Annotated in this window: 229 protein-coding genes (2 of these 229 cut by a window edge); 129 read left to right on the forward strand and 100 right to left on the reverse strand. The window is 64.1% G+C overall.

Annotated features, from left to right (window positions below; translation table 11 throughout):
• On the reverse strand, positions 1-972 hold the 5' portion of the coding sequence (locus ACSC1P_RS08705; RefSeq protein WP_435359752.1) for a DUF7282 domain-containing protein. 546 nt of this gene lie to the left of the window's left edge; the window shows 972 of its 1,518 coding nt (coding positions 1-972); the start codon lies at positions 970-972; its stop codon lies beyond the left edge, outside the window.
• Between the two features lie 242 nt (positions 973-1,214).
• Here ACSC1P_RS08705 and ACSC1P_RS08710 point away from each other — a divergent pair, with 242 nt between their 5' ends.
• The 4 genes from ACSC1P_RS08710 to ACSC1P_RS08725 all read left to right on the forward strand — a co-directional run bounded on the left by ACSC1P_RS08710 (position 1,215) and on the right by ACSC1P_RS08725 (position 5,792).
• Entirely contained in the window at positions 1,215-2,441 is a 1,227-nt protein-coding gene (locus ACSC1P_RS08710; RefSeq protein WP_435359753.1) for a tryptophan--tRNA ligase, read from the forward strand.
• A gap of 91 nt (positions 2,442-2,532) precedes the next feature.
• Positions 2,533-3,414, forward strand: a complete 882-nt coding sequence (locus ACSC1P_RS08715; protein WP_435359754.1) for a winged helix-turn-helix domain-containing protein — start codon at positions 2,533-2,535, stop codon at positions 3,412-3,414.
• A 32-nt stretch (positions 3,415-3,446) separates the two neighbouring features.
• Positions 3,447-4,334 (forward strand): winged helix-turn-helix domain-containing protein, encoded by an 888-nt coding sequence (locus tag ACSC1P_RS08720; protein ID WP_435359755.1) that lies wholly within the window; start codon positions 3,447-3,449, stop codon positions 4,332-4,334.
• 120 nt (positions 4,335-4,454) lie between these two features.
• A complete protein-coding gene (locus tag ACSC1P_RS08725) occupies positions 4,455-5,792 on the forward strand; it encodes an MFS transporter (RefSeq protein WP_435359756.1) in 1,338 nt (445 codons plus the stop codon).
• 36 nt (positions 5,793-5,828) lie between these two features.
• Here ACSC1P_RS08725 and eif1A read toward each other — a convergent pair whose 3' ends face one another.
• Positions 5,829-6,119, reverse strand: coding sequence for a translation initiation factor eIF-1A (eif1A, locus tag ACSC1P_RS08730; protein ID WP_435359757.1), 291 nt, complete (start codon positions 6,117-6,119; stop codon positions 5,829-5,831).
• A gap of 343 nt (positions 6,120-6,462) precedes the next feature.
• Between eif1A and ACSC1P_RS08735 the strand changes: the two genes are divergently transcribed.
• Positions 6,463-6,696 (forward strand): DUF7470 family protein, encoded by a 234-nt coding sequence (locus ACSC1P_RS08735; protein ID WP_435359758.1) that lies wholly within the window; start codon positions 6,463-6,465, stop codon positions 6,694-6,696.
• A 28-nt stretch (positions 6,697-6,724) separates the two neighbouring features.
• On the opposite strand, the gene ACSC1P_RS08740 is transcribed toward ACSC1P_RS08735, so the two are convergent.
• Complete coding sequence (locus ACSC1P_RS08740) at positions 6,725-7,321, reverse strand: GNAT family N-acetyltransferase (protein WP_435359759.1); 597 nt, start codon at positions 7,319-7,321, stop codon at positions 6,725-6,727.
• Positions 7,322-7,420: 99 nt separating this feature from the next.
• Here ACSC1P_RS08740 and ACSC1P_RS08745 point away from each other — a divergent pair, with 99 nt between their 5' ends.
• Complete coding sequence (locus ACSC1P_RS08745; protein ID WP_435359760.1) at positions 7,421-7,834, forward strand: HIT family protein; 414 nt, start codon at positions 7,421-7,423, stop codon at positions 7,832-7,834.
• Between the two features lie 48 nt (positions 7,835-7,882).
• On the opposite strand, the gene ACSC1P_RS08750 is transcribed toward ACSC1P_RS08745, so the two are convergent.
• From ACSC1P_RS08750 to ACSC1P_RS08770, 5 genes are all read right to left on the reverse strand, one after another.
• Complete coding sequence (locus ACSC1P_RS08750) at positions 7,883-9,865, reverse strand: DUF460 domain-containing protein (RefSeq protein WP_435359761.1); 1,983 nt, start codon at positions 9,863-9,865, stop codon at positions 7,883-7,885.
• Between the two features lie 480 nt (positions 9,866-10,345).
• Positions 10,346-11,359, reverse strand: a complete 1,014-nt coding sequence (locus ACSC1P_RS08755; RefSeq protein ID WP_435359762.1) for an AAA family ATPase — start codon at positions 11,357-11,359, stop codon at positions 10,346-10,348.
• Between the two features lie 42 nt (positions 11,360-11,401).
• Positions 11,402-12,133, reverse strand: a complete 732-nt coding sequence (locus tag ACSC1P_RS08760) for a cohesin domain-containing protein (RefSeq protein ID WP_435359763.1) — start codon at positions 12,131-12,133, stop codon at positions 11,402-11,404.
• Positions 12,134-12,303: 170 nt separating this feature from the next.
• Positions 12,304-15,474 carry a S8 family serine peptidase gene (locus tag ACSC1P_RS08765; protein ID WP_435359764.1) on the reverse strand — a complete coding sequence of 1,057 codons (3,171 nt, stop codon included), beginning with the start codon at positions 15,472-15,474 and terminating at the stop codon, positions 12,304-12,306.
• Between the two features lie 424 nt (positions 15,475-15,898).
• Entirely contained in the window at positions 15,899-17,287 is a 1,389-nt protein-coding gene (locus ACSC1P_RS08770) for a DUF4382 domain-containing protein (protein WP_435359765.1), read from the reverse strand.
• A 205-nt stretch (positions 17,288-17,492) separates the two neighbouring features.
• On the opposite strand from ACSC1P_RS08770, the gene ACSC1P_RS08775 reads away from it, so the two are divergent.
• Positions 17,493-19,025 (forward strand): S8 family peptidase, encoded by a 1,533-nt coding sequence (locus ACSC1P_RS08775; RefSeq protein ID WP_435359766.1) that lies wholly within the window; start codon positions 17,493-17,495, stop codon positions 19,023-19,025.
• A gap of 39 nt (positions 19,026-19,064) precedes the next feature.
• Positions 19,065-19,994, forward strand: a complete 930-nt coding sequence (rnz, locus tag ACSC1P_RS08780) for a ribonuclease Z (protein WP_435359767.1) — start codon at positions 19,065-19,067, stop codon at positions 19,992-19,994.
• 30 nt (positions 19,995-20,024) lie between these two features.
• Here the strand turns inward: rnz and ACSC1P_RS08785 are convergent, their stop codons facing one another.
• Positions 20,025-21,083, reverse strand: coding sequence for a TIGR01177 family methyltransferase (locus ACSC1P_RS08785; RefSeq protein ID WP_435359768.1), 1,059 nt, complete (start codon positions 21,081-21,083; stop codon positions 20,025-20,027).
• Positions 21,084-21,369: 286 nt separating this feature from the next.
• Between ACSC1P_RS08785 and ACSC1P_RS08790 the strand changes: the two genes are divergently transcribed.
• From ACSC1P_RS08790 to ACSC1P_RS08800, 3 genes are all read left to right on the forward strand, one after another.
• Positions 21,370-21,930, forward strand: a complete 561-nt coding sequence (locus ACSC1P_RS08790; protein WP_435359769.1) for a TATA-box-binding protein — start codon at positions 21,370-21,372, stop codon at positions 21,928-21,930.
• Positions 21,931-21,964: 34 nt separating this feature from the next.
• Positions 21,965-22,336 (forward strand): DUF7473 family protein, encoded by a 372-nt coding sequence (locus tag ACSC1P_RS08795; protein WP_435359770.1) that lies wholly within the window; start codon positions 21,965-21,967, stop codon positions 22,334-22,336.
• Positions 22,337-22,408: 72 nt separating this feature from the next.
• Complete coding sequence (locus ACSC1P_RS08800; RefSeq protein WP_435359771.1) at positions 22,409-22,732, forward strand: hypothetical protein; 324 nt, start codon at positions 22,409-22,411, stop codon at positions 22,730-22,732.
• 309 nt (positions 22,733-23,041) lie between these two features.
• On the opposite strand, the gene hisG is transcribed toward ACSC1P_RS08800, so the two are convergent.
• A complete protein-coding gene (gene hisG / locus ACSC1P_RS08805) occupies positions 23,042-23,887 on the reverse strand; it encodes an ATP phosphoribosyltransferase (RefSeq protein ID WP_435359772.1) in 846 nt (281 codons plus the stop codon).
• Between the two features lie 132 nt (positions 23,888-24,019).
• Between hisG and ACSC1P_RS08810 the strand changes: the two genes are divergently transcribed.
• Positions 24,020-25,108 carry a hypothetical protein gene (locus tag ACSC1P_RS08810; RefSeq protein WP_435359773.1) on the forward strand — a complete coding sequence of 363 codons (1,089 nt, stop codon included), beginning with the start codon at positions 24,020-24,022 and terminating at the stop codon, positions 25,106-25,108.
• 72 nt (positions 25,109-25,180) lie between these two features.
• Positions 25,181-26,254 carry a hypothetical protein gene (locus ACSC1P_RS08815; protein WP_435359774.1) on the forward strand — a complete coding sequence of 358 codons (1,074 nt, stop codon included), beginning with the start codon at positions 25,181-25,183 and terminating at the stop codon, positions 26,252-26,254.
• A gap of 3 nt (positions 26,255-26,257) precedes the next feature.
• On the opposite strand, the gene ACSC1P_RS08820 is transcribed toward ACSC1P_RS08815, so the two are convergent.
• Positions 26,258-26,989 (reverse strand): stage II sporulation protein M, encoded by a 732-nt coding sequence (locus ACSC1P_RS08820; protein ID WP_435359775.1) that lies wholly within the window; start codon positions 26,987-26,989, stop codon positions 26,258-26,260.
• A 151-nt stretch (positions 26,990-27,140) separates the two neighbouring features.
• Here ACSC1P_RS08820 and ACSC1P_RS08825 point away from each other — a divergent pair, with 151 nt between their 5' ends.
• Positions 27,141-28,424 carry an amidohydrolase gene (locus ACSC1P_RS08825; RefSeq protein WP_435359776.1) on the forward strand — a complete coding sequence of 428 codons (1,284 nt, stop codon included), beginning with the start codon at positions 27,141-27,143 and terminating at the stop codon, positions 28,422-28,424.
• A 239-nt stretch (positions 28,425-28,663) separates the two neighbouring features.
• Here ACSC1P_RS08825 and ACSC1P_RS08830 read toward each other — a convergent pair whose 3' ends face one another.
• Positions 28,664-29,782: a type IV pilin domain-containing protein gene (locus tag ACSC1P_RS08830; protein WP_435359777.1), complete on the reverse strand. Its 1,119-nt coding sequence runs from the start codon at positions 29,780-29,782 to the stop codon at positions 28,664-28,666.
• Between the two features lie 201 nt (positions 29,783-29,983).
• Here ACSC1P_RS08830 and ACSC1P_RS08835 point away from each other — a divergent pair, with 201 nt between their 5' ends.
• A complete protein-coding gene (locus tag ACSC1P_RS08835; RefSeq protein ID WP_435359778.1) occupies positions 29,984-30,622 on the forward strand; it encodes a hypothetical protein in 639 nt (212 codons plus the stop codon).
• Between the two features lie 142 nt (positions 30,623-30,764).
• On the opposite strand, the gene ACSC1P_RS08840 is transcribed toward ACSC1P_RS08835, so the two are convergent.
• Positions 30,765-33,158 (reverse strand): PAS domain S-box protein, encoded by a 2,394-nt coding sequence (locus ACSC1P_RS08840; RefSeq protein WP_435359779.1) that lies wholly within the window; start codon positions 33,156-33,158, stop codon positions 30,765-30,767.
• A gap of 208 nt (positions 33,159-33,366) precedes the next feature.
• Here ACSC1P_RS08840 and ACSC1P_RS08845 point away from each other — a divergent pair, with 208 nt between their 5' ends.
• Both ACSC1P_RS08845 and ACSC1P_RS08850 read left to right on the forward strand, forming a co-directional pair.
• On the forward strand, positions 33,367-34,650 hold the full coding sequence (locus tag ACSC1P_RS08845) for an adenosylhomocysteinase (protein ID WP_435359780.1): 1,284 nt from the start codon (positions 33,367-33,369) through the stop codon (positions 34,648-34,650).
• A 225-nt stretch (positions 34,651-34,875) separates the two neighbouring features.
• The gene (locus ACSC1P_RS08850; RefSeq protein WP_435359781.1) at positions 34,876-36,942 is read left to right on the forward strand and encodes a coiled-coil domain-containing protein; all 2,067 of its coding nucleotides are present in this window, start codon (positions 34,876-34,878) and stop codon (positions 36,940-36,942) included.
• A 44-nt stretch (positions 36,943-36,986) separates the two neighbouring features.
• Here the strand turns inward: ACSC1P_RS08850 and ACSC1P_RS08855 are convergent, their stop codons facing one another.
• Positions 36,987-37,799 carry a formate/nitrite transporter family protein gene (locus ACSC1P_RS08855; RefSeq protein ID WP_435359782.1) on the reverse strand — a complete coding sequence of 271 codons (813 nt, stop codon included), beginning with the start codon at positions 37,797-37,799 and terminating at the stop codon, positions 36,987-36,989.
• A 100-nt stretch (positions 37,800-37,899) separates the two neighbouring features.
• Here ACSC1P_RS08855 and hjc point away from each other — a divergent pair, with 100 nt between their 5' ends.
• The gene (hjc, locus tag ACSC1P_RS08860) at positions 37,900-38,328 is read left to right on the forward strand and encodes a Holliday junction resolvase Hjc (RefSeq protein WP_435359783.1); all 429 of its coding nucleotides are present in this window, start codon (positions 37,900-37,902) and stop codon (positions 38,326-38,328) included.
• Between the two features lie 207 nt (positions 38,329-38,535).
• Here hjc and ACSC1P_RS08865 read toward each other — a convergent pair whose 3' ends face one another.
• Positions 38,536-39,126, reverse strand: a complete 591-nt coding sequence (locus ACSC1P_RS08865; protein ID WP_435359784.1) for an SWIM zinc finger family protein — start codon at positions 39,124-39,126, stop codon at positions 38,536-38,538.
• Positions 39,127-39,380: 254 nt separating this feature from the next.
• Here ACSC1P_RS08865 and ACSC1P_RS08870 point away from each other — a divergent pair, with 254 nt between their 5' ends.
• The 5 genes from ACSC1P_RS08870 to ACSC1P_RS08890 all read left to right on the forward strand — a co-directional run bounded on the left by ACSC1P_RS08870 (position 39,381) and on the right by ACSC1P_RS08890 (position 43,062).
• A complete protein-coding gene (locus ACSC1P_RS08870; protein ID WP_435359785.1) occupies positions 39,381-39,728 on the forward strand; it encodes a DUF7471 family protein in 348 nt (115 codons plus the stop codon).
• Positions 39,721-40,233: a winged helix-turn-helix transcriptional regulator gene (locus ACSC1P_RS08875; protein ID WP_435359786.1), complete on the forward strand. Its 513-nt coding sequence runs from the start codon at positions 39,721-39,723 to the stop codon at positions 40,231-40,233. The genes ACSC1P_RS08870 and ACSC1P_RS08875 overlap by 8 nt, the downstream gene beginning before the upstream one ends.
• Positions 40,234-40,315: 82 nt before the next feature.
• Entirely contained in the window at positions 40,316-41,617 is a 1,302-nt protein-coding gene (locus ACSC1P_RS08880) for a DUF7405 family protein (RefSeq protein ID WP_435359787.1), read from the forward strand.
• A 119-nt stretch (positions 41,618-41,736) separates the two neighbouring features.
• Complete coding sequence (locus ACSC1P_RS08885; protein WP_435359788.1) at positions 41,737-42,789, forward strand: DUF7350 domain-containing protein; 1,053 nt, start codon at positions 41,737-41,739, stop codon at positions 42,787-42,789.
• Positions 42,790-42,852: 63 nt separating this feature from the next.
• Positions 42,853-43,062, forward strand: coding sequence for a DUF7472 family protein (locus ACSC1P_RS08890; RefSeq protein WP_435359789.1), 210 nt, complete (start codon positions 42,853-42,855; stop codon positions 43,060-43,062).
• Positions 43,063-43,087: 25 nt separating this feature from the next.
• Here ACSC1P_RS08890 and ACSC1P_RS08895 read toward each other — a convergent pair whose 3' ends face one another.
• Both ACSC1P_RS08895 and ACSC1P_RS08900 read right to left on the reverse strand, forming a co-directional pair.
• Positions 43,088-44,341: a DNA primase regulatory subunit PriL gene (locus tag ACSC1P_RS08895; protein WP_435359790.1), complete on the reverse strand. Its 1,254-nt coding sequence runs from the start codon at positions 44,339-44,341 to the stop codon at positions 43,088-43,090.
• 217 nt (positions 44,342-44,558) lie between these two features.
• Positions 44,559-45,014, reverse strand: a complete 456-nt coding sequence (locus tag ACSC1P_RS08900; RefSeq protein WP_435359791.1) for a MaoC family dehydratase — start codon at positions 45,012-45,014, stop codon at positions 44,559-44,561.
• 201 nt (positions 45,015-45,215) lie between these two features.
• Here ACSC1P_RS08900 and ACSC1P_RS08905 point away from each other — a divergent pair, with 201 nt between their 5' ends.
• A complete protein-coding gene (locus ACSC1P_RS08905) occupies positions 45,216-46,028 on the forward strand; it encodes an alpha/beta fold hydrolase (protein ID WP_435359792.1) in 813 nt (270 codons plus the stop codon).
• A complete protein-coding gene (locus tag ACSC1P_RS08910; RefSeq protein ID WP_435359793.1) occupies positions 46,018-47,583 on the forward strand; it encodes an AMP-binding protein in 1,566 nt (521 codons plus the stop codon). Before ACSC1P_RS08905 ends, ACSC1P_RS08910 begins: the two co-directional genes overlap by 11 nt.
• A gap of 1 nt (position 47,584) precedes the next feature.
• On the opposite strand, the gene ACSC1P_RS08915 is transcribed toward ACSC1P_RS08910, so the two are convergent.
• Positions 47,585-48,388, reverse strand: a complete 804-nt coding sequence (locus ACSC1P_RS08915; protein WP_435359794.1) for a DUF429 domain-containing protein — start codon at positions 48,386-48,388, stop codon at positions 47,585-47,587.
• Positions 48,389-48,529: 141 nt separating this feature from the next.
• Between ACSC1P_RS08915 and ACSC1P_RS08920 the strand changes: the two genes are divergently transcribed.
• The 7 genes from ACSC1P_RS08920 to ACSC1P_RS08950 all read left to right on the forward strand — a co-directional run bounded on the left by ACSC1P_RS08920 (position 48,530) and on the right by ACSC1P_RS08950 (position 55,733).
• Complete coding sequence (locus ACSC1P_RS08920; protein ID WP_435359795.1) at positions 48,530-49,234, forward strand: helix-turn-helix domain-containing protein; 705 nt, start codon at positions 48,530-48,532, stop codon at positions 49,232-49,234.
• Positions 49,235-49,371: 137 nt separating this feature from the next.
• On the forward strand, positions 49,372-50,769 hold the full coding sequence (locus tag ACSC1P_RS08925) for an ABC transporter substrate-binding protein (protein ID WP_435359796.1): 1,398 nt from the start codon (positions 49,372-49,374) through the stop codon (positions 50,767-50,769).
• 16 nt (positions 50,770-50,785) lie between these two features.
• A complete protein-coding gene (locus tag ACSC1P_RS08930; protein WP_435360267.1) occupies positions 50,786-51,589 on the forward strand; it encodes an ABC transporter ATP-binding protein in 804 nt (267 codons plus the stop codon).
• The gene (locus ACSC1P_RS08935; protein ID WP_435359797.1) at positions 51,586-52,326 is read left to right on the forward strand and encodes an ABC transporter ATP-binding protein; all 741 of its coding nucleotides are present in this window, start codon (positions 51,586-51,588) and stop codon (positions 52,324-52,326) included. Before ACSC1P_RS08930 ends, ACSC1P_RS08935 begins: the two co-directional genes overlap by 4 nt.
• On the forward strand, positions 52,323-53,345 hold the full coding sequence (locus tag ACSC1P_RS08940) for a branched-chain amino acid ABC transporter permease (protein ID WP_435359798.1): 1,023 nt from the start codon (positions 52,323-52,325) through the stop codon (positions 53,343-53,345). The genes ACSC1P_RS08935 and ACSC1P_RS08940 overlap by 4 nt, the downstream gene beginning before the upstream one ends.
• A gap of 151 nt (positions 53,346-53,496) precedes the next feature.
• Positions 53,497-54,699: a branched-chain amino acid ABC transporter permease gene (locus ACSC1P_RS08945; protein WP_435360268.1), complete on the forward strand. Its 1,203-nt coding sequence runs from the start codon at positions 53,497-53,499 to the stop codon at positions 54,697-54,699.
• Complete coding sequence (locus ACSC1P_RS08950; RefSeq protein ID WP_435359799.1) at positions 54,696-55,733, forward strand: 3-oxoacyl-ACP synthase; 1,038 nt, start codon at positions 54,696-54,698, stop codon at positions 55,731-55,733. The genes ACSC1P_RS08945 and ACSC1P_RS08950 overlap by 4 nt, the downstream gene beginning before the upstream one ends.
• Before the next feature lie 65 nt (positions 55,734-55,798).
• Here the strand turns inward: ACSC1P_RS08950 and arsN2 are convergent, their stop codons facing one another.
• Positions 55,799-56,245 (reverse strand): arsenic resistance N-acetyltransferase ArsN2, encoded by a 447-nt coding sequence (gene arsN2, locus ACSC1P_RS08955; protein ID WP_435359800.1) that lies wholly within the window; start codon positions 56,243-56,245, stop codon positions 55,799-55,801.
• A gap of 225 nt (positions 56,246-56,470) precedes the next feature.
• Here arsN2 and ACSC1P_RS08960 point away from each other — a divergent pair, with 225 nt between their 5' ends.
• From ACSC1P_RS08960 to ACSC1P_RS08970, 3 genes are all read left to right on the forward strand, one after another.
• A complete protein-coding gene (locus ACSC1P_RS08960; RefSeq protein ID WP_435359801.1) occupies positions 56,471-57,133 on the forward strand; it encodes a hypothetical protein in 663 nt (220 codons plus the stop codon).
• Positions 57,134-57,244: 111 nt separating this feature from the next.
• On the forward strand, positions 57,245-57,814 hold the full coding sequence (locus ACSC1P_RS08965) for a hypothetical protein (RefSeq protein WP_435359802.1): 570 nt from the start codon (positions 57,245-57,247) through the stop codon (positions 57,812-57,814).
• Positions 57,815-57,857: 43 nt separating this feature from the next.
• Positions 57,858-59,168 (forward strand): MFS transporter, encoded by a 1,311-nt coding sequence (locus ACSC1P_RS08970; protein WP_435359803.1) that lies wholly within the window; start codon positions 57,858-57,860, stop codon positions 59,166-59,168.
• Here the strand turns inward: ACSC1P_RS08970 and ACSC1P_RS08975 are convergent.
• On the reverse strand, positions 59,165-59,545 hold the full coding sequence (locus ACSC1P_RS08975; protein WP_435359804.1) for a hypothetical protein: 381 nt from the start codon (positions 59,543-59,545) through the stop codon (positions 59,165-59,167). The genes ACSC1P_RS08970 and ACSC1P_RS08975 overlap by 4 nt on opposite strands.
• Positions 59,546-59,629: 84 nt before the next feature.
• Positions 59,630-60,007 carry a hypothetical protein gene (locus tag ACSC1P_RS08980; RefSeq protein ID WP_435359805.1) on the reverse strand — a complete coding sequence of 126 codons (378 nt, stop codon included), beginning with the start codon at positions 60,005-60,007 and terminating at the stop codon, positions 59,630-59,632.
• An 81-nt stretch (positions 60,008-60,088) separates the two neighbouring features.
• Between ACSC1P_RS08980 and ACSC1P_RS08985 the strand changes: the two genes are divergently transcribed.
• A complete protein-coding gene (locus tag ACSC1P_RS08985) occupies positions 60,089-60,691 on the forward strand; it encodes a DUF7474 family protein (protein WP_435359806.1) in 603 nt (200 codons plus the stop codon).
• 79 nt (positions 60,692-60,770) lie between these two features.
• Here the strand turns inward: ACSC1P_RS08985 and ACSC1P_RS08990 are convergent, their stop codons facing one another.
• The gene (locus tag ACSC1P_RS08990; RefSeq protein ID WP_435359807.1) at positions 60,771-61,136 is read right to left on the reverse strand and encodes a hypothetical protein; all 366 of its coding nucleotides are present in this window, start codon (positions 61,134-61,136) and stop codon (positions 60,771-60,773) included.
• 160 nt (positions 61,137-61,296) lie between these two features.
• On the opposite strand from ACSC1P_RS08990, the gene ACSC1P_RS08995 reads away from it, so the two are divergent.
• Positions 61,297-61,908: a hypothetical protein gene (locus ACSC1P_RS08995; RefSeq protein ID WP_435359808.1), complete on the forward strand. Its 612-nt coding sequence runs from the start codon at positions 61,297-61,299 to the stop codon at positions 61,906-61,908.
• Positions 61,909-61,955: 47 nt separating this feature from the next.
• Here the strand turns inward: ACSC1P_RS08995 and ACSC1P_RS09000 are convergent, their stop codons facing one another.
• Positions 61,956-62,699 (reverse strand): DNA polymerase sliding clamp, encoded by a 744-nt coding sequence (locus tag ACSC1P_RS09000; protein WP_435359809.1) that lies wholly within the window; start codon positions 62,697-62,699, stop codon positions 61,956-61,958.
• Positions 62,700-62,827: 128 nt separating this feature from the next.
• Positions 62,828-63,823: a DNA methyltransferase gene (locus ACSC1P_RS09005; protein WP_435359810.1), complete on the reverse strand. Its 996-nt coding sequence runs from the start codon at positions 63,821-63,823 to the stop codon at positions 62,828-62,830.
• Positions 63,824-64,283: 460 nt separating this feature from the next.
• Here ACSC1P_RS09005 and ACSC1P_RS09010 point away from each other — a divergent pair, with 460 nt between their 5' ends.
• Positions 64,284-65,063, forward strand: a complete 780-nt coding sequence (locus tag ACSC1P_RS09010; RefSeq protein ID WP_435359811.1) for a 23S rRNA (uridine(2552)-2'-O)-methyltransferase — start codon at positions 64,284-64,286, stop codon at positions 65,061-65,063.
• A 41-nt stretch (positions 65,064-65,104) separates the two neighbouring features.
• On the opposite strand, the gene ACSC1P_RS09015 is transcribed toward ACSC1P_RS09010, so the two are convergent.
• Positions 65,105-65,281: a CopG family transcriptional regulator gene (locus ACSC1P_RS09015; protein WP_261649384.1), complete on the reverse strand. Its 177-nt coding sequence runs from the start codon at positions 65,279-65,281 to the stop codon at positions 65,105-65,107.
• A 78-nt stretch (positions 65,282-65,359) separates the two neighbouring features.
• On the reverse strand, positions 65,360-67,804 hold the full coding sequence (locus ACSC1P_RS09020; protein WP_435359812.1) for a twin-arginine translocase subunit TatC: 2,445 nt from the start codon (positions 67,802-67,804) through the stop codon (positions 65,360-65,362).
• Between the two features lie 108 nt (positions 67,805-67,912).
• On the opposite strand from ACSC1P_RS09020, the gene tatC reads away from it, so the two are divergent.
• From tatC to ACSC1P_RS09065, 9 genes are all read left to right on the forward strand, one after another.
• Positions 67,913-68,983, forward strand: a complete 1,071-nt coding sequence (tatC, locus tag ACSC1P_RS09025; protein WP_435359813.1) for a twin-arginine translocase subunit TatC — start codon at positions 67,913-67,915, stop codon at positions 68,981-68,983.
• 1 nt (position 68,984) lies between these two features.
• Complete coding sequence (locus ACSC1P_RS09030) at positions 68,985-69,164, forward strand: hypothetical protein (RefSeq protein ID WP_435359814.1); 180 nt, start codon at positions 68,985-68,987, stop codon at positions 69,162-69,164.
• 103 nt (positions 69,165-69,267) lie between these two features.
• Complete coding sequence (locus ACSC1P_RS09035; RefSeq protein ID WP_435359815.1) at positions 69,268-69,615, forward strand: hypothetical protein; 348 nt, start codon at positions 69,268-69,270, stop codon at positions 69,613-69,615.
• 67 nt (positions 69,616-69,682) lie between these two features.
• Complete coding sequence (locus ACSC1P_RS09040; RefSeq protein ID WP_435359816.1) at positions 69,683-71,653, forward strand: MutS-related protein; 1,971 nt, start codon at positions 69,683-69,685, stop codon at positions 71,651-71,653.
• A 71-nt stretch (positions 71,654-71,724) separates the two neighbouring features.
• Positions 71,725-71,883 carry a DUF1059 domain-containing protein gene (locus ACSC1P_RS09045; protein WP_435359817.1) on the forward strand — a complete coding sequence of 53 codons (159 nt, stop codon included), beginning with the start codon at positions 71,725-71,727 and terminating at the stop codon, positions 71,881-71,883.
• A gap of 88 nt (positions 71,884-71,971) precedes the next feature.
• Positions 71,972-72,136, forward strand: coding sequence for a DUF1059 domain-containing protein (locus ACSC1P_RS09050; RefSeq protein WP_435359818.1), 165 nt, complete (start codon positions 71,972-71,974; stop codon positions 72,134-72,136).
• A 146-nt stretch (positions 72,137-72,282) separates the two neighbouring features.
• On the forward strand, positions 72,283-73,413 hold the full coding sequence (locus ACSC1P_RS09055; protein WP_435359819.1) for an ORC1-type DNA replication protein: 1,131 nt from the start codon (positions 72,283-72,285) through the stop codon (positions 73,411-73,413).
• An 80-nt stretch (positions 73,414-73,493) separates the two neighbouring features.
• The gene (locus ACSC1P_RS09060) at positions 73,494-74,237 is read left to right on the forward strand and encodes a CPBP family intramembrane glutamic endopeptidase (protein WP_435359820.1); all 744 of its coding nucleotides are present in this window, start codon (positions 73,494-73,496) and stop codon (positions 74,235-74,237) included.
• Positions 74,238-74,649: 412 nt separating this feature from the next.
• Entirely contained in the window at positions 74,650-74,871 is a 222-nt protein-coding gene (locus ACSC1P_RS09065; protein WP_435359821.1) for a hypothetical protein, read from the forward strand.
• Positions 74,872-74,906: 35 nt separating this feature from the next.
• On the opposite strand, the gene ACSC1P_RS09070 is transcribed toward ACSC1P_RS09065, so the two are convergent.
• Positions 74,907-76,064: a prepilin peptidase gene (locus tag ACSC1P_RS09070; RefSeq protein ID WP_435359822.1), complete on the reverse strand. Its 1,158-nt coding sequence runs from the start codon at positions 76,062-76,064 to the stop codon at positions 74,907-74,909.
• A gap of 114 nt (positions 76,065-76,178) precedes the next feature.
• On the opposite strand from ACSC1P_RS09070, the gene ACSC1P_RS09075 reads away from it, so the two are divergent.
• Positions 76,179-76,610: a hypothetical protein gene (locus tag ACSC1P_RS09075; protein ID WP_435359823.1), complete on the forward strand. Its 432-nt coding sequence runs from the start codon at positions 76,179-76,181 to the stop codon at positions 76,608-76,610.
• 69 nt (positions 76,611-76,679) lie between these two features.
• Here the strand turns inward: ACSC1P_RS09075 and fer are convergent, their stop codons facing one another.
• Positions 76,680-77,069, reverse strand: a complete 390-nt coding sequence (gene fer, locus ACSC1P_RS09080) for a ferredoxin Fer (RefSeq protein ID WP_435359824.1) — start codon at positions 77,067-77,069, stop codon at positions 76,680-76,682.
• A 118-nt stretch (positions 77,070-77,187) separates the two neighbouring features.
• Positions 77,188-78,363: an inorganic phosphate transporter gene (locus tag ACSC1P_RS09085; RefSeq protein ID WP_435359825.1), complete on the reverse strand. Its 1,176-nt coding sequence runs from the start codon at positions 78,361-78,363 to the stop codon at positions 77,188-77,190.
• Between the two features lie 79 nt (positions 78,364-78,442).
• Between ACSC1P_RS09085 and hisA the strand changes: the two genes are divergently transcribed.
• On the forward strand, positions 78,443-79,165 hold the full coding sequence (gene hisA / locus ACSC1P_RS09090; protein WP_435359826.1) for a 1-(5-phosphoribosyl)-5-[(5-phosphoribosylamino)methylideneamino]imidazole-4-carboxamide isomerase: 723 nt from the start codon (positions 78,443-78,445) through the stop codon (positions 79,163-79,165).
• 235 nt (positions 79,166-79,400) lie between these two features.
• Here hisA and ACSC1P_RS09095 read toward each other — a convergent pair whose 3' ends face one another.
• Positions 79,401-79,646 (reverse strand): DUF8028 family protein, encoded by a 246-nt coding sequence (locus ACSC1P_RS09095; RefSeq protein WP_435359827.1) that lies wholly within the window; start codon positions 79,644-79,646, stop codon positions 79,401-79,403.
• Positions 79,647-79,895: 249 nt separating this feature from the next.
• On the opposite strand from ACSC1P_RS09095, the gene hisB reads away from it, so the two are divergent.
• The 5 genes from hisB to ACSC1P_RS09120 all read left to right on the forward strand — a co-directional run bounded on the left by hisB (position 79,896) and on the right by ACSC1P_RS09120 (position 84,663).
• The gene (hisB, locus tag ACSC1P_RS09100; RefSeq protein ID WP_435359828.1) at positions 79,896-80,483 is read left to right on the forward strand and encodes an imidazoleglycerol-phosphate dehydratase HisB; all 588 of its coding nucleotides are present in this window, start codon (positions 79,896-79,898) and stop codon (positions 80,481-80,483) included.
• 116 nt (positions 80,484-80,599) lie between these two features.
• Positions 80,600-81,103 carry a TrpY family transcription regulator gene (gene trpY / locus ACSC1P_RS09105; RefSeq protein WP_435359829.1) on the forward strand — a complete coding sequence of 168 codons (504 nt, stop codon included), beginning with the start codon at positions 80,600-80,602 and terminating at the stop codon, positions 81,101-81,103.
• An 85-nt stretch (positions 81,104-81,188) separates the two neighbouring features.
• Positions 81,189-81,704: a hypothetical protein gene (locus tag ACSC1P_RS09110; RefSeq protein WP_435359830.1), complete on the forward strand. Its 516-nt coding sequence runs from the start codon at positions 81,189-81,191 to the stop codon at positions 81,702-81,704.
• Positions 81,701-82,327 carry an IMPACT family protein gene (locus tag ACSC1P_RS09115; RefSeq protein WP_435359831.1) on the forward strand — a complete coding sequence of 209 codons (627 nt, stop codon included), beginning with the start codon at positions 81,701-81,703 and terminating at the stop codon, positions 82,325-82,327. The genes ACSC1P_RS09110 and ACSC1P_RS09115 overlap by 4 nt, the downstream gene beginning before the upstream one ends.
• A 311-nt stretch (positions 82,328-82,638) precedes the next feature.
• Positions 82,639-84,663 (forward strand): S9 family peptidase, encoded by a 2,025-nt coding sequence (locus ACSC1P_RS09120; protein WP_435359832.1) that lies wholly within the window; start codon positions 82,639-82,641, stop codon positions 84,661-84,663.
• 489 nt (positions 84,664-85,152) lie between these two features.
• Here ACSC1P_RS09120 and ACSC1P_RS09125 read toward each other — a convergent pair whose 3' ends face one another.
• The 3 genes from ACSC1P_RS09125 to ACSC1P_RS09135 all read right to left on the reverse strand — a co-directional run bounded on the left by ACSC1P_RS09125 (position 85,153) and on the right by ACSC1P_RS09135 (position 86,659).
• Entirely contained in the window at positions 85,153-85,359 is a 207-nt protein-coding gene (locus ACSC1P_RS09125; RefSeq protein WP_435359833.1) for a DUF7569 family protein, read from the reverse strand.
• A gap of 299 nt (positions 85,360-85,658) precedes the next feature.
• Entirely contained in the window at positions 85,659-86,336 is a 678-nt protein-coding gene (upp, locus tag ACSC1P_RS09130; protein ID WP_435359834.1) for a uracil phosphoribosyltransferase, read from the reverse strand.
• A gap of 116 nt (positions 86,337-86,452) precedes the next feature.
• Entirely contained in the window at positions 86,453-86,659 is a 207-nt protein-coding gene (locus tag ACSC1P_RS09135) for a DUF8107 family protein (RefSeq protein ID WP_435359835.1), read from the reverse strand.
• A gap of 100 nt (positions 86,660-86,759) precedes the next feature.
• On the opposite strand from ACSC1P_RS09135, the gene ACSC1P_RS09140 reads away from it, so the two are divergent.
• From ACSC1P_RS09140 to ACSC1P_RS09150, 3 genes are all read left to right on the forward strand, one after another.
• Positions 86,760-87,056 (forward strand): DUF7990 family protein, encoded by a 297-nt coding sequence (locus ACSC1P_RS09140; protein ID WP_435359836.1) that lies wholly within the window; start codon positions 86,760-86,762, stop codon positions 87,054-87,056.
• Positions 87,056-88,024, forward strand: coding sequence for an ArsA family ATPase (locus ACSC1P_RS09145; RefSeq protein WP_435359837.1), 969 nt, complete (start codon positions 87,056-87,058; stop codon positions 88,022-88,024). Before ACSC1P_RS09140 ends, ACSC1P_RS09145 begins: the two co-directional genes overlap by 1 nt.
• A gap of 125 nt (positions 88,025-88,149) precedes the next feature.
• Entirely contained in the window at positions 88,150-89,973 is a 1,824-nt protein-coding gene (locus tag ACSC1P_RS09150) for a carbon starvation CstA family protein (protein ID WP_435359838.1), read from the forward strand.
• Between the two features lie 38 nt (positions 89,974-90,011).
• Here ACSC1P_RS09150 and ACSC1P_RS09155 read toward each other — a convergent pair whose 3' ends face one another.
• The gene (locus ACSC1P_RS09155) at positions 90,012-90,605 is read right to left on the reverse strand and encodes a DUF8052 family protein (RefSeq protein ID WP_435359839.1); all 594 of its coding nucleotides are present in this window, start codon (positions 90,603-90,605) and stop codon (positions 90,012-90,014) included.
• Complete coding sequence (locus ACSC1P_RS09160; protein ID WP_435359840.1) at positions 90,598-90,975, reverse strand: cupin domain-containing protein; 378 nt, start codon at positions 90,973-90,975, stop codon at positions 90,598-90,600. Before ACSC1P_RS09160 ends, ACSC1P_RS09155 begins: the two co-directional genes overlap by 8 nt.
• A gap of 96 nt (positions 90,976-91,071) precedes the next feature.
• Here ACSC1P_RS09160 and ACSC1P_RS09165 point away from each other — a divergent pair, with 96 nt between their 5' ends.
• Both ACSC1P_RS09165 and ACSC1P_RS09170 read left to right on the forward strand, forming a co-directional pair.
• Positions 91,072-91,281: a DUF8007 family protein gene (locus ACSC1P_RS09165; RefSeq protein WP_435359841.1), complete on the forward strand. Its 210-nt coding sequence runs from the start codon at positions 91,072-91,074 to the stop codon at positions 91,279-91,281.
• Between the two features lie 107 nt (positions 91,282-91,388).
• Complete coding sequence (locus ACSC1P_RS09170) at positions 91,389-92,087, forward strand: DUF5828 family protein (protein ID WP_435359842.1); 699 nt, start codon at positions 91,389-91,391, stop codon at positions 92,085-92,087.
• A gap of 30 nt (positions 92,088-92,117) precedes the next feature.
• Here the strand turns inward: ACSC1P_RS09170 and ACSC1P_RS09175 are convergent, their stop codons facing one another.
• Positions 92,118-92,936 carry a hypothetical protein gene (locus tag ACSC1P_RS09175; protein WP_435359843.1) on the reverse strand — a complete coding sequence of 273 codons (819 nt, stop codon included), beginning with the start codon at positions 92,934-92,936 and terminating at the stop codon, positions 92,118-92,120.
• Positions 92,937-93,043: 107 nt separating this feature from the next.
• On the opposite strand from ACSC1P_RS09175, the gene ACSC1P_RS09180 reads away from it, so the two are divergent.
• From ACSC1P_RS09180 to ACSC1P_RS09190, 3 genes are all read left to right on the forward strand, one after another.
• On the forward strand, positions 93,044-93,475 hold the full coding sequence (locus ACSC1P_RS09180; protein ID WP_435359844.1) for a universal stress protein: 432 nt from the start codon (positions 93,044-93,046) through the stop codon (positions 93,473-93,475).
• A gap of 79 nt (positions 93,476-93,554) precedes the next feature.
• Complete coding sequence (locus ACSC1P_RS09185; RefSeq protein ID WP_435359845.1) at positions 93,555-94,745, forward strand: inorganic phosphate transporter; 1,191 nt, start codon at positions 93,555-93,557, stop codon at positions 94,743-94,745.
• 234 nt (positions 94,746-94,979) lie between these two features.
• Positions 94,980-95,624, forward strand: coding sequence for a helix-turn-helix domain-containing protein (locus ACSC1P_RS09190; protein WP_435359846.1), 645 nt, complete (start codon positions 94,980-94,982; stop codon positions 95,622-95,624).
• A gap of 9 nt (positions 95,625-95,633) precedes the next feature.
• On the opposite strand, the gene ACSC1P_RS09195 is transcribed toward ACSC1P_RS09190, so the two are convergent.
• Positions 95,634-97,031, reverse strand: a complete 1,398-nt coding sequence (locus ACSC1P_RS09195; protein WP_435359847.1) for a hemolysin family protein — start codon at positions 97,029-97,031, stop codon at positions 95,634-95,636.
• Between the two features lie 126 nt (positions 97,032-97,157).
• On the opposite strand from ACSC1P_RS09195, the gene ACSC1P_RS09200 reads away from it, so the two are divergent.
• The 4 genes from ACSC1P_RS09200 to ACSC1P_RS09215 all read left to right on the forward strand — a co-directional run bounded on the left by ACSC1P_RS09200 (position 97,158) and on the right by ACSC1P_RS09215 (position 99,155).
• A complete protein-coding gene (locus tag ACSC1P_RS09200; protein ID WP_435359848.1) occupies positions 97,158-97,427 on the forward strand; it encodes a glutaredoxin family protein in 270 nt (89 codons plus the stop codon).
• Positions 97,427-97,942 (forward strand): redoxin domain-containing protein, encoded by a 516-nt coding sequence (locus ACSC1P_RS09205; protein ID WP_435359849.1) that lies wholly within the window; start codon positions 97,427-97,429, stop codon positions 97,940-97,942. Before ACSC1P_RS09200 ends, ACSC1P_RS09205 begins: the two co-directional genes overlap by 1 nt.
• Before the next feature lie 86 nt (positions 97,943-98,028).
• Positions 98,029-98,493, forward strand: coding sequence for a GyrI-like domain-containing protein (locus ACSC1P_RS09210; protein ID WP_435359850.1), 465 nt, complete (start codon positions 98,029-98,031; stop codon positions 98,491-98,493).
• A 50-nt stretch (positions 98,494-98,543) separates the two neighbouring features.
• On the forward strand, positions 98,544-99,155 hold the full coding sequence (locus ACSC1P_RS09215) for an L-threonylcarbamoyladenylate synthase (protein ID WP_435359851.1): 612 nt from the start codon (positions 98,544-98,546) through the stop codon (positions 99,153-99,155).
• A 20-nt stretch (positions 99,156-99,175) separates the two neighbouring features.
• On the opposite strand, the gene ACSC1P_RS09220 is transcribed toward ACSC1P_RS09215, so the two are convergent.
• Complete coding sequence (locus tag ACSC1P_RS09220; RefSeq protein ID WP_435359852.1) at positions 99,176-99,832, reverse strand: CRISPR-associated protein Cas4; 657 nt, start codon at positions 99,830-99,832, stop codon at positions 99,176-99,178.
• A gap of 48 nt (positions 99,833-99,880) precedes the next feature.
• On the reverse strand, positions 99,881-100,483 hold the full coding sequence (locus tag ACSC1P_RS09225) for a conditioned medium-induced protein 4 (protein ID WP_435359853.1): 603 nt from the start codon (positions 100,481-100,483) through the stop codon (positions 99,881-99,883).
• Positions 100,484-100,802: 319 nt separating this feature from the next.
• On the opposite strand from ACSC1P_RS09225, the gene ACSC1P_RS09230 reads away from it, so the two are divergent.
• Positions 100,803-102,953, forward strand: coding sequence for a heterodisulfide reductase-related iron-sulfur binding cluster (locus ACSC1P_RS09230; RefSeq protein WP_435359854.1), 2,151 nt, complete (start codon positions 100,803-100,805; stop codon positions 102,951-102,953).
• A 128-nt stretch (positions 102,954-103,081) separates the two neighbouring features.
• A complete protein-coding gene (locus ACSC1P_RS09235) occupies positions 103,082-104,788 on the forward strand; it encodes a vanadium-dependent haloperoxidase (RefSeq protein ID WP_435359855.1) in 1,707 nt (568 codons plus the stop codon).
• Positions 104,789-104,858: 70 nt separating this feature from the next.
• On the opposite strand, the gene ACSC1P_RS09240 is transcribed toward ACSC1P_RS09235, so the two are convergent.
• The 4 genes from ACSC1P_RS09240 to ACSC1P_RS09255 form a co-directional block, all read right to left on the reverse strand.
• Positions 104,859-105,065 (reverse strand): hypothetical protein, encoded by a 207-nt coding sequence (locus tag ACSC1P_RS09240; protein WP_435359856.1) that lies wholly within the window; start codon positions 105,063-105,065, stop codon positions 104,859-104,861.
• Between the two features lies 1 nt (position 105,066).
• Complete coding sequence (locus ACSC1P_RS09245; protein WP_435359857.1) at positions 105,067-105,345, reverse strand: hypothetical protein; 279 nt, start codon at positions 105,343-105,345, stop codon at positions 105,067-105,069.
• Positions 105,346-105,503: 158 nt separating this feature from the next.
• Positions 105,504-106,079: a GNAT family N-acetyltransferase gene (locus ACSC1P_RS09250; protein ID WP_435359858.1), complete on the reverse strand. Its 576-nt coding sequence runs from the start codon at positions 106,077-106,079 to the stop codon at positions 105,504-105,506.
• Between the two features lie 85 nt (positions 106,080-106,164).
• On the reverse strand, positions 106,165-106,749 hold the full coding sequence (locus tag ACSC1P_RS09255) for a DedA family protein (RefSeq protein WP_435360269.1): 585 nt from the start codon (positions 106,747-106,749) through the stop codon (positions 106,165-106,167).
• A gap of 264 nt (positions 106,750-107,013) precedes the next feature.
• On the opposite strand from ACSC1P_RS09255, the gene hemB reads away from it, so the two are divergent.
• The 6 genes from hemB (at position 107,014) to ACSC1P_RS09285 (ending at position 113,712) form a co-directional block, all read left to right on the forward strand.
• Positions 107,014-107,994 (forward strand): porphobilinogen synthase, encoded by a 981-nt coding sequence (hemB, locus tag ACSC1P_RS09260; RefSeq protein WP_435359859.1) that lies wholly within the window; start codon positions 107,014-107,016, stop codon positions 107,992-107,994.
• Positions 107,995-108,413: 419 nt separating this feature from the next.
• On the forward strand, positions 108,414-109,853 hold the full coding sequence (locus tag ACSC1P_RS09265) for an ammonium transporter (RefSeq protein ID WP_435359860.1): 1,440 nt from the start codon (positions 108,414-108,416) through the stop codon (positions 109,851-109,853).
• A complete protein-coding gene (glnK1, locus tag ACSC1P_RS09270) occupies positions 109,846-110,214 on the forward strand; it encodes a nitrogen regulatory protein GlnK1 (RefSeq protein WP_435359861.1) in 369 nt (122 codons plus the stop codon). The genes ACSC1P_RS09265 and glnK1 overlap by 8 nt, the downstream gene beginning before the upstream one ends.
• A 452-nt stretch (positions 110,215-110,666) precedes the next feature.
• Positions 110,667-112,295 carry an ammonium transporter gene (locus ACSC1P_RS09275; RefSeq protein ID WP_435360270.1) on the forward strand — a complete coding sequence of 543 codons (1,629 nt, stop codon included), beginning with the start codon at positions 110,667-110,669 and terminating at the stop codon, positions 112,293-112,295.
• Positions 112,296-112,397: 102 nt separating this feature from the next.
• The gene (locus tag ACSC1P_RS09280; protein WP_435359862.1) at positions 112,398-112,976 is read left to right on the forward strand and encodes a TetR/AcrR family transcriptional regulator; all 579 of its coding nucleotides are present in this window, start codon (positions 112,398-112,400) and stop codon (positions 112,974-112,976) included.
• Between the two features lie 88 nt (positions 112,977-113,064).
• Positions 113,065-113,712 carry a phosphoribosyltransferase gene (locus ACSC1P_RS09285; RefSeq protein WP_435359863.1) on the forward strand — a complete coding sequence of 216 codons (648 nt, stop codon included), beginning with the start codon at positions 113,065-113,067 and terminating at the stop codon, positions 113,710-113,712.
• Here ACSC1P_RS09285 and ACSC1P_RS09290 read toward each other — a convergent pair.
• Positions 113,678-114,568 carry a DMT family transporter gene (locus ACSC1P_RS09290; protein WP_435359864.1) on the reverse strand — a complete coding sequence of 297 codons (891 nt, stop codon included), beginning with the start codon at positions 114,566-114,568 and terminating at the stop codon, positions 113,678-113,680. The two genes, ACSC1P_RS09285 and ACSC1P_RS09290, sit on opposite strands and share 35 nt — an antisense overlap.
• Before the next feature lie 124 nt (positions 114,569-114,692).
• On the opposite strand from ACSC1P_RS09290, the gene hemL reads away from it, so the two are divergent.
• The 5 genes from hemL to ACSC1P_RS09315 all read left to right on the forward strand — a co-directional run bounded on the left by hemL (position 114,693) and on the right by ACSC1P_RS09315 (position 119,540).
• A complete protein-coding gene (hemL, locus tag ACSC1P_RS09295) occupies positions 114,693-116,033 on the forward strand; it encodes a glutamate-1-semialdehyde 2,1-aminomutase (RefSeq protein ID WP_435359865.1) in 1,341 nt (446 codons plus the stop codon).
• Between the two features lie 51 nt (positions 116,034-116,084).
• Entirely contained in the window at positions 116,085-116,732 is a 648-nt protein-coding gene (locus tag ACSC1P_RS09300; protein WP_435359866.1) for a class I SAM-dependent methyltransferase, read from the forward strand.
• 179 nt (positions 116,733-116,911) lie between these two features.
• Positions 116,912-118,000, forward strand: coding sequence for a hydroxymethylbilane synthase (gene hemC / locus ACSC1P_RS09305; protein ID WP_435359867.1), 1,089 nt, complete (start codon positions 116,912-116,914; stop codon positions 117,998-118,000).
• Entirely contained in the window at positions 117,997-118,794 is a 798-nt protein-coding gene (gene cobA, locus ACSC1P_RS09310; protein WP_435359868.1) for a uroporphyrinogen-III C-methyltransferase, read from the forward strand. The genes hemC and cobA overlap by 4 nt, the downstream gene beginning before the upstream one ends.
• Positions 118,791-119,540 carry a uroporphyrinogen-III synthase gene (locus tag ACSC1P_RS09315; protein ID WP_435359869.1) on the forward strand — a complete coding sequence of 250 codons (750 nt, stop codon included), beginning with the start codon at positions 118,791-118,793 and terminating at the stop codon, positions 119,538-119,540. Before cobA ends, ACSC1P_RS09315 begins: the two co-directional genes overlap by 4 nt.
• Positions 119,541-119,774: 234 nt before the next feature.
• Here the strand turns inward: ACSC1P_RS09315 and ACSC1P_RS09320 are convergent, their stop codons facing one another.
• The 3 genes from ACSC1P_RS09320 to ACSC1P_RS09330 all read right to left on the reverse strand — a co-directional run bounded on the left by ACSC1P_RS09320 (position 119,775) and on the right by ACSC1P_RS09330 (position 122,605).
• Positions 119,775-120,389, reverse strand: a complete 615-nt coding sequence (locus tag ACSC1P_RS09320) for a VOC family protein (protein ID WP_435359870.1) — start codon at positions 120,387-120,389, stop codon at positions 119,775-119,777.
• 90 nt (positions 120,390-120,479) lie between these two features.
• Positions 120,480-121,208, reverse strand: a complete 729-nt coding sequence (locus ACSC1P_RS09325) for a universal stress protein (protein WP_435359871.1) — start codon at positions 121,206-121,208, stop codon at positions 120,480-120,482.
• Positions 121,205-122,605, reverse strand: coding sequence for an APC family permease (locus ACSC1P_RS09330; protein ID WP_435359872.1), 1,401 nt, complete (start codon positions 122,603-122,605; stop codon positions 121,205-121,207). The genes ACSC1P_RS09325 and ACSC1P_RS09330 overlap by 4 nt, the downstream gene beginning before the upstream one ends.
• Positions 122,606-122,758: 153 nt before the next feature.
• On the opposite strand from ACSC1P_RS09330, the gene recJ reads away from it, so the two are divergent.
• The gene (recJ, locus tag ACSC1P_RS09335) at positions 122,759-124,174 is read left to right on the forward strand and encodes a RecJ family nuclease (protein WP_435359873.1); all 1,416 of its coding nucleotides are present in this window, start codon (positions 122,759-122,761) and stop codon (positions 124,172-124,174) included.
• A gap of 30 nt (positions 124,175-124,204) precedes the next feature.
• On the opposite strand, the gene ACSC1P_RS09340 is transcribed toward recJ, so the two are convergent.
• Positions 124,205-124,804: a metal-dependent hydrolase gene (locus tag ACSC1P_RS09340; RefSeq protein WP_435359874.1), complete on the reverse strand. Its 600-nt coding sequence runs from the start codon at positions 124,802-124,804 to the stop codon at positions 124,205-124,207.
• Between the two features lie 104 nt (positions 124,805-124,908).
• Here ACSC1P_RS09340 and ACSC1P_RS09345 point away from each other — a divergent pair, with 104 nt between their 5' ends.
• Complete coding sequence (locus ACSC1P_RS09345; protein WP_435359875.1) at positions 124,909-125,523, forward strand: DUF2238 domain-containing protein; 615 nt, start codon at positions 124,909-124,911, stop codon at positions 125,521-125,523.
• A 2-nt stretch (positions 125,524-125,525) separates the two neighbouring features.
• The gene (locus tag ACSC1P_RS09350; RefSeq protein WP_435359876.1) at positions 125,526-126,251 is read left to right on the forward strand and encodes a TVP38/TMEM64 family protein; all 726 of its coding nucleotides are present in this window, start codon (positions 125,526-125,528) and stop codon (positions 126,249-126,251) included.
• Between the two features lie 5 nt (positions 126,252-126,256).
• On the opposite strand, the gene ACSC1P_RS09355 is transcribed toward ACSC1P_RS09350, so the two are convergent.
• The 7 genes from ACSC1P_RS09355 to ACSC1P_RS09385 all read right to left on the reverse strand — a co-directional run bounded on the left by ACSC1P_RS09355 (position 126,257) and on the right by ACSC1P_RS09385 (position 131,269).
• Positions 126,257-127,114: a DUF2270 domain-containing protein gene (locus ACSC1P_RS09355; protein WP_435359877.1), complete on the reverse strand. Its 858-nt coding sequence runs from the start codon at positions 127,112-127,114 to the stop codon at positions 126,257-126,259.
• Between the two features lie 4 nt (positions 127,115-127,118).
• Complete coding sequence (locus ACSC1P_RS09360; protein WP_435359878.1) at positions 127,119-127,520, reverse strand: helix-turn-helix domain-containing protein; 402 nt, start codon at positions 127,518-127,520, stop codon at positions 127,119-127,121.
• A gap of 119 nt (positions 127,521-127,639) precedes the next feature.
• Positions 127,640-128,671, reverse strand: coding sequence for a sulfite exporter TauE/SafE family protein (locus tag ACSC1P_RS09365; protein ID WP_435359879.1), 1,032 nt, complete (start codon positions 128,669-128,671; stop codon positions 127,640-127,642).
• Positions 128,672-128,674: 3 nt separating this feature from the next.
• Entirely contained in the window at positions 128,675-128,824 is a 150-nt protein-coding gene (locus ACSC1P_RS09370; protein WP_435359880.1) for a DUF7512 family protein, read from the reverse strand.
• 311 nt (positions 128,825-129,135) lie between these two features.
• Positions 129,136-129,618 (reverse strand): DUF6691 family protein, encoded by a 483-nt coding sequence (locus tag ACSC1P_RS09375; RefSeq protein WP_435359881.1) that lies wholly within the window; start codon positions 129,616-129,618, stop codon positions 129,136-129,138.
• Positions 129,615-130,088, reverse strand: a complete 474-nt coding sequence (locus ACSC1P_RS09380; RefSeq protein ID WP_435359882.1) for a YeeE/YedE family protein — start codon at positions 130,086-130,088, stop codon at positions 129,615-129,617. Before ACSC1P_RS09380 ends, ACSC1P_RS09375 begins: the two co-directional genes overlap by 4 nt.
• Positions 130,085-131,269: an MBL fold metallo-hydrolase gene (locus ACSC1P_RS09385; RefSeq protein ID WP_435359883.1), complete on the reverse strand. Its 1,185-nt coding sequence runs from the start codon at positions 131,267-131,269 to the stop codon at positions 130,085-130,087. The genes ACSC1P_RS09380 and ACSC1P_RS09385 overlap by 4 nt, the downstream gene beginning before the upstream one ends.
• Before the next feature lie 193 nt (positions 131,270-131,462).
• Here ACSC1P_RS09385 and ACSC1P_RS09390 point away from each other — a divergent pair, with 193 nt between their 5' ends.
• Positions 131,463-131,708, forward strand: a complete 246-nt coding sequence (locus ACSC1P_RS09390; RefSeq protein ID WP_435359884.1) for a sulfurtransferase TusA family protein — start codon at positions 131,463-131,465, stop codon at positions 131,706-131,708.
• Positions 131,709-131,712: 4 nt separating this feature from the next.
• Positions 131,713-132,309 carry a DsrE/DsrF/DrsH-like family protein gene (locus ACSC1P_RS09395; RefSeq protein ID WP_435359885.1) on the forward strand — a complete coding sequence of 199 codons (597 nt, stop codon included), beginning with the start codon at positions 131,713-131,715 and terminating at the stop codon, positions 132,307-132,309.
• A 33-nt stretch (positions 132,310-132,342) separates the two neighbouring features.
• Here the strand turns inward: ACSC1P_RS09395 and ACSC1P_RS09400 are convergent, their stop codons facing one another.
• The 3 genes from ACSC1P_RS09400 to ACSC1P_RS09410 form a co-directional block, all read right to left on the reverse strand.
• Positions 132,343-132,924, reverse strand: coding sequence for a metal-dependent hydrolase (locus ACSC1P_RS09400; RefSeq protein ID WP_435359886.1), 582 nt, complete (start codon positions 132,922-132,924; stop codon positions 132,343-132,345).
• Between the two features lie 1,119 nt (positions 132,925-134,043).
• Positions 134,044-134,304 (reverse strand): hypothetical protein, encoded by a 261-nt coding sequence (locus tag ACSC1P_RS09405; RefSeq protein ID WP_435359887.1) that lies wholly within the window; start codon positions 134,302-134,304, stop codon positions 134,044-134,046.
• A gap of 135 nt (positions 134,305-134,439) precedes the next feature.
• A complete protein-coding gene (locus tag ACSC1P_RS09410; RefSeq protein WP_435359888.1) occupies positions 134,440-135,804 on the reverse strand; it encodes a vWA domain-containing protein in 1,365 nt (454 codons plus the stop codon).
• A gap of 112 nt (positions 135,805-135,916) precedes the next feature.
• Between ACSC1P_RS09410 and ACSC1P_RS09415 the strand changes: the two genes are divergently transcribed.
• A complete protein-coding gene (locus ACSC1P_RS09415; RefSeq protein ID WP_435359889.1) occupies positions 135,917-136,237 on the forward strand; it encodes a DUF5783 family protein in 321 nt (106 codons plus the stop codon).
• Between the two features lie 257 nt (positions 136,238-136,494).
• Here the strand turns inward: ACSC1P_RS09415 and ACSC1P_RS09420 are convergent, their stop codons facing one another.
• The gene (locus ACSC1P_RS09420) at positions 136,495-136,689 is read right to left on the reverse strand and encodes a glycine zipper domain-containing protein (RefSeq protein WP_435359890.1); all 195 of its coding nucleotides are present in this window, start codon (positions 136,687-136,689) and stop codon (positions 136,495-136,497) included.
• 157 nt (positions 136,690-136,846) lie between these two features.
• Here ACSC1P_RS09420 and ACSC1P_RS09425 point away from each other — a divergent pair, with 157 nt between their 5' ends.
• From ACSC1P_RS09425 to ACSC1P_RS09435, 3 genes are all read left to right on the forward strand, one after another.
• Positions 136,847-137,215, forward strand: coding sequence for a NifU family protein (locus tag ACSC1P_RS09425; protein WP_435359891.1), 369 nt, complete (start codon positions 136,847-136,849; stop codon positions 137,213-137,215).
• Between the two features lie 82 nt (positions 137,216-137,297).
• Complete coding sequence (locus tag ACSC1P_RS09430; protein WP_435359892.1) at positions 137,298-138,818, forward strand: sulfatase; 1,521 nt, start codon at positions 137,298-137,300, stop codon at positions 138,816-138,818.
• 1 nt (position 138,819) lies between these two features.
• On the forward strand, positions 138,820-139,857 hold the full coding sequence (locus tag ACSC1P_RS09435; RefSeq protein WP_435359893.1) for a lysylphosphatidylglycerol synthase transmembrane domain-containing protein: 1,038 nt from the start codon (positions 138,820-138,822) through the stop codon (positions 139,855-139,857).
• Positions 139,858-139,879: 22 nt separating this feature from the next.
• On the opposite strand, the gene ACSC1P_RS09440 is transcribed toward ACSC1P_RS09435, so the two are convergent.
• The 6 genes from ACSC1P_RS09440 to ACSC1P_RS09465 all read right to left on the reverse strand — a co-directional run bounded on the left by ACSC1P_RS09440 (position 139,880) and on the right by ACSC1P_RS09465 (position 148,047).
• On the reverse strand, positions 139,880-140,824 hold the full coding sequence (locus ACSC1P_RS09440; protein ID WP_435359894.1) for a ketopantoate reductase family protein: 945 nt from the start codon (positions 140,822-140,824) through the stop codon (positions 139,880-139,882).
• 38 nt (positions 140,825-140,862) lie between these two features.
• Complete coding sequence (locus ACSC1P_RS09445) at positions 140,863-141,159, reverse strand: DUF7130 family rubredoxin-like protein (protein ID WP_435359895.1); 297 nt, start codon at positions 141,157-141,159, stop codon at positions 140,863-140,865.
• Positions 141,160-141,272: 113 nt separating this feature from the next.
• Positions 141,273-142,055 carry a DNA-directed RNA polymerase subunit epsilon gene (locus ACSC1P_RS09450; protein ID WP_435359896.1) on the reverse strand — a complete coding sequence of 261 codons (783 nt, stop codon included), beginning with the start codon at positions 142,053-142,055 and terminating at the stop codon, positions 141,273-141,275.
• Between the two features lie 155 nt (positions 142,056-142,210).
• Complete coding sequence (gene polC / locus ACSC1P_RS09455; protein WP_435359897.1) at positions 142,211-147,247, reverse strand: DNA polymerase II large subunit; 5,037 nt, start codon at positions 147,245-147,247, stop codon at positions 142,211-142,213.
• Positions 147,248-147,667, reverse strand: coding sequence for a PPC domain-containing DNA-binding protein (locus ACSC1P_RS09460; protein ID WP_435359898.1), 420 nt, complete (start codon positions 147,665-147,667; stop codon positions 147,248-147,250). It abuts the gene before it with no gap.
• 209 nt (positions 147,668-147,876) lie between these two features.
• On the reverse strand, positions 147,877-148,047 hold the full coding sequence (locus ACSC1P_RS09465; RefSeq protein WP_435359899.1) for a DUF7556 family protein: 171 nt from the start codon (positions 148,045-148,047) through the stop codon (positions 147,877-147,879).
• A 263-nt stretch (positions 148,048-148,310) separates the two neighbouring features.
• Here ACSC1P_RS09465 and ACSC1P_RS09470 point away from each other — a divergent pair, with 263 nt between their 5' ends.
• From ACSC1P_RS09470 to ACSC1P_RS09500, 7 genes are all read left to right on the forward strand, one after another.
• Positions 148,311-150,170: an ABC transporter substrate-binding protein gene (locus tag ACSC1P_RS09470; protein ID WP_435359900.1), complete on the forward strand. Its 1,860-nt coding sequence runs from the start codon at positions 148,311-148,313 to the stop codon at positions 150,168-150,170.
• Between the two features lie 157 nt (positions 150,171-150,327).
• Positions 150,328-151,422 (forward strand): ABC transporter permease, encoded by a 1,095-nt coding sequence (locus ACSC1P_RS09475; protein WP_435359901.1) that lies wholly within the window; start codon positions 150,328-150,330, stop codon positions 151,420-151,422.
• 1 nt (position 151,423) lies between these two features.
• Complete coding sequence (locus ACSC1P_RS09480) at positions 151,424-153,211, forward strand: ABC transporter permease (RefSeq protein ID WP_435359902.1); 1,788 nt, start codon at positions 151,424-151,426, stop codon at positions 153,209-153,211.
• A complete protein-coding gene (locus ACSC1P_RS09485) occupies positions 153,208-154,596 on the forward strand; it encodes an ABC transporter ATP-binding protein (RefSeq protein ID WP_435359903.1) in 1,389 nt (462 codons plus the stop codon). Before ACSC1P_RS09480 ends, ACSC1P_RS09485 begins: the two co-directional genes overlap by 4 nt.
• Positions 154,593-156,254 (forward strand): ABC transporter ATP-binding protein, encoded by a 1,662-nt coding sequence (locus tag ACSC1P_RS09490; protein ID WP_435359904.1) that lies wholly within the window; start codon positions 154,593-154,595, stop codon positions 156,252-156,254. Before ACSC1P_RS09485 ends, ACSC1P_RS09490 begins: the two co-directional genes overlap by 4 nt.
• A 6-nt stretch (positions 156,255-156,260) precedes the next feature.
• Positions 156,261-156,782, forward strand: a complete 522-nt coding sequence (locus ACSC1P_RS09495) for a DUF7555 family protein (protein ID WP_435359905.1) — start codon at positions 156,261-156,263, stop codon at positions 156,780-156,782.
• 53 nt (positions 156,783-156,835) lie between these two features.
• A complete protein-coding gene (locus tag ACSC1P_RS09500; RefSeq protein WP_435359906.1) occupies positions 156,836-157,420 on the forward strand; it encodes a DUF7529 family protein in 585 nt (194 codons plus the stop codon).
• A gap of 64 nt (positions 157,421-157,484) precedes the next feature.
• On the opposite strand, the gene ACSC1P_RS09505 is transcribed toward ACSC1P_RS09500, so the two are convergent.
• The 3 genes from ACSC1P_RS09505 to ACSC1P_RS09515 form a co-directional block, all read right to left on the reverse strand.
• Positions 157,485-157,898, reverse strand: a complete 414-nt coding sequence (locus ACSC1P_RS09505; RefSeq protein WP_435359907.1) for a universal stress protein — start codon at positions 157,896-157,898, stop codon at positions 157,485-157,487.
• A gap of 81 nt (positions 157,899-157,979) precedes the next feature.
• Positions 157,980-158,345, reverse strand: coding sequence for a hypothetical protein (locus ACSC1P_RS09510; protein WP_435359908.1), 366 nt, complete (start codon positions 158,343-158,345; stop codon positions 157,980-157,982).
• Between the two features lie 102 nt (positions 158,346-158,447).
• Positions 158,448-158,915 carry a cupin domain-containing protein gene (locus ACSC1P_RS09515; RefSeq protein ID WP_435359909.1) on the reverse strand — a complete coding sequence of 156 codons (468 nt, stop codon included), beginning with the start codon at positions 158,913-158,915 and terminating at the stop codon, positions 158,448-158,450.
• Positions 158,916-159,280: 365 nt separating this feature from the next.
• Here ACSC1P_RS09515 and ACSC1P_RS09520 point away from each other — a divergent pair, with 365 nt between their 5' ends.
• Complete coding sequence (locus ACSC1P_RS09520) at positions 159,281-159,604, forward strand: 4Fe-4S dicluster domain-containing protein (RefSeq protein WP_435359910.1); 324 nt, start codon at positions 159,281-159,283, stop codon at positions 159,602-159,604.
• Positions 159,605-159,660: 56 nt separating this feature from the next.
• Positions 159,661-160,314: a DUF7827 domain-containing protein gene (locus tag ACSC1P_RS09525; RefSeq protein ID WP_435359911.1), complete on the forward strand. Its 654-nt coding sequence runs from the start codon at positions 159,661-159,663 to the stop codon at positions 160,312-160,314.
• Between the two features lie 51 nt (positions 160,315-160,365).
• On the opposite strand, the gene ACSC1P_RS09530 is transcribed toward ACSC1P_RS09525, so the two are convergent.
• Positions 160,366-160,527, reverse strand: coding sequence for a DUF6757 family protein (locus ACSC1P_RS09530; protein ID WP_435359912.1), 162 nt, complete (start codon positions 160,525-160,527; stop codon positions 160,366-160,368).
• A 37-nt stretch (positions 160,528-160,564) separates the two neighbouring features.
• The gene (locus ACSC1P_RS09535) at positions 160,565-161,344 is read right to left on the reverse strand and encodes a PHP domain-containing protein (protein WP_435359913.1); all 780 of its coding nucleotides are present in this window, start codon (positions 161,342-161,344) and stop codon (positions 160,565-160,567) included.
• 135 nt (positions 161,345-161,479) lie between these two features.
• On the opposite strand from ACSC1P_RS09535, the gene ACSC1P_RS09540 reads away from it, so the two are divergent.
• On the forward strand, positions 161,480-161,770 hold the full coding sequence (locus ACSC1P_RS09540; RefSeq protein ID WP_435359914.1) for a DUF5789 family protein: 291 nt from the start codon (positions 161,480-161,482) through the stop codon (positions 161,768-161,770).
• A 124-nt stretch (positions 161,771-161,894) separates the two neighbouring features.
• On the opposite strand, the gene ACSC1P_RS09545 is transcribed toward ACSC1P_RS09540, so the two are convergent.
• Positions 161,895-162,902, reverse strand: a complete 1,008-nt coding sequence (locus ACSC1P_RS09545) for a DUF5784 family protein (protein WP_435359915.1) — start codon at positions 162,900-162,902, stop codon at positions 161,895-161,897.
• Between the two features lie 251 nt (positions 162,903-163,153).
• Between ACSC1P_RS09545 and ACSC1P_RS09550 the strand changes: the two genes are divergently transcribed.
• Positions 163,154-163,327 carry a DUF5786 family protein gene (locus ACSC1P_RS09550; protein ID WP_435360271.1) on the forward strand — a complete coding sequence of 58 codons (174 nt, stop codon included), beginning with the start codon at positions 163,154-163,156 and terminating at the stop codon, positions 163,325-163,327.
• 10 nt (positions 163,328-163,337) lie between these two features.
• Here the strand turns inward: ACSC1P_RS09550 and ACSC1P_RS09555 are convergent, their stop codons facing one another.
• The 4 genes from ACSC1P_RS09555 to ACSC1P_RS09570 all read right to left on the reverse strand — a co-directional run bounded on the left by ACSC1P_RS09555 (position 163,338) and on the right by ACSC1P_RS09570 (position 166,959).
• Positions 163,338-164,039, reverse strand: coding sequence for a DUF7530 family protein (locus ACSC1P_RS09555; protein WP_435359916.1), 702 nt, complete (start codon positions 164,037-164,039; stop codon positions 163,338-163,340).
• On the reverse strand, positions 164,036-164,959 hold the full coding sequence (locus ACSC1P_RS09560; RefSeq protein ID WP_435359917.1) for an NAD(P)H-binding protein: 924 nt from the start codon (positions 164,957-164,959) through the stop codon (positions 164,036-164,038). The genes ACSC1P_RS09555 and ACSC1P_RS09560 overlap by 4 nt, the downstream gene beginning before the upstream one ends.
• Before the next feature lie 337 nt (positions 164,960-165,296).
• Positions 165,297-166,181, reverse strand: a complete 885-nt coding sequence (locus ACSC1P_RS09565; protein WP_435359918.1) for a YkgJ family cysteine cluster protein — start codon at positions 166,179-166,181, stop codon at positions 165,297-165,299.
• Between the two features lie 73 nt (positions 166,182-166,254).
• The gene (locus ACSC1P_RS09570) at positions 166,255-166,959 is read right to left on the reverse strand and encodes a hypothetical protein (RefSeq protein ID WP_435359919.1); all 705 of its coding nucleotides are present in this window, start codon (positions 166,957-166,959) and stop codon (positions 166,255-166,257) included.
• Positions 166,960-167,437: 478 nt separating this feature from the next.
• On the opposite strand from ACSC1P_RS09570, the gene ACSC1P_RS09575 reads away from it, so the two are divergent.
• Positions 167,438-167,581 carry a hypothetical protein gene (locus ACSC1P_RS09575; protein ID WP_435359920.1) on the forward strand — a complete coding sequence of 48 codons (144 nt, stop codon included), beginning with the start codon at positions 167,438-167,440 and terminating at the stop codon, positions 167,579-167,581.
• A 25-nt stretch (positions 167,582-167,606) separates the two neighbouring features.
• Complete coding sequence (locus ACSC1P_RS09580; protein ID WP_435359921.1) at positions 167,607-167,837, forward strand: DUF7561 family protein; 231 nt, start codon at positions 167,607-167,609, stop codon at positions 167,835-167,837.
• A 34-nt stretch (positions 167,838-167,871) separates the two neighbouring features.
• On the opposite strand, the gene ACSC1P_RS09585 is transcribed toward ACSC1P_RS09580, so the two are convergent.
• The 5 genes from ACSC1P_RS09585 to htpX all read right to left on the reverse strand — a co-directional run bounded on the left by ACSC1P_RS09585 (position 167,872) and on the right by htpX (position 172,020).
• The gene (locus ACSC1P_RS09585) at positions 167,872-168,669 is read right to left on the reverse strand and encodes a DNA polymerase beta superfamily protein (protein ID WP_435359922.1); all 798 of its coding nucleotides are present in this window, start codon (positions 168,667-168,669) and stop codon (positions 167,872-167,874) included.
• Between the two features lie 110 nt (positions 168,670-168,779).
• Positions 168,780-169,871, reverse strand: a complete 1,092-nt coding sequence (locus ACSC1P_RS09590; protein ID WP_435359923.1) for an ABC transporter permease — start codon at positions 169,869-169,871, stop codon at positions 168,780-168,782.
• 158 nt (positions 169,872-170,029) lie between these two features.
• Positions 170,030-170,638, reverse strand: coding sequence for a PspA-associated protein PspAB (gene pspAB, locus ACSC1P_RS09595; protein ID WP_435359924.1), 609 nt, complete (start codon positions 170,636-170,638; stop codon positions 170,030-170,032).
• Between the two features lie 25 nt (positions 170,639-170,663).
• Entirely contained in the window at positions 170,664-171,122 is a 459-nt protein-coding gene (locus ACSC1P_RS09600; RefSeq protein WP_435359925.1) for a hypothetical protein, read from the reverse strand.
• A gap of 25 nt (positions 171,123-171,147) precedes the next feature.
• Positions 171,148-172,020, reverse strand: coding sequence for a zinc metalloprotease HtpX (htpX, locus tag ACSC1P_RS09605; RefSeq protein WP_435359926.1), 873 nt, complete (start codon positions 172,018-172,020; stop codon positions 171,148-171,150).
• Between the two features lie 126 nt (positions 172,021-172,146).
• Here htpX and ACSC1P_RS09610 point away from each other — a divergent pair, with 126 nt between their 5' ends.
• From ACSC1P_RS09610 to ACSC1P_RS09625, 4 genes are all read left to right on the forward strand, one after another.
• Positions 172,147-172,608, forward strand: a complete 462-nt coding sequence (locus ACSC1P_RS09610; protein ID WP_435359927.1) for a hypothetical protein — start codon at positions 172,147-172,149, stop codon at positions 172,606-172,608.
• A gap of 698 nt (positions 172,609-173,306) precedes the next feature.
• Positions 173,307-174,416, forward strand: a complete 1,110-nt coding sequence (locus ACSC1P_RS09615; RefSeq protein WP_435359928.1) for a 60S ribosomal export protein NMD3 — start codon at positions 173,307-173,309, stop codon at positions 174,414-174,416.
• Positions 174,409-175,467: a class I SAM-dependent methyltransferase gene (locus tag ACSC1P_RS09620; RefSeq protein WP_435359929.1), complete on the forward strand. Its 1,059-nt coding sequence runs from the start codon at positions 174,409-174,411 to the stop codon at positions 175,465-175,467. Before ACSC1P_RS09615 ends, ACSC1P_RS09620 begins: the two co-directional genes overlap by 8 nt.
• 71 nt (positions 175,468-175,538) lie before the next feature.
• Positions 175,539-175,787: a hypothetical protein gene (locus tag ACSC1P_RS09625; RefSeq protein ID WP_435359930.1), complete on the forward strand. Its 249-nt coding sequence runs from the start codon at positions 175,539-175,541 to the stop codon at positions 175,785-175,787.
• Between the two features lie 13 nt (positions 175,788-175,800).
• Here ACSC1P_RS09625 and ACSC1P_RS09630 read toward each other — a convergent pair whose 3' ends face one another.
• Complete coding sequence (locus ACSC1P_RS09630) at positions 175,801-176,058, reverse strand: hypothetical protein (protein WP_435359931.1); 258 nt, start codon at positions 176,056-176,058, stop codon at positions 175,801-175,803.
• A gap of 205 nt (positions 176,059-176,263) precedes the next feature.
• A complete protein-coding gene (locus ACSC1P_RS09635; RefSeq protein ID WP_435359932.1) occupies positions 176,264-178,123 on the reverse strand; it encodes a helicase C-terminal domain-containing protein in 1,860 nt (619 codons plus the stop codon).
• A gap of 198 nt (positions 178,124-178,321) precedes the next feature.
• Between ACSC1P_RS09635 and radA the strand changes: the two genes are divergently transcribed.
• Positions 178,322-179,353, forward strand: a complete 1,032-nt coding sequence (gene radA, locus ACSC1P_RS09640) for a DNA repair and recombination protein RadA (RefSeq protein ID WP_435359933.1) — start codon at positions 178,322-178,324, stop codon at positions 179,351-179,353.
• 88 nt (positions 179,354-179,441) lie between these two features.
• Here radA and ACSC1P_RS09645 read toward each other — a convergent pair whose 3' ends face one another.
• Positions 179,442-180,392 (reverse strand): PLP-dependent cysteine synthase family protein, encoded by a 951-nt coding sequence (locus ACSC1P_RS09645; protein WP_435359934.1) that lies wholly within the window; start codon positions 180,390-180,392, stop codon positions 179,442-179,444.
• Between the two features lie 157 nt (positions 180,393-180,549).
• Between ACSC1P_RS09645 and ACSC1P_RS09650 the strand changes: the two genes are divergently transcribed.
• The gene (locus ACSC1P_RS09650; protein ID WP_435359935.1) at positions 180,550-181,128 is read left to right on the forward strand and encodes an IMP cyclohydrolase; all 579 of its coding nucleotides are present in this window, start codon (positions 180,550-180,552) and stop codon (positions 181,126-181,128) included.
• An 11-nt stretch (positions 181,129-181,139) separates the two neighbouring features.
• Here the strand turns inward: ACSC1P_RS09650 and ACSC1P_RS09655 are convergent, their stop codons facing one another.
• Entirely contained in the window at positions 181,140-182,105 is a 966-nt protein-coding gene (locus tag ACSC1P_RS09655) for a patatin-like phospholipase family protein (RefSeq protein ID WP_435359936.1), read from the reverse strand.
• Positions 182,105-182,959, reverse strand: coding sequence for an SDR family NAD(P)-dependent oxidoreductase (locus tag ACSC1P_RS09660; protein WP_435359937.1), 855 nt, complete (start codon positions 182,957-182,959; stop codon positions 182,105-182,107). The genes ACSC1P_RS09655 and ACSC1P_RS09660 overlap by 1 nt, the downstream gene beginning before the upstream one ends.
• 365 nt (positions 182,960-183,324) lie before the next feature.
• Here ACSC1P_RS09660 and ACSC1P_RS09665 point away from each other — a divergent pair, with 365 nt between their 5' ends.
• From ACSC1P_RS09665 to ACSC1P_RS09685, 5 genes are all read left to right on the forward strand, one after another.
• A complete protein-coding gene (locus tag ACSC1P_RS09665) occupies positions 183,325-183,984 on the forward strand; it encodes a metallophosphoesterase family protein (protein ID WP_435359938.1) in 660 nt (219 codons plus the stop codon).
• A 174-nt stretch (positions 183,985-184,158) separates the two neighbouring features.
• Positions 184,159-184,809 (forward strand): hypothetical protein, encoded by a 651-nt coding sequence (locus ACSC1P_RS09670; protein WP_435359939.1) that lies wholly within the window; start codon positions 184,159-184,161, stop codon positions 184,807-184,809.
• Between the two features lie 147 nt (positions 184,810-184,956).
• Complete coding sequence (locus tag ACSC1P_RS09675) at positions 184,957-186,726, forward strand: excinuclease ABC subunit C (protein WP_435359940.1); 1,770 nt, start codon at positions 184,957-184,959, stop codon at positions 186,724-186,726.
• Positions 186,727-186,963: 237 nt separating this feature from the next.
• The gene (locus ACSC1P_RS09680; protein ID WP_435359941.1) at positions 186,964-188,199 is read left to right on the forward strand and encodes a putative manganese transporter; all 1,236 of its coding nucleotides are present in this window, start codon (positions 186,964-186,966) and stop codon (positions 188,197-188,199) included.
• 112 nt (positions 188,200-188,311) lie between these two features.
• Positions 188,312-189,187 carry a DUF3592 domain-containing protein gene (locus ACSC1P_RS09685; RefSeq protein ID WP_435359942.1) on the forward strand — a complete coding sequence of 292 codons (876 nt, stop codon included), beginning with the start codon at positions 188,312-188,314 and terminating at the stop codon, positions 189,185-189,187.
• A gap of 38 nt (positions 189,188-189,225) precedes the next feature.
• Here the strand turns inward: ACSC1P_RS09685 and arcD are convergent, their stop codons facing one another.
• The gene (arcD, locus tag ACSC1P_RS09690; RefSeq protein ID WP_435359943.1) at positions 189,226-190,683 is read right to left on the reverse strand and encodes an arginine/ornithine antiporter ArcD; all 1,458 of its coding nucleotides are present in this window, start codon (positions 190,681-190,683) and stop codon (positions 189,226-189,228) included.
• A gap of 198 nt (positions 190,684-190,881) precedes the next feature.
• On the opposite strand from arcD, the gene ACSC1P_RS09695 reads away from it, so the two are divergent.
• On the forward strand, positions 190,882-191,391 hold the full coding sequence (locus ACSC1P_RS09695; RefSeq protein ID WP_435359944.1) for an acyl-CoA thioesterase: 510 nt from the start codon (positions 190,882-190,884) through the stop codon (positions 191,389-191,391).
• 68 nt (positions 191,392-191,459) lie between these two features.
• Here ACSC1P_RS09695 and ACSC1P_RS09700 read toward each other — a convergent pair whose 3' ends face one another.
• The gene (locus ACSC1P_RS09700) at positions 191,460-191,663 is read right to left on the reverse strand and encodes a hypothetical protein (protein WP_435359945.1); all 204 of its coding nucleotides are present in this window, start codon (positions 191,661-191,663) and stop codon (positions 191,460-191,462) included.
• Positions 191,664-191,916: 253 nt separating this feature from the next.
• Here ACSC1P_RS09700 and ACSC1P_RS09705 point away from each other — a divergent pair, with 253 nt between their 5' ends.
• From ACSC1P_RS09705 to ACSC1P_RS09720, 4 genes are all read left to right on the forward strand, one after another.
• Positions 191,917-193,026 carry a sulfite exporter TauE/SafE family protein gene (locus ACSC1P_RS09705; protein WP_435359946.1) on the forward strand — a complete coding sequence of 370 codons (1,110 nt, stop codon included), beginning with the start codon at positions 191,917-191,919 and terminating at the stop codon, positions 193,024-193,026.
• A gap of 36 nt (positions 193,027-193,062) precedes the next feature.
• A complete protein-coding gene (locus ACSC1P_RS09710; RefSeq protein ID WP_435359947.1) occupies positions 193,063-193,500 on the forward strand; it encodes a universal stress protein in 438 nt (145 codons plus the stop codon).
• 179 nt (positions 193,501-193,679) lie between these two features.
• Complete coding sequence (locus tag ACSC1P_RS09715) at positions 193,680-193,958, forward strand: hypothetical protein (protein WP_435359948.1); 279 nt, start codon at positions 193,680-193,682, stop codon at positions 193,956-193,958.
• Between the two features lie 643 nt (positions 193,959-194,601).
• Positions 194,602-194,820, forward strand: coding sequence for a DUF8015 family protein (locus ACSC1P_RS09720; RefSeq protein ID WP_435359949.1), 219 nt, complete (start codon positions 194,602-194,604; stop codon positions 194,818-194,820).
• Position 194,821: 1 nt separating this feature from the next.
• Here the strand turns inward: ACSC1P_RS09720 and ACSC1P_RS09725 are convergent, their stop codons facing one another.
• Positions 194,822-195,544 carry a DUF4013 domain-containing protein gene (locus ACSC1P_RS09725; RefSeq protein WP_435359950.1) on the reverse strand — a complete coding sequence of 241 codons (723 nt, stop codon included), beginning with the start codon at positions 195,542-195,544 and terminating at the stop codon, positions 194,822-194,824.
• A 47-nt stretch (positions 195,545-195,591) separates the two neighbouring features.
• Positions 195,592-197,652 (reverse strand): excinuclease ABC subunit UvrB, encoded by a 2,061-nt coding sequence (uvrB, locus tag ACSC1P_RS09730; protein ID WP_435359951.1) that lies wholly within the window; start codon positions 197,650-197,652, stop codon positions 195,592-195,594.
• Between the two features lie 137 nt (positions 197,653-197,789).
• Here uvrB and ACSC1P_RS09735 point away from each other — a divergent pair, with 137 nt between their 5' ends.
• Both ACSC1P_RS09735 and ACSC1P_RS09740 read left to right on the forward strand, forming a co-directional pair.
• Positions 197,790-198,806 (forward strand): DUF6612 family protein, encoded by a 1,017-nt coding sequence (locus ACSC1P_RS09735; protein WP_435359952.1) that lies wholly within the window; start codon positions 197,790-197,792, stop codon positions 198,804-198,806.
• A gap of 173 nt (positions 198,807-198,979) precedes the next feature.
• On the forward strand, positions 198,980-199,252 hold the full coding sequence (locus ACSC1P_RS09740; RefSeq protein ID WP_435359953.1) for a DUF7553 family protein: 273 nt from the start codon (positions 198,980-198,982) through the stop codon (positions 199,250-199,252).
• A gap of 119 nt (positions 199,253-199,371) precedes the next feature.
• Here ACSC1P_RS09740 and ACSC1P_RS09745 read toward each other — a convergent pair whose 3' ends face one another.
• Complete coding sequence (locus tag ACSC1P_RS09745) at positions 199,372-199,977, reverse strand: rubrerythrin family protein (protein WP_435359954.1); 606 nt, start codon at positions 199,975-199,977, stop codon at positions 199,372-199,374.
• A 180-nt stretch (positions 199,978-200,157) separates the two neighbouring features.
• Positions 200,158-201,012, reverse strand: coding sequence for a sulfurtransferase (locus tag ACSC1P_RS09750; RefSeq protein ID WP_435359955.1), 855 nt, complete (start codon positions 201,010-201,012; stop codon positions 200,158-200,160).
• A gap of 279 nt (positions 201,013-201,291) precedes the next feature.
• Between ACSC1P_RS09750 and ACSC1P_RS09755 the strand changes: the two genes are divergently transcribed.
• Entirely contained in the window at positions 201,292-202,074 is a 783-nt protein-coding gene (locus ACSC1P_RS09755; protein ID WP_435359956.1) for a sulfurtransferase, read from the forward strand.
• Between the two features lie 15 nt (positions 202,075-202,089).
• Here the strand turns inward: ACSC1P_RS09755 and ACSC1P_RS09760 are convergent, their stop codons facing one another.
• Complete coding sequence (locus tag ACSC1P_RS09760) at positions 202,090-203,295, reverse strand: AI-2E family transporter (RefSeq protein WP_435359957.1); 1,206 nt, start codon at positions 203,293-203,295, stop codon at positions 202,090-202,092.
• Between the two features lie 101 nt (positions 203,296-203,396).
• Here ACSC1P_RS09760 and ACSC1P_RS09765 point away from each other — a divergent pair, with 101 nt between their 5' ends.
• From ACSC1P_RS09765 to ACSC1P_RS09780, 4 genes are all read left to right on the forward strand, one after another.
• Entirely contained in the window at positions 203,397-203,942 is a 546-nt protein-coding gene (locus ACSC1P_RS09765) for an NUDIX hydrolase (protein ID WP_435359958.1), read from the forward strand.
• Between the two features lie 77 nt (positions 203,943-204,019).
• On the forward strand, positions 204,020-205,177 hold the full coding sequence (locus tag ACSC1P_RS09770) for a thiamine ABC transporter substrate-binding protein (protein ID WP_435359959.1): 1,158 nt from the start codon (positions 204,020-204,022) through the stop codon (positions 205,175-205,177).
• A gap of 2 nt (positions 205,178-205,179) precedes the next feature.
• On the forward strand, positions 205,180-207,063 hold the full coding sequence (locus tag ACSC1P_RS09775; RefSeq protein ID WP_435359960.1) for an ABC transporter permease: 1,884 nt from the start codon (positions 205,180-205,182) through the stop codon (positions 207,061-207,063).
• On the forward strand, positions 207,060-208,091 hold the full coding sequence (locus tag ACSC1P_RS09780) for an ABC transporter ATP-binding protein (protein ID WP_435359961.1): 1,032 nt from the start codon (positions 207,060-207,062) through the stop codon (positions 208,089-208,091). The genes ACSC1P_RS09775 and ACSC1P_RS09780 overlap by 4 nt, the downstream gene beginning before the upstream one ends.
• A 243-nt stretch (positions 208,092-208,334) precedes the next feature.
• Here ACSC1P_RS09780 and ACSC1P_RS09785 read toward each other — a convergent pair whose 3' ends face one another.
• Positions 208,335-210,704: an ATP-dependent DNA helicase gene (locus ACSC1P_RS09785; protein ID WP_435359962.1), complete on the reverse strand. Its 2,370-nt coding sequence runs from the start codon at positions 210,702-210,704 to the stop codon at positions 208,335-208,337.
• Positions 210,705-210,909: 205 nt separating this feature from the next.
• On the opposite strand from ACSC1P_RS09785, the gene ACSC1P_RS09790 reads away from it, so the two are divergent.
• Positions 210,910-211,467 (forward strand): DUF1684 domain-containing protein, encoded by a 558-nt coding sequence (locus ACSC1P_RS09790; protein WP_435359963.1) that lies wholly within the window; start codon positions 210,910-210,912, stop codon positions 211,465-211,467.
• A 143-nt stretch (positions 211,468-211,610) separates the two neighbouring features.
• Here ACSC1P_RS09790 and ACSC1P_RS09795 read toward each other — a convergent pair whose 3' ends face one another.
• Together ACSC1P_RS09795 and ACSC1P_RS09800 are read right to left on the reverse strand one after the other, a co-directional pair.
• Positions 211,611-211,832, reverse strand: a complete 222-nt coding sequence (locus tag ACSC1P_RS09795) for a hypothetical protein (RefSeq protein ID WP_435359964.1) — start codon at positions 211,830-211,832, stop codon at positions 211,611-211,613.
• Entirely contained in the window at positions 211,829-212,509 is a 681-nt protein-coding gene (locus ACSC1P_RS09800; protein ID WP_435359965.1) for a class I SAM-dependent methyltransferase, read from the reverse strand. Before ACSC1P_RS09800 ends, ACSC1P_RS09795 begins: the two co-directional genes overlap by 4 nt.
• A 134-nt stretch (positions 212,510-212,643) precedes the next feature.
• On the opposite strand from ACSC1P_RS09800, the gene ACSC1P_RS09805 reads away from it, so the two are divergent.
• The 3 genes from ACSC1P_RS09805 to ACSC1P_RS09815 all read left to right on the forward strand — a co-directional run bounded on the left by ACSC1P_RS09805 (position 212,644) and on the right by ACSC1P_RS09815 (position 214,244).
• Positions 212,644-213,090, forward strand: a complete 447-nt coding sequence (locus ACSC1P_RS09805) for a DUF2391 domain-containing protein (protein WP_435360272.1) — start codon at positions 212,644-212,646, stop codon at positions 213,088-213,090.
• A 195-nt stretch (positions 213,091-213,285) separates the two neighbouring features.
• Positions 213,286-213,864 carry a DUF7090 family protein gene (locus tag ACSC1P_RS09810; protein ID WP_435359966.1) on the forward strand — a complete coding sequence of 193 codons (579 nt, stop codon included), beginning with the start codon at positions 213,286-213,288 and terminating at the stop codon, positions 213,862-213,864.
• A 59-nt stretch (positions 213,865-213,923) separates the two neighbouring features.
• Positions 213,924-214,244, forward strand: a complete 321-nt coding sequence (locus ACSC1P_RS09815) for a nucleoside triphosphate pyrophosphohydrolase (protein WP_435359967.1) — start codon at positions 213,924-213,926, stop codon at positions 214,242-214,244.
• 22 nt (positions 214,245-214,266) lie between these two features.
• On the opposite strand, the gene ACSC1P_RS09820 is transcribed toward ACSC1P_RS09815, so the two are convergent.
• The 4 genes from ACSC1P_RS09820 to ACSC1P_RS09835 all read right to left on the reverse strand — a co-directional run bounded on the left by ACSC1P_RS09820 (position 214,267) and on the right by ACSC1P_RS09835 (position 217,533).
• Positions 214,267-215,043 carry a DUF7089 family protein gene (locus ACSC1P_RS09820; protein ID WP_435359968.1) on the reverse strand — a complete coding sequence of 259 codons (777 nt, stop codon included), beginning with the start codon at positions 215,041-215,043 and terminating at the stop codon, positions 214,267-214,269.
• A 464-nt stretch (positions 215,044-215,507) separates the two neighbouring features.
• Positions 215,508-216,500, reverse strand: coding sequence for a Zn-ribbon domain-containing protein (locus ACSC1P_RS09825; RefSeq protein ID WP_435359969.1), 993 nt, complete (start codon positions 216,498-216,500; stop codon positions 215,508-215,510).
• Positions 216,500-216,880 (reverse strand): DUF2073 domain-containing protein, encoded by a 381-nt coding sequence (locus tag ACSC1P_RS09830; RefSeq protein ID WP_435359970.1) that lies wholly within the window; start codon positions 216,878-216,880, stop codon positions 216,500-216,502. The genes ACSC1P_RS09825 and ACSC1P_RS09830 overlap by 1 nt, the downstream gene beginning before the upstream one ends.
• 5 nt (positions 216,881-216,885) lie before the next feature.
• Positions 216,886-217,533 (reverse strand): Era-like GTP-binding protein, encoded by a 648-nt coding sequence (locus ACSC1P_RS09835; protein ID WP_435359971.1) that lies wholly within the window; start codon positions 217,531-217,533, stop codon positions 216,886-216,888.
• A gap of 2,129 nt (positions 217,534-219,662) precedes the next feature.
• Between ACSC1P_RS09835 and ACSC1P_RS09840 the strand changes: the two genes are divergently transcribed.
• Positions 219,663-221,183, forward strand: a complete 1,521-nt coding sequence (locus ACSC1P_RS09840; RefSeq protein ID WP_435359972.1) for a Cdc6/Cdc18 family protein — start codon at positions 219,663-219,665, stop codon at positions 221,181-221,183.
• A 17-nt stretch (positions 221,184-221,200) separates the two neighbouring features.
• Here ACSC1P_RS09840 and ACSC1P_RS09845 read toward each other — a convergent pair whose 3' ends face one another.
• A protein-coding gene (locus ACSC1P_RS09845) for a hypothetical protein (protein WP_435359973.1) crosses the window boundary here: on the reverse strand, positions 221,201-221,233 show its end. The gene runs 468 nt beyond the window's last position; the window shows 33 of its 501 coding nt (coding positions 469-501); the start codon falls outside the window, past its right edge — the gene reads right to left on this strand; the stop codon is at positions 221,201-221,203.

Here is a 221,233-nt window from a genome sequence, read left to right on the forward strand (position 1 = left end):
AACCTGAGCAGTCAAGTTCTGGTCCTCAGACGCGAGTTGGACCCAGAAGCGGCCCCCGTCGTCGGCGTAGGAGGCGTCGAAGGTGGTAGCGAACGTCGAACGAGTGTCGGTGCCAGCGTCCAGCGTCACGCCCCGCGTTTCGAGCGTCTCGTTCGTGGTCGCGTCGACGAACCGGACCGTGATGCGCTCGTCGGGTGCGAGTGTCGTCGCGCCCGTCACCTCGATGGGTGAGCGTGGTGAGACGAACAGCGTCCGGTTCTCGTCCCAGTTGTGGTAGTTCGTGTCGACGGTCGCCACGGCCGCGGTGACAGTCATCGGCTCACTCCGGGGTGTGTCACCGGCCTCGGGTGCGTGAGTGGCGACGAGCCTCGTACCGGGTTCGAGGCTCGCAGACTCACCACCGTCCTCGGGCGGCCCGCGCGTGACTCGCACGGCGTCGGTGTCGACGACGACGTGGTACGAGTCGGGGCCGTCCGCACGAACGACCGAGAGGTTCGCCTCGTCCGTGAGGTCAACGTACAGGCTATCACCCGTCTCGCTGCCTGCCTGTCGAAGTCGGAGTATTGGGTCGTCGGACTGCGCCGTGACGAACTTCGTGGGCAGGTCGGTTCCCGATGCGTCGTCGATAGCCGCCGAGAGGTCCGTCGACCGGACCGAGAGGACGAGTCGGTCACCGGCGACGACACAGCGGTCACCCGAACGATTCACACTGACCCGGTCGGGGAGTTCGGTCGTGTCGGTGTCACCAGCGACTGCGTGCAGCCGAACGACAGTCCCGTTCTGGGGTGTCTCACCCTCGTAGGGACCACAGTCGCCGGGGGGCACCGGGTCGGCCCCGAGGCGCTGCTGGTCTTCGAACGCTACATCGCCCACCGAATCGACGGTCTCCACCCCGGCCGCTACGGGTGCAGCGAAGACCGACACCGCACCGAGGCAGCAAACGACGAAGAGGACGTGTACGGTCCGTGTCATGAGGGACGTATTGTACTGGTATCGTGAAAAAGACGACACCAAGTTGCCAGCGAAACGGTCAAAGCCCCCGCCCGACTATCGGGAACTGATGTATTCCGCTCCCACCTGGCGGTGGCAGGCTCACTCGGGAGCGGACAGTGTCGCGTTCGGCGTCGACCCGGCGTAACCGGGTGGGCGGCGGCGCGGCGCTCCCTTCGTTCTCTCGTCGAACCGCTCGCTAGCCACCAGTCTCACCCACATCGATGCACGAGAACGAATCCACGACGGAACAGCACCGCACAGCAACTGACGACCACACTACCGCAGACGAACGGACAGCCGACGAGTACGCCGTCACTCCAGACAGCGTCTCGGGAACCGTCGACTACGACGAACTCCTGAAACAGTTCGGGGCCGACCGCCTCACCGACGAACAAGTCGCAGGGCTGCCCGACCATCCCGCCATCCGGCGCGACATCTACTACGCCGGCCGAAGCGTCGAAGACTACGTAACAGCGGCCAACGCCGGCGACCCGCACGCGGTCGTCACCGGTGTCGGCCCCTCGGGACCGCTCCACGTCGGCCACCTGCTCGTCTTCTCGCTGGCGAAGGAGTTACAAGACGAGACGGGCGCGACGCTCTACATCCCGCTCTCGGACGACGAGAAGTACTTCACCAGAGACCTCACCTACGACGAGATTTCGGGCTACACCCGGGACAACCTGCGCGACCTGCTCGCGTTCGGCTTCGACCCGGAGAAGACGCGCTTCGTCGTCGACACCGCCGACGCCGACGTGGTGTATCCGGTCGCCAGCGCGCTCGCGAAGCACCTCACGCAATCGACAGTCGAGGCGACGTATGGCCCACCCGACAACGTCGGGCAGTCGTTCTACCCCGCGGTGCAGGCGGCCCACCTCCTGCTGCCGCAACTGGTCGACGGCGCGCAGCCGACGCTCGTCCCGGTCGCAGTCGACCAGGACCCGCACGTCCGGGTCTGTCGGGACGTGGCGGCGAAAGAACGCTTCCCGGTACAGAAGCCGGGTGCGCTGCTCGGGAAGTTCCTGCCCGACCTCTCCGGGCCGGGCAAGATGTCCACGAGCGAGGGCGAGGCGACCATCTATCTCGACGACGACCGCGACACGGTCCGAGACAAGGTACTGACCCACGCCTTTTCCGGTGGTCGCTCCAGTCTCGACGAACACCGCGAGCACGGCGGCGACCCGGACGTGGACGTGGCGTTCCAGTTCTGTCGGTTCCTGTTCGAACCCGACGACGACGCGCTCGCCCGCCTCGAACGCGAGTACCGCGCCGGTGAACTGCTCTCCGGGGAGTTGAAGGAGTACGCCGCAGCGCGAATCGCCGACTACCTCGCTGCCCACCAGCGACGGAAAGCCGACCTCGGGCCGCTGAGCGAGGAACTGCCCGCCTACCGACTCACTGCCGACGAGCGGCGGCGGGCGCGCGCGGCTGTCGGCGTCGGCGAGCTGTGACCTGACCTGTCGGGGACACATCCCTGACTCGTCAGGGAGCGGCATCCACTGACACGATAACGCCATATCCCTCCGCTTCCTGATGTATCGCATGACTGCTGCGGAATCCACGAGCGACCTCTCCCACGGTGAGGCGTTCGCACTGCTGGGCAACGAGACACGAGTCGCCATCCTGCGAGAACTCTGGGAGGCCATGGGTGATGGGCCGCTCACGTTCTCCGAACTGCGAGAGCGCGTCGGCATGCGCGACTCGGGCCAGTTCAACTACCATCTGCACAAGCTGACCGACCACTTCGTTCGGAAGGTCGACGACGACGGCTACACGCTCCGCTTCGCCGGGGCGGCCGTCGTCGGGGCCATCCTCTCCGGTGCAATCGACCGCGCCAGCTTCGACGACCCGGTCCCGACCGATGGCGCGTGCCCGGACTGTGGTGGCACCCTCCAATTGACCTACGTCGACGAGCGAGCGACGCTCGGCTGTGCCGACTGTGCCTACCACGGTTCCGGGGCCTCGGTCCCCTCCGGCGTCTTCGCCGACCGCGAGCGCGAGCAGGCCCCAGCCATCTTCGACGGGTGGCTCCGCGCACAGGTGTCGGTCGTCGCCGAGGGCTTCTGCATGGCCTGTACCGGCCCGACGACGGCGCGAGTGCAGGTTGGCGACATCGACCACACGGGCTATGAGGAGGAAGAACCCCTCGTCGTCTACGAGTGCGGTCGCTGCAACGAGCGGGTACTCTCCTCGGTGCCAGAAGCGTTGCTGCGCGACCCGGCCGTCGTCGCGTTCCACCACGAACATGGCGTCGACCTCCGAACCGAGCCTTCGTGGGCGCTGCCGTGGCTACTCGGCGAGGTGACGGTCGTCTCGGCCGACCCGTTGCTCGTCTCGGTCGACGTGACCATCGGTGACGAAACACTCCGGCTGACAGTCGACGGGAAGGTGACCGTCGTCGAGGAGGAGCGGGTTTCGGCGTGAAGCGTCAAGTCCCCCCGAACCAGAGCAAGCGTATGGACGACACCGCGACACGGACGCCCGAAGCAGCCTACGGACTGGTCGCCAACGAGACCAGACTGGCCATCCTCCGGGCGCTCTGGGAAGCCGACGAGAAGTGCCTCAGTTTCTCCGAACTGCGTGATGCGGTCGGGATGAAAGACACCGGCCAGTTCAACTACCACCTCAGCAAACTCGTCGGAACCTTCATCGACCGTGTGGAATCCGACGACACGGACGACGATGGGGCGAGTGGTCGCGATGGCGGCTACGAAATCCGGTACGCCGGACTGGCCGTCCTCGGTGCCATCCTCTCTGGCGTGTACACCCGCGAGACCAGCGTCGGGCCGGTCCCAGTCGGTGCCGAGTGCATGGACTGCGGTGCGGGACTCGAAGCCCGGTACGAAGACGAACGAGCCACGGTCGCGTGTACGGACTGCGGCGAGCAGTTCATGGGCTACAGCCTCCCGCCGGGCGTGGTCGAGGGCCGCGACGGCGACGACCTGCCGGCCATCATCTCCGACTACCTCTACACCGTGATGACGCAGGTGACCGCGGGCTTCTGTCCCATCTGCACCGGCCAGATGGTGCCGGAACCGGTCGAGAAAGAACGCGGCTGGCACGCGGTCTACGACTGCGAACGCTGTGGGATGACCATCACCTCGACGCTGGCCGGTGCCGTCGTCGACCACCCCGCCGTCGTCGGCTTCCACTACGACCACGGCATCGACATGCGACGTGCGTTCGTCTGGGAACTCGACTGGTTCAGTCCCGAGAGCGCGACGGTCGTGAACGACGACCCGTGGCGGGCGACCATCGACTTCGCGTTCGCCGACGAGACGCTCACGGTCACGCTCGACGCTTCCCTCGAAGTCGTCGCCGTGGAGCGCGGGAAAGCAGTCTGAAGACGCGTCGACGGGGGTGCGGAAATGCTCGGAATCTGGACAGAAGAAAACATCTGTATTCGCCTGAACAGAAATGATATTCTGATTACCATTAATGGGCCGTAGTCCGTTCTCTCTCACATGCACGCACTCTTTCGCAACCGCGACTTCACGCGGTTGTTCGCCGGTCGCATCGTGACGAACGTGGGGGACAGCCTCTACTTCGTCGCCGCGATGTGGCTGGTGTATCGGCTCACCGGGAGCGCGGCGTACTCCGGCATCGCGGGCTTCCTCGTGATGGCACCCAGCGCGCTGCAGGCCTTCTTCGGTCCACTGGTCGACCGCTGGGACCTGCGACACATCCTCGTCCGGACGCAACTGATACAGGGGGTCGTCATCGCCGCCCTGCCGGTCGCACACTACTTCGGCTACCTGTCGGTGTGGCTCATCCTCACCGTCATGCCGCTACTGTCCCTCCTGAATCAACTCGTGTATCCGGCCAACAGCGCCCTGCTCCCCCGACTCGTCGAGGACGACGAACTCGTCACCGCGAACTCGTTGTTCTCGCTGGCGTACCAGGGCATCGACGCGGTGGCGAACGCTGCGGGCGGGGTGCTCATCGCCATCGTCGGGGCGACGACGCTGTTCATCGTCGATTCGGTGACGTTCGCCGCCGCAGCACTCCTGTTCGCGTCGATTCGGGTTCCCCCGGCCGACGACGAAGACGCCGAAGACGGTGACGATGTCCGCGTTTCGGCGGCCGACAGTGAACCGGGCGAGGCCGTCCCCGCAACCGACGGTGGACGGGACGCGCAGGAGTCAGGACAGCCTGACGGTGCGAGCAGTTACCTCGCCGACCTCACGGAAGGCATCGACTTCGTCCGTGGGACCGTGTTGGTCCCCATCCTCGTCGGTGCCGCACTCGTCAACTTCGCGGCCGGTGGCTCCGTGTTCGCATCGATGCCCGCCTTCGCCGACACGTTCGGTGGCGCACGCGCCTACGGCGTGCTGATGGCGGCCTTCGGCGTCGGTAGCTTCCTCGGGGCCCTCGTCGCCAGCCGGGTCGAAAATCAGCCGTTCGGTCGGCTCTCCGTCGTGTGCTTCGTCACGAGTGGCCTCGTCTGGCTCCTGTTCGTCTTCCTCGCAGCCAAGACCGGCAACCTCGGCCTGACCGCAGTCGTGTTCGCCCTCGCAGTGGTCCCCATCGGGGCCAGCAACGTCCTGCTCGCCGCGATGACCCAATCCATCGTCCCTGAGTCCCTGATGGGCCGCGTGTCGGCCGTCCTCGGGAGCGCTGCGTCGGTGTCCATCCCTATCGGCGCGCTCGTCGGTGGCACCCTCACCGAGGCTATCGGTCCCTACCCGCTGTTCGCGGCGACCGGCGTGTCGCTCCTGTTGCTCGGCGTGTACTGGTTGGCGAACGGTCGCCTCCGCACTATGCCCGCAGTCGCGGCGGTCGACACGCTCGCCGCTGACTGACCCTGTGATGAGTATCGAACGACTCGGAAAATCGAGCTACTGAATGTGTCCTTCCTGGCGCAACTGGTCAGCGTCTTGCTTCTCGTAGCGCCACTTGATGTCGGCCTTCTCGTCCTGCCAGTCCCACGGCTCGACGAGGACCACGTCGTCCTCGCGTATCCAGACGCGTTTTTGCATCTTCCCGGGGATTCGAGCGGTTCGCTCGACGCCGTCCGCACAGCGGACTTTCACGCGGTTGGCACCGAGCATGTTCGTGACCGTCGCGAACACCTCGTCGTCGTCGGGCATGCGAAGGTTCTTCCGGCCGCCTCCGTCGTTGTCGCTCATATGCGTCTGTATGGTACCCGACGTTTTTAAATCGACTGGGATTTTCTGCGAGGAAGTGACAGAGAGGCGGCAACGACCGCCGGAATCACCGTTTGGCGAGCGAGGCGACGCAGTTGCCTCGCCGTGAAGACCGCGGGGGCGCGCAACCGGATGGGGAGGACGTGGCCGGGGAGGTGGGAGGCGCGGTGCGGTCGTGTCCCGTCAGCAGTCGTGAACTGCGCGGCGAAGAAGACGACCGAGACGCTGCAAGCCAAAACAGCGTGTCGACGAAAATCCACACCGACTCACACATCCATCGACAGGAACCACGGGGTTTAATCGCCCAGCGCTCGCAGTCGCGGGCATGGCAGCAGACTCTTCGTCCGAATCGAGCGGTGCGGTCAGCAAGTACGGCAATATGCTGGGACTGTCCGGCTTCCTCGGCCTCCTGTTCATGGTCGGTGGCATCGCGTTCGTCGCCACCATCCACTGGGAAGTTGCCGTCGGCCTCGCCGTCTTCTTCATCGGTGCAGCTCTCATCGTCAAAGCACTCGTGGGCAACATGCTCTCCATGTTCGGCATGGGCGGCATGTTCTAACTCTGGAAGAACCGCTCGAACCCTACTTCTACTGCTGACTCTCGAAATACTGCTCACTCGTCACCGAATAGCGGTGGAAGTCCCGAATCTCGCCGTCTGGCGCGCGAAAGGCGTTGCGCCGGACACCGTCGTACTGGCCGCCGTGGGCCTCGACGTACTTCTCGATGGCGCGTTTGGAGTTCTCGTTGCCACCATGGTAGGTCGCGCCGACGACCTCCAGGTCCAGTCGCTCGAAGGCGAGTTCGTACAACGCCGCGGCGCGCTCGCCGGAGTAGCCCCGGCCCCAGAACGGCTTGTGGAGCCAGATGCCGAGTTCGGCCGCGCGCACGTCCCAGTGGAAGTGGAGGTTCGTCAGACCGGCGAACTCGCCCGCGTCGTCCTCGCCCTCGCGGGGGTAGACGACGTAGGTCGCCTGCTCGCGCTCGGCCCACTGCTGTTCGACCTCGTCGAGGTAGTCGTGGCTGTCCTTCGGCGTGTCGTGTGGCTCCCAGATGACGTACCGGCTGACTTCGTCCATGTGGGGCGCGCCAGCGCGCATGTGCTCGTACAGGTCCAGCGCGGAGAGGGTGTCGCGGCAACAGCGGACGAGTAAAAGGCGGTCTGTCCCGATGGTTTCGGGGAACATACACGACGGTCACCGGGAACGAATGTCAACGCTGGGGCAGCGTGTAAGTATCTCTCACACCGAGGGAACGACTACAAGTACCACCACCGACGTTCCCGCATGGACTGCACGTTTTGTGCCATCGTCGCGGGGAAGGCCGACGCCCTCGTCCTCGACGAGACCGACGAGACGCTGGCCTTCGCCCCACTCGACCCCTTTTCCGAGGGACACCTGCTGGTCGTCCCGAAGACCCACCACGAGAGTTTGTTCGATATCTCTGAGAATGCACTGCAGGCAGTCACGGCCCACGCCCGCCACGTCGCAACTCGCCTCCAACGCCACGGGTTCGACGGTGTGAACCTCCTCCATGACAGTGGGACGGCGGCGGGGCAGTCGGTCGGCCACTTCCACCTGCACGTCGCGCCTCGTCGCGCCGGGGACGGCCTGACGCTCTGGCCAGACAACGGATACGAGTCTCGGGGGACAGAGGAAGACTACGCGGCGGTCCGCGAGGCACTCGAGGCGGAGAACTGAGCGCGAAAGAGAGACCAGTCGGTCAGAACCGGCCCTAAATCGTCACCATCAGAACCGCCCAGTCCCGCGCTCGGCCCGGTGTTCGCTGATGAGGCGGTCGACCATCTCGGACTTCTGGTCCTTCTTGCGCATCTCGGCGAGTTTCTCCCAGTCCGAAATGACGTCGTTCACGTCCGAATCGCGAGCGACTGCGAGTTCGTCGACCTCCTGCATCGCGACGTCGTCGGCCGGACCGACCGGAATCCGGTGCTCGAACAGCACTTCGTCGGCGACCTCGGACAGGCCGCTGGAGCCGAGGAGGACGACGCGTGGCTGGTGCGCCACCAGTTTCTCGGCGGTCGTTCGGCCCGCGCCGGAGGCGTCACGCAGGAACACCACGTCACCTTTCGCTAGTCCGTAGCTTTCGTGGGCCTCCTCGATTGCGTCTCTGGTGAACTTGTCCACCGGTTTGACCGGCACGAGCCCCTTCTTCTTCTCGGACACGTCGGCGAAGTTCGAGTGATCGAGCTTCCACAGCTCTTTGAGCCGTTTAAGCTTCCCGTCGAGCGCGTCGATCTCCTCGTCTTTCTCGTCCAGTTTGCGCTCCAATGCCTTGTTCCGGCGTTCGAGGCGCGTGACCATTCGGGTCTTTCGCGCCTCGCTTCGGCCCTGTGAGCGGGCGCGGTCGAGGTTCGACTGGAGGTCGGCGATGCGGTCGTCCTTCGTCGCGACTGTGTCGTTCAGGTCGTCGATGTGACTTTCGAGGCGCTCGACCTGCCGTTCCAGCGTCTTGATGCGCTTTTCCTCGGCAGTGAGCTCGCGCGGGTCGTGTTCGTGCTCGTCCTCGTCGCCGTCGTCGGTCTCGGTCATGGCCGCGACGACCGCCTCCACTGACCCCTCGCCGTCGAGCACTTTCGCGGTGACCTCACCGCGGTCGAGTCGGGGCGGGACCTTCCGCGCGATGCGCTCGAACTGGTCCTCGTGGGCATCGTAGGCGAACAGCGCGGCCGCGAGTGCGTCACGCTCGTGGTCGTTGTCGTAGCCCGTTTCCCGAGTCCGGTGTTGTTTCTCGTCGATGGGCAGGTCGGAATCCGGTTCCCACGGAACCGCATCGAAGCTGGCGCGGACCTTCCCGACCGTGTTCGGCATCGGCGTCACGTCGGCGGCGACGATGACTGGCCGACCGCGTTCGACTACCCACTCGATGACGGCGGCGGTATCGGCAGTTCGAGTCGACAGTACGTCCAGTACCTCGCCGTCGAGGCTGACGATGGCGAGCGCCGTAGTCGTCCCGGGGTCCATCCCGACGATGACGTGGTCCCGGCGTTTCGCCAGTGGCTCGAACTCGATGCCGTCGCGTCGCTCGCGCTGAATCTCGACGCGCGTGTCGCCCGACCGATGGCGCGAGACCGGGATGTCCTGGGGTCGCGCGTGCACGGAGAAAATTGCGTTCGAGTAGCCGCCGTACTTCTCGGTCACGTCCATCTCGTAGTCGAGGCCGGCGTCTTTCAGTTCTGACTCGACCTCGCGAGCGTGGGTCTTTACGTTTCCGTGAATCCGGCGGGTGTAGCGGTCCTGACTCCAGCCGCCCTTGCCCGTCGAGCGCCCGCGTGAGACCTTCACCTGTGTCGTATCGGTGAAGGCCGTGACCTCGTGGCCGACGTTGGCCGCGGCGAGGTGGGCCGCCGCCTCGGCCTCTTTCATCGGGTCCTTCCCGTACGGGACGCCATGTCGCGAGGCGACTCTGGAGAGCGGTTCGGGCTGTTCCGCCCCTGTCACCTGCACGAGGCGTGTCTCGTCGGGGAGACTGCCGAGAAAGCGGACCAAATCGTCCTTGTCCTCGGCCAACTCGTACATGTTGTCGGTCGCCACGATGGCCGGTCGCTCGCTCTCGATGCGACGGCGGAGCTTTCGATAGGTGACCACGTCCCGTTCTATCTCGTCGTCACCCAAGACGACGAGTGCGTAGGAAGGTGCGTCACCGCGAACGTCCCCGCTCTGGATGTCGACGCCGAAGATGACTGCGTCGAGGGCGGTTGTACGCGCGCTCACGAACCCGGATAGGTCCAGCGCGAGTATAAACCTCCTGCCGACACGGATAAACGAGTTCCGCGCGACGACGTGGGCTTTCACGACCACTGTGGCGCGCGCTGACTCGTGTGGGCGAACGGATGTGAGGCCCGCGAGTCGTAGCCGCGCGAGGGATGAGTGGCGTGAGCGGAACAGCGTGAAGCGAGCGTCACGAATCGGTTGGGGAGGGTGTGGCTGCGGTGCGGTCGTGTACCGTCGTGATTCGTGACCGACTCTCCGACGCAACCAGCCAAAACGAAACCTGACCGACTCCACGACACAACCGACCAGAACACCGACAAGGACGTGGCACACGACTCACCTTTTACGTACGAAGCCGCGGCCAGCCACGCCGTGACGTAACCGTCGCCGTCGGGTGGCCGAGGCGGGTGCGCGGTTCACCCCCGACGGTGCTGTGCAGACTGAGAGAACCGCCTGTTCGCAAAATGAGACCAGAAACAGCTATCGAGAGACTCGTTCGCGGCCCAGTTCCGCCAACAGGTGCGAGAGGTGGACCCGGTCTGAGGTCCCGGTGTTCATGTCCACGTCGATTTCGCCAGCGAGTTCGTGGAGTCGCGCGAGGCGGTCGCCGTCGTAGCGTTTGCGCGCCACGCGCAGTATCGACGCCAGCACCTCGTTCCCGCTGTAGCCCTCGTCGACGAGCAGGTCGTCGAGCGTACTACGCGCGTCGGTGAACTCGCCAGCCTCGGCGTCGTCCAGCATCGACTGAATCGTCTCCTCGTCGCCCACGTCGCCGATGGTCTCGTAGGCGGTCTGCATCGTCACCTCGCCTTCGGTGGTGTGAACCGTCTGCGTCGCCAGAATCGCCTCGCGGAGGTTCCCCTCGGCGTAGCCCGCGACGAACTCCAGTCCGGCGTCCTCGTACTCGACTTCCTCGACCTCGACGATGCGTCGGAGCACGGCGACCGTCTCCTCGTTCGACGCGGCGCGCATCGAGACGGGGAAACAGCGTGAGCGAATCGGCGGGATGAGTTTCGTCGGCTGGCGCGTACAGATGACGAACTGCGTCGTCTTGTGGAACTGCTCCATCACCCGGCGAAGCGCCTGCTGGAAGTCCACGCGGATGTCCTCTGCGTTGTCGAGCACGACCGTCTTGTAGTGGCCCGAGACGGGCGCGTAGCTCGCGGACTCCTTGAGGACGTGGTTGATCATGTCCCGCTTCGAGAGGTCTGACTTCCCGACGAGGAACGCCGCGAACCGCGGGTCGTTCTTGATCTCGGTCTTGGTCCGACCGAAGAAGTCGGCGACGTTTATCTCGACGAGGTCGTTCTCGGGGTCCTCGTGTGCTTCCCGAGCGAGCGCGCGCACTGCGGCCGTCTTCCCGGCACCCGGTGGGCCGTGGAGGACGAGATTGATGGGTTCCGAGACGGCTTTGCCGAGGTAGTCGCGCACGTCGTCCTGCGGGAGGTCCGCGAGGTCGGGGGCGTGTACGTCGGTCCACAGTGGCGCGTCCATCGTCGCGGAGTATGTGAGCGCCGCCTAAGAATCGGTCGATTCTCAGGACGACTGCCGACCGAGAACGATGCCGGCGACGAGGACGATGGCACCACCCGCGATGAGCGCCGTCTGGGGAACCGACTCGGCCCCGACACCGCTCTCGCCGTCGCTGTCACCCTCGCCAGCGGCATCGCTGTCGTCGCTCCCCGTCTTCGCGGGGTCACTGTCGCCGTCGTCGTTCGCCTGCGAGTCGGCACCGTCGCCGTTGGCCTGCATCCCGTCGCTGCCTTCGACGGAGACGCGCTGTTCCTCGACAGAGACGGAGACGTGGTTGCCGTCGACGTCGTTGACTTTGGTGTCTTGCTCGACGAACTGGAGCGCGCTCTGGCCGCCGCTCCCGACCGCTTCGAAGGTGATGGTCGCGAGGACCGGGTCGTCGCTTCCCTGTGCCTGTGACTGGGTAATGAACACCCACCCGTCGTCGTTGTTCACGTTCTGGACCGGCCGCGCGTAGTCTGCGCCTTCGACGCTCGTGACCTGCACGACCGAGGGGTCGAACGTCAGGTTCGCCTGATAGCCGGCCACGTCGTCGCCGGTCGCAGTGAGTTGGACGGTGACGGTGCCGGAACCTGTGGCTTTCTCGGTCAACGAGAGCGTCGCGTCGCCGGCAGTTTCGGCCGTCGAGTCGGTGAAAGCGGCCCCAGCAGTGGCGGCCAGTGGCGTCGCCGCGAGGGCGACGCAGAGCGTGAACAAGAGTGCGATACGAGCGGTGTGTCTGGCGTGAGTCTGCATGGTGAATCGTGTGTTGTGGAGTGTGTCGCGTGGTGATTTCGTGTCGGGTCAGCGCGTGCCGAGTCGTGTGCGGCCATCGCGCCGTGGTCGCACGGTGCCCCGATGTAGGGCGGTACGGAAACCGCGGTCTGCTGTGTTTCAAAAAACCTCGCTGGAGCGAGGGTGGTTGGTTAGTTAACGATGCTGAGCGGCGTCGCGGCGGCGTGGACGAGGCGCGGGTCCTCGTTGCCGACGATGATCTGGAGGATCTCCGTTACGTCAGCGGAGGTGACCTGACCATCGCCGTTCATGTCGGCGCAGTTCGCGTTGAACGGCACCTCGATGTCGTCACCGACGATGTAGCGCTGGACGAGCGTCGCGTCGGCGGAGGTGACCTCGCCGTCCATGTTCACGTCACCGGCGGAACACGCGGCGACCGAGACCATACCGTTGTCCCAGTCGACGAGCGGCTCGGTGCCGTTCTCGTAGTTGACACCGGAGTCGGCGATGTTCCACCCGACGGTGGCGTCGTCGCCGCGCTCGCCCATCGTCACGTTGAATTCGAGTTCTGCGAAGACGGGGTCGTCGACGCCGTTGGCTTGCGCCTGGGCCATGTCGACCCAGCCCTCCTCGTTGTCGATGTTCGAGGCAGGGTCTGCGAAGTCGATGCCCGTCACGTCCGTGAGCTGGAGCTTGTCAGCGTCCCACGTCAGGTGTGCCTGGTAGCCGGCGACACCGTCGACGTCGGTCTTGACGCGGAGGTTGACCGTGCCGTCGGGCTGGACCGTCGCGTCAGTCACTTCCATCACACCTGCGGGTTCCGGGCTGTCCGCGGCCCAGACGACCGAGTTCGCGAGGATCTGGTCTGCCGTGTCCGTGTAGTCGCCGTTCGTCACGAAGGTCGTGCGACCGAGCGACGAGGCGAGGACGGTGCGGCGTTCCTCGGAGACGGAGAGTGCGTCACCGGCCATCCCGTCCTGGTCACCGACCGTGGCGATGGTCTGCGTGTCGCTCTGAGAGAACCACGTGTGGTCACCGTAGGAACCGGTGTGGATGTCGACCGCTTCGCCGGGGGCGGCGATGCCGTCGAGAATCGGGTGGGAGTCTGCCGCTTCGTAGACGACGGGCGGCGTGCCGAAGCCGTTCTCGTCCGTGCTGCCCGGGTCGTCGATGGCGGCCATGCGGGAGTCGATACCGTTACTGCCCGAACCCCACTGGTCGAGGTAGACGACACCGGTCAGCGGGCTTGCAGTCGCGTCGACGAACGCCTGTGCGTTCGACTCGTCGAGCGTCTGCACGACGAACGCGTCGTAGGAACCCATCTGTTCCATCGCTTCGCCCGACGTGAGCACGTCGACCTGATACTCTGCCGAAAGCGAGCCGTCGAGTGCGGCCTGCACGTCGCTGCCGAACTCTTCCTCGTCGTCGACGACACCGATGCGGACGAACTCCTCGAAGACGTCCGTCGGGCCGGTCTCTGCGGAGATGGACTCGCCCATGCCAGAGAAGGTGTGTGCGAGCGAGATGGTGCCGTTCGTGTCTGCAGTCGTCTCGACCGTGACGGTGACCTCACCGTCGACGGGTTCGTCGAACGTAATCGGTTCGCCGAAGGTCGCTTCCTCGCCGGCGACGAGCAGCGACGCGTCGGCGGCGTCGTAGTCGCCCTGCAGGTCGACCGTGAGCGATTCGAGGTTGGCGACGCGGACGGTGACGTTCACGTCGTCACCGGCCTGAATACCGGACGGCTGGCCGTCGACCACTTCGACGTCCAGTGCCGGCGAGAGCGAGAAGTCCTGCGTCGCGTAGCTGCCGTTCGGGACACTGACGGAGGCACTCGACGCCTCGTAGCCGAACGCGTCGGCGCTCACGTCGTACGTTCCCTCGGGGGCGATGACCGAGTATTCGCCCGCCGCGTTCGTCGAGGTGGACGCGCCACCGTCGATACTGACCGAGGCACCGGAGACGGCGTCGCCGCTCTGGGCGTCCGTCACCGTGCCGTTGATACCGCTGTCGAGTGCGACCAAGTCGGTCGCGTTCTTCACGTCGATGATACCCGCACCGTAGCGAGTGTCGTTCGCGTCCGGTTCATCGGCCGGCTTCCACGCCGTGTCGCGGAAGGCCGTGCGAATCTGCGAGTTCGAAAGCTGGTCACCGCCACCGGCGGCCGCTTCCATCAGCGCGATGGCGCCCGCGACGTGCGGTGCGGCCATCGAGGTGCCGTCGTACTGCGAGTAGCCGCCACCGGGGACGGCACTCTTGACGGAGACACCGGGTGCAGCCACGTCGGGCGAGATGTACGTGCTCGGCCACTCTTCGGGCGCGGCACTGCCCCACGCGGAGCTCGTGTCGATCTCCTCACCACTGGAGAAGCCGGCGATGCCGGCGGCCTCGTTCGAGGCACCGATAGCGAAGCTCTCGTAGACGTTACCGGGCGAACCGGAGTTGCCTGCACCGGAGTTACCGGAGGAGGCGACCACGATGGTGCCCGCTGCTTCGGCGTTCCGGACCGGGTCGATCATCTCGGTGAAGTAGCCGTTGGCACCGAGGCTCATCGAGACGACGTCAGCGTTCTCGGAGACGGCCCACTCCATCCCGCCGGCGACCTGTGCGAAGGAACCGCCACCAGCCGGGATGACGAGACCGTGCATCAGGTCGACGTTGGGTGCGACGCCGATGTACTCACCGCTGGCGTTGCCACCGGAGACGGTACCGGACGTGTGCGTCCCGTGCGTGTCCGTGTCGCGGGGCTCGGAGCCTTCGACGATGTTCCCGTCACCGTCGAACTCCGCCCAGCCACCGGGGTAGGTCGGGTCCGAGGAGTCCTCGGTGTAGAGGTCGATGTCGGGGTGGTCGATGTCGACACCCGTGTCGAGGACAGCCACCTTGACGCCCTCACCCATCGTGTCGTACTGGTCCCAGACCTTCGTCGCGTTGATCTGGTCGATACCGTACGTCGTGTCGTACGCCTGGCCAGACGGGCTGTCGGCGCTGCCAGTCGCAGTCGCCGACTCGGGCAGGGTCACGTCGAAGTTCGTGTGTAGCCGTTCGACGTGGCGGACCTTCGCGAGCGAGTCGAGGTCGACTTTCGACTTGTCGACTTCGAGCAAGACGGCGTTGGTGATCCAGAAGCGGTTCTTCACCGTGACGCCGTCGTGCTGTTTGGCCCACGTGAGAACCGACTGCTGGGTGTCCTGTGCCTGTCGCTGGAGCGCCGAAATCGTCGCCGTCCGACTCATCGAGGGACGCGTGTCCGCGTCTTCGAGTCGGGCGACGACCTCGACGGTCCCAGCTTGTCCTCGTAAGTCACTGGAGATGCTCGCGGTCGCCTCCGTCACCGCATCCGCATCGTACTGGTCATCCACCGATTCTACTGCGTCGTGTGTTGCCGCCCTCTCGTCAGCAGCAGCGACCCCCACGAAGGGAGCACCCGCTGAGAAAACCATCAGGCAAGCAAGCGTGAGTGCAAGCAGTTGTCGTTTCATCGAATGCAACTGCGAGTGAATACCTCGCAGTAAAACCGACGACAGTGCCAGTACACTAAGTTAATCTTGCGATACCAAGAATTTTATATCGAAACGGTTGGAACATTCCGAGTTGTTTGGAAAATTACCATTGGTGTCCGTTTCAGCTGTGTGAGAACCGCTACCATGTATTTCCAGTAGCTATAACCGAATTTTGAGCTAGCACATAGTCGTTATGGCCGCAATATCCGCGAGGAATTAGTTAATATATCAACCTTTCGGCCACCGGCGCATACTGCGGGTCGACGGCGACGTCTCGGTGCGTCTACACCGCCGCACTCGTGACAGAATATTGTCTTATATTGTTTCCGTTCCCACGCTCGACCTCGACTTCGACTTCCGCCTCGGCGCTGTCTTTCGTGACCGCCACGGTAATCGAGTCGGTGTCCTTCGGTACGGTGAACTCAAGCGTGCCACCGTCGCTGGTCTTCCCGACTTCCTCGCCGTCGACCAAGACGGTCGCACCACCGACTGGGCCGCCGGTCTCGGAGACCATCACGGTCGCCGCCTCACCGGCCGTGACTGGCTCTTGCACCTGCACGGAGAGGTCGCCCCGTGGTTCGTCGGTCTCGGTCTCAGTCTGTGTCTGCGTCTCAGTCTCTGTTTCGGGTGCCTCCGTGGTCGTCGACGTGTCCGTCTCCGGTGCGTCGGTTGTCGTAGTCGTGGTGTCCGTCTCCGTCGTGGGGGCCTCGGTGACAGTCGACTCCTCGTCGGTCTCGGTTTCGCCGGCACCGTCGCCGGACTCGTCGCCTTCACCGACGTCGCGGATATCGACCTGGTCGCCGGTTCCGGACTCACCGATGACTGGGCGCAGGACGTACTTGCCCGACTTGCCCGCTTCGTGAATCATGATGTCGAACACGAACTCGGTCTCGGTGCCGGACTGGACCGTGAATCCCTTGTTTATCTTGAGCTTTCCACTCGGGAGTTTCACGTTCACTTGCTCGCCGTTCTTCAGAGTGCCTTCTACGTCGCTGACGTAGACGAACACGCCGTCGTACTCGCCAGACTGGACGGAGAACGACGCCAGTTTGGAGGCGTTCGCACCCTGCAGTTCGGTGAGGTCGACGGTCCGCGAGTCGACCTCGTAGGTCGTCCAGCCGTCCTCGCTCTCGTCGTCGGCACCGCCTTCGGACTCGGTTTCCGTCTCGGTGCCGTTCTCGGTGGTCGTCGTCTCCTTCGCGTAGACCGCGGCGTCGGCGCTGGTCTCGGTCGCGGACTGGACCGAGGTCTCGGCCGGTTCTTCGGCCGTCATCTCGGTGGTCCCATCGCTCGCGGTCTCGGTCGTCGTCGACTCGCTCTGGGACGTCATCCCATCTGCGGGCGACTCGTCGTCGGCTTCGGACTCGCCGTCGGTCGCCTCCTCACCACCGGCGTCACCGCTGCGGTGGAGGCCCACCTTGGTGATAGTGACGTTCAGGTGTTCGAAGTCCTCGATGGCGCCCGGGCGGTCGCTCACGTAGAACGACATCGAGGCGTCACCGGCACCACCACCGCCGCCGGGGGCTGCGTCTTCGTCTCCCGGGTCAGTGGCAGTCGCACCGTCCGTGCCGGTCGGGGACTGCGTGTCCGTTCCGCTACTCCCGCCGAGGCAGCCCGCAGTGACGAGTAGGGCGGCCACGGCGACTGTCAGCAAGACATTCCGTCGAGTCATCGCTATTTTCTGGCGCAGTCAGCGGCATAAAGCGGGTAGTCTGTTGAGCATCGTTTCTACCTGCACCGCCGATTTTCCACGGTTTGAACGGTCTTGAACGGTTTCGAGACGGTCGAAATCGATGCACGAACCCAGCGCACAACAGAAAATTCCGAAATCAGACATGTCTTGTATAGTTAAATTTCTGCTCTTCGATGTGGACGCTATGCCACGTGGAATCACACGGCGGGGTGTACTGGCTGGAACGGCGACAGCGGCGGCGACAATCGCTCTCGGCGGTCGAACCGTACAGGCAGCGCCATCGACGGACCGGTATCTGGTCGACCTCCGAAGCGACGATGTATCACTCGATGGACTAGAACTGACACACCGACTCGACGAAATCGGCGTCGCGGTCGTGCGCGGCTCCGAAGAGGCCGTCGCCGGACTGCGCTACTCTCGGGACGTGGCGCTGTCCGTCAGTCCACCCGAAATCGAGCGTGGCTGTGACGACGACGACGACCACGATGGGGCGAGCGAACCCCTGTACTACCTCCAGTGGGACAAAGGCGCACAGGCCGTCCCCGGGGTCCATCCCGAAGTAGCCGGACGAGGAACGAACGTCGCGGTCATCGACTCCGGTGTGTACGACGACCACCCAGACCTCGCACACGCCATCGATTCCGACCTCTCGCGGAACTTCACGGGCGATGGCGGTGACTACAGGCCGAACGGCGCGGGCGACCACGGGACCCACGTCGCGGGCATCGTCGCTGCGAACGCGGGAAACGACCGTGGTGTCCTCGGGACGGCACCGGAGACCGACATCGTCGCCTGCCGCGTCTTCTCGGCCGGCGGCGGCGCTACCTTCGGCGACATCATCGCTGCGATGGTGTACGCGGCCGCGGTCGGCTGTGACGTCGCGAACATGAGCCTCGGCGCGTATCCGGTTCCGCTTTCCGACCCCGAAACACGGCTCCTCATCGACGTCATCGAACGTGCGGCCTCGTTCGCGAACGAGGAGGGGACACTCATCGTCGCCTCCGCCGGAAACGCCGGCGAGAACTTAGACGACGACGGCGACGTCATCAGCCTCCCGAACGAGGCAGCCAACGTGATGAGCATCAGCGCGACCGGCCCCATCGGGTTCCGCTGGAGCGAGGAGGACGACGGCGGAGACGACGAAGATGGTGACGACAGCGAGAGTGAAACACGTGACGGCGATGCAGAGCGCGGCGACGATGACGACGACGCAGACCGACCCGAGATGAAGGACGCACTCGAAGCCACCCGCGAACCACCACGAACACCCGCGTTCTACACCAACTACGGGACCGATGCGGTCGACGTGAGTGCGCCCGGCGGCAATGCTGACCGAGACGCGATGGGCACTGACGCGAACTGGCAGTACGACCTCGTCCTCTCGACCGCGTTCACCGTCGAAGACGACGACGTCACCCCCGGCTACGGCTGGAAGGCGGGGACGAGCATGGCCTCGCCGCAGGTCGCCGCCGTCGCTGCGCTCGTCCGCGGCATCGCACCGCAGGCGTCAGCTACCGAGGTTCGCCACCTCATCGAACAGACCGCGAGGGACGTGTCCCCGGCCGACTACCGCGGTGAAGGCCACCTCGACACGACCGCCGCCGTCGAGGCAGCCGAAGAACTCCGCCGTGGTGACGACGAGGAAGACAGCGACGATGAGCACAGTGACGACGACTACGGCAACGACGAGCACGGTGAGCACGGCGACGGCCACTGATTCGATACCGGTTTATCGCTCCCGTGACGAGGGTGTGCCATGCCGCTTAGCGTCACCTTCCTCGGGACCAGTGGGGCCGTGCCGACGACGCAGCGCAACCCCTCCGCCATCTTCTGTCAGCGGGAGGGTGACGCGTTTCTCTTCGACTGCGCCGAAGGCACCCAGCGCCAGATGATGCGCTACGGCACCGGTTTCGGTGTCGACCACATCTTCGTCACGCACACGCACGGCGACCACGTCCTCGGTATCCCGGGCTTGCTCCAGACGATGGACTTCAACGAGCGCGACGACGCCCTCGCGATTCACTGCCCGGCGGGCGAACGGAACGTCATCGAAGGCCTCATCGGTGCCACGGGCACCCGACCGTCGTTCCCAGTCCGTATCCACGAAGTCTCGCCCGGTCAGGTCGCGCTCGACCGCGACGAGTACGAGATTCGCGTCTTCGACGTGGAACACCGCACACGCGCGGTGGGCTACGCGCTCGTCGAGGACGACAGAAAGGGCCGGTTCGATCGCGAACACGCCGAGGAACTCGGTGTCCCGGTCGGCCCGAAGTTCTCCCACCTCCACGAGGGCAAGCCGGTCGAACTCGACGACGGGACCGTCGTGACGCCAGAACAGGTCGTCGGCGACCCCCGCCCGGGCCGCCGGTTCGTCTACACCGGCGACACCGAACCGGTCGCCGAGACCGTCGAAGTCGCCGAGAACGCGGATTTACTCGTCCACGACGCGACCTTCGCCGAGGACAACCGCGAGCGCGCCGGCCAGACCGGCCACTCGACGGCCCAACAGGCCGCAGAAATCGCCAGTCGCGCAGGGGTGAAGCGACTCGCACTCACCCACATCTCCTCGCGGTACGCCGGGCACACGGAAGACCACCTGCACGAAGCCCGCGAGGTGTTCGACGGCGAGTGCTTCGTCGCCGAGGACGGTCTGACCGTGGACATCCCGTATCCCGACGGCGAATAAGCGCGGAGGCAGCGAAGACAGCGAAGACAGCTATTCTAAAACCAGCACGTACCGCGTCAGCGACCGGTGCACACGCCGTTCGAACGACGATTCGATTTCCCACCCCGCGTCGCGCGCCTGCTCGACCCACGAGCGGTCGGCGACGACGACACAGCGGTCGGCGACGCGCCGAGCCTCGGAGAGCGCGCCAGCGACGAGGTCGTCCAGTCCGTGCGTCTCTATCTTCGACTGGCGACCGTACGGCGCGTCGAAGACGACGGCGTCGACTGCATCGTCGCAGAGCGGGAGCGCAGTTCCGTCGCCGCGACAGACGTGCCAGTCGCCCGGTTCGGTGATCGCGTATTTCTCAGTGTCCAGAAAGTGCGCGAGATTCTGGCTCGCGCCACGGACCATCTTCTCCTGTGCGTCGGTGCCGAGGACGGTCGACCCGACGAGACCGGCCTCGACGAGAACGCCGCCGGTGCCACACATCGGGTCCAGCAGTGTCTGACCCGGGCCAGCACCCGCGACGTTGACCACCGCGCGCGCGAGAAGTGGGTCCATGCTGCCGGGCTGGAAGAACGGTTTGTCCGTGGGTTTCCGGTCGCCGAAGTCCCGAACCGACTCGGCGGCGAGCCAGCCGAGGGCACAGACGCCTGCTTCGCCCGCGCTGGGCGAGTCACCGGTCTCGTCAGTACTATCGCCCTCTTCGGGTTCGTCCAGTGGCGCGAACACGACTCGGAGTTCGTGGTCCGGGTCGTCGAGGTCGACTGTGAAGCCGCGGTCGACGAGAACCTGGCCGAGTTGGCGCTCCGCGTCGCTGGTCGAGATTCCAGTCGCGCTCCGAACGTCTCTGGCGCGGACCGCGACGGTCCCCTCGCGGTCGATGGGAGCCGCGTCGAGCAGTGCGACCGCACTGTCGATGGACGCGTCGGTGCGGCCGACGAGGTCGCTGGCGCGGTGCGTGTACGCGAGGCCGCGGATGCGGTCGAGCACGACGCTGCCAGCCGTGGCGACGCCGACGGCGACGCGCTCGATACCGGTCGCGCAACTCGCCGCCTCGCGCGCGGCGAAGGCGTCGTCCTCACCGCCGAGTTCCAGCAGATACACGACTCCGGGTAGTCGGGACGGGACCAATACGGTTGTGATACTTGCTCGTCGCGTCGAACAGCCCTGTTATCGCCGACGCCCGACCAGCGATGTCGCACCGTCGACGTGGTCCGCGCGCGAGCGCGAAACGTATCGAATTCCCCACCGAATCGATTCAAGTCACCCTTATACCGGCAACATTTCAGTTTTCTCGCCGACGAGAACCATCAGACTGCGCCCGAATTCGGGCCATGCGCCTACTTGGCACCAACCTTTATAAACCTTAAATACAACTTTTAAGTCGAGTATGACCGACCCCAAGGAGACCATCAATATCGAAAACGTGGTCGCTTCCACCGGCATCGGCCAGGAGCTCGACCTGCAGAGCGTCGCCATGGACCTCGAAGGTGCGGACTACGACCCCGAGCAGTTCCCGGGCCTCGTCTACCGCACGCAAGAACCGAAGTCTGCCGCCCTCATCTTCCGCTCTGGGAAAATCGTCTGTACGGGTGCCAAGAGCACAGAGGACGTCCACGAGAGCCTGCGCATCGTCTTCGACAAGCTGCGCGACCTCAACATCCAGGTGAACGACGACCCCGAAATCGTCGTCCAGAACATCGTCACGAGCGCGGACCTCGGACGTAACCTGAACCTGAACGCCATCGCCATCGGTCTCGGCCTGGAGAACATCGAGTACGAGCCCGAGCAGTTCCCGGGCCTCGTCTACCGCCTCGACGAGCCCGAAGTCGTCGCCCTGCTGTTCGGCTCCGGCAAGCTGGTCATCACGGGTGGGAAGAAGCCGGTCGACGCCGAGCACGCGGTCGACAAGATCGTCTCGCGCCTCGAAGACCTCGGCCTGCTGGAATAGTCACGCACAAACCGCGGCGACCCGAAGCGCCGGTATGCTCGCTCCCGTGCAACTCGCTCCGGCCGCTGGCGGGCCGCTCGCGTACCTCGGCACGTTCGCCGTCGCCACCGTGTTCTACGCGGTGACGCTGCATATCGCCGCGCGCAACGTGCTCGGCGACGTGCCCGTGAGCCGTGCGTTTCTCGTCGGCCCAATTCTCGGCGCGCTCTCACTGCTCCTCCAGCAGTGGGAACCAGCCATCGTTATTCTCGCGACAGTGCTGGTCGACGCCTACGCCATCCACCTCGTCTACCGCCTCGACCGCCGGACGACCGCGTTCGTCGCCATCATCCACTACACCGTGGCCATCATCCTCGGCTTCACGCTGTACAACCTCGTCGCGCTGCTGTCGACCGCGCCGTCGTAGTGCGGTCGTCGGGCCGCGGTGTGCCCGAACCAGAGCCGGGCACTTTTCTTCTCCCGCTGCCGACTGCCAACCATGGAACAGGACCAGCGGACCAGCATCGCCCGTGGCGGCCTCTCCTTCCTGCTGGCCGGGGTCGTCGTCTTCGTCATCGGCATCACGAACACCCCGTCCAGTCTGGGCCTCGCCGTGGCGCTCGTCGTACTCGGACTCCTCATCGGCGGCGTCGCCTACCAGTTCGACCAGCCGATTCTCGCCGCCATCTGGATGGCTCCCGTCATCGCCGCCGTCGTGCTGTTCGTCCAGCAAGACACCGACGGCCCGGGACTGGTGACCCAGGCGCTCATCGTCGGCGCTATCGGCATCGCACAGGTGTTCTTCTCGCAAATCGGGAAGTAGGTGGCGTCAAAGCTAGCGGAATTTTCGATGGGCGACTGAATCGCAGCATCCCCTCTGGCGCGCGCTGGTGAGCGTGCCGCAGGCCGCGAGCCAGCATCGCGCGAGGGATGAGCGAGTGAAACGAGCGAATCGGTTGGGGAGGTAGTGGATGCGGTGCGGTCATGTACCGTCGGCAGTCGTGAACTGCTCGTTAAAACCAACAACCAACCCATCGACACCCCTGAACGTCCCGTGGACGCCAAGAGCCTCGGCAGTAGCAAAGACGACCACACGAACCCGCCAGCCAGCAACGAACACCGAAAATCTCGATTACTCCACTAATCGCTCGATTTCCGTCACCAGCACGTCGCTGGCCCCGACCTGCTTCACCTTGTTGATGGTCTCGAAGATGTCTGTCTCGTCGACGACGGCGTGTACTGCAACCTTCTCAGACCCGGCGATGTCCATCACGGTCGGGCCGCCCATGCCGGGGATGACGTCACGGACCTCGTCCAATCGCGACTCGGGCACGTTCATCATCAGGTAGCGCTTCCCGTCAGCTTGCAAGACGGAGTTGAGCGCCATCGTGATTTGGTCGACTTTTTCCTCACCAGCCACGTCCGGACGGGCAAACAGTCGGACCGACGACTTCAGCACCTCGTCGACGATTTCGAGGCGATTCATCCGCAGGGTCGTCCCGGTCGAGGTGATGTCGACGATGGCGTCGGCCATGTCGACGTGGGGCGTGAGTTCCGTCGCGCCAGTCACTTCGGCGATTTCCACGTCCACATCGAGTTCAGAGAAGTAGTTCTGCGTGACGTTCGGGAACTCCGTGGCGACGGTGCCGTCTTCTAAGTCATACGGCGTCTCGATGTCGTCTTCCTCCGGCGCGGCGAGAACGAGGCGACACGACCCAAAGCCGAGGTCGAGCAGCGACTCGGCCTCGACCGCAGCCTCGCACATCTGGTCGAACCCGGTGATGCCGAGGTCAGCCGCGCCGTCGGCGACGTACTCGGGAATGTCTGCGGCCCGGGCGAACAACAGCGACACGTCCGGGTCGACGGTGTCGGCGTACAGTTTCCGGTCGGCCCCGTCGACGATATGGAGGCCGGCCCGTTCCAGCAGGTCGATGGTCGGGTCGTGCAGCCGCCCCTTGTTGGGAACCGCGATGCGCATTTGCCGGGGATTCGCGGGCAGTGGGCAATTGCCTTTCCCTCCGGCGGCGTGTTGCCGGTTCGGGCGAAGAAACGCTGAACGACCGATGGACAAAGCCCAGTTATTTTTATCATTCTGACTGGTATACGCCGTATGAACGCTGCCGCCCTCCAGCAGGCCGCCGGTGTCACCCTGCTGTTCGCCTTTTTCGCCTTCGGGTTCACCCAGTTCATCGGGTCGCGGGCGGTCCAGTGGACGAGCGACAGTGCCCTGCGACGGCTGAAAATCGCACTCGGACTCACGGTGTTCGGCTTCGGCGGAGTGTGTTACCTCTTCATCGACGAGTCCATGGACGATGTGGCGGCGTCGCTGGTCACGGGCAGCACCCTCGTCGAGTTTACGGGAATGTTCTTCTCGCTAGTGGCGGTCTGGGTCGTCGCAGTCGCCGGCTATCGGGGAGCAAGTCCAGCGATTCGGAAGATTCGGCGGGACGCGGTCGAGGGCGTCGCGCTGACCAGACGGTTCGCGAGAATGACAGCAGTCATCCTCCCGCTCCTCGGGGGCACACTGCTACTACTCGACCCAACTGTGGCAGCGACCGTTCCCCTATCCGGCCCAGTGTTCGCCGCAGTTGGTGTCACTGCATTGCTCGTCGTGCTGTACACGTTCAGCACCCTCGGTGTGCAGGTCGCGAACGACACCCGGGAACCGACCGATGTAGAACGACGCAGACTCCAGCGGTGCTGGCCGGACGACAGAGACGTCCCGACGTTCGTGGTCCTGAACCGTGACGACCAGGTGTCCATCACCGGGCGGTGGTCCCCGTTTGGCGAACGGGTGTACGTCTCGACGCGGACGTTGGCAGCGATGGACGACGACGCACTCGCGACGGCCTGTATGTTCGTCACCGAAGTGCGGGACAAACATGTGCTCGAGCGGTTTCTCGGGTCGCTCTGTCTGGCGCTACTCGTTTGCGTGGTCGCAGTCAGTGCCGACTCAGTTCTCGTACTCCTCGTCGGCTCCGTGGTGTTCCTCGTGCTCACCATCGGTGGACTCCGTCACGTTCGCACCACGGTTTTCGCCGTCGACGAAGCAGTCAGTGCCCGAGTTGGGACGGACGCGGTCGAATCGTTCCTCGAACGGAGCCATGAGCTGAACGGTTCGGCACGAAGTCGCGGGACCATCGCCAGCAAACTACACCCGTACCCTGCACTGGAACCACGCCTCGAACGGCTCGACTGACGGGGACAGGCCACCCCGAACCGAGCAACTGAGGCCATTCGCTTTTGCGTGGTTCACACAAATTGACACGTAGTGTTCGACGTGCTCCAGCAAACCGTCGCTACGACGGTGTTACTCTCGTTCGTCGCGTACGGCACGCTCCGCTTTTACGGGTCGAGAATCGTCCAGCAAACCGGCGACGAGAGGCTGCAGAGACTCAGGGGGACCGCTGCGCTCGCGATGATCGTGTTCGGGCTCGTCGCAATCTTCGGTTCCCTCCTCGCTGGGTCCCACGAGGTAGGCGAAGCAGTCGCGTCGAATCGGATGCTCGTTGACTTCGTCGGGATGGCCGTCGTCGCCTGTTGCGTCTGGCTGGTCGTCACTGCTGTCTACCGGGGCGCGAGACCAGCCATGCTGACGCTCGCCGACGACGACAGACACGTAGTCGTACGCACCGCACGCTTTGCCCAACAGCTTGGAGTCACGCTCGTGCTTCTCACGGTCGCCATCTTCCTATTCACTCGGTTCAGGGCCTCAGAACCGGTCGTTCAGGTCGGTGCCCACATCGGACTCGTCCTCGTGTTCACCGTGTTCTATCTCGGACAGGCCCCGCTAATCAGGATGAACAATCAGGTTTTGGACCTGACTGCGAGTGAACGCGAACGACTCACCGCCTGCTGGCCCGCCGACTACCCGACGCCGAAGTTCGTGGTGACGGCGACGACCGAGGAACTCCAACACTCGTGTCTCTGGACCCCCGGGAGAGAACAAGCGACGATTTCGAAGCGTCTGCTCGACGAGGCGGACGACCACGAATTACGTGGCGCGCTCGCCCTGGCAGCGGCCCAGCGCAAACACCGGCTACACGCAGTACGAATCTCGCTTGTCCACCTCGTCGTGGTACTGTCTGCCGTCATCCGGCCGGTCGGAACCTACTACGTCGGGTTCGCTGTAATCGTACTGGTGATGGCGGGCTGGGCGGTCTACACCCGTCGAACTGTACGCGCCGCCGACGAGACGGCGGCACAGTGGGTCGAGAGTGACTGCGTCAAAGCCGCAATCGACCTCCGGGCCACCTCGGGCGACCTGCAGGAGAGTCGCGGTGCCCTCGGGAGCCGACTACACCCGAATCCCGCCACTAGCAAGCGAATGGAGTATCTCTCGTAACGGTTATCGCGCCGCACCAGACTGCACCCCACCGAAGAACTGCTCCAGCAGCCACACCGTCAGGTGCATCTCGATGACCGCGGCGACGGCCAGTGCCAGAACACCGACGACCAGCAACAGTGCGACGCGGCCGATTTCGGCCCGCGTCCAGAGTCGCTCGCGCCGGTCGAGTAGGTACAGCACCGGCACCGCGACGATGCGGAAGCCGATGGCGCTCCCGAGAAAGAGTGCCGGCAGTTCGATGATGCCGTGTGGTATCAGTGCGAGCAGGACGAAGCCAACGCCGACCTGCGCGGCGGCGGCCGCGGCGACGTAGCCGACGAGCAGGCCGTTGAACAACAGGCCAGCGAGGGTGAGCAGGACGCCGACGATGGTGACTGGGGCGAGCGCGAACAGCAAGAACACGCGAGCGTTGTTCAGGAACACGAACGTCGCGGTCGGGTTCTCGGGGAGGACATCGCCCAACGAGTCCAACCCCATCGCCTCGAACAGGTCGACCTGTCCGTGGATGGCGAGGCCGACGACGGTACCGAGGGCGAACAGGACGACGGAGGCGAAGAAGTACCGTCGGTGTTCGCGCCAGCCGAGCGCGAGACCGGCTTTCGAGAGCGTCGGTGGGTCGGTGGCGGATTCGTCAGTAGGGGAATCGACAGCGGCCGGACCCTCGGCGGTCGAACCGTCGACAGGGTGTTCACTCCGGGTCGCCGACTCGGCTGGTTCGTCCCGCGAATCCATACTGGAACGTAGGCACGGCACGCGAAAAACCGTGTCGGCGAATCGACCGGTTCTCTTGTCGTGGCCAGAGCCACAACCGCGAGCCGTGCCCGCCGACTGCCGACCGCGCCGTCCCGGTGGAATCTTGGTACCGGCAGCAGAATCGCCGGCCATGGAACTGGTCGTACGCGGCGGGCAGGTGTTGCTGTCCGACCTGACAGTGCAGGCGACGGACGTACTCGTAGACACAGACGCGGGCGAAATCGTCGAGGTGGGCGACGACCTGACTGGCGACGAGGAACTCGACGCCGAGGGCGACCTCGTCATGCCCGGGCTTGTCAACGCGCACACGCACGCGGCGATGACGCTGCTTCGTGGCTACGCCGACGACAAACCGCTGGAGGCGTGGCTCCAGGAGGACATCTGGCCGGCAGAGGCCCAACTCGAACCCGAGGACGTTCGTGCTGGCACCGAACTGGCCCTCGTCGAGATGATCAAGTCGGGCACCACGGCGTTCGCCGACATGTACTTCGAGGTCCCGGAAGTCGTCGACGCGGTCGACCGCGCCGGTGTGCGCGCTCGCCTCGGCCACGGTGTCGTCACCATCGGCCGTGACGCCGAGGAAGCCCACGCCGACGCACAGGAGAGTATCGACGTGGCTGAGGAGTTCGACGGCGCGGCCGACGGTCGGGTCCGAACCGCGTTCATGCCGCACTCGCTGACGACGGTCGGGAGCGAGTACCTCGACGAGTACGTGCCGAAGGCGCGCGAACTGGGCGTGCCGGTCCACTTCCACGCGAACGAGACGCGCGACGAGGTCGACCCCATCGTCGACGAGCACGACGAGCGACCGCTTCAGTACGCCACGGAACACGGGCTACTCGACGACTCTGACTTCTGTGCCCACGGCGTCCACACGGACGCGACCGAGCACGAACTGCTCGCGGAGACGGGCGCGGCGGTCGTCCACTGCCCCGCATCGAACATGAAACTCGCCTCCGGCATGGCCCCGGTACAGGACATGCTGGACGCGGGCGTGACGGTCGGCCTCGGCACCGACGGGGCGGCCTCGAACAACGACCTCTCGATGTTCGACGAGATGCGCGACGCGGCGATGCTCGGCAAACTCGCGGCCGACGACGCCAGCGCGGTCGACGCCGCGAGCGTGGTCGAGATGGCCACCGCCGGGAGCTCCGAAGCAATCGGGCTCCCCGGTGGGCGCATCGAAGCCGGCGAAGTTGCCGACCTCGTGGTCGTCGACCTCGACGGCGCACACCTGACGCCCGCCCACGACCTCGTGAGTCACCTCGTCTACGCCGCCGCGGCGGCCGACGTTCGCCACACCGTCTGCGACGGACAGGTGCTCATGCGCGACCGTGAGGTCCTGACACTCGACGAGGAAGCGGTGAAGCAGGAGGCGCGCGAGCATGCAGCGTCGCTCGTCGAGCGGGCCTGAGACGAGACAGGAACATTCATAATCTAACTTATATATCTCGGGGGCGTACTCTCGACTGAGGAGCCACCGGTACCCGAGAGGTGGTGACGAGGTCTCACTCTTCTAGAGACCGGGCGGGTCGTGGGGAGGGACCACGACAGGGCAGAATCGCATCCTGCTCCGGGCACGACGTTCGTGATTCGGGGGGAGCACGAACCACGATGTGAAACCGGACGGGGCGGCCGGACAGGAACGGTGAGTTACCGTTCACTGGCCGGTCGTCGCGACTCCGGCGGTACGGCGCGAATCAGGGTATTCTCGACGACATCGTTAGTCACCGACAGGTCGTCCCGTTCGACGGAGAATCGCGCCGGCATACGTCCGTCCGCGACCACGTATGTCGCCGTCGAGTTCTCGTACACGTGGACGTTCCGGAACTGTGACCCGGCGGTCGGGTCGCCGCCGGCCGTCTGTGACGGACAGCCAGACACCGGCCCGGATGGGCCGTTCGGGTCACAGTCGGTGACGAACAACAGGTAGTCCGCCGACCCAGTGTGCCCGTTGTCCCGATACAGTTCTCCGATGGGCACCTCGTAGCGGACCCAGCCGTCGCCGACTGCGTAATACTCCGCGCTGGCGAACTGTGAGACGTTCTCGCCCCAGTTCTGGATGCCGGCGACCTGCACGACGCGGCTGGCACTCTGCGTGGTCGTGTCCGTCTCGAAACCGATGCCGTGGATGTCGCCCTCGCTGTCGCTCCGGAAGTCGAACGCGAGCATCGTGTCTTCCGTGACGGTGTAGGAGTAGTCGACGTACTTCCACTGGTTGCCACGCATCGTGACGGTCGCCCCACCGTCTTCGACTGTCGACTCACCGGCACGGTCCTGATTCCCCGTCGCGAACGACTGGACTCCCGACCCGAGTTCGAAGTCTGCGACCGTCGGCGTGGTCCCAGTCGAGAGGGTCTGTCGCCCGATGACCGTGTTCGACGGATCGTGAACGAGGCGCACCGTGACGCTCGGGTTCGAAAGCAGGTGCGTGACGCCCAGCACCTCACTGGCGACCAGTCGCCCGTCGGTGTCGGCCGAGCGCCGACTGAACGACGACAGGGGAATTCGCGTACTCGTTCCACCGTCGTCGACGACGAGGACCGCCTCGTCGACCGGGAGTTCGTCACCGCCCTGATGCGCCAGTACGAGCGTCTGTGCGTCCCCGCCGGCCGCTTCGACCGTCACGTCGACCGACGCTTGCGGTGGGTCCTGCAATACGCCCGGAACCGCGTCGAAGACGAACACACCCGTCGCTGCCACCATCACCAGCGCCACCGCGACCATCAACAGGACTGCGACTGGTGACGTGGCTCCTCGGTCCCCCAACATACCGACACCTCCGCGCGCCAACAATATGAGGACACTGGCCACGCCGACTCGGCGACGGTACCGATATCCGAAATAAACGTCGAGAATCGTTTTTGAACCGAACGCAGCCTGTAAAATCCGTCTCGGAACCGGGATGGAACGACTGAACCATCTGAACGTCGATACGGGTTTATCGTGGTCTCTCGCCGACGAGTAGCCGTGATGCAAGCGAAAACCCCCATCGCTGTGTTCGCAGTGCTCGGCCTGCTACTCGCGACGGTCGTACCCGCAGCCGCCGCGGCCGGCCCGACGCAGACCAACTACTCGACCGACGACGGGCTGCTCTCCCTGAGCGACCTGCCGGACGACAACACCACGAACGAGACCGACGACAACACCACGACCAACGTGACGGACAACGTCACGAACGAGACCGAAACGGGCGACAACTTCACCGACAACACCACGGACGACAACTTCACGTCCAACCAGAGCAGCGAAGACGCGATGAACGAGTTCGTCCAGAAGCTGCACTCGTACATCGACTCGGTCAAGAACGACACGAACGTCTCCGCCCCGGGACGGCTCATCTCCGGCTGGGTCCTCGCGCACAACCCGGGCAACGCACCGGACCACGCGGGTCCGCCGAGCGACACCCCGCCGGGACAGGCCGGCAAGACGAACAACTCGTCACAGGGACCACCGGCAGACGTGCCGGGCCAGAGGGGTAACGAGACCGCATCGAACGGCCCCGGCGACAAGGGCAACAACGGCCACGGTAGCGACAAGGAGAAGGGCAACAACGGAAACGGCCCAAAGAAGGCCATCGAGACGTTCGTCAGCCTCCTCTCGTTCGACTGACCGAGACACGTCGATACGACAGTTTTCGCTATTTCAGGACGATAACCCGACGAGCGACGCCACCGCGTGAACGGTGAATACACACGTCGTTCGACCCAGAAACAGTTTCAGCCGAGTCTCCTCTCCTCTCGATCCGACTCGACTACGGTCGTGGCAGCACGACCGTGAACACCGCACCGCCATCCTCCTGATTGTATGCGTCGACCTGCCCGCCATAGGACTCGATTATCTCTCGGACGAGATACAGGCCGAAGCCGGTACCCGGACTGTCGAACCCTTTCCGACCCTTCTCGAACACGGCATCGAGTATCTCGTCTTCGATACCGGGACCGTTGTCCGCGACGTGGACGACGGCCTCGTCGTCACCGATACGCACGTCGACGTGGATGATGGCTTTCGGCTTGTCGTTGTGCTGAACCGCGTTGGTCAGGAGGTTCTCGAACACTTCCGGCAGCAGGTCGTCTGCCATCACGTCGACCGCTGGGATACCGTCGCACTCGTAGACGGCGTCGTCGTAGGCGTTACTCGCCTTCATAATCTCGTCTTCGAGTATCTCACCCAGTGGCACCGGTTCTGGCTCGTGTTCCTCACCCTCGACGATGGCCTTCATGAACGCCCGCATCGTCTCGATGAGGTCGATCATGTCGTCGACCCGGTTCTCGACCGTCTCTCTGTGGGTCTCGTAGTCCGGGTCGACGTGCCCTTCGAGCAGGCCGGCACGGGCGTGGACGACGTTCATCCCGTTGAGCAGGTTGTGCCGGATGATACGGTTCATGAACTCGAGGCGCTCGCGCTCGTGTTCGATCTGCTGTTCGTGCTGGCGACGCTCGGTCATGTCCCGCGTGACCTTGAGGTAGCCACGCAGTTCGCCGTCGTCGCCACGGAGTGCGGTGAGGTGGACGTTCGCCCAGAATCGAGAGCCGTCTTTGCGCAGCCGCCACCCCTCGTCGATGGCCCTGCCTTCTGCCGCCGCCTGTTCGAGGAGCGCCGCCGGCCGGCCCTCTTCGAGCGCTTCCTCCGGGTAGAACGTCGAGATGTGTTTCCCGACGATTTCGTCGGCCGTGTAGCCCTTGATGGACTCGGCACCGCGGTTCCATCCCTCGACGTATCCCTCCGTGTCGGTACGGAAGATGGCGTAGTCCTCGACGTCCTCGACGATGGACTCCAACTGTTCGCGCGTCTCCTGAATCTCCTTTTCCTGTCGCTGGTCGTGTTTCAGGTGCTCGAACTCGTGGCTCAGCGAGTTGGCCATGATGTCGAGCAGTGCGAGTTCCCACTCGGCCGTCTCGGGCCGCGGGTCGGGGTCGGAGAACGCGAGGACGCCTTCGAACACTCCTTCGACGTACACCGGCACGCCGACGTAGTACTCGAACCCAAACTGTTGGTACGAGTTCGACTCGGTGAGCTCGGGCCACTCGTCGGAGAGGTGTTCGACGTGCTGCAGGTTCCCCGACTCGACGACCTGGGAGAGGTACGTCTCTTCGACGGCGATTGCCCAGCCCTCTTCGAGGTCGATGTCTGGGATGTCGCTCTTGACCGACTTGACGATGGCCTCACCGTTGGCGACCTGCGAGTACACCGCGTGGTCAACGTCGAGCATCTCCTTCCCGAGTGAGAGCAGCGCTTCGAGGCGTGCGTTGAACGGGGTCGAGCGGTCGAGTAGCACGTCGTGCAGTTCGCGAAGGGTGCGCTCGCGCCGTTCGAGCAACTGGTTCGAGCCCTTTCGCTCGGTGATGTCCGTGTAGTGTTCGATACGCCCGCCACTGTACAGCCCCGACTCGATGGGCTGGCTCCAGTGTTCGAGCCAGCGGTCCTGCCCGTCACTGACGACGTGACACTCGAAGTTTTCCTCGTAGGTGTTGTTCGCGTAGGTCGCTTTGACTAGCGTGGCGAATCGGTCGGGGTCTTCGAACCTGTCTTTGAACTGCTCGTCGACGAGTTGGCGCTTGTCACGACCGACGACAGCCTTTCGGTCGACGCCGAAGTACTCCTCGGTCGCCTCGTTCACCCAGACGACGCGGAAGTCGGAGTCGAGAATCCAGATGCCCACGTCGGAACTGTCGAGCACGTCCTCGGTGAGTGACCGATACCGTTCTTCGCTCTCTTCGAGCTGACGCTGGTCCTCCTGTTGTCTCGCACTGTACAATCCGATAGCGCCACCGGCGACGAAGCCGATGAGGGCGGTGTTGGTGACCGCGATGGCGACCTGTCCAGTGTTCCCGTCCTGAATGAGCGTTTCAGTCCCGATGAACCAGAGTTCGAGGACCGTCGCGGCGATGACCGCACTGGCGCTCCACTTCGCGATGTGGACGACCCGCTCTTCGGGCCAGCCGGTGTACCAGAGCCATATCGCCGCGACGATCATCACGAGCGTCAACAGACCCGGGAACGTGAACTGGAAGACAGCACTCGAAATCGAGTCCCCGTTCGTGACGTCGAGATAAACATCGTAGAGCTGCACGGCCAGGAGCGAGGACCCGATGAGAACGAGGCTCCCCACCCCGAGGAGCCGTCGCCGTTCCTGAGAGACAGCCATGGAACAATCTAACCGACCGAGTATAAAAAGGGAGAGACCTACATGGATAGGTGCGGAAGCGAGAACGTCGTCGCGAGATTCCCTTGCCTCGTCTGGTTTTGCCACACCACATTCTGGCGGTCGCGGTGACTCGGAATAGGCAATCGGGACGCCCGAAAGACGGACTCGCTTCGGTAGGGTTTTTTCGCCCCTCCCCGAGCGTTCTCGCATGAGCAACTACCCGACGATTACGGAGCAACTCGACGATGCGGAATCGGCGAGTGCCGAGGGACGCCGCAAGATGGACTGGGCACGACAGCACATGCCCATCCTCGAAGCACTGCGCGAGGAGTACGAGGCCGACCAGCCCTTCGAGGGCCAGCGCATCGGCATGGCGATGCACGTCGAGGCGAAGACGGCGAACCTCGTCGAACTGCTCGCCGACGGTGGCGCGGAAGTCGCCGTCACCGGCTGCAACCCGCTCTCCACACACGACGACGTGTCCGCCGCACTGGACACCCACGAGAACATCCAGTGCTTCGCGAAGCGTGGCGTCGACGACGAGGAGTACTACGAGGCCATCGAGGCAGTCATCGACATCACGCCGACCATCACGGTCGACGACGGCATGGACATGGTCGCGGCCATCCACGAGGACTACCCCGAACTCATCGACGGTATCGTCGGTGGGTGTGAGGAGACCACCACTGGTGTTCACCGCCTGCGCGCGATGGACGACGACGGTGCGCTGAAGTACCCCGTCTTCGCCGTCAACGACACGCCGATGAAGACGCTGTTCGACAACGTCCACGGCACCGGCGAGTCCGCACTGGCCTCCATCGCCATGACCACAAACCTCTCGTGGGCCGGCAAGACCGTCGTCGTCGCCGGGTACGGCTACTGTGGCAAGGGCGTCGCGAAGAAGGCCTCTGGCCAGAACGCGAACGTCGTCGTCACCGAAGTCGAACCGCGCCGCGCCCTCGAAGCCCACATGGAAGGCTACGACGTGCTGCCGATGTCCGAGGCCGCCGAAGTCGGCGACGTGTTCATCACGACGACCGGCAACCGCGACGTCGTCTGCGAGGAGCACTTCGAGCAGATGCAAGACGGTGTCCTGCTCGCGAACGCCGGCCACTTCGACATCGAAATCGACCTCGACGCACTCGACGACCTCGCAGTCGACCGCTACGAGGCCCGTGACGGCGTCGAGGCCTACGAGATGGCCGACGGCCGCCGTCTGAACGTCCTCGCGGAGGGTCGCCTCGTCAACCTCGCGGCACCCATCGCGCTCGGCCACCCGGTCGAGGTCATGGACCAGTCCTTCGGCGTGCAGGCCGTCGCGGTCCGCGAACTCGTCGACAACGGCGACGAGTACGGCCCGGGCGTCCACGAGGTCCCCGACGACCTCGACAAGCGCGTCGCCGAAATCAAACTCGCCGCCGAGGGCGTCGAGTTCGACGCGCTGACCGACGAACAGCGCGAGTACATGGGGTCGTGGGAACACGGGACCTGAGACCGGTCGCAGTTCCGAACCGACCACGCCACTGACGCGACCGAAACCGGCTGTCACCCCCGATGGCCACAAGCGTTATCTACGACGAACGTTCGTCCGACCCCTTCGGCGTCTGCGTATTTTAGCCACTATTTTCTCGAAAATTACCCACAGCAGCCCGGGAAACCTTATTTTCACGACAATTTCCGATACCGTGAAATGGTTCCAGAGTGAGATACGCTTAGCGTGACGGAGGATACCGAACTAACGACAGGTGAGGAGGCCGTTGACTGGCCTCCCGCCGACGGCGAGGCAGTCCTCGTCGCAGAACAGGGCGTGCGGGTCCGCAAGTGGGTGACAGAACGTGGGACATCGGTTCCGGTCGTGAACTACGACGTCGCATCGATGCGCGACGAACCGGTGGTTCTCGAACTCCACGACGAGACACCGAACGAACTATCGCGGGACGACGTGGGTTTCCACGAGGACTACGAGGCAGACAACTGGCGGCGCGTGGGTGAGCAGGGGATTTCGTTCAGCCGCCGGTTCGAACCTGGTGAGTCCGTGACCACGGTGTACGGCATCCGACAGTCGACACTCGACGAACCGAAGACGTTTCTCACACGACCGACGGTGACGGTCACGGCCGTCGACGAACTGGCCGACGGCGACGACGGCATGGACGCCGTCGACCCCGCGATGGACGCAGACGCCGTCCCGACGCTCGACCTCGACGACGACGAGGCGGTCGACGACGCGTTCGCAGACGTCGGACTCGACGACGACGTTGGGTTCGACAGCGACGACGAGCGCGAGGCCGAGGCCGACACGGACGACGACCCGGTCGAAGCGCTCGACCTCGACGACCCGACCGACGAGCAGCCCGCCAGTGCTGACACGGCCGAGCAACACGGCGACACCGATGCTGTGGCCGCCGGCGAACTCGGCATCGACGACAGCGTCGCGTCGACGTTAGCGGCCGAATTCCGGGCCGAGAACGTCCCGGAGGACGACCGCGACGTCATCGCCAAGGAACTCAATCTCGAACTCTCTGATTCGACGGCCGCGTTCCTCGACCGCCTGCGCGACCGGGCGGACGAACAGCGCGAGCGACTCGAACGCGACATCGACGAACTGGAATCGAGCATCACCGAAGTGTACGGGTTGAAGGCGGACGCCTCCGACCTGCAACAGACCCGTAGCGAACTCGAAGCGCTCGACGAGCGGAAGGCCGAAGACGACGCCCTCGCGACGGTCCGCGACGCCGTCGAAGTGCTCTCGGACGCGAAAGCCGAGGCGACTCGTCTCGACCGCGTCACCGAACGACTCGACGACCTCGAATCGGTCGCCGCGACCGACGAACGCGTCGATGGCATCGAATCGGACCTCGACGAATTGGACGAGGCGGCGGCGCGTGCCGACGACCTCGACGCACTCGAAGCCGACGTGGCCGACCTCGACCACCGCTCCGCGACGGTCCGCGGACTGGCCGAGACCGAGCGTGGCCTCGCGGGACTCGACGAGGCCGCCGCTCGTGCCGACGACCTCGACGCACTCGACGAACGCCTCGACGAGACTGAAACGCGACTCGACGACCGACTCGACGAAGCCGAGGCACGGTTCGACGAGGACATCGACGACCTGCAGTCGGAGCGCGAGGCCGCGACAGCCGAAGTGCGCGACGACCTCGAAACGGCCATCGACGAGACGAACGACCGACTCGACTCCGACATCGAGGCCGTCCGCCGCGAACGCGAGGCTGCGACCGGTGACCTCCGCGACGACATGGCGGCAGACCTCGAACAGACTCGCGGTGACCTCGAATCACAGCTCGAAGCGAGTCACGACGAACTCGAAGGAGAAACCGACGCACTCCGTGAGTCGACCGACGAAGACGTGGCAGCCATCGAGGACACACTCGAACGGGAGTACGTGACACAGGACGACATCGACCAGGCCATCGTCGACCGCGTCGACAACAGTCTCCGCGCGTCGCTGTTGCTCGCGGTCGGCTCTGGCGGCATCCTGCTCTCGCTCGTACTGGCCGCGACCAGTCAGGGCTCGCTCGCACTCAGTTCGTTCGTCCTCGGTGCCGTGTTACTCGGCGGCTGGTGGTACCTCCAGCCGGGCAGCATCGACCTCCAGAGCGGCGACGACGGCACGACGACGACCGGCGACGCGTTCGATTCGACGGCCGCAGACGACGGGACCGAGACGGTCGAGGGGTCCGACGGTGTCGACGAGCAGGCAGCAGACGAAGTGACCGACGACGCCGACGAGGAGTCGGCGACCGTCGAAGCGAGCGACGACTGACCTCGTCCGTCACCCACTGTTTCTCTCCAGTCGCGTCGGCGGACCTACTGCGCCCCGCGAACGGTGTGACCGTACTTCAACAGCGCCACGAACGTCGTGCCGCCGATGACGTTGCCGATGGTGGCAGCAGCCATGTACCGTGCGTACTGGGCCACCTCGACGCCGCCAGCGAAGACGGCTGCGAGCACTTCGACGTTACCCGCGATGCAGTGCGGGAGGTGCGCCAGCCCGATGGTGACCGTGACGATCCAGACGACGAGCATCCGACCGGTCGTCTCCTGTGCGGCGGTCACGAGCCACGAGAGCAGGCCCATCAACCAGCCGGCGAGGACTGCCCCGACGAGCAGTTCGAGGAAGCCGTGGTCGACCAGCGGCTTCGCTATCTCGGTGAACGCAGCGAGTTCCGCGATGCCGAACGCCGGTGCGGCCGCGACAGCGAGGCCAGCGAACAACGCGCCACCGACGACGTTCGCGGCGTAGACGACACCCCAGAGTCGGCCGAGGTCTGAGAGGCCAGCCCGGCGGTCGATGACGGGGAGGACCGCGAGTGTCGTGTGTTCTGTGAACAACTCCGAGCGACCGAGGACGACGAAGACGAAACCGACGGTGTAGGCGTTCGCCAGTAGGAGCTTCGTTGCTGGCTCGCCCCAGGTGTCGCCGACGAGCGTGAGCAAGACGACCATGAGCAGCGGGCCGAATCCGATGTCGAGGCCGGCCGAGAGACCGGAGAGGAACAGGCCGTCGACCGAGCGTTGCAACTGGTTCATGCCCTCTTCGATCTGTTCGGCGAGGATGGTCGTCGACGGTTTCTGCTCGTCGGAGTCGTACGACTGCCCGCCCGGCAAATCCTCTGACATTCCGTTGGTCAGAGAACGGCAGCGACGACGAAAAACGGCGAGCCTATTTCGGGCGACTGCGGTCGTCCGACTTAAGAACCGCCGTCTCCGAGATGGGTGCATGAGTTCGAACCGGAAGGGCGACCGACGGGAGCGAGAGCTCGTCAACAGACTCGACGAGGCTGGCTTCGCCGTCATGCGCGCCCCGGCGAGTGGGAGCGCGACGGAGCGAGAGTTGCCCGACGTGCTGGCTGGCAACGGCGACGTGTTCTACGCGATCGAGGCGAAAGCCTCCGCTGGCCGACCCATCTATCTCGACGGCGAGGAAGTCGAAGCACTGCTCTTTTTCGCACAGAACTTCGGTGCGAAGGCGCGTATCGCCGCGCGCTTCGACCGCGAGGACTGGTACTTCTTCCACCCGGCGGACCTCTACGTGACCGACGGTGGCAACTACCGGGTCAAGAAAGAGACGGCACTGGAGTCGGGCACCGACTTCGAGGAGTTCGTCGGCGGGTCGAAGAAACGAAGTCTCGACGACTTCGAGGCCTAAGCGACTGTTGAACCGAACGGCGTCAGCACTGACTATCGCTGAAAAATGGCGAACAGGCGGTGCGCGTTTCTGGCTCCCGTTGCACCGCACACCCGCGAGGCGGCAGCCAGTGAGTCGTCAGGACACGACTCGTTTGGCCGCTGTTTCTGGCATAAAGCATCGGATGCAGTGAGAGAGCCGGGCCGACGCTGGGCCCACGACGAGACGTTAGTTCTCCGCTCGGGTCAACCGGGAGACTGGGAACGTGTAGACCCGCAACGAGTCCGGTTTCACGCCGCCGCGCTCGACGTCAACGGTCGGGAACACCGCGCTGACGACGGGGTCGTCGGCCGGATACCCCCGGTTGGTCGCGTACTCGGCGACCGTACAGTCGTGGGCTGGGATTCGTACTTCGTCGGCGTGGCGGGGCGAGACGCCGAGGACGAGGACGGTCCCGCCGGTCTCTCGGTCGACGGCGAGGTCACCGCGCTCGAACCGGTGACGTTCGCAGAGGTGTGGCTCCAGTGCGTCGACCGGGACGAACAGGCCGTCCGCACAGACCGCACAGGTCACGGCTCGGTGGCCCGGCGGCGGGACGCTTCCTTCGGTAATCTCGATAGCGACGCGCCGGAGGTGCTTACAGCGTTCGTCACGGAACGCGTGGTCGGGACAGGTACAGCGACGGGTCGCCACGTCGACGAGATACGTGTGACCGGTTTCGGTCTCGACCTCGTACAGCGTCGTCCCGAAGGCGTGGACCGCCATCGGTTCTTCGCGTGCCCGGCGCGACCGCTCGTCGAGGTGTGCATTGGTCGGCACGGATAGTGTCGTCTTCTGTGACGCGGGTGTGTTTCTGGTGTGCGCCATGTGTTTCACCGCCAGAGCAGCGACGTAGCCGCCGCTCCAGCTTCGAGTAGAAATATGGGCCCAGCAGTCGTAAGTCTTTCACCCGTTTATCCGCACCAGATACGCCCATCTGCCACTGTGTGGACCGTTTCGAGTCGAGTGAAGAGTCTCTGGAGCCCAGCGGCCAATCGAACGGTTCAGGTGTTTCGAGTCGCTATGTCTGAACGATGTCCCCTCTGCCGTCGGACCTCGCGCTCCACGCGAGTGCGACCGTCGACCCGCTGTTACTCGGCGTCCTCGCGGTCGCCGCGCTCGGGTCGGCGCTGCTGCTCGGGTTGGGGCTGGCAGCCTACTTGCGCCGCCGGTCACGCCCGTACATGCTCATCGCGCTCGCGCTCGGGACCATCGCGGCGCGCTCCGCCGTCGCGTGGGTTACGATGCTCGGTGCGGTCGAGCCGACCGCACACCACCTCGTCGAGCACGGCCTCGACGTGGTGATGGCCGCACTCGTCGTCGGGGCGGTATGGTACGCCCGCGACGTCCGACAGGCACAGGGGGTCGACCGCCATGACTGAGCCACGACACCGAATCGAGCACGCAATCGACGAACAGCCCGGCGTCCACTTCAACGAACTCGTCCGGTCGCTCCCGTTCGCGGCCGGGCACGTCCAGTATCACGTCCGCGACCTCGTCGCCGACGAATCCGTCGTTCGTGACGAGCTGTTCGGCCGAACACACTACTTCCCACCCGGCTACGACGAGTTCGAGCGCTCCGCAATCGCGCTCGTTCGCCGTGAAACGTCGCGTGACGTACTGGCGACGCTCATCGAGGAGGAAGAAGCACGACCCGGCGAACTCGCCGACGCGGTCGGCGTCGCCCGCTCGACGCTCGAACACCACGTCGACAACCTTCGGGCGGCTGGACTGGTCGAGAAGGAGCGCGATGCGCGCAATCGTGTCACGCTCGTGCTCGCAGACCCAAACCGGACCGCCGACCTGCTGGCCGACGTGACGCCGACGCTACCCGACCGACTCGTCGACCGGTTCACTCGGTTGGTCGACGACCTGCTCGCGCAGTAGGTTCGACCGCGCCGTGTCGTGGTTCACCCTTTCGACGCATGCACCACGCTGCTTTTTGCAGGGTAGTTCTTACCGCAATCCAATGAAGCCACGCGACAGCCGCGGCATCCCGCGCCGCGAGTTCGTCAAGTCGGCCGTCGCTATCGGTGGAACAGCGGCCCTCGCCGCCTGTCTGGACCGTGGCGGCGACGAGGCGACGATTCCGACGGGCCGCGACGACCCCGCGAGTCTGCCCGCCCGCCAGCACGCCTGGAACCAGTTCCTCTCGAAAGACGACCACGGGAACGTCGTCAACGCCCGCCATCACGTCCTCCTCTATCTCGACTACGCGGGCGAGGGCACGCCGACCGCCGACGAACGCGAGACGGTCGAAACTGCCTTCCAGTCGCTCGAACGCGCCTACGAGTACTCGAACGAGGGACTGCTCTTCACCGTGGGGTACTCTCCGGCGTACTTCGACCGCTTCGACGGCGAGTTGCCCGATTCGGTCGACCTGCCCGCCCCGGAAGCGCTCTCGCCGTTCGAGGAACCGACGTTCGACACGAACGACGCCGTCGTCCACCTCGCCAGCGACCACGGTTCCGTCGTCCTCGAAGCCGAGGAAGCACTGAAGGGCACCCGCGAGGAGGCGAACGGCGTGTCGATGGACGCGACGCTCGCGGACGTGTTCGAGTTCCCGAGCGAGTTCCCCGGCCGCCGGACCGGTTTCGTCGGCGCAGGACTTCCGGCGGAGAACCAGGACGTGAAGGGCATCCCGGAAGAGGCCGACATCGACGAGGACTCACCACTGTACATGGGGTTCAAATCCGGCTTCGAGAAGAATCAGGCCACCGAGGACCGCGTCACCATCCAGTCCGGCCCGTTCGCCGAGGGGACGACCCAGCACGTCTCGCGCATCCGCCTGCGCCTGGACGACTGGTACGTCGAACAGGACCGCGAGGACCGCGTCGCCGAGATGTTCTGTCCGGCCCACGCGAACTCGGGCAAGGTCGAAGGCGTCGGCGACAACCTCGGGAACTCCTCCGGCGTCACCGAGGAAGGCTGCGTCGAGAGCATCGACGAGGACGCCCGCGAGTACGGCCGTATCGGGCACACCCAGAAGACGGCCAAGGCCCGCGAGAACGACCGGCCCATCATCCTCCGACGCGACTTCGACTCGACGGACATGGGCGAGGCCGGCCTGCACTTCCTCGCGCTCCACCGCGAGATTTCGGACTTCGTGAAGACGCGCGAAGCGATGAACGGGACCGAGCACACGGAACACCCGACGATTCGGACCCGAGTGAACAACGGTATCCTCGAATACACGTTCGTCAAGCGCCGCGGGAACTTCCTGCTGCCGCCACGTGGGAAGCGGGCGCTGCCGTCGCCGACAGGCGAGTGAGTCCGTCACACCGCCCCCGACACAGACCGACACATCGAACGACTGTTTCGACGGCTGAACTACTCGGTTTCGACCGATAAACCAGAAACCGTTTTTGAGGGAGTCACCCATCCTACAGTATGAACAGACGTTCGTTCCTCGCGGCCGGCGCCAGTGCCACGGCTGCCGGGCTTGCTGGCTGTATGGGCCTGTTAGAGACACAGACAGCAGGCATCCCGCCCGTTCTCTCTGACCGCCCCGACGCGGTGTACTTCCCGACCCACATCGAGGGAATGAAGATGTCGGACATGACGATGACCGGTGACTACGGTATCGGGCTGATGTACAGCTACCCGCACCGTTTCTGGACCGTGGACGGGACCAGCACCGACATCCAGAAGATTCGCTCGCAGGACGCGGCACACGTCATGGTCGCCGTCTGGGACAAGCAGTCGAAAGTGGTCCTCCCCGACGCCGGTGTCAGTATCGAGGTGACGAAAGACGGCGAACTCGTGACTGAAGAGACCATCTACCCGATGCTCTCGCAGCCGATGGGCTTTCACTACGGCGCGAACTTCCCGCTCGACGGGACGGCGACGTACCAGGTGAAAGCCTCCATCAGCGGTCTCTCCGGCGTCCGGACGACCGGCGAGTACGGGGGCAAGTTCGAGGAAGGAGCGTCGGCGACGCTCAAGTTCAGCTACAGCGAGGCCGAGAAGCAGAACATCATGTTCGAGTTGACGGACGACGAGGCCGGGAGCCAGAAAGCGGTCCCACCGATGGACATGAAGATGCCCTCCGGTGTCGCGCCGCCGCCGTCCGAACTGCCGGGAACCGCGCTCGGCGCACCGAAGACTGGCGACGCGGTGCTGGCGACGCAAGCCGTCGAGGCCGACCGGTTCGGCGACGGCACGCATCTCGCCGTCTCCGCGCGTACGCCGTACAACCGGATGGTAATCCCCCTCATGGGTGTACGGGCGACGGTGACTCGCGACGGCGAGACGGTGTTCGACGACCAGCTGCAGTCCACGTTCGACCCCGAACTCCACCACCACTACGGCGCGACGCTCGACTCGCTCGAATCCGGCGACGAGGTGACGCTCGAAGTCACGACCCCGCCGCAGGTCGCCCGTCACGAGGGGTACGAGACCGCCTTCTTGCAGTTCGACCCCGTGACGCTCACGGTCGAGTAGACCCTTTTTCCACGCCGTTGCGACACGCTTTTGCCTCGTGCGCGGAAAGCGCGTCGTAACGACATGGACTCGGCAACACTCAAAGAAATCGTCGTCTCCAGCGGGGCCGTCATGGCCATCCTCGCGGTCATGGTCTACATCGGGATGACCTACGGCGACGAACAGGGCGTGCTCACGAACGAGGGCGGGCAGGCACTCGCGATGGCCATCGCCGGGTTCGTGGTCATGCTCTCCGTCATCGGCTACACCCGCAAGTACTGGCTCGGCCAGTAACACGTAGAAAAGACGGCTCTTCTGGTCAGTCGCTGCTCGCGTCGACCCGCGTCTTGTAGTACGCTAGCGGATGCGAGATTTCCGCGCAGACCTCGTCCTGATTCACACAGTCACCCTGTGTCTGTATCGTCGCACACGACGCCGGCGGATACTCGATACCGTCCTTTTCGCTGGCGAGTTTCCCCATCTGGTAGCGGATGCGCTCTGCGAGTTCGTCGTCCGCCGAGACGATGGCGACGAGTTCCTCCGCCGACAGCCCGACGGTCGCACAGAACGCGGTGAGCGTGAACCACGAGTGCGCTGGCAGGTCCTCGCCGTCGCGCGCCCGGTCGAGTAAGGCAGCCACACAGGGCGGGAACAGGTCGGGTTGCACCGCGCCGAACTGTGTCGGCAGTGCGGGGTCCGAGAGCACGTCCTCAATCTGGCCGACTTCGTCGTCGAGGTGTGCCCCGATGGGCTCCGGCACGTCGAACGGGAGGCCCGCAGCGACGCGCTCCTCGATGGCTCCGCGCAACAGGGTGAGCAGTTCGGTCCGAGTGACCGGCACCATCCCGTCGACCAGACTCCGCCGGGGGAGTCGCCACGCGTCGTCGTCGCGGTCACCGGTGAGTCGGAGATACGGCCCGACGGCGACCTGGTAGCCCTCGTCGGTCGACGTGACCGAGTCGGCGAGGTCGAACTCGTCGAGGAGTCGGTCGACCGTCAGCGAACTCCCACTGGTCGATTTGAGCTGTGTCGAGGTGTCGAGGTCTGCGACGACGCGCTCGTGGGCGGTCGCGGCCTCGGCCAATGCGTACGTTCGTGTCACCACGTGGTCGTCGACGAGCGAGACGATGACGCGCGCCACCGGATACGAGAGGAGTTCGGTCCGTGGGTCGCGTCGCATCTCGCCAGTCGTGTGTTCCGTCAGGGCGGTTGTCACCCGCTCGACGGCGCGGTCGACCGCCGGGTCGTCGTCCCGGGCGACCAGTTCGCCGAGGTCGACGTCCGCGGCGTCGACGGCCTCCCGAGCGGCCGCGAAGAACGGATACCGGGCGTGGAGACGGTCCATCGACGTGACGTTCCGGTCGCGCTCTGATAAACACGACGGTCGCTGTGGGTTGTGGGTGTTGCTGACGCGGTCGGGTAACTGCAGCGTCGGCTGGTTCGTGGCGGTGTCGTCGAGTCTGTTGTCGCTTTTGACGCGGTTGCCGTCGTCGCTGAGAAGCACAGCACGAATGCTGGTGTGCATGACCGCAGCCACATCCTCCCCAACCGACTCCTCACTCGCTTCGCTCACGGGTCGTTTCACTCCCCGTTCGCGTCGAGGCGACTTTGTCGCCTCGCACCGCTCGTTCGTCATCCCTCGCACGACTATACTTCGCAGGCTTCACTGCGTTCAGCCATGCTCAGCAGCGCGCGCCAGAACGGTTGGTCGGACTCACCGCGATGGCTGGCACTGGACAGTCGTCGAGCATCCCGCAAGAAAGAGCCAGTTGTGGCTGTCTGTGGCTTACTCAGTCTGCGCCGACTTCCGTGTCTGCCTCGGCGTCGGCTTCGATTGTGGCTGCGTCGTCAGATTCGTGCGGGAGGGACATGACGACGGCTTCGCCGGAGAGGACGGTCGTCTCGTCGGCGTCGACCGTCGTCTGGACGCGAAGTCGGTCGTCGCCGACCTGTTCGACGACCTCGACTGCCGCCTCGACTGTCACACCGGGTTCGACCGGGGCCTGGAAGTGGAGGTCCTGCGAGAGGTAAATGACGTCGCCGGGGAGGTCCGCGAGGGCCGCGCTGACGACGCCGGCAGAGAGCATCCCGTGTGCGATGCGCCCGTCGAACATCGTCTCTTCCGCGTAGTCGTCGTCGACGTGAATCGGGTTGTGGTCGCCGACGAGGTCGGCGTAGGCTTCGATATCGTCCGTCGTTACTGCCTTTCGTGCATTCGCTGTGTCGCCCACCGTAGCTACTGGCATGTGCTTCTCACTTGGAGTAGTGCTTATTAAGGTATTGGTTAACATACCGCGGAGTTCCAATCGTTGTGGCGTTTTATCACCAACGTAACACCGCTAGGACCGAATTTAGTTGCCAGCTACAGGTCGAAACAGCGCGAACGAGCGAGCGAGGTTAACATGTGAAACGGGTACTTTTCTACCACGTCTGGCGTGGAAGGTTGTATGCCACACGTACACAACGACCAGGTCCGAATCGACTACGAGGTCGACGGACCAGACGACGCTCCTGTAGTCGCCTTCTGTGAGGGATTAGGATACGGCCGCTGGATGTGGTCGTTCCAGCGTCGCCGTCTCGACGACTATCGAACCCTCGTGTTCGACAACCGGGGGACCGGCGAGTCCGAGGCTCCGGTCGACGAGGAAGCGTACAGCATCGCCGCGTTCGCGAGCGACCTCGAAGCGGTCCTCGACGCGGAGGGAATCGACCGCGCACACGTCGTCGGCGCGAGCATGGGCGGGATGACCGCCCAGCAGTACGCCCACGAGTACGACCGAGCAGAGAGCCTCACCCTGCTTTGTACCTCCCACGGCGGCGAGGACGCCGTGCCGACACCCGAGTCGACCCAGCAGCGAATGTTCTCGGTCCCCGAAGACTACGACGAACGCGAGGCCCTGCACTACAAGATGCAACCCGCGATGTCCGACGACTTCTGGGAGGACAACCGAGACCTCGTCGAGGAGATCGTCGACTGGCGGCTCTCTTCGGACGCGCCCGACCACGCGCGACTGGCACAGGCCGGTGCTGTCGCCGCCTTCGACAGTACGCCGTGGCTCGCAGACCTCGACGTGCCCACAGTGATCATGCACGGCACCGCCGACCGCGTCCTGCCGGTCGAGAACGGGAAGCGACTCCACGAGAAACTGCCGGGCAGTGACCTCGACCTGTACGACCACGGCTCGCACCTGTTCTTCGTCGAGGAGGCCGACACCGTGACCGAGGCGATTCGAGACCACGTCGAGGCACATGCCCGATAACGCCCAGCCCTTCGAGTGGGTGGGCCAGTGGATCGAACGGCGCGCCGCCCTCTCCCCTGACGCGGTCGGTCTGCGCGACGTGACCACGGGCGAGGCGTACACCTACGCGGAACTCGACCAGCGCGCGAACCGCACGGCGCGACTGCTGCGCGAGCACGGCGTCGAGAGCGGGACCGACGTGGCTCCCGGCGAGGCCGGTGGCCGGGTCGCCGTCCTGTCGCGAAATCGCCCCGAGTTCGTGGACCTGTTCTTCGCCACGGGCAAGACCGGCGGCGTCCTCGCACCCCTGTCGCACCGACTCGCTGCACCCGAACTCGCGGCCTTGCTCACCGACATCGAACCGGAACTGCTCGTCGTCGAAGGCCCGTTCGACGACCTCGTGCGTGACGTGTGTGCGCGTGAAGACTGCGCCTACGACGGTCCGATTCTCGGTCTCGGCGACTCCGCGTACGACTCCTTCGGGAGCGCGCTCCCCGACGACGACTCGCCGGTCGAGACGCCCGACCTGTCGATGGCCGACCCGCACCTCTTCTTGCACACAGGTGGGTCGACTGGCGTGCCAAAGGAGACCGTTCTGACCCACGGGAGCATCGTCTGGAACGCGGTCAACACGGTCACCGCGTGGGGCCTGCGCCCCGAAGACGTGACCCCGATGGTGTTCCCCTTCTTCCACACCGGCGGCTGGAACGTCCTCACGATTCCCTTCTTCCACATCGGGGCAGAGGTCGTCATCGCCCGCGAGTTCGACGCCGAGGAAGTCCTGGAAATCGTGGACGAGCGCGACGCGAGCGTCCTCGTGGCCGTCCCGGCCGTCCTGCGCATGATGACGCAAGCCGAGGGCTGGGCCGACGCCGACCTTGCGACGCTCCGGTTCGCCAAATCGGGCGGCGGGCCCTGCCGCGAATCCGTCATGGAGGAGTGGTGGTCTCGCGGCGTCGACCTCTCGCAGGGCTACGGCCTCACCGAGTGCGGGCCGAACAACTTCGCCATGCCGACCGACTGGCCCCGCGAGAAGGCCGACAGCGTCGGCGTCCCGGCGATGCACGTCGACATCCGCATCGTCGACGGCGGCGGCGAGCGCGTCGACCAGGGCGACATCGGCGAACTCGAAATCGCTTCACCGCACGCCGCGGACCGCTACTGGCACAATCCGGAAGAGACCGAAGCCACGTTCGGACAAGGGTGGGTGTCGACCGGCGACCTCGCCCGACAGGACGACGCTGGCTACGTCTACATCGAGGGTCGCAAGAAGAACATGTACGTCTCCGGCGGCGAGAACGTCTATCCCGCCGAAGTCGAGGACGTCATCGCCGGCCACCCGAAAGTCGACGAAGTCGTCGTCATCCCGGTTCCCGACGAGCAGTGGGGACAGGTCGGAAAGGCCGTCGTCGAAGGCGACGCGAGCCTCACGCTGGAGGAGTTGACCGAGTTCCTCGACGGGAAACTGGCCCGGTTCAAGCGGCCGCGCCACCTGGACTTCGTCGACGAGATGCCGACCTCGGGACCGTCGAAGATAGACAGAGAGACGGTGAAACAGCGGTTCGGTGAGGAGTGAATCAGTTCGGGTTCGCGTACACCATCTCCATCGGTAGTCCTTCCGGATCTGCCTGTTCGTCTGGGAGTTCCTCGAAGACGGCCCGTGACACCGTTTCTGGTGCATCATCCGGGAGTTTTCGGAGGCCCCCAGTCAAGTTGCTGGCAGTCAATGCAAGTGCAAATGCGTCGAGTAGATCATCGTTCTTGAACGTGGGAGTTGTACTGACGGTGTCTATAATTTCATTTGCGGCATCCTGTGCGTGAGTCAGTAATTCAGAGTCAATTCTTTGAAGCACATTGACCCGTTCCCAGAAGGCTGCTGCCGGTTGTCCAGTCTTGGAGTAGGACATTGCGTCTCCGGCTAGGGCCCAGAAACAGACTTCTGGATGTGCCTCCCGAATAGATGTACCGGCGAGCGATTTATTCTCTCTGAGGAAATCATCGACTTCCGCGATTTTCTCACAGATAGCGAACGCTTGAGTTCCGAGACTCCCGTCTGTGTTTTCTTCTTGAATCTCTTTTGCGGCCTCGTACTCAGTGGCATGAGCAGCCGCTCGAATCGGCGGTGGGAACACGCTCCTACTACGGGGATTGCCAAGCACTTTCCGAGCAGCGTCGTCACAAGGACGCTTGTCGTTCGTTGTCTCGCGGAGACCGATTGGGACATCGACTAAAATTGTCGTGTCGTCATTGTCGTACTCAGCCCACAACTCAACGAAATCCGAGTACAATGTCGCACCAATGTATCTGGCCTCACTGTACTCGACAGCCACCCATCCATCCGGACTGCCGTCGACACCGACGAACCGCGGAGTCGAACTCATACCTCGAATCGGGGACACTGACAGAAATAGCTCACGAGAACCGTGATTTCACAGGCAGGAACCGTGCTGGTATCGCATCTGAAAGACAACGTTTATCAACTGACGAGTCGATGTGTGTACACTAGACACACACCAAGAATTATGATAGATATTTCGATGGACATGGAGCAGTACGACTGCCCGTTCATCGACACCACTGCGGACCACGACGTCGCCTTCGCCGCGGCACACTGGGAGTTCAACCCGGTGGCGGAGGAGCTGGAGTGTCGGATGGTCGTCGAAGGAGCGGACAGGGGAGCGCTCGACAACGGCCTGCACGCGCTGCAGGACCACGACCAGATGCACGGCATCGACCTGCTGGCGAAGCGGGACAACGTCGCGCACCTGAAGACGGTGATGGGCCAGACCGATGCGATGGAGACCATTCGCCGCAACGAGGGCTACATCACCGGCCCGTTCTACATCGAGGACGGGAGCGAACTGTGGCACGTCGGCTTCGACGACGCGGGCCGGGCCGACGGCACGCTGTCGGAACTGGAGGCTCACACCGAGTTCGAGGTCGTCGAACGCGACGACACGACACTGCCGACGATGAACGACGTGGTCCAGAACGCCGGGGCCGCGATGGCGCTCATCAGCGGCTGCCGGGACCTCTCGGACGTGGAGCGAGAGACACTGGAGACCGCAGCGACGGAGGGCTACTTCGAGAGCCCGCGAAACACCACGCTCGGTGATTTGGCCGACGAGTTCGGCGTGTCGAAGCCGGCCGTCTCGAAGAACCTGCGGCGCGGCCAGCAGAAGATGGTCGAACGCGTCGTCGAGGCACTGTCGGAACTAGACGACTGAGCGCGGCCGGTTTTTCGCAGTCGTGGTCCGAAGACTCGATTTTTCGCCCGCGAGGTTGATATGTTAACCTTGTAATTATTGCTGAACTTCTTCCGATACATCCTAACATGTCGCGCGTACACATCTCACGAAGACGAATGCTCGGAACACTCGGCGCGGTCGGTGTGGGTGGCCTGGCTGGCTGTACCAGTGGTGGCGACGGGACGGACACGAACACGTCCGCCGACGGTACCGACGGGAATGGCGGCACGGGGAACGGGACGAAGACGACGAAGCAAGCCGGTTCCTCGGCGTCGGGGACGGTGAAAATCGGCGTCATGCAGCCGATGTCCGGTGACCTGCAGTACTACGGGATGCAGGGCATCTGGGGCTTTCTCTCCGGACTCGCGTACAAAACCGACACGGACCCGCTCACGGGGATTCAGACCGGCACGAAGACCATCGAAGACGGCGACGTGACGTGGGAACTGCACTTCAAGGACACCAAGTTCGCCGCGGACACGGCCCAGACGGTCGCGACCGACCTCGTCCAGAACGAGGAGGTCGACCTGCTCTTTGGCTGCTCGTCGTCCTCCGCGGCGACCCGCGTCATCGACACGGTCGTGAGCGCGGTCGACACCCCCTACATCGCGGGGCCGGCCGCCTCCGCGGACATCACCTCCAACGCAGAAACCTGCTCCAAGCAGGTGTTCCGCGCGAACGAGAACACGGCGATGGACGCCCGCTCCGGCGGGACCTACGTCGCACAGGAGACCGACATCGAGAAGGTCTACCTGATGGGTGCGGACTACTCCTTCGGGAAAGCCGTCGTCAACAACTACAAGAACGTCCTCGAGTCGAACGGCATCACCATCACGGGTACGAAGTTCGTCCCGCAGGGCTACTCAGAGTTCGACGGCCTGTTCCAGACCGCCGTCGACTCCGGCGCTGACGCCGTCGTCGGCGGGTTCACCGTCGCGACGCTGCCGAACTTCATGACGACCGCAGCGAACTACGACGTGCGCGTCTTCGGTGGGTTCGCCACCGAAATCACGAACTCGGTCGTCGGTTCCGTCCTCCAGAACATCATCGGCAAGCCGCTGTCTGCGGACAAGATCAAGAACGCCGAGGTCGGCCCGTTCACGACTCGCTATCACTGGAACCAGTACGACAACGAGATCAACAGCGCCTTCGTCGACATGTACACGAACGCGTACGGCAAGGTCCCCGACCTGTTCACCTCGGGTACCTTCACCGCGGCCTCCTCGGTCTATCAGGCGGTCAACGCCTCCGGGTCGACCGAGGGCGCAGACATCGCGACGGCGATGAAGGGCATGACCGTCGCGGACACGCCGAAGGGCAAAGACGGCTACACGTACCAGAAGTACAACAACCAGGCCCGCTCCGAGATGACGGTCGCGTACCCCGTCCCGACGAGCGACGAGTGGAGCGACTACTGGGGTGCGTCCATCATGCCCGGCGAGCCGGTCGCCCGCCTCAGCGCGGACAAGGTCACCATCCCCAAGGACTCGGACCAGATGGGGTGCTCGCTGTAGGCCGATGGCCGCACAGGTGCTCAGAACGAGCGGCCTGACGAAGCGGTTCGGCGGCGTGACGGCGGTCGACGGGGTGGACTTCGCCCTCGGGAGCGACGAGTGCTGTGCGCTCATCGGCCCGAACGGCGCGGGGAAGACGACGTTCTTCAATCTGCTCACGGGCACGCTCTCGCCCACCGACGGGACCGTCGAGTTCCGTGACGGTGACGGGTGGGTCGACGTGACCGACTACGGCCCGCACGAGACCGCCACCGCCGGCGTCCACCGCTCGTACCAGGTCACGAACGTCTTCCCGACGCTCTCCGTGCTGGAGAACGTCCGGGTCGCCGCGCAGGCACACGGAGACGCGACGACGCGCTTCTGGCGCAACGTCGACGCTTTCCCCGAGTTCGTCGCAGAAGCCGAATCGATTCTGTCGCGAGTCGGTCTCGACGGCCAGCAAGCGGTCACCGCTGGCACGCTCAGTCACGGCGAGAAACGCCAGCTAGAGATGGCCATCGCGCTCGCAGGTGACCCCGACGTGTTGCTGCTCGACGAGCCCGCCGCAGGCGTCTCCTCGGAGAGTGTCTCCGACGTGGTCGACCTCATCCGCGACGTGTCGACGGACCACGCGGTCCTGCTCGTCGAACACAACATGGACGTGGTGATGGACCTCGCCGACCGCATCGCCGTGTTGCATCGCGGGAGTCTCATCGCCGATGGCGAACCGGCGGCAGTCCGCGAGGACGACGCTGTACAGGAAGCCTACCTCGGCGGGTACGACCCCGACGCCGAACACCCGGTTCCGGGTGACGGCGGGTCAGAGGAGGGGACCGCATGAGCGCGAGCGATTCGGGAACCGCAGACGCGAATAGCCGCGGTGACCACCTGCTCAGCCTCGACGGCGTCCACACGTACTACGGCGAGAGCCACATTTTGGAAGGCATCTCGCTCCACGTCGACCCCGGCGAGACGGTTGCACTCGTCGGCAGAAACGGTGTCGGCAAGACGACCACACTTCGGACAGCCCTGCAACTCACACCGCCCCGCGAGGGAACCGTCGAGTTCCACGGCGAGGACGTGACCGGGCAGGCGACTCACGAAGTCGCTCGGTCCGGCATGGGCTGGATACCGGAAGACCGCCGCATGTTCTCCGAACTCACGGTCGAGGAGAACATCCGCGTCTCGGTGAAAGACGGTGAGAACGTCGAAGAACACCTCGACACCGCGTTCTCCGCGTTTCCGGACCTCACGGAGTTCCGCGAGCGAAAAGCGGGCAACCTCTCCGGCGGCCAGCAACAGATGGTCGCCATCGCCCGCGGTCTCGTCGGCGAGAACGACCTGTTGCTCGTCGACGAACCGAGCGAGGGACTCGCACCGCAAATCGTCGAGGACGTGGCGACCGCGCTGCGTACCATCTCGACCGACACCTCGCTGTTGCTCGTCGAACAGAACTTCCCGCTGGCGATGGACATCGCCGACCGGTTCTACCTGCTCGACCATGGCGAAGTCGTCCACGAAGACACCACCGATGGTGTCACTGCCGACGACGAGGAGATTCGGAGGTACCTGACGTGACGGGGCTCGTTCCGGCCGCTTCGCTCGTCGACGCCATCGCGCACTTCCTCGATTTGGGTGTGCTCGTCGGTGTCGTCGTCGACGGTCTCGCCAAGGCGTCGCTGTATATCATGATCGCTGCGGGCCTGTCGCTCATCTTCGGCCTGATGGGCGTGCTCAACTTCGCCCACGGCTCGCTGACGGCCATCGGGGCGTACCTCGGTGGTCTCGTCGTCGTGTTACTCGTGGCGCAGGCGAGCGGCGACTTCGCGCGACTCGGGGCGTTCTTCGTCGCCGTCGTCGTCGTGTTCGCGCTCCTGACCGGCTTCGGTAGCTTACTCGAAGTGAAGCTCATCCGCCCACTGTACGACCGGCCGCCGCTGTATCAGATTCTGCTGACGTTCGGCATCACGCTGGTCCTGGAGGAACTCCTTCGAATGGTGCTGCACTTCTACGGCATCCAGCCCACGACGAAGTGGCAGGAACCACTCGGGACGAAACCGTCGTTCCTCGCACCGACAGAGAGTTTCTCCGTCCTCGGGACGAACATCGCTGGTCTGGACCTGTTCCAGATTCTGTTCGGTGTCGTCGTGACTGCTGGTCTCTGGGCGTTCCTGACCCGGACCCGGTACGGCCTGTACATCCGCGCCGGAAGCGAGGACAGCGAGATGGCGGAAGCCCTCGGCATCGACATCCGCCGGGCGTTCACCGTCGTCTTCGGCGTCGGCGTCGGCGTCACCGGTGTCGCCGGCGCGCTCCTGATGTGGGACGTGGCGTGGGCGGCCCAGATATCGCTCGGTGCGGAAGTGCTGCTTCCGGCGTTCGTCGTCGTCATCGTCGGCGGGCTCGGGACGTTCCGCGGGACGGTCGCCGCGGGTGTCCTCGTCGGGCTCGTCGACGCGGTGACGACTGAACTGTTCACCAGCGACATCGTCGGCTTCTCCGCGTTGCCACAGCTGGTCATCTTCCTCATCCTCGTGGTGATGCTCGTCGTGCGCCCGCAGGGGCTCTACGGCGTCGAGGAGGTGGGTGGCCATTAGCGACGCGACCGCGGACTCGACCTCGAACGAGTCCACGCGCTCGGACACGGCGGCAACCGTCGAATCGACCGAGGAGTCCTACCTCGTTCGCTACGCCCGCGAGCAGTCCGTCCACCTCGCGGTGGTCCTGTTGCTCGGGCTGTATCCGTTCATCTACACCTTCCTGACCGAATCGGCCGTCGCCGCAGAGATGGCGATGTTCCTGCCGCGCATCGACACGATGATCGCGGTGTTCTACTTCGGCCTGTTCGCCATGTCGTTCGACTTCATCAGCGGCTACACGGGCTACCTCTCGTTCGGCCACGCCGCCTTCTACGGACTGGGCGCGTACTTCGTCATCCTCGTGGCCAACGGGAAGGTGCCGATACTCGGCGCGAACACCCCGTTCATGGTGAGTCTACTCGTCGCCGGACTGCTCGCGGTCGGCCTCGCGTTGCTCATCGGTGCGGTGTCGTTCCGCCTCTCCGGCGTCTACTTCGCCATGATCACGCTCGGGTTCTCACAGATTCTGTACGTCCTCTTCGCCAACTGGGACTTCGTCTCGCAGAACCCGCAAGACGGCGTCTCGGCGACTGTGAGCGAAGGCTTCGCCGTCGGAATTCCGTACGTCGACGCGCTCAACATGCGCATCGGCCGCCTGCTCGGTGACACGTTCACCTTCGGCTTCGACTTCGTGCAGATGACGGGAATCGAACTCCTCTCACCCATCAGCCACACGATTTCGCTGTCGGGGACCGAGGTGTCGTACTACATGATCGGCCTCGTCGTGCTGGTGAGCTACTTCGTCCTCCAGCGCATCATCCACTCGCCGTTCGGGCGAGCGATGATCGCCATCCGCGAGAACGAAGAGCGCGCCCGTGCCGTCGGCTACGACGTGTTCCGCGTGAAGATGGGCGCGTTCGCCATTTCCGGGTTCTTCGGTGCAGTCGCCGGCGGACTGCTAGCAGGCTACCGCGGCTCGGTCGCGCCTGAGAACTCGTTCTACTTCCTCACCGCGGGTGACGCCCTCCTCGCGTCGATTATCGGCGGCTTCGGCACCATCGCTGGGCCGCTGTTCGGTCGCCTGTTCCACGAAGGACTCCACGAGTTCCTCTCGAAGGAAGGCGGTGGCTTGCTCCCGTACCTGCGCAGTGAACTTGGACAGGGTACCCTCGACACGGTCATCTGGAACGGCTTCACCGTCGCCGAAGGCATGGAGACGTTCCTGAACGGCCGGGCCGGGCTGTACATCGGCCTGCTGTTCGTCTTGTTCGTCCTGTACGTCCCCCACGGTCTGCTGGGCACGCTCCGCGTGCGCCTCGGCGGCACCGTGGCGAAGCGACTTCCGGCGCACATTCAGCGGTACCTACGATGACCGGGAACGAATACCCCGAGTCGGTCGCCCTGACCGGTCTCGGGACGTACGTTCCCGACGAGACCGTCTCCGGTACCGAAATCGCAGACCGAAGCGGCGTGCCCGAAGACGTCGTCGTCGAGAAGATGGGCCTGCGCGAGAAGCACGTCTGTCCGCCCGACGACGACCACTGCACCGACATGTGCGTGAAAGCCGGGCGCGAAGCCCTGGACGACGCAGACATCGACCCCGCTGACGTCGACCTCCTCCTCTACCACGGTAGCGAGTACAAGGACCACGTCGTCTGGTCGGCCGCCGCGAACGTCGCGGACCGACTCGGCTGTGAGGACGCCTTCGCTACCGAGAGCTACACGCTCTGTGCCGGCGTGCCAATCGCGCTCCGGCAGGCGAAGGCACAGCTACTCGCCGACCACGTCGACACCGCACTGCTCGTCGCCGCGAGCAGAGAAGAAGACCTCGTCGACTACGAGAACGAGCGCTCGTCGTTCATGTTCAACTTCGGGTCGGGGGCCAGCGCCATGGTGCTGGAAGCCGACCCTGAACCGGACCGAGTTCGCGCTACCATCGGCGAGAGCTCGGCCCTGACTGACGGGTCGTTCTCCGGCGACGTGGTGATGCCCGCGGGCGGGTCGAACCGCCCGGCCAGCGTCGAGACGGTCCAGCAGGGCCTGCACACGCTCGACGTGCCCGACCACGCCTCGATGAAAGAGCGACTTGCCGACGTGAGCCTCGACAACTTCCTGTCAGTGGCGACCGACGCGATGGCGCGCTCCGGTGTCGACTCCGTCGATTTCGTCGCGCTGACGCACGTGAAACGGTCGTTCCACGACTACCTCTGCGACCAACTGGGCTGTGACCCGGAGTCGGGTGCGTACTACCTCGACGACTACGGCCACGTCCAGTCGTGCGACCAACTGCTCGCGCTGGAAGAAGGTCTCTCGCGAGGTCGTGTCGAACCCGGCGACGACGTGCTGTTCCTCGCCGCTGGGACCGGCTACACGTGGGCGGCGACCTGCCTGACGTGGTGGAGATGACACCGTAGGTCGGGCAGTTGCGCTCGATGCGACGACGCGGCGTCACTTCGTATCCTCGTTGACGCTCACGGGAGCGACCGTCGCATACAGACGGCCGAAGACGGGCAGAGACTATCGAACTCGGTCGTCTCCTGTAACGACGATGGTGCTGCGTCGCGGTCGATTCTCTCGTAGCCACGGTCATCGAAGAATTGCTCGGCCGTCGTCGTCAGCAGGTACAGCGTCTCGACACCGGTATCGGCCGCCGTCGATTCGAGTTCGTCACACAGCGCCGTCCCATAGCCGCACTCTCGCTTCGACGCTGCGACCACGACCGACCGAAGGAGACCGTCGGTGCCGTACACCTCGATACCGCCGCCGCCGACGCGCTCCTCGTCGTCGTAGCCGACGTAGAACCGACCATCGCTGGACCGCACGTCCGCCGAAGGTAAGCCGTTCTCGTCGAGGAGCGATTCGAGGTACGAGAGTTCCTCGGCCGCAGCGATACGGAGGGTGAGCGTGACGCTGTTCATACGAAGTACTCTATTCGAACGGGCAAGTGCATTACCGCAATAGCACGGTGGTTGTCTCCGATATCGTGCTGCTTTCAGAGTCCGCCATCGAAGCACCCAGCCACGCGGTAGATAGCTACTGGGCCCCACACCCAACAATAGGACAAATTGCCCCATTATTTGGTTCTAGTAGGAAGTTATTAGTGCCACCCACCAGAAACAACCAATTGTTGGTGCGACCACCCAATGATTGAAACCACTATCCGCGACCCAGAGAAGCACGAGACCCTCCGCGCAGACAGTCAGGGCCGAATCAACCTCGGCGTCCAGTACGCCGGCCGTACCGTCGAAATCGTCGTCGCCGAGTCCCGGACTGCCGACTCCGAGACCACCGAGGTCCAACAGACCATCGGCGACCGACCGATGGCAGAACACGAGCGACAGGGGATGCTGTTCGTCCGTCTCCTCGGCCTCGACCAGACGTTCCTCACCGGCGACCACAGCGCCGTCGTCGACGAGAACGACGTGGACGCCGAGACGGTCGGACTCTCCGACGTGGACTGGTCGAAGGGCTACCTCCTCGACGCGAAGAACGTCGCCCGCTTCGAGTTCGACCCCGATTCCGAGGAACAGTTCCCGTTCGGCGAGGAGATTACGGCCGAACCGGTCGAGGTCAGCGCCGACAAAGGTGAGTCCGGCGTGCCAGTGTACCGCTTCGAAAACGAGGCCGGCGGCGTCTCGACGGTCGCAACGGAGTACGTCGAGTCCGTCCAGCGCATCTTCGGCTACGACCCGACCGAAGAACTGTCGAACGTCCGCGTCCACTCCGGCGACGCACCGCATCCGGTCGTGTTCCGTAACCCGACCACTGACGGCTACATCGCCGTCGCGCCGCGCGTCTCAGAGTGATTCGCCGGTGGCGGTAGAGAGCGACGACCGAGTCATCCCACGACACCGACGGTGGGCGTGGTGCCGAACACCGCCCACACCTATTTCTTCGCAAACACGGAATCTATCCACATGAACCGGCGTGCCCTCCTCGCATCGCTCGGTGGCCTCGGTGCCGCCGGCATCGGTGGCTACTGGTACCTCCGTCGTCCGGGCTATCCGCCACTCCCCAACGACGCGAGCGGTCTCTCCTACACCGTCCGGCGGCGAGACGAGTGGCTGCTCCGAAGCGACACTGGCGAGAGTACCGGCCTCGCACTCGTCACTGACGAAGACGGTCTCTCCCGGTTTCGGACCGACTGGCAGACACCAGACGACCGCGCCTACTTCGACGCGACCGACTTTTCGACCGACTTCCTCCTCGCCGTGCAGGTAATCACGTCAGCGGATTCGACGGGTGTCAGCATCGGCAGCGTTGGGCAGACCCCGGACGGAACGGTCTGGTCGAACAGCACCGTGGCGAATCCCTCGGGGAACGACGACGCGTCTCCGCGAGGGTTCATCCTCCGTGTCGAGCGAACCGGGACACAACCGACCGGGGCGCGCCACGTCCATCGTGGTGGCAACACCGACAGCGAAATGACCGCAGGTCCGGCCAGCATCGAAGCACGCGAAGCACGCCGCGAGACGGGACGGCGGTGACCAACCGAACACCTAACCCACTTCCGCGACTCTTCGAACCTACATGGCGAGGAGCGCTAGCCAATCACCCGACTCGGACGCAGCCACCGATGGCGACGCCTTGCCGGACCACTCCCGACGCCGGGCCATGGCGACCGTCGTCCTCGTCGTCTTCTTGGACCTCGTCGGCTTCGGCATCGTCATCCCCATCCTCCCGTTCTACGTCCGGTCGTTCGCCGTCAGCGACTTCTACATCGGCCTGCTCGCCGCGTCGTACTCCATCATGCAGTTCGTCTTCGCCCCACTGCTCGGTCGACTGTCGGACCAGCACGGCCGGCGACCCGTCCTCGTCCTCTCGCTCTGTGGGAGCGTCATCGCGTGGACCGTCTTCGGCCTCGGTGGGGCACTCTGGGTGTTGTTCCTGTCGCGGATGCTCGCGGGCGCGATGGGCGGGAACATCTCGACGGCGCAGGCGTACGTCGCCGACGTGACGCCACCGGCAGAACGGGCAAAGGCACTCGGCATCCTCGGGGCGGCCTTCGGGCTGGGATTCATTTTCGGCCCGGCGCTCGGCGGCGTGTTCGCCAGCGACGCGGCCGTGACGACTGCGCGTGATATTCTGCCGAGTTTCGTCCCCGCAAACCGGTTTTCGCTCCCGAGTTTCGCCGCCGCCGGGATGTCCCTGCTCGGCGTGCTCGTCGCCCTCAAGTTCCTGCCCGAACCCGACCGCCTGCGAACCCGCGGCGAGCGACAGACGATGGTCGACCAGTTCCGGAGTGCGCTGGCCGACCCGGCGCTGCGTGGCCTCGTCATCTCCTTCTTCCTCGTTTCGGTCGCCTTCTCGGGCGTGCAGGTCGCGTTCATCCCATGGCTGGCCGATACGTTCGGGTACGGCGAGTCACAGGCCGCGCTGTTTCTGACCTACGTCGGCGTGCTGGGCGTGGTCGTCCAGGGCGGCCTCGTCGGGCGCGTCTCGAAGTGGCTCGGCGACGAGCGCATGGCGGTCACCGGCGGAACCGCGTTGGCACTCGCACTCGCAGTCATCCCGTTCGCACCCGACCTCGGAGCCCTGCTCCCGGCGGTCGGTCCGCTCGGGCCCGGTGTCGTCGGCGTCGTGCTCGTCCTGCCGCTGCTCTCGTTCGGTAACGGCCTGTTGAACGCGGCCCTCGGCGCGCTCGTCTCGAAGGCGGCCAGCGCGGAGCGACAGGGCAGTGCCTTCGGCGTGACACAGGGTGCGGGGAGTCTGGGCCGGACGGTCGGTCCGCCCGCCATGGCCGGGCTGTACGCCTTCGCGTTTCACTGGGTCCCGTTCGTCGTCGGTGGTCTGCTACTCGTCCCAGTCCTCGGACTGCTGGCCGCGCTCGTCCGGGATTAACGGTGCGCTGGCGGGAAGCGTGGCGACTGATACTCGATGGAGAACGCGGCGAGGAAGAGCGAGAGCGCCGCGACCGCGAGCGCCGGCGCAGGGGCGATTGGTCCGGAAGCAGCGTAGAAGATCGACTCGAGCAAGAGACTCGAGAGCAACGCGAAGCCGAGGAAGGTAAACGAGAGTGTGAGCAACGAGCGTGTCTGTCCGACCACCGGTGTCCGTCCGACACCGAACAGGACCAAGGCCGCCGCGGCGGCGAGGACGAACCCTGTCGGAATCGTGATGTCCAGCCAGCCGAGCCACCCCGACCCGTACCGAACGGTGGGAGCGAGTGGGCAGAGACTCAGACCAACACCGATGACCACTGACGGCCGGTGGCGCATACCGGTCTCTCTCACTGGACTGGCATATACGTTCCTTTAGAGAAATCGTCACGTTTCCCGACGCCGCGATTCGCCACGCTTCGCTCAGCAGTCGATGTCGAACGCGAGGACACCACGACGGGTGCCGATTGACCACGCAGCGTAGAAACAGACGAGGGTCGGGCCGACCAGCAAGAACTGCAACGGACTGATGTCGGGTGTCGCGGGACCGAAGACGACCGCCCCGACCAGCGCGGCGAGCGTCCCGATGCCCGCGACGAGGAACGACCCGACCAGCCGCGTGCGCTGGCTCCAGGGTCCGGCGTCGAGGCCGACCGAGACGAACCCGAGGCCAGCGATGGCCGTGACCACCAAGGCGAGACCGCGAGGGCCGAGCAGTGCGTCGACACCGAAGCCGACCGCGAAGACCACCGGCGTCACGATGGAGAGCGTACCGACGATGAGGGGGAGCGGGCGGCGCATATGTGAGGCTTCGTCCACACCGAAATAAAAGTCTCGGCCGGAACGGTACACTCTTTGGCGCGCAAATCCGTGCTTCGACTCGTGGCGCGTCACTTCGAGTACCCCTGTCCGGACTGTCGGAGCACGAACGACCTCCACGACCCGGACTGCGAGTTCGCCGGTGTCGAGTGGCACACGGTCGAGAAAGCCTACGCAGACGTTCTCGCCGTCCTGACCAGCGGCGTCAAGAGCGAAGACGAAGTCCGCGACGCCGTCGCCGCGTTCGCCGAGTGGGACCACCTCCACAACGAGGCGCTGTCGTACCTCCAGCGCGTCCAGCGCGTCGAGAAGCCGAACGGGCGCGACCGCCTCGAACTACTGGACCCCGACGAGTACCGCGAGCGACTGTCGACGCCGCAGTACGAGCCCATCAGGACCGTCTACGAGAAAGGCTCGGTGCCGGGCTGTCACGACAACAGCGTGTTCGCCCTCGTCGCCTACTACGAGATGGTGGGCCTGACGTGGCCCGAGACGCGCGAACACGTCGTCCAGTGGCTCCACGACTCTGGGACCTGGCAACGCGGCGGCTTCGAAGAAGAGACGCCCGAAGACCTCGTCAACTCGAAGCGACACGTGTACGAAGCCGGCTACGGCTGGAAACAGGCGGCGCGGGAGTCGAAGGCCGTCATCGACCGGCAGTTGTAGGATTGCTTTCTGGAAGGCGACGAACGCTGGTTCTTCCTGCGTATCAGACGAATAGCAGACGCACGGAGAGCGGAAGGAGTCAGCGAGTCCACTCGCTACTGGCGCTCTCGTACCGCCGCAGCGAGTCGCCCAGAACGACGAGTCCCGAGAGAGTCAGTATCCCGGCCAGCAGCACGACGAGGTCCGACGAGACGGTGCTGCTGTCTCCTAACTGCATACCGAAGAACCCAATCCAGAGGAGTGATTTCCCACCCCAGAGTCCGGCCTGCTTTCGAGTCCGGACACCAGACCAGTACCTGTAGGCGGTGACGAGGGCGATGGCGGTCCAGAGGAGAATCAGCGAGATGGAACCGGCTGGACTCACTAGCCACTCCCCGAACACGGTCACGGCGTCGACGACGACACCAGTGACTGATTGCAGGACTGGTCCTGAGACTCGGCGCATATCCCCAATCAAAGTTGACAGAACAAAAACTAGTTCCCAACCGTGGTGCGATGCACTCGTCTCGGCCGAACCGAATAGCGGCCTCGCGTGGCTGATTCAGTCAGACCGACTTGACCGAACTGCACAGAAGACACTTGTAACAGTAAGAAAACAGACGTGTATGCAGACGCCCTCCAGACGCGCCCTCCTCGCCCTCTCGGCGTCGACCCTTATCGCGGGCTGCTTCGAATCGAGTCTCGGCGACGACGAACGCGACGACCCCGCCACCACGACGACGAGGTCGGCAACCGAGCAGACGACATCACGGCCGACGACTAGCACTACGACGACCAACACTACGACGACGACCACACCCACCGCCGTGGTCGACTGTGAACCGAAAGACCTCCCGACACCACAACCCACAGTCGACGGGGAGTTCGACCCGAAACCGTACCCCGAGAAGCCGGCCGAACTGACCGAACAGACTGTCGTCTCCTTCGTCACCGAGTACGAGATAGCCCGAGCGTGGAACCGAATCCTCGAAGCGCACGAAGACACCGAGTATCTGGGGGTCGGGACGGTCCTCGAAACGCGCCACAAACGAACCAACGGTGGCCACCTCGTCGTGTTCCAGATATCGACCGGCTACGAGACGGGACACAGCGACGTCGACGGGTTCTACGTAGTCGGCTACTTCGTCACCGAGTCCGTGGTCAAACGGCGGAGTGGACTCGACCACCGAGAGGGGGTGACGGTCGACGAACTGACCGACGTGTTGCAGTGCGGGTAGGAAGACGGAGAAAGGAAGAAAGAACGCGTCGGTGAACGTCGTCGCGCTCAGTCGCTCTGGATACGCGGCGCGAGGACGAACATGACCGAGCCCTGTCCCTCGGCGATGTCGAAGCCGATCTTGACGGGGTACTCCTCGCCGAGTTCGAGCGTGACCTCGGCGTCCTTCGGGATGGCCTTGTCCATGTCCTTCAGGTAGTCGAGGCTGAACAGCGAGCGCGCCTCACCGGCTTCGAGCGCGATGAGGTCGCCTTCGTCGAGTTCGAGGTGGACGTCGTCGGTGTCGCCCTCGGCGTTGACGTAGAACGTGCCCGCGTCGGGGTCGACGCCGAGTGCGATGTGGTCGGAGACCATGTCAGCGGCCTTGACGGCGCGGTTGATGTCCTTGCCCTCGACGGTGACGTGGGCGGGGAGGTCGAGGTCCGGGATGTCCGGCTCCTTTCGGATGGAGTCCGGGTCGATGAGCGCGAGGGTGTACTCCAGCCCGTCGATCTGGATGTGGAGCTTTCGCGTCTCTTCGTCGAGTTCGAGTTCGACGAGCTGGCCGGAGTCGGCCATGCCGGCGATGTCTTCCAGTCGGGAGAGGTTGACGCCGATGATGCCGCCGTCTGCCTCGTAGGACTCGAACGCGGCGGCCGACAGTCGCAGGTCGACCATGCCGACGCTGGCGGGGTCGACGGCTCGAATCTCCAGCCCGTCGTCGTTCAGGTGGATCTTACACTCGTCCACCAGGACGCTCACGGAATCGAGCGTCGTCTTGAGCGTGTCCGCGCTCACGATGGCCTTGAACATGATAGGTGTCGCTACGAAATCGTGCCCTAAAAAGACACCCTTTCATCCGCGTGCGCAGGCGACGCGCGAGGCGATGTGTGAGTCCGTGTCACCGGCTGCTGGAGCCCCCGACAACAGCCAATGGCGACCTACTCGTTCCGAAAGACGAGGATGTTCTGGTGGACCATCGACGGGACGAACGAGAACGGGTAGCCGTAGACGTGGAGGTCCTTCGACGGGTCGTACCAGACGAGGTTGGCCTTCATCGTGTAGCCCACGTCGACGAGGCGGGCCGCGAGTTCCGACGACAGCATGTGGTAGGACTGCTCGCGGTACATGTCGCCGATGAAGACGACGACGTAGCCGTTCTCTTTCACAACGCGGCGAAACTGTTCGAACTTCGCCGCCATGTCGTCCAACCAGTCCTCTTTGGTCTGGAGGTCGTCGGCGTCGAAGCCGTCGAGTTTGCTCTCTCGCGTCTCCTTCTCGTTTCGAGTTTGCTCGACCTTGTCCATGTCCCAGTAAGGAACGTCGGTGCAGAGGAGGTCGATTTGGCCTTCTTCGAGCTCGTCGACCAGTTCGGCGCAGTCGCCGTGACGCATGTCCTGCCCGGCGAGTGCGCCCTCACCACGGGCCTCGCGCTCTGCGTTTTCCTGCTCCAGTACCTCGTGGTACAGGTCGACCCACTCCTGCGTTCGCTCGAAGCCGATGGCCTCGCGCAGGCCGGTTCCTTCGTACTCTGCGAGACTAGCTCCATGCAACGTCCCGCCGACGCCAGCGAACGGGTCCAACACGAGGTCGCCCGCCTTGCTGAATCGCTGAACGATGTCGAGACAGAGTCGCGGTGGCTTCTGCCCGCCGTGTTCGCTCCGCAACTCGTGCTGGAAGTCCGGCGGGTACTGCTCGGGGATGACCGACTTCGTGGCGAACTTCCACTCGCGCCCAGTCAGGTCGTTCACCCGGTTTCGCTCGTCGTAGATGCCCCGCCCTTCGACGTGTCGCTGGTGGTCCGCCAGTTCGCCCGTGTCGACGACCTCGCCGTCTTCGACGGGGAGCGAGTCGTCCTTTGCGCGTTCCTCGTCGAAGTCGCCCTCGTCGGTCGTGAAGAGCCGACTCTGTCTGTGGTCGGCGGGGTCGTCGGTCATCTCGCGTTGGTTGGTTGCCGTGTCGTTTGAATGTAGGTGCCATCGGTTTCGTTTTGAGTGGGCTCTGTTTGTGGTGACATCGTCGTATTTCGTGGTTGTCGGGTTTCAGTAGTTCAGTGTTGGTCTGATTTCAGTAGGCAGCGTCGGCTGGTTCGACGAGCAGGTCACTATCGCCGACGGAACGTGACCGCACCGCAACACACCGCAGCCACACCCTCCCCACCCGATTGCGCTCCTCGCGTCACTCCGCTCCGCTCCGTTCGCTGTGGTGCTCATCCCTCGCGCGATGCTGGCTCGCGGCTTGCAGCACGCTCGCCAGCGCGCGCCAGAGTGTTCGTGTAGTCGTCGTCGCACCACGCGAGTCCAGCAGCCAGTTCCCCGCCAGAGAACGCCTCACACGGTCACGGACGGATTGCGACACCCCTAACCGACTCCGCCGTGTACGGACCGTCAATCGACTATGGCACGCAAGGACCAATGGTACAACAGGGCGAAACAGCAGGGCTATCGGACCCGTGCCTCGTTCAAGCTGAAGCAACTCGACGAGCGAGAGGGACTGTTCGGCCCCGGTAACACCGTGGTCGACCTCGGGGCGGCCCCCGGCGGCTGGATGCAGGTCGCTGCCGAAGAGGTCGGCGAGGGCGGCACCGTCATCGGCGTCGACTTCCAGCGAATCCGTGATTTCGACACCGAGTACGACGCCGCCATCGAGACCGTCAAGGGCGACATGACCGAGCAGAAGACGAAAGACCGCGTCAAGGAAGTCGCTGGCGGCGAGGTCGACGTGGTCCTCTCGGACATGGCGCCGAACATGACCGGCGAGTACAGCCTCGACCACGCTCGCTCGGTCTACCTCGCGCGGCAGGCGTTCGAGACGGCACTCGACGTGCTCGACACCGGCGGCGACTTCGCCGTAAAGGTGTTCCAGGGCCCGGACGTGGACGACTTCCGCGAGGACATGAAGCAGGAGTTCCAGTACGTCCGGACCACCACGCCGAAGGCCTCGCGTGACGAGTCCTCCGAGACGTACCTCATCGCCAAGCACCGTCTCACCGCGCCGGTCCGCGAGGGCGACGTGGTCGAGGTCACGGTCCACGACGTGGGCAGCGAAGGCGACGGCGTCGCCAAAATCGACGGTTACACGCTGTTCGTCGACGGCGCTGAGAAGGGCGACACGCTCGACGTGCGCGTGACTGGACTCAAGCCGCGCTTCGGCTTCGCGGAACCGGCTGACGACTGAGGTACGGCCTCTGGGACTCGATTTCTGCGGCTTTCTCCACCTCAGCTATCGTCGTCCAGTCGGTCGTGTCTGGCGTCGATTTCGTCGAGGATATCCAGATTCTTGCGGATGGACGAGCGAATCGCGTCGCTCCGATTGACGAACTTTCCGTCGTCGCCGACGTGGTCGTCGAGGTCGTCGAGGAGTTCCTGTGGAATCTCGACGCTTATCTTGGGCATACCTGAAGATGGGCAGGAGAATAGTAAATAGCTTCTCGGTACCGGCGACGTGCGAAAACGGTGAAACGAACGGTCAGCTCAGGCCGCTTCTTCCGGCTCTGGACCGCCACCGCCGCCGCCGCGGAGCCGCCACGGGAACGTCAGTAGCCGGAGGACCAACAAGCCGAGCAGGTACGCCAGTGCTACCGGAATCGCCATGATGAGCATCGTGAGGACGCCCGACGGCGTGAGGATGGCTGCCAGTCCGAAGATGAGGACGACGACGACCTTCCAGTACTGAATCTGCTGTTCGTAGCGGATGATGCCGCCGCGGTGGAACAACAACATCGTGAGCGGGATGTCGAGGAAGAACCCGATGCCCGCCGTGGTGAAGAAGATGAGCCAGAAGAAACTGTTCAGGCGGTAGGAGATGATCATCTCGGCCTGAATCGCGTCCTGAACGAGGTACGAGATGATGGCTGGTGCGACGTAGAAGAAGCCGAGGAAGCTCCCCACGACGAACCCGACGAGCAACACGACGCCCCAGACGAGGAACGTCGAGTTGTTCCCGCTCGACACGATGCCACGCTCTTTCAGCGCGGGCCACGCGTAGTAGAGCAGTATGGGCAGGGTCGCGACGGCGGCCAGCAGCGTACTGATTTTGACCTCGAAGATGAGCGCCTCGACGGGGTGGAGTGCGACGATGAGGCCGACCTCACTCGGGCCACCCATGCCGGCGACGACCTTTCCGTACGGGAGCGACCCGGCGATAGAGCCGGCGGTCGTCGGACCGCTGCTGGCGGCCTGTGACCCACCGGGCATGATGCCCATCGCGTCGGCGAGCGGCTGGCCGGCCCTGAAGAACTCCTCGAAGCCGACTGCGGCCGGGTCACCGCGGACTTCGGGCGGGATACGAGAGATGAAGTTCCGCTTGATTTCACCGAGTCCGCCGCCGTAGAGCCAGGCGAACGTACCGAACAGCGTCAACATGAACACCGCGACGATGCGGAAGAACTTGGACGTGAGCGACTGCAGGATGAACGCGATGTCGTAGTAGTAGCCGCCGATGTCGTCCTCCGTCGTCTCCTCTTCGGTGAACGGGTTGAGCATGCCGGCAGCGGTCCGAGACATCACGTTACCGGACTCTTCTGCGCCCGCTTCGGGGCCGTCGTCCATACCCATCGACGCGGGGTCAGCGAGCGATTTCCCGCTGCTGGCGGCGGCCTCGGCCTGCTCCTGCTCCTCCTTGATGGCGACGGCCGCGTCGAAACGGTCGAGGATGGCCTGTGCCTTGTCGGAGTTGTCGTTGTCCATCGCCTTACGGGCGTGCTTGAGCGCCTCGTTCTCCGACATCTCGAAGAACACCTCGTTCGGTGCGGCCTTCACGCCCTCCGAGTCGAGCGTGTCGAGGTCGATGTCGGTCGGGTCACCGATGCGTCCACCGCGTGGGACGGTCGGCTGGCGGAGGACTCGCGCCGCGTAGGCGACGAGGACAACCAGTCCGACGAGGATCGCCACGTAGCCCGCGACGATGAACTGGTTGAGGATCGTCGGGTCAGTCGTCGGCGCGAATTGCCAGACAGTCAGGTCTGCTGGCCGGTACGCCGCCGGGACGTTGGCGATTACGTACCGGTTCACGTAGCGCAGTCCTTCGACGGCGAAGAAGCCGTACGCCGCGACGAGCGCGAGGCCGATGAGCAGGAAGTACTGGTAGATGCGTTTCTTCAGCAGGCCGGAGTCGGCCCCGCTCTCACCAGCACGGTGGAGGTTCGTCACCATCTTCGACAGCGCCAGACTGAGAACGTACAGGCAGATGAGCGGAATCGCCCACATAATCTGCGTGAACGGGTCCGGCGGCGAGAACACCGCCCCGAAGACGAAGATGAGCACGAACGCGTAGCGCCAGTTCTTCCGGAAGAACTCGTACGGGACGATTTCGGTGTACGAGAGCGTCGACATCACGAGCGGTAACTGCGCTGCCAGCCCGAACGAGAGCGTCAACAGCAGGATGAACTGCGTCCACTTCGTGATGTCGTAGCTGGGTTTGATGGACGCGTTGATGGCGTTCGTCGCCAGGAACTGGAACATGAACGGGAAGAAGACGACGTACGCGTAGATGACGCCGAGAACGAACAGGAAGATACCGAGCGCCGACATTCCGACGATTTGGAAGCGCGATATCGGCGTCTCTGGGTTGAACCCGCGACGCATCAACGACTCCCGGCCGAAGTAGAGTAACACTGGGAGTGCGAAGACGATACCGACGAACAACCCGATCTTGAACTGTAACAGGATGACGTCGAAGGGTGTTCGGGCGATGATGTCGACCTGCGAGGCGACCTCCTGCGACATCCGTTGCTGGGTGTTGTTCCGGAGGAAGTCCCAGACGTAGAGCCGCAGGGCATAGATCGTCCCCATCAGGCCGATGAGGAACGCGATGAATACTTTTTGGAGGTGCAACTGCAGCTGACGAAGCATCACGCCGAGGGTTTCTCGCCCCGAGTTGATGGTCCGGGCAGTGTCCTCACCGACGACCGAACTCATAATTGGATGCCGTGACGTACCAACCTCGTCAACATCAATCTTCTTCTCCGGAGACGAGGCCCAGGTAAGAAAAAGGTCTATAACGAGGCGCGCGTCTATTTCGGATAGATGGCGGACGAGTCTGAAGAGTCCGGTCTCTCGAAGGTCGACGACGAGGAGTCACAGCCCCGGGACCCGGAGGCCGAACCGGAACGGCGCGAGGACGCCACCCGCGAAACACCTAGTAGCGGGGAGAACGCGGGCGAGGAGTGGGACCCAGTCGGTCCCCACGAGACCGCCCCAGACGACATTGGCGTCCCGAGAGCCGACGCTGACGGGGGCGAAGACATCCCCGTTGGTCACGCCGCGGGCGCGGCGCGCCCCGGGGCCGAGCCAGCACTCGAAGAAGAACCAGACACGTTCCCCGACGCAGAGGAACCAGACACGTTCCCCGACGCAGAGGAGATCGAGTACGAGACGCCGCCGGACGACGAAGAAATGCCGCTCGCGGTCCACATCGAAGAGATGGTCCGCCGCCTCGGCATCGTCATCATCGCGGCGGCGGCGGCGACCGCGATCGCGATTCCGCTCTCCGAGCAACTCATCACGGCGATGTGGTTCGGGACGCTCCCCTCCGCCGGGGAACTCACCCGCCCGCACGTCTACTCGCCGCTCGAATTCGTCCTCACGAAGATCAAGGTCGCGAGCCTCGCGGGCATCATCGTCGCCCTGCCACTGTTCGTCTACGAGACCTACCTGTTCATGCGGCCCGGGCTGTATCCGAAAGAGCGCAAGTACTACCTCGCCTCTGTCCCGACGAGTCTCGTCCTCGCAGTCGCGGGGATGTCGTTCGCGTACTTCCTCGTGTTGCCCGCGCTGTTCGAGTACTTCCTCTACTACACCCAGGGCTCTGCACAGGTCGCGTTCGCACTCTCCGATACGTTCAACCTCATCATCACGCTGATGGCGTTCCAGGCCATCGTCTTCCAGATTCCGCTGTTCATGATGCTCGCCATCATGATGGGCGTGACGAGCAGGCGCTGGCTCGAGTCGAAGCGCCTGCTGTTCTGGGGGGCGTTCGTGGCCATCGCGTTCGTCTTCGCGCCGGACCCGACCGGGATGGCACCTATCGTCATCGCCGTCTCGATGATCGTCCTGTTCGAGGGCACGCTGTTGCTCCTGCGCTGGACGGGCCGCTGAGATGGAGGGCTTCGGGACCCTCGGCGACGAACCGATCCGGCACGTTCTTACGTGGTTACTGTTGTTCGTTCCAGCCGCAGTCCTCGTCCCCGATCCGACTGGGACGACGACGGTGGTGCTGTGGGTCGCCTGCTGTCTCGCGTTCGAGGGTCTGACGACGGCGACGACCGTTCTTCGCTGAGACGATTTCTGGGCACGCAGGACTACTTTTCTCTGTACTCGACGACTGGAAGCCAACCCGGTTAGGCCAGGAAATCATACTGGTTAGGCATAAACGTCATACAATGACTCGGTTCGCTCTGCACGCACCCACCTTCGACGGAACCACCGCGGCTGACTGGACCCGGCCGGGGCCTGGCGACTTCGCGACCGACGACCTCGCGGAGATAGACGACCACTTCCTGTTGTCGGAGACGGGCTTTCCACCGATCGAGTTCGGCGACCTCCACTGTCCCGTCGTCGACCCCGAGGGGAACCTGAACCGAGAGGCACTCGAACGGGTCAGTTCGGCCGAGGACGGTGTCGAGAGCGTCGACGGTGCGAACGAAGACTTGTGCGCTATCGTCTTCGAACTCACCGAGATGCTCGACCGGAAGTACTTCTCGGAGGAACCGTCGCCCGCTCCTCGGTGACGAAGACAGTCTCGTCGGGCGAACCGCCACAGCAGTTTTACCATCTGGGGCGCGATAGTGGAGGCCGATGGAACTCTCGGCGATTCCCGGGGTGGGTGAGAAGACGGCGGCGGCGCTGTCCGAACTCGACGACCCCGAAGCCGCACTGACAGCAGGCGACGTAGCGACGCTGGCGCGGGCACCGGGCGTGACCGAGGGCCGGGCGGCGCGCATCGCCCGGGCGGCGATTCGAGCAGAGCACGACGACCCCGGCGGCTTCCTCGCCACCGACCGCGCGCGAGAGGTGTACCGCGAGATGCTCGCGCTGCTCAAAGCGCGCACGGTGACCGACTACGCGGCAAAGCGTGTGGAGACCTTTTACCCGAGCACCGCCGAGTCCCGTATCGAGGAAGTGCAGACGTTCGCGGAGCGGGCGATGGGGCGCAGCGTGGACGATTCGGTTCTCGACGCACTCGCGGGTGTCGCCCCACTCGACGACCCGCGCGACGTGTCGGTCCGAGACCGGTGTCTGGCGACGACCGACGCGGAGACGTACTCGGCAGCGCGCGAGGCGGTTCCCGAACTGCCCGTCGAAATCGTCGAAGACGCCCGCGGACTGGCCGAGTTGGCGCGAGGGTACGCGACCGTCATCGCGCTCGACGAACGGTTCTCGGGCATCGAAGTCGAGGGTGACGTGCGGGTCGAACCGCGCGCACTGGAAGACCCTGAGTCGGTCGTGCCAGAGCGCGTTCTCGCCTTCTTCGCCGCGAATCGCGACCGACTTCGGGCCGCAGTCACGGTCCACGAGGCAGCCGACCTCGGCACCGACGCGGATTTGGCTGGGTTGTCGGCGGCGCTCTCCCGACTGGACGACGACGGCGGCATCGCAGGCGACGACGAGGTCGACCGTCTGGAGACCGCGATTTCGGACCTCGACGCCGCCGTCGGGATGGCCGAGAACATCGCCGACGACCACCTCAGGCAAGCGATTCAGGAGAAGGACGTGACTATCGAAGGCGGCGACTTGCTCTCGCTGGTCGAACGCGGTGCAGGCGTCGACTCGCTGCTCTCGCGCGAACTCGCCGACGAGTACGCCGCAGCGGTCGCAGCCGCCCGGGACGACTTCGTGGACAGTCTCCACCTCGATGCGGGTGAAGCCGAGGTCGCCCGCCGTGTCTTCGGTGACGAGCCGACCTACCCAGTCGAGCGCGACGAACAAGTCGTCAGTCGCCTCCGCGAAGACCTCACTGCCGCGAAGAGTCAGCGCGAGGCCCGACTGAAACGCGAAGTCGCCAGCGACCTGGCCGACCAGCGACCGGCCGCCGAAGCACTGGTCAGAGACGCACTGGAACTCGACGTAGAACTCGCACTGGCCCGGTTCGCCAGCGACCTCGACTGTGTGATGCCGACGTTCGAGGGCGACGGGTTCGCCATCGAGGGCGGCCGCTCGCCGCTGTTGGACGTGTCCATCGACGAAGTCGACCCGGTCGACTACGACGTGTCGGGGGTCGCGCTGTTGTCCGGGGTGAACTCCGGCGGGAAGACCTCGACACTCGACCTCGTCGCCGCCGTCGTCGTGCTGGCGCACATGGGGCTGCCAGTTCCCGCGAAGTCAGTCCGACTCCAGCGGTTCGCCGACTTACACTACCACGCCAAGACGCAGGGAACGCTCGACGCGGGCGCGTTCGAATCGACGGTGCGCGAGTTCGCCGGACTGGCAGACGGTGGACAGGACTCGCTCGTCCTCGTCGACGAACTCGAATCTATCACGGAACCGGGTGCGTCAGCGAAGATAATCGCCGGTATCCTCGAAGCGCTCGACGAGAACGGGGCATCGGCGGTGTTCGTCTCACACCTCGCCGACGAGATTCGAGAGATGGCCGAGTTCGACGTGACTGTCGACGGTATCGAGGCGAAAGGGCTGGAGGACGGCGAACTCGTCGTCGACCGTTCTCCGGTCAAAGACCACCTCGCTCGGTCGACACCGGAACTCATCGTCGAAAAGCTCGCCGGCGAGGGTGAGACGGACTTCTACGACCGACTCTTACAGAAGTTCTGACCCGTTCTCGCTGTACTAATCACGCGTTACTTACCTCGCTCAGTTGTCTACTACACGTACTTGAGAGAACCATGCTTTACGAGTTCAAATGCCGTCGGTACGACTGCGCCTTCATGATTCGGACGACAGACGACGAAGAGATACTCGACCACGTTACCAAGCACGAAGCGACGATTCACGGACGGGCCGTCGACCGTAGCGCAGTCGAAGACGCACTCGACACCGTCTGAGCGACGACAGGAGCGTGCTGACAGGACCACACGATAGCCGGTGCTAGCGGCACAATCGGCAAATCCTCACGCCACGTCTGTTGCTAACATGGTACAAGAGTTCGCCTGTAGCATGGAAGAGTGTCACTTCGTCGTTCACTCCGACAGTGAGGACGAAATCGTCTCGATGGTCCGCAAGCACGCGCAAGACGTTCACGGGATGAGTATGAACGCTGGCGAAATCAAGAAAGGCATGAAGAAGATGCAGGCCTGAGCCGTATCGGGACACGAACCGTCACGCCCGCGGGGGCACGAGCCGCGACGTGACACCTGCCGTGACACTGTTTTTTCGCCGTTCGAAACGTCAGACGACTACGAACTGGCGAAGACCTAAGTAGCATGCGAAGCGTGGTGAAAGTGATGCCAGGTGAGCCTGGGGACGAGGGGATGCTATCGTGGGACGAGTCGGTGTTCCGCAACGAGCGCGTCTTCGAGATAGACTACGTCCCCGAGACGTTCGACCATCGTGAGACCCAGCTGCAGAACCTGCAGTACGTCCTCCGGCCGGCCACTCGTGGCTCTCGTCCACTCAACGCCATCGTTCGCGGCCCGCCCGGAACCGGCAAGACGACCGCCGTTCGACGACTGTTCGATAGCCTGACCGCCGAAGCGAGCGACGTGAAGACCGTCCGGGTCAACTGCCAGATGAACGCGACACGGTACTCCGTGTTCTCGCGTCTGTTCTACGAGATGTTCACCTACGAACCCCCGGCGTCGGGCATCTCGTTCAAGAAACTGTTCAGTCAGGTCACCGAGAAACTGGTCGAAGAGGACGAAGTCCTCGTCGTCGCCCTCGACGACGTGAACTATCTGTTCTACGAGAACGAAGCCTCGGACACGCTCTATTCGCTGTTGCGCGCTCACGAGGAACACGCCGGGGCACGCATCGGCGTCGTCGTCATCTCGTCGGACCCGAACCTGAACGTGATGGACGAACTCGACTCGCGCGTGCAGTCGGTGTTCCGACCCGAAGAGATCTACTTCCCGCCCTACGACCGCACGGAAATCGCCAGCATCCTCCGGAACCGCATCGACCCCGGCTTTCAGGAGGGCGTCGTCGCCACGGAAGTGCTGGACCTTGTCGCCGAGCGAACCGCCGAGACGGGCGACCTGCGGGTCGGTATCGACCTGCTCCGGCGCGCCGGCCTCAAAGCCGAGATGCGCGCGTCGAAGACGGTCGAACGACAGGACGTCGAAGCCGCCTACGAGAAGTCGAAGTACGTCCACCTCTCTCGCTCGCTGGAGAACCTCTCCGAGTCGGAGCGCACCCTCGTCGAAGTCATCGCCGAACTGGAGGGTGAGCAGGCCGGTACCGTCTACGAGACCTTCCACGACCGCTCGAACCTCGGCTACACCCGGTACTCGGAAATCGTGAACAAACTCGACGACCTCGGAATCATCACCACCGAGTACGCCGACGTGGACGGCCGTGGCCGCTCGCGCGAGTTGACGCTCGCGTGGGACGCCGACGCCGTCCTCGACCGACTCTAATCAGATTCCCCAGAATCCCCAGAATTCCAGCCCGCTGAGGGCTGCGTCGGCTTTTGAACGATAGTCCCTTACCTACAGGTATGGACACCGTTCGGACGCGCCGACAGGTTGGTGCGACGCTCGCCGGAACCACGGTCGCCGTCGCAGGCGTACTCGCGTCGGCGCTCGCGACCATTCCGGTCACGCTGTTGCTCACGCGAGATGCCGCCGAGTTCACGTTGCCGATGTACGCCGTCCTCTTTCTCGCCGGCTACGTCGGACTGACGCTCGTCGGCGTCCTCTTCCTCGGACTGACCGGCCGAGGCTGGCGCTTCGTCGACCTGAAACCGCTCGACAGCGCCGCACTGAAAGCTGTCGCCGGCTACACCGTCCTCGCCATCGCCGTCGTGGTCGCCGCGGCCTCGCTCGCGCTCGCGCTCGGCGTCGAGACGAGCCAGAACGCGAACCTCCGCCCCGGCGTCGACGGGAACCTGAACTACCTGCTCTTGCTCATCCCCATCGCGCTCCTCGTGAACGGTCCTGCCGAGGAGTTCCTCTTCAGGAACGTCGTCCAGAAGTCGCTCTACCGGTCCTTTTCGCGCCGGGCCGCCATCGTCGTCACCAGCGCCATCTTCGCGCTGGTCCACCTGCCCGCGTTCTGGGCCGGTGGCGTCGACCTCGTCGCGACAGCCACCTCGCTCTCCATCGTGTTCCTCTGTTCGCTGGTCTTCGGGACTGCCTACGCCCGCACCGAGAACCTGACCGTCGTCGCACTGGTCCACGGGCTGTTCAACGCGGTCCAAATCGGGGCGCTGTATCTGGCGCTGACCTTCGGCGTGCTCTGAGCCAGGACCAGTTCTGCGACTGTTCCTACACGACCGGCATGGCGCGCGCTGGTGAGCGTGCCTGGGCCCTGCGCAGGCCGCGAGGTGTAGTCGCGCGAGGGATGAGCGGAACGAACGGGACGAGGCGACGAAGTCGCCTCGTTGCGAGCGGGGAGTGAAACGACCCGTGAGCAGAGTGAGTGACGTGAATCGGATGGGGAGGTTGTGGGCGCGGTGCGGGGAAGGTGCGGTCGTGTTCCATCGGCGTTCGCGGACTGCCCGTCGAAACCAGCAGCGGCGACGAGTCCGATTCACCAAAATCCCGCCCCAGCAGTTCACCCACGGCGTAAACACACATCGGACACAGACGACAACTCACGATTCGAGCACAGGGACACACATAAGCCCCCACCCACACACCGACAAGACGAGAATGGGCTCCATCGCAGACCAGTTCGGCCAGGCACCGGTGCTCGTCACACTTTCGCTTTCGAGTCTCGCCGCGAGCGTCCTCATGTTCGTCGGGACCATCGCGCTGCTCACGCAGGGATTGACGGACGTGACAGAGCCGTTCTGGCTGGCGATTCTGGTCACTGGCGTCGCCATCACGGTTATCTGGAACGTCCTCTACCCGGTGTACGAGTTGCTGGCCTGAGAAACGAGCCGCCTCGCCTTCTTCGACAGTCGTGTTCAGAACACGCCGAGTGCGCTCAGTCCGCTGACGACCACGTCGCCGTAGACGAAGCCGACGACGAGCGCGAGGAACAGCGGGACGAGGAACGGGATGCCCGGCGTGACCCATAGCTCGTCGTCGGTGACGAGCTTTTCGAGCCCGAGACGGAGTCGTTCCGGCGAAGTCCCGTAGGCGTCCCCCTCGATGTCGTTCATGAAGGCGTCTGCACCCCACTCGTCGACGGCTGGTTCAGCAGCTTCTGGGGATTCATCCTCGGCTTCGGTGCTGTCGGCCGATTCGTCGACAGCATCGAACTCGTCGGCTGCCGCCGCATCCTCGCCGCCGTCGGTCGCTACGTCTCGCGTCTCGTCCGCCCAGTCGGGAGCGCGGTGGACCGCGCCGTCGGTCGGGTCGTTCGGGTCGTCCGGGAGCGACTCGGGGTCGCGGAATCGCTCGGGGTCGGCACGCACCTCCGAGAGGGTCAGCCCGCGCCAGCGCAGGTACATCCGCACCGCGTCGAGGTCGAGGCCGCTGGCCCGCGGATACAGCAGGTTCTCGATACGCTTTCTGAGCGACGAATCCCGGTCCAGCAGCATCTTTCCGTGCGTCGTCGGCACCGCACTCCACGGAATCGCGATGGCGACGAACATGCGTTTGCCGAGCTGGCCCTTCAGCGCGTTTCTGACGGCCAGCAGTCCGGGATAGGCGATGCCGCAGATGACCGCGTTCGTGAGGACGGTGAACGAGAACACGCCGACGCCCTGCTCGGTCGCCAGCGGAAACTGCGTCCCGGCGAGTTCGAACACCGGCCACGACGGGAACAACACTGCGAGCGTCATCAGCGCGCGAGCGTCGGCCCCGCCGAACGCGCCGAGGAAGTGAAACAGGTACGCCAGCGAGACGACGAAACCGACGCTGATGGTCGTCGTGATGACGAACAGTCGCCAGTCGCTTCCGCCCGCGGCGACCGCCTGCTGGTAGTCCAGCGCCAGCAAGACGACGCCGAGTGCCGTCAGTGGCACCCACGTCAGCTTGTCGACGCGGCGCGTCTTGATGTCCGTGTACGCGAGGTAGCCGAAGACGGCCACCGTCAGCAGGCGGAGTATGTCGGGTATCGTCGCTTCGAGCGGACCGAGGGCGACCGCCGAGGCGAGGATGGGGCCAGCGTCTACCACTGGCCAAACGGGGTTTGGCGAGCGAGGTAACAGTTACGGTCACTTCAGCGAGTGAGTCGTGAACCCGACACCGTTAGTCCCAATTCTCTAACAATAGCAGTGCGAACGTCACGTATGGTGTCTCACGCTAGTCGAGGGTGGGCAGTCGCCGCTGGTATCGTCTACGGAGCGACAGCGGTCGGATTAGTGCTAGCCCTCGGCATCCCATCCGACGATTCGTTCTTCGGTCCCCTCGTCGTCGGCGCGGTGCTGTCAGCGCTCGTAATCGGTGGCGTCTCGTGGTACTTCCTCGTCGAACGGGCCGACGAAAACCCGGTCGTCTACGCCGGTATCAGCGGGCTACTCACCGGTGGATTCTCACACGCCGGAATGTGGGCGGTCGAAGCCGGTTGGCGCACGGTCACCACGGGAGATTTGTTCCACCTCCTTGGCTGGCCGTTCGTCATCCCCCTGAGTCTCTTTACAGTCGGAGTCATTACGATTCCTCTCGCCGGTCTCGTCGGCACGCTCTTCGGTGTGAGCCGGATGCTGGTTACTAGGGACTGAGACGTAACGGACGGGTTGTGGCCAGCGACGCCTCTCAGGAACTCGAAAACGGATGAAGGTAGGGTCCGTTTAGATGACGCGGTTCTGGAGGTAGTCCAGATGCTTCGCGTTGTAGACGATCTTGACCTCGTCGGCGGTCGGAGAGCCGATGCAGGTCAGGCGAACGTTCTTGTCGTCGACCTCTTCGTCGGAGAGGATCTGCTGCATGTCCATCTCGATGTCGCCTTCCTTGACGATGGCTGCGCAGTTCGCGCAGGCGCCAGCGCGGCACGAGAAGGGCCAGTCGTAGCCCTGTGCCTCGGCGGCTTCGAGGATGTACTCGCCCTGGTTGACTTCCAGGGAACCGTAGTCCTCCTCGCCGAGACCCGCGTCTGCGGCGTTCTCGAAGAGGTCGTCGTCGTCCATGTCCCAGCCCTGGTCGTCCAGCACTTCGTAGTTGAGGTATTCTACCGTGGGCATCACCCGAGGCTTCGCGCCCCGAACCCTAAGAACTTGCTGTTTGAGTACTCAGGAACAATGAAGAACGATGAGGAACCACCCGAGAGCGCGGTGACGAACCGCGGACACCTCGGCCGACTCAGGTGTACAGCGGGAACGTCGAGAACAGCAGGTACGACGCGACCGCCGAGATGGACGGTGTGAGTATCCACAGGCCGATGACGCGCGCGGTCGTGCCGGGGTCGAACAGGTCGCTGGCGGCGAGTTTGTCGGGCTCTTCCTCGCCGATTGGCGCGACTTCCTCGCCGGGTTTGTCGGCGGTAAGCGCACCACCAACGCTCTTTCGCTTCGGTCCCTCGACCGTCCCCTCACCGCCGCCATCGGCCTGTGCGGCCGTGATTTCGCCGCTACCCTTGACAGCCTGCTCGGCTGCCTGCGTGATGGTCGTGGTCCGGGTCGCCCGTCCCCAGCCGAGGCCGACGATAGACATCGTCGCGGAGACGGCGAGCGACGCCGGGATACCGATGGCCGAGAGGAAGGTGATGAGGCTCGCACTCACGAGTTCGACGATGAGCGCGGCGAGCAACGGCAGGTCGGTGAGGTCGTTGCCGACCGTGTCGAGGGTTCGCCGAGCGATAGTGAACGCCCCGAGGCCGATTGCGCCACCTGCGAGGAAGATACCGGTGCCGAGTTCGATTTCACCCGCTCCGTACAGCGGCGCGATGGCGTTGGCGACGTTCGACGCGCCCGCGGAGAAGGCCATGTAACAGCCGATGACGACGACGAGTAACTGACTCACCCGTTGTTTCCGAGAGCCGTCCTCCCCTTCGATGTCGAATCGGACCGAGAGATAGGGGTAGAAGTACCGGCCGATGACGGCACAGATCCAGAACGCGGCGACCGGGGCGACGATCCACCACGAGACGATTTCACCCATCTTCTCCATGTTGAGCGAGTTGCTGGCAGCACCGAGTCCGGCGATGGCCCCGACCGCGGTCATCGACGTGGAGGCAGGCACACCGAACAGGTTGGAGATGAGCAGCGCGAACCCGACGAAGAAGAGGACGGCGACGCTCGCCGCGAGCGTGAACATCTCTGTGGGGACGATTTGGCCACCCATCGTCTTGATGACCTCGCGCCCGGCCGTCCACCCACCGAGGAGCGCGAACGACGTCATCAGACCCGCAGCGAGTAGTTTCGAGATAGTGCCACTGCCGACGGCCGGGCCGAACGCCACGCCGGTCGAGGAGCCACCGATGTTGAATCCGACGAACACGGCGACCGCGAGACCGACAAGTAAGAGGGCTTCGACCATGCTGTACGGCCATAAGTGGACGGAGGGTAAAAAGGCCGTCATCGGTGTCTTTACACCTCCTGCACCCGCCCGTCCCGACATGAATCCGTTTCCCGAGTTCGAGGTGATTCCCGCGGTCGATATGCAAGACGGCGAGGTCGTCCAACTCGTCCAGGGTGAACGTGGCACCGAGAAGACGTACGGCGACCCGGTCGAGGCTGCCCAGAACTGGGTCGAGCAAGGTGCACGCACGCTCCACCTCGTCGACCTCGACGGCGCGTTCGAGGGCGAGCGGCAGAACGCCGCCGCAGTCGAAGCCATCCGCGACGCCGTCGACGTGTCGCTCCAACTCGGCGGAGGCATTCGAACAGCAGACGATGCCATCTCGCTACTCGACAGTGGGCTCGACCGGGTAATCCTCGGGACGGCCGCCGTCGAGAACCCCGCAATCGTTCGCGAGATAAGCGAGGTCCACCCGGACAGTGTCCTCGTGAGCCTCGACGCGAAAGACGGGGAAGTCGTCGTTTCGGGCTGGACCGAAGGGACGGGCCTCGATCCGGCCGAAGCGGCCGGCCGCTACGAAGACCTCGGCGCAGTCGGTATCCTGTTCACCGACGTGGACGTGGAGGGGAAACTCGACGGGGTCCACACCGACCCGGTTCGCCGGGTCGTCGACGCCGTCGACATCCCGGTCGTCGCCAGCGGCGGCGTCGCGACGCTCGACGACGTGCGCGAACTTCGTGAGGCCGGTGCCGCAGCCGTGGTCGTCGGCAGCGCCCTGTACGAAGGTCGGTTCACGCTCGAAGACGCACTGGCGGTGTAGGTGAAAATCTGAGCAGTTGGGAGTACTGACGGTCAGAACAGTCGACTGCTGTGGAGAACCGACAGTCAGCGGGCGAAGAATTTTGTGGAACCCCGACAGTCAGCGAGAACCGACTGTTAGCTAAGACGGACTGTTTCGGGCCGTATGTGGGGCGTAAGACGGCGCTTTAAGTACAGTAATCACTCGAAAGCTGAGTGGTGTGGGGAGGAGGGCGTGTGGTGGTGGTGGAACGGGACTAGTCGCGCTGGTAGCCGTGGCCAGCGACCAGCGCGAGTAGGTTCAGGGACAGCAGGACGAGGAACGCCTGCGTTTCCGCGGGCGTTTCGATACCCGACGCCAGCAGTGAGAGGTGTGCGAACGGGAGCGTGACGGCGAGCCAAAAACTCGCTGTACGCAGGGGTGCTAGTAGCGTGTCCGCGCTGAATCTCTCGGTGAGTGGGTGCTCGATCGACGGGAGTCGTTGTGGGGTTACAGGGGGCATCGGGTTCACCTCGTCGGCATCTCATCCAATGAGGGGGACCCCCATATAACGGGGCGAGCCTTCGGTCTATTTCGTGACGTTTTACGGGAGCGATTTATGCCCATTTAGAGCGTTTAGAGACGTTTAGACCTTTTAGAACCGTAGCAGAAACATTATCCTGGAACCGGTATGAAACAGTACTGATACCAATATTGTTTCGCCGTCGCCGCGAGCGCAACGGATTTGACCGCGCGTCTGGTCTGTCGCGACATGACCGAACGTGACGCCGCGGTCACGCGAGAGACAGGCGAGACAGACATCGAGGTGACACTGGGGGTCGACGGCGACGGCGAGAGCGACATCGACACCGGTGTCGGCTTCTTCGACCACATGCTCACGGCGTTCGCCAAACACGGCCTGTTCGACCTGAGCGTCCACTGTGACGGCGACCTGGAGATCGACGACCACCACACCGTCGAAGACGTGGCAATCACGCTCGGCGAGGCGTTCGAGGAGGCCCTCGGCGACAAGCGCGGCATCGTCCGCTACGCCGACCGGAAGGTCCCACTGGACGAGGCAGTCGCCGGCGTCGTTGTCGACGTCTCCGGTCGGCCGTACTTCGACTTCGACGGTGAGTTCTCACAGGAGCGAATCGGCGATTTCACCAGTCACATGGCCGAACACTTCGCTATGTCGCTGGCGATGAACGCCGGGTTGACGCTGCACTGTGAGGTTACAGGCGACAATGCGCACCACGAGGTCGAGGCGCTGTTCAAGGCACTTGCGCGCGCGATGGACGACGCCACGCGTATCGACGAGCGACGGAGCGACACGCCGAGTACGAAAGGGCAACTGTAGACAGCAGGGTCGGTGAGCGACGAGTCTGAACTGGGAGTCGAACACGCGGATTGGCGAAACCGCCACCGCAGTGTGTATCCACACGCATAAATCGGCGGCACACCTCTGTCGGGGCAATGTTCGACGAGATCATGGAGAAGTTCGAGGGGTCCCCGAGCCAGCAGGCTGTTATCCGCCTGTTGCTCGAACGGGGGTTCTCCGTGAACGACGAGGGGCGGGTCGTCTCCGGCGGCATCGAGATTCCCAACACGGGCATCGCCCGCGAAATCGGTGTCGACCGCCGGGTCGTCGACTCCACGACCGACGCCATCCTCGCCGACGAGCGGCTACGGCGCATCTTCCAGAACATCTCGCAGGTTCCCAGCCTGATGGACCTCGCACCCGTCCTCGACCTGACCGTGTTGACAGTGGAAGTGACCGACGCCGAGGCGAAAGGTATCGTCTCGACCGTCACCGGCCTCCTGGCCGAACACGACATCTCCATCCGCCAGACCATCAGCGAGGACCCAGAGTTCACCGACGACCCGAAACTCCACATCGTCACCGACGAGGAACTGCCGGGCGAACTCATCAACGAGATTCGCAACCTCGACTTCGTCCGCAAAATCGAGTTGCAGTAGGGCATTTTCCGTCGGAGAGACCCAGTTTGTGACCGGCCCGAGGGCGAACCGACGCGCTATTGGGCCGCGAACCCAGAGTACGGCTATGGACGAGAACGTCGAGACGGCCCTTCGCTTTCTCGCCGCCCAACTCGCCGTGGTGACGGCGACCATCCACCTCTACGTCGGGTTGCACGCCTGGTTCCCACACGTACTGGCGGGTGAACCGCTCATGAATCCCCTGAAGGGGTTGTTCGTTCTCTCGTCGATTGCGGTCCTCGTCGGCCTCGGACTGGCCGCGTACGGGGTTCGCCGCGATTACCTGTACCAGTTCGGCATCGGCCTGATGCTCTGTTATCTGGTCGGGTGGCTCTTGCTGGGCGGCCACCCACCGAAGGGCGAAATTTACGCCCCCGCGTGGACATCGTCGCTTCACACCCACGGGTCGCCGCTCCAGACGCTCTTCGAGCACCTCGTCTCCTCGTGGACGCTGACCGCGACGAAGATTTCCGAGGTCGTCGTGCTCGGTCTCCTCGTCGTCCTGCACCGGGAAGAGCGGCGCGCGATGGCCGCCGACACCGACGCCCAGACCGACGGCGGCTCTCCGGAGTCGGCCGCATGAGTAGCGACGATGGGGAAACCGAGGCCGACGCAGACTCGTTTCTGACCGTCGCCGACCGCGCCGAGGCCGCATTCGAGGTCCGCGGTTCCGAGTTCATCGGCCACATCGCCCCGGTCGAATCGGTCGACGCGGCAGAGTCGTTCATCGACGCAATCAGCGCCGAGTACGACGACGCGACGCACAACGTGCCTGCGTATCGGGTCCGCGCCGACCCGCTCCGCGAGTGGTCGAGCGACGACGGCGAACCGTCGAGTAGTGCGGGAAAACCCGCGCTGAACGTGCTCGAAAAGCGCGACCTGGAGAACGTCGTCGTGGTCGTCACCCGCTACTACGGCGGGACGAACCTCGGCGTCGGCGGTCTGGTGCGAGCGTATTCTCGGGCCGTGGCCGACGCGGTCGACGCGGCCGGCATCGTCGAAGAGCGACCCCACGAGCGATTCTCGATTCGGGTCGACTACGACGATTCGGGGACGGTCCGAGGAATTCTCGAATCGACCGGCGTCGACTTCGACGCCGAGTACGAGGCCGACGTAGGTTTCGACGTTCGCGTGGCCGTCGCGGAGGCGGCCGAGTTGAAGGACCGGATTCGCAGTGCGACGAGTGGCCGGGCCGAAATTAACTGAGAGGACGTCTTTAGCTGGTCCTCAGATACGTCCCGCTAGTACTGGGTTCGCTTTTCTGGTCGCCGAGTGCTGTTGCGAATAGCAGTCCGCGAATCACGACGGTAGATGACCGCAACCACAGCCTCCCCATCCGATTCCGGTACTCGCGTCACTCCGTTCCGCTGTGTTCCTCATCCCTCGCGCGGTTTCTGCTCGCGCTCTTCGAGACGCGAGCAAGCGCGCGCCACAGTGGTCGTGACGGCGCACACCGCAGTACCTGATTCCGTCCGTTCCCCCAACCACTTTTCTGACCCCACTGCGTCGTGCGCGCCATGCATACCATCGATGCCGTGGACTACCACGAACTGGCGAAGCCCTCCTCGCCGGCCGTCTCGCCGGGCGGCGAGCGCGTCGCCTTCGTGCGGACGGTCCCGGACGACGACGAGAGCTACGAGGCGACGGTGTACGTCGTCCCGGTCGGCGGCGACGAGCCGGAGCGGTTCACACTGGCCAAAGGAGTCGACGCGGAGCCGTGCTGGAGTCCTTCTGGCGACCGACTGGCGTTCACCAGCACTCGCGGCGAAGAAGACGACCGCCAACAGCTCTGGGTGATGGAGGCAGACGGCGGCGAGGCCCGGCAGGTGACGACCGTGGTCGGCGGCGTCAGCGATGTGGAGTGGTCGCCCGCGGGCGACGCGCTCGTGTTCAACCAGCAGGCATCGACCGCGGACCGGCGCGAGGGCCGCGACCGCTACGTCGACCCTGATTTCGAACCCGAGGAGCCGGACCCGCGAGTCATCGACCGGACGGTCTACCGCGCTGCCGAGCAGTACATGGACGGCCGCCGCGGGCACGTCTACCTCGCCGACCTGACCGACGATTCGGTGCGCCGGCTCACCGGCGGCGACGTGGACCACTTCGGCCCGGCGTTCGGTGACGCGGAGACGGTGTACTACGGCCGCAAGGTCGGCGCAGACCCGGACGACTCGCTCAACGTGGAACTCGTCGCACAGGACATCACGACCAGCGACGAAACCGTCCTGACGACGGACACCAGCTGGGGCACCCCACTACGAGCCACGAGCGACGGGCGAATCGCGTACTTCCACTCGCCCGAGGAACAGTCGACCCTGCGCCAGACCGAGATTCGCGTCTTCGACACGAACACCGGCGAGACACACGAACCGACCGCCGGACTGGACCGGACGATGGCCTACCACCCGGACATCCACTGGGGCACGGACGAGGAGTTCCTCTACTTCCCGACGCCCGACGAGGGCTCGGTCGTCCTCCGACGCGTTCGGTGGGACGAAGGCGAGGACGCGGACGACACGCAGGTAATCGCCGGGCAGGATATGCACGTGAGTAGCTTCGACGTGGGCCGCGACGCGGTCGCCTACTGCGCCAGCGAGTGGGACCACCCCGGCGACCTGTTCCTCTCCACGCCCGGTGGCGGGGAAGGCACACGGAGCACCACCCTGAATCGCGACTACCTGACCGACCGCGCGGTGAGCCAACCCGAAGAACTCCACTTCGAGAGCGACGGGACCGAGATACAGGGTTGGCTGCTCACCCCGCCGGACTTCGACCCCGACGAGACCTACCCCCTACTGGTCAACGTCCACGGCGGCCCGCACATCACGTGGACCCCCGCGGATTCGATGTGGCACGAGTTCCAGACCCTCGCGGCCGCGGGCTACGTCGTCTTCTTCTGCAACCCCCGTGGCTCTGCGGGCTACGGACAAGCCTTCATGCGCGCCATCGAGCGTGCGTGGGGCGAAAAGACCGGTGCCGACGTGCTGGCCGGAATCGACACGGTCTGCGAACGCGAGTTCGTCGACGACGAAAACGTCTTCCTGACCGGTGGCTCCTTCGGCGGCTACCTGACCGCGTGGCTCGCCGCCGACAGCGACCGCTTCCGGGCGACCGTCGCCCAGCGTGGCGTGTACGACCTCACCGGTTTCTACGGCTCGACCGACGCCGCCTACAAACTCGTCGAGGGTGACTTCGATGCGCTCCCGTGGGAGGAACCCGAGTTCCTCTGGGAACAGTCCCCGGTCGCCCACGCCGAGAAGATTACGGACCCGATGCTGCTCGTCCACGCAGAACACGACTACCGGGTACCCATCGGCGGCGCGGAACTCCTCTTTCGCTTTCTCCGAAAGCACGGCACGCCGACGCGCTTCGTGCGCTACCCGCGCGAGGGTCACGAACTATCGCGCTCCGGTGAACCGGCCCACGTCGTCGACCGCCTCGAACGAATCCGTCGCTGGTTCGACGGCTACTCCGACCATCACGACGTCCCGCCGGCACTGGAGCGCGACCGCGACGACGGCCTCTCGACCGGCGAGGAGTGACCGGCGAAGAGTAAGCGAGGAGCGACGGAACCCACGGCAACCCACGATACTGTCGGTGTGAGAAATACTCCCGAACTGAGGCCCGTTTCGTCCGGAACTTTCTGCGCGCCACCAGCCTGCAGTGTGGCGTTCTTCACCCGAAACCGAGGGGTTCGCTGTCCCCGGAACTGCCGCCGGTACGTTCGTTTTCCAATCGGTACGAATCCCTCGTGAGTCCTCACGAGGACCGTTTCGTTCGGAACGCTGTCAGTGTCAGACGGACCCACGTCGTGCGGTCTTGAGTCGAAACGGGGGGGTTCGGCGACGCCGACACGAGTACCCGGTACGCGGTGCCACGCTCGGCTCCCGCGCGCACCACCACTCTCCACCGCACAATAGTCCTCGATAGTGGTTCGTGGGGCAGTTTCGTCTGGTCACACTGTCCGCAGAACCCACCGCAGGCGGCGGGACCGCACCCGAAACAGGGGGGTTCGGCGGCGAGAACGAGGGTCAGTCGACGATGATGTCGTCGTCGCTGGCCGTCACTGGCTGGTCCGTCGGCTGCATCTCCGTCTGATACCGCGAAATCCAGTCCGCGAAGCACTCGGGACAGAGTCGCTGAGAGTCTATCTGCGTCCGGTCGACCGCGAGTTGTACGGTCCGGGACAGCGCGTCCGAGACCTCGTCCCCGCAGTCGTCGCACCCGTCGTCGGTCATGTCCGAGGCGTCGTGTTCATCGGATAAAGTCATTCAGGTCCTATCGGTCGTTTTCGGTGGCTGTTCAGGTTGCGATACGTGGGTGAATTTCGAGAAGGAGTTCACGAATGCCGACGGAACATGACCGCACCTCCCACGCATCCCCCGCCACAACCACCCCAACCGACTGCGCTTCTCGGCCTTCGGCCTGCGATGCTCATCCCTCGCGCGGCTACGACTCGCGGTCTTCGACACGCTCGCCAGCGCGCGCCAGGGTGAAAGCGACGGCTCGTGCCGTCAGTCAGAAAATCGGGGTCTCGTTACGTCGTGCGGAACGCGCGGTCGCCGGCGTCACCGAGACCGGGGACGATGAAGCCGTCGTCGTCGAGGTGGTCGTCGATGGAGACGGTGAGCAGGTCGGCGTCCGGCACCGCGTCACCCACGGTCAGGAGACCGTCCGGGGCGCTCACGGCGGAGAGGACGATGAGGTGTTCCGGGTCGGGAGCCTGTTCCTGCACGTGGTCGAGGACGGCACACATCGTCGAACCGGTTGCGAGCATCGGGTCGGCGACGATGACGGTGTCCTCCTCGTGAATTTCGGGCAGTTTCACGTAGTCGATGGTGATGGGGAACTGGCCGTCCTCGTTGCGGCCGGCTTCCTCGTCACGCGAGGCCGAGATGACGCCCTGGCGGGCACGCGGGAACGCCTTCAGCAGTCCCTCGACGAACGGGGTGGCGGCGCGCAGGACGTTGATGATGACCACGTCGTCGAGTCCTTTGACGCGCTCGCCCATCGTCTGGGCCATCGGCGTCTCGATTTCGACGTACTCGGTCTCCATTCGACCGTCGATGATTTCGTAGCCGCAGATGCGCCCGAGCTTGACGAGGCCCTTGCGGAACGCGACCTGTTCGGTCTCGACGCTGCGGAGCTTCGAGAGGGTGTCCTTCGCGAGCGCGTGTGTGACCAGATATGCGTCTCCCCGGTCTTCGATTGTCATACAAAAATCGCCGATACGCGCGGGCTAAAGTTATTCGGTCCAGCGCGCCGAGGAGACTCGAAATCGAGGCAGTCTCGGACAACGACCGACGGAAGTCACCAGTGTGCGAAGTCGACTCACCGCAAGACGGCGAGATAGGTCACGACCATCACGACGAACGTCAGTCCGGCGAGTCGAAGCCACGAGAACGCCACCAGGTCGATGTAGTCGAACCCGAACAACACCGCGTAGCTGAACAGTGCAGAGAGGACGAGGTTCATCACGAACAGCACCCGCGGGTCACCCGGCGGGAGTTCGTCGTCCGCGGTCGGTTCTGCCGACATACGTCGTCGGTGTCGGCGCGAGGAGTTAACGCTTCGTTCCCTGGACACGATACAGCGGTGCAGCGGTCCCTTTTTACATCTCGGTGCGCCACGTCACGGCATGACGCTTTCCGACCGCATCGAGCGGTTCAGAACCTGGCTGTCGGAGGTCCTCCACGGACTCTATCACGGGATGATAGAACATCCTGCCTTCGAGAAGATAGAGAAGGAAGCCGAGGACACGACGGACTCGTTCCTCTTCGCGTGTTTCTCCGACGCCTTCGGCATCCCCAGCCCGGTCTCGTACTACACCGCCGAGTTGCTCCCGTACCTCGCCGACGAGTTCGAGCAGTGGGAGCGCCGGATGTGGGACCGTGAGTCGCTCGTCGAACGAAAGGGCCAGCAGTTCCACTTCTGATGGAGAAGTTCGTCTTCTTCGGCGGGAAGGGTGGTGTCGGCAAGACGACCGTCTCGTCCGCCTACGGCCTGAAGTGTGCGAGAGCAGGCCTTCGAACATTGGTCGTCTCGACCGACCCGGCCCACAGTACGTCCGACGTGTTCGAGCAGTCGTTCGACGACGAACCGCGCGAGGTCGAGGGCCACGAAAACCTCTGGGCGATGGAACTCGACCCCGACGATGAGGTCCAGCGCCATCTGCAAGAGATTCGCCGGGCGATGAGTGACCAGGTGAGTGCGGGCATCGTCCGCGAAATCGACCGCCAGATAGAGTTGGCACATCAGACGCCCGGCGCGTACGAGGCGGCGCTGTTCGACCGATTCATCCAGGTGATGCGCGACAGCGACGAGTTCGACCGCGTCGTCTTCGACACGTCGCCGACGGGCGGCACGCTTCGGCTGCTCTCGCTACCAGAGTTCTTGGAGGAGTGGATAAACCGACTGGTCCAGAAACGCGCGAAGAGCATCGACCTGTTCGAGAAGGCCGCAATCGGCGAGCGAGAAGCGAGGATTCAGGCGAACGAGGACCCCATCATCGCCCGACTGCGCGAGCGGAAGGAGCAGTTCGAGTTCGCCGGTGAGACGCTCCGGAGCGACGCGGCGTTCTTCCTCGTGCTCAACCCCGACGACCTCTCTATTCGCGAGACGCGCCGGTCGGTCGACCAGTTGACCTCCTTCGGCCTCGATGTGGACGGCATCGTCGTCAACCGGGTCACGCCCGAACCCGACGACGACGAAGACGGCCGTGGGGCGGCCTACCTCCGCGAGCGCTGTGCGACCGAGCGAGCACGTATCGAACAGATAGAGACGGAGTTCTCACAACCGGTCGTCGCCCGCATCGAGACGCGGGTCGAGGAGGTGCGCGGGTCGCTCCTCGATTCGGTCGCCGACGAACTGGCCATCGGGGTCGACGACGTGCTACAGCGATAAAACTCGCTACTGGTAATTCGTTAGATTCAACGGGTTTAGACGCAATTATTCCCGGTTTCGATAACTGTGGAGCATGGAATCCTCCGAAGTATTAAGTCGATTATTACCATTGTACACACTAGACAATGGTCCAGGTAGCCTGGCTACTGCTCGGCGTGCTAGTGATGTTCTCGGTGGGGTACCTCGGCTATTCGAGATACCTCGCCCGGTTCGTCGAACTCGACGAATCGCGAGAAACACCGGCGCACAAGTACGAAGACGGACAGGAGTACGTCCCAGCCAAGAAACCGGTCTTGCTGGGACACCACTATTCGAGTATCGCAGGTGGGGCACCCATCGTCGGCCCCATCACGGCAGGTATCGTCTGGGGCTGGGTCCCCGCTGTTCTCTGGATCGCTATCGGCAACCCACTGCTCGGTAGTGTCCACGACTTCGTCTCGCTGAGTAGCAGCCTTCGCCACGAGGGGAAGTCCATCGGCTACATCATCGGCCAGTACGTCGGCGAACGCGGGAAGAACATGCTGCTGTGGTTCGCCTTCCTGACCATCATCCTCGTCGTCGCCGTCTTCGCACTCGTCACGGCCGTCGTCTTCGACGCCTACCCGAGCGCCGCGACGGCGAGTTTCCTGTACATCCTGCTCGCCCTCGTCTTCGGGGTGTACCTCTATCAGCTCGACCTGCCGTTCATCCCGGGTACCATCGCGTTCGTCGCGGCGGTGTTCGCGAGCGTCTACATCGGTATCCAGTTCCCGATTACGCTCGTCGCCGAGGGTGGGTCGCTCCCGCTCTTACCGGTCATCATCAACCCGAACGTGAGCGCGTGGATTCCGGTCATCCTCGTCTACGCGTTCATCGCGAGCGTCATGCCGGTGTGGATGCTGCTCCAGCCGCGTGACTACCTCTCGTCGTTCCTCCTGTACGCTGGCGTCGGCGGCGCACTACTCGCCGTCTTCGTCGGCACTCTGCTGGGCAACACCGCCGAACCGCTCACGACGAACATCGAACCGTTCTACGGCTTTATGGGCACCGCGGGCCTCCCACTGTTCCCACTCTTGTTCGTGACCATCGCGTGCGGGACCATCAGTGGCTTTCACTCGCTCGTCTCCTCGGGGACGACCGCGAAACAGCTCAACAAAGAGACCGACGCCCGCGTCATCGGCTACGGTGGCATGCTCGGTGAGGGCCTGCTGGCGACGCTCGCGCTCTCGACGGTCGCCATCGCCGGCGTCTCCGAAGGCAGCGGTATCGCACTCGCACTGCCGAACTTCGCCAGTGGTGGCGCGACCATCCTGACCGCGTTCGGGATTCCGACCGACTACGGCGCGCCGTTCATGGCGCTCGTGCTGGTGAGTTTCCTCCTCACGAGTACCGACACCGCGGTCCGCCTCGGGCGGTACATGTTCAGCGAAATCGTCGACTCGCCTGGAGCGGCGACGACGACCCGGTCTGGGGCCGCTGGGGGTTCGCTCTTGGCACAGGTCGGCGACGTCATCTCGAACCGGTACCTCAACGCAGCACTCCAGTGCGCCCTCGGCTACGTCCTCCTCTCCAGTGGGACGTGGGAGAGCCTCTGGCCCCTGTTCGGCGGTGCGAACCAGCTCCTCGCCGCGCTCGCCCTGCTGACCGCGACGGTCTGGCTCGCCAACTGGGACGACGACAAGCAGCTACTCAGTACGGGGGTACCGATGGCGCTCATGGTGGTCGTCACCATCATCGCGCTGCTCTACCTCGCCATCAAGCAGAACTTCTTGGACAAACTCATGGACGCCACGTGGATGGCCAACAACGGCACGTTCGCCGTCGCGTCGGTCGTCGTGCAGATACTCGTCGCGTTCGTCCTCGTCGGACTGGCGCTGGCGCTCGTGTTCATCGGCGGGAAGAACATCATGGCTGCACGCGGTGACGGTAGCACCCCTGGTAGACAGTCGGCGACGCCGGACGACGACTGACCGAGACCGCGATTTTCGTTCCTCGCTTCGCTTCGTCGTTAGCGACCGAGTTTGCGTGCGAGCCGGCCGAAAAAGCCGGGAGACTGCTCCGGCACGTCTTCCCACGTCGTGACTGCATCGACGACGTCCGCATTTTTGCTGGCGACCGCGTCCTCGGCTTCGGGAACGACGACGACCAGATTGATTTCGTAGTGGCCGTAGTAGCCGAACTTCAGGAGCGTCCGGTCTCTGAACCCCGAGACGAACGAGCGCACGTCGTCGGAAATCCCGGGCGCGACGAGGACGAACGAGAAGTCCGTCCCGTAGTGCTCTTCGTCCGGATCGATCCACTCGTCGGCGAGGTCGTGTCCGAGAGCGACCAGTCGTTCGAGGTCTACCTGCGACACCGAGTCGACGCGGCGGACGAACAGGTGTTCACGCGATTCGTGGTTCCCGTACGTCACCGACTGGTGCATGAAGTGCTTCTTGCTCTCCATCAACAGTCGGGCGTACAGGTCGAACGTCTCGTCGTGGACGGCGTACGCCTTCTCCAGGTCGTAGTTGAAGCGGAGTCGGTGAGCGACCCGGTCGAGATACTCGTCGTCCCAGTCGGGTATCTCCGGGTCGCGCTCTCGGTCGTCCGCCTCAGGCATCGTCGGGGTCGTACGGTCGCACGTCGTCGACGGCCGGCGCACCGACCGCCACGACCCGGGCAGCCTCGCTGGCGGATTCGGGGACGAACGCCCGGTGCGGGCTCTCCGGTTCCGCGACGAACACGTCGTTCGCTTCGACGGTCTTCTCTCCCTCCGGCGTCTCGACTCGGAGCGTCCCGGAGAGGACGAGCAGTGCCTCTTCCTGTTCGGCGTGGACGTGGTACGCGAGTGGAATCGGTTCGCCCGGCTCGACTTCGTAGATGTTGAGCGCGATGTTCGACAGTCCGACGGCGTCGCTCACGCTCTTCTGGACCGATGGCCGGTCCGGCGTCGGCTCCAGCGAGTCGACATCGACGACGTGGTATCCCATAGCAGGCAGGTCGTGGCCGGACGGTAAAACGCTCACGTCTCCACAGTTGCTACCCAACGAATTTAGCGCTGGCAGCCGAAGAGACGACCGAGAACGATGGGTGACGACGACCGAGAATCGTGCGGCCGCTGTGGCATGTCCACCGTCGTCGCTGCGACCGGTGACGGTCGCGAGGACCCATACGGTGACGAGCGCATCGAAGTCGACGAGGACGAACTTCGGTCGGTCTCGGGCCACGTGGTCGCGCTCGGCCGACTGAAGGACCGACTGGACGACCTGGCGACCCGTCTGACGTACGGCAAGTAGTCCTCGCACCGCCGCCGCTGGCACGGCGACGTGTTTTCTTCGCACCAGCACCCCATACACCTCGCTGGAAAGTTTATCACCCATGCTGGCTTAGCTGTCTGCAACCGATGGAAGAGAGCATCTCCGGATTCAAGATGCGCGGGTCGTGGTCGGACGTCGTGGAACACGGCGAACGGGTGACACGCGCGCTCCGGGACCTCGGCGCCAACGAGGCGAACGAGGCGTACGCGGCTGCGTTCGAGGAATGGAACGAGTGGCGGCCGAAGGCGACCGACCGCATCGACGAAGAGGTCTCCGAGAAGACCGCTGCGCAAGCGAGCGTGAAAGAAGGCGAGGGCGAGCGGGCTGGCAAACAGCCGAACGAGGACGTCCAGACCGCCGGCGAGAAGCTCTCTGAGTCGTACGAACGACTCGAAGAGGGCGACACCGACGACGCCGTCTCGAAGTGGAACGAATCTATCGAGTACGTCGCGCGCGCGGCCGACTCCGCCGGGCGGAAGGCCCTGCGCAAGGTCGAAAGTACGGTGTACCAGCGCGTGATGACACAGCTCGCGCCGTACTACTTCGACAACGAACTCGTCTCGGCGAACCTCCAGCAGACCGGCGGCGACGAGGACACGTTCATCTTCGAGGTGAACGTCAACGACGACGACCTGAAGTCGGAAGTCGCGGACCGGCTGTACGAGTACGAGGACACTGTCGACCGCTGGCACGTCGACATCGAGAAAGAGACCACCTACGCCGAGGCGGCCGAGGGGGTCGAACCGCCGCGCTCCGAGGAGCGCGCGAAACACACGACGAACTGAATTCTGCTTGCGTTTTCGACCGGGTGGCCGCTACACGCGGTCGTCGGTCGACGGTCGTCGATACTGATTCGACCACTCGGTCTGGTCGGCGTGGCGGTGCTCGGTCGATTCGACGAGGTTGCGGACGAACTGCATCGTCGCCGCCGAAAGCGCGACCGCGAGCGGAGCCGTGACGAGCATCCCGAAGAGGACACCGAAGATTCCCGCCCCGTAGACGAACATCGAGAGTGGCAGCGAGACGACGGCGACCGCGACGAAGTACTGGACGGCGAACGACCGATACGCGCCGCGCTCCAGCGCGAGGTCCTTGCTCGCGCGCAGAGCGTCGACTGCACCCCGGTCCTGCAGGACGACGAGATACGGCGCGGCGAAGAACAGGTAGCCGACGACGAGCACCGCCGGAATCACGAGTAAGAGCGTGAGTGGGCCGAGGACGCCGAAGATGACCCCTGCGAACAGAACCGCGAAGTCGAACGCTGCCAGTCCGAGCATCGGGACGAACCAGCGCGAGACCGCGGCGGAATCGTCCCGCGGCCGGTCCTGCAACGCCGCGTCGAGGCGACCGAGGAACGCGGCGGTGAGGACGGCGTCGACCGCGAGCGTGAGCGGCATCAGGAAGAACAGCGGTGAGATGGTGAACCCGGGCGGAATCGGGGCGTTGACGAACGTCGTCAGTTGCCCGAGTCCGACCGGGAACGCGAACTGTACCGACACGACCTGGTCGGTCGACAGGAGCCGACCGAGGCGGTCAGGATAGACGAGCGTTGCGAGGACGGGGAAGACGAAGAGGAGCGGGTCCTGACTGACCCGGGACCACCCCGACTCGACGTACGAAAGTAGCGAGGGCACGGCCGAAAGTACTCGACACCGTTATTAAATATTCCCGATAGGTGAACCGTCGGCTGAACGCGCCACCCACCACCGAGTTGATACAACCTGCGGCCCAATAGTGGAACATGTACGACGACATCCTGCTACCGACTGACGGAAGCGACGGCGCAGCGGTCGCATTAGAGCGGGCACTCGACCTCGCGGGAACTTACGGCGCGACGCTCCACGTCCTCAACGTCGCGGACACGAACCGAGACAGCGTCACCGTCGTCGATACGGGACTCGTCGACGCGCTCGAAGAGGAGGGTGAAGAAATCGTCGACGACGTGGTCGACCAGGCGCACGAGGCCGGCGTCTCGGTCGTCGACGAAGTGATACAGGGCGACCCGTATCAGACGATACTCGACTACGTCGACTCGCGCGGAATCGACCTCGTCGTGATGGCGACGCACGGGCGACGGGGCATCCAACGCTACCTCCTCGGGAGCGTCACCGAGAAAATCGTTCGAACGTCGCCCGTGCCGGTTCTCACGGTCAGAATGCCCGACGACGAGTGACCGAGGCTCGTTTCCGGGGGCTGACACCCGCGACCGTCCAGTCGATACCAACTTATAGCCGCCCGTTGACCTGCCGACAATGCTAGACACCGCGACGATACTCACATTCCTCGTCGCCGGACTCGCCAGTCTATTCATGGCGTGGTCCATCGGAGCGGGCTCGTCCGGGTCGACGCCGTTCGCTCCCGCGGTGGGGGCGAACGCGATTTCGGTGATGCGCGCGGGCTTCATCGTCGGGATTCTGGGGTTCACCGGCGCAGTGTTACAGGGACAGGGCGTCGCCGACGCGGTCGGCAAGGAACTCGTCTTGTTCCCAGACGGTGGCGGTCTGACCGCGGTCGCCGCGACGGTCGGCCTGCTCGTCGCTGGGATTCTCGTCGCTATCGGTATCTTCGCTGGCTATCCCATCGCGACGGCGTTCACCGTCACCGGCGCGGTCGTCGGCGTGGGACTGGCGATGGGTGGTGAACCGGCCATCGACAAGTATCAGGTCATCGTCTCCATGTGGGTGCTCGTCCCGTTCGTCGGCGGCGGCGTCGCCTACGCGACCGCCCGGTTGCTCCGCGCAGAGGGCATCAGTGAACGCCTCGTCGTCCCGCTGCTGGCGGCACTCGTCGGGGTCATCCTCGCGAACGTCGAGTTCGCGCTGCTCGGGCCTCCGGACGGGAGCGACTCGTTCGCGCACACGGTGGCGGTCGAACTGCCGTTCTCGACGACGCTCAACGTCGTCGCGGTCTCTCTCGTCGTCGCCGCCGTGGCGGCACTGTTGCTCTCGTGGGACATGAACCGCGACGAGGCCGCCGGCCAGCGCCACTTCTTGCTGGTGCTCGGCGGGCTCGTCGCGTTCTCGGCGGGCGGCAGTCAGGTCGGCCTCGCAGTCGGCCCACTCGCACCACTGCTCTCCGACTTCTCGGTGCCGGCAATCGGTCTCCTCATCGGTGGTGGCCTCGGCTTGCTCGCCGGGTCGTGGACCGGCGCACCACGGATGATAAAGGCACTTTCGCAGGACTACTCGTCGCTCGGGCCGCGACGGTCCATCGCCGCACTCATCCCGAGTTTCGCCATCGCCCAGACCGCCATCTTCGTCGGCGTCCCCATCTCGTTCAACGAAATCATCGTCAGTGCCATCATCGGAAGCGGCTACGCCGCTGGCGGTGCCGGCGTCAGTCGGAAGAAGATGGTGAACACGGTGCTGGCGTGGGCCGGCTCGCTCGTCCTCGCGTTCGTCGTGAGCTACGTCGGCTTCCTCGCAGTCGACGCCCTCGTGTGAGTGGCGGTAATAGATTATCAGTAGACATTTTGAAACCGATAGGTTAGGCGCTTCTGCGGGTGTACATGTAAGGTAATTAGATTATGGGCAAAATTGTGTAAATAAGCAACACATTGCATTTTCATGCTTTACGTTATTTTACATGGTCTTCGACCTTCGAGATGAGATGGGTAGCACACACCACCATACCCGAACGCGTACCGTACTCGGAACGCGGGTTGACGGAGCCAAAAAATGACTGTCTCCGTTGCGCTTACTGTCCCTGCGGACGCTGTCTTCCCGGGACAGAATCGACTTCTTGCCCCCGACCAGTCGGGTGAGTTCGAGCGGATCGTTCCGTTCACTGCGGGCGGTACGACCACTTTGTGGGTTACCGGTTCCGACCACGAACGGACGCCGTCCGAGCTTACCAGCCATCCCTCCATCGAGTACATCGACTGTATCGACCGGCACGAAGACACGTCCCTGTACGAACTCTCGCTCGTCGACGACCTCGGCCCCGTCGTCACCGCCATCGAAGGTGCCGAAGCGATGGTGCCGCGTGCCGAAACCGTCGACGAGTCGATGCTGCTCACGCTGCGGTTTCGCTCGCACGAAGAACTCCAGTCGTTCGTCGACGAGTTGCGCACTGCCGATGTCTCCTACGAAATCGCGTGGAAAGGCAACGCCGACGTCTCACACGACGGCGGCGTCGAACAGCTCACGCACCGACAGCGCCAGACACTCTGGCTCGCCTACGAACGTGGCTACTTCGATATTCCGCGCCGGACCACGATGACCGAACTCGCCGAGGAACTCGACGTGTCCAGTCAGGCCGTCTCGGAGCGGCTTCGTCGCGCACTCAAATCGTATCTCGCGACGTCGCTCTCGCAGGGATAGTAGAAACCGTTACTCGCCCGAGGTGACTTCGCTCGCCTCTGCCTCCTGTGCCTCTTCGTCGGTGCCGTCCGCGACACGCACCAGCCGCGCCTTCATGATGCGGGTGTTCTCGACCTGCTCGACGGTGATTCGGATTGCGCCGTAGCTGATCTCTTCTCCCTCCTCGACGAGTCGACCGGCGCGATTGAAGATGAACCCCGCGATGGTCTCGAACTCTTCTCCCTCGGGCAGTTCGATGTCCATCGCCTCGTTCACGTCCTCGATGTTGACCTCGCCGCGAACGATGAACGTGTCTTCGTCGACTTCCTCTATCGGCTCCTCTTCTTCGCCTTCGAGGATTTCGCCGACGATCTCCTCGATCATGTCTTCCATCGTCACCAGCCCCTCGGTCGTCCCGAACTCGTCGATGACGATGACGAGGTGCATGCGGTTCTCGCGCATCTCGGCCATCAACTCGTCGGCGTTTTTCGACTCGGGAACGTGCAGCGTCGGCTGGATGAGGTCGTCGAGTCTGATGTCGTCCGGTTCGGTCTCGCCGTAGTTCAGGTCCCGGACGAGGTCGCGGATGTGGACGACGCCGATGACGTTGTCCAGACTCCCCTCGTACACCGGGATACGGGCGTGACCCGACTGGATACACTTCTCGATGGCTTCCTCGATGGGCGCGTCCTTGGCGACTGCCTGCATGTCGAGTCGCGGCGTCATGACTTCCTTCGCGATGGTGTTGTTGAAGCGGAAGATACGCTGGAGCATCTCGTGTTCTTCCTCTTCGATGACGCCCTCACGTTCGCCCGTCTCGATCATGTCCTGAATCTCGTCGCGCGTCACGTACGAGGTCTCGATGGCCGAGCGCCCGCCCGTGATACTGTTGACGATACGGGTCAGGTAGTCGAACAGGACGATGAGCGGGAGGAGCAGGAACTCAGAGAACTTGAGTGGCTTCGCGATGCGGAGTGCCCACGACTCGGTGTTCTCGACCGCGTAGCTCTTCGGTGCGGACTCGCCGAACAGGAGGACGAGCGCGGTGATGCCGAAGGTAGCGAACGCGACTGCTTCGCCCTGACTGGAGCCAAGGGCGACCAGCAGCCCCGTCGCGATGGACGACATCGCGATGTTGACGATATTGTTCCCGACGAGGATGGTCACCAGCAGTCGGTGCGGGTCGCTCTTCAGTTCGGCGACAGTGTCTGCACCGGGCTTTCCGTCTTCGACGAGTGCGTCGATGCGATGCTTCGCGAGTGAGAACATCGCGATCTCCGAGGAGGAGAAGAACGCAGAGAGCGCAATCAACACGCCGATGACGGTGACACCGAGAACCGCAATCACGTCTTTGGACAGTTCCATCCCGAGGAACGTAGAGGCGTCACTCTGGAGGACCACGGCCGCAGCACTAGGCAATGAACCCATTCAACACTGACCCTTGGTAGCCGTCTTGATTAACTCTTTTCTCTTTTCGTGTGGTTTTCTCACCGAAATCGTATCCCGACTGCCGCGAGCAACACCTTTTCCGCGTTCGTTTCCGTACTGGCTTCTATGTCAGCCAGCGAGCCAGCAATCACGCTGTACCGGTTGCAGGCGTGTCCGTTCTGCGAGCGAGTCGTCCACGTATTGGATGAGTACAGTCTCGACTACCAGTCGCGGTTCGTCGAACCGATGCACTCGGACCGAAACGTCGTCGCCCGAATCACGAACAAGCGGACCGTTCCGGCTATCGTCGACGAGGAAACCGGCGTCACGATGTCCGAGAGCGGGAATATCGTCGAGTACCTGCACGCGACCTACGGCGAGGAGGGTGCGAACTGATGGACCTCGACTTCGACGTGGTCGACCTCGGTGACTGCGACCACCCGGTAGAAGGCGAGACGGCACCCGACTTTACCCGCCCGCTCGTGAACGACGAGTTCTGGGAAGACCGCAGTCTGTCGGACCTGACGGCGGAGGGGCCGGTCCTGCTCGTCTTCCACACGATGGACGGCGCGTTCCCGTCGACGTACATCTGGAACGAGATTCGTGACCGCGAGTGGGGCGAGCGATTCGACGCGCGAATCGTCGGCGTCTCCATCTCCGACCCGTACGCGCACAAGCAACTCATCGAGGAGCGCGACATCGACCACGAACTGTTCTCGGACCCGCAGAACGGTGTCGCCCGCGACTACGACATCGAGCACGACCTCGACGGGATGGCCGGCGTCTCGGAACCCAGACCGGCCGTCTTCCTGCTGGACGACGACCGGACCGTCGAGTACGCCTGGGTCGCCACGGAGTGGCCCGACTTCCCCGACTACGACGCCGTCGAAGACGCCCTCGACCGCGTCTGAACGGCGACCGTCACGGCCGTATTTTGTGTCGACATGATACTTCGGTTTGGGACAACTAACAAGGCGGTTGGTCACATGGGTCCAGTATGGACGCCCTCGAAAACCCGCGCGTCGAACACCGCGACGGCTTCTCCGTCGTCGGACTCTCCACGCGAGCGACCTCCGAAACCGACCTCAGTGCCCACTGGGCAGACTTCGACGCCCGACACAACACGTACGCCGACCTCACCGACAGCCGTGAGGCGTTCGGTGTCGAGTACGACTTCGACACCGACACCGACTCGTTCACCTACTTCGCCGGCATCGAACCCTCGCCGACGGCGAGCGTCCCATCGGACGCCGAACGAGTCGACGTACCCGCTGGTACCTACGCCGTGTTCACCACCCGAATCGAAGACATCGGTGAGACGATGGACCGCGTCTACGACGAGTGGTTCCCGAACTCGAACTACGCTCGCGCCAACGGTCCCGAATTCGAGCACTACGGACCCGACTTCGACCCGGCCGACCCCGACGCAACGCTCGACGTGTACGTCCCGGTGGTCAACTGACGCCGTCTCGACTCGCTACCGTTTTTCCTCCCGCACACGAATCGTCGCCTATGAGCGACGGTGACAGCGTTTCCGACGACGAACTGGCCCGCGCAGCACAGGCCATCCGCGACGGCAACCTCGTGGTGTACCCGACCGAGACGGTGTACGGCCTCGGCGCGGCCGCGCTCGACGCCGACGCAGTGGAACGAGTGTTCGAGGCGAAAGGCCGCAGCCGCGACAAACCGGTCTCGCTCGGCGTCCCGACCGTCGACGACGCACTCGACCACGTCCGGGCGACCGACCGTGAGGAACGCTTCATGCGCGAGTTCCTCCCCGGACCGGTGACAGTGCTCTGCGAACGTCGCGAGCACGTGCCCGACGTGCTGGTCGCCGGCCGGGACCGAGTCGGTATCCGCGTGGCCGACCACCCCGTCGCGCTGGACCTGTGCCGTGCAGCCGAGACGCCGGTGACCGCGACCAGCGCGAACATCAGCGGCCGACCGAGCGTCACCGACCCGGCCGACCTCGACGACGAACTGCTCGATTCGGTCGCCGTCGTCCTCGACGCGGGCGAGGCCGCGGGCACCGAGAGCACCGTCGTGAACGTGTCCACTGGCGAGATTCACCGCCGCGGCACGATGGCCGACCGTATCGAAAATTGGCTGGCGACGGAATCGTAGCGAGTCACCAGTTCCGACAGCTACGAGAACCCGAGCAGTGACCGCAGCGTCCGCGTCTTCACGCCGCATTCACTCGCGTAGTCGCAGGCTTCGCACTTCGACCGGTTCGTGAGTCGCGCCGGTGGCCCGTCGATGGCCGCGACGGCGCGCACCGCCCGCCGGAAGGCGGCTTTTCGCCGGCCAGTTATCGGCACCTCGCGGACGACGCCGTAGGCCGGGTACTCCACGAACGCACGCTCCACCGCGGTCTGGCGTTCCCACGCGAGGGCCTTCGCCGCGGCGACGGCCCAGACTGTGTGCTGTTCCCAGACGCCGTTTTCCGGTGGACCGCCAGCCGAGACGAGCGACGGTTCCGGCGGGCCGCCGAGGATTTTGTGCACGATGCCGCGACACTCCTTGCCCGTGAGGAGTACGTCGCGGTCGGCTGGTGACGTGAGGTCGTCGAAGCGAGGGCAGGTTTCCCGAGTTCGTCGCAAGGCGTCGCGGTACTCAGCAGGTGGAAGTTCGATAGGGCGCGAGTGGAGCGTGGCGTCGTCTGCTCCGAGCAAGTCGTCGTACTGGAAGGCGAGGTCACGGACGTCTTTGACCTCGTCGGGAACCGAGCGGTCGTCCTGTCTGGCGTAGTAGAGCTTTCGCGGGCAGTAGGTGGCGAGGCGAAGGTCGCTAAAGGCGAACACGGCGGGGTTGGCCGCGGGATAGTACTTGAACTCTGAGAAACAACCCGGCTACATCCGCACGTCAGAATCCGGCTCGATGTCCTCCGTCGCGTCCTTCAGACCGGTGTCGTGCACGTCCGTCGCCAACCGTCCGGACAGGTCGGCGTCGGCCAGAATCGCGGCGAACTCGTCGCGGTAGCGGTCGTTGGCCGCGCGGGCCGTCTCTCTGGCTTCGAGTGCTTCGCGGTAGCGCCGAACCGTCTCCTCGTCCGTCTCGAAGTGGGCTGCGAGCGCCGCGTCGTCGTCGCCCTCGTCTCGCCGTTCTCTGAATTCGCGGCGGTCTACCTCGTCGGCGAAGTCGGATTCACGGACGAGGTGACAGTCGAGGCGTGCGAGAAAGGCGACCCGCTCGGACACCTCTAGTACTTCGGCGAGGTCTGTGTCGCTCGCACCGCGATGGTACTCGCGCAAGAGCGTGACGAGTTCGTCGTCGGCGAGGCCGGTTCGGAAGTCGTACCGCTCGCGCATCGCCGCGACGACGCCCCCCAGTCGCTCGTCCACGTCACCCTGGTCGACCAGCGACCCGCGGGATTCCTCCTGTTCCTCGGTGACCGTGTCGCCGCCGGCCACGTCGACGAAGATGTCCCGCAGTTCCTCGGTCTTCTCGTCCATCGTGGGAACCAGATAGGCGAGTCGCGGTCTAAAAGCCTGCGGAGGCAGGCTCGGCGAGGGCTGCTGTGTGCGACGAGGATTGCTGTGTGGCTGCTCGTCGCTCACGCGTCCGGGGCCGCGTGCCCGTCAGCCCAGTGGGGGATTCGCCCCGAATCGTGATACCGACGGGGACACAATCACCGCCCCTGCACGCGATTCCAGCCCGTCGACTTCCGCAGTGAATAAATGAGAAACATGTTCTATATTCTCGCAAGACGGGAGCGGGGCAGGAAAACCCCGTGTGACAAGATTTAAGCCCTATTCGTCCGGGTGATAGACTATGACAGTTTCGCTGCAGACGGGCCAGACGCGCGAGACGTTCTGGCAGATCAGCTACGTGGAGGAGGTGGTGTTCTACTTCTTCGCGTTCGCCGCGATTCTCGCGTTCAGCTGGGGTGTCTACCAGCGCTTCGCGCGATACGCGCAGGGCTCCGAGGACTGGTTCGACCGGACCAGTGACCTCGGCGGGCGTATCGTCGAAGCTACGAAAATCGTCGCATCGAACGAGAAACAGTTCAACCGAGACCTGTACGGCGGGTTGATGCACACGTTCATCATGTGGGGCTTCCTGACGCTGCTCATCGGGACGGCCATCATCGGCGTGGACATCGACCTCTGGCAGAAGATTCTGCAAAACGAGCCGTTCCTCTCCGGACCGGCCTACTTCTCGTACTCGCTGGTGATGGACGCGATGGGCCTGCTGTTCGTCGTCGGCGTCGGCATGGCCATCTACCGTCGCTACTGGGTCGGCAACCAGCGACTCTGGGGCAAGCACACCTCGGCCGAAGACGACCTGTTCGTCTGGACGCTGTTCCTGCTGGGCGTCGGCGGCTACGTCGTCGAAGGCCTGCGCATCCTCGGACAGGGTGGCGGGAGCGAGTCGTTCCCGGCCTACGAGCAACTGAGCTTCGTCGGCTGGTTCACGGGCAAGGGCATCGAGGCGATGGGCGTCAGCCCGACGCTGGCAGCCGACATCTACCCGGCAATCTGGTGGAGTCACGCACTGCTCGCGTTCGCCTTCATCGCGCTCATTCCGTACGCGAAGCCGTTCCACATGATTTCGAGTTTCGCCAACGTGGTCACCCGCGACGAGAAGGCTGGCAAGCGCCTGCCCTCCGTCCCGGCCGCGCTCGACGCCGAGACCGGTGCCGAGAGCATCGACCACTTCTCGTGGAAGGAGATTCTCGACCAGGACGCCTGTACGAAGTGTGGTCGCTGTTCCTCGGTCTGCCCGGCGAAGGCGTCCGGCCGCAACCTCGACCCGCGCGACGTGATTCTCGACCTGAAACAGTACCGTGAGAACCTCGACGCGGGCGGCGACGAGAAGACCATCGTCGCAGACGGTGGTTCCTCCGTGATTCAGGCCGAGACGATGGAGTCCTGCATGTCCTGTATGGCCTGCATGGACGCCTGCCCGGTCGAAATCGAGCACCTGAAGAGCTTCACGCGGATGAACCGCCAACTCACCGACATGGGCGAGATTCAGCCCAGCATGCAGGAGGTCTTCCAGAACGTGATGCAGAAGGGCAACACGTTCGGTGACCCGAACCGCAAACGCGGTGACTGGACCGAGAAGGTCGACGTGGACGTGGCCGACGCCCGCGAGGAGGAAGTCGAGTACCTCTGGTACGTCGGCGACTACCCGAGTTTCGACGAGCGGAACAAGAAGGTCGCCCGCTCGCTGGCGACCATCCTCGACGCCGCCGACGTGAGCTTCGGTATCCTGTTCGACGACGAGAAGTACGACGGCAACGACGTGCGCCGCGTCGGTGAAGAGTTCCTCTACATCGAACTCGCCGGCCACCACGTCGAGTCCTTCCAGGACTGCGACTTCGAGAAGATCATCTGTACCGACCCGCACTCGTACAACACGTTCAAGAACGAGTATCCAGAGGTCGACTTCGAGGAGTTCGCCGACGACCCGATGATGCCCTTCGAAATCGAGGGGTTCTGGAACGAGGACGGCGACATCGACGTGCTGCACTGGACGCAGGCCGTCGAGGAACTCGTCCCACAACTCGGCCTCTCTGGGACCGAACTCGACTACACCGTCACCTACCACGACCCGTGTCACCTCGGCCGGTACAACGACGAGTACGAGGCCCCGCGCGAACTCGTGAAGGCGACGGGCTGTGACCTCCACGAGATGCCGCGCAACCGCGCCAACTCCTTCTGCTGTGGCGGCGGTGGCGGTGGCCTCTGGATGGAACTCGAAGAGGAGACGAAACCGAGCGAAGAACGCCTACGCGAAGCACTCGAAGACACCGACGCCGGTGCCGGCATCGAGAAGTTCGTCGTCGCCTGCCCGATGTGCATGACGATGTACGAAGACGGCCGGAAGACCGGCGGCTTCGAGGAAGACATCGAAATCGTCGACGTGGCGGAACTCGTCGTCGAGGCCATCGGGGAGAAAGAGACGGCCGACCTGTAGCGGTCCGACACGGTTTCTGTATAAACTGTTTCCACCCAGTTGGGGACGACAGTAACGCACGGTAACTGTGCTGTTTTCGTGACGTTCGAAGCCGGCTAACAAAGCGACGGCAGCCAGTGGTACTCTTCGTGTCCCGAGATACCAACCCCCAGTCGACTGCGCTCGGCAGACGACAAACCCTTCGCGGGCTGACGACGACCGGGCTCGCCCTCCTCGCCGCGAGTGGGACGCCCCACCTCGCAAACGGTGACTCGGCCAGTGATACCGAGCCAAGCGACCGTTCGGGCGACTCGACGACCGGCCAGCGTCGTCAGCAACGAGCCTTCGAACTTCGAACGCGCATCGCCCGGGAAGCGTTGAATCTCGACGAACCGTTTCCCGACCCGGAGACGCGCTGGGAGACCGACCCGTACGACCGCCACATCTCGAGTTACACGAAAGGACTGCCACACGACGAGGACGGACTCGTCGACGAGGACGCCTACGAGGCCCTCCGGACGGCGATGACGACCGGTGACCCGGCGGCGTTTCCAGCCATCCCGCTCGGCGACGGTTTCCGCCAGTTGAAAGACCCACAGAGTGCGTTCGGCTTCGAACTCGTCGGGCCCGACCCACAGCAGCACGTCGTCCCGTCGCCGCCGGCGTACGACAGCGAGGAGATGGCTGCACAGGTCGTCGACGCCTACTGGCGGATGCTTTCGTTGGACGTGCCGTTCGTCAAGTACGACCAGTGCCCACCGCCGGTGCTCTGCGAAGCAGCTGCGGAGCTCGCGTCGTTCGACGCCTATTCGCAACCGATGCAGGACAAACCGATTCGGCCCGGGACCATGTTCGAACTGATGGACTTGCCCGGACCGCGTGTCTCGCAGTTCATGCTCAAACCGTACGCTCGGGGCGCGCTACAGGTCGAACAGAAGATTCGAACCATCGCCGACGACGTGTCGTACCTGACCGACTACGACGAGTGGCTCTCGGTCCGCGACGGTGCCGCGCCGACCGGCGAGCCACAGTACGACGAGACCGAGCGATACGTCCACGACGGTCGCTCGCTCGCAGAGTTCGTCCACGAAGACGTCCCGAATCAGGCGTTCGACTCGGCAGTCCTCCTCTTGCTCGGGCGGGAAGCACCGGTCAACCCGACCATGCCGTTCCTCGGGGCACCCCTCGACAGGAACATCCCGTTCAGCCGTGAAGGCTCGTCGGTCCCGTTCGTCAACTTCGGGTTCTTCGACGCCATCGACGCCGTCGACAGCATGGTCGACATCGCACTGAGTGCAGCCTGGTACAACAAGTGGGGCGTCCACGACCTGCTTCGACCGGAGACGTACGGCGGCCACGTCCACCTCACGAAGACGGGACAGCGGGAGTTCCCCATCGACGAGTCGCTCCTCGAGTCCGAGGCGGTCCAGCACACCTACGAACGCCACGGGACGTACCTGCTGCCGCAGTTGTACCCCGAAGGCGCACCGATGCACCCGGCGTATCCGTCGGGCCACGCGACGGTCGCGGGAGCCTGTGCCACAGCGCTAAAAGCGTACTTCGACGAGAGCTACGTGTTCCCGAACCCGGTCCGGTCGAACGCGGATGGGACCGAACTGGTGCCGGTCGACGCCGAGGTGACCATCCGGTCCGAGGCGGACAAACTCGCGGTCAACGTGGCGAACGGCCGAATCTTCGCGGGCGTCCACTACCCGGTCGACGCCGTCGAAGGGCTCATGCTCGGGGAGAAAATCGCCCTCTCGGTCCTCAAGGGCCGGAAAGCACTCTCCAACCAAGTCGAGGAGTTCGAGGGCTGGGAACTGACTCGCTTCGACGGAACCACCGTCACGATTTGAACTGCTGAGTGTCGGCGATTGCGACGGCAGTGGCTCGCGATATCGAGCCACGAAAGAAACGACAGACGGGTCATCGGAATCGGTGACGCTTCAGGACCAGCACGGTCGCGACGGCGGCTCCCACACCGAGAACCGTCGCGGCCGGCAGGCCGAACAGCATCGTGGTCCGCGTCCCACTGGCGGCCACGACGACGAGGCAGAAGACGACGACACCGACCAACAGCCCAGCCGACAGGATAGCGATGGGATGTTGCCGAGGGTGCCGCCGCACGGCCATCTCAGGCCGGAATCTCGTCTACTCCCTCGAACTCGATTTCGGCTGCCTCGTCGTCTTCGCCGCTAGCGAGTCGGCGAGCGACCGCGGTCGCGGCCAGCGAGAGACCCACGCTCAGCGCGAGGAGCCTGAGAGCCTTGCTCGCGCCCGAACGGGACTCCGACGATTCCATCTCGACGTCGGCCTCGCGGTCGGCCTCGGTGGGAATCTCGACGCCGCCCTCGCCGCCGAATTTCGCACCGTCCATGCGGATCTCGAAGAGTGTGAGTTTCTCGAATACCATACACCACAGTACGCTGATAAAGTATAAAGACGTTGTGCGACAGCTGCTATCTCGGATTACGAGCCTCTGAGACGTAGGTTTCCGAGCATATATTTCGTTTTCGAGAGACAGGACTTTCGCGCCACATTTCAATCCCTCGGAATTCTATCGGGCGACGCCTACCGGTCGTGCCACTCGTGCGAGAGCACGCTGTGGAGGACCACGTCGACGTGCTCGCCGTCGACGAACTTCGCCTCGCGCATCACCCCTTCTTCGGTGAAGCCGAGTTTGCCGAGCACGGCGCGCGAACCGTCGTTCGACACCAGTGTTCGCGCGCGGACGCGGTGAATTCTACGCTGGCCGAAGGCGTAGTCGAGCGCGAGGGAGACGGCCTCGGTCATGAGTCCCTCACCCTGGGCGGCGGGCGTAATCCAGTAGGCGATTTCGACTTCGCCTGCGGTGTCGTCGCGCGGCCAGCAGAAGACGACGCCGACCGGTTCGACCGGTTCCGGCCCTTCGTCGTCGACGAATCTCTCGACGTAGCCGGTCTGGTCGCCCTCGACACAGATGAGGAGTGAGAAATCGTCGCCGTCGGAGTCGTGCTCACGCGTCTGTTCGAGGTTCGAGGGTCCCGTAATCGTCATCGGTCGACGGATACGAGGGTCGTTCGAGTTGTCGCGGAGGAATACGGCATCTTCCTCTTCGACGGTTCGGAGGGTGACGTGGTCGCCACGCATGAATGGGGCACCGGGCATGGTCGAGAATCCTCAGGGGACGATAAAAGGCGTTCTGGCGTCGTGTGACGGATTCACAGGCGCCAAAAGGGCGTTTCGAGGCGCGTCAGAAGATACCGAGTTCGAGGATGCCGAACCACGCCAGCGCGAGCCACAGTTCGAACACGAACGTGCCGACGGCGGAGAGGGCGACGAACGTCTTCGTGTCCATGTCGGAGAGGCCAGCCGGGACGGTCAGCATCCCGCGAGTGAACAACAGTGCGTTGCTCAGTGGGACCGCGAACACGCCCCATCGGTCGAACCACGACTCGAACCGGTCGAGTTGTGAGTCGCTGATGCGGAACCACGGCCGTTCGAGCAGGCGTTCGCGACCCCAGCGACGTGCGAGCAGGAACAGCATGACCTGTCCGAGCGTCGCCCCGGCGATGGCGACGCCGAAGATGATGACGTAGACGGTCATCGTGTCGGGCGCGACGCTCGTGTTCTGGGCGACGGCGATGGCACCCGGCACCAACGTCTCACTCGGCGCGAAGTAGAGCAACATCGCGCCTTCGAGGATGAAGATGCCGAACAGCGCGGGCAGCCAGTACTCTTCCAGCAAGGTGGTGAAGAACGTCTCGTCCTTGGTCAGAAAGAGCCAGATGCCGAGCACGGCGAACGCACCGAACAGCACGAACACGCCGTAGTCCATGGCGAGTCGCTTGGTCGAGGACCGGACGTCGTCGGAGAGCGTCGAACCGACGGCGAGGGCGGAACAGACCACAAGAAACGCGAGTTCTGGGGCGAGCGAGAGGGCGGCCGTCATTACTCCTGTGGAGCGTCGGGTCGGCCAAAGTTCTTCCGTGATTCGTTCGGGCAACGACAGCTTCTGGCGTGGATGGGCCGAGCGCGACGGAACACGGTCGAGAACGGTGGGGAGCGACGTACCTTTGGGACGGGCGAGCGAAGCCCGACTATGGACCTCACCAACCGACCGCGCCGTCTCCGCGGGGACGGCGTGCGTGGCCTCGTTAGCGAGACACACCTCTCACCGCGGGACTTCATCGCGCCCGTGTTCGTCGACGCGACGACGGACGAGCGCGTCCCCATCGAGTCGATGCCGGGCCACGAGCGCGTCCCCATCGACGAGGCGGTCGCTCGCGTCGAGGAGGTGCTCGAAACTGGCGTCGAGGCCGTGATGCTGTTCGGGATTCCCGAGTCCAAAGACGAGCGTGGCTCGCGCGCCTGGGCGGCCGACGGTGTCGTACAGGAGGTGACCCGTCGAATCACGGACGAGACGGACGCCTACGTCATCACGGACGTCTGCCTCTGTGAGTACACCGACCACGGCCACTGCGGGATGCTCGAAGACGGCGCGCCCGAGCACTGCGACCAGACCGTCGACAACGACGCGACGCTGCCCCTCATCCAGAACGTGGCGACATCGCACGCCCGCGCGGGAGCCGACATGGTCGCGCCGTCGGGCATGATGGACGGGATGGTCGGCGCAATCCGCGACGCGCTGGACGACGACGGCCACACGAACGTCCCGGTCATGAGCTACGCGGCGAAGTTCGAGTCCGCCTTCTACGGCCCGTTCCGCGACGCCGCCGACGGCGCACCATCGTTCGGCAACCGTAGACACTACCAGATGGACCCGGCGAACCGCCGCGAGGCGATGCGCGAGGTGGACCTCGACGTGGAACAGGGCGCGGACGTACTGATGGTCAAGCCCGCGCTGCCGTACCTCGACATCGTCTCGGACGTGCGCCAGAACTACGACCATCCCGTCGCGGCGTACAACGTCTCCGGCGAGTACGCGATGCTCCACGCCGCCGCGGAGAAGGGCTGGCTCGACCTCGACGAGGTCGCCCACGAGTCGCTGCTCTCCATCAAGCGCGCCGGTGCGGACCTGATTCTGACCTACTTCGCCGAGCGTATCGCCGAACAGTTGTAGCCGGACCGACCGCGAACAGACTGTGATTGACCTCGATTGGCCGTCGTGCGTGCAAGTTTTGCCAGCCAGAAATCGCAAGACTGCGGCGACTAGAGGCCAATGTACTGTCGCACGACACCACGAAACACGTCACACAGTATCGTTCGTGACGGTGGACAGACGTTCCAAAACAGGATGGTCAAGCGCACGGCTTTTGGACAAAATACATCCTTAAACAGACCCAATCCGATTGTACTCTGGACGCATGTCCACCGAACACAATAATATTCGAATTTTTTCAACACCAAGCATTATATAGTTCCCATCCAACGCCATCGACCGTAGCAGACAGTCACAATCATGGACGAAATTGGTGAAAACGTATACGGTTGTTTGGAAGAGGCGGTGAACAGTATGGGTTCCAGCAGAGGTGCGTGGTGATGTTGCCGCTACAGGCTGACGCGGCGGCCATCGCGAACAGCATCAACTACGTGTGGGTGCTGGTCGTCTCGTTCCTCATCTTCTTCATGCAGCCCGGTTTCGCGCTGCTGGAGGCGGGACAGGTGCGGGCGAAGAACGTGGGTAACGTGCTGATGAAGAACATGACCGACTGGGCACTGGGCGTACTCGTCTACTTCCTCGTCGGTGCGGGCGTCGCCGGGATAATCGGGGCACTCACGTCGGGCGGTGCGGTGGACGTGATGGGCGCGTTCTCGTACATCGGCGAGCCCGGCTCGACGGGCTGGATCAACTGGGTCTTCGGTGCGGTGTTCGCCATGACGGCGGCCACCATCGTCTCGGGCGCAGTCGCAGAGCGCATGGACTTTCGTGCGTACGTGGTGTTCGCGGCGGTCATCACGGGCATCATCTACCCGGTCGTGCAGGGCCTGACGTGGTCCGGCGGCCTGCTCGCTGGCTCGGGCTACATCGGTGACGCGCTCGGCGTCGGCTACCTCGACTTTGCGGGCGCGACGGTCGTCCACATGGTCGGCGGCATCGCCGGCCTCGTGGCGGCGAAGATGGTCGGCCCGCGCAAGGGCCGCTTCGACGAGAACGGCGAGAGTCAGCCCATCCCGGGCCACTCGATGCTCTTGGCCGTCCTCGGCACGCTCATCCTCGCGTTCGGCTGGTACGGCTTCAACGTCGGCACGCAGGCGACCGTGCTCTCGGTCGCTGACGACGGCTCGGTCGCGTTCATGGGCGCAGCACTCGGTCGTGTCGCGCTCGTCACCACCCTCGGCATGGGTGCTGGCGCGGTCGCCGCGATGCTCGTCTCGGTCTCGTGGCAGGGCAAGCCGGACCCGCTCTGGATGGCGAACGGCCTGCTGGCCGGCCTCGTGGCGGTCACGGGCGCAGTCCCCCACGTCACGTGGTGGGGCGGCCTCATCCTCGGTGCGCTCGGCGGCGCAATCGTCCTGCCGGCGTACCGCTGGACGGTCGACTCGCTGAAGATCGACGACGTGTGTGGCGTCTTCGCGGTTCACGGTGCGGCCGGTGCGGTCGGGACGGTCCTCATCCCGGTGTTCGGCGCGTCGAGCTCCGGCACGGCCATCCTCGGTGACGGCTGGGCCTTCATGGGCGCGACGCAGCTCGTCATGCAGGTCGTCGGCGTCGCGGTCATCGCACTGTGGACGGTGCTGGCGACTGGCGTCACCTTCGCGGTGCTCGAAGTAGTGTTCGGGCTGCGTGTCTCCGAAGAGGAGGAACTCGCTGGCTTGGACGCTGGCGAACACGGCATCTCGACGTACCCCGAGTTCGTCGGCGACAGCGGCCCAGAATCCAGTCGTGCCGCGCTGAGCACGGACGGTGGGGTAAACAGCAGCGTTCGCGCCGACGGCGGCACGGACGTCGCGGAGTCGGGAGGTGAGGCCGATGACTGATATCGAGGCTGTCGACAGCGATATCAAGATGGTCGTCGCCATCCTTCGGCCTGACCGACTGACCGACGTGAAACGGGCGCTAGCAGAAGCTGGCGCGCCGTCGCTGACGGTCACGGACGTGTCAGGCCGCGGCTCACAACCGGCGAAGAAGAGCCAGTGGCGCGGCGAGGAGTACGTGGTCGACCTCCACCAGAAGGTGAAAGTCGAGTGCGTCGTCGCCGACATCCCCGCCGAAGCCGTCGTTGAGGCCATCGCAGAGGCCGCACACACCGGCGAGAAAGGTGACGGGAAGATATTCGTCCTGCCCGTGGAGTCCGCCTATCAGGTCCGGACCGGGAAGGAGGGTGTGGAAGCGGTTTAGGAACGCAGCAGGCACAGGTGCCGCCCACCTGACCACCACGACTTCGGTCCCCTGTACGCAGGCATACGCGGCGTTCGACGGAACGCCGGCGTTCTGACCCGCAGCCGACGCGCGACACGGCCGGCTGCGGACGATGGCCCTCTCTTCTGACACGACACGCGTTCGGTTCTGTGGCAACATTTGTCCACAGCGTTGCGACAGTACAACCTTATACAACACCTATCCGATTATAATCTGGACGGATACGGCTATACTGAAAGTATTCTGGACACTCGTGTTCCCAGCCTTTATGTGGTGCTATACCGTGACAAACTAACCGGAACGAGCATGGTGCATTTCACGGAATTCAGCCACGAAGTCGACGAACGTTCAGCAAATATTGTCGGAGGTAAGGCGGTGAGCAACGCGTGTTGACGCCACTCCAGTCCAACGTGTCCACCCTCGTCGAGGGGATGAACCTCATGTGGGTCCTCGTCGTCACCTTCCTCATCTTCTTCATGCATGCCGGGTTCGCCATGTTGGAGGCCGGGCAGGTACGCTCGAAGAACGTCGCGAACCAGCTCACGAAGAACATGCTCACGTGGAGCGTCGGCGTGATGCTGTACTTCGGTTTGGGTGCGGGCGTCGCAACGCTCGTCGGCGCGTACACCGGCGGCGGCTCGGCGAGCCTCGGGGACGCCTTCGCCTACATCAACGGCGGCTCGGTCGACTGGGTGTACTGGCTGTTCGGTGCGGTGTTCGCCATGACCGCGGCGACTATCGTCTCCGGCGCGGTCGCCGGCCGGGCGAAACTGCGGGCCTACGTCGGCTACACCGTCCTGCTCGCTGGGGTCATCTACCCCGTCGTCGTCGGCTTCACGTGGGGTGGCGGCATCCTCGCGGAACTCGGCTTCCACGACTTCGCGGGCGGTATGATCGTCCACGGAATGGGCGGCGTCGCCGGCCTCACGGCCGCGTGGGTCCTCGGGCCGCGTATCGACCGGTACAACCGCGACGGCAGCACCAACGTCATTCCGGGACACTCCCTGACGTTCGCGGTGCTGGGCACGCTCATCCTCGCGTTCGGCTGGTACGGCTTCAACGTCGGCACCGCCGCGACCGTCTTTTCGCCGAGTCAGGCCGAGTCGGGGACGGTCGCGCTCGGGTCGTTCGACTACGTCGGTCGCGTCGCGCTGGTGACGACGCTCGGCATGGCGTCTGGCGCAATCGGTGCAGCACTCGTCTCGCTGTACAAGACGAGCAAGGTCGACACGCTGTACGTCGCCAACGGCCTACTGGCCGGACTGGTCGGTATCACGGGCATCGCGGACGCCATCGTCTGGCCCGGGGCCATCGTGGTCGGCCTCGTCGCCGGAGCACAGCTGCCCGTCGTCTTCGAGTTCGTCGAGAAGCGCCTCAAAATCGACGACGTGTGTGCGGTCTTCCCAGTCCACGGCTCGCCGGGTATCATCGGCGCGCTGGCGTTTCCGCTGTTCGCGACCACCGGAGCCGAGGCGAGTTTCGTCGCGCAGTTCGCGGGCGTCGGCCTCATCCTCGGCTGGACCGTGTTCGCCACCGGCGTCGTCTTCGGCGGTGCGAAGGCCATCGGGCAGGCTCGCGTCTCGGAGAAACACGAGCGCGAAGGCCTCGACGTGAGCGAACACGGCGTCGACACCTACCCCGAGTTCGGCCAGCCCGACACCATCGCCGACGGCGGCATGGACGTGATTCGCGCCGACGGCGGTCGCCCGAACGCGGGCGGCATCAAACTCGTCATGGCGTACATCCGGCCGGACAAACTCGGTGACGTGAAGCAGTCGCTCGCGGCGGCGGGCGCACCGTCGCTGACGGTGACGAACGTCTCCGGCCGTGGCTCTCAGCCCGCGAAGAAAGGCCAGTGGCGCGGCGAGGAGTACGTCGTCGACCTCCACCAGAAGGTGAAAATCGAGTGCGTCGTCGCCGACGTGCCGGCCCACGATGTCGTGCAAGCGATTTCCGACGGCGCGCACACCGGCGAGAAAGGTGACGGGAAGATATTCGTCCTCCCAGTCGAGGGTGCACAGCAGGTCCGGACCGGAAACGAAGGGCCGGGGGCGGTCTGAGAGCGGCCGATAGATACATACCTGTCAACTATCGAACTCCCACAGAGCTGACTGTTGGCCAATGCGTTTTTCCCGTCCTACGACCTGCGTCAGTCCAGAAGCATGGGAGGGAGTCCGAAGCCAGTGGTCGAGTCCGCCATCATGGAGGCGACTCGTGGGGCACTGGCAGCCCACGGGTACACTGAACTGTCGTTTACGTCGGTCACCGACAACTGTGAGTATGGGCGGGGTGTCCTCGATATGTACTACGAGGACACCGCCGACCTGGTCGCCGCGTTTCTGGAGTACGAGAGCGACCGGTTCGCCGAGTTCGTGATGCTCGCACCGGAGCGCCCCGACCTCCGGCTGCGGGTGATGCTCGAAGCTCTCGTCGGCCTCGACACGCTGGAAGCCGACGGCCTGCTCCAACCGTACCTCGAACTGTACGTCCACGCGCTGTCGAACGAACGCATTCAGGAGGGGCTCGACGCCCTGCAGACCGAGATGTACGACTCGCTCGTCGCCACTATCACCAAGGGTATCGAGACGGGACTGTTCACCGACGTGGACCCCTACCGGACCGCGTCGGCCATCTTCGCGGTCCACGAATCCGCACTCCGACAGGAGGCGTTCGGTCGGGAGGCTGGCGAACTACGCGACGCACTCGACCACTTCGTCTTGTCGCAGCTCCGGCCCGAGTGAGCGACTGTCCGTCCGACCGACAGAACGGCCTGTCAAGGCTCGAACCGGAGGAGTAAGCGGCTTCCCTTTTCGCGCGTTACTTCTTCACATGCCCTTCAGCGATAGACGAGACGCTGGTGAGCGACTCGCCGAAACGCTCGACGAACACGACGTCGGGGCCGACGTGGTCGTCGCCGTCCCGCGCGGCGGTGTCCCCGTCGGCCGAATCGTCGCGGACGAACTCGGCGTCCCACTCGGCGTCGTCGTCGCGAAGAAGCTCGGTGCACCGAACAACCCCGAACTCGCCATCGGCGCAGTCGCGGCCGACGGGAGCATCTGGCGAAACGACGGGCTCATTCGGCGACTCCGCGTGGACGAACCGTACGTCGAAGCCGAGCGCCAGCGCGTGGCGCGCATCGCACGAGAGAAACAGGACCGGTACGTCGTCGGCGACCCGGTCGACGTGGCTGAGAAACGCGTCGTCGTCGTGGACGACGGTGTGGCGACCGGCGCGACCATGTTCGCCTGCGTCGAGTCACTCCGGAACGCGGGTGCCGCGTGGGTTACGGTCGCGGTGCCGGTCGCACCGCCGGGCACCGTGGAGGAACTCCGCACCGTCGCCGACGACGTCATCGCCGTCGAGACACCGCCACACTTCGCCGCCGTCGGTCAGTTCTACGACCAGTTCGGACAGGTCTCGGACGAGGAGGCCATCGCCCACCTCAGGCGACCGCGTCGCGGAGCGCCTGGTGCTTGACCAGCGCGAAGCCCACGCAGATGACGAGGAACCCGGCGATGGTTCCCCCCGAGATGGTCTCTTCCAGTAACGACCAGCCGACGAGTGCGGCAAACACTGGTGCGACGTAGCCGACGAGGTTGATTTCGACTGGCCCGAGTCTGTCCAGCAGCGCGAAGTACAGCAGGTAGCCGACCACACCGGCGGCCAGCACGAGGTAACCGAACGCGACTGCGACGCGAGGCGTGACGGCGACGGCCTGTGATTCACCGGCGACGAGACTGCCGACGTGTAGCAGCGGCCCACCAACGAGCATCATCCAGCCCTGCCGAGCGGCCACGTCGAGCGTCGGCGTCTGGCGACGCAACCCGACGGCGGCGAGTGCGAATGCGACCGCGGAGGCGAGCAAGAGCGCGACCCCGAGCGAGTCGGGCGCGTCGACCGCGGTCGGCCCGGGGACGGCGAGGAGCGTGACGCCGACGAGTCCGAGACAGACGCCCGCGATACGCGGGAGTGTCGGACGGGCGGTGTCGAGGAACGCAGCCGCGAAGCCGACGCTCCAGATGGGGACCGTCGCGAGGACGACCGCACCGACCGCACCCGAGACCCGTGCCTGTCCGGCGAAGAGCAGGCCGTTGTGGACGGCGACGATACCGACGCCGCCGACGAGGACGCTCCGCAGGTCCGCGCTCGTCGGCACGATTCGCTGGCCACGGACGAGTGCGTAGGCGAGGACGATGAGGCCGATGGCGTCGAACCGAATCGCAGCCATGAGCAACGGCTCGACGCCGTCTCTCGCGGCGCGGATGGCTGGATACGACGCACCCCAGAGGGCGGCGAGTGCGAGAAAACCGAGTGCGTTCTCCTGGCGGTTCACAATCGGACCGAGGAGAGCCCCCGAAATATCGCTTGCGTGGTGGGAACGCTCAACATGATTCCGACTGTGGCGAACGATGCCCCAGTGGGTCAATCCTTTTACGCCCGCCCGCGAACGCCCGGCCATGAACGAGCAGAACTCGCGGAACCTCTACGACCGGGCGCTCTCGGTCATGCCCGGTGGGGTGAACTCCGCGGTACGCGCGGCCATCGAACCGTATCCGTTCTTCGTCGACAGCGGCGACGGCGGGCACGTCATCGACGCGGACGGCAACCGCTACATCGACTGGGTGCAGGGTCTCGGTCCCCTGCTGCTCGGCCACGACTTGCCTCAACCCGTCACCGCCGCCGTACAGAAGCACGCGAGTTCCGGCCCGATGTTCGGCGCGCCGACCGAAATCGAGGTCGAACACGCCGAGTTCGTCACGCGCCACGTCCCGAGCGTCGAGATGATTCGCTTCGTCAACTCGGGGACCGAGGCGACCGTCTCCGCAGTCCGACTCGCCCGGGCCTACACCGGCCGCGACAAGGTCGTCGTCATGCAGGGTAGCTACCACGGCGCGAACGACTCCACGCTGGTCGAGGGCGAAGGCGGTGACCTGCACCCGTCGAGTCCCGGTATCCCCGACGACTTCGCAGACCACACTATCGCCATCCCGTTCAACGACGCCGACGCCGCGCGCGACGTGTTCGAGCGCCACGGCGACGACATCGCCTGTGTACTCGTCGAACCAGTCCTCGCGAACTACGGTATCGTCATGCCCGAAGAGGGCTACCACGAGACCCTCGAAGACCTCTGTGAGGACAACGATTCTCTCTTGGTCTTCGACGAGGTCATCACCGGCTTCCGCGTCGGCGGCCTCCAGTGCGCGCAGGGCAAGTTCGACATCGACCCGGACCTCACGACCTTCGGCAAAATCATCGGTGGCGGCTTCCCGGTCGGAGCAATCGGCGGCAAGGCCGACATCGTTCGCCACTTCACCCCCTCCGGCGACGTGTTCCAGGCGGGCACCTTCTCGGGCCACCCCGTGACGATGGCCGCCGGGCTGGAGACCCTCAAATTCGCCGCCGAGAACGACGTGTACGACCACGTGAACCGCCTCGGGGACAAACTCCGCCACGGCCTCACGGAAATCTGTGCCGAGGTCGCCCCCGAGTACACCGTCGTCGGCACCGACTCGCTGTTCAAGGTCATCTTCACCCGCGAAGGGCCGAACGACCTGGAGGGCCAGTGTGAGGCGGGCTGTCAGCAGGACCCTGGCTGCCCACGCTACGACTACTGCCCGAAGAACGGTGCAGACGTGGCCCGCGCCGAGACCGACCGCTGGCGGCGGTTGTTCTGGCCCAAGATGAAAGAACAGGGTATCTTCCTCAGTCAGAACCAGTTCGAGGCGCAGTTCGTCTCCTACGGCCACACGCAAGAAGACGTGGAGGAGACGCTGGACGCGTATCGGGAAGCGCTGTAGCTGGTCAGCACTGCGCGACTTCTTTCTTCGTGACTCCCCTACCGGTAGCCAATGCCAGACGACTCGGTCCTCTCCGAATCGGACCGCCAGCGCCTCGACGACGGCCCGGACGAGGAGTTCTACGACCAGCCGCGGCTGGTCCAACACGTCGATTCGGGCTTTCGCCGTCGCCTCACCGACCTGTATCGGACCCGTCTCGCCGACGGCGACGTGGTCCTCGACGCGATGTCGAGTTGGGTGTCACACCTCCCGGACGACCGCAAGTTCGAGCGCGTCGTCGGCCACGGGCTGAACGAGGCCGAACTCGCGGAGAATCCGCGACTGGACGATTTCGTCGTCCAGAACCTGAACGAGAACCAGTCGCTCCCGTTCGCCGACGAGACGTTCGACGCGGTGCTGTGTGCCGTCTCGGTGCAGTACCTGCAGTATCCGATGGCGGTGTTCCGCGAATTTGCCCGCGTCCTCCAACCCGATGGCGTCCTCGTCGTCTCCTTTTCGAACCGGACGTTCTGGCAGAAGGCGATTCGGGCGTGGCGCGAGACGTCGATGGACGAGCGACGTGACCTCGTCGTCCGATACTGCGAAGAATCGGGGTTCGAGGTGGTCGAGACAGTGAGAGAGCCGAGACACTCCGTCTTACCGGGGATGAGCGGCGATCCGTTCTACACGGTAATCGCTCGCCGGAGGGATTTGATATAGCGAGCTTCGATTTATCGACAGTGGCGGGCAGTTACAGCCGGACAGCACCCAGCGATTCCGAACCGGTCGAAACCTGCCGATTCGATACTCGAAAGTCGCCACCTCATCGAACCGACGCCGCAGACGACGTGGCGAGACAAACTGGAGGGCTTTTCACCCTCGGCCGCTGATTCCCGTCCATGCGAACACGCGGGACCATCAAACTCGCCACACGTGGCTCCGACCTGGCCATGCGACAGGCGACGACGGTCCGGGACGCCCTCGAAGACCAGCACTACGAGGTGGAGCTGGTCGAAGTCGAGACGGAGGGCGACCGGATACGCGACGAGTTGATACAGAACCTCGGGAAGACGGGCGCGTTCGTCCGTTCCCTCGACGAGAAAGTGCTCGACGGCGACGTCGACGCGGCCGTCCACTCGATGAAGGACATGCCGACCGAGATGCCCGACGACCTCGTCGTCGCGGGCATTCCCGAGCGCGGCCCGGCGAACGACGTGCTCATCACGCCCGATGGCTCCTCGCTCGACGACCTCGAACCGGAGAGCGTCGTCGGGACGTCGTCACTACGCCGACAGGCCCAGATTCGCCACCACCGCGACGACCTGGAAGTCGAACCCCTGCGCGGCAACGTCGACACCCGTATCGAGAAGTTGCTCGCGCCCGCGCTGCAAGCGGAACACGAAGCCCGCAGCGAGGCCGACAAAGAGCGCAAAGGCAACACCGGGAACGAGGACTTCGAGCCCGAATTCGACGAGACGGTCGACGACTGGTTCGACGGCCTCTCGGAACTCAAAAAGCAGGCGCTCGGCCGCGAAATCGAGACCGAGTACGACGCTATCGTCCTCGCAGAGGCGGGGATTCGCCGGTCCGGGCTGGACCACTACGTCTCCTTCGAACCGCTCGCCCCCGACGAGTTCGTCCCGGCCGCCGGGCAGGGCGCACTGGCGATTACGGCGACGGCCGGCGAAACCGCTGACGCCCTCAACACTGCCCTCGACTTCCCGCGGACCCGTGTCGAGACGACGGTCGAACGGACCGTCCTCGGGGCACTCAACGGCGGCTGTGTCGCCCCAATCGGCGTCCACGCGATAGTACAAGGTGAGTACGTCCGGACCGAGGTGCAGGTGTTCGACCCCGAGGGCGAGGATGTCGTCCAGGAACGCCGTGACCTCCCAATCGAGACCCACGCGCGTGCTGCACGCGAGTTCGCCGACAACCTCAGCGAGAAAGGCGCAGCGGAGTTCGTCGCTGCCGCCCGCGAGCAATGAGCGGCCCGACCGACGCGGAATCGAGTGACAGCGACGCCGAAGCGGCCGACAGCCCCGGAACGGTCTACCTCGTCGGTAGCGGCCCCGGTGACCCGGAACTGCTCACCGTCAAGGCGAAGCGACTGCTCGAATCGGCCGACGTAGTCCTGCACGACAAGCTTCCCGGCCCGGAGATCATCGGCCTAATTCCCGAAGAGAAGCGCGAAGACGTGGGGAAACGCGCCGGTGGCGAACGAACCAGTCAGGCCGACATCAACGCCAGACTGGTCGAACTCGCTCGGGAGGGCAAGACCGTCGTGCGGCTGAAAGGCGGCGACTCGTTCGTCTTCGGTCGCGGCGGCGAGGAGGCCCAACACCTCGCTGCGAACGGGATTCCGTTCGAGTACGTCCCCGGCATCACCTCGGCCATCGCCGGTCCCGGCGTGGCTGGCATCCCCGTCACGCACCGCGACCACGCCTCGTCTGTCTCGTTCGTCACGGGCCACGAAGACCCGACGAAGGACGAGTCCAGCGTGAACTGGGACGCACTGGCCGCGACGGGCGGCACCATCGTCGTCCTGATGGGCGTCGGCAAGTTGCCCGACTACACGCAGGCGCTGCGTGACGCCGGTATGGACCCGGAGACGCCAGTCGCGCTGGTCGAGCGCGCGACGTGGGAAGACATGCGTGTGGCGACGGGGACCCTCGACACCATCGTCGACGTTCGGGACGCAGCAGGCATCGAACCGCCCGCAATCACCGTCATCGGCGACGTCGCGGGCACCCGCGAGGAGGTGCTCCACTTCCTCCGATGACGACCCGTGACCTCTCCGTCGCCGTGTTTCGCCCGGACGACGAGCGGCTGGCGAACGCGGTCGAACTCGTCGAGTCGCTCGGTGCGACCCCCGTCGCCGACCCGATGTTGGAGGTCAAACCGTCGGGCCTCGGCCCACGCGAAGGGGCGAACTACACCATCCTGACGAGCAAGACCGGCGCGGAACTCGCTCGGGCAGCGGACTGGAACCCCGGCGAGACGACCGTCTGTGCCATCGGCCCAGCGACCGCCGCCGCATTGCGTGAGCAAGGCTACGACGTGGACATCGTCCCCGACGAGTACTCTTCGACGGGACTGGTCGCGACGCTCGCAGACGAGGTCGAGGACGCGACGGTCGAAATCGCCCGCAGTGACCACGGCAGCGACGTGTTGCTGGAGGGGCTGTGGGACGCGAACGCCTTCGTCCACCACACGGTGCTGTACGAACTCGTTCGGCCTGCCGGGGCTGGCGTGTCCGTCGACATGGCCGTCGATGGCGACCTCGACGCCGCCGCGTTCACCTCCTCGCTCACGGTGGAGAACTTCGTCTCACTCGCCGAGGAACGCGGGGTGCGGGCTGAAGCACTCGCTGGCTTGAACGAGGCTGTCGTCGGCGTCATCGGCGAGCCGACCCGCGAGACGGCTGAGTCACTCGGTATTCGCGTCGACGTGGTTCCAGAGAATGCAGATTTCGAGGAACTGGCGTGTGCGGTCGTCGAGGAAGCCGCGCCGACGTATCACGACTGAGCGGCCGACCCGATTTTCCTCCGAGTGGGTAGCTGAACTGACGAATTCGGTATCGAGAGCCGTCTGTGCGACTGTTGCCGTGGATTGCTACTCAGGAGTCGAAACACCAATATAAACTGTATCTCACGATATGAAATCCGTCTCGCACAGCGAGCCCGAACTGCGAGGGAAGCCACGAAAACGCGTCTCTCGTGCGGAATAGCGGTCGTCGAGAAGGGATTTGGCCGAATTCGTCTACTGCACGCCGCCGACGCCCGACGACGCGTCGGGCAGGTCGTTCGGCGTCGCGTCCAGGCCGAGTTCTTCGAGCGCGCCCGCGAGGTGTTCGTCCTTCGCGTAGTCCGCGCCGTCTTCCTCGCGGAGTCGCTGCGCCGTGGCGAGGACGTCTGCGCGTCGGTCGTCCGGGATGTCGTACTTGTCCGTGGAGAGTTCGATGACGAGGCCGTTGTTGTCCTTGGTGTAGATGGAGTGGAAGATGCCCCGGTCGAACACGTTGTAGTGGTGGCCCGCGTCGTCGAGTGCCGCCATGACTTCCTCGTACCGGTCGGGGTCGACGCTGAAACAGAGGTGGTGGACCGCACCGACGCCGCCGCGGACGCCCCGAGCAGACGGCCGGTCGTCGCTCACGAAGAAGGTGAGGATGCGCCCGTCGCCCGTGTCGAAGAACAGGTGGGTCTGCGAGGGGTCGTCGAGGTTCGGCTGGCGCAGGACGAGTCGCATGCCGAGCAGGTCGCGGTAGAACGCGAGTGTGTCTGCTTCGTTACTGCCCCAGATGGTGATGTGGTCGGTGCCGGTCGTTCGGAAGGCGCTGTCTGGATACTCCGCGGTGACTGGTGCTTCCTCGCTCATACCTCGGGATACGACCGCGACCGGTATAGTCGCTCGCTGACACCCGTGGCACCCGGTGACGGGCGTGTCCCCAGCCACGAGGAGTCTCCTTCACTCCTCGGTCTCTGATGGGTCCGGCGGTCGCCGGACGACGAGCACCGGTCCGACCGACAGTTCGGCGATCTGGTCGACGTCCTCGCCGAAGACGACCGACCGGAGGGAGGGAGCGCGTTCGCCCATCACGACGAGGTCGTGTTTCGTCGCCTCCGTGGCGGTCGCTCGAATCGGCGCGTCGGTGACCTCGACGGTCGTGTCGACGAGTTCGGGCGCGATACCGTGGTCGACGAACCGGTCGTGCGCTGCTTCGGCGAGTGCGGCACGGTCGGCGAGCGCGTCCTCGTCCGGTGCCGTCGCGTACACGGAGATGGTCACGTCGTGCCCTGCGAGGAGTATGGCTGCGTAGTCGACGACGCGGTCGACGTCGACAGCGGGATGGACCGGTACGAGAACGTCCTCGACTGCGGGCGTCGGGTTCGGGATGAGGTAGGCGTCACAGTCGGTCTCGTTGGCGACGCGCGTGATGGTCTTCTCCGCGTCGTGCGTGAAGACGATGCGCGTCTCGACGGTCGCACCGGCGTCCGCGAACAGGTCGACCACGTCGGCGAGTTTGTTCTGTGCTTGCTCCTCGAACTCCAGTTTGCCCTGTCCGGGTGGGGTCTGCTCCGGGAGGACGTGGTAGCCGAGGACGACTACCGAGAACGCCGCGAGGACCGTCGCCACGCCGGGCGAGACGCTCTCCCCTCGCAACACCTGCACCGGCACGAGTACACGTCGGGTCATACGGCACCTTTGAGTGAAACGTCGCGTGCGTAGTACAAGTACCACACTCCCGCCACCAGCATCACGACGACGCCGATAATCTGCGAGGCGGGCTTCATGAAGGCGATGAGTCCGAAGCTCGCCACCGCGCCCAGTGCCGGTATCACCGGCCCGCCGGGTACCTCGAAGTCCGGTTCGTACCACTCCGGCGGTGAGCGCCGGATGACGAGGAGTGCGACGCACATCAGCCCGTACATCACGAGGTGGAGGAACGAGGCGACCTCGGCGAGGATTTCCACCTGTCCGGTCGCGACGAGGACCAGCACCGGGCCGCCGGCCGAGATGAGGGCGACGTGTGGCGTCCCGTACTTCAGGTTCAGTCGGCGAAACCGCGCCGGAACCAGCGCGTCACGGCTGAGCGCGTAGATAGCACGAGACGACGAGAGGATGCTCGCGTTCGCCGACGACAGGGTCGCGAGCAGGCCCGCCAGCAGGATGGCGACCGCGCCGGGAACGCCGAAGAAGTCCCGGGCGACTTCGACCATCGCGGTCTCGCCGAAGGTCTCCAGTCGGGCACTCCCGAACGCGCTGGTCGCAACGAAGATGGTCACGACGTAGAACACACCCACGAGGACGACCGACCCGACCATCGCCAGCGGGAGGTTCGTCCCCGGTTTCTTCACCTCGCCCGCGACCGTCGCGACCTGTGCGAACCCGAGGTACGAGGTGAACACGAGCGCCGCGGTCGAGAACACGGGTGCGACGCCGAAGCGGAAGAATCGCTCAGGGGCCGACGCGCGTCCGAACACGCCGAGCGCGTCGAGTCCCCCGTAGGTCAGAAAGCCAGTGAGGATGACCAGTAACAGGCCGACGACGACGTTCTGGAGCTTCGTCGCGTTCTCGGTGCCCGTCAATGAGAGTCCGGTGAGTATCACAGCGAAGAGGAGGCCGAGCGGCACCACCGCACCCGAGACGGACACACCGACTTCGGTGAAGACGGCCGCCGCGTAATTGCCGAAGCCGACGAGGTAGAAGCCGGACGCAAACACGAGGCCGAGCCACACGGAGAGACCGACGACGGCTCCGAACAGCGTGCCGAGCCCACGGGAGATGAAGTAGTAGCCCCCGCCAGATTTCGGCATCGCGGTGGCCAGTTCCGCGGTCGGAACGGCTACCAACAGCGCGATGACTGCCCCGATGGCGAACGAGAGCGCGGCCGCGGGACCGGCTTCTCCGGCTGCGAGGCCAGGGAAGACGAAGATTCCGGCACCGATCATCGTCCCGACGCCGATGGCCATGGCCCCCCGGAGCCCGATAGTTCGCTCCAGTTCGACGCCCTCCTCGTGGACCGTCGCCTCTTCGGTGACCGTCCCGGCGTCGGTCTCCGGTTCGGGCCGGGCCGATGGGTCGACTGCCATGTCACGAAGTAAGACAGTTTTGCGGAAAAAGGACGCCCTGATTGCCGAACGGCGACGAACAGCGTCGCGTGCGGCCGATTACGCCCACACCGGTCCACCGGTCACGAGACGCAACCGATACTTTATCCCCGAGACCGCGCCAACCACCGACGAATGCCCCAGTCCGCTCCCGTCCCGGAACTCGCAGACCGCGCCACGGCGTGCGCCGACCGCCTGCGCGCGGCAGACGAGGTACTCCTGAACTCCCACATCGACGCCGACGGCCTGACCAGCGCGGCGGTCGCGGCGAGCGCGCTCGAACGGGCCGACATCCCGTTCGAGGTGAACTTCGAGAAGCAACTGAATGCCGAGGCGGTCGAGTCTATCGCGGCGACCGAGTACGAGACGGTGCTGTTCACCGACTTCGGGAGCGGGCAACTGGACGTCATCGCACCCCACGAGGACGCGGGCGACTTCACGCCAGTCATCGCAGACCACCACCAGCCAGCCGACGCAGAGACGGAGTACCACCTGAATCCGCTCTTGTTCGGCATCGACGGCGGCTCCGAGTTGTCTGGCGCGGGCGCGGCGTACGTCCTCGCCCGAGCGCTCGAAGGCGACGGCGACAACCGGGATTTGGCACGGCTCGCCGTAGTCGGCGCAGTCGGTGACATGCAGGACACCGATGGCGAACTCCATGGTGCGAACGCGCAACTCGTGGCCGACGGCGTGGACGCGGGCGTCCTCGAATCCGGAACCGACCTCGCGGTGTACGGCAAGCAGACGCGAGAACTCCCGAAACTGCTGGAGTACGCGAGTGACGTGTTCATCCCGGGTATCACGAACAACCACAACGGGGCGATTTCGTTCCTCAACGACCTGGACCTCGACTGCCGGGACGGTGACGACTGGAAGTGCTGGGTCGACCTCTCCGCCGACGAGCGCCAGACCGTCGTCAGCGCGTTGGTCCAGAAAGCGGTCAAAAGCGGCGTCCCCGCCGACCAGATAGACGGGCTTGTCGGGACGACGTACACGCTGACTGCGGAGCCGGAGGGCACCGAACTGCGAGACGCGAGCGAATTTTCGACGCTGTTGAACGCGACGGCCCGCTACGACCGCGCAGACGTAGGGCTCGCAGTGTGTCTGGGTGACCGCGACGACGCGCTGGAGCGGGCAAGAACCCTGCTTCGGAACCACCGCAAAAACCTCTCCGAGGGCCTGCAGTTCGTAAAGAACGAGGGGACGACCCACGAAGAGCACGTCCAGTGGTTCCACGCAGACGACCGCATCCGCGAGACCATCGTCGGCATCGTCGCCGGAATGGCCTTCGGCGCGAAGGGCATCGACCGTTCGAAACCCATCCTCGCGTTCGCGAACGAGAGCGAGGACGCGGTGAAAGTGAGTTCGCGGGGAACCGGCGCACTGGTCCGAAAGGGACTGGACCTCTCGGTCGTGATGCGCGAAGCCTCACAGGCCGTCGGCGGCGACGGCGGCGGGCACGTCATCGCGGCTGGGGCGACGATTCCGCGCGGGAAAGAGGACGACTTCGTGGCCGAGTGCGACCGAATCGTCGGCGAACAGCTCGGCTGAAGGACGACAGCGAACAGTCGTTAAAAATCGCTATTCGTAGAACCGGTCGGGCACCCGACCGCGGAGTTCCGGCGGCAGGGCGTGCGCGATGGTCGACCACAACGACGCCAGCCGTTTTCTCAGGACGACGTACGCCGCACTGGCCACGACCGTCACGAGCACCAGCGGCGGAATCGGTTCAGGCAACGTGAGCGCCGGAAGAGCCAGTCCGCCCGCGAGCGCGAGGTCCCGAGGCGATCCGTCGTAGGGGACGAGGCGGCGCGGTTGCAGCCATCGGTCGTGATAGTGGCTGTACACCGCTCTCTCGGAGCGGCCTTCCCACGGGCGGAGTTCGAGTCCGCCTCCGTAGTAGTCCATCACGGGGTGGAGCGCGAACCCGACGAGAAACGTCGCCAGTGCGAGCGTCCAGATTCCCGGGAACGCGAGGGCGACGGCGACCGCGAATCCGGCCGGTGCCCAGCCCAGAATCGGGAAGTGCAGCGTCTTTCGGTGTCCAGCGTAGATGTCGAGGTCGGGCAGGACGCTCCCGGCGACCCCTGCAGCGACCAACGGTGCCGGGTCGCCGCCACTCACCTGTACCACGAGCGTCGCCAGCACGAGGCCAGCGAGCGCGTGGGTCATCGCCATCATCGGTGGAGCAGGTACGCCACGGACCTATACAAATCTGTCCCGTGGTAGTTTCTGACACGTGACGGCCCACGAGCGTTTTGCACGGGGGGCGCGTACGCTCACGCATGGGACGGGCGAAACTGTGGACCCGGACGGTGCAAGTCGGCCTCGTCGCCGTGTTCGTGCTCGGGATGACGATACGGAACGTCAGCGTCGTCCTCAACGCACTCGGCGCGCTCGTCGTCACGCTACTGCCCGCGATACTCGAACGTGACTTCAGTATCGAACTCGACCCGCGCTTTACCGTCTACCTCGGCATCGCCGTCTTCCTCCACGCCATCGGCATGTTCGGCTTCTACGACTCGGTCTGGTGGTGGGACCACATGACCCACACGCTGTCGGCGACGGTCATCGCGGTCATCGGCTACACGACTGTGATGGCCATCGACGCCCACAGCGACGACCTCTACTTCCCCCCGAAGTTCGTCACGGTGTTCGTCCTCGCGTTCACCCTCGCCATGGGCGTGTTCTGGGAGGTACTGGAGTTCGCCGCGCGCGAACTCGCCATCGCGTTCGACCTCGACCCGGTACTGGTGCTGTACGGCCTCTCCGATACGATGTGGGACCTCGTGTTCGACCTCGCCGGGGCGGTCGTCGTCGCCCTGTTCGGGACGGGCGTCATCGAGAACCAGAGCGAAGCAGTCGCGGCGTGGCTGGATAGGCGGCGGGGGACACGCTGAAAGTGGCTGCCGACGAACCACCTGACGTGACCGCGCTTCGATTCCTGTCGGACGACGTGGACCGGCGGCAAGTGGCGGTGGGACTGCTACTCGCGGCCCTCCTCCTGGCCGGTGGCTCGGTCGTGACTGGCCGTTACCTGTGGTTCTTGCGCGACCCCGACGAGATTCAGCGCTTCGTCGCGGGGTTCGGCGTCCTCGGGCCAGTCGTGTTCGTCGCGCTACAGGCCGCACAGGTGATCGTCGCACCGATTCCCGGACAGGTCCTCGCGTTCGCCGCGGGCTACCTGTTCGGGGCTGGCTGGGGCTTCGTCTACAGTATGACCGGCGCGATGGTGGGCACGTCGCTCGCGCTCTGGCTGTCGCGGCGCTACGGGCGGCCGGTCGCCGAGCGACTCGTCGCCGCCCCGGCGCTCGAACGCTTCGACGCGTTCGTCGGACAGTACGGATTGGTGGGGATATTCGTCGTGTTCTTGCTCCCCGGGTTTCCAGACGACGTGGTCTGTTTCGCCGCGGGTGTGAGCGAACTCGACCTGCGCCGGGTGCTGGCCGTCTCGATGCTCGGACGAGCGCCAGGGTATCTGGTGTTGGCCCTCTCCGGCGCAGGACTCGCGGAGAACCGTCTGGTCGAGGGCGTGGGACTGCTGCTGGCCGCCTGTACCGTCGGCCTCGTGCTGTTCTGGCGGCGTGACGTGCTGTTGCAGTGGCTCAGCCGACGAAAAACGAGGTAGGGAAATCAGTCGTCCCAGACCTGCAAGTCCTCTTCGCGCAGTTCGCCTTTCGCCTGCCACTGCCGTGGGCGAAGCGCGACGACCACGAGTGCGAGGTACGCGAGGGTGACGAGCGCAGTGACGACGAGGCCAGAGAGTCGGCCGACAGCCGCGGTCTGGGGCCACGCGCTCCCGGTCGGGACGACGAGGATACGCGCGAGCCACGCCGCGCCGAGTACCGTAAACAGGGGCAAGTACACCCGACGAAGTCGGTGTGCCATCGCCTCCTCGAAGGAGATTTTGATGACGGGCCGACGATAGTCCTCACTGAGTCGGCGACGCCAGTTCCCGTCGGTGACCTCGCTGGACGGGTCGAGTCCGGGCGCGAAGACGTTCTCCTGCAGGACACGCACCCGCGAGCGCCAGATGTCGTAACCGCGGTACCGACGCGACTCCATCACGAGGAACGTCGCCAGCATGACCCCCGCGATGAGGATGAGGTAGTGCGGGTGGTCGGGGCTGGAGAACGCGAACGTGAGGATGGCCGCGAGCGTGGTCACGGCCCAGTTCGTGGTCCGGTCCAGTCGCTCGCGCCAGAACTTCATCCGGTGAATCTCGCCACGGTAGAGGTGCGCGAGCGACGAACTCGGCCCCATCTCCGCTTCGAGCAGGCCCTTTCCGACGTCTCTGGCCTGCTCGCTCGCCGGGTCGAAGGCAGGGCCGAACGTGTTCCGGCCAGTACTGGTGTCGGTCACAGCCGACTCGGCTTTCGACTCCGACTCAGCTTTCGACTCCGTCTCGGCGTCGGACTCCGTCACGTCGGCCGCAGGCTCGGTCGGATTCGGCGCGTCGGCTCTGGAATCGACTCCGTCGTCCGCGGTCATGTGATTACTGTTCGGCAGACTGCGCTGGGGCGGTCTCGTCGTACTTCGTCCGAAACTCGCTGATGAGCGTGCCCATCTTGGCGTACCAGTCGTTCAGCATGCGCTGCATGTCGTCGGCGATCTGGTCGGGTGCGACCGGCCGGTAGACGTGGTAGTAGCCGCCCTGGTCGTAGTTGACCTGTTCTTGCTGGACGAAACCGGTCTGCTGGAGCCGCTTTATCGCTCGGTAGGCGGTCGAGCGCTCGCGGTCGACGCGCTCTGCGATTTCGTCGACGGTGAGGGGTTCGGGGCTCTCGACGATGGTTCCGAACACCTGCTTGTCCAGTTCTTTCAGTCCGTGGATACACTCCAGTAGGCCCTCGCACTCCATGTCCTGCTGTAAGTACTCCTGCATCGAGTTGGCCATCGTATACTCGTCCTATGTGTTTCGGAGGTAAAAGCCTTGTTCGATTCGTGCAACACCGTGCACTGCCGGTTAGTCGGTGCTACTGTCCCAAAACGACCTCACCCGGCCGGGAGAAGCACTCAATCGGCGGCCGCCCGGCCTGCGTCGGCAGCGCTTCGGAGTTCCTTCACGCTGCTGTAGACGACCGCACCGCTGACCAGCAACGCCGCACCGAGGATGATCGCGAGGCTGAGCGCGTCCGCGACGGGAATCTCGTAGACATTTCCAACTTTGCGGACGGCGACGGCGATAGCGCCGAGCAGGAGCATCACACCGAAGTACACCTTGATTTCGCCTTCGTCGACGAGACTCGTCGAAGCCGCTCCCAGTCGGGCACCGAGGGCGCTCCCGGCGAGCAGCGGAACGACGATACTCAGGTCGACTGCGCCCGATTGTGCGTAGAGGAAGCTCCCGATGCCGCCCGAGAAGACGATTTCGAACAGGTCGGTCCCCACTGCGACGGGCACCGGGACGCCGATGAGGTAGAACAGCGCGGGCATCCGGATGAAGCCGCCACCGACGCCGAGGAAGCCCGAGAGCAGGCCCGTGGCGAAGGCGACGAGCAGAATCATCCAGAGGGAGACGCTGACACCCGACCGAAGCGAAATCATCGGCGGGATTCGGTACGACTGAATCTTCTTGGCGATGTCAGGGATATCGTCGGCCGACACCTCGGTCTCCTCATCAACATCGTGACTGAGACCGCCGTCGCCGCCTTTCAGAGCTGTCCACGTGACGAACGCGCCGATACCACCGAGCAAGAGGACGTAGGCGACGCTGACGACGCTGTCTGCGTAGCCGTGGTGCTGGAGCCACTCCAGTCCGAGTTTCCCGACCTCGATACCAGCGGTCGTGCCCGCGATCATCAAGACACCGAGCTTGTAGTCGACCTGCCCGAGGTCGCGGTGTTTGAGCGTCGCGATGACCGAAGTTCCGAAGACGAATGCGAGCCCGGACCCGACCGCTACGTCCGTCGGATAGCCCATCACGAGCAGCGCAGGCGTCACGAGGAACGAGCCACCCATCCCGAAGAAACCGAATAGGATGCCGATGAGGACGCCGAAACCGGCGAACGTGGCGAGCAGCACCGCACTGACGCCGAGAACCTCCATCGCTCAGGCACCCCGGAGCGCGGCCGTGACGGTCGGCCCGAGGACTCGCTCCAGCAGGCCGTACCCCGCGTAGAGGACCGCAGCTTCGGCGAGGACGACCGCGATGAGCGCGGCCGCCTGCGCATTTCCGCCGAGTGTTTCAATGCCGAACATCGTGTGTCACCTCGAACACCAGTATTGTGTGTTTCATGGATTTCTGTACAACACACTGTATCCTGGGTACGGTAATAACGGTTTTGGGAATATTGCACAATATTATATCCTCGTATCCTACACATGGTTATGGATACGTTATGGGTAGCTACCAAACATCGACGTAGCATTCTGGAGTCACGAAAATCGGTGTCTTCAGCGCGCGAAGCGCGCGCCAACTATTCAGATACTGTCAGCACTGGGAAGTGTGACGGCTCGACGAAGAGAGTGCCCTGCAACTGAACCCGAACGACGCGAGAAAAGCGGAATCGTCAGTCCGCAGACGAGGGCGTCGTGTCAGCGTCGCCGCTCGACCGCCAGTAGCCCTGTGCGTACGCGCCGAGGAACATCCCGAGAATCCCGTACAGGATGGTGACGTTCCCGACGCCGAGGCTGGCGTAGGCGGCCCCGGGACAGATACCGGAGATGCCCCAGCCCATCCCGAAGAGGGTTCCACCGACGAGGACGTTGCTGTCGTAGTCCTTGAGCCGTCGTTTGTACTCGTCGCCGGTGAGCGGCGCGCGCCGACCGGAGCGGCTCATCGTCCAGAAGGCGACGCCGGCGACGACGCCAGCACCACCCATGACGAACAGCAGGCCGAAGTCCTCCAGCAGGAGGAAGTCTAGGACGACCTCCGGCTGAGCCATCTCGCTGACGGCGAGTCCGACGCCGAAGACGAGGCCGCCGAGCAGGACGAGGCTGTAGAACGCGAGGCCGCGTTCTTGGGCTGCGTTCTCGCCAGTCGCACTGCTCATGCGCCCATCACCATCGCGAGCACATTGGCGGTCCCGATAGCGATTACGACGAAGGTTGCGACGTTGACCAGCGACGTCTCAGAGAGCGAGCCGACGCCACAGACGCCGTGGCCGGACGTACAGCCCTTGCCGACGCGGGTTCCGACGCCGACGAGGACGCCGCCAACGAGCAGTCGCCACGGTTCGACGTTCGTGTGGTTGGTGACCCAGTCGCCACCGCTGGCGATGGTGTAGCCGAACGCCCCGAGCACGATACCGAGGGTGAACACGACGCGCCAGTCGCGCGAACTGGTGAACCGGAACTGCTGGAAACGAGACAGGCTGGACGCGTACGACCACGTCGATTCGAGGAACGTACTCGCCCCGGCGATGATACCCGTACCGAGGTAGATGATGGCCGTCCCCAGCCCGATGAGGAGGCCCCCCAGCAGATAGTGGCTGACACCGTTCGGGAACAGCGTCTCTATCATCGCTCGGTGAGGTCCTCCTGACTCGCGGCGCAGTTGTTCGGGCCGAGTTCCAGTTCGAACGCTTCCTCGTCGTCGGTTGCACGCGTGCCGAGGTTCGTCGCGATGATGTCCTCGTAGTTCGATGGGCGCTCCGGCATGTCCGAGAGGACGAACTTGACGAACGATTCGCGGTCCATCGAGAGCGCGCTCATGCGCTCGAAGAGGTCACCGAGCGTGTCGGTGTAGGTGCCGTCGTCGGACCGTTTCGCGCTGTCGCTGACGTGGCCGGGCGCGACGACCGTCGATTCGGGGAGGTCGCGTAGGTCTTGCAGCGAGTCGTAGAGGGTGCGGGCCGCGTCGGGAGCGCCGTCTTCGCCCTCCTCCAGGTCGGGCCGGGCGACACTCTCGACGAACAGGAAGTCCCCGGTGAAGAGGACCGCATCGTCGAGGAGATAGCTCGTCATGCCCGTGGTGTGCCCGGGCGTGTGCTTGACGGTCACGGTCGCGGCACCGACTGCCAGTTCGTCGCCGTCTTCGAGCACACGGTCCGGTTCGAAGTCGGTGCCGCGGTCGAGTGCGGCCTTCGGGTAGGCCGATTTCGCGCCGGTCTCGGCGGCGACCGCGCGGGCACCGCTGACGTGGTCGGCGTGGATGTGCGTGTCCATCGCGTAGGTGAGTTCCGCCCCGTGGGCGGCGGCGTCGGCGGCGTAGCGCTCGCTGAACTCGCGGAGCGGGTCGACCACGACGGCCTCGCCCTCGGAGACGAGGAGATACGAGAGACAGCCACTCGACGGGCGCTCGTACTGGAGAACCGTCGCGTCGGTGTCCGCCGCGATTTCCTCGGCTCGGAAGACGCGCGCCCACTCGTTCATCCCGCCGGCGAGCGTGACCGCGTCGTAGCCCGCTTCGATGAGCTGCCCGGCGACGAACTCGCTGGACGACTCCTTCGCGCAGATGACGACGAGCGGGTCACCCGTCGGAACCTGTTCGAGCAGGTCGTCGCTGACCCCGTCGAGGAACTCGAAGTACGGGACGTTCGTATCAGTGACGTTCTCGCCCGAGATGTGCCACTTCTCGTACTCGCTCGTGGCGCGTACGTCGAGGATGGTCACCTCGTCGCCGCCGTCGACCTGTTCGTACAGTCGGTCCGGGTCGATGCTGTCGACCGACGCCTCGGCGTCGGGGAAAGTGGGTTCGCTCATACTCGGTCACAGCTACCGGCCGGCCGCACTTAAGGGTTTGCATAGAATATTGTAGACTGTGCAATACTGTTGTTGAACTACCAGCCGTATTTCGGCCCTGCACGCGATTTAGAACATTAATAGAGGGGAAGGACACGGGATGCCAGCGACAGACTTTTATTGTATAGCCCAATATTGTGGAGTACACGCAACCATGACCGTAGACATCGACGCGACCGAGACGCTCGACGTGAAAGGCGAGAACTGCCCCATGCCCGTCGTCAAGACGAAACAGGCCATCGACGGCCTCGACGTCGGCGACGTGCTCGAAGTGCTGGCGACCGACTCGGGCAGCATGAGCGACCTGCAGGGCTGGGCCGACACGACCGACGGCGTCGAACTCCTCGACCAGGTCGAGGGCGACGGCGTCTACACGCACTACGTCCGCAAGACGGAGTGAAACCATGAGCACCGACACACCCGACACCGGCGACACGGACACCGCACCCGCGAGCGACGAACTCGACGCGGCCGCGCTCCGTGACCGGATCGACGAACTGGAGAACGAACTGGCCGACCTCAAGACCGAGGTCGGCGACGGCCAGCAGAAGATGGTCATCATCGCAACGAAAGGAACGCTCGACATGGCGTACCCACCCCTCATCTTGGCGAGTACCGCGGCCGCATTCGGCTGGGACGTCACCGTCTTCCACACGTTCTGGGGACTCGACATCCTCCACGAGGAGCGCTCGAAGAGCCTCAAACTGAGTTCGGTCGGGAACCCCAACATGCCCGTCCCGAACGCCATCGCCGCGCTCCCCGGCATGGACCGGGCGACGACGAAGATGATGGAAAAGCGTATCGCCGACAACGACACGGCGACCATCGAGGAACTCATCGACACCAGCCTCGACATGGGCGTCGAGTTCCAGGCGTGTCAGATGACCATCGACCTAATGGGCTACGACGAGGCCGACTTCTACGACGGCGTCACGACTGGCGTCGGCGCGGCCAGCGCCCTGAGCGAGATGGGCGACGCCGACGTGCAGCTACTGGTCTAGGCGCGAAAATCGGAACGCCGACACCGACCGACGTTACCGTCTGTGTTTTGTCGAAGAGATAGTGTGATACATCGCGAGCCGCCGGTCTGGCCCCACATCGAAGTAGGCCAGGCCGAGGTTGAGCAGGGCCGCGAAGGCGAACAGCCCCGAGTTGATCCACGGCGCGTTGTACCAGACGACGTCGACCGACCACGGTTTCTCGAAGAACGGCCAGAACGGCTGGACCGGCTTGGCGATGTCCGGAGCCGAGAGCATATCGGCGAACAGGTGGCTCAAGCCGCCGACCAGTAGGCCGGCGACGACGAACCCGACGAGGGTCAGCCGGGTGAATCGTCGGCGCGACCCCCGCAGCCAGACGCGGGTCAGGACGCGCTGCAGGCCAATCGCGAGGAGTGGCCCGACGACGAGCGCCACCGCGACGACGAATACCACCGTGTGTGTCACGCCGTGATGGGTGACCGGGAGGACCTGCCGTAACACCAGGTCGGTGTCGGGCAACATCGCCGTCAGGAGTGCGAACCCGACGAATGCGGCGCTCACTCTTCGTTCCCAGACGAACCAGGCTGGTGCGGCCCACAGCATCGCCATTCCGAGGTGTCCGAGTACGTCGACCATAGTCACTACTCCACAGGCGGGTTACAAAGGGGGAAAGCCTACGCACTGTAGACTTCGACGGCCGACAGGCCATCTCCCGAATGAACCAATAATTCGCGACGCCGAGCCACTGCTCCCGGACACGAGCGCCAGCGCCACCGAGGTGGTGAGTCGTCGTGTGTGACTCGATTCGAAAACGGCCGTTTCAGACACGGAGCAGGCTGTTTCGGGGGGAGTCACGTCGCCACCGGTTATCAGCTGAATTCGGATTTCGTATCGCGGTATGGAGTTTACAGTCGGATGACTCCGAGAATCACCGATACGTGACTGACGCCACGAACAGACCGTATTTCGGAGCATCAGCCTCCGAGCCGCCGAAACTACTCGTCGAGACTGCAGAGGCCGGTGGACGGTGGTGAACGTCGAGTCTCGACGACTAGCGAGCTATCGACTCGGAGAGCCAGGGCTGAAGATGGAACAACCGGGCAAGCATCGAGGAATGCGCGAAGTGTCGACCCTCGCCGACGGGATGCAGGCTGACGGTACCTCCCTGGCCCGTAGTGGAGCAGTCGCTGCGACTCACTCAGTTCGGCAGCGTCAATCCGTCGTCCCGTCACCAGCATATCTTCTCCCAAGAACACGCGCTTTCGGGTATTGCTGGGTTAGCGCGGGACAATTGAGGTCTCGAACAGTCTACCGACCGTTCTGACCGACATAGCCACCGGTCTCGTGGTGGCTGTCACCGGCGACGCCGCGATCACCAGCGCACGAGTTCCCCTCTCTCGCGCATGGTCGATAGTCACGCAATCCGGGCGAGTCAGACGTCTCGTGCCGATTGTGTGTTCGACAACTGCGCTGCAGAACGAGTCGGCCTCGTCGACGAGGACTCCGACAGCGGACCCGGGCACACTCTCGACGCAGACTCGATGCTGGCGGACCTCGCCCAGAAAGAACGGTCTCGAGAGTGGGGTCGGGTGCTCACGGAACGGCTCGAGCCGGCATCGCCACAGAACAGTTCGGCTGAACAGCGACCTACAGCACTCTACGGACGATTCTGGCAGTACTCGTGAGTTCTATCGAAAACGACGCCAGCAGCAGCATAAATCGTACTCCACTATACAAAATCTGTTCGGGCGTGGATCAGTCAGTTGCAGGTACGAGTCGAGACGTCGTTCCGTGAGTCGCCAGCGCGTGCAAGACGTCGAGTTCCTGCTGAAGCGAGTCGTCTCCCACGGCAGCCATCTCCGACTCGAAGTGGGTGGCGAACGTCTCGAAGCGGTCGCGGTACGCGGCCGACACCGTGAGCGGGTCGGACTGTCGCTCCCACTCGCCGAGGTTGTCGGCTGCGACGGCGATGCCGTCTTCGGGCGGGTCGCCAGCGTGCTCGCGCTCGGCGACCATCCAGTTCTTGAGCAGGTCGGCGTATCGGGTGAGGAGGACGGCTTTGTGGACGCCGGAGTTCGCGAACTGCTCGGGACCGTCCTCGGGGAACTCGATAGTGGTCTCGGTGCCAGCACCGCCGCCGGTTCTGTCCTCTCAATCAGCCCGGAGGCTGAGGGTCCCACCCGCTCCGGTCGGTGTGACTTTCACGAGGACGACGCCGCCTTTCGTCTTCCCGCTAGAGGTCGGCGAGGCGAACAGCGTGTTCACGTTCATGAGTTGACCGGTCGCTTCCTCGGCCACGCTGGAGCCATACACGCGCTCGATGTCGTAGCCGTCGGCGTCGAGTTCGAGCGAGAGGTCGAAGACCAGCGGCGTGACCATGTAGTCGAACCCATCTGTGACGCGCTGTTCGAACTCCTCGGCAGAGTGGACCGAGTAGTAGTTCGCGCCGCGGACGCTGGTTATCTGGTCGACCATGTCGGTATTGAAGTCGACGCCGACGCCGACGAACGTCGAGTGGACGTTTGCCTTCGCCTCGTCGGACAGACGGCCTTCGAGACCGTCGTCGCTGGTGTCGCCGAGGTTCGGCATCGCGTCGGTGAGGACGACCATGCGGTTCTCGGAGGTCGACTGGTCGGACTCGCGGTAGGGTGCGAGCAGTTCGGAGGCGGCGTCGAGACCGGCCGAGAGGTTGGTGCCGCCGGTCGCCTCGATGTCCTCGCGGATGTGCCCGCGGATGGCGTCCATGTCGGTCGTCTCGACCGGGTTCATGGGTTTGGCGACAGCCGCGTCACTGCTGTAGAGGACGACGCCGAAGCGGTCGCCCGGCCGGAGTTGTTCCGTGAGCGTGGCGAGTGCGTCCTTCGCGATTTCCATCTTCGAGCGGTCGTCGTCAGCGTCGACCTCCTGTTTGTTGCCGTACTGGTCGTAGTAGTACTGGTCGAACGGTGACCCCATCGACCCGGAGATGTCGAGGACGACGACGAGGTTCAGCCGCTTGCGGTCGAACTCGCTCGCGTCAAGGCCCGAGTTCAGCCCGACCGAGAGGTAGTACTCGGTCTCGCCGGAGAGCGGGTCGGCCGTGACCGCGGGCGAGTACGACGGGCAGAAGAGGGAGTCGCAGGCGGTGCCGGACCCGGTGTCGAAGTAGTAGTCGTAGAACAGCCCCTCGTAGGGCAGGTCCGATGGGATGGGCAGGTAACCCTCCTCGACGTTCCGGCGGAAGTTGTTCACGTCCTTCGCGCCGCCGGCAGCGAGGCCGACGCTCCCGCCCGCACTGGCACTCGTCGCGGCCTGTGTGTAGTTCGCGCCGCCCTTTCCACCAGCCCTCGTGCCTCGTTCGGTGGGGTCGTACTGCCAGTCGTCGACGAGTTGACCGGGCGGGGCTGTGGTCGGTTGATCGTCGGGACCGCTGTTCGACGGGGTCGTCCCGGGGAGGACGGCACTACACCCGGCGAGCGATGCTGTCGCGGTGGCGGCGGTGAGTGAGAGGAAGGCTCTGCGGTTTCGCGGGGCCATACGAGAAGAGACGGGAAGCAGGAGGATAACGTGCAGGCTAGCTGAAACGTGGGTTTCACCGTGGGCTCGACGAAACGCCGCAGTTTTGTTCGGCCTCCACCCATCCCCGTGTATGACCGACCTCGACCCCGAGACGTTCGAGGAGGAGAAGTACGTAGAATACTTCCCCAAACTCCAGCAGGCGTACAAGAACGCGTTCACGACGCTGAACGACACGTACGACTCGCAGTTGATTCACGCCATCGACCAGCAAGTGCTCAACGAGTCCGAACCGCACTACGAGGGCGACGGCGAGTTCGACATCGAACTGCCGGAAAACCCGTACGAACGACTGACGGCGGTCGTCGTCGACGAGGAGAAGTTCGACGCGGTCCTCGCGGAATACCTGGACGAGATAGAAGCAGAGCTGCAGCGCGTCTTTTCGCTGACCTGAGACGGCCAGCAGCTGTTCTCGACTGCGAATCGACCGATCCGATACTCGAAGTCCTCGGTAGCGGTCCTCAGAGGTCGTGCCCGGTCGCGTCCTCGACGACCTCTTCCGCGCCCTCGGCGACGGCACCTTCGACGCCGCCCTCGCGGAATCCTTCGAACATCTCCTTGATGAGTTCAATGACGTTCATGTCGGTGGGTAGTCGTCCGGAGCCACTATAACTGTTCGGGAGTCGTGAACGTCTCTCACGCCGTGGGTGGTCACTCCGACTGGGCCGCCAGTCCGGCACCGATAGCGACGCCGATACCCATCCCGACACCGATACCGAGTGCCATGTCGTCGAACGCGACACCGAGTGCGGTTCCCAGTGCAACTCCGAGTGCGATTCCGACGCCCATCATCTTTCCCTGCTCGTCGTCGATTCCCTCGTCGCCGGACGCTTCGTCGTCGGTCATCGGTCGCAGATGCTCACGGAACTACAATAATCATCCCCATCCGTCGGTCCCCGTTCCGCCCGTTCTCGGATTGCTCCGACGGCCCCGCCGTTACGCCCGTCTGCCCAGTCGTACGTGGTGCGCAAGCTTTAGGGACGGGCGAACCCAATCCCCGCGTATGAGTACCGAGACCGCAGAGGGCGACGACCTGGAAGAACGCGTGACCAACTTCCTCCGTCGCAACTTCCCCCAGATTCAGATGCACGGCGGTAGCGCGGCCATCCAGAACCTCGACCGCGAGTCCGGAGAGGTCACCATCCTGCTCGGTGGTGCCTGTTCCGGCTGTGGTATCTCGCCGATGACCATTCAGGCCATCAAGTCCCGCATGGTCAAGGAGATTCCCGAGATCACGGCGGTCCACGCCGAGACCGGCATGGGTGGCGAAGGCGGCCAAGCCGGCGGCAGCGGCGGCATGTCCCCGTCGTTCCCCGGAGAGACCGTCGACGACGGCGGCGAGGACGACGAAGGACCGCAGGCACCGTTCTAACGGCCGTCTGACGTACGTCTGACGTTTTTCGACGCCTCGCAGAAAGCAACAACTCTTAGTCGCTCTTGCTCGGAGGGCCTATATGGACCGCAGCGACACGACCGGGCAGAACGTCCTCTTCGTCGTGATGGACACCGTCCGGAAGGACCACCTCTCCGTCTACGGGTACGACCGCCCGACGACCCCCGGATTGGAGGCATTTGCCGACGAGGCAGCCGTCTACGAGCAGGCCGTCTCGCCAGCGCCGTGGACCCTCCCGGTACACGCGTCGCTGTTCACTGGCCTCTATCCGAGTCAGCACGGGGCCAGTCAGGAGAACCCGTATCTCGAAGGGGCGACGACGCTCGCCCAGACGCTCTCTGCGACACACGAAACCGCCTGTTACTCCTCGAACGCCTGGATTACGCCGTACACGCACCTGACCGACGGCTTCGACGACCAAGACAACTTCTTCGAAGTCATGCCCGGCGACTTCCTCTCCGGGCCGATGGCGAAGGCGTGGAAGACGATGAACGACAACGAGCGCCTCCGTAAAATCGCGGATTGGCTCGTCTCGGTCGGCAACATGGCCCACGAGTACCTCGCCTCCGGCGAGGGTGCGGACTCGAAGACGCCGCAGGTCATCGACCAGACGAAGTCGTTCATCGACGACGCCGACGGCAACTGGTTCCAGTTCATCAACCTGATGGACGCCCACCTGCCGTACCACCCGCCGGAAGAGTACCGCGAAGAGTTCGCACCCGGCGTGGACCCACAGGAGGTCTGCCAGAACTCGAAGGAGTTCAACTGCGGCGCACGCGACATCAGCGAATCCGAGTTCGAGGACATTCAGGGACTCTACGACGCCGAGATTCGCCACATCGACGCCGAACTCACGCGCCTGTTCGACTGGCTCAAGGCCGAAGGCCACTGGGAAGACACGCTCGTCGTCGTCTGTGCCGACCACGGCGAACTGTTCGGCGAGCACGACCTGTACGGGCACGAGTTCTGTGTCTACGACCCGCTCGTGAACGTCCCGTGTATGGTCAAACACCCGGACCTGGAACCGGGGCGCTACGACGACCAGTTCGAACTGCAGGACCTCTACCACACGGTGCTCGACCACGCGGGCGTTTCCGAGGGCGACGAGACCGCGGTCGACCTCGATACGAGTCGCTCCCTGCTGTCGGACGACCACCGCGAGGGTGTGACGCCGCCACGGACTAACGACGTGGACGAGGACTTCGGCGACTACGCGTTCGTCGAGTACTACCGGCCCGTCGTCGAACTCAAGCAACTCGAACAGAAAGCGAGCGCGGCGAACGTCACGCTCGACCAGGACTCGCGCTTTTACTCCCGCATGCGCGCCGCCCGGCGACTCGACGGGAAGTACATCCGCAACGAGCGCATCACCGACGAGTTCTACCGCATCGACGAGGACCCCGGCGAGACCGACGACCGCATCGGCGACGACGACCCAGTCGAGGCCGAGGTCGAGGAGACGCTCTCTGCGTTCGAAGAACTCGTCGGCGGCGAGTGGAAAGCGGTCGACGACGACGACGTCCTCGGCGACATGAGCGACGACGCAAAGGACCGACTGCAAGACCTCGGGTACATCGAGTAGCGTGACTGGAAGGTCAGGGGGCTCGCTGGCGGAGCTATTCGGTCGACAGACCCTCATCAAGATGGGGGTCGGCTTCGTCATCGCGGTCGTCCTCGTCTACCTGCTCGGCACGGTCGTCGGCTGGGAACAGACCATCGCAGAACTCCAGCGTGCCGACCCCGTCTGGATCGCACTCGGCTGTCTCTCGACCCTGCTCTGTCTCATGATGTGGGGTCGTGCGTGGTACATCGTCCTCCGCGTCGGCGGTGTCCACGTCCCGTACCGCAAACTCGCCGTGACGTATCTGGCGGCGACGTTCGCCAACTACGTGACGCCCCTGGGGCAGGCAGGTGGTGAGCCGTTCATCGCCTACGTCCTCGCCCGAGACACCGAGGCGGACTACGAACAGAGCCTCGCCAGCGTCGTGACTGCCGACCTGTTGAACCTGCTCCCGTTCTTCAACTTCGCGGCGGTCGGCGTCGCCTACATCTTCGTCCAGTCGTCGGCAGGGAGTTCGGACACGGTCGACAACATCGTCATCGGACTTGGTGCACTCGCGGTCGGGGTCCCGGCCATCGTCTGGGCCGGCTGGCGACACCGGACGTGGGTCGAAGACGGCGTCGTCCGCATCGTTCGCCCGATAGCCCGACTGACCGACCGCGTTAGTCAAGACGGTATCCGTGCGCGAATCGAGCGCTTCTACGCGTCCATCGAGCGCATCGCAGCCGAACCGCGCGAACTCGCTCGGGCACTCGGCTACTCCTACCTCGGCTGGTTCTTCTTCACCGTCCCGATGTACACGGCGGCCCGGGCGACCGGTGCGGAGGTCAAACCGCTCCTCGTCCTGTTCATCGTGCCGGCGTCGACCATCGCCGGCCTCGTGCCGACGCCTGGCGGACTGGGCGCGGTTGAAGGCGCGCTCACGCTGTTGCTCATCGAAATCGCACAGCTCACAGAGTCCAGCGCGTTCGCCGTCGCGACGCTCTACCGCGTCGAGAGTTTCCTGTTCGCGCTGCTCATCGGCGGCGTCGCGGCGTTCTGGGTCACGGCACGAGCCTGACCTGACTCAGAAAATTCTCTTCTTACTCGGCTCGCTCGGCCCGCAGCTCTCTGGCTTCTTCCCACGACCGGAGCAGTCGCGTCGTCGTCTTACAGACCGGGACGGCCACGTCCGCGTCGCGAATCTCGGCCGCTCGGTCGACGACGTAGCCCGTGATGGCATCGACCTCGGTCCGCTTTTCAGCGTGGATGTCTTGGCGCATCGAAGACGTGTTCGCGGCGGTGGCTTCGGCGACCGACTCGACGGCGGCGACGGCGTCGCGATTCGAGAGCGCCACGTCGTGTCCGCGGGCGACTCTGGCGGTTTCGCGGGCCGCATCGGTCGCCAGTCCGTGCGCCGTCCCCGAGAGTAGGTCGCCGTTATCCACGTCGGCGAGCGCCGTGACGGTGTTGATGCCCGCGTTCACCGCCAGTTTCTCCCAGAGGCGGCGCGGCATGTCGGCGGCGAGTTCCGTCACGATGCCACCATCGCGAAACATCGTTTCGAGGGCGTCGTCGAAGGGACCGTCGCCACCCTCGTGTGGGCCGAAGACGAGTTCGCCGACACCGGTGCACTCGACGAGGCCGGGTTCACGGAGAATCGCCCCGTAGGTAATCGACCCGGCGTACACTGGACAGTCGAGGAATTGGGCGAGCGTCGCCTCGTTGCCCATTCCGTTCTGCAGCGAACAGACCGCCTCGAACGTGCCCGACGCGAGGTCACGCGCCGCCGACTCGGTGTCGAACGCCTTGACCGTCACCAGCGCGAGGTCCGCGTCGAGGTCGGTACCCTCGGTCGTCGCGGCTACCTCGACCGTGAACTCGTCGTCAGGGGTGACGACGCGCAGGCCAGACTCGCGGACCGCCGCGACGTGCGGGTCGCGCCCGACCAAGGTCACGTCGTGACGGTGGTGGTGCAACAGCCCGCCGACGAGACTGCCGAGACTCCCCGCTCCGTAGACGACGATTCGAGCCGACGAAGGGCGCATACCGCCCCCTGCGCAGGGTGGCGACAAAAACGAAACGACTAGTCTTCGGTCCAGTAGTAGATGTCTTCCTTGCTGGCGTTGCAGTCCGGGCAGTTGTCCGGGATGTCGCCGTCGAGCCGACCCATCTCGCCGCAGTTCCAGCAGCGCCACATCAACTCGCCTTCCCCGAACTCGTGTCCAGCGCGGATGTGTTCGATGCTCATCCCCTGCATCCCGTCGTCGGCCGTGACGTAGAAGCCGTGCTCGTCGAACCCGCGGACGGTGCCGACCTTCGTGCCGTCTTCGGTGTAGATGTCGGTGCCGAACCGGAGCCGGGTCTGCTCGCTCTCGCTCATGCTGTGGTAGACGCTCGCAACGACCTTAAAACACCGCGTCGATACGACTGTTCCCGACGCAATCCGGTGATTTTCGAAAAACTCCCCGCTCCACAGACTATTTCGACGCCGAGTTACAGCCCGGGTTCGCCGTCGCCGTTCCCGGTCGGCCAGTGCGACCCGTTCTCGCGCGTCTCGACACGCTCCGGCTCGCGAACCGCCGGGAGGTTCGGGTCGCGGAACGGGTCGCGGCCGAGCACCGCGCCTTCGACGTCCATATCGGTCAACTGCGCTTTGAGGACGCGCGTCAACCGATTCACGTTCGTCTTCGTCAGGTCGTTCACGGCCAGCAGTTTCTGGAACGTTTCGTCGTCCTTGAGCGAACTGAACTGCTCGAACAGTTCTTCCAGTTCTGACTCGGAGAGACTCGCCACCCACTCGGTGTCGTCCAGCCCCAGTCGCTCGCGTCGCTCCCGGTCGACGACGTAGCGCAGGACGACCAGCGAGACGGTTTCGAGCGCGCGCTGGCTCCCGAACTTCGTGAAGTCCACTTCGTTGACGATTCCCAGCACACAGTCGCGCTCCCAGCGCGTCACGTCCAAGGTCGAACACAGCGCGTGGGCGATGCGGAGCTTGTCCAGCTGGTGCATCCGGGCGCTGTGGCCAGCCATCGCCGGGTGCTGTTCGTCGTGCAGGCGGCGCAGGCTGTCGCGCAGGTCGGAACTCGGGTCGGTGGCCCGACCGATCATCGTCGCACTCGGCGTGATGACGTCCCATCGGCGCGTCACCTCGTCCTTGACGGCGTCCACGCGCGACAGCGACCCGTCGCCGGGTTCGGCGTTGAGCCACCGTGAGTGGGGGTCCGACTCGTCGTCGCCTCCCCATGCCACGGCCGCGGTGTCACCATCGTAACTCATTGGGAGCAAATGCGTTCCTCTGACGGTTCAATCCATCGGATAGATAGCCAGGGCTGGGCGGAGTGAGCGTCGGGAGAATGCTTCACTATGAGCCGTTGTGACCAGAACAGCTTAAACCAGTGCGACAGAATGGCACAGAATTACGGCCGCCCACACTACATGAAGTCCGCAATCCCCGACTGCTTATTCTTGTCGTTCTCGAACACCGAGTCCAGCGACTGCTCCAGCACCTCTAAGCGCTGTTTCGTGTAGGTTCGGCAGTCGAAGTCGTCGGCGACGTCGATGGCCGTCTGCATGTACTTGTTCACCGACCCCTTGTGGACGGTGAGGTTCACTCGGCCGCCACACTCCCGGCAGTCACCGGTCAGGGGCATCCGGCGGTACTTCTCGCCGCAGTCGAGACAGCGCGTCTCCTGTCGGCTGAAGGCACGAAGGTTCCCGATGAGGTCCGGCAGGAAGTGCCCCTCGATGATGCGCTCTGCCACGTCTGTCTCGTCGACGGAGCGGAGTTTCCGCGAGAGGAGCAACTGGGCGTCCATCTTGTCCTGCATCGACCCGAGCGTCTTGTACGCCGAGAGGTCCGGCCCGAGGTGGATGTTCGTCGTGTCGTGGGTGTGCGCGAACTCAGTGTACTCACGGTCGGTGCCGAGCGTCTCCTCGGCTATCTTCATGATGTCCTCTACGTCGTCGGGGTCGGCCATCTCGCGGGTCGCCTCGTAGAACTCGCGCGGATACTCCCACATGATGTCCATGTTGTGGGCCTCGTCGTCGATTTCGGACGGGTCGATGCGCGAGGACATGACGAGCGGCGCGTCCATCTTCCCCCCACGCTTGTCGGGGAGGAACTGCTTGCTGAAGTTGAGCAGGCCGTCTAAGAGGAGCATGACGCAATCTTCGTCGCCGTCGCACTGACCGGTGAAAAGGTCGTTTGCCACCAGTGAATGGGTGTCTGCAACGGTCAGGCAATAGGTATGCTTGACTTCTGCATCGGTGTACTCAACGCTTGTTACTTCGTCAAGCATCACATCACCACCATCACCGAATAGACGTTGTGAGCGTACTTCGATACTGTCGAGAGCGGTTTCGAGCGAGTCGCGCTTCCGGTCGAGATGGAATCCAATACGCTCTGCGAACCGAACTGCGTTCTCAGACGTGATTTTGAGGACTTCCGTGTCGAAAATTGGGGAGTCGTCGTAAAACTCTGAAACAACACCCGAGTCGACGGTCCGTGTCTCTGTATATCGTTTTGCCGAGATTCCGAACCGTTTCAGCATTGCGACTAAATCCTCAGCAAGGTCGTCACTGACGGTGTGTGCCCTGATGTCTGCTCGGTCGCTGGAGGTAGAGCCGTCACCACTGAAGTAGCCGCTAAGGAACTCCCTTGCGACCTGCTTCGGTGAAGAGACGATACACGAGGGTATTGACTTGGTCTCCGCCCTACTGCCTGCTTGCAGAATTTCCTCGAAGACGACAGCCACGATTCGATTCGACACGGTGACCTTCCACTCGTTCTCTTCGAAGGCTTCGACACCAATCTCCTGCTCGAAGGTTTCGATTATTTGCTCTCGGGGCTGTGAGTCCGGGATACAGATGGTCGTCTGGTAGTATGAACCAGTTTCACGCCGGGAGAATCCTTCGGCAGCGTAGTATCCCAATAGGAGGCCCATCTCGTCTGTAACCGTGAGATTCCGGTCAACGGAGGTCGAGTCACGCCGGACTCCGAGGGACACGTTGTCTGGAATTCGTTCGACGAGAGTATCCTCTTCAACCAGTTTCGAGAGAACAGAGACAGGAATGCTGTCTCTCGAAACCCAATTGTAGACTGTCGACTGGCTCACCTCTAACGCCTCAGCAGTCGCCTTACAGTACCCTTCTCCTTCTGTAAATTCATCTAGAATCTGTTTCAGGTCTGTCTCCCCGATCCCGCGGATGACGAGGTCGTCATTCGGTATCGAGTCGAGGGAGATGAGTTCTTCCAGAAGGTCAAATTTCTGTGTTCTACCCTCATATTCCACTGTCTTGGGCATCGGGAGAGAGTCTCCTTCGGATACTGAACCTGCCCGAACACTCTCGACACCGTCTGACCAGCGTTTCATCTCGTGGTCTGGCGTCACTTCGATTTCTCGCCCGCTTCGAGTTTCTATCCGGACGAAGCGGTCCTGTGCCCGATGCTTCGAAACCGCTTCGACGGGCTTCCTGACGACATCCCCATTTTCGTCGACGCTCGGCACAAGGACCTCGCCGTCGAGTTCCTGCACGAGCGTCCCGAAGTCGTCCTCGTCGGCGGTCTCCGCATCGAGTCGGTCCTCCACGAACGACCGAACCTCGTCGTAGTGCGTCTCACCGTGTTCGTCCTCGAACCAGATTTTCGTCTCCGGGTGGAAGCAGTTGCGCCGTTTCGCCGCGTGGAAGTACGGATGCGCATACCCGACGGCCGCACTCGTAAAGCCGACCACACGCCCGACCGTCGCAGCGGAGGTGTGCGGGGCCATCCCGAAGACGAGTTCCCCGATCAGTTCCTCGCGCTCGTCCATCCCGTAGAACGGTTCGAGACCGTAGTAGGATTCGAGCAGGTCGTCGACGAAGTCGGCCGTCTTGAGCATGTGTTCGGCCGCGCCGTCGGAGAGGACGATGTCCTGCACTTTGAGTTCGACCAGCTGGTCGTCGTGGCGGAGGGGTTCGCCGTGGACGTCTTCCTCGTAGCCGAGGCCGCGGAACTGGTCGGCGGTGGCGTCGAGTTCGACCGGCCGGACGGCCGTGACGGGCAGGTCGGTCATGTCGTAGCGGACCGTGCCGTCTTTGAACGAACTCACGTCGTGTTTCGAGCGGAGGACGCCCTTGGCCATGGGTTCGGGCGTCTTGTTCGTCGAGGTGAGTCCTTTGACGCCCTTGAGAATGGGGAAGGAGTTCTCGCGCTCGCCGACTTCCTCCATGGCGTCCCAGTACTCCGCTTTCACGTCGATTTCGTGCCAGTCGACGCTGGTGCCGTCCATCTCACAGCGGTCGCAGTAGACGCGGCCACCATCGTCGGGTTCGAGTTCGGACTCACAGTCGGGACAGAAGTAGTACGGTTCGGTACGGGAGTCGCACTCGGGACAGAGCGTTTTGTAGGTGTGTTCGCCACACTGGCCGCACTCGCGGTCACCGACGCGGACCTCGATTTCGCCGGGCGTCGAGCGCATGTCGGGCGCGAACTTGGCCGCCTCGGCGACCGAGCGCTGGCTGCCGCCGGCTTCACCGACGGGAAACAGGGTGTGGACCGCGGGCGAGAGGTCACGGGATTCGGACTTCTCCGGGCGGCCCATCCGGGTACCGATGCGAGTCGGTGCGCGTTCTTGAATCTCGAACGGCGCAACCTCGTTCACGGCTTTGACCGAGTTGTCGCCGTCGTCCCACTGACGGGCCGCCTGAGAGAGGTCGTCGAGTGCCCAATCGCGGTCGAGGTCGCGGTCGAGGCCGAGACTCAGGACGAACGGAGCCCAGTCGTCGAGGAGGAGTTCGTCTTCTGTCTGGGTGTGCTGGACGAGCAGTCGTTCGAGGATTTTGTCGACGTCTCCGCGGCGAGAGACGTGCAGCGTGTCTTCGTCGTCGACGTGGCTGTCGGCGACCGCGGCGGCGAGTTCGTCGAACTGCTCGACCGAGATGTCGTGCCAAAGGTGGGTGTACTTCGGGTGGAGCGGCGCGTCGTACGCATCGGTCCAGTCGAGTGCTTCCGCCGCGCTCGGGTCGGCGAGATCGACGTGGGGCGAGTCGCGGAGGGCCTGCACGTTACAGCCCGCGGCATCGAGGTCCTGTCGCCACCACTCGACGGTGTAGGAGGCCGGCACGAGCGGGTGGTTGTTCTCGACGAACTCGCCGAAATTGACCAGATACTCGCCGGCGTCGAGAATCGCGACGACGCCGTTTCTGACCTCTTTCGCCTCTTCGGGGTCATCGATGCGGCGCACGTCGCCGTTCGCGAGTTTGACCGTCGGACCATCGATGGAGTCGACTGGGACCACACCGGCTGCCTTCCCCGGGCGTTCGGTCTTTATCTGGGTGCCGGTCGCGAGGAAGTCGTCGACGAGATGCATCGTCGCGGGGTGAACACCCGCGGTTGCGAAGCCGTGGTTGCGCGAGCGACCGTACCGAAGTCGGAAGCCGCCCTCGCTACAGGGATGGCCGAACACCGGCCGACCGGCGATGAGGTCGCGCAGGTACTTCGCGGCGGGGTCCGCCCGGGGCGGGCCGTCTGGTTCGGCGGGTTCCGGGTCGGCTTCGTCCGCGCTGCCGTCGTCTTCGGCGGCTTCGGCGTCGCCGTCTTCGCCATCGGCTGCATCTCCCTCGGCGTCGCCGCCGTCGTCGCCTTTGTCGTAGTACGTCCCGTCGATGAGGTCCTGGAGCCACGGCCAGTCGACCTCGTCCAGATTCTTCGTGTAGCGCTGAATCTTCGGGGCCTTGAGCGCGATACCCTCCGCGAGGACGAGACACATCCCACCACGGGCGGAGTTCGTGTCCACCCGTTCGAGGTCCCGATAGCCGGAGACCTCCTCGTCGCCGGTCGCCTCGCCGTCGAGCATGATGGGCATGTGCTTGGCGATGAACTTCGTCTCCTTGTCCTTCGGCGAGTACTGGAGACCGGTCTCTTTGTCGTAGAGGCCGACCTCTTCGGCGTAGCGCTCTATCTCCTCGGTTCTGGCTTTGAACTCGTCGATGTCGAGCAGGGCACGGGCGTAGTCGGCGACGAGGACGGAGAGTGCCTGTGCGGTCCCACCGGCCGAGCGAATCGGCCCGGCGTAGTAGACGTTGACGAACTCGGTGCCGTCGTCGTTCTGGAGCAGTTCGACACGGTCGATTCCCTCGATTGGGGCCGCGACGACCCCCTCAGTCAGGAGTGCGACTGCGGTACGAACCGCGCCTTCGACCTTCCCTTCGCGGCTCTCGTAATCACCGACGTCGCCTTCGACGAAGTCCGTGACGAGTGCGAGTGCAGCCTCTTCACGGCTCATTTCGCCTTCGAGTTCGCGAACTCGCTCGGCGACGCCCTCGATGCCGAGGATGTTCTCGACGCGGTCAGCCATGTCCCGCGCCGTCGGAATCTCGACTTCGGGCTCGGGGTCGCCCCCGCGTGCTTTCGCCGTCTCCGCCACTTCGAACGCCTCGTCGAGCCGGGACTCGATGCGCTCGAAGTAGCGCTCGTCTACCTCACGCATCTACAACCAGAGGTCGAGGTCGGTCGTCTCGTCGTGTTCGCGGACGAGCGGTTCCTCGAACTCGCGGACGTACAGTTCGCCGGCCCAGACGGTCGCCGCATCGAGGTGTCCAGCGAGCGCCTGCCCACTCGGTCGCGAGAGAACGGCGTGGGTGTGCGCGAACGGCTCCCCGTTCAGGTCGGAGACGTTGCCGACGCAGGCGGCCACTTCGAGCGGTTCGTCGAAAGCCGCCGCGTCGTACTCCTGTCGGTCCTGGTCGTAGAACCAGACGTCCGCGTCCTGAACCGCGCCGAGGCCGGTGAACCACGCGGCGTCCATCTCCTCCTCCGTGGCCAGTTCCTCGGTCTGCGCGCGCCAGTCGCGGCCCGTTTCGAGCCGGACGACGAACTCGCGCGCCGTCGAGACTTCCCGGTAGTGCATACCCACGTCGAGGGTCGTTGAGGGGAAAAAAGTAGTGTCCTGCGGTGACCGAGAGCGAGGCCGCGCGCCACGGTCGAGAAGTGTACGCCGAAAGGAAGACTGCCGAAGACGATTTCGAGAAAATACAACTCGTTGTCAGAATCTCACGGTCCGATTGCCCGATGTCGTCACTCGGAAACAGGTCGCCGAGAGAATCGAGTAGTGTGACGTTACCGCCAGCTCGGGAGGTTGGGTGCGTCCTCCGCTCGCATCGAGAGCCAGGCGCCGTCGGCTGTAATGTCCGCGATTACGTACTCCTTCGCGGACCCGCCGTCGTCGACAGACGCTACCACGTCGTGGTCGTCGGGGAACTCCGTCGGACCTGACTCGGATGCTGCCATATGTTCCACTGTCTCATGGTCAACCATAAACTCATCGACTCGACAGCGAGGTTTCCTTCGAAACTGATACAAGCATGACGTACGGTGGCACTGGCCAGTCTCCATGTACACTCGCATGTAGGTAATTGTTACCGTGTATCTCGGCCGTAGTCCGCGAACTTATTATTTACATTCCACGCGCATACTTAGTCCTTTGGGTATGTAAAACAGTTACAGACCATAACGGTAATTTTAACCATACCCTCTCCAAAGGGGTGCGTGGGATGACAGACAATACCAGCATTGACCGTCGTCGCTTCCTGCAAGCGACTGGCGGCGCAGCATCTGCAGTGGCAGTCGCGGGTTGCCTCGGTGGCGGCGACGGCGAGGGTACGGAAGACCCGACCGAGACCGGCACGGACATGGAATCGGCGACAGAGAAGACGGACCCGCCGGAAGAGGGTCGCGAGCTGTCCGACAAAACGTTCCAGCTCATCAACGCGACGATGAGTACGCTCGACCCCATCAAGGCGACGGACACGGCCTCTGGTACGGTTATCCAGCAGATTTTCGACGCCCTGATGAACTACCCGAACGGTGAGGTCGAAGTCGAGCCGCTCCTCGCAGCGGACTTCGAAGTCTCCGACGACTACAAGACGTACACCTTCAACCTGAAGGAGGGCGCCAAATACCACAACGGCGACACCGTCACGGCGTCTGACGTCGTGTACTCCTTCGAGCGTCTCGCAGCCTCCGAGAACTCCCGGCGTACGTACTTCATCCTCGCTTACGCGATGAACATCGCACACGAGACGGACGACGAGGGCAGCTACGTCCCCGGTTCGCTCGACATCGAGGCCGTCGACGAGACGACCCTCGAGTTCACGCTCGCGAAGCCGTTCGCCTCGACGATGGAAATGCTCGCGTACACCTCGTTCTCCGTGATTCCGGAGGGCATCGTGGGCGACGTCGGCGACTACGACGGCGAGATGGAATACAAGGAGTTCTCCACGCAGAACCCCATCGGTGCTGGTCCGTTCAAGTTCGGGAAGTGGGAGACCAACACGGAAGCCGAAGTCACGCGCTTCGAAGACTACCACGGTCCCGTCCCGTTCATCGCAGGTGTCCACTGGCAGGTTATTCCTGACCCGGACGCCGCGTACAACTACGGACAGAACAAGAACTCCGACCTGGCCTCGATGCCGACCTCGAAGTACGACCCCAACCTGGTCCAGATCGAGTCCACGGACGACAAAGGTCGCAAGATCGGTAAGTACGGTCCGATGCGGAACGGTACGACCGCGAACTACCTCCAGTACGCGACGATCAACACGTACTACATCGGTCTGAACGCGAAGAACGTCGAGACCCCGGCCCGGAAGGCCATCGCCTACGCGATGGACCAGAAGGAAGGTGTCGACCAGGTCTTCAAGGGACGCGGCCAGGCCGCGTACCACCTCACGCCGCCGGGTATCTACCCGGGTCAGGCCCCTGAGTACACGAAGCACGCCGAGGAGAACTACCCGTACGGGTACAACGAGACCCGCCTCGACGACGCACGCCAGGTCATGGAAGACGCTGGCTACGGCCCGGACAACAAGTACGAAGTCACGTTCACGACCTACCAGTCCGACACGTGGCAGGGCCTCGGCAAGATCCTTCGTGACAAGCTCACGAACGCCCACATCAACATGAAGCTCGAGGAGGCTCCCTTCTCGACGCTCCTCAACCGTGGTCGCCAGGGTAACCTCGGCGCCTACTCGCTGGGGTGGATCATGGACTGGCCCGCAGCAGACAACTTCCTCGGCCAGATGGTGCCGGAACTCACCGACACGAGCCAGGAAGGCGGTGCACAGGGCTTCTACCTGGACTGGGACGACGCAGAGAGCGGTGCAGCCCAGGAAGCGTCCGACGCATGGAGCACCATCCAGAACAACCCCGAGCCGACCGACGCTTCGCTCCAGAAGCGTAACGAGGCGTACGTCAAGATGGAGGAGGCCAACTGGGAGGACATGGTCCTCCTGCCCGCCTACCACAGCGTCGCAGAGCGCTTCGCGTACCCGTGGGTCGACATGCCGCGTACGGGTGCCGGTGGCGGCAGTCGTATGAAGTTCAACAACGTCAAGATCAACGAACGTAGCTAAGCGAACGGATTCGGTTCCGTTTTTTCGTTTTTCGGGCCGGTAGCGCCGGCTATAACGTCAATTCGTGTGAGAGAGGAACGCAAGACATAACCATGGCTGCAAAATACACTATCAGTAGAACAATGGTGATGGAAGTGGATCACCGGAGGAATCTGACATGAGTAGATGGGGGTACTTCGCCCGTCGTTTGCTCTTGGCGATTCCAGTGGTACTTTTCGGCGTGACGATTACGTTCATGGTCATCAGACTGGGTCCGCTCGACCCTGTAGCGGCGATTCTGGGACCACAGACGCCACCGTCACAGTACGAAGCAATCGAGGCACAGCTCGGATTAGATCGGCCGCTCTGGGAACAGTATATCGACTACATGACTGGATTGCTGATGTTCGACCTCGGCAACTCCTACGTCATTCAGGACCAGACGAAAGCGATGACGCTCATCGTCCAGCACGCGCCGCGTACGCTGTGGCTCGGCTTCTGGTCGGTGCTGATTCCGCTCTTCATCGGGATTCCGCTCGGTTTCTACGCCGGGCTGAACCCGAACACGCTCAGTGACTACTTCGCCTCCTTCGGCGGTATCGTCTGGCGTGCAATGCCGAACTTCTGGCTCGCGGTCATCCTCCTGTCGGTCCTCAGCCAGTCTGTTCGGTACTCGGAGATGCTGACGTTCGGACTGGTCTCGTTCGAGTGGAAGACGTTCTTACAGACGACACCAGTCTCGACGCCGCCGCCGCTCACGTTCTACGACCCAGACGGGACGACGACCATCGCCCTGTTCGGGACGAAACTGTTCGACTTCCCGCTGTTCGGTTTCAATACGGACACCTTCATGGCCGCCGTGAAGATGGTCCTGCCGCCGGCGATCGTCCTCGGTTCGTCCTCGATGGGTAACGAGATGCGTCTCGGTCGGACTGCGGTGCTTGAGACGATCAACTCCAACTACGTCGAGACGGCCCGCGCGAAGGGCCTGTCGCAGCGAAAAATCGTGTGGAAGCACGTGTTCCGGAACGCGCTGATTCCGCTGGTACCCATCATCCTGAACGAGGCGTTCCTGCTCATCGGCGGCTCGGTCATTCTGGAACAGATTTTCAGTATCAACGGGCTGGGCTACCTGTTCTTCCAGGCAGCCATCCAGGGCGACATGCCACTGGTCGGCTCGTTGATGTACATCTTCATCCTCATCATCGTGTTCATGAACATCCTCCAGGACTTCATGTACACAATCATCGACCCACGTGTGGGGTACGAATAACATGAGTCAACAAGAGAACGCGACACTACGCGAACGAATCCTCGCACATCCCGAGCCTGCCCTCATCTGGCTCGCTGGTGCACTCGTACTGCTCGCCTTCGAGTTCGGTGCGTTCATGAAGACGCTCGTACTCTTCGGTGACCAGATCAACCCGATCGTCAACGGCAGTGGCGAAATCGGTGGCTGGTACGTCGACACGATGTTCGACACGTTCGGAACCGCTGGCGGCGTCGTGATGTCTGCTATCGGGGGCCTCATCATCCTCGGTATCCTCACGGTGTTCGTCAAGGCGATTTTCATCCCGTTCAACATCGTCGAGCGACTCGGCCTGCAGGATCTGCCCATCTCGGTGGACTTGCTGGAACGAGTCATCATCGCCCTCGGTCTCATCGTCATCTGGGCGATCCTCATCTGGGAGCCCCTCGGCATGCTGTTGCCCGCGCTCCCGCTCATCGGTGAACCGTCCATCGCACAGATGATACACGGCGTCGCACAGACCGCAGAGAACGCCGCGACGGCGCTCGCGAACCTGTTCCCGACGCTCCTCTCGCGTGATTTCATCCCGAACGCTGGCTTCAAACCGCCGGCCAGCGCCACGGGCGAGTACCCGACCGGACTGCTCGGTCCGTACCACGGTACCTTCCTCGGACTCGCACCGGCGTTCGCGTGGGCAATCCGCGTCATCGCGGTCTACGCCTACGCCTTCGCGTGGCTGGCGTGGTGCTGGTTCGGCTACAAGACGTTCCGTCGGCACTACCGCTTCGCCGACTGGACGCCGCGTGACGACATGGTCGACCGACTCCGCGACCACCGCTGGGGGCAGTTCGGCTTCGTCATCGTGTTCATGTTCTTCGTGCTGGCGCTGTTCGCACCCGCGCTCGGCCCGGTCACGACGCAAGAGAACATCTACGACCCGTACAGCCACTCGTTCGAGTACAACAACGACGGCACGGTCACGGAGATCAGCCACGGGTCGGCCAACATCGACAGCGTCTCGCAGGGTAATCCGGACCGCAACGTCGGTCCGATGAGCTACGACGAATACGGCAGATTCCATCCGTTAGGGACCTTGACCACAGGGAAAGACCTGGCGACGTTCATGGCAGACGGGGCCCGTGTGTCGCTGTTCATCGGCCTCGTCTCCATCTTACTCGGTGGATTCATCGCGACTGCTCTGGCGATGGTGACGGCGTACTACAAGGGTCTCGCTGACCTGCTCGTCGTCATCACCAGTGACTCGATTCAGGCGTTACCGGGGCTGGTCATCTACATCCTGCTCTCGGTCGTCTTCGGGGACCACCCGATATCGAACGTCTACAACGGCGGACTGCTGTTGGCGCTCATCTTCGCGGCCACTGGTTGGCCGGGGCTGTGGCGCGCCATCCGTGGTCCGGCGTTCCAGATCTCCGAACAGGAGTGGATCGACGCGGCCAAGTCCTACGGTCAGCGTCCCACGACTACCATGAAGAAACACATGCTCCCGTACGTCGCGGGCTACCTGCTCGTCTACGGTTCGCTCACGCTCGGTGGCATCATCATCAGTGTCGCTGCACTGTCGTTCCTCGGTCTCGGTGTGACCGCACCGACGCCCGAGTGGGGCCGCGCAGTCAACGCCGGTCGTGGCCACGTGACGACCGTGTCGTGGCACATCTCGACCATCCCGGGTATCATGGTGACGTTCGTCGTCCTCGGCTTCAACGCGTTCGGTGACGGCGTTCGTGACGCCATCGACCCACAGTCCGGCGGGGCCAGTGCTGACGAGGCCGCTGCCGCAGGAGGTGGTGGATGATGTCGGTCCAGAAACAGCGCGAGGAGCCCATGCTCCGCATCAAGAACCTCCAGACTTCGTTCTTCACGGACAAGGAGGTCATCCGCGCCGTCGACGGCATCAGCTACGACATCCGCGAGGGTGAGACGGTCGGCATCGTCGGCGAGTCCGGGTCGGGCAAGTCGGTGACGGCTCGCTCCATCATGGGACTCGTCGAGAACCCCGGCAAGACGCTGCAGGGGAGCTCCATCCAGTTCCGCGACCCCGAGACGGTCGAACGGTTCGCCAACACGTACAAAGGCAAGACCGTCGACCTGCAGAAGCTGAACGCAGAGCACGACCTCGCGACGGTCGTCGAGGACGCGATGGACCAGTACGGTGCCCGTCCGTCCGAGCTCACGCAGCACGAGAAGTACGCGAACCTCCCGCCCGAGCGCGCCGACCCGGCCCAGATGGTCGCGGACGGTGCGGTCGGCTGGGACGACCTCATCGCGTCGGGCTACGCAGACGACCTGAACCTCGTCAAGAAGAGTGACTACATCTTCGTCGAGGACGGCTCGACCGATGGGAGTAACATCCGCGTGAACCGTGGCTACGTCGACGTGACACGCGCCGACGAGCGCGGTCTGCGCCGGCTCCGTGGCGGCAACATCGCCATGGTGTTCCAGGACCCACTCACCTCGCTGAACCCGGTGTACACCGTCGGGAACCAGATCAAGGAGGCACTCAGCCTCCACCAGGGTCTCCGCGGCGCGGAAGCGACACAGGAAGCCGTCGATCTGCTCGAAGCAGTCGGCATCCCGGACGCTCGTCGCCGTGTCGACGAGTATCCCCACCAGTTCTCCGGTGGGATGCGCCAGCGTGCCGTCATCGCGATGGCACTGGCGTGTGACCCCGAGTTGCTCATCTGTGACGAGCCGACGACCGCACTCGACGTGACTATCCAGGCCCAGATTCTGGAACTCCTCGAAGAGTTGCAGGACGAACGCGGCCTCTCCATCATGTTCATCACCCACGACATGGGTGTCATCGCAGACGTTGCAGACCGCGTGAACGTGATGTACGCGGGTGAGATCGTCGAGTCTGCACCAGTCGAAGAACTGTTCGGGACGCCCAAGCACCCCTACACGCAGGGGCTGCTCGCGTCCATCCCGGGCCGCCAGCAGGGCGACCGCCTCGTCACCATCGAAGGCGACGTGCCGACGCCGAACGAAGATCCGACGTACTGTCGGTTCGCTCCTCGGTGTCCGGAGGCCTTCGACGAGTGCCAGGCCGTCCATCCCGAATCGGTCCCGGTGAACGAGCACTCGAAAGACCACACTGCGGCGTGTCTCCTCTACCCGGAGGACGCCCCGCAGACAGAAGCAATCGAACTTCACAAGGCCAAAGGGGGGAGTAACGAATGAGTAAGCAAGCGATGTCGCAGGTACAGAAGAGCCAGCAGTCAGAGCCCATGATCGAGATCCGGAATCTCAAGACGTACTATCCGGGCGGTGGGCTCATCAACAACCAGCCGGTGAAAGCAGTCGACGGTGTCACCTTCGACATAATGAAAGGCGAGACGCTCGGTCTCGTCGGCGAGTCCGGGTGTGGGAAGTCCACGCTCGGCCGGACGCTCGTCCAGCTCGAAGACGCGACCGACGGTGTAAGCCGCTTCCAGAAGACGGAAGTCGTCGAGCGGATGGCGAACACGTACGGTCGACGAACCGTCATGCTGGCGGAGATTTACGAGAACAACGACGCGACGCAGCTGGTGACCAAGCTGTTCGCCGAAGGTGTCCCGCCGAAGAAGCTGACGCGACAACCCGGCTACGAGAACGTCGGGCCGAACGACATCGACGCCGCAGACTTCGTCGCACAGACGAACCTGACGGTCAAAGACGTCGTCGACCAGGGCTTCGGTGCCCAGCTCGGCCTCTTCGACGAGAAGAACTTCGTCTTCGTCGAGCAGGGGCAGGTCAGTGGCGGGGAGTACTCCGTCCAGGAGGGCTACATCGACGTGACGGCCGCCCCCGGCCGCGCGCTCAAGCAGCTCCGTGGCCGTCAGCTCGGTATCGTGTTCCAGGACCCCGAGTCGAGCCTCAACGACCGGATGACCGTCGGTGAGATCATCCGAGAGCCGCTCGACGTGCACGGCGAAGGAACGCCGCAGGAACGACGCCAGCGTGTCCGTGAACTGCTGGAGACAGTCGGTCTGCGTCCCGAACACTACTACCGGTACCCGCACCAGTTCTCCGGTGGACAGCGCCAACGTATCGGTATCGCCCGGTCGCTCGCACTGGAACCGGACTTCCTCGTCCTCGACGAGCCGGTGTCGGCACTGGACGTGTCCGTGCAGGCGAAGATTCTGAACCTGCTCGAAGACCTCCAGAAAGAGTTCGGGCTGACCTATCTGTTCATCGCGCACGACCTCTCGGTCGTCCGGCACATCTGTGACCGCGTCGCCGTGATGTACCTCGGAAACATGATGGAGATCGGGCCGACGGCCGGCCTGTTCGACAACCCCGGGAACCCGTACACACACTCGCTGCTGTCGGCGATTCCGGAGCCGGACCCGACCTCGACGAAAGACCGCATCACGCTGCGTGGGACACCGCCGAGTCCGCGTGACCCGCCGGTCGGCTGTCCGTTCAGCACGCGCTGTCCGGTGAAGATTCGCCCCGACGAGTTCCAGCACGTCGACGACGAAGTCTGGCAACGCGTCGAAATCTTCCGCGAAGTCGTCCGCGAACGGACGCGTGCGGACCGCTCGCTGACGGACTGGGCGAAAGAACGCCTCGGGCAGGCCACACGCTTCTCCGACATCACGGATATCACGGACGAACTGTTCGGCGACGTGGACGTGCCGAGCGAAATCGCCGAACACCTCCGCGAGGCGTCGAGTCTCGTCGAGAAGGGTCACGAGAACAAGGCCCGACAGTACCTGTTCGAGCAGTTCGGAAGCATCTGTGACCGAGAGCAGCCCGAACACCACGTCGTGACGGAGGACGGGCGGACCAGTCTCTGTCACCGACACATGGACGAGTACGACGAACCGGCGACTGCGTTCCGCGAGATTCAGTAACTACCGATGATGGGCGACCAATCGCACGACAGCAGCCGTGTCGGGCTGCTCGGCCGCAAGGCGCTCGATGCCGTCGTGTACGGTGTCGCGATGGTCGCTCTCGTCACGATTCCGTCTGCGTTTCTCGAACTCTCCGGACGGGGGAGTCTGTACACGACCAAACACGTGTTGTTCTGGCTCGGCTTCGCACTGCTGGCGTACGCTTCGTTCCAGTTACGACCGGACGCGCCGTACCACAGCGACGACGAGTCACGGACGTTCACGTCGGGAAACGAGGGGACGAAGAAGCGGTCTGAGACGACCGTCGGCGGCCGGAAAGAGACGAGACTGGAGAAAGTCGTGGCGTGGCTGCCGCCGCTGCGGTGGTATCCGCTCGCGGTCGATGACCGTTTCTCGGTTCACGCGAAGATGGTACTCGGGTCGGTCCTCATGCTCGTGCTGTCGATGCTGATGGAGTTCGTCTTCGGTATCGCGCAGCCGGGAACGCGCGGTGCGGCCGCCGCAGTCACCGCCGTCGCCCTCTTCTGAGGTCAGCAGCAGGGAGACACCCTTATCAGACTCCGTGTCTTGTGTGCGGATATATGCCAGACGTACCTGATTCAGAGGACGACATCAGCTACGCGGACCGAATCGCGAACAACGCGGAAGTCCTCAAGACCGCCTGGGGACAGGCGCTCGAAGACATGGACGCCATGGCCGAAGCTCGCGAAGCAGACGGCTGGGAGACTGCGAAAGTGATGGCCGGAGACACCGCCCCGCGAGGTCGGAACTCCGGCGACGACGACGACAACCGGTTCGGCCTCGTCTTCGTCGCCCCGTCGAACATGGGCGAGGATTTCTCAGCCGCTTTCGAGGGGAAGGCGTTCCCGCAGTACGAGGTGTACCGTCGCGAGATGGACGGCAACGTCTTCCTCGTCGTCGAGTACATCGACCCCGATTCGGAGACGGCGATCTTCGTCGCCGGTCAGTACGAACTGCGCCACGCCGCTGGGATGGTCCACTCCGCCGAAGAGGCAGGCGAGTTCTACACGTACGTGCAGAAGCTCTCGGGTGACATCCTGGGCGTGTTCAAGCACGATTCCCACGAGAAGTTCGTCCCGCACGCAGAGCGTATCGACGACTGGACGCCCGAGGTGCCGGGGCCGGGCGACGTCGAGCAGAACTGAGAGAGTCGTTTTTCGTTTCTGTCGTGGCAGAACCGAGTGAGTCAGTGTCGACGAGTAGCGACACTCAGACGGTCAAGACTGGGCGGTCGCCCAACCTGACGACGCGGTCGGCGACGCTGCCGATGTGCGTCCGATGCGTCTGGCCCTGATAGCCCATCACGATGAGGTCGGCGTCGACGGCGTCGGCGTAGGTGAGAATCTCGTCGTGCGGCAGTCCGTGACAGAGTCGACTCTCGTAGTCCAGGTCGCGCTCGGCGGAACGCCTCGACAGGTCGTTGAGTAGCCCTGCGCCCCAGTCTTCGAGGTCGTCGATGACGAGTTCGGTACTGGAGAGCGCCGGTTCGTCGTAGACGCTGGTGTCGACGACGAACAGGCCGTGGACGTCAGAGCCATAGCGTCCGGCGAGGTCGAGTGCGTACTCGGCCGCCCGTTCAGCGCCCTCGCTGCCGTCGGTCGGGACGAGGATACGACGGTACATACACCAAGTAGGCAACGAGAGGAGATAACGAGGGCGGCGGTCTGACAGGGCGACGACGCGAGCGAGCGGCAGGTCGGTCGTTCAGGCGCGGAACTGGCGACCGAGGTCGTAGTGGAGCAACAGCGCGGCCACAGCGACTCCCACGAGCAACAGCGGGAGCGCGGGGTCGACAGCGTTCGAACTGACGACGGCAGCGAGAGCCGGAACGACGCCGACGGCGGCGAGACGACGGCGCAGGTCGGGCAAGAGGAACGCGCGAAGCAGTTGGACGACGGTGAGGCCACCGAGGAGACTGAGCGTCACTTGTGCGCCGGCAGGGAAGCCGGAGACGCCCACGTGTTGCCACGCGAGCACGTAGCCGAGGGCGATGCCGAGTGAGACCGTCATCGCCGTGAGGAACGAGAGCGCGACCTGTGTGGGGTCGTCGGTGGAGGCGGTGGGCTGCATACTCGGTGAGACGCACGATAGGGAGGTAAAAGCGCGCCAAGCTAAAATATCCATTTTAGGCGTTTCACCCCGTCGAGACAGAAGATTTGGTGAGGGACGAGTTCAGGTAAACCGGCCCGTCTCCGTCCCACACTCGACACAGGTCGTCACGACGGCGTCGCGCTCGTCCGTGAGTGCGATGTCCTGTGGCGTACGCTCGCCGCACTCGGAACACGCACGAACCATGTGCAACTCGCCGGCTTCCTGCGGTGCGCCGATAGCGAGGAGGGTCACGCGCTCGTCGCCCTCGTTGGTGCCGAGCTGTGACTCGCCGGGTCCGAACCGGACGACTTCGCCCGCCTCGACGGTCACATCGCCGTCTTCGGTCTCGAACGTCACGGTGCCGGTCTGGACGTAGAACACCTCTTCCTGTGCGCCGTGGCTGTGGTAGCCGAAGCCGAGGCTATCGCCGGGCGCGAGTTCGAAGTAGTTGAGCGCGAGGTCGGTCGCACCGAGTGCGTCGGTCAGCGGGCGCTTGACCGCGGCCGGTCCCATGCGCGAGTTCACGTCGTCGACTGTGACCTTCTTCATGGCGCAACCGACGCACGGGGTGGGCAAAAAGCCGGGCGACGACCAGCCGAACACCGTTTGGCGCGCGTAGACGAGCGTGTAGTGAGAGAGGCGACGCAGTTGCCTCGGAACGACCGCGAGGACGCGCGAGGGATGACGAGTGAGCCGAACGGAGTGAGGTGAGTGAGGAGTCGGATGGGGAGGCTGTGGATGCGGTGCTGTGCAGGTGCGGTCATGTACTGTCGGCAGTCGTGAGTTGCTTCTCGAACCGAACAACCGACGAGAACCAAACAACCGAGGGGAACCGAAGCCGCAAGCCACCACTGTCCGTCGATTCGCCACAACAGGCCGGGTGCTTTATCGACCCGTACACGGAAGTACCACGTATGGCGATAGACCCGAACTTCCACGAGAACCGTGAAGTCGTCGACGACCACGAGGGCCACAGCGTCTGGGGGCCCGTCGAAGAACCAGACAAGCTCGGTATTCACGGCACGCACGTCGCCGTCGACTTCGACATCTGTCTGGCCGACGGTGCCTGCCTCGAAGACTGCCCGGTCGACGTGTTCGAGTGGGTCGACACGCCCGGCCACCCCGAGAGTGAAATCAAGGCCGACCCCGCACGCGAAGCGCAGTGCATCGACTGCATGCTTTGCGTCGACGTCTGCCCGGTCGACGCCATCGACGTGGACGGCAGCCGGTCGGCCTGACACATCAATTTCGACACAAGAGTTTTACCCTATCAGTGGGAATCTGACAGGTGCACATGCGACTACCTGCCCTCCAGCGAGCAGCAGTGCTCGCAGCAGTTCTGGTCGCCGTCGCTGCGATTCCCGCAGCAGCGATGGCACCAGGCATGACGTTCGATAAGGACGTCTACGAGACGAACAGCGACGAGAGCGTCACGATGACGCTCCAGTTGAACGACTCCGAGACCGGCACGGTCACGCTCGGTTCGGAAGACGCCGGCTACCAGATGAACGTGACCGTCATGGACAACACCAGTGACGGGACGGTCGAGATGACCGTCTACGCCCAGCGTCTCGGCATCAGCGCGCCGAAGAATGCCGTCGAAGTGGCCGGGAACGACACCCTGGTCTCGGCCAGCAACGAGACGCTCGGCGACCGCATCGACGCTGGCGAGTACCAGCTCAGCGCGTCCGTGAACGGCACCGAGACCGACGTGGCGACGCTCTCCATCATGGAGGCGAACACGACCACGACGACGCCCGCCACGACGAGCGACCCGCCAGAGACGACGACGCAGCCAACGGACGAGGGCGTTGACACGACCACGACGACCGCCGACGAGAGCGGCGGTGACGACGGCGGCGACAGTGGCGGTTCGCCCGGCTTCGGTGTCGGCGTCGCCCTCGTAGCACTCGTCGCGGCGGCACTGCTGGCCGTGCGAGAGAACTAATCGGTAGAAACGAGTCGGGTCAACCGACTACTGGGGACTACTGCGGCCGGCTTACGTCCGGTCCACGTCCACTCGTTCTTTGAGCTGTTTCAGTTCGTCAGCGTCTGCGAGTTCTTCGAGTCGCTCGCGAAAATGCTCTTCACACAGCCCGACCCGCAGGCCGTCGCTCTCGGCGGCGAAGGCGGCCTCGTGGTCGCAGTAGTGGCACTTCATGCGTATCCCTTGGGCCTCCAAGGAGTTTAAGACTACGTTAGCGGATGGCTGCACGGACTGGCTCGTACTGCTCGGCCGTCAGGCCAGCGAGTCCGAGTCGGTCGTCGTGCGCGTCGCTGCCGCCCGTTTCGAGCAGGTCGTACTCGGCGACGGCGGCGGCGACGGGCGAGGTGTCGACCTCGCGCCCGTAGTCGTAGTAGCGCTCGACGGCCGGCAAGTCGGCACAGAGCGAGAGCGCGGCTGCTGGGTCGGGATAGCGAAGCGGGTGCGCGAGCGAGACGAGTCCGCAGGCCGAACGGAGAACCTCGACGCCGGTCTCGAACGAAGGTACGTCGCGTGCGACGAAGCACGGGCCGTCGTTGCCGATGAGTTCGTCGAACGTCTCGGTGTAGTCGTAGTCGGTGTCCGGGTGGTCGGCGACGGCCCGGGCGATGTGCGGGCGACCGAGGCCTTCGCGGGCTTCGAGGCCGAGGTCGACGCCGAGGCGGTCCTCGACCGCGTCGATGATTGCCTGGCCGCGCTGCTTGCGGTTCGTCTGGATGCGTTCGGTCAGCGCGGTGAGTTCGTCGGTCTCGCGAACGCCGTAGCCGAGAACGTCGACGCGCATGTCGCCCGTGTCGACGCGGAGTTCGATGCCGTGGATGACGGTGATACCGTCGCGTTCAGTGACCGGTGCGGCCAGTTCGGGGTTCGTCCGGTCGTGGTCGGTGATGGCCACGACCGAAACACCTGCCCGGTTGGCCGCCTGTGGCACCTCGTCGAGCGTCATCTCGCCGTCCGAGTTCGTCGTGTGGACGTGGAGGTCTGCGTACACCATACAGGCCGTTTCGTGGGGGGTGACGAAACGGCGTCGACTGCATGATTTATCACGATTAATTAATCAAAGGTGTTGGGTAGAGCACCAAGGTGATTATGGGCTACGTTTATCATTATCGTTCACGCAGTTTCTGGTATGTTCCGTAACGGAACGGGCGACCGCATCGAATCCGCGAGCTACCCGATGACGACCGACGAACTCCGCGCAGAACTCGGCGACGCAAAACTCGAACTCTGTGAGGGCACAGAGACCGTCGAGCAGGTACTCGACCGCCTCCAGAACGACGAGACCTTCGAGACGGCAGAAGACGTGCGATTCACGCTGTACGGCGGCGTCTCGGAGCGCGCAATCGGTCGAAAGGGGTACACGGACCGCGACCCGACGCCGACCGGGAGTCGGTACGCCCCCGATACCGTCTCGTTCTGAGCACTGCACGGGAGACCGTTTTCCGGCCGACTGTTACACGATAGCTGTGGCTCTGGCAGTTCGAACGTAGCAAGGCAGCAGGACTTCCTCGTGCAGGGCGTCACTCAGCCCGACAGATCGTCGCTCAGACCCAATTGATGACGCTGTCTAAGTCCAGCGGCACGTCACCCTTCGTGTACCCCTCGACGTAGCCGTGGGGGCGCACACGGTAGACGACCGCCGGCCTGTGCCGGACGTCCGGTTGCTCGTCCCTGACGGTGTGCCACTGGTCGTCGAGGAAGCTCGAACAGTCGACGAACAGGACGACACCGCCGGCGTGCGCCGACAGCTGTCCCTGCGTCTTCACCTGTGCGGTGTCACGGACCGCCGCGACGGGCGAGTCCGCGCTACGGCGTGACGGCGGCCGCGGGCGGGTGACCTCGACGAGGGTGCTCGTCCCGTCGGGACGGGTCGCCCGGTAGTCGAGGAAGTGACCCGTCTTCACCTCGATTTCGGGCGTGACGCCATAGCCAGCGTCGGCGAGCAGTTTGGCCGCGACGAACTCCGAGATTGCCGAACTCATCCGGGTCTCGTCGACGTACTCCGACGTGCCGAGTTTGCCCGCCATCTCGTGACGGTAGTCGTCGAGTGTCCCGGGACGGAGGACGGCTTCGAGGTACGAAAGCGCCGCGCCGGGGTTGGCGTCGGGGAAGCCACAGGCGTAGTCGTAGAGGAACTCACGGGTACTCTCCCGGCCGTCTTTCGACATCAGCACGGGGAGGAAGTACCACGCGATGTGCGGATACTCGGCGAGCCAGGGGGCCTCCTCCAGCAGGTCGGCAAGCAGTTCACGCTGCGCCCAGCGAGACACCGAGTACGGCATCGCCTCCCAGTCGTGTTTGTCGGTCCGCCAGAGGGAACTCGGCGTCTCGGTGTTACCGAGCCAGTACGCCTCGTCGTCGGTCCAGCAAAAGAGCGCGACGTCGCCGTTGTCCATGTCGAACCGGACCGCCTCCCATCCGTTCGGTGGCTGATAGTGCGGGCTGCCCATCTCAGCCCCGATATTCTCGTCGAGCGACGAGAGCAGTTGCTGGCGGATACGTTGGTCGTTCCACCGTTCGGGCGAGCGACGGAATCGGAGGGGTCGTGCCACAGCAACGATACTGCAGGCCAGTGGTAAACCCCCTTCGGGTCGGCGGCGGCGTCGCACATCCGATAGAGGCCCCCTGACTTCGATAATCAACCGTGCACTGGTTTGTACAATTAGGTTCCGAACCTACAATTTATCACCGGACAGAGCCGCCAGTACCCAACGATTCGGTAAATCACACCACAAACGACAGAAGACGGCAAAAACCACCGATACATTGATGTACACCAACTCCAATTGTGGTGATGGATAGCATGTCAATGGGTGCCTATGACGACGACGAACACGAGCGACGCGAACGGAAGGCCGCGCAGGTGGACGCGGACTTCGACGACGAGCGAACCCTCTATCACGGGAAGGTAGAATACGACTCCGGTGACTCGGCGGAAGCGTTGCTCGACCAGTTCAAGAAAATAAAAGACGACTGACGGCTGGCGGCTACTGCGAGGACCCTCGCAGACTCAATCCTACGGACAGCGCCGTCGCACATGTGACGGCCACGACGTGCGCGATGAGCACTGCGGCCAGCACTGGCCGGTGCCAGACGAACGGGACGAGCACCAGCTGAACCACGGCGAAGCCGAGGTTGAGCAGGTCCGTCTTGGCGAACGCCCGGGCCGTCTCGGGCGGGAAGTCGTACACCCACGCCCGCCAGATGGCGGTGACGGCTGCCCACCACCCTGTACCGATACGGTAGGCTACGTCCCACAGGATGAGCAGCATCAAGTACATCGCCAGCACCGGTGGCTCCGCGCCGAAGAGGTCCGTCAGGATGGGACTCGACGCACGCTCCAGGTCGAAGACGAACAGGTGCGTTATGAGCGCGATGAACGCGAGGACACCGAGGACGACCTCGACGCCAGAGCCGAACAGCAGTCGTCGATAGTTCTCGGGTGCTGGCAGCCCTCGAATCCCGTCACCGAGACGGAGCATCAGGACGCTTCCGACCGCCGCGACGACGACGGCTGCAGTGCCTGGCCACACTGCGTCCCAGAGGTCGTAGTACCACGCCAGCGCGACGACTGCGACCTCGAAGACGGCGATCTGGATGGCGACGGCGGTTCGCTCGGTGATATCGACCCCCGGTAACGCCCCGACGATGCTCTCGTACACCCACGTCTCGCCGAACTCCTCGCTCATCGACGAACCTCCGTGGGTTGGGGACTCGAAGCTGCCGCTTCTGCGGCGACCGCGTGCTCGACCGCCGTCTCGAACGGCGTCAGCTCGACCGGGACGACCTCGGTGATGCGGTCGTCCGAACAGACGACCGGATTCCGCAACCCTTCGATGAGCGGGCGGGCCACGCTCTTCGGGACGCTCGTGACGATGGTGACCCAGTACGACGAGAGTTCGGGCGAGAGGACCGGGACCGGGACGACCCGAAGACGCTGGTGCATCACCCGCGCCGTCGTCTGCAGCATCTCCTGATAGGTCAGCACGTCCGGGCCACCGATTTCGTACGTCTTACCGGTCGTCTCGGGCGCGTCGAGGACACCGACGAGGTAGGCGACCACGTCGTCGATGGCGATTGGCTGACAGGGCGTGCGCACCCAGCGCGGCGTCACCATCACGGGGAGCTTCTCGACGAGTTGGCGAATCATCTCGAAACTGGCGCTGCCAGGCCCGACGATGATGGCTGCCCGCAGGATAGTCAAGTCGTAGTCGCCGCCCGCGAGGACGTGTTCGACTTCGCGACGCGACCGCAGATGCTCGGACAGTTGGTCGCGCTCCTCACCGAGACCTCCGAGGTAGATGACTCGGGAGACCCCCGCCGCCGAGGCGGCCTCCTCGAAGTGGCGCGCCGCGAGCCGGTCACGCTCTTCGAAGTCGGGGCCGGAGTGCATCGAGTGGACGAGGTAGTATGCCGCGTCACACCCCTCGAACGCGGGTGGGAGCGACTCGTAGTCGAGCAGGTCTCCGACGACGACTTCGGCCTCGTCGGGACCCTCGTACCGACTCGCATCGCGGACGAGCGCGACTACCTCGTGGCCGGCATCGACGAGCGCCGGGACGAGGTTGCCCCCGACGAAACCGGTCGCCCCAGTGACGAGAACTCGCATGTGTTACCAGAGACCACGATACGCTATAACGATGGCCCCGACTAGTGCCGGATTTCCGCTGGCGACGTGCACCCCGACAACCGGCATGGCGCGCGCTGGTGAGCGTGCTTCGCGCCTTGCGCGCGAAGCCGCGAGGCGTAGCCGCGCGAGGGACGAGTGGAGCGAGGAAACCGAGCGAAACGAGGAGGTTGGGGAGGACGAGGTGCGGTGCTGTGCGGTGGCGGTCATGTGCCGTCGTGATTCGTGAACTGTTTCTCGAAACTTCTGCCGGCAGCAACTACCGAACAGTCAACAACTGAACTCAACCACAGAACCAGCGAGTACAAACTCCGGTTATTCAGTCGATAGTGTCCCAGCCGGGCGTTTCGGGCGCACCACGGTCCTCCTCGACCGACTCAGCGCACACCGAATCGGGCGCGTGACTCCCGAGTTCCCCAGCCTGCGATTCCCAGTCGTCGATGACCGCGCCAGCCCACGACTCGGCGTCGAGGATCAGTTCGCGATAGCGCTCGTAGTGTGATTCGCTGCGCTCGGTCGTGCCCGGGGCCGACGCCGCCGCAGTCGCCACGAGTTCCGTACAGTCCGCGCGGGTCAGGCCCCGAGTGACCGCGCGTTCGACCACGCCCGAGAGCGCGTCTGGTTCGGGGTGAACGAACACCTTCTCGCCGACGGCCTGCGGCCCGAGCAAGAGCCCCGAGACGCCCTCGGGCGGCGTGTCGTCGACGAGTCGCTCGCCCTCGTACTCTGCCTCGACGCGCTCGCACTCGGTCTCGCGGTCGAGCAAGAGGTTGTGACCGGGGTACTCCGCGCACTCCTGGGGGTAGAGGTCGGTGTCGTGGATGCGACACTGGAGCGTCGTCGGGTCGAGGAAGACGCACCCCCGGAGCCAGCGTTCGCCGTCGATACCGAACGGTGCGAGCGGTTTCGGCGGCTTTCGCAGGCCGACGAAGAAGGCGGGTTTCTCGCCGACGGCGGCGACGTGGTGACCGTCGATTTCGACGCCTTCGTCTTCGGGGGCGAACCAGAGCCGCGGCACCAGTACGTCGCCGAAACCGGCGTCGCAGAACGCGCGGACCTTCCCGCGGGTGAGCGGGACGAGGTTGTAGGTGTCGTCGATGGGCCGGTGGGGACCACGGCGCTCGTGGTCGTGCGAGGCTGGCTGGTCCGAGATGGGACGCCAGTCGATGCAACAGCCCGCACAGCCCTCGCAGTTCACCTGCATGGCTTCGAACTACACGCGGGAGTGGCAAAACAGTGGGCCATGAAGCGTAGCGGGCCGAGAGACAGGCCGGGTACTACTCGAACTCGGGTGGTGCGAGTGACCGAAGGTGTGGCCGGTCGTGGAGGTCGGATTTGTTGAGCAGTTCGCTGAAGAAGTCCGCGTCGACGAGGTCGAACTCGGATTCGATGGCGTCGAGCCACGCCGCGAGGTTTCGCCGGTTCTTCGCGCCGATTTTCGTGTCTTCGAACCACAGGTCGGTTTCCGTCCGAATCCAGAGCCGGAAGATCGTTTTCGGGTCTGTTCGAGCGCGTTCGGCGTCTGGGCGCTTCCCAAAAGACACCTCAATCTCGACCGGGGGATGTGAAGTCGGCCCGCTTGGCTCGTGTCCCGACCTGTTGGCACACTGGCGTTCGTGGCCCGGACCTATCCAGTACTCACCCCCAGTGAGGATGAACTTCGTCTCTGGTAGAGGGAGCGTAATGGTCCCGACGAACCGGTGCTCCGTGTCGTTCACCTCGACCGATTCGAGTGCGTTCGTAAGCGCCACAATTCGGCGTTCGACGGCTACCGCTTGCCGACACACACGGCTGGTATCGTGTTTCAGTTCGACGATGTCTTCCACAGGATAGTTCTGTGGATAGACCCGCACCGAGAACTCAGCGACTCCGGGCGTGAGAAAGCCGTCGATAGGCTCAAACAGTCGTTCGCACACGTCGACAAGTTCGGACGGTTCCTCGGAGATGGATGTCGATTCCGCAGGAAGTTCGAATACCCACATACTCGGGTAGAGGTCCGTGCGCATAGAGACGAAATCGAAGTTCGGTTTCATCGGCGACTGGTCAGTCGGACGAGGCCAGCGATAGTAGAACCTGTGGGCGGAACAATGAAACAGTCCACCACGCTACAGCGAGCACCGAACCGTTCTGTACAGTTTGCTACTTGCCACGTCGTGCTCGTCGCGCCAGCGCGGCACCCCAATTTCGAGACCAAGATTTCGAACCGCCGCGTGACGGTCGTCTGACGGGTGTCGCACGGTCGATTTCGATTATTTAAGTAATAGTCAATAGAACTACCGATTTCACCGAAGGTATTACGTAGATGTCCAATAACGAGGTCACATGGTAGCGACACGACCCCGGATGGTGGCTCCCTTGTTCAACAGGGAAGCGGTGGTCAGTTTCGCGCTACTTCTGTCCTTAGTGGGCCTGGCGCGATTGACGACGGTGCAAGTACTACAGCTACCGGCGGATTTGCTCATGGCAGGGTGGGGCCTGTTCGAGCAAGTGCTGCCGGTCGTCGAACAGACGGCGATGACGGTGTCGATGCTGTTCGTGGGCTATCTGTACGTACTGGCTGTCGTCCTCGCGTGGATGGTGCGACGGGCGGGACAGAAGGACTAACCGGGCGCGACGCCTCGGGACGGGCGTGAGCAAGGACCCTTGCGACGGGTGTGGGACACCCGTCCGAATCAGCGGTGGCATCAGTGACCTCTGGACGTTCAGCAGCGACACGGAGGGCGCTGGCGGCATGACGCTGGAGTTCGACAGCGACGGCTCCGAACACTTCCTCTGTTTCGACTGTATCGACAGACTACCGGACGACCCGACGGCCGCCGACGTGGCCGCGCTCGCGGACGGCCAAGACGACCGACAGTAACGACACCGCCACCAGCATCCTCGACGAAACTCCCTTAGATACCGCGAACGCGCCGAAGCCAGTCGTCGAGGTCACGGTGGAACTGCGTACTCGATGCGTCCGTGAACGTGAGCGTCTCGAACAGGCCCTCGACCTGTCGGTCTGCGCGTGCTGCGAGGTGGTCGTCGAGCGACTCGCCGGCCCGCTTCCGCACGACGAGTTCGGACACGAGGTCGTCGTCGCCCAGAACCGCCCGCGAGAGCGCCGATACGTCCGCGAGGACGTCCTCCCCTTCGACCACGTAGTGTGCCCCGAGCAGCGGCCGGAGCGCGTACAGGTACCGCTTCGGCGTCGGGTCGTACCCCTCCTGGCCGGGGACGAGGTGGCGTTCGTACGTCCGCTTCGCTAGTCCGTAGTACGAGTGTGGCAGTTCGAGCGGGAGCGCGTCGCGGACGATAGCTCGCAGGGCGTCGATTTCGTCTGGAAGTTCGTTCACGACGACCTCACCGCACAGCAGGGTCTCGACCGGGTCGAAGTTCGTGGTGGCGAGCGCTGCAACCCACGCCTTGCACTCGTGGCTGGTGCAGTCGACGCCTGCCCACTCCTCGAAGCCGTGGGTCGGCGTCCCCTGATTCACGACCAGTCGCTCGGCCGGTTCGTCGAGCAGCATGTACCGTGTCCCGTCGGCCAGATGCATCCCGCGAACGTCGACGTCGCTGTCGGCGTCGGCGAATCCGTGGCAGTGGCTGCCGACGACCGCGTAGAACCCGGGCCGCAGGTCGGCCGGGTCGGCGGCGAGGACCGCATCGACCAGCGAGCGAACGTGGTCTTCGTCGTAGTCGGGGCCGGACATGCCCCGAACTGTCGCGTGTCGTGACGTAACTCTTGGTGCGGTGTGTTGCCAGTGAACAGGAGGCAGTGGACACGAAGGAAGACGGCTGCCCGGTCACCCAGACAGACCAGTCACTCGTACCCGACGCGTGGGTCGATGACGGTGTACATGAAGTCTTGCAGGATGTTCATGAACACGATGATGAGGATGAAGATGTACATCAGCGAGCCGACCAGCGGCATGTCGCCCTGCACGGCCGCCTGGAAGAACAGGTAACCGAGTCCGTTGATGCCGAAGATGGTCTCCATGATGACGGAGCCACCGATGAGCAAGAACGCCTCGTTCAGGATGATGGGCACCAGCGGAATCAGCGCGTTACGGAACACGTGCTTCCACACGATTTTGCGGCGCGACAGGCCTTTCATCCGGGCGGTGTCGACGTACTTCGAGTTGATCGTTTCGAGGACTGCAGTCCGGCCGAGGCGCATCTCGTTGCCCATCGACGCCGACCCCATCACGAGCGCCGGCGGGAGGACCATCTTCGTCGCAGCGATGAACGTGTCCACGTCGAAGCCGAACGGGAGCGAGAACAGCGTCACGCCGCCGAGGGCCACCGGGAACGCGCCGTCGTACTGGTAGAAGTCGAGGGGCGGTGGGGTGACGACTTTCGTCCGGACGACGAAGTTCTGCCAATCGAACTCGACGAGGCCGAAGGTGAGCAACGACGAGACCTGCTGGGACTGACTGAGGACGGACAAGAGGATGACGCCGAGCCAGAAGTTCGGCATGGCACGCCAGAGGATGCCCCCGAAGGAAGCGAAGTAGTCGCTGAACGTGTTCGGGTTCAACCCGGCGTAGAAGCCGAGCGGAATCCCGAGGAACAGAGGCAAGAGGACCGACCAGAAGCCGAGCCAGATGGTTCGGGGTGTGTGTTCGACGATGAGGAGCATCGCCGACGTCCCGTCTTTCACGACGTAGGAGTTCCCGAAGTCGAGCGTGACGAGGTTGAGCATGTACTGCAGATACTGTTCCCACAGGGGCTTCGTGAGCCCGAGCTGTGCTTCGACCTTCGCGTACATCGACGGCGGGACGTTCGGGCCGAGAATGGCCGCGACCGGGTCGAGTGGCCCTAGTCTGAGGACGAGGAAGGTTACGGTCACCCCGAACCAGACGACGGGAATCATCAGCAGTAGCCGCCGCGCGAAGTAGTTCCACCGACTCATCGAAGCACCCCCAGCATGTGTGTCGTCCCATACAGTGCGACTGTGCTGATAAAAGTACGCCGGTAACTCACACGCGTACTTGGGTCTATGACTCGACCTGTGGGTGGCAGTTTCGTCGGCCTGTCACTGGCAGTCGCCCGTCGCTGAGAGCGACCGGTTCACTCCCAGGGGTGTTTGCCCGTCTTGCTCGGGTACATCGGATACCAGTAGTCCTTCTCTTTCTCCACGTCGAGTTCGCCATCTAAGTTGCTCTCCAGTTTGAACTCGGTCCCGCTGTCGCGGTCTTTCTCGCCGCGTTTGGGCGCGAACGGGTAGTACGCCCCGCGGCGGAACGAGTACACCCAGTACGCGAGTCGGTCGCCCTTCTCGAACGCGAAAAAGGCGTTGAGCAGGCGCGAGCCGTAGTCGCGCTCGATGAACGTGTCGGCGGCGAAGTGCAGGCTCGTGATGAGGTCCTCCGGGTCGTCGTCGTGGAGGACGACCCAGTGATAGCCGTGGTCGTCCTCGGCGATTTCGAAGTCGGTACCGGTCTCGTCGGCCCCTGCCGCGAGGATGTCCTCGACCTCACGAACCGTATCTTCGAAGTCGGTGCTGTCGACCGAGGAGAAACAGAGTGCCCCGTCGCCGGTCGACGCGAACCCGAGTTCGGCTTCCATCGTGATGTAGGCCGTGCTCATCCCGAACAGGTCGTCCGGGTCGGCGTCGCGGGCGGCGTCGGCCTCGGCTCGTAGGCCGAGAACCTCTCGCAGTGAATCCAGCAGCCCCATATCCGAGACGTGGAACGGCGGTGTCTTAATCCCGGCCTTTCGGGGCCGTGTCCGGTCCGGTCGACACGTCGTCCCAGAAGGTACGGACACCGATGAGCGCGAGGAGGACACCGACGAGCGAGACGAGCGGCGAGACGACCGTGTCGACGCGGTCGACCAGCCCCTCACGAATCTCGACGCGAGAGCGGTACAACTGCCCGTCCCACCGAACGTAGTCGTGGGTCGCCAGTGGTTCGATAGTCTCCGAATCCGCGTCTATCCACAACCCTGCCTCGCCGTCAGTGCGGGCGGTCCGCGCTGCCTCCTTCGACGGCTCGGGAAGGTCGGTGAAGTTCACGATTCGCTCCTCGTCGTACTGTCCGTCTGCGGGGTCGAAGTGGAGGTACACCTTCGTCTCCCCCGGCTTCACGTCGAGGTAGAACGGGTGGGCTGCCAGCAAGAGGCCGATAGCCAGCGCGAGTGCGGCGGCCGTGCGACGGTTCATCGTCGCCCCGTGTTCCCGTCCGTCATCAGAAGCGCCCCATCTCTCGTTCCATCTGCATGAGGCGCTCGATGCGCTTCTCGGTCGAGGGGTGCGTGCTGAACAGTTTGGTGATGGCGCTCCCCGAGATGGGGATGATGAAGAACGCGTTCATCTCCGCCTGCTCGCGAATGTCCTCTTTCGGGACCTTGTGCATCTCGCCCGAGATGGTCTGGAGCGCCGACGCCAGCGCCGCGGGCTTGCCCGTGATGATGGCCCCGCCGCGGTCGGCCGCGAACTCGCGGTAGCGTGAGAGCGCCCGGATGAGCAGGTACGACAGTATCCAGACGACGAGCGAGACGCCGATGGCGACGAAGACGCCACCGTTGTTCCGGTTGCGCCCGCCACCGAACCACGCGCCCCAGCGCACGACGAGGAACGCGATGGTCGAGAGGAACGACGCGATAGTCATGACCATCACGTCGCGGTTCTTGATGTGCGCCAGTTCGTGCGCGAGGACGCCCTCTAACTCCTCGTCGGAGAGCGTGTTCATGATGCCCGTCGTCACCGCGACGGCGGCGTGTTTCTGCGACCGCCCCGTCGCGAACGCGTTCGGGTTGCGCGAGTCGACGACGGCGATCTTCGGCTTCGGGATGTCCGCCTGCTGGGACAGTCGCTGGACCGTCGCGTGCAGTCGCGGATACTCCTCCTCCGAGACCTCTCGCGCGCCCATACTCCACAGCGTAATCTTGTCGCTGAAGAAGAACTGACCGAGGCTAAACAGTCCGAACGCCATCGCGATGAGCCACAAGCGACCAGAGTAGAGACTGAGCGCGGCGATGAACACGATGTACAACCCCGCGAGGAGGAACATCGTGAGGAGCATCCGGAACTGGAGGCCCCTGTCCGCTTTCCATTCCATGGTATCAGAGAGGTACCAAGTGGACTAAAACACGTCGCCATGAGTGCGACCACGCCGCACGCGGGCGTCGGCGTAGATGTCAATAGCCGAAGCACTTTAGCCACCCGCTGCCAGATGGTGAGAGAGATGTCGACTGGCGAGTCGCCGCTGATTGCGACCGGATTCACGCTCATGACGGCCTGCATCGTCGGGACCGTGAGCGGTATCACGGTCGTCCTCGGCCCGCCCGTCATCACGGCCGCCGTCGTCACCATCAGCGCCGCCGCCGGCGAGTTCTTCGCCGGGGTGTTCCTCGGGACGATTCTGGGCCTGACCATCGCCGGGTTCACGGCGTTCCTGGTGTACCGGCTCTATCGGCTGCAACAGACCCACAATCCGCAGGTCAGCGACGGCGTGATGTACCAGCCGACGGGGTCACCCGACGCCTACCAGACGCAGATTACCGACGGCGAACCGCCGTGGTTCGACATGTACCTCATCGGCACCGTGACGGCGCTGCTCGTGTCGATGGCGTTCGGGCCGTGGGCGACCGTGTTCGCGGGCGTCGTCGGGGCACTGGTGAGTGCGCAGTTGTTCGTTGGGGCGTGAGGCTCGGGGTGTTCTTCTGCGGTGGTCGTCGTGTCGTCAGGCCCCAGTTAGCAGACACTCGTAAATTCAGGTGAGAGACTCAGTGCCTCAGTCTGCCAACTGAGCCTCGATGGTGATTGCGGTCGTCGAATTGCCAGACTCAGAGGCCGTGTCCACCGTTATGACGGTTCCCTGAAAAAGACTATTAGCCATCCAGAGTAGAGTTTTGTATGAAGGATTGGGTCAAACTCATACTCGTCGCCGTTGCTGTATTCGCTGTTATCGCTGGTAGTGGCTCGCTCTTTCTCCCACCTGACGTGATTTCAACGGCTCCGTTGAGTATCGCGGCTCTCGTAATCTGTTGGCCTGTTGCATATTGGTTTGTCTATTACCGGGAGGGGAAGACCCCGCTCGATTCTGGTGCATAAGCAGTCTCTGTCTTCCACCACTTCGCTCAGAGAAACCTCAACGCCATCGAGAGAGCGAGCGGACCAGCAGTTCACGAATGCCGGTCAAAGATGACCGCAGCCACACCCTCCCCATCCGATTGCGCGTCTCGGCCTTCGGCCTGCGATGCTCATCCCTCGCGCGATATCTGCTCGCGGGCTTCGCCACGCTCGCAAGCGCGCGCCACGCCACAATTCGGCCACCATCCGCCAACCTCGACGACGACCACAGACCCGCGTTCCTTTTACCCCTGAACGGCGAACACCCGTCAAATGAGCGACCAGCGCACGTTCTGTCCACGCTGTGGCGACTCCATGTCCGACGCCGCCACGAGCGACCCGCTGGGCAAGTCAGACGTGGGGGTGTGTGACGACTGCTACTTCGAGCAGTTCGAACTCGTCGACGCCCCCGACCGAATCGAGGTGATGGTGTGTGCGACCTGCGGGGCGGTCCACCGCGGCAACCGGTGGGTCGACGTGGGTGCGAAAGACTACACCGACGTGGCCATCGACGAGGTGGCCGAGGCACTGGCAGTCCACGTCGACGTCGAAGAGATGGGCTGGGAGGTCGACCCCGAGCAGGTCGACCAGAACAACATCCGGATGCACTGCCACTTCACGGGCATCGTCCGCGGCCAGTTCCGCGAGGCCGAAGTCACGGTCCCCGTCCTCATCTCCAGACAGACCTGTACCCGCTGTGGACGTATCTCGGGCGACTACTACGCCTCCATCGTGCAGGTCCGCGCCGAGGACCGCCAGCCGACGAGCGAGGAAATCGAGCGTTCCGAGGAGATCGCGAACAAAATCGTCGCCGACATGGAGGCGACGGGCGACCGTCACGCCTTCATCACGGAGATGGGCGAGGAGAAAGACGGCCTGGACATCAAGGTATCGACCAACAACATCGGGAAGAAGATCTCCAACAAGGTCATCGAGGAGTTCGGCGGGTCGTGGGAGGACCACGAGACGCTCGTCACCGAAGACGAAGACGGGAACGAAGTGTACCGCGTCACGTACGCGGTTCGGCTCCCGCCGTACATCCCGGGCGACGTCATCGAACTGTCCGACGACGACGATACAGACGGCCCAATCCTCGTCCGCAGTTCCCACGGGAACTTGAAAGGCGTGCGAATCACGACGGGCGAACGCTACGAGGCCAGTTACGAGGAAGGCGACTCGCCACCGGCCAGAAAGGTCGGTTCGCTGGACGACGGCGTCGAAGCGACGGTCGTCACCGTCGAGGACGACCACGCCGTGCAGATACTCGACCCGGAGACGTTCGAGGCGAAGACCATCGCCCGGCCGGAGTACTTCGACCCCGACAGTGAGACCGTGCCGGTGCTGAAGAGTCGCGCCGGGCTGCACATCCTGCCCGATGAGTGAGGAGCCATCGGAAATCGCGGCTGCGGAAACAGAGGCAGGGGCGGACGCCACCGACCTCGCGGCAATCGTCGCCAAACCGTCCGCCGAAGTCGCCATCGCCAGCCTCCGCGACGAAGGTGTGTACGACGACTCGCGGCGGGTTCGCGAGTACGGCGCTGAGACGGTCGCACTCCCGGTGACGGAGGGTCCGAAATCGACCGACGTGCTGGACGTGGTTCGCCAGACCGACCCCGAACCGCGCGCCCCGGACCTCGAAACGCTTCTTCGAGAGCGCGGCTGGACCGACAGTGAGGCGGCCGACGCACCCGCGTCGTGGGCAGTCGTCGGCACCGTGGTTTTGGTCTCGTTCGACGACTGGACCGACGAGCAAGAGCGAGACATCGGCGAGGCACTGCTCGAACTCCACGGCGAGGCTGACACCGTCTGCGCGCACGAGGGTGTCTCTGGCGAACTCCGCCAGCCCGAAACCCGCGTCGTCGCGGGACTGGGCGACACTGAAACAGTGCACACCGAACATGGAACCCGGTACTCGCTGGACCTTTCGAAGGTCATGTTCTCGCCCGGGAACCAGGCCGAGCGCGCCAGAATGGGCGAGGTCGTCGAAGAGGACGAACGCGTCCTCGACATGTTCGCCGGCATCGGCTACTTCACGCTCCCGATGGCTCGCGCCGGGGCACAGGTCACGGCCGTCGAGAAGAACCCCGAATCGTTCCGCTACCTCGGGGAGAACGCCAGCACGAACGGCGTGCTGGAGAACGTGGAACTCGTCTTCGGCGACTGCCGCGAAGTCGAGGCGACCGCCGACCGGGTCGTGATGGGCTACTACGACGCCAACGAGTTCCTCGACTCGGCGCTCGACGCGCTGGAACCCGGTGGCGTCGTCCACTTCCACGCGACGACGCCGGAGGACTTGCTGTGGGACCGGCCAGTGTCGCGGTTACGCGAGGCCGCCGAAGAGGCTGGTCGCTCGGTCGAAGTACTCGACAGACGCCGCGTCAAGAGCCACAGCGAAGGTGTCTGGCACGTCGTCGTCGACGCGCGAGTCGAGTAGTCGGCCAACGGCCCGGTAGACCAGTCAGAACGACGAGAAGATATTTACCACATCCAGCCTCACCGCGTCGTATGACTCGACAAGAAGACGACATCGGCTGGATACTCGGTCAGCTTCCACTAGTCGCCGGACTCGTTGCCGCGACACTCCTCGGCTCGTGGATTTGCTGGTTCTTCTTCGTAGGACTGCTCGGCAACCTCCCGTTCGTCGACCATCTCGTGCAGTGGCACGCGCTCGGGTCGTTGACGGCCGGAATCGTCCGCTGGACCGGGCTCTTTCTCACGGCTGGGGTGCTCGTACGCCGGGCGACCCGCCGCTGAGAGGCTATCTCACTTACCGCTGTCGCGGTAGCACGCCGCCCCAGAACAGCAGGTGCAACCCGGCAGCGACGAACGCCAGTCCGAGTAGTCTGACCCGGTTTTTCGCCCCATCTCGCGGTTCGAAGTCGACGTCGAGGACTCGGTCGTAGGCCTGTCCCACCAGCGACAGCAATCGGTCAGGCTTTCGCAGGTGACACACGCCGATGAGCGTCAGGAGAGCACCGAGGGGCCGGGCGGCCTGTGCCCAGGCGTCGCGGAACGTCTCGAACATGGTCGCTGGTTCGCGGTTCTGGGGTAAAACGAGGTCGAAGTGGGCCGACAGTGCGCTCGGACCGGTGGTCGAACCGGGCCGAGAGGTTGAAGCATCCGGAGCAGATATGCAGTCGTATGTTCGGTCTCAACCGGCAGCAACTCATCGCGCTCATGTTCGTCGCGCTGATGGTCCTCTCTTCCGTCGTCGGCGTCATCGGCGCGCTCTAACCGTCGGTGTCCCACACGTCGGCCATCGGCGATTTCGAGCGGCGCGACCGGCGACTGGCTCGACGGCCCGACCGCCCACTGCGGTCACTGCTGGTCGAGTCGGAATCGGTCGACCCACTAGAGCCGCCACTGTCTGTACTGCTCGTCCCTGCATTCTGCTCGTCTCGTCGCCACGTCTCCTGTCGCCGTCGGCCTCTGGTCGTCGCGCCGTCGAACTCGGCCAGAGCCTCGTTCGGCTGGAACTCGGGCAGGTCCGGTTTCGAGAGCCGGGTCACCTGGTCGGCGAACCACGGCGGCGTGTCGGCCTGCGCGCGTTCGAACAGGTCGAGGAGACTCGTGTCCGCGAGGTAGGTGTCGCCGTAGTCGTCGGGCGCGCGGATGACCCGACCACAGGCCTGAATCACGGTTCTGAGGGCGGCGCGGTAGTACCACGCCCACTGACCCTGTTCGAGGCGGTGAGCGACTCGCGAGTCGCCGGTGTTGAGGAACGGTGCTTTGCACAGCACCTGCCAGCGACAGAGGTCACCCTTCAGGTCCAGTGCTTCTTCCATCTTCACCGAGAGGAACACCTCCGGGTCGTCGCAGGCTTTCCACGATTCGAGTTCGGCGTCGCGGTCCTCGCGCGAGTGCATCCGGAGTCGTTCGCCGACGCCGAAGTCGCGCAGGTGCTCGGCGAGTCGTTCTTGAATCCCGTAAGAGTGACAGTGAATCAGGCCCTTCTCCTCGGGGTGTTTCTGCATGATTCGCGTGACGACTCGGGCGACCTTCGGGAGCGTCTGGTCGCGGTGTTCGTAGGTCATCTTCCCCTGCGTCACGTCGTATAGCGGCCGGTTCTCCACGGGGAACGTGTGGCCCACGTCGACGAGGGCGGTCTGGTCCGGCGGGAGGCCCACCTGCCGACAGAAGGCGTCCTTGCTCAGGATGGTCGCCGACAGCAGCACGAACGTGTTGCCGCGGTCGTAGACGGTGTGCTGGAGGTACTTCTCGGGATTCATCGGCTTGATGGTGACCTGTCCACCCTCACCGTCTGGCTGGTCGACCAACCACTCCGTGGCTGACTGCGGGTCGCGGTAGTCGTCGACGAACCACGTCAGTTCCCCGATTCGCTCCTGTAGTTTGTCGCGGACGAACACCTCCTCGGTCGTTAACTCTGGCTTCGAGACGAGGTCGTCCTTGCGCCGGGTGAGCGTCTGAACGATGTTTTCCGCGTACTTCGCGGTGCGCTCGACCGAGTCGAGTTCGGGCACACGGAGGTCGTCCCAGTTGGGTACCGAGCGCGGCCCGAGGTCGATGGTCGCGTACATCTCGGCCCACTCGGCCAGCCCGTGCGCCTCGTCGATGACGACCACGTCACGCTTCCTGAACACCTCGGAGCCGGCGGTCTGCATGAAGTACGCCAGCGTCATCGCGGCGATGTTTCGGTTCGAGGCGATGGCCCGGTCGGAGAAGTACGGACAGCGGTGCTGGACCGAGCAGTCGTAGCCCTTCTCGCGCACGCAGGGTGCCCGGTTCACGGGCGTGTCGCGCTCGCCGGGCAGGATACACTTGTAGTTCGACTTCCCGCGGATGATGTTCAGGTCGTCCAAGAGCGAGTCACTGGCCACGTCGTCGAGCTGTGAGACCTGCGGTGTCGTGTAGTAGGCACCGCTGGCCTCGCTCGGAGCGACTTCGTCCGGACGAGCAGCACAGCCTGCAATCGCGCGCGCCAGCAGGGACTTGCCGCTGCCGGTCGGCGCGCGCACGAGGACGACGTCGTTCCCCGCGTCGATGGCGTCACGGATGTCCGAGAGCGCCTGCTCCTGATTGCCGCGGTAGCTTGGGGCGGGGAACTCTTCGAAGATACGGGACGCGTCCACTGTCGTGGTGGAACGGTGGGGCGAGTGTAAAGTCATCGGTCACGCGAGGGATAGCGGACCAACTGCCCCCGGCCTGCACAGTGGTTCGCAGATGAACCTTTGGAAGTCGTCCCGGTACCCCCCCGACGCTTGCTGCCACTTTCACTTCCACCCTCCTGTTAACGAGGGTTTATGTAGCAACCAGCCACACGAACTGGTATGGCAGACGCAGACCTCGAGAAACTCCCCGGCGTGGGACCGGCGACAGCAGAGAAGCTCCGAGAAGCAGGATTCGACTCCTTCCCCGGCATCGCCGTGGCCTCTCCCTCTGAACTCTCCAACACGGCCGACGTGGGCGAGTCGAGTGCCGCAGACATCGTCCAGGCTGCACGGAAGGAAGCCGACATCGGCGGCTTCGAGACCGGCTCGCAGGTCCTCGAACGGCGCAACGAAATCGGTAAACTCAGCTGGCAGATCGACGAGGTCGACGAGCTCCTCGGCGGCGGTGTCGAGACCCAGTCCATCACCGAAGTGTACGGTGAGTTCGGTGCGGGTAAGTCTCAGGTCACGCACCAGCTCTCGGTGAACGTCCAGCTTCCGAAGGAAGCCGGTGGCCTCCGCGGCTCCGTCATCTTCATCGACTCCGAAGACACGTTCCGCCCGGAGCGTATCGACGACATGGTCCGCGGTCTCGACGACGAGGTCCTCGAAGCGACCCTCGAAGACCGCGAAATCGAAGGCAGTGTCGACGACGAGGAGGTAATCGACGAACTGATCGAGGACGTCCTCGACAAGATTCACGTCGCGAAGGCGTTCAACTCGAACCACCAGATGCTGCTGGCCGAAAAGGCACAGGAACTCGCCGGTGAGCACGAGGAGTCCGAGTGGCCCGTCCGCCTGCTCTGTGTCGACTCGCTCACGGCCCACTTCCGCGCCGAGTACGTCGGTCGTGGTGAACTCGCCCAGCGCCAGCAGAAGCTGAACAAGCACCTGCACGACCTCGACAAGGTCGGCAACCTGTTCAACTGCTCCGTCCTCGTCACGAACCAGGTCGCCTCCAACCCCGACTCGTTCTTCGGCGACCCGACCCAGCCCATCGGTGGGAACATCCTCGGGCACAAGTCCACGTTCCGGATGTACCTCCGCAAGTCGAAGGGCGACAAGCGTATCGTCCGCCTCGTGGACGCGCCGAACCTCGCCGACGGCGAGGCCGTCATGCGCGTGCAGGACGGTGGCCTGAAGCCCGAGTAAGGACCTGAAAGCGCAGTAAGAAATCGTTCGCGAAGCAGTTTTTCCGTCTTTTCGCCCCAGCGAGCCACGGCGATTCGGATTCGACGCCCTACCAGAGCGTGTCGAAGTACTGCTCGCCGCCGTCACAGACCATCGTGACGACGTTCGCGTCCGGGTTCTCTTCCGTGATGTCGAGCCCGACGCTGAGGGTCGCGCCGGAGCTTGGCCCGACGAGGAGGCCGTGGTCGCGGGCGGCGGTTCTGGCCTGGTCGAACGCCACGTCGTCCGCCACGTCGCGAACCTCGTCGACGTAGTCGAACCACATCGTCGGGAGTTCGTGGCCTTTCCCGAGTCCTTCGACTTCGGTGTCGTACGGGCCGGTCGGGTTGCCGTAGAACGCGTTCGAGATGTTCGAGTCTTCCGCGTCGACGCCGACGACGGTCAGGTCGGTGCCGGCCTCGGCGGCACGTTCTTTCATCGCGCGAGCGCAGCCACTGATGGTCCCGCCAGTCCCCATCGGACAGACGAAATGCGTCACGTCCGGGCCGACCTGTTCCCACAGTTCGGGTCCGGTCCAGTTGTAGTGGACCTCGGGGTTGGCGAGGTTGCTGTACTGGTCGACGAACAGCGCGTCGTGTTCCTCGGCGAGACGAATCGCCACCTCGACGTAGTGTTCCGGGTCACCCTCTTCGACGCCGGGACACTCGTGGACGACTGCGCCGTACGCGCGCATGTAGCCTTTCTTCTGGACGCTGGTCGACGCCGGCGTGGTGATGTGACAGTCGGCGCCGAGTCGGTTGGCGACCATGGCGACCGACCCGCCCGTGTTGCCCGAACTCCCCTCGACGATGGTGTCGTACTCGCCCGCGTCGAACGCCTCAGAGAGAATTCCCCACGCGATTCGGTCTTTCATCGACCGTGTCGGATTCTCCGTCTCGAGTTTACAGAACAGGTTCGGCCCGTCTTCCCCACCGTAGGAGACGAGCGGTGTGTTGCCAATCTGTTGGAGTATCGGGTCGTCGGTGGGGTAGGGGCACGGACGCTCCACGCGCAGTTCCATACCGCGCGTACTGGGGCCCGTCAGTTATAAACTGACACCTAACTGTGAGAACGCCGACAGGCGACGCGCTAAACGACGCGAGTCGGCGACCGCCACGAATGCCCGTTGTGCTGCATACATCGACACCTTCTTACCCTGTTTCTATGCATACTCGTGTATGTACATCGGACGATTCGTCGTCGTCGGCCCCGAAGTGAGCGCTTACCGCGTCTCGTCGCGCTCGTTCCCGAACAGGCAGGTCACCGCGCGCGAGGACGACACCCTCACGGTCGGCCCGACACCCGACGCACCAGAGACGGACAACCCGTACGTCTCCTACAACTGTGTGCGCGTCACCGACAATGGTGCCGTCCTCGGAAACGGCTCGCAGGTCGACCCCATCGCGGAGAAGGTAGCCATGGGCTACCCGGCGCGCGACGCTCTCGCCACCGCGCTGCTCTCGCTCGACTACGAGAAGGACGACTACGACACGCCGCGCATCGCGGGCGTAATGACGGACGGGACGGCCTACATCGGCATCGTCCGCAAGGACGCTCTGTTCGTGGAGGAAGTCGACGAACCGACGCTCGTCGCGACGTACGAGAACGATACCCCGGAAACGTACGCGTTCGACGCCGAGACGGCCGCCGACGCCGCGACCGAGGCGTACGACGCCGACTTCGAACACGCGGTGTGTGCCGCCGGCATCGCCCGCGACGGCGACGGGTTCGAGCTGGCGCTCGAAAACGGCGAATAACCGGGCAGTACTCAGTCAATCGCCCGGTTTTCGAGAAACGACTGGGCACGCTCGACTCCCCGGTTTTGCAAGTCTTCGATGAACCCGGGTGACCGGTCGAACTTCGAGGAGACCGAGAGCTGTTTCTGTAACTCGATGCGGTGAATCTCGGTGTGTCGGTACTCGGCTTCGGGGAGATGGCCCGCGTCGAGCCACTCGTTCACCTGTTCGACGAAGTGCAACTGCTCGGTCAGGGAGATGTTCGCCGAGAGTTCGGTCCGGCGGTCGTAGATTTCGCGAAGCCCGGTCGGGTCGTCGTCGACGCGCTGTGGGTTGATCTGGACCAGCCACAGTTCGTCGGGTTTGTGCTCGGGCGGCACGTCGAACAGGTCGCGGATGGGCGGGTTGTGTGCGAACAGCCCGTCCCAGTGCGTGTGGCCGTGGATTTCGACCGCCGGATAGAGCGTCGGGACGGCCGACGAGGCGAGGAGGGCGAGCGAATCGACCGACTCGTCAGTGAAGGTCTCGAACTGCCCCGCCGTGACGTCGACCGTCCCGACGGTGAGCCGTGGCGTGTCTTCGGTAGCGAGGTCGCCGAAGCGCTCGAAGTCGACGTGGCGTTCCAGCAAGTCCTGAAACGCCTGCTGGGCCTGGTCGGCGAACGGGTTCTGGTAGGGGCTGACCTGTGCGGTCGGGAACCCGCTCGCGTCCAGCATGGTCGTCCAGACGAGCCAGTCGTTCGTCGCCCGCTCGAACAGCGACGACGCGGCGATGTCGGCCCAGAGGTCGTCGAGCACGCTCTCAGGGGTGTGGTCGTCGCTGACCAGGCCGAACCACGCCGCCGTGGCACAGACTGCACCACCCGAGGAACCGGAGAGGCTGACGAGTTCGTACTCGTCGGCGGCGTCGACCTCGGTGAGCAGTCGCTTCAGCACCCCGGCGGTGAACGCGGTGTGGCTCCCGCCGCCCTGACAGGCGATGGCGACGTTCGTCGTCATCAGTACGTGGAGAGGTGGCCGCCGTCCCACGTGAGGTCGCCCCCGTCGAGGTGTCGGCCGTGTTTCGAGAAGCCGAGCGTGAACAGGTTGGCGACCTCGGCCGGTTCCATCATCTCCGTCACCTTCGCGTCGCCGAGCATCACGTCCTCGACGACCTCGCGCTCCGAGATGCCGCGTTCCTCGGCCGTGTCCGGAATCTGGTTCGTCACGAGCGGCGTCTTCACGTAGCCCGTCGAGACGGAGAACGACCGGAGCGTGCCGTCGCCCTCGGCCGCGATGCACTTGGTCAGCCCGCGAATCCCGAACTTCGAGGAGATGTACCCCACCTTGTCCTGCGTGGCGATGTGGCCGTGGATGGACGCCATGTTCCCGATGGCTCCGACACCATCGTCGGTGGCTTCGACGTGCGGAATGACGTGCTTCGAGAGGACGAACGGCGCGCGGAGCATCACGCTGTGGAGCAGGTCGAACTGCTCGACCGGGAACTCGTCGATGGGGTCGATGTGCTGGAGGCCCGCGATGTTGGCGAGGTAGCGAATCTGGCCGAATTCGGCCGCCTCTTCGACGATTCGTTCGAGGTCGTCGTCGTCGGTCAGGTCGCCGACGACCGTCTCGACGGTTCCCGCGACTCCAACGTCTTCGGCCTTTTCGACTGTGCCCGCGAGCCCGTCCTCGTCGATGTCCGTCGCCGCGACGGTCAGCCCGTTCGCCGCGAGCGCGACCGCTGTCGCGCGCCCGATACCGGACCCGCCGCCTGTCACGATAGCGACGTTCTCGGCCGTGAAGTGGTCGTCTTCGACGACGAGCAGGTCGTCGGCTGTCAGTTCCGCCGGTTCGATGGAATCGTCGGTCATTAGAGAGAACCGCGCAGGGAGGCGGCAAGAAACTAGGTATGGCGTGGGGAAATCTGGGGTGCGATTGCCGTCGACGCAACCGGCCCGGCGCGCGTGGACGAGCGTGTCTGAGCGCGAGGCGACAGTGTCGCCTCGGAATGCGAAGACCGCGAGGAGCGCGCGAGGGACGAGCACCGCAGGCCGAAGGACGAGGAGCGCAGGAGGGTGGGGAGGACGAGGTGCGGTGCTGTGCGGGGCGGTCATGTACCGTCGTGATTCGTGAACTGCCTCTCGATACCGAAACTGTAGACATCGACAGCCGAACCCACACCGAACGACGACGAGAATCGACGCAAGTTAACACGCTGGCGACAGTATCACCGAGCATGAAGTTCGGCGTCATCTCCGATATTCACGGGAACAGCGTCGCCCTCGACGCGGTGCTCGCCGACATGCCGCCGGTCGACGGCCTGCTCTGTGCCGGCGACGTGGTGGGCTACGGCCCCGACCCGGCCGCCTGCGTCGAGACGCTGATGGAGCGCGACGTGCCGACCGTGATGGGCAACCACGACCGCGCAGTCGCACGGGACACAGATTTCGCCTTCAACGAACTGGCACAGGCCGGAATCTCGTACACACGAGAGCACCTCCGTGACCGCCACATCTCGTGGCTCGGCCACCTGCCCGACGAACGCCGCGAGTGCGACGGCTACGTGAAACTGGTCCACGGGCACCCGGACGACCCCGACCGCTACACCCGGCCGCACGAGTTCGCGCCGAACCTGCTTCGCGGGGAGGCCGTCCTGATTCTCGGCCACACCCACGTCCAGCACACGGAGAAATTCGACGAGGGCATCGTGATGAACCCCGGCAGCGTCGGCCAGCCACGCGACGGCGACCCGCGGGCGGCGTACTCGGTACTGGACATGGACGCGGGCGAGGTGGAAGAGTGTCGGGTCGAGTACGACATCGAGTCGGTGCAAGCGGCGATTCGCGACGCCGGGCTGCCGGAGCGATTGGCGACGCGACTGGAAGACGGGCGCTGACTCGCCGAGCGACCCGCCCCACCCCCCAGTCGAAGAGATATATTCAATATCTCGCACGTCCATCTAGATACTCGATTCTATTCGCATAGCGGCGGCTGCACCGCCCACGACGAGGCCCAGAAAGCCACGGTGTGGCGTCCCGACGCTGGAGCCACGGAGAGTCAGATGATATCCATGGTCACAGAAACCACGTCCACCAGACAGGTGGGCATCATATCTACAGAACGGATGCGCCAGACAGCCATCGCGGCCATCGTCGGCGGCGTCCTGCTGGTCTCGTACACCGTCGCCAGCGTCGCGTTCGGTGTCGAAGCGAACACGAGAGACGAAGCCACGGTCGGCCTGCTGTACGCGCTCGGCGCGCTACTCGTCGTGGGCGGCCTCTACGGCGTCCACGAGACGGTCAAGTCCGAGTACGGCCGCCTCGCGACCGGCATCGCGGGCCTGCTCGGCCTCGGTCTCGTGGGCATGGCCGTCGGACTCACCACCAACTTCGCGTTCCCCGACGTGAGGAGCGACGACGCGACCCTCGGCGGAACCATCTGGTTCCTGAGCCTGCTGGTCACCTACCTCGCGGCGACCGCCTACGGCCTCGTGCTGTGGCGCACTGGCGCGGTTTCCCGTACCGGTGCCGCCCTGCTGGCGTCGACCGTCCCGGCGCTGGTGGTCGCCCTCGTCGGAGCTGAGGTGCTGGTCGTCGGTGGCGTCGATGTGTTCGGCCTGCTGTGGTTCGTCCCGTTCGGCCTCGCGTGGATCGTCGTGGGGAACGACCTCAGGACGCGCGCAGTCGCCACTCGGGAGTCGCGAACCACCCCGGCAGCCTGAACCGTGAATCGACGTCGAACGACGGATTCGGCTTTTTCGGTCGGTGATTTCGAGTCACGACGCCGCTCGTCGAACCTACCCGGCTGGCCGACGCCTCCGCAGCACGAGCGAAATCCACATCCTACACCGGCCCTTACCCCGCGCCAGATGGACGCGGCCACCCTCCGAGACCGAGCCAGCGACCTACCGCGAGAGCCCGGCGTCTACCAGTTCCTCGCCGACGACCGGACGCTGTACGTCGGCAAGGCGGTCGACCTCCGCTCACGCGTTCGGTCCTACGCCGACCCGCGCTCGGCGCGCATTCGCCGGATGGTCGACCGGGCGGCAGACCTCGACGTGGCCGTCACGGACACCGAAACACAGGCGCTCCTGCTCGAAGCGAATCTCATCAAGCGTCATCAGCCGCGGTACAACGTCCGACTGAAGGACGACAAATCGTACCCGCTGGTCCAACTCACGGACCACGAGTTCCCCCGTATCGAGGTGACCCGCGACCCCGGCGAAGAGGCGACGGTGTACGGCCCGTTCACGAGCAAGGGCGAAGTCGAGACGGTCGTGAAGGCCCTGCGCGAGACGTTCGGGGTTCGGGGCTGTTCGGACCACAAGTTCGCCAACCGGGAGCGGCCGTGTCTCGACTTCGAGGTCGGCCTCTGTACCGCCCCCTGTACGGGCGAAATCGACGAACCGGGCTACCTCGCCGACGTGGAGTCGGTGAAGCGATTTTTCTCCGGCGAGACGGGCGTGCTCGCCGACCCACTGCGCACCGAGATGGAGACCGCGAGTGAGGCACAGAACTTCGAGCGCGCGGCGAATCTCCGCGACCGCCTCGAAGTCGTCACGAGTTTCCACGGCGGCGGCGGCGAAGCGGTCAGCAGCCGAGGACACGAACGGAGCGTCGACGTGTTGGGCGTCGCTATCGAAGGCGAAGACGCGACGGTCGCACGCTTGCACGCCGAGGGTGGGCAACTGGTCGAGCGCGAGCGCCACCCCGTCACGGCACCCGACGACCCGGACGAAGACACTGACCACGACGAACACGAGCCAGTCGCCGCGGTCCTCGCGGCGTTCCTCGTGCAGTACTACGCCGAGCGGTCGCTGCCCGACGCGGTCCTCCTCCCGGAACACCACGGCGACGACGAGGTGGCGGCGTGGCTCGACGCCGAGGGCGTCGCGGTCCGCGTGCCCGGGGCAGGCCGAGAGGCGAAACTGGTCGATCTCGCGCTGAAGAACGCGCGTCGGCACGTCGGTCGCCGGGACGAATCCGGCGCGTTGGCGGCCGAACTCGGCCTCGACTCGGTGTCGCGCATCGAGGGCTTCGACGTGAGCCACGCGCAGGGGACCGCGGTCGTCGGCAGCGACGTGACCTTCGTCGACGGCCAGCCGGAGAAGGCAGACTACCGGCGGAAGAAACTCAGCGAGGAGAACGACGACTACGCGAACATGCACGACCTGCTCCACTGGCGGGCGAGTCGCGCGGTCGAGGGCCGTGACGACCGCCCGGACCCAGACCTCCTGCTCATCGACGGCGGCGAGGGACAGCTCGGCGCGGCACTGGACGCCCTTGCGGACGTTGGCTGGGACGTGCCCGCGGTCGCACTCGCCAAGCAAGAAGAACTCGTCATCACGCCGGACCGAACCTACGACTGGCCGAGCGACGCGCCGCACCTCCACCTGCTCCAGCGTGTGCGCGACGAGTCGCACCGCTTCGCCGTGCAGTACCACCAGACGCTGCGGGATTCGGTGGAGACGGCACTCGACGGGGTACCCGGTGTCGGGCCGGAGACGCGAAAGCGGCTGTTACGCCGGTTCGGGAGCGTCGAGAACACCCGGAGTGCCAGCCTCTCCGAACTCCGAAGTGTCGACGGCGTCGGTGCCCAAACCGCCGAGTCGATTCGGACCCACCTCGGCGGTCGCTGAGGAGACCGGCCGCCGACCGACCAGCCAGCAACCCGACCAACGAACCTCGGTTCCGTCGCTCGCTTTTCGACTGAGAACATCACTCGTGAGAGCCATTCACGACCGGATATAGTCGCTGTCTCTGGCGACGAGGAACCAATTAGTTGAACCGTGAACTATATGAGCTGTTGTGCTAAACTAATAATTAGAGATGTCTAAATCTGTTTCAGTGTGTAGACAATTCCGGGGTGTTTCCCGGTGAACGAGTACCTCGACGTGACGCTCGCCTCGCTTCGTGACGGCTACGTCCAGGTATCTGCGTTCGTCGCAGTGACGGTCTTGCTGTTCGGCCTCATCCAGTACCGGACCGGTGGCGCGCTGGTCGCGAAGATCGAAGAGAACGAGCGGCTGCAGCCGGTGTTCGGCGCGCTGATGGGCCTGACCCCCGGCTGTGGTGGGGCTATCGTGATGATGCCGCTGTACATCCGCGGGACGGTCTCGTTCGGGACCGTCGTGGCGACGCTCATCGCGACGGCTGGCGACGCGGCGTTCGTCATCCTCGTCCTCGCACCGGAAGCCGCGCTGTACGCCTACGGTATCGCGTTCGTGACGGCGGTCGTCTTCGGCTACCTCGTCGACACGGTCGGTCTCGGCGTGAGCCGCGTCGACGCCGCCGTCGCCAAACTCGACCCAGCGACGACCGACGGCGGAACCGCGGTCGTCGGCGGTGGCAACCGCCTCGGTCCGAACCCGGGCCACGACTACGATGGCGCGAATCCGGCCCACTCGCACGAACACGGGCCGGACCGTGAGAACGCCATCCTGACGCCGGTGTCACACGCAGCACACGCACTCTGGTGGGTCGCCGCCACGATGGGCCTCGTCCTCGGCGTCACGTACCTCGTCCGCGGCGCGCCGGATGTCGCGATGGAGTACGGCGTCAGCTTCGACGGACTGTTCACGATATTCGGCCTGCTCGGGACGACGCTGTCGTTCTACCTCTACTTCGTCGGTCGCCACTACATCGGCGAAGGGAGCGTCGGTCGTGCTCGTGAGTCGTTCGAGTCCGCCTACGAGACGTTCCAGCACGCCGCGATGGAGACGAGTTTCGTCACGGTGTGGGTCATCGGGGCGTACTTGCTGTACGAGTACTTCCTCATCGTGACTGGCGCGGACATCGCCGCCGCGGCACAGACCGCGGGCGTCCTCGCCCCCATCGCCGGTGCCGCCGTCGGACTCATCCCCGGCTGTGGCCCGCAAATCGTCCTCTCCGGCGTGTACGCGAACGGCGGCATCCCGTTCTCCGCGCTGACGGCGAACGCCATCAGTCAGGACGGTGACGCGCTGTTCCCGCTCATCGCCATCGACAAGAAGGCGGCCATCGTCGCCAGCATCTACACGACCATCCCGGCCATCGTGGTCGGTGTCGCGCTCCACTTCATCTGGGGCCCGGTGCTGGGCATGCCGTCGTTCGGCTTCGGCGTGCTCGGCTGACGGACTGACGCGAGTTTCGGTCGAAGAGCGGCTGTCTGCTCCTCCGTTCGAACGTTCACGAAACCGACAATTGGGTGCCGTCTTTTGTATTAATTAGTCGAATTGACACGTGATGGACGACAGAGCGGTCGCCGCGGCGGTGGTCCTCGCGGTCGTACTCGTGGCCGCGGGGACGTATGGATTCGCCGTGCAACACCACCGATTGACAGCGTACGAGGAGACGACGGGAACCGTCACCCACGCGTCCGTCGAGCACACACCGAACGACTACGACGGCCGTGGCGTCGACCTCTCGGACAGGGACGAATACGAGGCCAACGTCACCTACGAGTACTCGGTCGATGGCGAAACCTACGACGGACGCGAACTCTATCCCGGGAGTTTGGCGGTCGCAGAGAAGACTCGTGGACAGTTGACGCCCATCGCGACGGAGTACTCGAACGGTGACGACATCACCGTCTACTACGCGCCGGAGAATCCGGGACGAGCGTACCTGATTCCCGAATACACGTTCCTCCCCGCGTATCCCGCCATCGTGCTCGGGCTGTTCATCGTTCGACAGCTGTTCACGCCGGGGTCGGCGTGGCTTCGACGCGTCTTACGGAGCATCTCACCACGGCGGTTCCGGGACAGCATCTCACGGTCGGGTACCTACCCGCCAGACCCGGACGAACTGGACGACGCCGACCTGGACCGACTCGAAGAATCCGTCGAGGACGAGGATGAGGGCGACGAGGACGAACCGACCACGGCGGAACCAGTTCGTGACAGACCGATCGACGGACTCGGTCTCCCGGGCGTCGAGGCAATCCCGACGCGACTCGTAGATTTCGGCGTCATCGTCGCCATCGCCGCCGTCCTCGGCCACTACTTCGTGGCCACGGACAGCCCGTACAGCGTGTTCGCGTACATGCTGGGAGCCGTCCTCGTGGTCGGCGTCGCGTACAAACTTTATCACGAGGTCGTCGCGTCCGGTTCCGCCGCCTGACCGTCGAGGGAGGGTACGAGCGCAGCCAGCGACAGCGGTCAGTCGTCCGCCGGGGTAGGCCCGCTGGTAGCCGCTGACTGGTCCTCAGCGAAGGTGATTCGCCAGCCAGTCACCGCCATGACCGCGAGGATGGTCGGTGCGAGAAAGCCGAGGAAGTAGTACGGGGCGTACTCGAACGGGTGCACGCCGAATACGGACCACATGTACGCACCGCCGGCGTTCCACGGGATGAGCACCGAGGTGACGGTCCCGGTCGCCTCGACCGCTCGCGAGAGGTTCTTGGATTCGAGGTCGAAGTCGTCGTACAGGCCACGCAGCGTCATGCCCGGGACGACGATACTCATGTACTGCTGCGCGGCGAGGACGTTCATCGTGATGGCTGCGGCTCCGGTGCCCAGCGTGAGACCAGCTACGCTGTTGATGACCGTCGCGATGTGGTGTGCGACGGTGGCGATGACGCCGGTGCGTTCGAGCAGGCCGCCGAGGACGAGCGCGGCGACGACGATGGTGATGGTCCACGTCGACCCCATCAAGCCGCCCGCGGTGAGCAGGTCGTTGACCAGCGTCGAGCCGGTTTCGGGCGTAGTGCCACTCTGTGCGACTTTCCACGCGGCGGTGAAGCCGACACCCTGCAGGCCGATGGTCGTGAACACGCCGGCGAAGACGCCAGCGAGCAGCGACGGGAGCGCCGGGAAGCCGTACAGCGCGAGCGCGAACGTCACGAGCAGTGGAACGAACACGAGCGGCGAGACGGTGTAACTACCCGTGATGGCGGTCTGGATGGTGTCGATACGTCCTGCCGGGATATCGCCGGTCGCAGTGAGGCCGAGTCCGGCGTACAGCACGAGGGAGATGGCGAGTGCGATGCCCGTGCCGACGCGCATCGTCCGGACGTGTTCCATCAGGTCGGTGTCGGTGACGGCGGCCGCGAGGTTGGTGGTGTCCGACAACGGCGAAATCTTGTCACCGGTGTACGCGCCGGTGAGGACAGCCCCGGCCGTCATGGCGTCGGGGACGCCCAGTCCCGCACCGATGCCCATGAACGCGACACCGAGCGTGGCGGCGGTCGTCCACGAGGAACCGATAGAGAAGGCGACGACGGTTCCTAGGGCGGCGGTCACCGGCAGGAACACCGCCGGAGTCAGCAGTTCCAGCCCGTAGTAGATGAGCCCGGGGATGGTGCCCGCCGAGGTCCACGTCGCGATGAGCATGTAGATGACGAACAGGATGAGGATGGACTGGAGCCCCATTCTGATGCCGTCGACGATTCCCTCGAACAGTTCGTCCCAGGAGAGACCGAACCAGTATCGGCCCACGCCGGCCGTGAGCACCGCTCCCCAGACGATGGGGAGGTGCGGGTCGAGACCCAGCACGATGGCTCCGACACTGAGGAACAGGACCATCCCGAGCAGCGGGACGAGCGCCTGTGCGAGCGACGGCCGACGTGAAGCCGGAATGTCTTCGTACGTTCGTGGTTCGAACGAGAGACCAGTCATCACCCGCCCCTATTCCCATGAAGCATTAAAGTTCGTCGTTGTATTACTCACATCCATCGAATAAAGACAGGTCGGCTCGCGGAAAACAGTGAGAGAGCCTCACCCACGGTGGGCGTCGATGCTGGTGCCGGAAGACAATCTAATTTGTATTGTCCCAAGTTCAGTAGATTTATCTGATGTCGACGACCCGGTTCGGCCATGTACCAACACGAGTCCGACGTCGCGTCGCTCGCCGAGTCGTTCACCGAGATGAGCGAGATATTAATGCCCGACGACACCAACAACCTCGGGCGTGCGCTCGGTGGGGCCATCCTCCACTGGATGGACATCTGCGCGGCCATCTCGGCACGTCGCTTCGCACGCCGGCAGGTCGTCACGGCGGCGATGGACCACGTCGACTTCAAACGGCCAATCGAGCTCGGAGACGTGGTCGTCGTGACCGGCTACGTGTTCGACACTGGCGGGTCGAGCATGGACGTAAAAGTCGAGGTCCGGTCCGAGCGCCCGGCCGAAGGGACGTACGAACAGACCGCGACTTCGTACTTCACCATGGTCGCACTCGACGACGACGGGGATTCGACGGCGGTGCCGGACCTCGTCTGCGAGACGGAGATGGAAGAAGCCCTCCACGAAACCGCGGTCGAGCGACGGCGCGACCGACGCGCTGCGCTCGCCATCGACTACCAGTCAGAAGAGACAGCACCCTGAATCACAGCGAGCACAACCGATACCCGGGTGAAGACGGGCGAAGGAACAGTGGTCGGGTCGCTCGATACTCAGTGCGTGCGGCCGCCGAACGCCTCGGTCTGCATCTCGACGAACCGGCCGGGCCACGTCGCCACGTGATACCGTAGTCGGCCGACGACGCCCGTTGGAGCCGGTGTCGGTGGGTCTTCGAGAGGTTCGGTCAACTCGTCACTGCTTTCCTCACGCGTCGACTGCCCAGGCTCTCTCTCGGGGGGTCGCTCTCGAAAACTCATTCCAGTTAGGCATAACAGGCGGGACTGGCATAAACATTCGGGATAATTCTGCCAGTTTGTGCGTCTTGCCGAACAGTCGCTCGGGAAATCGTAGAATTCGTGGCCACGATTGAGCGAAGTGAATCGCGGACCGGGACGAAGATGTGCAAACCACAGAACAGCGAGAATCCGTGTAAAATACGGCTTAATTCTCCGGTTTCGGGGAGAAGGGAACGCTCTTATGTCTCCTTCTCAAACTCGCGGCCAAGAGTTCATGAGCTCGTCTTCATCGTACAGTACAATCCAGAAGACGTTTCTAAAGTATCAGCACATTTTCGTGCTACTTGCACCGATACTGTTCATCGTCGGGGTCCTCTTCGCCGCCCCCGCGTCCGGGAGTGGCGTCGAGTTCTGGACCGCCTACTGGTGGCTGTTCCCGTGCTTCCTCCTCGGTGCGACCATCGTCAACACGGTCGGTATCAGCGGGTCCGCCCTGTTCGTGCCGTTTCTCATCTTCATCTTCCCGGTGCTCGCAGGGGAGTTGACGCCGCAGTACATCACCCAACTATCGCCGCAGAAGCTCGTCGCCATCGGCCTCATCAGCGAGTCGTTCGGCCTGTCGAGTTCGTCCATCGCATTCATCCAGTACGGTCTGGTCGACCGACGGCTCGCGGCGACCCTCGTCGGCGGGGCCATCCCGTTCGTGGTCGGCGGCGCAGTACTCTCGTTCTTCATCCCGGAAGCGGTGTTCCAGACGCTACTCGGCATCGCACTGCTCGCCGCCTCGTACCTCCTGTTCAAGGCCGACCTCGGCCACGGCGACCACGAACCGGACGAGAGTGACGACGCCAACGTGAGTGCCGACGGTGGAACCGAACTCCCCGACGACGCGGGCAAACTCGGTCCCGCAGGTGTCCGCACGGACGACGACGGCACCGTCACGCGGGTCGACCGCGAGGGGAACGACTACGTGTACGACCGTGGCGGCTACGTCGAGCGCTTCGCCAACTACAGCGTCGGCGGCGTGTTTCAGGGACTCGCCGGCTTCGGAATCGGCGAACTCGGGATCATCTCGATGCTCCGCTCGAAGGTCCCGGTTCGGGTCGCCATCGGGACGAACCACATCGTCGTCGCCACCACGGCCGTCCTCGCCTCGCTGGTCCACGTCTTCGGCGGACAGTTCGTCCCCGGCGCGCACTCCATCGACCTCGCGAACACGCCGTGGAACATGGTCGTCTGGACCGTCCCGGCAGCGGCTCTCGGTGGCCAAATCGCCCCGTACGTCGCCTCCGCGCTCGACACGGGAACTATCAAACACGGCGTCGGTGCCCTGTTCGGCATCATCTCAATCGCGCTGTTCGTCATCGCGTCGGGCGTACTCTGAGCCGGATTTTTCAGGCTCGCACCCGTAGCGTCGACCATGTACCGCGACATCCTGTTGCCGACCGACGGAAGCGAGACCACCGCCGCGGCCGCAGCACACGTCGCAGAACTCGCCGAGACGTTCGACGCGAAGGTCCACGTGCTCTCCGTCGTCGACACACGCAACCGCTTCGAGAGTCCAACCTCCGGACTTTCGACCGACATCTGGGAGAAAACCGAACGCGAGCGTGCCGAGGCCGCCATCGAGAGCGCCATCGCCGAGTTGCCCGAGTCGGTCACCACAGAGCGCGTCATCCGTGACGGCGTCCCCAAGACCGAGATTCTGAACTACGTCAACGAGAATCCGGTCGACCTCGTCGTGATGGCGACCCACGGCCGGACCGGCCTCGAACACTACCTCATCGGTTCCGTCGCCGAGAAAGTCGTCCGCCAGTGTCTCGTCCCCGTGATGACGATTCGGGAAGAAGACGAGTAACGCTCCTTCTCGGCCTTTCGACATTCCCGTCACCCATGATTCTGCACTTAAACCACCCCTGATTAGAGGGTTTGAGAGCGTTATTCGTGGGAACTCGGGTGTACGCTGTCTGGTGTTTGTGTCGGCCGGACCCCCTGCAATATAATAAGTACTAATACACGTGTCATTGTGAAAGGGCTATGGAGATATCTGAAGTTCCAGATGGGATTATTCGGGGGACATTAGCAGAACACAACGGAGATAGAGAACACAATACTCAGCCAACGGCGCACGTATACAATAACGGAGATGTAGATATTACATGGGAGTATCCTAAGGGCGAAGACCCATTTGAGTACGACCCACATACGAACGCCTTAGGTGGAGATGGACAGGGGTCTTGTCAATGTCAAACGACCATTGAAGAATTAAAGTCAGAAGGACGAAAACGTCCGAAAATAGCTGTAGAAGACGACTAACCCATCCTGTCCAAAGCGTCTCGTCTGTCGTCTACAATCCGCTGATGTACTTCCGTCGCTGTTCTGCATTCTCGTCGTCCGTACGACGATCGTAATGCGCATCAACGACTTATTTAGTCACATTACACCTGTCGCTTACAGCCGTCTGCGGCACGTCGTTCAACAGGTGATACGTAATCGACTCGCTGTGGACCGCGTGGGTCGAGACCGATGGTGGGCACTTGTGCGACTTTCCAGCGGTCATCCCTTCGCGCTCGTCTGGGTCTCGGTCATGTGGACAAGATCCGTAGCTGCATGGTGACGATTCGCGAAGAGGAAGACGACTAGCGAATCGACGTGTGGTTTCACAACCGGTCTGGCGCGCGCGAACGAGTCGCCGAGTGTAACGAGGCGACGAGACGTGCGCGAGGGATGAGCAGAGCGAACGGTGCGAGGCGACGGAGTCGCCTCGTTGCGAACGGGGAGTGAAACGACCCGTGAGCAGAGTGAGCGACGCGAATCAATTGGGGAGGCTGTGTCTGCGGTCATGTGCACTAGCGTCGAGGACTACTCTCGACGGAGAACACGGCTGACACCGACAGCGTAGTCGTCGATTTCGTCTCTCGACCCAACGATTTTGACGATAGCGACCCACACACCAGACATGGGCTACACCTGGCAGTACTACGACCTCGTGCTGTTCGCAGTCGCCGCCAGCCTGCTCACCGGCGTCGGCGTCGGGACGCTAACAGACGTCTCGATGTCGCTCGCAATCGTCAGCACCGGTCTCGTCGCCGCGGCCGTCATCGGTCACGGCATGTTCGTCAATGGACCGGTCGACGCGCCCGCCGACTTGACCGACGAAGTCGACGCGCTGAACTGAATCAGTAACCGGGGCGGTCGCGCGTTTCAGCGTACCCGCTCGTCGTCTCCTGCTTCGGCGCGAGCGTCGGGTCGGCCTTCCGACCCACGCGGCCGTAGTAGTTGAACAGCCCCACGGAGAGTGCGAACTGCAGCGCGAATCCGACGAGGATGAGGTACAGCGGGAGGATGAGTATCGAGAGGATTGCCACCGTCAGGCCGCCGACGAGCATCCCGACGAAGTAGGGTCCGGTGAACGCGACTCGGGTGAGCGCCGAGACGTCGAACGCCGCGCCGAACTCACCGTGGGCCGCGTACTGCAACAGCGCGGCCGGAACGAGGTAGTAGCCGAGGATGGTTAGAGCCACGCCGACGAGCATGAGACCGAGGAACAGTATCGCCCCGACACCCAGCCCTGCCGAGCCGGCGACTGCATCGCCAATCGAGAGGAAGAAGATGCCGACGAACAGCGAGGGGATGAACACCAGCATCGGTACGCCGACGAAGACCAGCGAGATACCGAAGGCGTACAGTCCCTCTTTCAGCAGCTCCTCCCAGTCGTCGAAGTTGCTCGGCGACTGGTCGCCGGTCAGTCCCTTGCGCATGGCTTCGACGCTGAAGCCCTGAACGAACAGGAGTGGAACGATGGGGATGAAAAACGAGAGCAGCGACAGTCCGCCACCTATCGCGAGTGTCTTCGTCGACTCTCGCCCACGCAGTGCGAACTTCAGTGAATCAACCAACATGGGTGGGTCTCACACTGGACTGCGAAAAGTGTTGGGAGAGTGAGTGCTCAGAACGCGTCGTCGGGCGTCGGCACGCCGTCGTCGTCGTCCAGTGCGTCGAACTCCTGTCGCAGTTCCCGAATCCGGTCGCGGATGTCCGCGGCGAGTTCGAACTCCAGATTGTTCGCGGCCGCCTGCATGCGCTCTTCGAGTCGCTGAATCTGCGCGGCGGCCGCCTCGGCGTCTTCGGGTGAGTCGGAGCCAGCGATGCCCGAGGTGTCGGTCTCGCTGCCCGGCAGGTTCGTCTCGCCGACTTCCTTTTCGATGGTCGTCGGCGTGAAGCCGTGTTCCTCATTGTACTCCTGCTGAATCTCACGGCGACGCTGGGTCTCGGAAATGGCGGCCTCCATCGCGTCGCTCGGGTCGTCGGCGTAGAGGATGACCTCGCCCTTCTCGTTCCGGGCCGCACGGCCCATCGTCTGGACGAGCATCGTCTCGCTCCGCAGGAAGCCCTCCTGGTCGGCGTCGAGAATGGCGACGAGCGAGACCTCGGGGATGTCCAGTCCCTCCCGCAGGAGGTTGATGCCGACGAGTACGTCGATGTCGCCCAGTCGCAGTGAACGGACGAGTTCGTGGCGTTCCAGCGTGTCCGTCTCGTCGTGCATGTAGGCGACGTTCACGCCGGATTCTTCGAGGAACTCGGTGAGGTCTTCGGCCATGCGCTTCGTGAGCGTCGTGACGAGGACGCGTTCGTCACGCTCGACGCGCTCGTCGATGCGCTCCATGAGGTCGTCGACCTGCCCGGTCGCAGGCGACACCTCGACCTTCGGGTCGACGAGGTGGGTCGGCCGGACGATCTGTTCGGCGACGTTCTCGGCGTGTTCTTCCTCGTAGTCGCCGGGGGTCGCGGAGACGTACAGCCGCTTGTCCGTCTTCTCGAAGAACTCCTCGAACGTGAGCGGCCGGTTGTCGTACGCCGTGGGCAGGCGGAAGCCGTTCTCGACGAGGGAGTCCTTGCGGGACTTGTCGCCAGCGAACTGGCCCTTTATCTGGGGTAGGGTCTGGTGTGACTCGTCGATGACCGTGAGGAAGTCGTCGGGGAAGTAGTCGAGCAGCGTGTAGGGCGCGTCGCCCATCTCGCGTTCGGAGAGGTAGACGGAGTAGTTCTCGATGCCGGAGCAGTAGCCCGTCTCCTGCATCATTTCGAGGTCGAAGGTGGTCCGTTCCTCGATGCGCTGGGCCGCGACGGCGTCGCCCTTTCGCTCGAAGTAGCGCACGCGCTCGTCGCGGTCCTCGCGAATCTGTGCCATCGCGCGCTCCAGTCGCTCTTCCGGGATGGAGTAGTGCTCTGCCGGGTGGACCAGCACGGCGGGTTCCTCACTCACGACCTCGCCCTTGAGCGGGTCTATCTTCACCATGCGGTCGATTTCGTCGCCCCACAGCTCGATGCGGACCGCGTAGCGGCCGTACATCGGGAACACCTCGACGGTGTCGCCGCGGACGCGGAACGTGCCCTGCGTGAAGTCCACGTCGTTGCGCTCGTAGTTCAGGTCCACGAGGCGGGCCAGCAACTCGTCGCGGCCGACTTGCTCACCGACTTCGAGACGCAGGCTCATGTCGACGTAGTTCGTCGGGTCACCGAGGCCGTAGATGGCCGAGACACTGGCGACCACGATGACGTCGTCGCGGGTCAGCAGCGACCGGGTCGCCGAGTGTCGGAGTCGGTCGATTTCGTCGTTGATGGACGCGTCTTTGTCGATGTAGGTGTCCGTCTGTTCGACGTAGGCTTCGGGTTGGTAGTAGTCGTAGTAGGAGACGAAATACTCGACCGCGTTGTCCGGAAACAGGTTCCGCAACTCGTCGTACAACTGCGCCGCGAGCGTCTTGTTGTGGGCGATGACGAGCGTCGGCTCCTGTACCTCTTCGAGCACCCACGAGACGGTGTTCGTCTTGCCCGACCCGGTCACCCCGAGCAGTGTCTGTTCGCTCGCTCCCGACTCGAACCCCGCGACGAGGTCGTCGATGGCCTCGGGCTGGTCGCCCGCGGGGTCGAACGGCGCGTCGACCCGAAACGGCTGCTGGGCGTCCGGCCGGTCCGGCTGGAGTGGCCCCGAGTTGGCGTCGCTCATACTGGACAGGGCTACGGGCGCGAGCAGTATGAGTGACCCGTTCGTGTTCGGCGGTGACAGCCCACACGTTCTCGGTTTCGGACCGAATCGTCGGAGTAGAAGGACTTTACGTGCGTGGTTGTGAGGCCGAAGCGAAGATGAATCGAACGAAAGCCCTCCTCCTGGCGCTCGTCGTCGTCTCGATGCCGGTGCTCGCTGGCTGTTCTGCACTCACCGGCGGCGACGACACAGCACCAGGTGGACCGGCCGACGGCGACGACGCCTACTCCGACGAGGAGGAAGCAGAGATAAAGCAACAGACGATGGCGGCCCTCGACGAGGTACAGACGGTCAAAGTACGGGGAGAGCTCACCCAGAACGTCTCCGGACAGGGCGATAGCCAGACGAGTCGGTCTCGATTCAACGTGACCCTCGACACGGAAGCCCAGAACATCGCCATCGAACAGCGCGTCACGGCGGGCCAGCGCTCTATCGCACAGGACACGTACATCGTGGACAAGTGGCTGTACATCCACAACGAGAACCTGAAACAGCGATACGGCTCTGCGTGGGTCAAACAGGACATCTCCACCGGCTACGACAAGGTCTGGACCAACCTGAGCACGGTCACGGTCCACCAGAAACTGCTCGACGCCTCGAACGTCGAGGTCACCGGGAAGACGACCGTGAACGGGACGGAGGTGTACGTGATGCACCTCGACCCCGACCCCGAGAAACTTTCCGACGTGAGCGGCGCGAACTTCGACGGCAGTCAGGTCGAATCGCTGAACGGGACGTTCTACGTCGCCACCGACTCGCACCGCCTCGTTCGGTCCCAGCTCGACGTGAAACAGACGGTGACGAGCCAGTTCGGCCAGTCGTTCAACACGACGCTCGACGTGGAGCGAGACTTCGTCTCTTACAACGACGGGACGACCGTCACGCTCCCCGACGCCGCGAGTGACGCAGTCGAAGTCGGTGGCAATCGGACCGAGTCCGGGGGCGACGAGAGCGGCACGACCACCGCCCCGACCACCTCGAACGGAACCGCCACGACGACCACGGCGAACGGAACCGCCACGACGACCACGGCGAACGGCACCACCACGACTACGGCGGCAGGTAACAGCACCACGACCGACGAACGCGTCGTCGTGACACTACTCGACGGCTGAAGACGACCACTCCCGTCTGATTCTATCTGCGACCCTCCGTTCACAGCCCAACCGTGACAGGACCGAGACAGGCCGACGAGCGACGAAAACGGCGGGCCGGTGGTGTCGTCACCGACGGCGGCAAATGGGACCGCACCACAAGCGATTATCCGATGGACTGCGTACTGGGAGACATGTCACGAGAACACCTGCAACAGGCAAGCGACCTGATTCGAGAAGCCGCCGAAGCGACGACGCACGACGACAACCGCGAGCGACTCGAAAAACAGGCCGAGCAGTTTGCCAAGCACGCCGAGGCCAAGCGTGGCCCTGACCACGGGCGACTCGCCAAACACGAGCGAATCCTCACCGAGGTCGCCGAGGTAGAGGGCGGCGTCGTGGAGTCGAAAATCGACGACGCACTGGTGCAGGTGCGCGAGTACCGGAGCACGGTAGAGGGCGTCTGAGAACGGTTCCGAACTCGTTTTCCTGCCGACCGCTGAGGTGCGAGCCACGCGACTCACCGGACAGTTCGGCGGGGCAGCATACGTCGGCGAAAAAACGGTCTATCGACCGGTTCGGCGGGTTAGCAGACCGGCTTCGGGTTCACGCCCATCGCTTCGAGTCGGTCGGTGTACTCTTCGTACGCGGCCTGCACGACGGCACCAGCAGCGGCCACGGCCGCCTCCCAGTCGTCGTCGGTCTCACAGACAGCCTCGAGTTGCTCGCCGATGTCGTCGAGTCGGTCCTGCAGGACACCCTTGCGGTCGCGGAAGGTGCTCGCAGTCTGGGGGTCGGCGTCGCCGACGAAGAAGCCCGTGAACTGGTCGGCGAGTTTCCGGTCGACCAGCGAGTAGCCCGCGAAGGCACCGATTCGCCCGACGGAATCGTCGTAGTCGTCGAGTGCCTCGTGAATCACGTACACCTCGTCTTCGGCTTCGGCGTCGAGCGAGTCCACCCAGTCGGACTCGGCGTCTGCTGCCGCCGCGAAGAACTCGCCGAGTGCCGGGTCGTCGGCCCAGTCCTCGAAGCGGGTGACGGCCTGTGCGGCGAGTGTCGCCGCCACGCGGACGACATCGTCGCCGTTCATCTCGCCGCCGGTGAAGGCGTACAGTGACTTCGAGGAACCGACCCGGGAGAGTGCGGTCTGGTTCTCGTCGCGGACGGTGTCGAGGAAGTCGGCTGAATTCATGCCAGAACGTTCGCCGCCGCGTGGCTTGTAACCACCGCCGCTGGCGGAATCAGCCGACGACTGTGACGGGCAGGGGGCCTCGGAGTGAATGCGAGTCCGTGCCTGTGACCGACGTGACCGACAGTCCTGCCGGTGGGAGGACGAGACGCAAAAAGAACGATTCGCTACGAAACCGGGCCGTCAGTTACCCTTCTCGATGGGCGCGCCGACGAGGTTGCCCCACTCGGTCCAGGAACCGTCGTAGTTGATGGTGTCCTCGTAGCCGAGCAGTTCGTGGAGCGCGAACCAGGCGACCGAGGAACGCTCGCCGATGCGGCAGTAGGCGACGGTGGTCGAGTCGCCCTCGATGCCGTACTCGCCGTAGAGTTCCTGCAGTTCGTCGTAGGTCTTGAACGTCCCGTCGTCGTTGGTGACGGCCGCCCACGAGATGTTCGAGGCACCGGGGATGTGGCCGCCGCGCTGGGCGGTCTCCTGCAGGCCCGGGGGCGCGAGAATCTCGCCGGAGAACTCCTCGGGCGAGCGAACGTCGACGAGGGGAACGCCGCGCTCGATGGCGTTCTCGACGTCCTCACGGTAGGCGCGGATGGACTCGCGCGGGCCGCTGGCGTTGTAGGTCTGTGCGCTGAACGACGGCGCTTCCTCGGTCAGCGGGTAGTCGTTCTCCAGCCAGTAGTCGCGGCCACCGTCCATGAGTCGGACGTCGTCGTGGCCGTAGTACTTGAACTGCCAGTAGGTGTAGGCGGCGAACCAGTTCGAGTTGTCACCGTAGAGGACGACCGTCGAGTCCTCGGTGATGCCGTGGCTGCCGAGGAGGTCCTCGAACTCGTCCTTCGTCAGGATGTCACGGGTCGTCTGGTCCTGCAACTGGGTCTCCCAGTTGAAGCCGATGGCACCCGGGGCGTGGCCCTCGTCGTATGCCTCTGTGTCGACGTCGACCTCAACCAGTCGGTGGCCGGGGTCGTCGCTCTGGAACTCATCGAGGTTGCTCTCCACCCAGTCCGCGGAAACGAGTACGTCCTTCGCGTAATCGGTCATGCACTCATATTTCTCACGGGAAGGGTATATCTGTATGCCAACCCGGCAGGTGACGCCGGTCGTCAGGCGAAGCGGAGAGAATCGCCGCCAGTTGTCGAGGTCTGCGACACCGACGAGACCACCACGTTCGGTCCCCGTCCGGGTGGTCGCGCCCGAACGGCCAGATACAGGACATATTTGCCGACCGGGGCACTCCCGGTGATAGTTGCCGTCATCTACGAGACGGTCGCAACCGCCGAGACCGCCAGTGCTTACCTGTGCTGGGCCGAAACTCCGTCCATGTCTGACCTGCCGTGGGTAGTCTCGCGCGACTGGCTCGCCGAGCACCGAGATTCGGTTCGACTCGTCGACGTGCGCGACGCGTGGGAGTACGACGGAATCGGCCACCTGCCGGGCGCGGTGAGCGTCCCGTTCGACAGCTTCCGAAGCGAGGACGACGCCGACGACGGAATGCTCCCCGGCGTCGAGACGTGGAACCAACTCATGTCCGAAGCCGGAATCTCGCCCGACGACACGCTCGTCGCCTACGACGACACACACGGCGTGTTCGCGGCCCGGTTCGTCGTTACGGCGCTGAACTACGGCCACGACGACGTACACCTGCTCGACGGTGACTACAGCGCGTGGAATCGTGAGTACGACACGACGAGCGAAGTTCCCGAAGTCGAGCCGACCGAGTACGAGGGGAGGATTCCCGACGAGCGACCACTCATCTCGGCCGAGGCAGTTCTCGACGCCCTCGACGACGAAGACGTAGTACTGCTCGACACCCGCGAAGAGTGGGAGTACGAGGAGGGCCACATTCCTGGCGCACAGGTCCTCGACTGGCGCGACCTCGTCGACGAGGATACACGCGGACTGAAGCCCGAATCCGAGCTACGTGACCTGCTCGATGGGCTCGGAGCCACGCCACAAAAACGAATCATCCTCTACTGCAACACGGCTCGTCGCATCAGTCACACCTACGTCGCGCTTCGCCACCTCGGCTACGAGAACGTCGACTTCTACGAGGGCAGCCTGACCGAGTGGGAGAAGATAGACGGGCCAGTCGAAACGGTCTGAGACGGCGAGGTTCGGTCAGTCCGAACTCGACGCGCCGTCGCTGCGGTCCCGACCGTCGCTCCGGTCGTGTGACTCGTCGTCTTCTGCTTCGTCGATGAGGTCGCCGATGGTGTCCGTAGTGTCGTCTACTACGTCTTCCGCTGTGTCTGTCGCGTCGTCGACTACGTCCTCGGCGGCGTCGGTCGCGGCGTCGACTGCTTCGTCGACCGGGTCGGCCGTCAACGGGTCGTCACCGTCGGCACCGTTGACGTCTTCGGCCAGCAGTTCGAGCGTCTCCACGAACATCGCGACGACGAGCGGCCCAGCGATGACGCCGACCGGACCGACACTGAGCAATCCGCCGATGAAGCCGACGAAGTAGAGGCTGCCAGGCATATCGGCCGTCATCTTCGCGAGTCGCGGCCGGATGACGGCGTCCGGCAGGTAGCCGATGAAGATGCTCCCGACGACGGCGACGAGTGCTGCACTCTGGATACGGCCTTCGCTCAACTCCCACAGCGCGACGGCCGCGATGAGGACGCTCGGCCCGATGATTGGCAGGAACTGGAGGACGCCCGCGACGACGGCCATCGAGACCCAGTAGTCGTAGCCGAGGACCCAGAACACGGGCAGGGCTACGATGAACGTCCCGACCGCCGTGGCGATCTGGAGGACGTAGATGGCGAACAGCGTGTCGTTCACCCGCTCGACGAGCGAGTTCGCGATGTCGTGGTACCTCGGCGGAACGACCGCGATACCGGCGCTGTACACCCGGTCCTGCGCGACGAGGAACGAAAAGAGGACCATGACGAACAGGGTGACCTTGAAGATGAGGTCCGGCGTGGCCTTCGCCACCGAGAGCCCGAGCGACTGTAGGTAGTTCACGGCGAGTAGCTGTACTTCGTCGAACTCCAGACTGTACGAGAAACCGAACGCGTCGACGGCGAATTCGGCGGGCAAGCCCCGAATCAGTTCGACGAGTCGGTCGCTCCGTGCGTAGAGGATTATCGCCAGCGGCGCGAAAATCGCCAGTACCCCGAGGAACGTGACGGCCGTCGTCAAGACGCCAGCCCAGTAGTTCGGAAGCCCACGGTCCTCGAACCACCGCTGAACCGGCGAGACGACGCTCGCGACCGTGAGCGCGAAGAACACGGTCGCGAACACCGCCGACAGCGTCACCCAGGCCAGCACGCCCGCGAGGACGACTAACACGGCGAGGACGATTCGTCTGTTCAGTTGCACAGTGTATTCACTTCGGCTACAGGTATAAAGAGCAACCCCGGAGTGTGCGAATCGTTCGTGACGTAGGAACGTTTTCTTCCTGTCGTGTGTTATGACAGTACATGGGAGAGCGTGAGTCGAGCGATATCGACGCCGTCGCCGTCGAACCAGCCCACTGCCACCGCTGTGGTGCCGCAGTCGATACCTGCGACTTCGAAGGCCGCGAGTACCCGTGGTGTCCCGACTGTGACCTCGTCCTCTCGCGGGTGCCAGCCCCGGGTGTCCACGTCGTCGTCCACGACGACGAGCACGTGCTCCTTCTCGACGAACCGATTCCACAGCACGAGGGACTGTGGAGTCTCCCCGGTGGCTACACGAAGTACGACGAAGGCCCGAAAGAATCGCTTCTCCGTGAACTCGACGAAGAGACGGGGTTACAGGCCGACCCCGACGACCTCGACTTTCTCACCATCCTCCACGTCGAACTCCCGAAACGGGCGCTCTACCTCATCACGTACACACTGGACCACGCCGATACGACGGGAGACCTCACGCCGGAAGCCGAGGGATTCGAGGCCGCCTTCGTCCCCATCGGCGACGTTCGAGCGTCGCCCGACCGTATTCGAGAGTCCGACCGCGACCGCATCGAACTGGCACTAGAGTCGTGAAGTTACAGTCATCGTGACGTTCTGGGGAGCGAATCGATTCCGGTGTTTTAACTACCACAGGGTAAAACCACCAGATAATGAAACGGAGATCGTTCGTCGCCGCACTCGGTGCGGCCGGTGGACTCGGCCTGTCCGGCTGTCTGAGTCAGGACAGCGAGGACGCCGACACGAACACGAGTTCGAGTGGAAACGAAGGGGCTGGGACGGGCGGCACCAGCAAAACCACGGCCACCAGCACGGGCGAACCGTCCGGTACGCTGACCGTCGGCACGTACCCGTCGTTCGTCGACTCACCCTCCACCGGTCCCGGCGGCTGGGTCAAACAGCAGTTCGAGAAGCAGTTCGACGACGTGACCATCGAGTGGAAGACGCCCGAGAACGGCGTCACGGAGTACGTCCAGCGCCGCCAGCAGGGTGCTGGCGTCGACATCGACGTGTTCGTCGGCCTCAACGTGGACGACCTCGTCACCATCGACGACGCGCTCGGCGACGAGCGGCTGTTTGACGAACTCGCCCGCGACAACATCTCGAACGCGAGTCGCGTCCGCTCGGAACTGGAGTTCGACGACCCGAAGGGCCGCGTCCTCCCGTACGACACCGGCTACATCACGCTCGTCTACGACGAGAACGAAGTGTCCGAACCGCAGACGTTCGAGGACCTCACCTCGTCCGAGTACTCGGGCACACTGCTCGCGCAGAACGCACAGTCCGCCGACTCCGGGCAGGCGTTCATGCTCTGGACCATCGACGCCTTCGGTGCCGACGGCTACCTCGACTACTGGCGAGAACTGCTCGACAACGACGTGAAAATTCTCGGCTCGTGGTGGGACGCCTACAGCGCCTATCTCGACGCTCAGCGACCCATGGTCGTCTCGTACTCGACCGACCAGGTGTTCGCGAATCAGGACGACCTCGACATGGCACGGCACCAAATCGGCTTCCTGAACGACCAGGGCTACGCCAACCCAGAGGGAATGGCCATCGTGAAGGGTTCCGACCAGACGCGACTCGCCACCGAGTTCCTGAACTTCATGCTCGCGAGCGACACGCAGGCCGCCCTCGCCCAGCGAAACGTCCAGTTCCCCGCGGTCACCGACGAGCACGTGAGCCTCCCCGAGTCGTACACGAAATTCGCCCACCGACCGTCTGAGTCCGTCTCGTACACCTACGAAGAACTCGCGGGCAACCTCACGGGCTGGACCGAGGAGTGGGCCAAGACCGTCGCCAGTAACTGACGATGCGTGCGCCCGACCGACTGCAGCACGCAGTCGACCGCTTCGGACTGCCCGCGGTCACGGTCGGGACCGGTGTCGTCCTCTTCGTCCTGCTGTTCCTCCCGGTGAGTCTCGTCTTCGCCGAGGCGTTCGGCGGGCCATCCCCACTGCAATCGTTCCGCGACGTGCTGACCGACCCGTTCTACACCGGCATCCTCGCGAACGTGTTCGCCGACCCGCTCGCCGTTGGCCGCCACGCGGGCAACGTCGCGGCGTGGGTCGGCGGTATCGAGGTCGGCCTGTTCTCCCTCACGGTGTCGCTCCCACCGCTTCGCAAGGGCCTGTTCGGTTTCACTGCGTGGCAAGCACTGTTGTCGACGACTGCCAGTGTCGCCATCGGACTTCCAGGGGCCTACGTCCTCGCACGGTTCGAGTTTCCCGGTCGCGACACGCTGCGGTCACTGACCATCCTCCCGTTCGTCCTGCCGGGAATCATGGTCGCCAGCGGCTTCTACGCCGCGTTCGGGCGCAACGGCTTCGTCAACTGGCTGGTCGGTCTCGTCGGCGCGGGGCCGTTCAACTTGCTTGAGACGAACCCGCTGTTCGTCGTGATTCTGGCCCACGCGTTCTACAACGCGCCGCTGGTGACGCGCATCACCACGGCCGCGTGGGAGTCGGTCGACCGGAGCGCCGTCGAGACGGCCCGCAGCCTCGGTGCGAGTCGTCGCCGGGCGTTCCGTGACGTAGTCCTGCCGCAGTTGCGCCCCGCCATCGTGACCGGCGCGCTGCTGACGTACATCTTCACGTTCCTCACGTTCCCCATCGTGCTCGCGCTGGGTGGCCTCGAACTCGCCACCGTCGAGGTGTGGGTGTACGACCGCATCCAGCGACTCCAGTTCGCCGACGCCGCGACGCTCGCCGTGCTCGAAACGGGAATCTCGCTCGCGCTGACCTACGCCTACCTCCGGTACGAGGCGGCCCAGCGCGCGATGGGCGGCGGCGACGGCCCCGAACGCGAACCGCTATTCGCCCGCTTCGACGCGAAACGGGTGGCAATCGCGGCCTACGGCCTCGTGGTTCTGGTACTGTTCGTCGGCCCACTCGGGAGCATGGTCGTCGAGAGTCTGACCGACGGCGGCGGCTTCACGCTGAAACACTACGCCTTCCTCGTGGAACGACAGGCCACGGGGCAGAGTTTCCAAACGAAACCGCTGCCCGCCATCGTCAACTCGCTCGCGTTCGCCGCCGCGACCGTCCTTGTGGCGGTCCCGATGGGTATCGTCGTGTCGGTCGTGACGACCGGCGGCGAGCGTGGGGGTAGTGGCGGCGGCGGGAACAGCGACGGCCGCGGTCCCGGCCGCGCCGTCGTCGAGACATTGACGATGCTCCCGTTCGCGGTGTCGGGTGTCGTCTTCGGCGTCGGCCTGCTCCGTGGACTGGTGTTCGGCATTCCGCTTCCCGGCGGCTGGCGCTTCACCCTGACTGGCACCATCGCCATCGTCGCGGCGCACGCAGTCGCGGCGTACCCGTTCGTCGTGCGCAACGTCGCACCGCAGTTGGCGGGGGTGGACCGCCGACTCGTCGAGTCTGCCCGCTCGCTCGGTGCGACGCGGACTCGGGCCCTGTTGGACGTAGAAGTGCCGCTGGTGGCGACGGGCCTCGTCGCGGGCGCCGCCTTCGCCTTCGCCATCTCGGTCGGCGAGTTCGATTCGACGGTGATATTGGCCAGCGATTCGGCCAGCTACACGATGCCGGTCGCCGTCGAACGCTATCTTGGCAGGCGGTTCGGACCAGCCATGGCCATGGGAACGGTGTTGCTGGTCGTGACTGCGGTGAGCTTCGTCGTCGTCGGAAAGCTGGGTGGAAGAGTCGAGAGCGACAGTCGCCCCGGCGGTGGTCGCCCATGAGCGACCTGCACCTCGATTCGGTGTCGGTTCGCTACGGCGAGACTGACGCCTTGCGCGACGTGTCACTGCACGTCGCCGACGGCGAGTTCTTCACGCTGGTCGGACCCTCTGGCTGTGGGAAGACGACGACGCTCCGGTCAATCGCCGGGTTCGAGGAGCCGAGTTCAGGGTCGATTCGCTTCGGCGGTGACGAGATGGCTGGCGTCCCACCCGAAGACCGAGATGTGGGCGTCGTCTTCCAGAACTACGCGCTGTTCCCGCACATGAGCGTCGCCGAGAACGTCGGCTACGGCCTGCGGTTTCAGGACGTGAGCGACGCCGACGCCGATTCGCGGGTCGACGAACTACTCGATATCGTCGACCTCGACGGGATGGCCGAGCGCTCGCCGGACGAGTTGTCCGGTGGGCAGCAACAGCGCGTCTCGCTCGCGAGGGCACTCGCCCCCGAGCCTGACGTGCTCCTGCTCGACGAACCGATGAGTGCACTCGACGCGCGGTTGCGGGAATCACTCCGCCGGGAAGTCGCGTGCATCCAGTCCGAACTCGACGTGACGACAGTGTACGTGACTCACGACCAGGCCGAGGCGCTGGCAATTTCGGACCGCGTCGCCGTGATGAACGGCGGGCAGGTCGAGCAGGTCGGGACGCCACAGGCGGTCTACCGCGAGCCTGAGAGCCGGTTCGTCGCCGATTTCGTGGGAGAGAACAACGTGTTCACTGGTGGCACATCTCCAGTCGAAACGAAGGGGGTTCGCGTGCGCGTGAACGAGACAGAGTTCTCCCTGCGTGGTGTCGATGTCGGCGGCGGCGAGACGGTGACGTTCTGCGTGCGGCCCGAACACCTCCGGCGTGACCACCCCGAGAACCAGTTCGCGGTCGAAGTCACACAGACCGAGTTCCTCGGCGAGTCGGTGCGTGTCCACTGCGACTGGGACGGCCGCGAAGTCGTCTGGCGGAGCGAGTCGACGCCCGAAATCGGCGAGACGCTGGTGCTCGGGTTCGAGGCGGACGACGTGACCGTCGTCTGAAACGGCGACTGATTCTGTCCTACCACTCTGGCGCGCGCTGGTGAGCGTGTCTGCGCCATCGGCGCAGACCGCGAGCAGAAATCGCGCGAGGGATGAGCACCGGAACGGAACGAAGTGGAGTGAGGAGCGGAATCGGATGGGGAGGGTGTGGCTGCGGTCGTGTTCCGTCGGCATTCGAGGGCTGCTTCTCGAAACCAGCGATAGCAACGACCCCAACAGGTCAAGCAGAAACAGCGGCAATCATCACCGACTAGACCAGAATCGCTCCAACCCGAACTCCAGCATGTCCGGACTCACTTTCTGGAACTCCTCTCGCTCCGGCGGCGGCAGATACTCCCGCACCGAGTCCCACGAGTCGTCGGCGTATCGCTCGTCGACGAACACCCGGACGCCGACCTCGCTACTCCCACGAATCACGCGCCCGATGGCCTGTCTGGCTTTCCGCACAGCGGGCACCGTCAGTGCGTACTCGAAGCCGTCACCGAACTTCTCGTCGTACGCTTTTCGAACGGCCTTCGTCCGCGGACTGGCGGTGTTGATGAGCGGGACGCCGCAGACGACTGCGGCCGACAGCCGGTCGCCTTTGTAGTCGACGCCCTCGGTGAGCGTGCCCCGGAGACTCGTCACGAGGACCTTGCCCGCCCCCGAGAAGAACTCGTCTTTGAGGGCTTCGGTCGTGCTGTCCGCGCTCGACTCGTCGAGCAAGACCTCTTTGTCGAGTCGGTTCCCACAGACCTCGGCGGCCCACTCGGCCTCGCGGTAGTTCGGCATCCCGACGAGGACGTTGCCGGGTGACTCCGCGACCGCGCAGATAGCGTCTTCGTAGGTTTGCCGAACCCGATTTTCCTCGCCTGCGGCCCCGCGGTTCTGGTAGGTGAACTTCGGGGCGGCGACGGCGAACGATTCGCGATTCTCCGCGGGGAAGTGCAAGCCGTAGGTCCGGCATTCGACCGGCCGGCCCTCCTTTTCGAGGTGGTTCAGACCGACGATTTCGGCGAACACGTCCATCGGTGCGAGCGTCGCGCTCATCAGGACGCCGCCGCCGAACTCGGCGAGGTGGTCGGCGATGACGCCCGAAGGGACACAGTTGTGGATAGCGAGGCGGGCGTTGTACGCGCGCCGCCAGGCGTCGCCGGGTTCGGTGTCGTCCCAGGTTCGCTCTAACTCTATCTCGCGGAAGTAGTCGGTGTGGTCGCGGTGGAACCACGCGGAGAGCGCGCGGGCCATCGTTTCGACTGCACGCGACGTTTCCTGTTCTTCGCCTTCGTTGAGCACGCGTGCGGTGACCGCGGCCACATCGGGTAGCTGGGCCCACGTTCGGCCGTCGTAGCCAGCGGATTCGGCCCACTCTGACAGTTCGTCGGGGGCGGGGTGTTCCGGGTCGCGCAGCGGGATTTCGGCGTCCGGCAGGTCAGAAAGGTCGGCCCGCCAGCCGCGATGTTCGCGGTCGAGGTGTTCTTTGACGCGGCGGTCGAGTTCCTCGCGAACGTCGACGACGAAGTCGCGGACGTGTTCGAGGTCGTTGATTTCGACGTCGGTGTCGTTCAGTTCGCCGCGGACGAGGTCGGCGTCGGCAGTCGTCTGCCTGCTCGCAGAGCCGCGGCCTTCGTCGAAGGCGATAGGCTGGATGACTCGCGTGAGTTCGGCCTCGGCGTCGCGCAGGGTGCGGTCGGCCACGCCGTCACTGACGAGGTCACGCACGCGGGGTTCGAGCATGTGCGCCTCGTCACAGACGAGGAAGGTCGAGTCGTCGAGCAGCGCGCCCGTGAACGAAGTCGTCGTGGTCGGGTCGAAGGCGTGGTAGTAGTTGCCGACGACGACTTCTGCGTGACCGAGCAAGACGCCCATCAGCGAGTGTGGGCAGGTGCCGTACTCCATCCCCGCGCCGACGAGGTCGTCGGGGCGCATCAGGCCCATCTCGCTGAAGTCGAAGGGGATGGCTTCGGCTGCGTCGCCGTCGTCGGGCATGTCCGCGAGGAAACGCGCGTAGAACGGACAGAACTCCACGTCGGCCGCGCCGGTGTCGTACTCGGGCATCGTTCGTGGGTAGGGCGACGGTTCGCCCACGCTTTCGAGGTAGGAGGCTCGGCCGCCGCCAGCGCCCACGGACGCGAGGTCGATTTGTTGGCTCCGGGCTTCAGCGGTGAGGGCTTCGGCGGTCGTCTCGCCGCCTTCGCCAGCGAGGTCGCGCGTCTTGTCTCGAAGTGTGTCACACCGGTCGTACACGTTCTCGTCGTCGATGCCACCCGCGTTCTCGCGGTTGTACGGACACACGTCCGACTTGCCGACGAGGGTCAGCGCCGAGACGGGGTCCCAGTCCGCGGGCAGGTTCGCGTTGATGGTCTCGATGTCCTCCTCGAACTGGCGGAGTTGCTGTTTCACGCTCGTGAGCACCAGCACGCGCTCGTACTCCGAGTCGGGGTCGCGCACGCGGTCGATTCCCGCCGTCAGCGCGAGCATGGTCTTGCCAGTCCCGCAGGCTCCCTCGACGACGGTGAACCCACCGTCTGCTGCGGTGTCGATGGCAGTCTCGATGCCGTCTTCTTGGTCTGCGTATGGTTCGTCGTGACCGAAGACGGCTCGCCACGGCGCGGTCATCTGTGTCGCGTTCATCGTCCTCCGTGCATAGTCCTGTCGGGTGTGGCCGCGTTTTCGGTGATAAACCGTGGGGCTGCGAGCCCGTGGTCCGACACGAGATGAACCCCCAGTCTTTCGAGTGCAAACGGGTGTGTCGGGTGTCCGTCCGGGTGGCCTCGTCCCGGTACCACCTGGCTACGCAGAACACAACGCCTACCCGACTCGACCCGAAACGGAGGGTATGAGCGAGTTCGACGTCGACCAGTGGAGGCAGGAACTGGAGTCGAAACGAGCGGAGAAAGACGAGTTCTTCGGTGACCACCCGCAGTCGCCGATCCCGCCGGAGGAACGCGACGACTTCGACGGCCTGGAGTACTTCGACCCGGACCCAGCGTTTCGAGTCGACGCCGACGTGGCGCACCACGCCCAGCCAGACCCCGTGCCGATGGAGACGACCGAGGGGCCGGAAGTTCGGTACGTCCGCGTCGCCACGCTCTCCTTCGAACTGGACGGCGAGTCGTACGAACTCCACGGCTACAAACAGCGACCGGGCGAGGGGCAGCCCGAGCCCTTGTTCGTCCCCTTCCGCGACAAGACGACCGGCCAGCAGACGTACGAGCAGGGTCGCTACCTCGAACTGCACCACGACGGCGACCTCGAGTCGGTGGAGTCACTGACGCTCGACTTCAACCTCGCGTACTCGCCGTTCTGTGCGTTCTCCGAGACGTTCTCTTGTCCGCTTCCGCCCGAGGAGAACTGGCTGGAGACGACCGTCGAGGCTGGCGAGCGGTTCGAGTGACCGCTGCGAGTGAGCACCCGGCGGCGAAAAGTCGGTGAACTAGACAAGAAGCGGTAACTCGTTCTGGTAGCTCCAGTGGAAACAGGGGGGTTTGCGGTGAAATGGGGAAGAATTAGTTCTGCAAATTCGTGTCGCTTAGGCTGTCAGAACAGGTAGCCACTGACGCCGAGCAGTCCCATCAACACGACGCCGACGCCCACGAGTCGGTAGAACACGACGCGCGTCTTCGTCAAGTAGCGACGCGGGGCACGGACGTGTGCGAAGCGAAGTTTCAGCATCTCCTCGGGGAAGGCGACGAACGCGCCACCGACGAGGAAGATAGTGAGCAGCCCGAACAGTCCGAGTACGGCTTGCAGCAGGCTCATGGCGCGACACCCACCGTCAGCAGTGTCCCGAACGTCCGGTAGCGTTCGACCATGTCCTCGCGCGTGTCCCAGTCGTCGGTCGGGAAGTCGGCTACCGGCGGAATCTCGATGTCGCGGTCCGGGATGTTGTCCTGTTCGGCGACGACCAGTCCAGCCTCGCGGAACGCGTCACGGTACTGTTCTGCGTTCCACAGCGTCATCTCGACCTCGATGAACTGCTGCCACTCGTGTGAGTGGGTGTTCTCCTCGTAGTAGTTCACCGCACAGTAGAACGTCCCGCCGGGTTTCAGAATCCGTGCCACCTCGGCGAGCGTCTCGTGCGGGTCCTGTGCGTAGTAGAACGCTTCCATCGTCCAGACGTGGTCGACGCTGTCGGTCTCGAACGGGAGACTCCCGAAGTCGCCGACGGTGTAGCCAACCACACCGTCGTCCGTGTACGACCTGGCGTTGTGTGCCATCTCGGGTGAGCCATCCAGTCCATATACACGTCCAGCCTCAGCCGTCTCTCGGAGCGCACGACCAGCGTAGCCGGAGCCACAGCCAAGGTCCACCACCACGTCGCCGGGTTCGACCGGCATTCGAGCGAGGGCGTGTTTGGCCGTCTGCCAGTGGCGGTCCTCCATGCCACGGTCGCGGCCGTCCTGCGCCCACGCGTCGAACTCCTCGCGGACACTCATGTACCACCCCTCAGACGCGAAAGGATATGAACTGTTCGGACCCCGTGATGTCGTGGGACACCCTCACGAACACTGACACGGAACGCGGGCCTGCAGGCGGATTGTTTATCCGTCGTGCGGGCGGATTCGACGACATGGTCGGTCCGAGAAAACGGTTCCAGATCGCCGACAGCGCCCAACAGATAGTCGGCGGCTTCCTCCTCGCCGGGCCGTTCGTCGTCACCGCGGAGGTCTGGCAGCTCGCGACGAACATGACCCTCCTTCACACACTGGTGACCGTCGCCATCGTCTTCGGCATCGGCTACGGCGCGCTGTACAAAGCCGACGACGAACGCAATCCGGACCGCGAGGCGGAAGTCGGCGGCATCCCGCTGCGATTCCTCTCGCTGATGCTGGTCTCGTTCGGGTCGGTCGCCATCCTCGCCGTCGCGTTCACCGCTCCACAGACGTTTCTGGAAGGCGAAGACGGCTTCCTGACGAATCCGACGACCACTGCCGTGTTGTTCACGACGATGAAGGCCATCTCCGTCGGTGCCATCTTCAGCGTCGTCGGTGCGGCGACCGCGGACTCGGTGTTCTGAGTGGCGGCCGCGGACTCGGTGTTCTGAGTGGCGGCCGCGGACTCGGTGTTCTGAGTCACGGCCGCGAACTCGGCGTTCTGAATCGCGACTACAGACCGACGTAGAAACCGTTTCTGGCCGGAAGAGGGACTCCCCGCCAGCGTGTCCGGGTTTCCCACCCGCACGCTTAAGTTCGTGTCGCCGGATTCTGGCTGTATGGACTATACGCTCGCGGTAGACGGACTCAACGAGACGGTTTCGGGTGGAACGAGCATTCTGCTCGTGCATCCATCGACCGGTGCGACGGACCGAATCGACACGGAATTTCTGAAAGAGGACACGGACCACTTTTTCGTCATCTCGACACGCACCACGGCCCGTGAAGTGATGCAGAAACTCGAATACTACGACGTCGACGAGTCGAAAGCCGTCATCCTCGACACGCTCAGCGTCGAACGTGGCTACTCGCGACGCTCCAGCCAGAACGTCCACTACGTCTCCGCCCCGGACGACCTGGATGGCATCGTCGAACAGACCGAACGCTTCTTCGACAACTACGACGGCAAGTTGCGAATCAGCTTCGACTCCATCACCGAACTCGCCTACTACGCCGGCGAGGACGAGGCGTTCGAGGCAGTCGAGCGACTCCTCGACCTCATCGAAGAACACGACGCAGTCGGCCTGTTCCACCTCTCCGACGAAGTCCACGAGGACGACGTCGAACAGCAGTACCGCGACCTGTTCGACCGCGTCATCGACCTCGACATCGACGGCGACGTGACCATCGACGACTGACCGGTTCGTTCTCACATTATCTGTCCCAGTCGCATACCTCTCCCAATCCCAGACTATCGATGACCGAGTACGACAAACTCGTCCGCGACGAGATTCCGACCGTGATTCGCGAGAACGGACAGACGCCGGTGACCCATCGGGTCGAGGGTGCCGAGTACCGCCGACGCCTCCGCGAGAAACTCGTCGAGGAAGCGCGAGAGTTCGAAACAGACCCGAGCCCCGAAGAACTGGCCGACGTGCTGACCGTCGTCGACGCGATTCGGGCCGCGGAATCGTTCGACGACGAGGCCGTCGCTCGTGAACGTCGAGAGAAGCGTACTGCCCGTGGTGGGTTCGACGATGGTGTCGTCCTCGAATGGGTCGAAGACGGCCCAGAGTAAAAATCAGCAGACCCGCCGGTCACTACAACTGTTCGAACGTCTTTTCAGCCCACTTCACCGCGTAGGGCGCACCACGGTCCCGATAGGCTTCGGTGTCGAGCGCGCCGAACGGGGCCGGAAGTTCGAGTGCGTGTTTCAGCCCGCTACAGGCGAGTTCTGTCGCGTCCGGGAAGTCAGTCTGGCCGAGTGCGACCTCACGTGCGAGTCCGTCGAGTCGACCACTGAGGCGGTCGCCAGCGTCCTGCCACGTCGCTCCCAGTTCGGGTTGGGTGTCGAGCCACCCCGCGAACACGTCGCGTGTGTGCAGGCCGAGCCAGCCGTCGTACAGCGCTGCTGCCAGCTGGTACGTCGCGTTCGGGTCGAGCGGCACTGCGTCGGCGAGGTCACAGTAGCGGTCCTCGAAGAACCCGAGGAAGTGTTCGGGCTGGTCGAGGCCCACTTCGACCAGCGCCTCGGCAACGAGGAAGTCGACGAACGACTCGGGCGACCCCTGCACGCGCGCCTTGACGATGACCACCGGCGGGTCCGTCTGGTGCGTCCACGCGACACTCCCGTCGCCCGGCGCGCCGATGGTGAACTCGGACCCTGCGATGCGGCTGAGCAGTGCAGGTGCATCCGCCGGCAGCCACTCGGCTGGGTACGAGAGAGGCGAGAGCGAGTCGACTAGCAGACCGAGGTCTTCTGCCTGTGCCGGCGGTAGCGTCTCGAAGTCACTCTCGGCGTCGAGGACGACCGCGTCCGGCGCGTGTTCGTCTCGAACAGCGGCGACGGAAGGAGAGAGGTCTCGTTCGCTGAACATCACGCCGCGCCGAGAGAGACGAGGACGAGGGCGATGGAGAGAATTGCGGCTACACCGACCGTGGTCATGACGATCTTCGTGGCGTCACTCATGTGCGAGAGCAACGACCGTGGAGGCATAAAACCACCAGTTCCGTCGCTCGGAGCCGGGAAATCAGCGGCAATCACGTCGTCACCGGCCAGCCGAATCCGCTGTCGTTGCTGTACCAGAGCGATTGCCAGTGCCCAGAACCGTGTGAATCGAAACCAGACACCCCCATTTCCGGTGGAAAGACACAGTCTCAATACCGCTGTTGGAGGGTCCAGAATACCCTTTGTTCACAGTTCGACCCGAAATAGAGGGGTAGAATGGGATACGAGAACAGAAATGTCGACGCCCAACCACGACGAGTCAACGACCGACCAAACGTGTGAACCAGTTATCACGAGTCGATAGCCGACGAATCGGCGCGACTCGGCGACCAGTCACTCGTCACTACCGCGCCAGGACTCCGGCACGTCGATGACGTAGCGACCGTCTTCGCGAAGCGAGATGATGTACTCTTCGCGGTCGTACAGCTCCATCAGATTCAGTTCGTACTGCCCCGGATTGAGAATCTTGATGCTCTCGAACTGCTGGTTCAACTCCTGCCGAAGTTCGTCGAGGTCCGGTCGGTCGTCGACCTCGGTGTCGCTCGGTTCGGCGACGACGCGTCCCTCGTTCGGCGGCTGATTTCGCCGTCCGTCTACCGATTCGGACTGACTCGCGTCGGGCCGCGGTGCGTCGGTCGGTTGGCCGGCTCCCGTGTCGGCAGCGTTCACCTGACCCGGGAGTTCGTCCGGCTGGACCATGTCGGACCGTGCGTTGGCCTGTGCGTTGTCCTCTGAGGACCCCATCCGGGCACCGATGGGTCCGTCGTCCGTCTCCTGCTCCGGCTCTGACGACCCGGTCGTCGGAGACGCCTGTGAGTCCGACTGCGGCTGGGTCTCTTGCACGTTCGGTTGCGACCGCCGCTTTGCCGTCTGGTCCGTCGGTGTCGCCGCAGACTCTCTCTCCGCTGATTGCCGATTACCGGCGTCGGCAGCGTTTGCAGGGCTATCCGTCTCGACACGACTGCCGGTATCGGCGTTGCCACCGGCCTCAGAACGAGCGTTCGTCGACTCGTTAGCCCGTGCTGCTGCCTTCTCGGCCGGCGTGTCGTAATCCTCGGTCGCAGACTTCGGCCACGACCGCTGGCTGGAGTCGTCCGAACTTCGCTTTCGGCCGACCCAGTCACGCACCGTGTCCGTCGCTTTGCTCACCGCGCCCGCGTTGGAGTCGCGCGACGGCGGCTCGGAACTGCCCGTGGCCGACGTGCCGTCGACCGCACCTTTCGGGATGAACTGGAACTTGTTGCCCCCACACTCGGGACAGCCAGACAGCATCTCCTTCGAGCCGTCTGCGAACGAGCGACCGCAGTCGGTACACTGGTGTGGCATTATTTCCGGGAGACGAGCGCGCTGATGAGGTTCTCGTCCTTGTGCAGCGTCTCGATCTGGTTCGCTGGTCCGATGACCGTCAACTTCGAGGTCTCTTCGCGACCCATGATGCGGTCGAGGATACTCGCGTCGTTGGTCTGCGAGCGCGGATAGGTCTCGATTTCGATGCCGTTGAACTCGTCAGGGCTGATTTCCGCCATCGTCACTTCGATGAGTCGTGACTCCTCGTCGGGTGAAAGCCCGTCTTCGAGGATGACGATGTTCCCGTCGCGAACACCGTCTAAGATGAGCCGAATCTTCTCCATGCTGGCGAGGTTCGCCATCCGCTCGCCACTGATGAGGTCGATTTGAACGCCGTCTGATGATTGTGCTTCTGCCATGGATATCACGCGAAGTAGTCCGCAATCTTGTCGTAGACCTCGTCCATGTTCTCGCCTTCGAGTGCCGAGAGCGGGACGGTCTCGTGTTGCGGGAACGCGTCCTCGATACGCTTGACGCTCGAATCTGGTAGGTCGATTTTGTTAGCGAAGATGAGTACGGGCAGGTCACGCGACTCGATGATGCCGATGAGCATCGTGTTCACCTGCGTGAACGGGTCCGTCGAACTGTCGAGTACGTAGATGACGCCGTCGACGTCCTCGCGGAGCCAGTGCATCGCTTCGGCGACGCCCTCGGTCGCCTCGCGAGACCGACGGACGGCCTCGTCCTGGTCGAAGTCCTCGAACTCGAGGAACTCCTCGTAGTCGACCTTCGTCGTCACACCCGGCGTGTCGACGATGTCGATGGTGACGGAACTGTTGTTCCGCTCGATTTCGACGTTCTCTTTCCGACGCGCGCGACGCGTCTCGTGTGGTACGTGGCTTTCTGGGCCGACGGCGTCGCCGGTCCAGTCACGGGCGATTCGGTTCGCCAGTGTCGTTTTGCCTGCGTTCGGCGGTCCGTAGATGCCGATTCGCTTTTGCTGTTCTTCTTCTGAAAACAGGCTCTCCCGCACTCGGTGGAGGCTGTCTCGTAATCCTGAAATGAGTCCCATCCTATTCTATCCTCCCACACGCATCCGCTCTCCTCTGGAGGCTTCAACCCAACGGCCGAAGTCGAGCGGTGTGGTACGTGCGTCTGCCCATAGACCCGAACTGGACTCACTTAAACCTACGTCAGACATATTGTTTCGGCAACATAAATTCCCGGTTTCGGTACAATCGGCACTGTGGTAGTAATATGCACGCGAGTTGGACGGGCGAGTTAGTTCCAGTCGAAACAGACGGGCCGGTGAGAGACACCGGGTGAGAGCCCCGATATCAGCAAATCGACGTGGGAAATCGAAAAAATCGAAAGGTTACTGTTTCCACTCGAAATGACCCGGCGAGTCCCCTTGCTCTCCAGCTAATGCAAGTAGTGCCGTTCTCGGGTAGTTGCTGACTCGCTCGACGTCGAGATCTCGGCGAGGCTGTAGACCATCGACACTCCAAGATACAGTAGTGTCTGATTCGCGTGTCGGTAACTTCACGTCGGTCTTTGGACGCGAGTGGTCACAACTCGGAAGCGAGCAGTTACAACCCTGAAACGAACGAGTCAGGGAGACGATTAGCAGCAGAGGAACACGCCGTTCGTCTCCAGATGCGAATCTGATGTCGTCTGCTCGAAGGTCGTATTACATTCTGTCATGGTCGCTTTTGTTCTGCAACCTCCTGGCGTCGTTGTCCAGACGACGGTTCGTGGGTCGTGGGTGAGTAAGGCGTGAGTGAGCACGTCGTGAGGTGAGTGAACACGAGTCGCGGGGAAATCGATGCCCCCCACCCCTTCGTTTCGAGTGGAAACTGGCGAGTGGGTGTGGTCGGGTCGAGAAAATCACGAACTTCGTTCTAGCTAGAAAACAGAAGCGTTGCGACCTCTAGTGTAGTAAATAACTAGAAGCTAGTAGATATTGGTTTTACTCTGTTCTACGGTTATAGTTTGAGGATAGTAGTCATAAAGGTTCCGGGACTAGAAGCCACCCCTCCCCCTCCCACCCTCGTGCCGTTCCACCCGAAACGAAGGGGTGGGGGGGTTCCTAGCCACGTGCTAGCACCCCTTCGTTTCGTGTCCACCGGGAACGTTCGGTCCGACTCACTCCAACAGGATCGTGTCCCACACCACTCGGTCGTTCCTCGACCGGGCTCTGCAGGGACGGCTACTCTCAGTTAAGCTACCTACCTTCGACAGCGAGCGGCCGGGACGAGAAACTCGACGCACACACCAACTAGCCGAAGACTAATCGAGCTCGACTGCCTCCCCTGAATTCTCGAACTCTAGAAATATCTGGTCCGGATAGAACGCTCGACGATTCGTCTCGACGTGGTCCGTCGTCACGGCAAGGACTATCCACTATCGTCGACACGGAATCGGTCCACGAACACACGCGTTGTCTGTCGGGGAGTCGAAGAGCAGACGAGGTCTTGGGAGCCGGCCTACGCCTAGTCGACCTGAAATGGAGGGTCCGCACCGATGCACCGGCTATCCCCAACCCCTCCTCTTCGTGTCGACCGCCGGTCGACACCTTCGAACACGTATCACGTTAGTGTTCTTCTGCGTTCTCGACGACGGCACTACGACTCTGCTGTTCCTGTACTCGTAACCGGGACTGGGTAGTGTTCTGCCGTGCTCTCCAGCGCGTACTCTCCAGCGCCTGTTCCTCCGGTTCATCTTTCTAGCGTCTGGTCCGTTCCTGTTTCTGGTGCATTCATGGGTCACATCACGCACGCGCGATGAACACCAGTCGCGCCCAGCCGTCGTCGCCCATCATCCCGTCACGGTCGTCGGCGTCCTCATCGGTTGGATCGACGTCGACGACGAGAACGCCCTCTGACAACGAGTCCAGACGAAACGGAACCCCGGTGAGGTATGGATACGTGGTCTCGCATTGACTATCGTCGGTGGCATCGGCTGAATCGCCAATAGAGGCTCTCAAACACTCGATTCACCCCTCTGTTTCCAGTCCAGCAGCCTGCTCGAGGACACCACAAAGGCAACTATTATATCCCTCCTCTTCTTCTGCTTCGTTTGCATCAACTGGACACGCCGACGCCGCACGCTTCGAACTACTCCCCCAATTTCGCGGCGTCGTGTCCTCTCGCACCGGATGGAAATAAACCTCCAGTCGAAATGAAGGGGTAAACAATACAGATGTCTGACAACGACGATGCGGACGCAGACGATGCTGGTGGTGGTCGGTCGACACAGGTAGATACCTCACGTGACTTCAGCGTGGATCTGGACGACGTCGTCCTTGACGACGACGACGAGGAAGACGATTCACAGGGACTGTTCGACGACCTGCTCAGTGGTGAACCGATTTTCGAGAACAAGGAGGTCCTCCGACCGTCGTACACACCGCACGAACTGCCACACCGGAAAGAGCAGATCAACAAGATGGCGACCATCCTCGTCGCCGCGCTCCGTGGCGAGACGCCCTCGAACATCCTCATCTACGGGAAGACCGGGACCGGGAAGACGGCGAGCGCGAAGTTCGTCTCCAACGAACTCGAGAGCACGTCGAAAAAGTACGAGGTCCCGTGTTCCGTCGAGTACATCAACTGTGAAGTGACCGACACGCAGTACCGTGTGCTCGCCCAGTTGGCGAACAAGTTCATCGATGAGAACGAGGCGATGATCGAGCGACGACTCGACGACCTCGACTCGTTGCTCGACCAACTCGACGACGCTGGAGACGAAACCGGGGTGTTGACCGGGACCGAGTTCGACTCGCGCGAACACGTCGAAGACCGCATCGAACAACTCGAAGAAGACAAAGACGACTTCGAGAGCGTCCCGATGACCGGGTGGCCGACCGACCGCGTGTACAGCGTCTTCTTCGAGGCCGTCGACTACGAGGAGCGCGTCGTCGTCATCATGCTCGACGAAATCGACAAACTGGTCGAGAAGTCGGGCGACGACACGCTGTACAACCTCTCGCGGATGAACTCCGAACTGGAGAACTCGCGCGTGAGCATCATGGGCATCTCGAACGACCTGAAGTTCACTGACTTCCTCGACCCCCGCGTCAAGTCGAGCCTCGGTGAGGAAGAAATCGTCTTTCCGCCCTACGACGCGAATCAGCTTCGCGACATCCTCCAGCACCGCGCCGACGTGGCGTTCAAGGGCGACGCCCTCACGGAAGACGTCATCCCGTTGTGTGCCGCCTTCGCCGCACAGGAACACGGTGACGCCCGGCGTGCGCTCGACTTGCTCCGGACTGCCGGTGAACTCGCCGAACGCTCGCAGTCCGAACTCGTCGACGAGGAACACGTCCGGCAGGCCCAGGACAAAATCGAACTCGACCGCGTCGTCGAGGTGGTACGTACGCTCCCGACCCAGTCGAAACTCGTCCTCTTCTCCATCATCCTCCTCGAATCGAACGGCGTCCACAACATCAACACGGGCGAGGTGTTCAACATCTACAAGCGACTCTGCGAGGAGATCGACGCCGACGTGCTCACGCAGCGGCGCGTGACCGACCTCATCTCCGAACTCGACATGCTCGGCATCGTCAACGCCGTCGTCGTCTCGAAGGGTCGCTACGGCCGGACGAAGGAAATCTCGCTCTCGGTCCCCATCGACGAGACCGAAGCCGTCCTCATGAGCGATTCGCGACTCGGCGACATCGAGAACATCCAGCCGTTCGTACAGGCGCGCTTCGGGAACTGAGTTCCGCCCTTCTTCCCCTACTCGGCAGTCGGTCGTTCGACCGTCGTCTC

The organism is Haloarchaeobius caseinilyticus (genome assembly GCF_051207395.1).
Taxonomy (GTDB): Archaea; Halobacteriota; Halobacteria; order Halobacteriales; family Natrialbaceae; genus Haloarchaeobius.

What these genes read in the sequence shown, in the direction of transcription:
- ACSC1P_RS08880 (WP_435359787.1), top strand. Translation starts at nt 40,316, where the DNA reads ATGAAGCCACGCGACAGCCGCGGCATCCCGCGCCGCGAGTTCGTCAAG.
- pspAB (WP_435359924.1), bottom strand. Translation starts at nt 170,638, where the DNA reads ATGGGGCTGCTGGATTCACTGCGAGAGGTTCTCGGCCTACGAGCCGAG.
- ACSC1P_RS09485 (WP_435359903.1), top strand. Translation starts at nt 153,208, where the DNA reads ATGATGTCGGTCCAGAAACAGCGCGAGGAGCCCATGCTCCGCATCAAG.
- ACSC1P_RS09185 (WP_435359845.1), top strand. Translation starts at nt 93,555, where the DNA reads ATGCTAGACACCGCGACGATACTCACATTCCTCGTCGCCGGACTCGCC.
- ACSC1P_RS09600 (WP_435359925.1), bottom strand. Translation starts at nt 171,122, where the DNA reads ATGAACCGTCGCACGGCCGCCGCACTCGCGCTGGCTATCGGCCTCTTG.
- ACSC1P_RS08965 (WP_435359802.1), top strand. Translation starts at nt 57,245, where the DNA reads ATGAACCGGCGTGCCCTCCTCGCATCGCTCGGTGGCCTCGGTGCCGCC.
- ACSC1P_RS09085 (WP_435359825.1), bottom strand. Translation starts at nt 78,363, where the DNA reads ATGGTCGAAGCCCTCTTACTTGTCGGTCTCGCGGTCGCCGTGTTCGTC.
- ACSC1P_RS09775 (WP_435359960.1), top strand. Translation starts at nt 205,180, where the DNA reads ATGCGTGCGCCCGACCGACTGCAGCACGCAGTCGACCGCTTCGGACTG.
- ACSC1P_RS09460 (WP_435359898.1), bottom strand. Translation starts at nt 147,667, where the DNA reads ATGCACTACCGGGAAGTCTCGACGGCGCGCGAGTTCGTCGTCCGGCTC.
- ACSC1P_RS09770 (WP_435359959.1), top strand. Translation starts at nt 204,020, where the DNA reads ATGAAACGGAGATCGTTCGTCGCCGCACTCGGTGCGGCCGGTGGACTC.
- ACSC1P_RS09475 (WP_435359901.1), top strand. Translation starts at nt 150,328, where the DNA reads ATGAGTAGATGGGGGTACTTCGCCCGTCGTTTGCTCTTGGCGATTCCA.
- eif1A (WP_435359757.1), bottom strand. Translation starts at nt 6,119, where the DNA reads ATGAGCGACAACGACGGAGGCGGCCGGAAGAACCTTCGCATGCCCGAC.
- ACSC1P_RS09230 (WP_435359854.1), top strand. Translation starts at nt 100,803, where the DNA reads ATGACAGTTTCGCTGCAGACGGGCCAGACGCGCGAGACGTTCTGGCAG.
- ACSC1P_RS09390 (WP_435359884.1), top strand. Translation starts at nt 131,463, where the DNA reads ATGACCGTAGACATCGACGCGACCGAGACGCTCGACGTGAAAGGCGAG.
- ACSC1P_RS09655 (WP_435359936.1), bottom strand. Translation starts at nt 182,105, where the DNA reads ATGACGACGAACGTCGCCATCGCCTGTCAGGGCGGCGGGAGCCACACC.
- ACSC1P_RS09000 (WP_435359809.1), bottom strand. Translation starts at nt 62,699, where the DNA reads ATGTTCAAGGCCATCGTGAGCGCGGACACGCTCAAGACGACGCTCGAT.
- ACSC1P_RS09445 (WP_435359895.1), bottom strand. Translation starts at nt 141,159, where the DNA reads ATGAGCGAGAGCGAGCAGACCCGGCTCCGGTTCGGCACCGACATCTAC.
- ACSC1P_RS09055 (WP_435359819.1), top strand. Translation starts at nt 72,283, where the DNA reads ATGCCAGGTGAGCCTGGGGACGAGGGGATGCTATCGTGGGACGAGTCG.
- glnK1 (WP_435359861.1), top strand. Translation starts at nt 109,846, where the DNA reads ATGACTGATATCGAGGCTGTCGACAGCGATATCAAGATGGTCGTCGCC.
- ACSC1P_RS09145 (WP_435359837.1), top strand. Translation starts at nt 87,056, where the DNA reads ATGGAGAAGTTCGTCTTCTTCGGCGGGAAGGGTGGTGTCGGCAAGACG.
- ACSC1P_RS08870 (WP_435359785.1), top strand. Translation starts at nt 39,381, where the DNA reads ATGTCCCCTCTGCCGTCGGACCTCGCGCTCCACGCGAGTGCGACCGTC.
- fer (WP_435359824.1), bottom strand. Translation starts at nt 77,069, where the DNA reads ATGCCCACGGTAGAATACCTCAACTACGAAGTGCTGGACGACCAGGGC.
- ACSC1P_RS09395 (WP_435359885.1), top strand. Translation starts at nt 131,713, where the DNA reads ATGAGCACCGACACACCCGACACCGGCGACACGGACACCGCACCCGCG.
- ACSC1P_RS09785 (WP_435359962.1), bottom strand. Translation starts at nt 210,704, where the DNA reads ATGAACGCGACACAGATGACCGCGCCGTGGCGAGCCGTCTTCGGTCAC.
- ACSC1P_RS09755 (WP_435359956.1), top strand. Translation starts at nt 201,292, where the DNA reads ATGTCTGACCTGCCGTGGGTAGTCTCGCGCGACTGGCTCGCCGAGCAC.
- hisA (WP_435359826.1), top strand. Translation starts at nt 78,443, where the DNA reads ATGAATCCGTTTCCCGAGTTCGAGGTGATTCCCGCGGTCGATATGCAA.
- ACSC1P_RS09015 (WP_261649384.1), bottom strand. Translation starts at nt 65,281, where the DNA reads ATGCCCAAGATAAGCGTCGAGATTCCACAGGAACTCCTCGACGACCTC.
- ACSC1P_RS09700 (WP_435359945.1), bottom strand. Translation starts at nt 191,663, where the DNA reads ATGAGTTTTCGAGAGCGACCCCCCGAGAGAGAGCCTGGGCAGTCGACG.
- ACSC1P_RS08975 (WP_435359804.1), bottom strand. Translation starts at nt 59,545, where the DNA reads ATGCGCCACCGGCCGTCAGTGGTCATCGGTGTTGGTCTGAGTCTCTGC.
- ACSC1P_RS08830 (WP_435359777.1), bottom strand. Translation starts at nt 29,782, where the DNA reads ATGTTGGGGGACCGAGGAGCCACGTCACCAGTCGCAGTCCTGTTGATG.
- ACSC1P_RS09590 (WP_435359923.1), bottom strand. Translation starts at nt 169,871, where the DNA reads ATGAGTCGGTGGAACTACTTCGCGCGGCGGCTACTGCTGATGATTCCC.
- ACSC1P_RS09325 (WP_435359871.1), bottom strand. Translation starts at nt 121,208, where the DNA reads ATGACCCGACGTGTACTCGTGCCGGTGCAGGTGTTGCGAGGGGAGAGC.
- ACSC1P_RS09490 (WP_435359904.1), top strand. Translation starts at nt 154,593, where the DNA reads ATGAGTAAGCAAGCGATGTCGCAGGTACAGAAGAGCCAGCAGTCAGAG.
- ACSC1P_RS09075 (WP_435359823.1), top strand. Translation starts at nt 76,179, where the DNA reads ATGGTGTCTCACGCTAGTCGAGGGTGGGCAGTCGCCGCTGGTATCGTC.
- hjc (WP_435359783.1), top strand. Translation starts at nt 37,900, where the DNA reads ATGAGTTCGAACCGGAAGGGCGACCGACGGGAGCGAGAGCTCGTCAAC.
- ACSC1P_RS09520 (WP_435359910.1), top strand. Translation starts at nt 159,281, where the DNA reads ATGGCGATAGACCCGAACTTCCACGAGAACCGTGAAGTCGTCGACGAC.
- ACSC1P_RS09710 (WP_435359947.1), top strand. Translation starts at nt 193,063, where the DNA reads ATGTACCGCGACATCCTGTTGCCGACCGACGGAAGCGAGACCACCGCC.
- ACSC1P_RS09630 (WP_435359931.1), bottom strand. Translation starts at nt 176,058, where the DNA reads ATGTTCGAGACGTTCCGCGACGCCTGGGCACAGGCCGCCCGGCCCCTC.
- ACSC1P_RS08725 (WP_435359756.1), top strand. Translation starts at nt 4,455, where the DNA reads ATGCACGCACTCTTTCGCAACCGCGACTTCACGCGGTTGTTCGCCGGT.
- ACSC1P_RS08960 (WP_435359801.1), top strand. Translation starts at nt 56,471, where the DNA reads ATGATTGAAACCACTATCCGCGACCCAGAGAAGCACGAGACCCTCCGC.
- htpX (WP_435359926.1), bottom strand. Translation starts at nt 172,020, where the DNA reads ATGGAATGGAAAGCGGACAGGGGCCTCCAGTTCCGGATGCTCCTCACG.
- ACSC1P_RS09300 (WP_435359866.1), top strand. Translation starts at nt 116,085, where the DNA reads ATGCCAGACGACTCGGTCCTCTCCGAATCGGACCGCCAGCGCCTCGAC.
- ACSC1P_RS09120 (WP_435359832.1), top strand. Translation starts at nt 82,639, where the DNA reads ATGCATACCATCGATGCCGTGGACTACCACGAACTGGCGAAGCCCTCC.
- ACSC1P_RS09265 (WP_435359860.1), top strand. Translation starts at nt 108,414, where the DNA reads ATGTTGCCGCTACAGGCTGACGCGGCGGCCATCGCGAACAGCATCAAC.
- ACSC1P_RS09405 (WP_435359887.1), bottom strand. Translation starts at nt 134,304, where the DNA reads ATGGTCGCCGAGCGCGAGCACGCTGGCGACCCGCCCGAAGACGGCATC.
- upp (WP_435359834.1), bottom strand. Translation starts at nt 86,336, where the DNA reads ATGACAATCGAAGACCGGGGAGACGCATATCTGGTCACACACGCGCTC.
- ACSC1P_RS09725 (WP_435359950.1), bottom strand. Translation starts at nt 195,544, where the DNA reads ATGTTGGTTGATTCACTGAAGTTCGCACTGCGTGGGCGAGAGTCGACG.
- ACSC1P_RS09820 (WP_435359968.1), bottom strand. Translation starts at nt 215,043, where the DNA reads ATGTTCAGCGAACGAGACCTCTCTCCTTCCGTCGCCGCTGTTCGAGAC.
- ACSC1P_RS09210 (WP_435359850.1), top strand. Translation starts at nt 98,029, where the DNA reads ATGGACGCCCTCGAAAACCCGCGCGTCGAACACCGCGACGGCTTCTCC.
- ACSC1P_RS09765 (WP_435359958.1), top strand. Translation starts at nt 203,397, where the DNA reads ATGGGAGAGCGTGAGTCGAGCGATATCGACGCCGTCGCCGTCGAACCA.
- ACSC1P_RS09515 (WP_435359909.1), bottom strand. Translation starts at nt 158,915, where the DNA reads ATGAAGAAGGTCACAGTCGACGACGTGAACTCGCGCATGGGACCGGCC.
- rnz (WP_435359767.1), top strand. Translation starts at nt 19,065, where the DNA reads ATGCCGCTTAGCGTCACCTTCCTCGGGACCAGTGGGGCCGTGCCGACG.
- recJ (WP_435359873.1), top strand. Translation starts at nt 122,759, where the DNA reads ATGCCCCAGTCCGCTCCCGTCCCGGAACTCGCAGACCGCGCCACGGCG.
- ACSC1P_RS08950 (WP_435359799.1), top strand. Translation starts at nt 54,696, where the DNA reads ATGACCGGGAACGAATACCCCGAGTCGGTCGCCCTGACCGGTCTCGGG.
- ACSC1P_RS09240 (WP_435359856.1), bottom strand. Translation starts at nt 105,065, where the DNA reads ATGGCCGTGCGGCGGCACCCTCGGCAACATCCCATCGCTATCCTGTCG.
- ACSC1P_RS09125 (WP_435359833.1), bottom strand. Translation starts at nt 85,359, where the DNA reads ATGACCGACGACGGGTGCGACGACTGCGGGGACGAGGTCTCGGACGCG.
- ACSC1P_RS08810 (WP_435359773.1), top strand. Translation starts at nt 24,020, where the DNA reads ATGAACGCTGCCGCCCTCCAGCAGGCCGCCGGTGTCACCCTGCTGTTC.
- ACSC1P_RS09285 (WP_435359863.1), top strand. Translation starts at nt 113,065, where the DNA reads ATGCCCTTCAGCGATAGACGAGACGCTGGTGAGCGACTCGCCGAAACG.
- ACSC1P_RS09800 (WP_435359965.1), bottom strand. Translation starts at nt 212,509, where the DNA reads ATGAGTGTCCGCGAGGAGTTCGACGCGTGGGCGCAGGACGGCCGCGAC.
- ACSC1P_RS09525 (WP_435359911.1), top strand. Translation starts at nt 159,661, where the DNA reads ATGCGACTACCTGCCCTCCAGCGAGCAGCAGTGCTCGCAGCAGTTCTG.
- ACSC1P_RS08935 (WP_435359797.1), top strand. Translation starts at nt 51,586, where the DNA reads ATGAGCGCGAGCGATTCGGGAACCGCAGACGCGAATAGCCGCGGTGAC.
- ACSC1P_RS09805 (WP_435360272.1), top strand. Translation starts at nt 212,644, where the DNA reads ATGGTCGGTCCGAGAAAACGGTTCCAGATCGCCGACAGCGCCCAACAG.
- ACSC1P_RS09110 (WP_435359830.1), top strand. Translation starts at nt 81,189, where the DNA reads ATGGACGAGAACGTCGAGACGGCCCTTCGCTTTCTCGCCGCCCAACTC.
- ACSC1P_RS08735 (WP_435359758.1), top strand. Translation starts at nt 6,463, where the DNA reads ATGGCAGCAGACTCTTCGTCCGAATCGAGCGGTGCGGTCAGCAAGTAC.
- ACSC1P_RS08995 (WP_435359808.1), top strand. Translation starts at nt 61,297, where the DNA reads ATGCAGACGCCCTCCAGACGCGCCCTCCTCGCCCTCTCGGCGTCGACC.
- ACSC1P_RS08720 (WP_435359755.1), top strand. Translation starts at nt 3,447, where the DNA reads ATGGACGACACCGCGACACGGACGCCCGAAGCAGCCTACGGACTGGTC.
- ACSC1P_RS09505 (WP_435359907.1), bottom strand. Translation starts at nt 157,898, where the DNA reads ATGTACCGTCGTATCCTCGTCCCGACCGACGGCAGCGAGGGCGCTGAA.
- ACSC1P_RS09470 (WP_435359900.1), top strand. Translation starts at nt 148,311, where the DNA reads ATGACAGACAATACCAGCATTGACCGTCGTCGCTTCCTGCAAGCGACT.
- ACSC1P_RS09560 (WP_435359917.1), bottom strand. Translation starts at nt 164,959, where the DNA reads ATGCGAGTTCTCGTCACTGGGGCGACCGGTTTCGTCGGGGGCAACCTC.
- ACSC1P_RS09510 (WP_435359908.1), bottom strand. Translation starts at nt 158,345, where the DNA reads ATGCAGCCCACCGCCTCCACCGACGACCCCACACAGGTCGCGCTCTCG.
- ACSC1P_RS09165 (WP_435359841.1), top strand. Translation starts at nt 91,072, where the DNA reads ATGGGTGACGACGACCGAGAATCGTGCGGCCGCTGTGGCATGTCCACC.
- hisG (WP_435359772.1), bottom strand. Translation starts at nt 23,887, where the DNA reads ATGCGCATCGCGGTTCCCAACAAGGGGCGGCTGCACGACCCGACCATC.
- ACSC1P_RS09140 (WP_435359836.1), top strand. Translation starts at nt 86,760, where the DNA reads ATGACGCTTTCCGACCGCATCGAGCGGTTCAGAACCTGGCTGTCGGAG.
- ACSC1P_RS09330 (WP_435359872.1), bottom strand. Translation starts at nt 122,605, where the DNA reads ATGGCAGTCGACCCATCGGCCCGGCCCGAACCGGAGACCGACGCCGGG.
- ACSC1P_RS09840 (WP_435359972.1), top strand. Translation starts at nt 219,663, where the DNA reads ATGTCTGACAACGACGATGCGGACGCAGACGATGCTGGTGGTGGTCGG.
- ACSC1P_RS09500 (WP_435359906.1), top strand. Translation starts at nt 156,836, where the DNA reads ATGCCAGACGTACCTGATTCAGAGGACGACATCAGCTACGCGGACCGA.
- ACSC1P_RS08795 (WP_435359770.1), top strand. Translation starts at nt 21,965, where the DNA reads ATGCTCGCTCCCGTGCAACTCGCTCCGGCCGCTGGCGGGCCGCTCGCG.
- ACSC1P_RS08990 (WP_435359807.1), bottom strand. Translation starts at nt 61,136, where the DNA reads ATGCGCCGAGTCTCAGGACCAGTCCTGCAATCAGTCACTGGTGTCGTC.
- ACSC1P_RS09280 (WP_435359862.1), top strand. Translation starts at nt 112,398, where the DNA reads ATGGGAGGGAGTCCGAAGCCAGTGGTCGAGTCCGCCATCATGGAGGCG.
- ACSC1P_RS09685 (WP_435359942.1), top strand. Translation starts at nt 188,312, where the DNA reads ATGGACGACAGAGCGGTCGCCGCGGCGGTGGTCCTCGCGGTCGTACTC.
- ACSC1P_RS08755 (WP_435359762.1), bottom strand. Translation starts at nt 11,359, where the DNA reads ATGGACGCGCCACTGTGGACCGACGTACACGCCCCCGACCTCGCGGAC.
- ACSC1P_RS09440 (WP_435359894.1), bottom strand. Translation starts at nt 140,824, where the DNA reads ATGCGCCCTTCGTCGGCTCGAATCGTCGTCTACGGAGCGGGGAGTCTC.
- arcD (WP_435359943.1), bottom strand. Translation starts at nt 190,683, where the DNA reads ATGACTGGTCTCTCGTTCGAACCACGAACGTACGAAGACATTCCGGCT.
- ACSC1P_RS09660 (WP_435359937.1), bottom strand. Translation starts at nt 182,959, where the DNA reads ATGACCGACGATTCCATCGAACCGGCGGAACTGACAGCCGACGACCTG.
- ACSC1P_RS08900 (WP_435359791.1), bottom strand. Translation starts at nt 45,014, where the DNA reads ATGCCAGTAGCTACGGTGGGCGACACAGCGAATGCACGAAAGGCAGTA.
- ACSC1P_RS09610 (WP_435359927.1), top strand. Translation starts at nt 172,147, where the DNA reads ATGTCGACTGGCGAGTCGCCGCTGATTGCGACCGGATTCACGCTCATG.
- ACSC1P_RS09345 (WP_435359875.1), top strand. Translation starts at nt 124,909, where the DNA reads ATGGGACGGGCGAAACTGTGGACCCGGACGGTGCAAGTCGGCCTCGTC.
- ACSC1P_RS09810 (WP_435359966.1), top strand. Translation starts at nt 213,286, where the DNA reads ATGGACTATACGCTCGCGGTAGACGGACTCAACGAGACGGTTTCGGGT.
- ACSC1P_RS09155 (WP_435359839.1), bottom strand. Translation starts at nt 90,605, where the DNA reads ATGCCTGAGGCGGACGACCGAGAGCGCGACCCGGAGATACCCGACTGG.
- ACSC1P_RS09830 (WP_435359970.1), bottom strand. Translation starts at nt 216,880, where the DNA reads ATGGCAGAAGCACAATCATCAGACGGCGTTCAAATCGACCTCATCAGT.
- ACSC1P_RS08890 (WP_435359789.1), top strand. Translation starts at nt 42,853, where the DNA reads ATGGACTCGGCAACACTCAAAGAAATCGTCGTCTCCAGCGGGGCCGTC.
- ACSC1P_RS09740 (WP_435359953.1), top strand. Translation starts at nt 198,980, where the DNA reads ATGTCACGAGAACACCTGCAACAGGCAAGCGACCTGATTCGAGAAGCC.
- ACSC1P_RS09715 (WP_435359948.1), top strand. Translation starts at nt 193,680, where the DNA reads ATGGAGATATCTGAAGTTCCAGATGGGATTATTCGGGGGACATTAGCA.
- ACSC1P_RS08925 (WP_435359796.1), top strand. Translation starts at nt 49,372, where the DNA reads ATGCTCGGAACACTCGGCGCGGTCGGTGTGGGTGGCCTGGCTGGCTGT.
- ACSC1P_RS09375 (WP_435359881.1), bottom strand. Translation starts at nt 129,618, where the DNA reads ATGAGCAGTGCGACTGGCGAGAACGCAGCCCAAGAACGCGGCCTCGCG.
- ACSC1P_RS09430 (WP_435359892.1), top strand. Translation starts at nt 137,298, where the DNA reads ATGGACCGCAGCGACACGACCGGGCAGAACGTCCTCTTCGTCGTGATG.
- ACSC1P_RS09735 (WP_435359952.1), top strand. Translation starts at nt 197,790, where the DNA reads ATGAATCGAACGAAAGCCCTCCTCCTGGCGCTCGTCGTCGTCTCGATG.
- ACSC1P_RS08905 (WP_435359792.1), top strand. Translation starts at nt 45,216, where the DNA reads ATGCCACACGTACACAACGACCAGGTCCGAATCGACTACGAGGTCGAC.
- ACSC1P_RS08915 (WP_435359794.1), bottom strand. Translation starts at nt 48,388, where the DNA reads ATGAGTTCGACTCCGCGGTTCGTCGGTGTCGACGGCAGTCCGGATGGA.
- ACSC1P_RS09825 (WP_435359969.1), bottom strand. Translation starts at nt 216,500, where the DNA reads ATGCCACACCAGTGTACCGACTGCGGTCGCTCGTTCGCAGACGGCTCG.
- ACSC1P_RS09045 (WP_435359817.1), top strand. Translation starts at nt 71,725, where the DNA reads ATGCTTTACGAGTTCAAATGCCGTCGGTACGACTGCGCCTTCATGATT.
- ACSC1P_RS09385 (WP_435359883.1), bottom strand. Translation starts at nt 131,269, where the DNA reads ATGAGCGAACCCACTTTCCCCGACGCCGAGGCGTCGGTCGACAGCATC.
- ACSC1P_RS09400 (WP_435359886.1), bottom strand. Translation starts at nt 132,924, where the DNA reads ATGGTCGACGTACTCGGACACCTCGGAATGGCGATGCTGTGGGCCGCA.
- tatC (WP_435359813.1), top strand. Translation starts at nt 67,913, where the DNA reads ATGGCGGACGAGTCTGAAGAGTCCGGTCTCTCGAAGGTCGACGACGAG.
- ACSC1P_RS09815 (WP_435359967.1), top strand. Translation starts at nt 213,924, where the DNA reads ATGACCGAGTACGACAAACTCGTCCGCGACGAGATTCCGACCGTGATT.
- ACSC1P_RS09575 (WP_435359920.1), top strand. Translation starts at nt 167,438, where the DNA reads ATGGCAGGGTGGGGCCTGTTCGAGCAAGTGCTGCCGGTCGTCGAACAG.
- ACSC1P_RS09780 (WP_435359961.1), top strand. Translation starts at nt 207,060, where the DNA reads ATGAGCGACCTGCACCTCGATTCGGTGTCGGTTCGCTACGGCGAGACT.
- ACSC1P_RS08855 (WP_435359782.1), bottom strand. Translation starts at nt 37,799, where the DNA reads ATGTCAGAGGATTTGCCGGGCGGGCAGTCGTACGACTCCGACGAGCAG.
- ACSC1P_RS08980 (WP_435359805.1), bottom strand. Translation starts at nt 60,007, where the DNA reads ATGCGCCGCCCGCTCCCCCTCATCGTCGGTACGCTCTCCATCGTGACG.
- ACSC1P_RS09465 (WP_435359899.1), bottom strand. Translation starts at nt 148,047, where the DNA reads ATGGCAGCATCCGAGTCAGGTCCGACGGAGTTCCCCGACGACCACGAC.
- ACSC1P_RS09705 (WP_435359946.1), top strand. Translation starts at nt 191,917, where the DNA reads ATGAGCTCGTCTTCATCGTACAGTACAATCCAGAAGACGTTTCTAAAG.
- ACSC1P_RS09495 (WP_435359905.1), top strand. Translation starts at nt 156,261, where the DNA reads ATGATGGGCGACCAATCGCACGACAGCAGCCGTGTCGGGCTGCTCGGC.
- ACSC1P_RS09170 (WP_435359842.1), top strand. Translation starts at nt 91,389, where the DNA reads ATGGAAGAGAGCATCTCCGGATTCAAGATGCGCGGGTCGTGGTCGGAC.
- ACSC1P_RS09160 (WP_435359840.1), bottom strand. Translation starts at nt 90,975, where the DNA reads ATGGGATACCACGTCGTCGATGTCGACTCGCTGGAGCCGACGCCGGAC.
- ACSC1P_RS08840 (WP_435359779.1), bottom strand. Translation starts at nt 33,158, where the DNA reads ATGGCTGTCTCTCAGGAACGGCGACGGCTCCTCGGGGTGGGGAGCCTC.
- ACSC1P_RS09625 (WP_435359930.1), top strand. Translation starts at nt 175,539, where the DNA reads ATGACTCGACAAGAAGACGACATCGGCTGGATACTCGGTCAGCTTCCA.
- ACSC1P_RS09355 (WP_435359877.1), bottom strand. Translation starts at nt 127,114, where the DNA reads ATGACCGCGGACGACGGAGTCGATTCCAGAGCCGACGCGCCGAATCCG.
- ACSC1P_RS09370 (WP_435359880.1), bottom strand. Translation starts at nt 128,824, where the DNA reads ATGTTCGGCATTGAAACACTCGGCGGAAATGCGCAGGCGGCCGCGCTC.
- ACSC1P_RS09095 (WP_435359827.1), bottom strand. Translation starts at nt 79,646, where the DNA reads ATGCCCCCTGTAACCCCACAACGACTCCCGTCGATCGAGCACCCACTC.
- arsN2 (WP_435359800.1), bottom strand. Translation starts at nt 56,245, where the DNA reads ATGAACAGCGTCACGCTCACCCTCCGTATCGCTGCGGCCGAGGAACTC.
- ACSC1P_RS09040 (WP_435359816.1), top strand. Translation starts at nt 69,683, where the DNA reads ATGGAACTCTCGGCGATTCCCGGGGTGGGTGAGAAGACGGCGGCGGCG.
- ACSC1P_RS09030 (WP_435359814.1), top strand. Translation starts at nt 68,985, where the DNA reads ATGGAGGGCTTCGGGACCCTCGGCGACGAACCGATCCGGCACGTTCTT.
- ACSC1P_RS09340 (WP_435359874.1), bottom strand. Translation starts at nt 124,804, where the DNA reads ATGATGGCGATGACCCACGCGCTCGCTGGCCTCGTGCTGGCGACGCTC.
- ACSC1P_RS09005 (WP_435359810.1), bottom strand. Translation starts at nt 63,823, where the DNA reads ATGACCGACGACCCCGCCGACCACAGACAGAGTCGGCTCTTCACGACC.
- hisB (WP_435359828.1), top strand. Translation starts at nt 79,896, where the DNA reads ATGACCGAACGTGACGCCGCGGTCACGCGAGAGACAGGCGAGACAGAC.
- ACSC1P_RS09380 (WP_435359882.1), bottom strand. Translation starts at nt 130,088, where the DNA reads ATGATAGAGACGCTGTTCCCGAACGGTGTCAGCCACTATCTGCTGGGG.
- ACSC1P_RS09050 (WP_435359818.1), top strand. Translation starts at nt 71,972, where the DNA reads ATGGTACAAGAGTTCGCCTGTAGCATGGAAGAGTGTCACTTCGTCGTT.
- uvrB (WP_435359951.1), bottom strand. Translation starts at nt 197,652, where the DNA reads ATGAGCGACGCCAACTCGGGGCCACTCCAGCCGGACCGGCCGGACGCC.
- ACSC1P_RS09450 (WP_435359896.1), bottom strand. Translation starts at nt 142,055, where the DNA reads ATGAGTTACGATGGTGACACCGCGGCCGTGGCATGGGGAGGCGACGAC.
- hemB (WP_435359859.1), top strand. Translation starts at nt 107,014, where the DNA reads ATGGACCTCACCAACCGACCGCGCCGTCTCCGCGGGGACGGCGTGCGT.
- ACSC1P_RS09315 (WP_435359869.1), top strand. Translation starts at nt 118,791, where the DNA reads ATGACGACCCGTGACCTCTCCGTCGCCGTGTTTCGCCCGGACGACGAG.
- ACSC1P_RS09410 (WP_435359888.1), bottom strand. Translation starts at nt 135,804, where the DNA reads ATGGCCCCGCGAAACCGCAGAGCCTTCCTCTCACTCACCGCCGCCACC.
- ACSC1P_RS09720 (WP_435359949.1), top strand. Translation starts at nt 194,602, where the DNA reads ATGGGCTACACCTGGCAGTACTACGACCTCGTGCTGTTCGCAGTCGCC.
- ACSC1P_RS09035 (WP_435359815.1), top strand. Translation starts at nt 69,268, where the DNA reads ATGACTCGGTTCGCTCTGCACGCACCCACCTTCGACGGAACCACCGCG.
- ACSC1P_RS08770 (WP_435359765.1), bottom strand. Translation starts at nt 17,287, where the DNA reads ATGACTCGACGGAATGTCTTGCTGACAGTCGCCGTGGCCGCCCTACTC.
- trpY (WP_435359829.1), top strand. Translation starts at nt 80,600, where the DNA reads ATGTTCGACGAGATCATGGAGAAGTTCGAGGGGTCCCCGAGCCAGCAG.
- ACSC1P_RS09115 (WP_435359831.1), top strand. Translation starts at nt 81,701, where the DNA reads ATGAGTAGCGACGATGGGGAAACCGAGGCCGACGCAGACTCGTTTCTG.
- ACSC1P_RS09555 (WP_435359916.1), bottom strand. Translation starts at nt 164,039, where the DNA reads ATGAGCGAGGAGTTCGGCGAGACGTGGGTGTACGAGAGCATCGTCGGG.
- ACSC1P_RS09790 (WP_435359963.1), top strand. Translation starts at nt 210,910, where the DNA reads ATGAGCGAGTTCGACGTCGACCAGTGGAGGCAGGAACTGGAGTCGAAA.
- ACSC1P_RS09060 (WP_435359820.1), top strand. Translation starts at nt 73,494, where the DNA reads ATGGACACCGTTCGGACGCGCCGACAGGTTGGTGCGACGCTCGCCGGA.
- ACSC1P_RS09180 (WP_435359844.1), top strand. Translation starts at nt 93,044, where the DNA reads ATGTACGACGACATCCTGCTACCGACTGACGGAAGCGACGGCGCAGCG.
- ACSC1P_RS08790 (WP_435359769.1), top strand. Translation starts at nt 21,370, where the DNA reads ATGACCGACCCCAAGGAGACCATCAATATCGAAAACGTGGTCGCTTCC.
- hemC (WP_435359867.1), top strand. Translation starts at nt 116,912, where the DNA reads ATGCGAACACGCGGGACCATCAAACTCGCCACACGTGGCTCCGACCTG.
- ACSC1P_RS08910 (WP_435359793.1), top strand. Translation starts at nt 46,018, where the DNA reads ATGCCCGATAACGCCCAGCCCTTCGAGTGGGTGGGCCAGTGGATCGAA.
- ACSC1P_RS08875 (WP_435359786.1), top strand. Translation starts at nt 39,721, where the DNA reads ATGACTGAGCCACGACACCGAATCGAGCACGCAATCGACGAACAGCCC.
- ACSC1P_RS09205 (WP_435359849.1), top strand. Translation starts at nt 97,427, where the DNA reads ATGGACCTCGACTTCGACGTGGTCGACCTCGGTGACTGCGACCACCCG.
- ACSC1P_RS09480 (WP_435359902.1), top strand. Translation starts at nt 151,424, where the DNA reads ATGAGTCAACAAGAGAACGCGACACTACGCGAACGAATCCTCGCACAT.
- ACSC1P_RS08835 (WP_435359778.1), top strand. Translation starts at nt 29,984, where the DNA reads ATGCAAGCGAAAACCCCCATCGCTGTGTTCGCAGTGCTCGGCCTGCTA.
- ACSC1P_RS08825 (WP_435359776.1), top strand. Translation starts at nt 27,141, where the DNA reads ATGGAACTGGTCGTACGCGGCGGGCAGGTGTTGCTGTCCGACCTGACA.
- ACSC1P_RS09245 (WP_435359857.1), bottom strand. Translation starts at nt 105,345, where the DNA reads ATGGTATTCGAGAAACTCACACTCTTCGAGATCCGCATGGACGGTGCG.
- ACSC1P_RS09540 (WP_435359914.1), top strand. Translation starts at nt 161,480, where the DNA reads ATGTTCCGTAACGGAACGGGCGACCGCATCGAATCCGCGAGCTACCCG.
- ACSC1P_RS09615 (WP_435359928.1), top strand. Translation starts at nt 173,307, where the DNA reads ATGAGCGACCAGCGCACGTTCTGTCCACGCTGTGGCGACTCCATGTCC.
- ACSC1P_RS09255 (WP_435360269.1), bottom strand. Translation starts at nt 106,749, where the DNA reads ATGGACTACGGCGTGTTCGTGCTGTTCGGTGCGTTCGCCGTGCTCGGC.
- ACSC1P_RS09570 (WP_435359919.1), bottom strand. Translation starts at nt 166,959, where the DNA reads ATGTGGGTATTCGAACTTCCTGCGGAATCGACATCCATCTCCGAGGAA.
- ACSC1P_RS09320 (WP_435359870.1), bottom strand. Translation starts at nt 120,389, where the DNA reads ATGAGCGAGGAAGCACCAGTCACCGCGGAGTATCCAGACAGCGCCTTC.
- ACSC1P_RS09150 (WP_435359838.1), top strand. Translation starts at nt 88,150, where the DNA reads ATGGTCCAGGTAGCCTGGCTACTGCTCGGCGTGCTAGTGATGTTCTCG.
- ACSC1P_RS08775 (WP_435359766.1), top strand. Translation starts at nt 17,493, where the DNA reads ATGCCACGTGGAATCACACGGCGGGGTGTACTGGCTGGAACGGCGACA.
- ACSC1P_RS08745 (WP_435359760.1), top strand. Translation starts at nt 7,421, where the DNA reads ATGGACTGCACGTTTTGTGCCATCGTCGCGGGGAAGGCCGACGCCCTC.
- ACSC1P_RS09195 (WP_435359847.1), bottom strand. Translation starts at nt 97,031, where the DNA reads ATGGGTTCATTGCCTAGTGCTGCGGCCGTGGTCCTCCAGAGTGACGCC.
- ACSC1P_RS09530 (WP_435359912.1), bottom strand. Translation starts at nt 160,527, where the DNA reads ATGAAGTGCCACTACTGCGACCACGAGGCCGCCTTCGCCGCCGAGAGC.
- ACSC1P_RS09565 (WP_435359918.1), bottom strand. Translation starts at nt 166,181, where the DNA reads ATGCAGGTGAACTGCGAGGGCTGTGCGGGCTGTTGCATCGACTGGCGT.
- ACSC1P_RS09665 (WP_435359938.1), top strand. Translation starts at nt 183,325, where the DNA reads ATGAAGTTCGGCGTCATCTCCGATATTCACGGGAACAGCGTCGCCCTC.
- ACSC1P_RS09225 (WP_435359853.1), bottom strand. Translation starts at nt 100,483, where the DNA reads ATGGACGAGAAGACCGAGGAACTGCGGGACATCTTCGTCGACGTGGCC.
- ACSC1P_RS09550 (WP_435360271.1), top strand. Translation starts at nt 163,154, where the DNA reads ATGTCAATGGGTGCCTATGACGACGACGAACACGAGCGACGCGAACGG.
- ACSC1P_RS09695 (WP_435359944.1), top strand. Translation starts at nt 190,882, where the DNA reads ATGTACCAACACGAGTCCGACGTCGCGTCGCTCGCCGAGTCGTTCACC.
- ACSC1P_RS08715 (WP_435359754.1), top strand. Translation starts at nt 2,533, where the DNA reads ATGACTGCTGCGGAATCCACGAGCGACCTCTCCCACGGTGAGGCGTTC.
- ACSC1P_RS09215 (WP_435359851.1), top strand. Translation starts at nt 98,544, where the DNA reads ATGAGCGACGGTGACAGCGTTTCCGACGACGAACTGGCCCGCGCAGCA.
- radA (WP_435359933.1), top strand. Translation starts at nt 178,322, where the DNA reads ATGGCAGACGCAGACCTCGAGAAACTCCCCGGCGTGGGACCGGCGACA.
- ACSC1P_RS09585 (WP_435359922.1), bottom strand. Translation starts at nt 168,669, where the DNA reads ATGTCCGGCCCCGACTACGACGAAGACCACGTTCGCTCGCTGGTCGAT.
- ACSC1P_RS09200 (WP_435359848.1), top strand. Translation starts at nt 97,158, where the DNA reads ATGTCAGCCAGCGAGCCAGCAATCACGCTGTACCGGTTGCAGGCGTGT.
- ACSC1P_RS09360 (WP_435359878.1), bottom strand. Translation starts at nt 127,520, where the DNA reads ATGGCCAACTCGATGCAGGAGTACTTACAGCAGGACATGGAGTGCGAG.
- ACSC1P_RS08845 (WP_435359780.1), top strand. Translation starts at nt 33,367, where the DNA reads ATGAGCAACTACCCGACGATTACGGAGCAACTCGACGATGCGGAATCG.
- ACSC1P_RS09420 (WP_435359890.1), bottom strand. Translation starts at nt 136,689, where the DNA reads ATGACCGACGACGAAGCGTCCGGCGACGAGGGAATCGACGACGAGCAG.
- polC (WP_435359897.1), bottom strand. Translation starts at nt 147,247, where the DNA reads ATGCGTGAGGTAGACGAGCGCTACTTCGAGCGCATCGAGTCCCGGCTC.
- ACSC1P_RS09745 (WP_435359954.1), bottom strand. Translation starts at nt 199,977, where the DNA reads ATGAATTCAGCCGACTTCCTCGACACCGTCCGCGACGAGAACCAGACC.
- ACSC1P_RS08885 (WP_435359788.1), top strand. Translation starts at nt 41,737, where the DNA reads ATGAACAGACGTTCGTTCCTCGCGGCCGGCGCCAGTGCCACGGCTGCC.
- ACSC1P_RS08970 (WP_435359803.1), top strand. Translation starts at nt 57,858, where the DNA reads ATGGCGAGGAGCGCTAGCCAATCACCCGACTCGGACGCAGCCACCGAT.
- ACSC1P_RS09020 (WP_435359812.1), bottom strand. Translation starts at nt 67,804, where the DNA reads ATGAGTTCGGTCGTCGGTGAGGACACTGCCCGGACCATCAACTCGGGG.
- ACSC1P_RS09190 (WP_435359846.1), top strand. Translation starts at nt 94,980, where the DNA reads ATGACTGTCTCCGTTGCGCTTACTGTCCCTGCGGACGCTGTCTTCCCG.
- ACSC1P_RS09835 (WP_435359971.1), bottom strand. Translation starts at nt 217,533, where the DNA reads ATGGGACTCATTTCAGGATTACGAGACAGCCTCCACCGAGTGCGGGAG.
- ACSC1P_RS09135 (WP_435359835.1), bottom strand. Translation starts at nt 86,659, where the DNA reads ATGTCGGCAGAACCGACCGCGGACGACGAACTCCCGCCGGGTGACCCG.
- ACSC1P_RS09750 (WP_435359955.1), bottom strand. Translation starts at nt 201,012, where the DNA reads ATGACCGATTACGCGAAGGACGTACTCGTTTCCGCGGACTGGGTGGAG.
- ACSC1P_RS09250 (WP_435359858.1), bottom strand. Translation starts at nt 106,079, where the DNA reads ATGCCCGGTGCCCCATTCATGCGTGGCGACCACGTCACCCTCCGAACC.
- ACSC1P_RS09275 (WP_435360270.1), top strand. Translation starts at nt 110,667, where the DNA reads ATGAACCTCATGTGGGTCCTCGTCGTCACCTTCCTCATCTTCTTCATG.
- hemL (WP_435359865.1), top strand. Translation starts at nt 114,693, where the DNA reads ATGAACGAGCAGAACTCGCGGAACCTCTACGACCGGGCGCTCTCGGTC.
- ACSC1P_RS09365 (WP_435359879.1), bottom strand. Translation starts at nt 128,671, where the DNA reads ATGGAGGTTCTCGGCGTCAGTGCGGTGCTGCTCGCCACGTTCGCCGGT.
- ACSC1P_RS08760 (WP_435359763.1), bottom strand. Translation starts at nt 12,133, where the DNA reads ATGCAGACTCACGCCAGACACACCGCTCGTATCGCACTCTTGTTCACG.
- ACSC1P_RS09415 (WP_435359889.1), top strand. Translation starts at nt 135,917, where the DNA reads ATGACCGACCTCGACCCCGAGACGTTCGAGGAGGAGAAGTACGTAGAA.
- ACSC1P_RS09795 (WP_435359964.1), bottom strand. Translation starts at nt 211,832, where the DNA reads ATGAGCCTGCTGCAAGCCGTACTCGGACTGTTCGGGCTGCTCACTATC.
- ACSC1P_RS09650 (WP_435359935.1), top strand. Translation starts at nt 180,550, where the DNA reads ATGTACATCGGACGATTCGTCGTCGTCGGCCCCGAAGTGAGCGCTTAC.
- cobA (WP_435359868.1), top strand. Translation starts at nt 117,997, where the DNA reads ATGAGCGGCCCGACCGACGCGGAATCGAGTGACAGCGACGCCGAAGCG.
- ACSC1P_RS08710 (WP_435359753.1), top strand. Translation starts at nt 1,215, where the DNA reads ATGCACGAGAACGAATCCACGACGGAACAGCACCGCACAGCAACTGAC.
- ACSC1P_RS09675 (WP_435359940.1), top strand. Translation starts at nt 184,957, where the DNA reads ATGGACGCGGCCACCCTCCGAGACCGAGCCAGCGACCTACCGCGAGAG.
- ACSC1P_RS09535 (WP_435359913.1), bottom strand. Translation starts at nt 161,344, where the DNA reads ATGGTGTACGCAGACCTCCACGTCCACACGACGAACTCGGACGGCGAG.
- ACSC1P_RS08920 (WP_435359795.1), top strand. Translation starts at nt 48,530, where the DNA reads ATGATAGATATTTCGATGGACATGGAGCAGTACGACTGCCCGTTCATC.
- ACSC1P_RS08820 (WP_435359775.1), bottom strand. Translation starts at nt 26,989, where the DNA reads ATGGATTCGCGGGACGAACCAGCCGAGTCGGCGACCCGGAGTGAACAC.
- ACSC1P_RS09065 (WP_435359821.1), top strand. Translation starts at nt 74,650, where the DNA reads ATGGGCTCCATCGCAGACCAGTTCGGCCAGGCACCGGTGCTCGTCACA.
- ACSC1P_RS09425 (WP_435359891.1), top strand. Translation starts at nt 136,847, where the DNA reads ATGAGTACCGAGACCGCAGAGGGCGACGACCTGGAAGAACGCGTGACC.
- ACSC1P_RS09645 (WP_435359934.1), bottom strand. Translation starts at nt 180,392, where the DNA reads ATGGAACTGCGCGTGGAGCGTCCGTGCCCCTACCCCACCGACGACCCG.
- ACSC1P_RS08800 (WP_435359771.1), top strand. Translation starts at nt 22,409, where the DNA reads ATGGAACAGGACCAGCGGACCAGCATCGCCCGTGGCGGCCTCTCCTTC.
- ACSC1P_RS09670 (WP_435359939.1), top strand. Translation starts at nt 184,159, where the DNA reads ATGGTCACAGAAACCACGTCCACCAGACAGGTGGGCATCATATCTACA.
- ACSC1P_RS09010 (WP_435359811.1), top strand. Translation starts at nt 64,284, where the DNA reads ATGGCACGCAAGGACCAATGGTACAACAGGGCGAAACAGCAGGGCTAT.
- ACSC1P_RS08740 (WP_435359759.1), bottom strand. Translation starts at nt 7,321, where the DNA reads ATGTTCCCCGAAACCATCGGGACAGACCGCCTTTTACTCGTCCGCTGT.
- ACSC1P_RS09620 (WP_435359929.1), top strand. Translation starts at nt 174,409, where the DNA reads ATGAGTGAGGAGCCATCGGAAATCGCGGCTGCGGAAACAGAGGCAGGG.